We start from the raw sequence: 230686 nt of genomic DNA, 5'->3' as shown, positions 1-230686 counted from the left end.
GATGTCGAGGACGGTCTTCTCGCCGATGAAGACGTCCTGGCCGATGGCGACCCGACCGGTCTGAATGCGTCCGGCATGTGCCCGGTAGCAGAGGAGGAACGCTTCCTTGCGGATCACCGTACCGGCGCCGATGGTGAGGAGGTCGGTGCAGACCGGCACGGTGCGGGACAGGATCGTGACGCCCTTGCCGATCCGTGCGCCGAGGGCCCGCAGATACAGCACGTACAGAGGATTGCCGATGAAGAAGACCATCGGGTTGGCGTGGATCAGAACCTTGACGGTCCAGAAGCGCAGATAGGCCAGACCCCATACCGGGAACTCGCTGGGTTTCCACCGGCCGATGAGGATCCACTTGGCCACGATCGGAAATATGCACATGGCGAGCAGGCCGGCGCCGCCGAAGAGGGCGGACCGCAGATAGATGTCGACCGGGTCCGATCCGTCGGCGACCCATTCGAATCCCCGGGCTGTGACGAAGCCGGCCGCGGAGGTGTACCCGAGGAAGACAATGAGCTGCACGACACCGCAGAGGACGAACCGCAGCGTGCTGGCAGGTGCCACGACCTCGGGCACTGCTGGCACCGACGACTCGTCGGCGGGAGGGGCTGCGTCCGCGAGCGCCGTCGCCAGACTCCGGACCGTCGGGTACTGGTAGATGTCCTTCATCGACACCGACGGCAGGTCTGCCCGCTTCCTGACCCGTGCACAGAACTGGGCCATCAGCAGTGAGTTGGCTCCGAGGTCATCGAAGAAATGACTGTCGACCGACACCTGCTCGACGCCCAAGACGCCGGCCAGTACCGCCGCGAGATTGCTCTCGGCGTCCGCCACCGGGCCGGCGTCACCGCGCTTGACGAGCGCAGATTCATCCGGCCCGGGCGTCAACACCTCGACAGATTTCTCCACCATGTGAACTCCTTGCGGAAATGTCGAGACACCACCGGCCACTCTGGCCGGGCACCCGGTGCCTCCGCGCTCCGGCGACAGTTGGGAGCCGGCAATCCGGAAGCCACGAGGTCGTGAGCCCTTGGGCTGTGAGCTCTTCCCTGGTCACAGGACCAGGGCTGTCAGTCTCCACCGGCCACCGACGGGTTGCCACTCGAGCCCGTCGTGTCAGCGCGGCGCGGCTCCAAAGCGCCATGGGTGCACAGTTTCGCCATCCCCGGTCCTGGCGGAGGACGCCCTGTTCCCTCACTGTTTCCTTGGCATGCCGTGGCCCGGCGCAGGAATCTCGAGAGACGGCAAAATTCTTCACCCGATTGCCCGTTCGACAATCGAGCTTTCTGGTGGTACCGAAAAGGAGAGCCGCAAAGTGAGGTTCTCCGCGACCGGCTCCACGTACCCCCACCAGGACGTGCCGCTGGTGGCGTACTCGACGTCGGGGGAGTGGCCCGTCCGTGAAGCGCCGACTGCCTGGCCCACCGGCCGCCGGGACCGCGTCGACGACTTCCTCGTACGCCTGGCCGAGCATTCCCAACCTGCTTGTCGCAGCGATGAGATGGGGATACGAGCTTCGCGTCGGGGCTCGGGTCCGACGGTCTATCGTGGGCGGCATGTCCGCCCCTGAGCTGATCCGTATCGTCTCGCGCGACTCGCCCATGGCCCTGGCCCAGGTGGAGCGCGTTCGCGCCGAGCTGACCGCGCTCCACCCCCACATCCGCACCACGGTGGTCCCGGTGAAGACGACCGGCGACAAGTGGATGGGCGACCTTGCCCAGGTCGAGGGCAAGGGTGCCTTCACCAAGGAAGTCGATGCCGCCCTCCTCGATGGTGAGGCCGACCTGGCGGTCCACTGTGTCAAGGACGTCCCCGCCGACCGGCCACTGCCGGCCGGCACCACGTTCGCCGCGTTCCTGAAGCGGGACGACATCCGCGACGCCCTCATCCATCCCGGCGGCCGCACCCTCGACGACCTGCCGCCCGGCACCCGGATCGGGACGTCCTCCGTACGCCGCATCGCCCAGCTCGCTGCCTCGCACCCGCAGCTGAACTGTGTGCCGTTCCGAGGCAATGCCAACCGACGGCTGGACAAGCTTGCCGCCGGCGAGGCCGATGCCCTCCTCCTGGCGGTCTCCGGACTGGAGCGCATCGGCCGCACGGACGTGATCACCGAGATCCTGACGCCGGAGCAGATGATGCCGCCGATCGGCGCCGGAATCCTCGCCCTGCAGTGCCGCGAGGACGACACTGCGCTCATCGGGACCGTCAGCGACCTCGGTCACCCCGACACCCACCGCGAGGCCACCGCCGAACGTATGTTCCTCCACGTCCTCCAGGGTCACTGCAACAGCCCCATCGCCGGCTACGCCAAGGCTGAGCGCGGCGGTGATCTCTCGCTGCGCGCCTGCGTGTTCACCCCGGACGGCAAGTCGGTCCTCAACGCTCACGAATGGGCCGGGCGCCTCGATCCGGCCACCTTGGGTACCTCCGTCGCCGTCGCGCTGCTCCGCCAGGGAGCACGCGACCTGATCGACGGCATCGCGCACTGAGAGGGCACCTGTAGGCAGGGCCCCTGCAGTACGACCCGGGCGACCGAACGCCTTCAGTCCCTGGCGTGCTGTGACGAGAGGATTCAGCGTACGAGGTAGAGGGTGAAGCCTCCGCCTCCCTCGGAGACGCGGGCGACGTGGCCGTAGCCACGGGCGGTGGCGTACGCGCCGGTGCCGCCGGTGACGGCGATGTCGAAGTCGCTGGGCGGGGTGCCGACGGGGGTGGTCTGCACGTGCTGCCACGTCACCTGCCCCCGGGGAAGGCTGAACGCGCCTGTGCAGAGACTGGTTCGCGCCGCCACTCGGGTGCACACCGCGCCCTCGGTGCCATAGCCGACACCTCTGCGGAAGAGGTTCGCGGTGAGGATGATCTGATCGCCGACCCCTGGTCCGGGTGTCCCGTTGTCGACCATCGTGGTTCCCGTGCCCGTCGACGTCAGGCTGATGATCTCCGTGCGCTGGACATCCCTGCCCCGGACCAGGGGGTCGTGGGACGCGGAGGCGGAACCCGTGAGAGTCGCGAGCGACAACGCGGTTGCCGCCACCGCACCCCACTTCGAAATGGAAAGCATAATTCCTCGCCCGATGTCAGAATTCTTGGTGCGCCTAAGAATTCTCATTGCGCGAGTAGTGTCAATTATCGAACTCGTCAAAAGCGCCGGGTTCATCCTTCCGGCGGTGTCTCCGACGACACACCGAGGCGGCCAGGTCGAGGTCTTCGTCCTCGGTAGTGGTCAGGGCCGGCGCGTTGGCCGGGGTGCGTTGTTGTGGGATCGCGGAGCAACCGGGGCTGCACGGGCACGGTGCTGGGGGAGCTGAACGATCACTTAGTCCCGATATGATGCACTTTGTGATCACGCCTGGACGGCTGCGGCGCCGTCGTCGTCTCCCCTACGGCGGCCGGTGGGAATTTGCTCTGCTGTCACCGGTGATCCTCACCGTCCTCATCGCCGGCCTGGCATTCTCCACACCGAGGGAGATCGCCTTCAGCCGCCTTCTGCCCGCCGCACCCGCTCTCGCTGCCGCGATGTGGCCGGTGCTCCCCACGGTCCTGCTGGGGACGTTCTGCCTGCTGGTCATGATCGGCCTCAGCTTCGTCTACGCCGACCTGGGGACGCCGTACACCGCGGCTGCGATCGTTGCGGTCACCTTGGCAGCCGCGTACGCGAGCCATGTCCGACTCCAGCGGGAGGAGATGCTCTTCCACGTACGGCTCGTCGCGGACGCGGCCCAGAAGGTGCTGCTGCGTCCGCTGCCGCGGCGCATCGAGGGTGTCGAGATCGAGTCGCTGTATCTGGCGGCCCAGGAGCAGGCCCGGATCGGCGGCGACTTCTACGAGGCGGCCGACACACCGTACGGGGTCCGGCTGCTCATCGGCGACGTACGGGGCAAGGGCCTGACCGCCGTGGGGGCGGCCTCCGCGGTGATCAGCAGCTTCAGGGAGGCCGCCTACGACGAGCCCGACCTGAGGGGCGTCAGCCATCGCCTGGAGACCAGCATCAACCGCCACAGCGCTGCGTTCCCCTCCCAGGACCTGCCGGAGCGCTTCGCCACCGCTCTGATCGTCGAGATCCCGCACGGCGGCGGCCACGTCAGACTTCTCAACTGCGGGCACCCCCCGCCGCTGCTCGTGCACAGCGGGGAGATCCGCCTCCTGGAGCCCACCACTCCCTCCCCGCCCCTCCACCTCGCGACGCTCATCGGAGACCACTACTTCGTCGACACCGTCGCCTTCGACCCGGGCGATCAGCTGCTGCTCTACACCGACGGGGTGACGGAGACCCGCGACCGCGCGGGCGAGTTCTTCCCGCTGCCGGACTGGATGCGGCGGGAAGGCCTGGCGCCGCCCCGCGAGCTGCTCGACCGGCTTCACCGGGACCTGCTCCACTACAGCGGCGGAAGGCTCGAGGACGACATCGCGGCCCTCGCCGTCCGGAGCCGCGACACCCGGGCCCAGGAACACCCCGCGTAGGCGGGTGGAACCCGCGGGTCGGACTCGCTGGGGCGGCCGGGGTGCCCATGACCGGGCCTGCCTGTATTCACTCGGTATTCACTCGTTCAGCGCAACGGGCCCGCGTACGGCGCGGCGCCGGCCGGCCGTCCGGGCGTATGGTCCGCCCACGGTCAACCTCGAAGAACCCGTCGGCGGCAGACGGCGACGGACCGGCTGCGCCGCTGATCCCAGCCATGGGAATGGCGAATGATCAAGTTGGCGAGGCGCAGGCATGGGATGCGCCGGGTCCGCCGAGCCGGTACCCACGGGGTGTGCGGCAGGCCGATCCAGGGGGAACATGGAGGCCGAAGTACTGGCCGGAGTAAGAAGTACTCACCAGAGAAAAAGGGGGCAGCCGACAGATAAGCGGACGGCCACGGACCGTAGCGGAGGCACGGCCCACGTGGTCCGCCAAGCGGAAGGAGCGCCCGGGTGAGCGCAGCCGATGGACGTCCGGCTGATGCCGGTCAGCCGCGGGGAAGGTCGTCGCAGCCGAGCGGGCTCATGGACCTTCTCGGCGTCGCTGCGGTGCTGCTGGACGCCGACGGGCGGATCGTCCTGTGGAGCCCGCAGGCCGAGGACCTGTACGGCTACGCCGCCAAAGAGGCGCTCGGGCAGTACGCGGCGCCGCTGCTCGTCCACGAAGAGCACTGGGACCTGGTGACCAAGAAGTTCGCCGAGGTCATGGAGACCGGCCAGAGCTGGGCCGGGGCGTTCCCCGTCCGGCACAAGGACGGCACCACGCGGCTGGTGGAGCTGCGCAACATGCGGCTGCTGGACGACCGCGGCGACTTCTATGCCCTCGGGCTCGCCACCGACTCGCCGACCCTTCGCGAGGTGGAGTGGGACGTCGCACTGTCCAGCCGGCTGATCTCCCAGTCCCCCATCGGGCTGGCGATCCTCGACAGCGATCTGCGGTACGTGGCCGTCAACCCCGCCCTGGAGCGGATACACGGCATTCCGGCCAGAGACCACCTCGGCCGGCACTACCGCGAAGTCATGACCTCCGCGAAGTTCGAGGTGCCCGAGAGCGCTATGCGGGAGGTCCTCAGGACCGGGGTCCCCATGGTCGACCAGGCCACCATCGTCGGCCGCAGCCCCGCCGATCCGCAGCACGAACATGCCTGGTCGATCTCCTTGTACCGGCTGGAGGACCCCCAGGGCCGTGTTCTCGGAGTGGCCGATCTGGTAGTGGATGTCACCGACCGGTATCAGTCAGCCATGGAGGCGGCGGAGGCCCGGCGCCGCCTGGCCCTGATCGCCGACGGCTCCGCCCGTATCGGCACCACCTTGGAGGTGGGACAGACAGCCCGGGAGCTGGCCCAGGTCACCGTTCCCGAGCTCGCCGACGTGGTCACGGTCGACGTACTCGACTCCGTCCTGGACGAGCACCGCCGAGCCCTCACGGACGGCCCCGCTCTCTTCCGCGCCCTCGCGGTGAGGGCCGCCTACCCCACCGAAGCCGCCCAGGCTGCCGATTCACCCGGCCACATCGCGTCCTACGGCGCCGACCGGCTGGCCACCCAGTGCGTACGCACCGGCCGCCCGATCCTCATCTCCCGCGCGGATGAGACCGACCTGGCACGCATCGCCCGCGACGACCACGCCGCCACCCTGCTGGCCCGCGCCGGGGTGCATTCGTACCTGCTGACCCCGCTCACCGCACGCGGCCACGTCCTCGGCTGTCTGGGGCTCATGCGGGCCCGCAACCCGCTGCCCTTCAGCGAGGACGACCTCGCCCTCGCCGGCGAGCTGGCCTCCCGGGCCGCCGTGTGCATCGACAACGCCCGCACGCACCAGAGCATGCGCAACGCCGCCGAGATCCTGCAGCGCAGCCTGCTTCCGGACCGCCCGCCCGATCTCCCCGGCCTGCAGATCGCCTACCGGTACCGGCCGGCACAGGCCACCTACGAGGTCGGCGGCGACTGGTACGACGTCCTCCCGCTGGACGGCGACAGGACCGCACTCGTCGTGGGCGACGTCATGGGCAGCGGCATCGACGCCGCCGCCACCATGGGCCGCCTGCGCACCGCCACCAGCGCCTTCGCCGACCTCGACCTCGACCCCGCCCAGGTCCTCCAGCACCTCGACAAGATCACCGCGGGGCTGGAGCACTACATCGCCACCTGCGTGTACGCCGTCTACGACCCGCACCGCGCCGAGTGCCACATCGCCAACGCGGGCCACCTGCCGCCCGCCCTCGTGCGCAGCGGTGAACCTCCCGAGCTGCTCGACCTGCCCACCGGCACCCCGTTGGGAGTGGGCGGCGTCGGCTTCGAGACCATCACCCTCGACCTCGGCCCCGGCGACCAGCTGGTCCTGTACACCGACGGACTCGTCGAAACCCGCCACCACCCCATCGACGAACGCCTGGAAACCCTCCGCCGTCTGCTCGACAGGCCCGACCGCTCTCTGGAGGAAACCTGCGACCGGCTCCTTGAGGAACTCCGGCGGCCCGACGACCCCGATGACGTCGCCCTTCTCATCGCGCGCACGCGGCCGTTCACGCCCGACTCCGAACATCCTCAGCGTTGATGCCGACAGGGCGGGAGTGCTGCTGACGGTGCCGGCGGTGGCTCGGGCCGTGAAGTGGGCGCCCGCAGGCTCTCGGCAGCGGGCCAGAGCGAATCGGCCGGAGTGCATTGGCCGGAGCAAAACGCTTGACCTCAAGTTTCGTTGAGGTCTTAGCGTGGTCAGTGCGCCCCGGGCCACGCCGGCCGACGGGATCCCAGCGCCGGTTCATCAGATTCCGGAGGCACCCCCATGGACATGGAAGTCACCGCGTGGACTTCGCTGCACAGTGCGATGAACGCCCAGCAGGACCGGCGGCCCTTCTCCCGGGTGACCCTGCGCCGCATCGCCGCCTTCGCCCGGCCGCACCGCCGGAAGATAGCTCAGTTCCTGCTGCTCAGCGTGGTCACGGCACTGCTCGCGGTGGCCACCCCGGTCCTCGCCGGCCGGGTCGTGGACGCGATCGTCCACGGCGATGCGTCCGGGACCGTCGTCCGCCTCGCGCTTCTCATCGCGGTGATCGCCGTCGCCGAGGCCGGCCTGGGCCTGCTCACCCGCTGGCTGTCGGCGACCCTCGGTGAAGGGCTGATCCTCGATCTGCGCACGGCTGTCTTCGATCACGTCCAGCGAATGCCGGTCGCCTTCTTCACCCGCACGCGCACCGGGGCACTCGTCAGCAGGCTGAACAACGACGTCATCGGCGCCCAGCGGGCCTTCAGCAACACCCTCTCCGGTGTCGTCTCCAACATCGTCACCCTGCTGCTGACACTCGCCGTGATGCTCACCATCTCCTGGCAGATCACTCTGCTCGCCCTCGTCCTGCTGCCGGTGTTCGTCGTCCCGGCGCGCCGCATGGGTTCCCGGATGGCCCGGCTGCAGCGCGAGGCCGCCAATCACAACGCGGCCATGGGCACGCAGATGACCGAGCGGTTCTCCGCCCCCGGTGCCACCCTCGTCAAGCTCTTCGGCCGGCCCGACGACGAGTCGGCCGAATTCGCCGCCCGTGCCCGCCGGGTGCGTGACATCGGTGTCCGTACGGCCATGGCCCAGTCCGCGTTCATCACCGCCCTCACCCTCGTCTCCGCACTGGCCCTCGCCCTGGTCTACGGACTCGGCGGCTACTACGCCCTGCGCGGCCGGTTGGACCCGGGAGCCGTTGTCGCGCTCGCCCTGCTCCTCACCCGTCTCTACGCGCCGCTGACCGCCCTCGCCGGCGCCCGCGTCGAGGTGATGAGCGCACTCGTCAGCTTCGAGCGGGTCTTCGAAATCCTGGACCTGGTACCGCTGATCGCCGAGAAGCCGGACGCCCGCCGGGTTCCGGACGGCCCGGTGTCCGTCGAGTTCGACGCGGTCCGCTTCGGCTACCCGTCCGCCGACAAGGTCTCCCTCGCCTCCCTCGAAGAGGTCGCCACCCTCGACACCCGAGGCGGCACCGAAGTCCTGCACGGCGTCTCGTTCCGCGCCGAACCCGGCCAGATGGTCGCGCTGGTCGGCTCCTCCGGCGCGGGCAAATCGACGATCGCCCAGCTCCTGCCGCGGCTGTACGACGCCGAAGCCGGCGCGGTACGCCTGAACGGCGTCGACGTACGCGACCTGACCGCCGCATCGATCCGCGAGACGCTCGGCATGGTCACCCAGGACGGCCACCTCTTCCACGACTCCGTCCGTGCCAACCTGCTGCTCGCCCGGCCCGGAGCCACCGAGGACGACCTCTGGGACGCGCTGCGTCGCTCCCGGCTCGACGGCCTGGTGGCCTCTCTGCCCGACGGGCTGGACACGGTCGTCGGCGAGCGCGGCTACCGGCTCTCGGGCGGCGAGCGCCAGCGGCTGACGATCGCCCGGCTGCTGCTGGCCCGGCAGCGGGTCGTCATCCTCGACGAGGCGACGGCCCATCTCGACTCCACCTCGGAGGCGGCCGTCCAGGAAGCCCTGGGCGAGGCGCTGGAGGGCCGTACCGCCGTCGTGATCGCCCACCGGCTGTCCACCGTGCGCGCCGCCGACCTGATTCTGGTGGTCGAGGACGGCCGGGTCGTCGAACGCGGCACCCACACCGAACTGCTCGCCGCGCGCGGCCGGTACGAGGAGCTGTACCGCACCCAGTTCGCGCACCCCGGCGCGGAGGAGGCACAGCCCGTCGGCTGAGGTCCCGCAGCTGTGTGGATCCGGGTCCCGGGGAGCCTCCGCCCCCGGGACCCGCGCCGCTGCCCGGCCCCACTGCTCCTTTGCCCCCGGATCCGCAGTCCGTGTGCTGCGGCAATGGACCTCGTGTCCTGGTCCGGCCCGGGCTGCACCGCCGTCGATCGGCTCGGAGGGGGTGAATGCCGTGAGATGCGTGTGAGATCGCAGCCTGGGAGCCCGTATCTGGACGGGCCCGCGCCGGGCCCCATACATTGCTCCTCCCAAAGCCGATCGGGTTCGGCCGCCGTCGACGTGGGAGCACTGGTGGGCAAGGGTTCAGGCGCTGTCGTGTGTGCCGCGCTCGGAGCGAATATCGCCTTCGCCGTGCCCCATCTGGTGGCCCAGCTCCGCTTGCACACCGTGCTGGGGCACATGTCGCACGGCGAGCCCGTCCTGCGCGCCGAGATGTGGGTGGGCAACTTGGCGGGTGCCCAAGTGGCCGCCTTTGCGGGAGCGGGTCTTCTCTTCGTCCTGTGGTTCGTGCAGGCGTGGGAGCGGGTCGGCTCTCTTCTTCCCCTTCGACGGTGGTGGCAGAGCCGTCATTGGGCTTTGGCCGGCTGGTTCGTCCCTGTTGTGAACCTCGGGGTCCCCTTCCTGATCGCTCTCGACCTGTGGACGTCGAGCAGGCCCGAGAACGCCGCTCGCGGTCACTCCCGGCTGTTGGTCATCGGGTGGTGGCTCTCCTTCGTGTCGTGGACCGTTGCCAACCCCTGGGCGCAGGCCCTGTACGGGCGGGCCGAGCAGGTGGAACCGGTCAGGAGCGCCTTGCGCCTCGGCATGGTCACGGATGTCCTCGGCGTGCTCGCCGCCATCGCCGCCATCGTCTTCGTAGCGCGGCTGAGACTGTCTGGCCTGGCTGACGAGTCAGCCAGGAGAGGGCCGCTGGACGTGCGCTGATCGCGGAAGGGATCGGCGGACCGCTGCTCGTACGGCGCTGTGCCGTGGGGAGCCGGTGCGTCCGGGGGCGCTGGCCAGCACCGGCTGTCTGGAGCGCGCGCTTTTCTGACCGCGGCGCCGGCCGGACCGTCCGGCCGGTCCCGGTGGCCGCTGGGCATCGACTCGGCCTCCGCCGGGCCGGTTCCGCGCCCGGCCGGCCGATCCGGGACGCCTGGGTGTGGATCCGCACCCGACCGTCGGGAAGGAGCTCGCAGGGTCACGTGCCCTGCCTGGCACGGGGCCGAACTGACTCTCTCGGGACCCAGACCCCGCCGGACCGGCGCTCAGCCCAGGGTCTGGGTGAGTTCGCTACGGGTTGACGTGTGTACGACGCGGCCGTGCGCCCCATTCACGATCGGCATGTACGGCGGGACGTGTCCGCATTCCACATCGGCGATGATCGGCACGTTCAAGGGGCCGAGTGCGTCGAGCACGGCTTGGTGCTGGGTGAAGGAGCCGGAGCCGGGCGCTGAGGTCCGGCCGACGAGGACCGCGTTCGCCTCGTCGAAGAAACCGGCCAGTCTCATACCGTGCAGGTTCCTGCAGATGGTGAAGGCGTCATCGCAGTCGGCCTCGACATACACGAGCAGCCCGTCTGCCGATGCAGCCCGCGCGAAGGCCGGGACGTCGAGGTAGGGCGACCCCGTGAGATTGCACAGCGTCTCGATACAGCCCCCGATCAGCCGCCCTTCGGCCTGCACGTCGCCACTGCCGTCCAGCCTGGTCCATGTGCCCGGTGCGTCGAGCGCGTACTCACGTATCTCGGGCAGGGCGCCGAAGTCGTCCCAGCCTGCGGAGCGGTGGCGGTTGGGCGGGGTCTGCGTGAACGGGTGTCCCTGCGGCGCAGCAACGATGTCGAGCCACGACAACAGACCCTCGGGCACCCGGTAGGGAGTGTCCATCAGGTTGTTGCCGTGCACGGTCGCCGACCCCGTCAGGAGCGTCAGCGGCGTCATGATGGTGGACATGTCGGAGAACCCGACGAGCCAGGTCGGCTCGGCGTCACGCAGCCGGTCCCAGTCGAGCAGGGGCAGCAGGCCGATCGCCATCTCCCCGCCCCACGGGGGCACCACGGCCCTGATGCCGGGATCCGTCAGCATCGACATCAGCTCGCCTGCGCGGTCGGACGCCGAAGCACTGACATGTCCCGCGCCGTCCATGCACCGTCCGACAACCACCTCGTACCCACGCGCTTCCACATCGCGGATCGCGACATGGAGGCGCTCGAGCAGCTCTTCGGCGACTCCGCTCGACGGAGAGGTGATGCCGACACGGTCACCGGGACGTAAAGGGCGTGGATATCGAACTGGCATGCGCAGGATTTTGGCACAGTGCGGTGCGGGCACGACAGCGACTTTCCGTGCGCCTCGGACGACAAGTCGTGCAGCCGATCCGGGTTGTGTTCCATGGGCCGGATGCACGGGTTCGAGACCCTGGCCGAGCGATGGCTCCTGCCGGTCCTGGACTGACGCCCACGGCGCCCGGGTGCCCGCGAAGCACGCGCCCGGCGGCGGGAGTTCCGCTCCCGCCGCCGGGTTCCACGCACACTCGCCCGTGGCCCTCAGTTCAGCGCACCATGATCGCGCACATCAGGTGCACCGGGTTCCGTCCGCGGGAGGACGGCCCTCGAGCAGGTAGGTGTCAACCGCGTCGTCGACGCAGGGACTGCCCATGATGTACCCGCTGTGGCCGTCGCCCTCGCGGGTCAGGAGCACGCCGGAGTCCAGTTGCTCCGCCAGTCCCTGGGCCCACGGGTACGGGGTGGCCGGGTCCCGGGTGGTGCCCACCACCAGGATCGGCGGCGTACCCGGGGCGTTGACCTCATGCGGGGTACCGACGTGCTTGGCCGGCCAGTCCGCGCAGTTCAGCGCGTTCCAGGCGGCCTGCTCTCCGAACACGGGGGAGGCCTGCCGGAAGGAGGGCATCTCGGCCTGGACCTGCTCGGCCGAGGTCACGGCCGGGGGGAGGTCCAGGCATTCGATCGCCGCGAAGGCCTGTCCGGAGAAGGATGCGTCAGGGGTGTTGAACAGCGCCAGGTCCGCCCCGTTGCCGGCCAGCGCCTGCCCAAGAGCTGCCCGCAGCTGGGGCCAGAGTTCCTTGAGGTACATCGCACTCGATATCGCCGCGGTGGCGGTGTCCTTGTCGAGGATGCCTGCCTCGCCTGCCGGCAGTGGAGTGCGGTCCAGCTGCGCCAGCAGCTCGTCCAGGCGCTGCCGGGCGCCGGTCAGGTCGGTGCCCAGCGGGCAGTCCGCCCCGGTGGCACAGTCGGCCAGGAAAGCGTCCAGGGCCAGCTGGAACCCGGCGGCCTGCTGGCGTAGATAGTCCAGCCTGTTGATCCGGGGGTCGACGGCGGCGTCGAGGACCATCCGGCCCACCCGGTCGGGGAACTCCTCGGCGTAGCCGGTGCCCATGGAGGTGCCGTAGGACACGCCCACGTAGTTGAGCTTTGTATCCCCCAGAGCGGCGCGGAGCACGTCCATGTCGCGAGCGGTCTCCTGGGTGGAGACGTGGGCCAGTCGCGCCCCGGAGTCGGCCTGGCAAGCGGCACCGGACTGCCTGTTGGCCTCGATCAATGCGGTGATCTCGGCCGGGTCGTCCGGCGTGATGTCGAACGGGACGGCGCCGACCGGAGCGGAGTCGGCCGCCGGCGCGATGGGTCCGCAGGTTATCGCCGCGCTCTGCCCGACACCGCGCGGGTCGAAACTGACGAAGTCGTACTGGGAGCGCAGCCGTGCGGGGCCTCGTCCGCAAAGGCGTGGTGAGTGCGGTCGTGGGCGGTGTGGATCCACCACACGGGGCGCGGGTCACGTGTGGCGGCGAGTCGGTGGAGCATGGCCAGTACGGGGGTGGCGCCGATCCCTGCGGAGATGAGGACGATGGGGTTCGTGCCTTCTTCGAGGACGAAGGCCCCGCGGGGGCTTGCGATGTCCACGAGGTCGCCGGTGTGGAGGCTGGCGTGGAGGTAGCTGCTGACCTGGCCGTGGGGCTCGTGCTTCACACTGATGCGGTAGGTGTCGGCTCCGGGAGCGGAGGACAACGAGTAGCTGCGCACGACAGGGGTGGCATCTCCTGTGGCAAGGCGGATGGACAGGTACTGGCCCGGGCGGGCCTCGGGTAGTGGTGTGTTGTCGGTGGTGTCGAAGTAGATCGACGAGACGGCGGGGGTCTCGGGAACGATGCGGGCGACGCGCATGGTTCTGAAGCCGGGCCATCCCGGTTCCTGTCCGGCCTGCTGGGCGCTGGCGCGTTCGCCCGGCCATCCCGGTTCCTGTCTGGGCTGCTGGGCGGCGGCGAGTTCGCGGAACGATTCCTGCCAGCCGGGGCTGAGGGCGGGGATGTTGAGTGCTCTTCGCAGCTTCGCGGGGTCGCGGCCGGGGAGGTAGAGCAGCGCATCGGTGTCGGCGACGCTGAGTTCTTCCGGGCCCTTGCGGGTGAGGGTGATCCGGTCGCCGGCTTCGACATGTCCCTCGGTGATGACGCGCAGGTAGAAGCCCGGGCGGTGGTGGGCGACCAGGAGCGAGGCCATGGCGGGTTCGCCCAGGCGCATCCCGACCCGGTAGCACGTGACGCGAGGCTGGGTGACTTCGAACTCGGCTTCGCCGATGCGGTACCGGTCGCCGATGCACACTTCCTCGTCGGGAAGGCCGTCGACGGTGAAGTTGTCCCCGAAGATGCCGAAGGAGAGGTCGTCCCGGCCGAGCTGCTCCTGCCAGTACTGGTAGGACTGCAGTTGGTAGACGAGGACGGCGCGCATCTCGCCTCCGTGACCGGCCAGGTCGCCTTGGCCGTCTCCGTCGATGTTCAGTCGCCGCACCATCCGGGGGCCGCGCACGGGTGCCTTCCACGCGCCGGTGTGGACGGTCCTTCCCTGCCAGGAGACGTCCTTGGGCATCCCTACGTTGACGGACAGCAGTCTCGCCATTGCGGTTCTCCTGCGTGGGTGGCCGACGGGAAGCAGCCCCTCCTGGCGCTGTGTCTGTGCGCTGTGTCTGATGCTAGTTCTTTTGCCGGTGCTGCCGTGATCCGCGGCGGGCGCCGGAGTGATGGGTGGCTTCGGTCAACGAGGTTTCGGTGACCGGAGCCGCGGGCGTGTTGCCCATGTCGCAGTCGGCGTGTCCCATCGGATCGCGGCGTTGGAAGGGGAGTTGGGCACGCCCGTTGGCGGTGTGGCGTGCCCGTGGCATCCGAGTCACGGCCTCGCCGCCTGCCTGGGGCTGCCGGAGGTGCTACCCGGCTGCGTCGGGGGAGACCCGTGGACGGGGACGTGAGCCCTGAGGATCGGGGCCGACGACGTGGCCGGCCGGCGTCCGCGCACCACGCCCTGCAGAGCGTCGCGCGCCCGCAGGAGGTGGCGGTGCTCGTCAGCGCTGCCATTGCCGCCGTGTGCCCGCTGCCAGGTCCCGGTCGCTTCCGGACCGCCAGCCGCCGCGAATCCCTCCTTGAGCTAACCAGTAAAAGTCTCTTGACAGGTTAGATCCGATATGGTCGACTGGCTTCCATAACCAGTCAAGCTCGATAGAGGGGTTAGTGAAATGGCTCCGGCAGTCCACCACCGCACGGTCACCGTCAACGGCCTCGAGGTCTTCTACCGGGAGGCCGGCGACCCTGACGCACCCGCCGTGGTGCTGCTCCACGGCTTCCCGACCAGCTCGCACATGTTCCGCCACCTGATCCCGGCGCTCGCCGACCGGTACCACGTCATCGCTCCCGACCACATCGGGTTCGGGCAGTCGGCGATGCCCGCCCTGCAGGACTTCCCCTACACCTTCGACACCCTCGCCGAGGTCACCTCCGGCCTGCTGCAGCAGCTGGGTGTCGACCGGTTCGCGATGTACGTGCAGGACTACGGCGCCCCCATCGGCTGGCGCCTCGCGCTCCAGGCCCCGGATCGCATCACCGCGATCATCACCCAGAACGGCAACGCCTATGTCGAGGGCTTCGTCAAGCCCTTCTGGGACGGCGTGTTCGCCTACACCCAGGCGCCCGGGCCGGACACCGAAGCTCCCATGCGCGGCGCCCTGACCGCCGAGATCACCCGCTGGCAGTACGTGAACGGAGTTGCCGACCCCAGCCTCGTCAGCCCCGACAACTGGGTTCACGACCAGGCGCTGCTGGACCGGCCCGGCAACGACGAGATCCAGCTCAAGCTCTTCCGCGACTACCCCACCAACGTGGACCTCTACCCGCAGGTCCACCAGTACTTCCGTGACTCCCAGGTCCCGCTGCTTGCGGTCTGGGGCGCCAACGACGAGATCTTCGGCCCAGCGGGCGCGGAGGCGTTCGGCACGGACCTGCCCGACGCCGAGATCCACCTGCTCGAGTCCGGGCACTTCGCCCTGGAAAGCCACCTCGAGACCATCACCCAGCACATCCGCGACTTCCTCGGCCGCGTCCTCGTCTGACGCACCAACGGACGAGGCGGCTGCGGCGGAGCTGAGGCGGCTGCGGCGGCCGCGGGGCCTCATCGGCCCCTTGCGTCGCAGTCGGCAAAGGACCCGCCATGCGACACGACGACCAGAGAAGCAGGACGGGGCATGCGTATCGTCCAGGAACTCTCCGACGACCGGGGAGTGCGGACCACCGCCGGCGACGGCAAGGTCGTCCGGACCTGCTTCCGCCGGCCCGAGGCCGTAGTGCTGCGCTGCTCCTGCACGCCCTGACCGGGCAACGACAACAACCCACCCACCCCCGGGGTGCAGCCCACACGTCACGCCCCGCGCCCGGAAGGAACACACCATGGGACTGTCCTGGCAGCAGGGCCCTCTTGCCGCAGCCGCGACCGGACACTCCCTCACCCCCGAACCCCTGCCGCAGCGCCTGCTGTTCGCCGAGCGGCTGCGCCGCCGCATGCGCGTGAAATTCAACGGCACCCGGATCGCCGACAGCGAGAACGTCGTCCTGCTGCACGAGCCGGGCCGCTACCCGGTCGCCTACTTCCCCCGCGAGGACGTGGACCCGCAGGTCCTGGCCGCGAGCGGAAAGGTCACCCAGCACAAGGACTTCGGCGACACCACCTGGTACGCGGTGCACGCCGATGACCGCACCACCGAACGCGCCGCCTGGGAGTTCACCGCGCTGCCCGAACACGCTGCCGCGCTCCGAGGCCGCATCGCTTTCGCGTGGCGCGCCATGGACGCCTTCTACGAGGAAGACGAACGCATCCTGGGACACGCCTCGGACCCGTACCACCGCATCGACATCCGCAACACCTCCCGAAACCTGGAAGTCCGCCTGGGCGACACCGTGGTGGCCCGCTCCGAACGCCCGGTCGTGCTCTACGAGTCCGGATTCGCCCCGCGCTGGTACGTCCCGCGCGCAGACATCGACGAGACCCGGCTGCGCCCCGTCGAAGGTCAGACCTTCTGCCCCTACAAGGGCCTGTGCGACTACTGCGCCATCGGCGACGTGAACCGCGCCGCCTGGTCGTACCGCAACGCCTACGAGGAGGTCGGAAGGATCGGCGACATGGTGTCGTTCGAACCGGACCGGCTCGAGGTCCACCTCGACGGCAAGCGCCTGGAGATCGAGCCCGGGCAGAAGGTCGTCCCCCACGGCGTCGACCGCGGCCTGGTCGACGAAGTCAGGGCCCGCTGACCCCCGGCGCCGCGGACCGGGACGCCGCCCGCGAGCTGCTCAGGCGCCTTCGTCCGGCACACCCCCGGATCACCCAGGTCCGGGCCGGCTCCGCCTACGCCGGCCGGCTCGTCACCTGGGACGGGACTCCGACACAACACCCTCAGGACCGTCTCCCGGAGGCCGTTCCTGGAGCACCAGTGGCGAAGGCCGGAGGCTCCGCCACTGGACAGAGTCGTCTGTCCGGGTTTCGCTGTATATATGCCGCATTTGATGAGCGGTCGTGCGGCAGGAAGCGGCCGGGTCCCGGTTATGCGCGGTACGCACCGGGGCCCGGCACGCTACGTGAGCAGCCGTACCGGGTGCGCTGCGGCGACGGTCGTGTGACCGGGATCTTCCCCGGCCCGGCCGTGTCGCCGACGCCTTCGCACATCTGGTTCTCCCGGATACGGACTGAAGCGGGCCATGTCTCCGCGTTGTGGTCCCTGACCTGTTCTGTTCTCCCCGTACGTATGGGTGGTGGTGACTGTGGAACGACAGGCGGTGTCGGTCGAGGTGATCCCGGACGGCTATGTGGTGTCGTGCCCGGGCATGGACGTGGTCGGGCGCGGGCCGACGGAGTCCGACGCGTGGCAGGACTTCTGGGCCGCGGTGCGTGCGGACCGGCAGCCGCCCAGGAAAGCGACGCTCGCGGCGCTGGGCGGGCGGCTGCCGCCGCGCCGGGCGAGGTGGCTGCGGGTGCGCACCATCCGGGTGCGGGACTTGTTCGGCTGAGCGCGCGCAGGTCCGTCCCCGGCGTCGTGGCGACAGACGCCGGGGACGGAGCTTGCGGAGCCGCTCCTCAGGCCTGGGGTGGGTAAGGCCCGGCGGCGGCCGCGTACATCCGTTCCGCGCGAGAGTCCTGCTGCCAGCTGGCGGGGGTGCCGAGAGCCGTGGGGGCATCGGCCAGCCCCGCCCCCATCCGGGCCGGGTCGGCGCCGGGGACGGGCCGGCAGGCGGTGCGCAGCAGGGTGTGGAGGTGGTCGGCGCGGGCAGGGGTGCGAGGGATGGCCTGCGTGCGCAGGTGATCGTGGTGGGCCAGCAGCAGGGCGGCGAGGCCCGTGACGTGGGCGGCGGCGATCGCGGTGCCGTCGGCCGGGGTGTAGCTGTCACCGAGGGCGGTGGTGATCACCGCGGCACCCGGCGCGACCAGATCCACGCCCGGCCCGGCCGGCGTGAACGGTGCGGCGTAGGGGCCCGGCCACGGTGGTTGCGCCAGAGCGTGGGGGCTGGCGGCCGGGTAGGTGCCGGTGTGTGCGATCGCCCCCACCGCGAGGACGCCCGGAAGGGCGGCGACGTGCGCGACAGGCCCTGCGGTGTCGCCGGCCGGGGCGATGACCGCCACCCCCGCGGCGCGCGCGTCCAGCAGCTTCCATGCCACCAGCTGGGACGGCGCCATATACGCGAGGTTGATCTGGGCGATGTCGATGTCGTGGGTGATGCAGTAGTCGATGGCGCGGAGCAGGTCGCTGACCCGTCCGCCGGGGAACAGCTTCAGTGCGTGGAGTTCGGCCTCCGCGGCGATTCCGGTGATGCCGGTGCGGTTGTCGGCCGCGGCGATGATCCCGGCGCACCAGGTGCCGTGACCACAGGCGTCCACCTGCCACGCACTGTCACCGGAGCCGGCGGCGGTGAAGTCGTACCCAGCCCGCACCGCGTCCTTGAGATCGGGGTGGGCGGCATTCACTCCGGAGTCGAGGAGGGCGATTCTGATGCCGTGACCGCGGTAGGTGGGCGGGATCTGGTGCAGCCGCATCGCCTGCGTACCCCAGCCGGTCACCGCCCGGCCCGGGAACCCCTCGAACGTGTCCTCCAGAGCCGGCACCTCCACGACACGCTCCCCGTCGTCGGCGAGGAGGGGGAGGTCGATCCGCTGCGGCCAGTAGCCGCTCACCGGGCGGACGTACAACGCCTGGAGGGTGGCCGGGGTGTCCGCGGCCAGTTGCAGGCTCACCCGCCCGTCCCGGCCGGTCATCCCGTGAGCGGTGGCGGCGGTACCGATCGCCCACACGTGCGCGCTCGGCAGCGCATCGCCGTCCCGCCCCTTGACCAGCACGCTGATGTGCTCGGGCTCCTCCAACGTGACGGCGAGCGCCGGGTCCGCGGCGGTCACGCCGCCACCGGTCAGGCCGCCGATCGCCGGGATGGGGGTGTAGGACAGCGGCTGGTCGATCTCGACCACGACCTGCGGGTTCGCGGCCAGTGCACGGGCCCGCTCCTCGGGCATGGCGACCACGGCGACCGGCGGGCAAGCAGGGTGCGGCTCCGCGATCGCCCCAAGTCCGCGGGAGCGCGACGGACGCACCTGCGCCACCGGCTCCACATCAGGGTCTTCCTCCAGCAGCGCGAACAGCGCGGACGCCTCGATCGGTGGCACCCCGCCCGCCAGCCGGCCTACCGGACGGGGCGCCACCAGATACCGGCCCCATCCCGCCCGCATGCCCCGTCCCTGGACTCGCCCTGGTTCCCGTTCCTCCCGCCTGGCGCTCTGCCCGGCCGGCTCACCCGGCCCGCTCGCAGCCTCGCCGGGCTGCTTCCCCGCCGTATTCTGCGCGCCCTGCGACTTTCCGCCCTTGCTGCCGTTGCCCGGCTTCATGCCGCCGCCCTGCTCACTCATCACCCAAACCGCCGTCTCGAAGGTCTTCGCACGCTTCAACGTCACCAGCCGCGGCGGTGGGAGCGGGCGTGCCGTCCGCTCCCACCAGCGGCTACCGTCGCGCGGCGTCTCGCCACGCAGCGGCACCACCGGCCGGGGGGGGGGGGGGGGGGGGGGGGGGGGGGGGGGGGGCGGGGGGCGGGGGGGGGGGGGGGGGGGGGGGGGGGGGGGGGGGGGGGGGGGGGGGGTGGGGGGGGTTGGGGGGGGGGGGGGGGGGGCGGGGGGGCCCCCCCCCCCCCCCCGGTCCGCCGTTACCAGGGCACCGGGCCGGCCGCGTCGAAGAAGCCGCCGGTCGGGCCGTCGGCACCGATGGTGGCCATACGGACGATGATCTCCGCGCCTTCTTCGACGCTCTGGGTGCCCGTGTGGCCGTTGAGGTCGGTGGCGGTGTAGCCGGGGTCGACGGTGTTGAACCTGATCCCCGGGTACGTCTTGGCGTACTGCGAGGTGATCATGACCACGGCGGTCTTGGAGGAGTTGTAGTCCAGCAGGGTGACGCGCGACTCGATGCGGCCGGGGTCTGCGGTCGCCGCCAGGGAGCCCAGGCCGCTGCCGACGTTGACGACGACCGCGGCATCGGAGTCCTGCAGGAGCGGCAGGAAGGCGTGCGTGACGCGTACGACGCCGAAGACGTTCGTGTCGTAGACGGTCTGCATGTCGTATCCGGTGACCTCGCCCGGCGGCTTGCCCGCGCCGGCGATCCCGGCGTTGTTGACCAGGACGTCGAGGTGGCCGGCTTCCGCGCGGACGAGCTCGGCGGCGGCCTTGACGGAGTCCTCGCTGGTGACGTCTATCTGCACGTGGCGGGCGCCGAGCTTCGCGGCTGCCTCCTGCCCGCGCCGGGCATCGCGTGCCCCGATGTAGACGGTGTGCCCGGCGTCGATCAGGCGGCGGGCCGTCTCGAAGCCGAGGCCCTTGTTCGCTCCGGTGATCAGTGTCGTGGTCATGTCTTCGCTCCGGTGATGAGTGGGTCGGTGATGCCTCCACGCTCCTCCCGCTGCGGACGGACAGGCAGTACCCGCCTCATCCTGTGGACCGGCAGTACCAGGCTGTCCGGGCGCGGCGGCCGGATACTGGGGATGTGAGCGAATCCAAGGAACTGGGCAGAGCGCTCCGCGGCTGGCGTGACCGGACGGCGCCCGCCACGGTCGGACTGCCCGTCGGCGGGACACGGAGGGCGGCCGGACTCCGACGGGAGGAACTGGCCCAGCTCGCAGGCCTGTCGGTGGACTACATCGTCCGCCTGGAACAGGGCCGTTCGACCTCTCCGTCGGAGCAGGTCCTGTCCTCGTTGGCCCGCGCGCTGCGGTTGTCGGCGGCCGAGCGCGAGCACCTTTTCCTCCTCGCGGGCCAGTCACCGCCCGGCCCCGGGCGGCTGTCGGCCCACGTACCACCGGGGGTCCGAAGGCTGCTCGACCAGCTGGGCGGCTCACCGCTGAGCGTGTACGACGCCGCCTGGAACCTGATCATGTGGAATCCGTTGTGGGCCGCGCTGTTCGGGGATCCGTCCGCCCAGCGCGGACGGGAGCGCAACATCGTGTGGCGCCACTTCGCGGGCCTTCCCGGCCGGGTCAGCCACACCCCCGAGCAGCAGGCCCGCTTCGAGGCGGCCGTGGTCGCCGATCTCAGAGCGGCGACCGCCCGCTATCCCGCCGATGCCGGTCTGCGCTCCCTGATCGAGGATCTGCGGGGTGTCAGCACCGACTTCGCACGCCTGTGGGACACGGGGATCGTGGGCGTCCACGAGTCCGACACCAAGACCGTCCACCACCCGGACATCGGAACGCTCACCCTCGACTGCGACGTGCTCATAGCCCCCGGCACGGACCTGCGCATCGTGGCCTACACCACTGCCCCCGGCAGCGACGGCGCGGACGGACTCAGACTTCTCGACGTCATCGGCACCCAGACCATGACGGAGGACCTCAGCCGGGCCCAGCGGCCGGCGGCGCCGCACGCGGATTGAACATGACGGTGGGGTGCAGTTCGGGCGGGAGTGACCACCGCCGTCAGGTGACCTTGCGCAGGATCACGACCCAGTCCTCACCCTCCAGATCCTCCACGCGGTCGAGCTTCCAGACCTCGTCGCGCAAACCGGGGAAGGGTTCCCCGACGCCCAGCGTGTACTGCGCTCCCCGTCGGCGTCGACAACGAGCCGGACGGTGAGCGGCTCACCCGGCGGGGCGTAGAGGTGGGCGGCCGGCCGGCCGATGGCGGCACAGATCGTGCGCGTCTCCCATCACCACCGCGCGCCACCGGCCGGTGGAGTCATACTTGACCCCCTGTTTGGCCCCCGAGCACGACAGAGGCCCATTCGCGATCAAGCGAATGGGCCTCTGACCTGTGTCGGGGTGGCGGGATTTGAACCCACGACCTCTTCGTCCCGAATCAGGTCCTGGAGAACTGCCCACCTGCGTCTCATCCCAAAGGTGCAGTTCAGAGCGTTGGGTCGCGTCGGTCTCCGTTGGCGGTTCAGGGACCTGATTTCAAGATCGTCTCCAGGATTTCTCCATGGAACCGTGACCCGGACTGTGCCGCCGTGCCTGCTGCCGGCCATGCGCATCGAGCTGCCCTCCCATGGGGCACCCCGAGGCAGGAGCAGATTTACAGACCGCGTGCTGGGCTGCCCCTGAACTGGGCTTTAGGCCACTCGACAGCCTGGCGCCCCACAGGTGCCCCAGGAACGGCGCGTCCGAGTGCATACGCTCGTTGCTGCCGTTCTGACGCCGCCCGATTGTTCGTCGCTAAGCCCGAGCGCCGGACGCCCGCATTACAGCCAGGGCAACCAGCACGAGCATCACGGCCATAAGCGCCTTCTGAAGCTCCTGAGGGCTCCAGCCGGCCTGGAAGCACAGCACGATGATCAGCACGACCACGGTGAGGGGCTTCGGCTGGGGGGCGGGGTTGGAACGGCCCGGATTCGGATAGGTCATCATGGATGTGTCACCTCTCTGACGAAGGGATGTGGCAACCGTCAGCCCCGTCTGTAGCTGTGGAAGGCGCGGTGCGGGGCTGACGGAGATAAGGGAACCTCAGGACTCGCTGTCCTCGGTTCGTGTGTCCTCGCTGAGTAGTCGTGCCAGTTGCTTGGCCATCTGCTGTCGGTGGTGACTGGGAAGCATCAAGTACTGTGCCCAAATCTCCTCGACGGCGGTACGCGGGCGTTCACCCATCGTCATCCAGGCCAGCAGTTGCGTTCGCTCCCGCACGGACAACTCAGTGACTTGGGCGGTCAGCTTCTCCGCATCCGGCCTGGCCGGCACACCATGCCGCAGGACGCCGCGGCGGTTGCAATCGCTGCAGAGGACGACGAGGTTGTCGAGATCGTCTTTCCCGCCCTCTGCCAAGGGCACGAGATAGACGACCGACAACGGATTGGAGGCGGCCGCCCTTTCACCGCAGGAGCGGCACGCAAATCTGTCCCGTTCGAGAACTGCGCGGCGCGCGTTACGAGCGACCGCGACCTGACGCTTCCGTGCAACCGGGTCCCAGACGCTGGCCCCCTGCTTCACGAGGCGCTGATCCGTCCTCTCCAAGGAGGGATCATCACGGCTCGTATGGATGACCCAGCCGTGATCCCGCAGATCGCGTAGGCGTCGGTCAATCTGAGCGACATCAGGGAACGCCGCGTGCAACTGCTCCTTCGTGAAGAAGTTTCCCTCCCCCACCTCATGGAGAAGCCACAACGCGCTCCGTGCCATGGAGCCGAGTTTGGGGTCACGCCAGTCCGGAAGGTCCTGCGGGTCAGGCTCAGTCACGCGTTTCCTCCCTCGGATGCGGCATGTGAGACCACTAATGACCGTGACCCTACATCAAACCGGCAGGAACCGGCAGCCACATCCGGCGGGAAGCGGCAGAGACCGGCAAGCAGCTCTCGGCAGGAGAAGTGCCGAGTACGTACTCGGCCTGGTGCGACAGGACGCCCTGACCTGCAGCGTGGTGTACGAAGCCCTCGCTGTGCGGGACCAGGGCCGACTATTGCGGCTGCAGCGACTCCACACGTCCTGTCACTGCTCTGATCTACGGTGTCGCCCATGCCACCTTCCGAGATCACGCGCGCGGGGATCCTGCGAGCGATTGCTGAGTGTGACCGGCTCGGCCCCGAAGCGTTCCGTGCCGAGTACGGCTTCCATGCGGCTGCGAAGTATCTACTCGTCCACGAGGGGCGGCAGTACGACTCAAAAGCCATAGCCGGCGTTGCCCACCTGTACGACTTTGGCGTAGCTCTCAAGCCCTCAACGCCAGGGTTCAGTGGAGGCCTCAAACACGCGGTGGCGTGGTTGAGGCGGGAAGGCTTCACTGTCGTAGAGCCGCCCAAAACCTTTCACCGACGCGTGGGGGACGTACGGCGGGCACGCCGCCCGGAGGGGACAGCGTTGCACCGGCCCGTGCTTCTCCTATGGGCAATCGGGCAGGCTGTTGCCGGAGCCCCCCGCATGCAGCCCTGGACGGCTGTCCGCCGTGCAGTCGCACCGCTGCTGGTCAAGTACGGCCAGGTTGAAGACGGTGTGGACGGGGCTCGTTACCCGTTCTGGGCCCTCGTTCGCGATGAGCTCTGGACGGTTGAGCAGGGGCAGGACCTGACACTGACCAGTCGAGGCCGGCGCCCCACATTGGAGTCCTTGAACGCGGTCAATCCCCGTGGTGGCTTGGGTGAGGATGACTACGACCTGCTCCGCGCACACCCTGATGCCGCGGCATCGGCTGCTGCCGGGCTGATCCTCCGCTACTTCCATCCTCTTCCAGCAGGCTTGCTGGAAGACTTTGGCCTCCACGAGCTGCTCGCCGGCCGGTGGCCGGATGCTCTGCGCCCCCTACTCGGGGAAACGTTCAAGGACCGAGATGCCATCTGGCGGGCCTACGGCGGCCAGAAGATGGCAGGAATCGGCTGCCTCGCCGACGGCATCCTGAGCGCCTTCTCGGACGACAAGGGCCCCTACGCTGATGGACGCATCCCGGATACCGACTGGATCGCCTACGTTGGCGACGGCCTCTCTGGCGACCAAAAGCTCACCGATGGCAACGAGCTCATGGCCGAGCACCAGACTGCTGGCCGCCCGCTGCGCTACTGGCACAAGCCGTTTCAGGGACAATTCAGCTTCGAGACCTGGGCCGTGATCGTGCAACGCCGACTGCGTTGGGGCGTTGGAGAGGACAAGCTGCCGCGCCGCGAGTTTCTCTGGGTGCTGGCGCCCGTCCCGTCTCCAGAGCGTGAGACCTGGCCCTTGGATGTTCTTGAGGCTCTGGAGGCCGATACAGGCGAACTGCACGACGACACCGGCGACTACCGTCCCAGCGACCTCGGCCTTGAAGCCTCCGACACCGGAGAGAGCGACGAGGATGCGTACCGGCGCCTGGCGCAAAAGTCAGAAGCGAACGCCGAGCGGCGAGGCCAGCTGAAGAAGCCGACGCTGGCCGACAGGTACGTCCGTGACCCCAGCGCGAGAGCAGCCGTCATCAAACGCTGCCAAGGCAGGTGCGAAAGCCCGGAGTGCGCCGGCCACCCCACGGAGCGGACAACGGCCGGCCAGCCAATCTTGCAGGTCGACCACGTAAAGGATCTCGCCAAGGGCGGACCCGATGTCCCTTGGAACATGATCGCTTTGTGCCCGAACTGCCACGCTCTCAAGACCTACGGCGAGAACCGGGAGAAGCTCCGGCGTGTGCTCGGCGCGACTGCGCGCCGCCTCCACGATGACAAGCTCAGGTGACCTATGTGTGCCGGTGTCCACTACGTCAGTACAGGGGTAGACACCGGCGCCGACACGTCACAGGAACGGTTTTCAAGAGGGTCAAGGCGCATCGGCGCCCGACCGCCTGACCTGCACGTCTGCGCCTGACGCGGCACACGCAGCCGCCCTCGGGGGACACATGGGGGACAAGGGTCGCACCCCCCTAGACACTCGAACATGTGCACCATTCTGGCCAGACCGGAAGCTGCACCGTCGGCTCCACGGCAGCCACCATGGGGCGAGCCTCTAAGATCAAGGCCCCAGATCGGGCCTTGCGGGCAGGTCCAGAAGCCTGCCCGACCGCGGGCCAGCGTAAGGGGCCATAGTCACTAGCCCCGTCCAAAGCCGTTTCACCGACCCACGTCTCACCCCGACGGGGTCAGTGGTCGCCACAGCGGAAGGGGCCACGTCCTGCTCAGCGGGCGACCACGTGGAGGGCTCGACCGGCGAGCCTTCGCACCATCACGACGTACAGCGAGAGAACGCTTACGGCGCAACAGCAGCAGGGTTCTCTGATGTCACATCCGGAGAGTGAATCCACCAGTCGTGATTTTCCTGAGAGGAGCGATCACGTCGAATGACGGGTACAGTCTTAGTGAAGCCAGAGCCCCCTGGAGGGCTGCCGGGACAAGGTCGGAACCAGGCAACTGGATCCTCCACCGCATGGTGGCAGTGGCCCCCGGAGTCCACCAGGGGGCTCTGCCGTGCCTCAGGTGCGGCTCCACTCCTTCCACCAGCTGCGTGAAGTGACGAAGCTGGGCGCCCCGTACACCTTGATCCCCCACCCCACCGGTGACCCATTGGGCCGATACAGCTGATGGCGGCACCGCAGCAGATTGATAGCGCACCCGTCATCGGAGGGCTTACCGCTCAGGGCCACGTTCAAAAGGCCAGCGTGAATGTCCGCCAGCTGGATGCCGTCCCACTCCGTGCTGTGCCACGTGGGGGGCCACTTGATGTGCACCCATGGAACATCGGCGTAACCGCACAGTCCGCGCCGAACACGGTCGAGGTACGCAGCCGTGACCGCGTGATCCATTCCCTTAACCGAACCAAGACGGACAATCGCGCAGCGTGGGCCACCGGTCCAATACTTAGCGGCATGGGCGACCCGTTCAAGGAGCAGCCGAGTCGTGTAGTTGTAGAAGCGGACGCCGTCGCGGATGCCGGCGTCGGGGGCGACGCTCGATTTGGGGGTGATGACATGGGCCACCTTCACTGTCGGCATCAGTGCCAGCTTCTCGGCCGCCACTCGCCGGCGTTCGGGGCGTTTGGCCTTGAAGTGGTCAACCCAGTGCAACGGCTTGGAGGTCCCGATATATGCGCGGAGTCCACCAGCGGTGAAGCGTACGTCTCCATCGTCCTCGGCCGGGACCATGAGAGCAGTCATAGCGAAGAAGGGTGACGATTGTGCCCCGAACCCCCGGTCCCCGGTCTCGTCCACGTACACGTACAGCTTGGGCAGCATTCCGACTGCTGCATCCGGCAGCGGCTCCATGGCTGCAGTCATGAGAACTGCTGCTCATCGGTAGAGCGCATGAGGGCGCCGCGGTAGCTCTGTTCCACTGGAGGCTGGTTCTCCTCAGGTGCTCGCCCTGGCAGGAGCTTTCCCGCTAGGGCCTACTTCTGTGTTGACCGTCCGTCGTACCCCCAGCAGTACGGTCGGTGACGTTACGTTACACCGTATGGCGGACTTGTCGGATGGTCCTTTTCAGGGAGTGGCGGGCCGGAGACCAGCCTTCCACGATCCGCGGTCGGGAAAGAGGCCGCGTCTCCACTCGGTACGCGGCCTGAGCCGACTGGTACTTGAGGCCCCGAATCGCTAGGACGGCATTCGGGCCACGGCGACGCCGACGCCGACGCCGAAGTCTCCATCCGGGTCAGAGCTGGAGGGTGTCGGCGGCGGAAGGCAGTCGACTCTGGATCAGAAGGGCGAGTCGCCGCCTGCCGGCGTCGCCGCTGAATGCGGATGCTACAGAGCCCACCCGCCAGTAGTCCGCGCCAGTGCGGTTCATGAGAACACCGTCGCTGCCTACAAACTCGCCTTCCAGCGTGGGCAGGTCCTTCATGACTTCCGCGTACGCGTCGGCCTGTCCGAGCCGTCCACCTCGACTGCGCACAACCTCGACCACTTGAGGGAGGACTCGGTGCAGCGCGACCGCCCCATAGCCCTTTTGAAGTACATAGTCAGCCGGGTGGACAAAGGCCTCGGGCATAACCTGCTTAATTCCGGTCCAGTAGGCATTGATGACCTTGGCGATGTCCTCGGCACTCGCACGCTTGAGCTGGGGCATGTCGAGCACGGGCTTGAGGGACCGGGCGAACTGCGGCTTGGGGATTGTTACCCCGTCACCCTTTACCTTGCGACGGTTGGCCTCTTGGAACCGGCCCTGCCAGGGGCCGTCCAGCTTCTCCAGCTCGTCTACGACCGCGTAGGCACGGGTGATCCAGTCCTTGTCTTCCGCGGCGAGCATCTCTCGTAGCTCGGGATCCTCCTCGGCCATCTTGGTCAGCAACTGCCAGGCAAGATCGGTCTTGACGCTGGCAGCGTTGGTGTTGACTTCGAAGAACTCACGCATTTCCTGCCCCTGGTCGAGGCCGAGCGTGAGACTGATGGGGACTGGGAACCCTTCGATTTCCTCGAAATCATCGAGCAGTTGACGCAGTCCTCCCTCTCGGTGCTGGCCGTCATAGATCCACAAGATCTCATCCTCAACGAACTCGATCGCGCCGGTTCCGATCCAGTTCCCACCCTCGTTCAACGCCTTCTGGTAGCCGGGCCGATCGGAGTCAACAACGACTCCCACCTTCTTGAAGTCGTCCGGGCGGATGTTGATCAGCAGCGGGTTCGGCATCCGACCACCCTTGCTGTAGTACTGGGCTGCCTTGCGGACACGCGGCTGGAGCGGCGCTCGCTGGTACCCATTCCCAGTGTCCGGGTTGAAGATGTCGACCTTTCGGTTGTCCGATACGGTCCGAGCGTCAGCGAAGCCCTGCAGCATGGGGGTCCCCCGCTGTACGCAGAGTGCCCCGGCAATGCGGACCGTCTCGGGATTGCGCGTCATACCCGTACCTCTCCAGTGGCTGAAGCCCGGCGCCCTTACGCGCCGCGACAGATCTGATCATTAGCTCTTGATTTCAGATCCGCCAGGCATTTCCGAGAGTTAGAGCTAGATGACAGCTCTGCGAGCGAAAGTGATCGAAAGAGGATGATTAGGGAGCAGAAGATGTCTAGGGCCCGAACCTCGGCGTGGCCTACCGTCCCGGCGACCTTCTGGAGGTCCTGCGCCGGCCCGGTTCGACCGGGGCATGAGCTGCCTACTTGGGCTATCCGTTGCCACAGTCCTGCAGTGCTCTGGCGCTTCTACGGAAAGATCCTTCGTGGCACGCAGCAGAACTCGAACCGAAAGATCGCCGCTGCTCTCGCAGAGCTGGACTCGTAGACAGATGCTGCCGCGAACACGGACGGGCGAGGACCCGGCCGTTGTGATTGGCATCAACGCAGCTCAACCGACTGCTTCACAGCTTTCGGACGTCCGCACGTAGAGGCTCCGATTCGATGGAAGTTAGGATCCCGACTATGGCACGCCGACCCGCTGCGGATCACCGCGAACAAGCCCGTGCTGGAAGCCTCGCGCAGCGTCTGCGCGCCCTCCGTGAGGAGCGCAATTGGACCCACGAGCGGCTGGCCAAAGAAGCAGGCATCCACCCTCGGACCCTCGTACGGCTGGAGAGCGGGGGCGCTGTCCAGCCAAGTTTCTTCACTGTTGCCGCGCTCGCCGAGGCTCTCGAGCAGTCGCTTGACGAGCTGTATGCGACGGCCAAGGTGGGGCCAGGCCTGTGGTCCTGCGGCTACGAGGGGCGCGACATCGAATCCTTCGTATCCTCGCTGGTCAACACCGGTATCCGAACCGTCGCTGACGTCCGACTGAATCCGATCAGCCGCAAGCCTGGGTTCAGTAAGACCCGCCTTGGCCAGGCGCTGAGCGATGCCGGAATCCAGTACCGGCACCTGCGAAACCTCGGCAATCCGAAAAGTAATCGCGCTCCCTTCTGGGAAGGCCGACTGTCGGAGGGGCGAGCCGAGTTCCAACGAGTACTGAGGGCCGAGGAGGCGGCGCAGGAACTCGATCAGCTCGCTGAGCTGGCAAAACACTCCCGCGTAGCCGTCTTGTGCTTTGAGCGGGATGAAGCACGGTGCCATCGACAGGTCGTTCTTTCGATGCTCCAGAAACGCTGTTCGATCCCAGTCGCCCCACTGGCCTGATCACACCCGTCGCCCCGGCGCCGCCGTCTTGCGCCGGGGCTCTCCTATGCCCTGCAATCGAGCGGGGCGACGGGGGGAGACGAACATGGCAGAAGGATGGGAACGTGCGCGCGTACTGATCACAGTGAAGACCTATCCGGAGCTTTCCCGGAAGTACCAGGAGACCAGCTGCGTCGCAGGCATCCGGCTTGACCAAGGGGAACCCAGGCACGTGAGGCTGTTTCCGGTTCCGTATCGGCTACTCGAAGAGAGCAGCCGATTCTCGAAGTACGCGATCATCGAAGTCGATGTTCGTCGTCACACGACCGACCGACGGCCTGAGAGTTGGCGTCCCAACCTCGACACCCTCAAGGTCGTCGAGCAACTGCCGTCGTCGGACGGGTGGCGGAAGCGGCTACGACACGTGCGCCCGCTGATCGCACCCTCGCTCTGCTCGATCAAGCGGGATCAAGAGGCGAGCCAGACGTCGCTCGGCATCTTCCGCCCGAAGGAAGTCTCCAGCTTCCGGCTGGCGCCGGCGGAGCCATGGACAGCCGAGCAAGAAGCCATCGCCAACCAGGGGGACCTGGTGGACCAGGAGCGAAGACCCCTGGAGTGGGTCCCATTGGAGTTTCGATATCAGTTCCGCTGTGCCGACGACGTCTGCTCCGGCCACAACATGGCGCTGAGGGACTGGGAGGCCGGCCAGTCCTACCGTGCCTTCCTTCGGCGGTACGGAAGGTCCCAGGTCGAGGACAAGCTACGAGAGCAGTGGTTCGACCAGATGCTTAAGCCCGATCGTGCAGTGCACTTCTTCGTGGGCAACATCGCCGCCCACCCGAAGACGTTCATGCTGCTGGGGCTCTTCTACCCTCGCGCCGACATCCTCACTGAACCCGTCCAGGAGAGCCTCTTCTCTTGAGGGGGTGGCGGGCGCGGCTCCGGAAGGGCCGTCTTCGCCATGGAAGGCATCCACGTGGCCGGTTCGGTCGTTCAGCGCGCGGACCTCCGCGGCCGCGTCGGCGATGGTCTTCAGTCAGTTCACGGTTCAGGTCCATCACAGGGCTCTGGCCGGGGAGGGAGCGTGGTCATGGGTCAGTCCAGCGGGCACCGAAACCGGCGGGATCTCGCCAGTGCTCATCCACGTCGCGGTCGATGTTCGTAGAACGCCATCAGCCGAGCACGTTACTGGGGCACGGTGAAGACATGACGAAGCCGACTGCGCTCATGATGACCACCGCAGGCGAATGGGTTCACCTTGGAGCCGACCCGCTCGCCAGCCACGCGCACATCGATGACTGGAACGAGCAGATCAAGGCCGTCGGATACAGCGGATGGGGGCAGATCTCACCCCAAGACACCACACCGCTGTCCGTAGAAGTCTTCCGGAGCAGCGACGAGGACGACGCGACACCCATGTTCATGCTGGCGGTGTCCACCTTCAGTAACTACGAAGTCGTCTACGCGGAGAGCGTTCCGGCCCTGATGGAAGTCCTTGCACGCTGGGCGCCGGCTGTCCAGGGAGCGGCACTCGCCACCCTGATCGGCGGACTCGAGGACGACTCCAGCCGCACGGGCTTTGCGAGCTTGGTCCGCAAGAGGCTGACCTGATGGTGCGCCTGGCCCCAGTCCAAAACCGTTGGGCTGGGGCACAACGGTGGTGGGGCTGAGAACTGATCACCGCATGGTGCACCCCGCCAGCAGCAACGCCCCCGGACTCTTCCAATTCGAGTGCGTAACGCGCACCTACCTGAAGATCGTCAGCACCACGATCAGCACCACCACGAGGCCCGCCCAAAGCGGCACCTTCGTCGACGTGAATCTGCCCCGGCTATCCCGAGGCTGCGGCCGCTGGCGTTTCGCCATCTCCCACCCCTTCCCTACACCTGGATGTGATGGCCACAGTGCGGGCGGATGCCGAGGTCAGCAAGGGCGCGAACCGGTCGGTGGAAGCACGACACCGTTGACCCGTAGCAGTCGGGGCGCGAACCGATTGGTTCAGGCGGATGGGGCGAAGAATCGGCGGGCTATGTCGGCCAAGAACTGCTCGCCCTTGCAGCCGTTCGTGACTCCGGCGTGATCATGTGCCATGAAGCCACCACCCGACTGTGCTCCCACTCTGCCGCCGCTGGGGGACGTCTGGGGGACGAAGCCTGATCAGCACCGCTACACACGCGAGAATCCGTGAGACAGTTCGAATACGTGAGGGGTGCCCCGGAATCCGGAGCACCCCTTCTCACCTGGCCTTATGGTGCCATACGTGGTGGGTGTGGGATTTGAACCCACGGTGACATCGCTGCCACGACGGTTTTCAAGACCATCCGGTTTCCCAGACCGAAAGGCCTTCTGACCTGCACGGCAGGCCAATCCGGCCGCGTCCACGGCACCCCGTTGGCCAGAGGATGGCCACAGGCCCCCAAAACCGGGCCCTGTTCGTCACCTCTGGCGCGGGATCATCTGCTCCGGCGTAGCCGCGCAGCGGAACCCCGTGTCGTCGTCGTGCATCGTGTCGCTGGCGTCATTCGGAATGGCCGGCGCCCCTCGGAACAGGGGGCTCGTGAAGGCGCTGCCGCGAAGCTCGTACCGACCCGGTTTGGTAGGAGTCGCGAGCCACTCCCAGACGTTGCCGACCAAGTCATAGACCCCGTACGGGGAGACACCGCTGTGGTACCGGGAGACAGAAGTCGTACCCTCTACGCCGGTCTCGCGGACGTTGCACTTCGCTGCCGTCTTCTGGTCACCCCACGGGAACGTCCGGCCCGAAGTGCCGCGCGCGGCTTTCTCCCACTGCTCGGCTGTGGGCAGTGTCTTTCCTGCCCAGGTCGCGTACGCGTGGGCGTCCTTCCATGTCACGTGCACCACGGGGTGGTCGTAGAGGTCTCGCGGACATCGACCGTTCTCCCAGTGCTCCGGCACGCGGTGTTTGGTGGCCGCGCAGAACCGCGCGTAGTCGGCGTTCGTCGTCGGGAAGGTGTCGATGTGGAACGCATCCACCCACACAGGATCGTCGTTCTCGCCTGCCAGGAAGATTCCTTCCGGTACGAGCGCCATCAACTTTCCGTCGCCATGGTGCTTCACGTACTCGCCGCTGCTCGTCTCGCCGTCCTCAGGCTCGATGATGGCAAGGGCAGGTACGTCGTCGGCCGCCAGAATGCCGACGAAGCGCCCCTGAGCATCTTTGTCGGCGTTCGAGAGCATGGTGTCCAAGGCGGCTTGGTTCACCATGCGGAGAGACGCCGCCTCTCCGTCAGCCTCCCAGCGGGAGACGATGCGATCGGACACGCCGAGCCTCTCGGCGAACTCCATCAGGCTCATGCGTACGGCTTCCCGTAACGCCTTCACCTCGCGGCCAGTCCATTTCGTAACGAGTGGCATGGGCTACCTCTGCTGTGGGCCGCCGTCCTCCCGGGGCGGCGGCATCCATCTACAGGCGTTCGCCGGGGATGCCGGCGTAGGCAGTGCGCAGTTCGGCAAGTACGGGGTGGTCCTGGGGGAACTGAACATCGTCGATGGCGCAGATGGTCCGGACGCCGATCGTTGTGTTGGTGGCGAAGGCCGCCGCCATGGTCGGGATGTCGTCGAGCCGTACCGGCGCGCCGATCTGCTTCGGAGCGTCAAGCTCGCGCAGCAGGAGCATGACCGTGCCAGGAAGAACGGGGGCATCAGGCCATACGACCGCGCCGTCCTGGTCGACGAAGCCGAGATTCCACGTGCCGCCTTCGGAGACGCGTCCGTCCGGCTCGATGAACACGGCATCATCGAATCCGGCGAGCTGGGCCTCACGGCGCAGACGGAGCTGAGGGTGCAGTCCGATGTGCTTCACCTCCGCGCTGTCCCGGGTGAAGGTGAAGGTCTTGGCTGTGAGGGGAGGCGGCGACATGGCGCTACCGGGCCGCAGGTTCACCAGGACGTGCGGGTCCTTGGCATCACTGGGGCGACCCAGGTCGAGCGCGGGATCGAACACCGTGATTCGGAGTCCTGCGACTCCGGGGATGTCCTTGGCCGCTTGGCGGATGTAGTCCAGCGTCCGCTCTCGGTCCAGCTCGACGCCGAAGACGATGCGGCAGTCCCGGACCAAACGGTCCAGGTGGAGCGACAGGCCCCGGACGGTGCCGTCTTCCATCCGCATGGATGTGAAATGCCCGTAGTTCGTGAGGGCGAGGCGCTGGAGATCGTCGAGGGTTGCGGGTTTTCCGTTCAGTTCGGCCATGCAGCCAGTCTGACAGCCCACCCTGGCTCCACCAACACCCCACAGAACGCTGAAAGTTCGGATTAGTTCGGTACGGCAGCGGCGGGAGTACGTATCCGTGGAGCGCTCGCCGGGACACGCTTAATGCATGACGACGAACGTTCCGCAAGACACCGGGCGGCGGGCCTCGGGGCTACTTGGTCTCGGGAGACTTGGCGGAGGATCTCTCCCCCTCCAAGTCCGCTACCCGGTCCGACAGTTCGGCGAGCGCGGACGTGACCTGCCTCAACTGGACCTGAAGGTCGCGAAGGCTTGCAGCGGCTTCCTGCGCGGTCGGCGCTCCCTTCACTGGGTCGATGACGTACGTTCCACTGCCGCGCCGGCCTTCAACCAGTCCATCAGCCTCAAGCTGCTTGTACGCGTTCTGCACCGTCATGAGCGCCGCAGGAAGCTCGTTGGCCAACTTCTGCGCCGAGGGCAGGGCACGCCCCGGCGGATACTCGCCTGCCGCGATCTTGCCCCGGTACACAGCTGCGATTTCCTTCGCGGTCCAGCGCTTCCGCGGCTTCGAGTCCATGCGTAGAGCGTAACTGACCTAGGCAACTTTCCGCGTTTGCCCTCAAGGGCTTGACACCTTCGAAGTTACATATGTAACTTCCAGGAGTGGGCGAGTTGCCTATGTAAATCGCCCCGACGTAAAACCCGTTTGACCTGCACCAATGCGCAAGGCGGGGACGCTGCAATCCCGCTGAAGGCCAGGTGGAACAGGGCTTCGGCCCGTACTGGCGAGGTGGCCCGGCGACCGCGAGCAACGGCCGGAGGGTGGGGACACGGTTCCCCTTGCAGTGCGTTTTCCCTGTTCAGCGAAACGAAGGAGTCGAGAAGTGAGGCGGTTACATACCTGGGCGCCCCCGTGACAGACCGGAAGGGCGGCGCCGTTCCACCTCTCGCTCGTGGGCACTTCAGAGTGCTGCGGGCGGCTGGTCACCTCCACCCGCTCCGCGGCGGATAGCGCCGCGGCCGGTTGCCTCCTCCGTCCGTCCGGGCCGCTGCTGCGGTGCCGTCCGGGCGGGGCTGAGGGGAGCCGGATCTACCGACTTCAACGGCGTGCGGCCCCGGTGCTCCAACACCGGGGCCGCTGTTTCGGGCCGTTGCCTACTGCTAGGGAGACACGACCCATGAAGCTCATCGTTGCTGTTCAGGAGCCCGTTACCGATGGCCTGCCCGACGCGGAACCGTCCTGGCGGGACCTTCACGCCATCGAGGTGGAGCGTCCGCTCATCAATGCGGAGATGGACTTGCTGGACGTTCAGATCAGCCTGCTGGACCGGCCGGCGTCGGAGCTGGATCAGCGTCGTTTGCGCCGGGCGGCGAACAAGGTCCTGGCCGCGCGGCGCGCGGTCGCCAACCGTCTCGGGACGGGGGAAGCCGCATGACCAGCACTGCGGCAACGGCGTCGCCGCGCAAGCTGACCCGCGGCCAGGCCGTGGTGCTGACTGCGGCGTTCGTGCCGATGGTCGCGACCGGCGGGTTCGGTGCGATCGGCACGTTCTCCAACATCAGCCACATGTACGGCAAGGGCACGGCGGCCGGTGCGGTCGCGGCCGGTGAGGGCGCCACCGCGGTCCTCGCGCTGGTCCTGCTGGGTCTGACGATGCTGGGCCAGGCGTCCCCGTGGCCGGTGCGTGCCGGTCTGTGGGCGCTGCCGGCGGCCGCGTCGGCGATGTCGGCGATGGCTGCTCCGGATGCGGGTCGCATGGTCATCTACGCGCTGACCCCGATGGGCATGTCCGTGTCCGCCGAGGGTGCCGCGTTCCTCGCGCGTCGCATCGTCGTGCACCGCGATGGCCGCGACCCGGAGGCTGAGCGCAAGACGGCTGAGCTGGTTCAGGCTCTCGCCTATCACCGGGCCCGTGCCGCCAACCACCCGGACGCCAAGGTTCAGGCGCAGTCGGAGCGGGAGTCGTGGAAGCTCGCGGAGAAGGTCGGCGTGGGTGACGTCACGCTCGGGGCGCGGCTGGTGAACGTGCAGCGCGAGCGCGTGACCGAGGGAGCGGATGCCGCGCTGGCCGCCATGTTCGGCACACCCGTGACGGCTACCGTCACGCCCCTCGAATCCGCTCCCGCGACGGCACCGGCCCTACCCTCCTCGGACACCGCCGGGGGCGTGGAAGGCACGCAGGTCAACATGCTGCCTCCCGCCGCTGAGGGCGAGCGTGACGACGGGCGTGACGGCAGCGTGACGCCGGACTCCGAACCGCCTGCCGAGGAGACTCGGGAGTCACGGGATGAGGAGGTTCATCTCCCGGCCGTGACGCTCGCGGACGTGGCGATGGTCGCGGGTGTGACGGTCCCCGAGCCGGGGGCCACGCTCTCGGATGAGCAGCTGGTGGTGGTGCTGCGGTTCCTGCGGCACGCGCAGAACCCTCCGCTGTCGTATCGGCAGGCCGCGGCGGAGTTTCGCGGGCAGGGCTTCAAGGGTGCTGAGGACCGGGTGCGTGAGGCGTGGACCACGCTCATGGCCGCCGAGAGCACGTCGTGACCCTGCCCGTCTACCGGTGGCGTCTGGCCCCGGAGGGCTATGCGACCTTCCGGCAACTGCGCGCGCTCGGGCTGCGGCCCGGCGGGCAGGACGTTGCCGCGCAGCTCGAACGGCCGCGGCGTCGGCGCGGCCCGCTGGTCGCTTACCTGTACCGCATCGACGCTGCGAAGCCGGTCCGGCCGATGACGCCGGGCCGGTGGGCGGCCCTGGCCAAGGCCAATACCGCCCGCCGCGTCTGTCCCGAGTGCCGGCGCGACGTCGGCTACGTCATCCCGCCCTCGCTTGGCATGTGCGTTCCCTGTGCCGCCCCCGAGGAACAGCGCGCCGCCTGACATCCCACTCTGAACAGCGCGTGCCCCACATAAGCGCAGGACCCGAGCACCCCTTCTCACAAGCGCGTTCGGGTCCTGCTTCTCACTCCGGAAGGAGTGCTCTCAGCATGACCGACACCAGTACGGAAGCGGTAGTGGCCCCCGCCGCCACCGACATTCCGCCCGCACCGCCCCCTGCACAGGCTGCGGACAGGGCGGATGAGCAGAAGAACACCCAGGTAGAGGACGCGCCTGGTGGTTGGCCGGTCGCTCCGCTTGCCCTGTCCGGTGCGAACGCGACGGTCTCCACGATTGCGGCGGCCGGTCTGGCCAGCGGGCCGATCGCCGCGGCGGTCGCCGCGACGGGCATGGTCGTGTTCGGCACCCTCGCCTCCTACCGCAGCCGCAATCCGCGTCCGAAGCAGGCTGCCCGCCGGGCCGCCGCGCGTGCCGCGGCCCGGCAGCACGCCGCACGCCACCGCTCCGGCGGACTCAACACCGCTGGGCGGAAGGCCAGTTCAGCCGGTGGCCGTACGGCTGGCGGTTCGGGCAAGGTGCCCGGCCAGAAGCGGCGCGGACCGGGCGCTGGGCGGGGCCGGTCGGGGGCGGTCAAGCACCGCGCTCCGGCCTCGCTGAACAAGCCCGCCGGACTCAAAAGCGCCGGTCGCGGTGGTGTGGCGGGTGTGCTGTCCAAGGCCGGGCAGGTCAAGGCGCTGCGCAAGGCGCAGAAGCAGGCCGGTGCGTCGCGGGCGCAGAAGCGGGAGCAGACGTCCGCGGCCCGGCGCGCGGTGGCCGACGCTCGCCGCAACACCCCCAAGCCCGATGCCAGCAAGACGCGGGCGCGGTCGGGTGGTCTGGCCGGCCGGATGCTCGGGGGCGCGGGCCACAAAGCGCGTGCGGTCAAGCAGGCCGCCATTGCCAAGCAGCGGGCGCGCCGGGATGCGGCCACCGCTCGGAAGATAGCCGCCGGGCGTTCGAGCGTGCGTAAGGCGCCTGCCCGGCAGGCCGCGAGGAAGGCTCTGCGCCGGTCTGCAGCGCGCTTCCACGGGCGCCGCGCCCTGGCCGCACTGCTCGCGCTCCCGATCGGTCTCCTCGGGTTCCTGGCGAGCCCGTTGGGCCGGAAGTTGGGCCTGCCCTGGCTGGTCCACCCCGGTCGGCGCCTCTACCAGCGGCTGACCGGCGCGGCCCGTGACCAGCGTGCCGAGCGCGATACGGCGATCCGCGAGGAACAGGCCGCCGCCGAGGACGCGGCAGAGCAGGAAGCCGCCAAGGACGTCACGGACGGGCTCGGGGACCGGGTGGAGCGCCCGGCCGGGCCCGTCCCGAACAGCACCGATCACACGTCATCGACCAGTAGTGAAGGAGAGCACGTGTCCGGGTTCCAGTTCGAAGAGCACGCAGCCGAGATGGAGCAGGCCGCACAGTCCTACGACCCCGAGAACGCCATGGAGATCCTCGCCATGGTCGAAAGCCTCCCCGCCGCGCTGACCAGCGTCGCGAACGTGATGAAGACCCTCGCCGAGCGCGCCGACAGCGAGTTCCCGCTGGAGAAGGAAGTCGCGGACGGCTTCAACGACATCTTCGGCGCCCTCATGTCCGCCGTCGCGGTCGCCGAGGACATGGGCCCGCTGTTCCGCCAGGCCCACGAGCAGGACATCGCCCGTCACGAGGACCCCCGGAACGGTCCGGAGGCCGAGAAGGGCTGGAACGTCTGACATGAGTGCCACCACTGCCGCGAACAAGAAGAGGAAGCAGGCGGACAGTGGCCCGGTGCTGGACTGGAGCGCCGGTCACGGACCCGTGACCGGCGCTCTGTCCGCGACCACCGGAGCCCTGGCCATCGCCACCACCGGCGCCGCCACCGGCATGCCCCCCATGTGGGCGCTCGCTGTCGGCGGCGCCGGAGCCCTCGGCCACACCGTCGCCGGACTCAAGGTCCGCAATGCGGGCCGCACGCTCGCCTTCAAGGCCGCATCGTGGCTGGTCGGCGCCGGGTGGACCACCTGGGCCATGACCACCGGACCCCTCTCGTGGGCGGCCCTCGGCTCGCTCGCCACGATCGGCGTCGGCATGGGTGCCGGTGCCCATTCCGTCGCCCTGTACGAAGAGGCCCGCGAGGAGGAGGCCCTGGCCGCCGAGCGGCGCCAGGTCGCGCAGGAGCTGAGCGCGGAGCGGCGCCAGATCGCCGCGGAGTGGGTTGAGCGGATCCGCCGGATCTGCAACATCACCGTGCGCGTGCTGGCGGTGGAGATGTGGGAGACCGGCAACGGCTACTCCCTCGATCTCGAACCGCAGGGCGGCATCACCTACGACCGCATCGCCCAGCACTCCGCGGCCCTGTCCGCCGATGCGAAGTTGCCGCACGGCTGCACCGCCGCGGTCGGCCCCGGCGCCCACCAGGGCCGGGCGATTGTGGACGTCACCACCCGCAACGTCCTGTCCGAAGCCCGCACCTACCCCGAGGACTACACGCCGCTGTCGATCCTGACCGGCATCCCCTGGGGGTTCCGCACCAACGGGGACGAAGTCCGCGCCTACCTGCGCGAACAGTGCGCCCTGGTCGTCGGGCCGACCGGATCGGGCAAGACGAACTTGCTGCACGGCATCATCGGGGGATGCTCTCGCACCACCGACATGCTGACCTGGGTCATCGACCTGAACGCCGGATCCGCCGGACTGCCCTGGGTTCGCCCCGCGCTCGCGGGTGAGCTGAGGCAGGCCGATGGCTCCCCGGTGCGGCCCGGTATCGACTGGCTCGCCGGCACCTACGAGGAGGCCCTGAAGCTGCTCGATGCGGCGATCGCTATCGGCCTGGCCCGCAAGCGCGGCTACCAGGACCTGCTGGCCAAGCATGACACCGACCTGTTGCCGGTGAGCGCGAAGATTCCGCAGATCATGCTGGTCATCGACGAGGGCGCGGAGATCCTGGTCTCCACTGACCGGCGGATGAAGGAACTCGCCAAGCGCATCTTGGAGTTCATCCGCATGCACCGCTCGATGGGAGGACGCACGATCATCACCGCGCTCGGAGCAACGGGCAGCGTGCTGGGCAACCTGATGATCCGCCGTGAAGCCAAGGTCCGCGTTGCGCTGACCGGCGGCGAGACCGAGGGCATGGACCTGTCGAAGATGTTTCCCGGACGCCGGGGACTGCGGGTGGATCAGGCGCCGTTCAAGGGCGCCGGGTTCATGGGCACCCCCGAATCCCCCGGGGCGCTGTTCAAGGCATGGCGGATCAAGCCCTCCCAGATCCGCGACATCACCATCGCCACCAGCGACCGGCACCCGCGCCTGGACACGGTGTCCGCGAACGCGGCCGGTGCGGACTACGCGCGCCGGTGGGACGCGGAGCGCACCGCGTGGATGCGCGACCTCACCCCAGACGCACCCGGCACCGAACAGTCCGCACCCGGTGCCGGGGGTGGGCTGAACCTGTCCGCCCACCGCACCAACCGGGCTGGGAAGGCGGGCGGGGAGGATGACCTGCTGCGTCGGTTTCGTGAGGAGATCGACGCCCAGTTCGCTACCGCCCCCGACCCCGACACCCCGCCGCCCGCGTCCTCGGGGCTGAACTTGTCCGCGTTGCGCAAGGAGCCGGAGCAGGACAGTCCCGCGCAGCGGGCCGCGCTCGCCGCGCTGCTCGCGGCCGGGCCGGACGGCACCGGGGCATCCGCGATCGCCCGCGCGCTCGCCGACGAGTACGGCACGACCCGGCAGACGGTCGTGGGATGGCTCAAGGCGTGGGCCGACGAGGGCACCGCGGTGCGGGTCGGGGAGGGCACCAAAGCCCGCTACGTCCACCGCGACCACACGCCCGAATCGCCCCCGGGCGAGTAGCGCTTGTCGCCTGTCGTCCGCCCCACGCGAACACCCGTCCTCGGGGTGCGTGGGGGTCTCAAACGGCTTGTGACCTGCGAGGCGACAAGCGACAAGACAAGCAAGGCGACAAGACAAGCGACAAGCCGCACGACAAGTCAGACGACAAGCCATCGGCGGGGAGCACCCGGGTTCGGGTGCTGCCCGCCGGCCGTTGCTGGGAGGCCGTTCGTGATCGTCACCCTGTCCGCCGTCGCCCTCTTCGGGCTCCTCACCTTCGTCCTCATCCGCTCCCGCCACGTCGGCGCGGGCGCCGCGCTCGCGGTGTTCCTCTTCGGGTTCTTCACCGCCGACACCGGAGCCTCCACCGCCATCCGCGCCGCCATACAGGCCCTCATCAACGCCGCATCCAACATCACCTAACCCCGAAGGGAGGCACGGCCGTGAGCGAGACCAACACCCCGGCCAACTGGTGGCCGCGCATGAGCGACGCCGAGGCCAACGCCGAAGCCCGCCGCATCATCGACAACGTCTACCGCCCCGCCCCGCCCCCGGCGCCCATACCGACGTCCTACCGCGACACCACCGAGCCGCCGACCGTCGGGGACGCGCAGCCTGTCTGGCAGAACGACCGCCGGATCGTGCCCGCCTGGGCCGCAGGAACCGCGGTCGCCTCCCTCGGCATCGGCGCCGGCACCACCGGCGTCGGCTGCGGCGTCTGGCTCGTGCTGAAGGGATTCGCCTCGATGAGCGTCACCGGCGTCGTCTGCATGGGCGTCCTCCTCTCCGGCATCGCCTTCGCCGCGCTCTCGATCGGCGCCGCGTTCTCCCGCGCCAAGCGCAGCGTCTCCAAGGCGGTCTACACCGGGCCGGTCACCAAGAACACCCACGTGACCACCCACACCCGCGGGACCTTCTCCCGCTCCCACACCCACCTGCACAACTGACCAGGAGGCAGCATGACGACCACCACCGCCGAACCCGCCCAGCTCACCCGCGAGGCGGCTGAAGCCATCCGCGAGTTCAACCACCGCACCCTTGCCCGTCCTGGGACTCCGGGGCTGACGTACCCGGGAGAGGCATACGACGCCATCGCGGCGCTGAAGACCCTGGCCCAGCGGCTCCCGCAGGCCATCGAGCAGATCGGCACCGCGCTCGATGTCCTGACCACCATCGGGCACCTGGGATCCGCCGACGGGGAGGACCCGGCTCGGCACGTCGCCTCCACCCAGAACTTCCTGATCACGGCCATGGAAAACGCCGGCGGCCTCGCCCAATGCCTGGATCTCGCGCACAGCGCCATCAGCCCGCTCACCTACAGCGGTCCCGAGAGCGGGCCGGAGGAGGAGCCGTGCGGGGAGGGCATGTGCCAGTGCTCCTGCATCGGCGCCCTGCATCCGTGCGGCTGCGACTGCCCGCACGACGATGACTGCGACTTCTGCGACGCCCGCGATCACTACTAGGTACGCCAAGGGCGGCCCCCGCATCTCGCCAAAGAACCGGGGCCGCCCTTGTCCACCTGCCATCAACAGACCTGTGGAGGTCTCCCAGCATGACCCAACCGACCGACATCCGGGGAGAGCACCTGCGTACCGCACTGACCCTGGCAGCCTCCGGGGTGCCCGTGCTGCCGCTGAGGAAGGGCAAGGTGCCCTTCGCCAACTGCCTCGCCTGCTTGTACACCGCGTGCGGCGGGCGCCCCCACATGAAGACCCCCGGCCCCTGCACCTGCCCCGGACCCTGCCACGGCTGGGCCGCCGCCACCACCGATCCCGAGACCCTCACCTCCACGGAATGGGCCCGTGCCTGGCGTGGCGCGGCGGCGGTCGCCTACCACCCCGGCGGCGCCGGCCTCACCGTGGTGGACCTGGACAACGCCAACGCCATCGCGTGGGCCCGCAAGACTCTTCCCACCACACAGACCGTGCCCACCACCCGCGGTGAGCACTGGCTCTACCGCGGGGCTATGACCTCCGTCAACGGCGTGCGGCCCGGCGTGGACATCAAGTCCACGATGTCCTACGCCCGGTGGCTCGGGTTCGGGACCGGCACCATGACCGCCCTGCCCGATGTCGTGCGCGCGCTCACTGTGGCCAAGCCCGCGTCTCCCGCGTGCCTGGCCGTCAAGGTTCCCGCGCCGGCCGGGGGCGGGGAGTGCCGCCACCGCACGCCCGCCTTCCTGGAGCGCGGCATCGCCATGGCGGAGCAGCGCATCACCGAGGCCACCAGCGGCGTGCACAACGCCGTGTACCGAACGTTCCTGGCGGTGCTCTCGACTCACGGCCGGTGCAGTTGCCTCACGGAGGACCACGTCGCGCGCCTGTTCACCGCTGCTCAGGCGAAGGGCGAGAGTGCCCGGCACTGCGCCGACGCCTGGACCAATGCCCGCGCCCGGTTGGGACTTTGACCATGGAGGACGACGAGAAGAATCCGGCGCGGAAGGTCATCGCCGACTACGCGCAAGAGCGCTTCCGCTACTTCCGCACCGCGGATGGAACCGTCTACGCCCAGCGCAAAGGCCACCCCGTGGCCCGCCCGATCCGCTCCCAGGGCACGACCGGAAGCCACCGGCAGGAACTCATGGTCGGCCTGTTCCGTGACGGACTCGGCGTGTTCAACGGCACCGCGATGAAGGAGGCACTCGACTTGATCGAAGCACTCGCACTGACGGAGCAGGTACAGCCCATCCACATCCGCGTCGCGCCCGGCTTCGACGGGGCAACGTGGCTCGACCTGGGCCGCACCGACGGACAGTCCGTCCGCATCCACCCCACCGGATGGGACATCGCCATTCCCGATCCGCGCGAGGTGTGCTGGCGGCGCACGCAGCTCACCGGGGAACTGCCCCTGCCCGCCAAAGACACCAACGGCAAGGGCATCGACCTGCTGTTCAGGCTCTGCAACTTCGCCACCGCGGAGACCGAATGCCTGGCCATGGCCTGGCTGATCGGCTGCCTGGAACCCTCCGTGCCCGTCCCCGCTCCCTTCCTGACCGGCCCGCAAGGGGCAGGAAAGTCCACCGGTGGGCGGATGCTCATCAGGATCATCGAAGGCATGAGCAGTGACCTTCGCCGCGCCCCGAAAGACGAGGACAACCTGATCGCGGCGGTCGCGGCGGGATGGGTCACCGCGCTGGACAACCTCTCCCACATGACCCCGGACCTGTCCGACGCCATGTGCTGCATCGTCACCGGAGCCGAGAGCGTTAAGCGCGCCCTGTTCACCGACGGAGACGTCTTCCGCGCCCGCTACCGCCGCCCCCTGCTCCTGACCGGCATCGACGTCGGAGTCATCCGCCCCGACCTCGCCGAACGGCTCCTGCCGCTCCGGCTTGAACGGCCGAAGGTGCGGCGCACCGAAGCGGAGCTGTGGGCGGAGTACGCGGACGTCCTGCCCATCGTGCTCGGCTCCCTGCTGGACCTGACCGTCAAGGTCCGTGCTGCCACCGCCGAGACGCCGACGGACCTGCGCATGGCGGACTTCGCCCACCTGTGCGCGCAGCTCGACGCAGCAACCGGTCTCGGCGCGCTGGCGGCCTATCGTGCCGGGCTGGACGACCTGAACGACGACGTGATCGAGGGGGATCTGCTCGCGCAGACCGTGCTGCAGTACGCGGCCGGCATGCAGGCCGGGGCGCAGGAGCGGATGACGTCCGCGGAGTGGCTGCACCGCCTCACCAGTCTGTACAGCGGCGAGGACTGCCGGCCCCTGCCCAAGGGGTGGCCGACCACCGGCAAGGTGCTCTCCGACCGGCTCAAGCGCCTCCAGCCCACCCTCGCCGCCCGCGGCCTCGTCGTCGACTGGGGGCGCACCCGCGAGGCCCGCTACATCGAGCTCTCCGATCCTGTGGGAGCGCCCGAGCCTCAGCAGGAAGCCGCGTTCTGAACCAAGGTCACCGCACAACAGCAAGAAGAGCACCCGGCCCAACGCGCCAGGCGTGCTCCTCTTGCTGTTCGGTGCGCAGCACCGCCCCAAGGACGCGCCGCGCAGCGGCTCCTTCTTCACGTCCTGAGCCACGCACAACAACAGACACCACCCCTCCCTTTTTCCTACGTAGGGGAACGCTGCGTCACCTGCGTCACACGCGCCGGAAACCGGCCCCTGACCTGCCGGAACAGGCGTGACGCAGAACCGGCCCGCCTGCGTCATCCTGCGTCACCTGCGTCACGCCGTGACGCACACAGCCACCCCAGTGACGCACGCCCTCCCGCTCTCCGTCACCGATAACCGCAGGTCAGGAGCGTGAATGACGCTGGTGACGCGGTGACGCAGAAATTCGAACCTCGGACAGGTCCGGGTTCTGAGAAGACCCGAAGTGAACTCCAGAGGAGACGCGAAAGTGAGTCAGAAGATCACTGGCCTGCCTCAGCTCCACTCCGCTGCGGATGTCGCCCAAGCCCTTGGCTGCTCCGAGTGGTGGGTGAAGGAGCAGGCGCGCCGGGGACGCATCCCCTTTACGAAGCCCGCCGGCAGCTACCGGTTCACGGCCGAGCACTTCGCAGAGATCATGCGCATCTTCGAGAGCCGTCCCGCCCAGACCAATAGCGCCGCTGCCCCAGCCGCACCTGCACCGCGTCGTCGGGCGGCCACAACGCCGGTGCCCGTCGCCTCCCTGAAGGCAAGGACACCGCGCAGGGCGCGACACAGCCAATCGCAGTCCAGCGCAGCCTGATCCCGTGTGCCGCCCGGTGGTCCACCGGGCGGCACACCCGTCTATGAGGAGACCAAGTTGGGTTATGCCGAGAACCTCGGCAGCTACTGGCGCGGCCGGTACAAGCTCGCGCCCGGCAAGTACGCAACGGTCCGCGATGCAGATGGTGATGCCATCCGCTTCCGGACCAAGGCTGCCGCTAAGAAGGCGGCGGATGCCGAAGAGGCGAAGCTGCTGGCGGGAACGAAGAAGGCGCCTCCGGAGCGGATCACTTTCGGTACCTACGTGAGCCGCTGGTACGCCGCGCAGGACTTGGCGGCGTCCACCATGCAGAACTACCGGCGGCACATCGAAGAGCATCTGCTCCCTGCATTCGAGGACTTCGCCATCGCCGACATCCTGAACACCGACATTGCTGCGTGGGAGAAGCGCGAACGCGCCGTGCCCTACGCGGCTGCCAGCGTCAAGACATGGCGAGCGACGCTGCACCTGATCCTTGCCGATGCCGTCGACGAGGGGCTGCGCGATTCCAACCCGGCAACCAAGCGGCGCGGAAGGGGAAAACGCGCCGGTCGCTCACGCAACCGTGGCCCGGAGAAGGCGGTCACGACGGCAATCGGGATTCTGATGCTCGCGGAGCGGATGGCGCTGCTGTCCGGCCGCGACGATGAGTTCGTTGGCTGCATCGTCAAGGGCTACACAGGCATGCGCTGGGGTGAAGTCGTGGGCCTTGAGACCGAGTTCGTCCGGCCGAAGAGCATTCGCGTGGAGTGGCAGCTCTACGAGCTGGATACCGGTGAACTGCACCGCTGCCCGCCCAAGGATGACTCCTACCGGGACATCGATACGCCGGATTTCCTTGCCTCGCTTCTTGCAGGCCACATTGCCCAGACGAAGCCGAAGCCGTGTGAGTGCCACGGACTGGCCTACGTCTTCCGCAGTCACGGCACCGCAAACGGTTCTGTCACCCGTCCGGGAGCGAAGGTCGCTGACGTGGCTCGCCGTGCCGGCGTCTCGACCGGCACCGTTTCCAACGTCCTCAACCGCCCAGACGCTGTGGCGGAGCCGACGCGGCTAAAGGTGCTGGAGGCCGTGACCGATCTCGGGTACGTCCGTAACGCGGGATCGGGGGAGTTGGCCGCACATTGGCGACGCTCCGGATTCGCCACCTGGCTTTTTCGGCCGGCTGCCACGGGGCGGTACCCCGGGCGCGGCAATCAGGAGGAGCACCCGGTGCCCGTGGTCGCTGAGCCGTGGCCCGGGATTCCGGCCCGCGGGCGAGGAGCCTCCAAGCGGGCTGAGGCGTGCTGGGTGCCGATCGCTCCGGGGCTGACACCGCACGGGCTGCGCCATACGCACAAGACCCTTATGAGAGAAGTGGGAACTCCGCCGAAGCTCATGGACGAACGCATGGGCCACGAGGACGGTTCCGTGCAGTCCCGCTATGACCACATCACGTCCGGGATGCGGCAGACGCTGATGATCGCGCTCACCGGGATGTGGGAGGAAGCGCTGGACGCACGCCGGGCAATGAGCCCCGGCTCGCCCGTGGCTGCCCTCGACGCGTTACTGAAGGCTCGCCGGTAGGGCACTGGTCTGGAGACGGAATTCCAAGATCTTCTCCAGGATTTCTCCAGAGAGCCTCTGGAGAACAAGTCAGGCCCGGTGCTGATCTCTCAGCACCGGGCCTGACCTGGTGTTTCACTGTCGGGGTGGCGGGATTTGAACCCACGACCTCTTCGTCCCGAACGAAGCGCGCTGCCAAGCTGCGCTACACCCCGATGTCGCTCGCTCTCGCGGCGACGTCGTTTACTTTAGCCCACCCGCGCCCGGAGACGAAATCCGGTTTTTCGGGGGCCTCACCAGGGCCGACCGCGATCGGCCCCTGTTCAGCCGCGCGCGGTCAGGGTCAGCAGTGTCGCCTCCGGTGGGCAGGCGAATCGTACCGGGGTGTAGCGGCTGGTGCCGCAGCCCGCCGAGACGTGGAGGTAGGAGAGCTGGTCCGCCACCTCGTGGGTGGAGAGGCCCTTCACGCGGTCCGTGTCGAGGTCGCAGTTGGTGACCAGGGCGCCGTAGAAGGGGATGCACAGCTGGCCGCCGTGGGTGTGGCCCGCCAGGATCAGGGGGTAGCCCTCGGTGGTGAAGGCGTCGAGGGAGCGCAGGTAGGGGGCGTGGACGACGGCGAGGGAGAAGTCGGCGTCCGGTTCCGGGCCGCCGGCGACCGATTCGTAGCGGTCACGCTTGATGTGGGGGTCGTCCAGGCCGGTGAAGGCCAGCTCCAGGCCGCCCTCGAGCTTGAGCCGGCCGCGGGCGTTGTTGAGGCCGACCCAGCCCGCCGCGTCGAAGGCGTCCCGGATGTCCTCCCACGGGTTGTGGACGACGCCGACCGCCGGGGCGTTGCCGTTGAGGCCGTGGCGGCCCTGGACCCTCTCGAGCAGGTAGCGGGCCGGGTTGCGCAGCGTCGGGCCGTAGTAGTCGTTGGAGCCGAAGACATAGACGCCGGGCAGGTCCATCAGGGGACCCAGGGCGTCGAGCACCTCGGGGACGCCGTTCGGATCAGACAGGTTGTCGCCGGTGTTCACGACGAAGTCGGGGCGCAGGCCCGCCAGGGACTGGAGCCAGGCGCGCTTCTTGCGCTGTCCGCTCACCATGTGGATGTCGGAGACCTGGAGTACGCGCAGCGGGCGCATCCCGCGCGGCAGGACGGGTACCGTCACCCGCCTGAGCCGGAAGGAACGGGCTTCGAACCCGGCGGCGTAGGCGATGCCGGCTGCGCCGGCTGCCGCGATGCCGGCACCGATTTTGAGGGGGATCCCGTGGCGTGCGCGCATGCGCCCATCGTTGCAGACGGGTCGCCGCCGTCGTACGGCCCGTCCCCGCGCGCTGCCCGGCCGAGCGGAAGCAGGAGCAGCAGGATCAGCGATATCCAGACGTACGCGTTGCTGCCGAAGAAACCGGGCACGCCGCCGTCGTTCCAGCGCCACAGCCAGACCATGCTGCTGCACAGGATGGCGTAGCTCGCCAGAGCCCAGGTCAGCAGCCGGCGGCGGCGGGGCCCGCCCGGGGCCGCGCGCAGTCCCGCGTCGGTGAGGACGGCCAGGGCGGGGATGAGCCAGACCAGGTGGTGCACCCAGGTGACGGGGCTCACCAGGCAGGCGGCGATGCCGGTGAGGGCGAAGCCGGCCAGCTCGTCGCCGGCGGCGACGGCCTGCCGGGCACGACGGGCCCACAGCCACAGCAGGAGCAGTACGCCGATGGCCCAGACCGCCCGGCTGGGCTCGGCGATGGGCTCGGTGAGCCGGGCCAGCATGCCCTGCCAGGACTGGTTGGAGACATAGGCGAGTGAGCCGACGCGGTCGGTGTTCCACATCGCCTCGGTCCAGTACGTACGCGACGCGGTCGGCGCGACCCACGCGGCCAGCGCGGTGGCCCCGCCCGCGACCGCCGTGGCCACACCGGCCGCCCGGTACCGCCGGGTGACCAGGAGATAGCAGATGAAGATCGCCGGAGTGAGCTTGATCGCGGCGGCGAGTCCGATGCCGACTCCGGCCAGCCGGCCGAGCGCGGGGAAGCGTTCCCGCCCGGCCGTCAGCAGCCAGCAGTCGGCCAGGACCAGCGCCAGCAGAAGCAGATTGACCTGGCCGAAGCTGACCGTGTCGCGGACCGGTTCCAGCAGGGCGAACGCGCAGGCCGCCACGGAGTAGGCGAACCACCGGTGACGGCTCTCCCGGCGGATCGTCGCGTCGGCGCAGACATAGAGGATGAGGGCGCCCGCCGCGAGGTTCATCAGCTGGCTGATCGCCAGGGCGCCGTCCCAGCCGACCAGGGTCATCGGCAGCATGCACAGGGCCGCGAAGGGCGGGTACGTGAAGCCGTAGTGCGTGCCCGGCTTGAGGTAGTCGTAGATCGGCCCGCCGCCGATCCAGTGGTCGACGGCTCCGTAATAGACGTGGAGGTCGAACCAGTTCCGGTGGAAGGGCACGGTCGCCAGGAAGAACGTGACCACGGCCGACATGGCCAGGGCGACGAGGACGCGGCTGCGGGTGGTCGTGGGGAGCCTCATGCCGTGCTGCCCAGCGGATGCGTATCGCGTGTCGGGCCGTCGCCCGGCGTGTTCAGCGGAGCTTTCCTGGCTGCCCGCACCGTCAGCTTGTATGCGCACCACAGCGCCGCTACCCCCAGAGTGCTTCCACCAACCGCGATCAGAAGCTGATTATTGTCCGGTGCGAAGCCGCTGGGCAGTACCGCGAGGGCAAGAATGCCACTCGCCACCGCCGCGGCCCGTCGCAGGCGCACCGAGCCGGTGGGCGCCGCGGCGGCTATCAGGAACAGTCCCCACAGTACGTACCACGGGCGGATCGCCGGCCCCAGAAGGGCGATGGCCATCAGGCTGAGTCCCAGCGCGTAGACCGGGCGGCGCAGATGGTGCCGCTTCCAGAACGCGAGCACGGCGAGCGCGGTGGCGGCGAGACCGGCCAGGTGCCAGGCGGGCACCGCGAATTCGGCGAGGCCGCTGCCCGCGCCGGTCAGTACGGCCCCGGTCATCCTGCCGAGCGAGGAGGTCAGCGACCAGTTCTGCGGTGAGACGGGCGTGTCGAGGGCGGCGATCCAGCCGTAGCCGGTGCCGGTCAGGGCGGTCGTCGCGGCGGTGGTTGCGGCGGAGGTGCCGCCGACGGCCAGGAGGGCCCGGAGCCGCGGGTACCGGCCGTCCAGCCGTCGGGCCCAGAGCAGGGCGACGGCGAGCAGACCCAGCGCGGCCGGGGCCTTCACCAGCGCGGCGAGGGTGACGAGTACGGCGCCGACGACCGGCCAGCGGCCGAGTGCCGCGACCAGGCCCGCGCCCATCAGGCCCAGCATGACGGCGTCGTTGTGGGCGCCGCCCACGAGGTGCAGCAGCAGGAGCGGGTTCAGCGCGCCGAGCCAGAGCGCGGTGCGCGGGTCGGCGCCGCAGTGCCGCGCGAGCGCAGGCAGACAGAGCACCATCAGCGCCACCCCGAGAAGGGCCACCAGTCGCATGGCGAGGACGCCGGTGGACACCTCGGTGCGGGCGAACCCGGCTATCGCGGCGGCGCAGCCGAGGAAGACGGGGCCGTACGGGGTCGGGGTGTGCTGCCAGATCGGTGCGACCTCGGCGGTCAGGGGGCCGCCGAGCCGGGACGGGCCGTGCGTGTACACATCGATCTGCGCGTCGACCATCGCTCCCTGCGCGAGATAGCTGTACACGTCCCGGCTGAACAGCGGTGGCGCGACGAACAGCGGCGCCGCCCACAGGGCGAGGGTGAGCAGCAGGGTGCGGGGGGACGGCGGCTCGGGCCCGCGAACCGCCCGTCCGAGCAGCGCCCAGGCGGCGATCAGCAGCACCAGCCCGAAGTACGCCGCGGCCAGACCCAGCGCGGCGGGCCCCGACTGCGGCGCGAGCACCTCCCGTACGGGGACGGCGCCGACGGCCACGCCGCCCGCCGCCAGAGCCGCCGAGCCGGTCAGCCCCAGCAACTGGCAGCGGCGTGTGTCGACGGGGAGGCGGATGTCGGGCATGCGGGCAGCCTGTCAACGGCCGGTGGCCAGGAACCGACGCCCGCCCCACCCGGGAACGGCCACGATGTGTCCGTCGGCTTACGGGCGGAGGGCGGGCGGGGGATCGCCCCGGGCAGCGTGCGAGGTCATGCCGCTGCCGGCCGCAGGCGATCACTCCTTGGCGGCAGGCCCACACACGGCACATGGCTTTTGCGTCTGGAATACCGCAGCGGTTACGAGCCGTCGTAAACGTGCATCACAACGTGCATCACCCGTTTGGTCTAGCGTGCCGCGCATGGCGATGATCAACGACTTAGTTTTGAAAAAGTGCCTCCGCAGCGGCGGCACTCATCCCGAAAAAGCATCAGGAGGGCAAAATGACGGAGCAAAAGACACAGAGGGCAGTGAGCCCCGACATTATTGCCAATGATTTCGCGACCTCCATGCACGGCATTATGGAGCAGCGCGAGATCGACGCCGCCGTGGAGGCTCTGCTGTCCCTCGCGACGAGGTACCCCGCAACGGGCAAGGTCGCCAGCGCCATCTTCTACACACGATGGGGCGTCACCGTCAAGAACGGGAAAACCTTCACCGGCAACGCAGGCGGTATAGGCAGCGCCGGTGGCGGCGCCCTGTTTGGCGACGTCTACACGGACGACATAAACGCGCTTTACCGCGACACCGTCTCCTTCCAGTACAACGCCACCGCGTTGTACGTGAACGTCAACTTCTTCAACAAGGATCATAAACTCCTGGGTCACTTCGAAGCCGGGGCTGTCTCCACCGTCCTGGGAACCGGAGGAGGAAAGGGCAGCTGGGCCTGACCTGGTCCCGTCCTCTTTCCTTCGCCACTTCGAGCTGATCTCGTGGCGAAGGAAAGAGGACGGTTCGGCATCGCAGACCGACCGAATCCTGGGGGCCGGCGTTTCCATCGAGAAGAGCGAAGCCTTCTCCCAGAAAATTCGTGGGTACGTCCACGCGCTCCAGAAGCTTGATCGCGGCGTCACCGACAAACTCGTCCAGCGGCGCGGCGCTTGCTGCCCTGTAGCAGCGCTGGGAGTCCGAACGCCCTTGCCGGCAGATACGCTCTTGCCGGTCCACGCCCGTTCGTTCGTCGTCGTCGACGTGTGAGATCCGGCAGTAGATCGCTGCCGTTCCCCTGTCCAGTCGGTACGCCCGCGCCTGGCTCGCGGAGCCTCAGTCGTCCGAGCCAACGTGCGGAGCCGTGTCGAGTCGCCGCTGACCTGCGAAAACTCAATTGACCGGGTCCAGGTGAAAAGGCTATGAAGGAATCATGACCACGCTCAAGTCCAAGCTGCAGGAAGACCTCACCGAGGCGATCAGGGCACGAGACGAGCTGCGCTCCTCGACGCTCCGGCTGACCCTCTCCGCGATCACCAAGGAGGAGGTCGCGGGCAAGGAGGCGCGTGAGCTCTCCGACGACGAGGTGCAGAAGGTGATCGCCAAGGAGGCGAAGAAGCGGCGCGAGGCGGCCGAGGCCTTCGCCCAGGGCGGTCGCGCCGAGCAGGCCGACCGGGAGACGGCGGAGGGCGAGATCCTCGACGCCTACCTGCCGAAGCAGCTGACGGACGACGAGCTCAGCGGCATCGTGGCCCAGGCGGTCGAGGAGGCGAAGGCCGCCGGCGCCGAGGGGCCGCGCGCGATGGGCGCGGTCATGAAGATCGTGAACCCGAAGGTGGCGGGCCGCGCGGAGGGCGGCCGCGTAGCCGCGGCGGTCAAGAAGCTGCTCGCGGGCTGACGTTGGGCCCCCCGCCTCGTCGGCGGTCGCTCATCCGCATGACGAAGGGCCCCGGTGCCAAGCACCGGGGCCCTTCTCAGCGCACGCGCGTCAGCGCCGCGGCTGGCCGCTGCTCGTGCCCCCGCCCGTCCGACTGCGGGTATCGGTGCCGTCGATCAGGTCCGGGGGGAGGACGATGACGGGTGGCTTCTGGTCGCCGGGCTTGGCGGGCTTGCCCGGCTTACCGGGCCTGCCGTCGGGACCTTCCTCGTCCTTGTCCTTCTGCGGGTCCGGGATGTCGACCGTGTTGAAGCCGGGGGCCTCCTTGCCCTCCAGCGCACCCGACATCGCGTCCTTCCAGATCGGACCGGGGACCTGACCACCGAAGACCTTGTCGTGGTACTGCCCGCCGATGGTGATGTTCACCATCTGCACCTTCTGGCTGGCGCTGCCGACCCAGACCGCACCCGCCAGGTTCGGGGTGTAGCCGACGAACCAGGCGTTCCGCCGCTCGTCCGTCGTACCCGTCTTGCCCGCGTTGTCCCGGTCGGTCAGCCCGGCCTGCTGGCCGGTGCCGGAGTCGACCACACCGCGCAGCAGCGTGTTGACGGTGTCCGCGGTCCGCTCCGACATCACCTGGCCGCACTCGGACCGCGGCACCTTGAGGCTCTTGCCGTCGGCCGTCCTGATCGACTCGATCGCGGTCGGCGTGCAGTACGTACCGCGGTTCGCGAACGTCGCGTACGCGTTGGCCATCGTCAGCGGCGCGATACCGGTGGAGCCGAGGGTCAGCGGTGACGGCGACACGGGCAGCTTGGCGCCGTTGCCCTGCACCACACCCAGCTTGTCGGTCATCTCCACGACCGGGCAGAGCCCTATGTCCGCGATCATCTGCACGAAGTAGGTGTTGACCGACTTCGCCATCGCTTCCTTGAGGGCGTAGGGGCCGACCTCCTTCTCGTTCTCGTTCTCCAGTGAGAAGCCCTGGTTCCGCCACGGCTTGTCGGTGCAGGTCGAGATCGAGTCCGGGTACGGCATCTGGTACGGGGCCGGGTACGTCTGCGTCGGCGGCCTGCCCTGCTCGAGCGCGGCCGCGGCCACGAACGGCTTGAACGTCGAGCCCACCGGGAAGCCGAAGTTCGAGCCGCCCATCTTCTGGTTGACCGAGTAGTTGATCTGCGTCTCGTTCGTACCGAAGCCGTACGGCTTGGACTGGCCCATCGCGACGATCTTGCCGGTGCCCGGCTCGACCATCGTGACCGCCGCCGCGACCTTGTCGCCCTGGTAGACGTGATCCTTCAGGGAGTCCTGCGCCGACCGCTGCGCCTGCGGGTCCAGGGTCGTGCGGATCGTCAGGCCGCCCTGGTTCCAGATCTTCGCCCGGTCCTCCCTCGTCTTGCCGAAGACGGGGTCGGAGAGGAAGACCTCACGGACGTAGTCGCAGAAGAAGCCCGAGCCGTTGACGGCCGTGATGCAGCCGTTCTTCGGCTTGCTGACCTTCAGCTTGACCGGGGCCTCCTTGGCCTTGTCGGCCTCGGCCTGGGAGATGTCACCGATGTCGGCCATCCGCTGCAGCACGGTGTTGCGCCGCATGGTGGCTTCCTTCTCGTCGTTGACCGGGTCGTAGCGGCTCGGCGACTGGACGATGCCGGCGAGCATCGCCGCCTCCTCCAGCTTCAGGTTCTTCGCGGACTTGGAGAAGTAGCGCTTGGACGCCGCCTCGATGCCGTAGGCCTGCTGGCCGAAGAAGGTGATGTTGAGGTAGTTCTCGAGGATCTTCTTCTTCCCGAGCTCCTCCTCGACCTGGATCGCGTACTTGAGCTCGCGGACCTTGCGGCCGATGGTCTTCTGGTTGGCCTGGGCGACCTTGTCCGGGTCGTCACCGGCCTCCTCGACGAAGACGTTCTTGACGTACTGCTGGGTGAGGGTCGAGGCGCCCTGGGCGGCGCCGCCCTCCTGCGCGTTGCGGTTGACCGCGCGCAGCACGCCCTTGAGGTCGATCGCCCCGTGCTCGTAGAAGCGCGCGTCCTCGATCGCGACGATCGCCTTCTGCATGTACGGCGAGATGTCCTTGAGCGGGACGACCGTGCGGTCGCGCGAGTAGACCGTGGCGATCTGGCCGCCCTTGGAGTCCAGGATGGTCGTGCGCTGACTCAGCGGGGGAGTCTTGAGGTTGGCGGGGATCTCGTCGAACCCCTCGACCGTGCCCTTGGCCGCGAGCCCCAGCGCGCCGGCGGCGGGCAGGGCGATGCCTGCCAGCACCGCTCCGGAGAGCACACTGACACCGAGGAACTTGGCGGCCTGCTGGGTCCCGGTCAGACCTCCGCCCGAGCGCTTGTTTGCCATGGGGGCAGCCTACGTTCTCATTCGCCGGACACGCGTATAGGCCTTGGCCTAAGCTGCTCTCAACTGTCACAGCAGTGCGGTTGCGTATCAATACCCCGCGACACCCCCACCCATCTTCGCCCAACCCCCCGGCTGCCCCGAGGCGACGACCTCCCCTGTCGCCAGGACTCAACTGCCCGGGATTGTCGGAATTGTTACGTATACCCTCAGCTCACTCCCCTGGGTGATCTGCCGCGTACGCATAGTCCGTTCGGGCCATTCAAGATTGGGCCCGAAGGGGGTGTTGCGCTGTGCCCACCTTCCGTAACGTCCTCAACTGGCAGCGGTGAATATGCCTCTGCCGCCGTGGGGGAGCCTCGATTCGGGAGAGGACGGCGCCGGCATGGGCTGGGTAACCGACTGGAGTGCGCAGGCAGCCTGCCGCACTACCGATCCGGATGAACTGTTCGTACAAGGAGCGGCGCAGAACAGGGCCAAGGCGGTGTGCACCGGATGCCCGGTGCGGACCGAGTGCCTGGCCGACGCGCTCGACAATCGTGTCGAGTTCGGCGTATGGGGTGGCATGACCGAGCGGGAGCGGCGCGCATTGCTGCGCAGGCGCCCCACAGTGACCTCCTGGCGCCGGCTGCTCGAGACCGCACGTACCGAGTACGAGCGGAGCGCGGGCATCCTGCCCGTGGGCCTGGAGGACGACGAGACCTACGAGACGTACGCGGCTGTGGGCTAGGGCCTGTCCGCCGGTACGGATGTGCCGTTACGCAGCTCCGGCCGGAGACCCACCGGTCGCGAGCCGGTCACCGATGGCCCGAAGTCCTGCGAGGTCGTGCACATCCCCCGGCAGGGCGGCCACCTCGGCCACGGGCACCTCGGGATGGAGTGCGGTGAAGCGGTCGCGCGTTCGCTGTTCACGCGCGAGCACCTGCATCCGTTCGGCATGCAGGCGCAGCAGACCTGCGGTCAGCTCGGGGGTCGCCTGCGATGAGGAGGGCTCGGGCGCCGACTCCACGGCGGGAGAGGGGTCCGTGGTGTCACGAACACCAGCCTTCCCGGCCCCCTGATCCACAATGCGGCCCTCATCAAGATTTTCTGCGGCGGCGAGCGCCCGCTCGGCCGACAGCCGGGCGGCGCCGCTGCCATGGACCCGATTGAGCACCAGTCCGGCCAGTGGCATTTCCTCCGCCGCCAGGCGCTCCACGAAGTACGCCGCCTCGCGCAGCGCGTCCCGCTCCGGGGCGGCGACCACGAGGAACGCCGTGCCGGGCGCCTGCAGCAGCCGGTATGTGGCATCCGCGCGGGTACGGAACCCGCCGAACATGGTGTCCATCGCGGCCACGAAGGTCTGTACGTCGCGCAGGAGCTGACCGCCCAGCAACTTGCCGAGCGTTCCGGTCATCATCGACATACCGACATTGAGGAACTTCATCCCGGCCCGGCCGCCCATCTTCGCCGGGGCCATCAACAGCCGGATGAACTTGCCGTCCAGGAAGGAGCCGAGCCGCTTCGGTGCGTCCAGGAAGTCCAGCGCCGAGCGCGACGGCGGAGTGTCGACCACGATCAGGTCCCACTCGTCGCGCGCCCGCAGCTGCCCCAGCTTCTCCATCGCCATGTACTCCTGTGTGCCCGCGAAGCCGGCCGACAGGGACTGGTAGAAGGGGTTCTCCAGGATGGCGCGGGCCCGTGCCGGGTCCGCGTGCGCCTCGACGATCTCGTCGAAGGTGCGCTTCATGTCGAGCATCATGGCGTGCAGTTCCCCGGAGCCCTTGATGCCCTCCACCCGGCGCGGGGTGTTGTCGAGCAGATCGATCCCCATCGACTGGGCCAGCCGACGGGCCGGGTCGATGGTGAGGACGACCACCTTGCGGCCGCGCTCCGCCGCCCGTACGCCCAGGGCTGCCGCGGTCGTCGTCTTGCCGACCCCGCCCGCGCCGCAGCACACGATGATGCGGGTCCCCGGGTCGGCCAGCAGCGGATCGATGTCGAGCAGCGGCGTGTCCTGCAGCGCGATGCCATGCGTCATGGACGGCGTCATGCGTTATCCGTTCTCCCCGTTCACACCGAGCTTCCGCAGTTCGGCCGCCAGCTGGTACAGCCCGGCCAGATCGACCCCCTCGCTCAGCAGGGGAAGTTCGTACGTCGGCAGATCGAGCGCGCTCAGCACGCCGCGCTGCTCGCGCTCCAGCTCGACGCGCTGCGCGTGCTCGGCGGCCTGCTCCAGCAGCGGCGTGACCAGTCTGGCCGCGCCGCTGACACCCGCCGCGGTGAGCGATGCGGCGATGTCCTTGCGGCGGCTCGTGGTCGCGGCGGTCCGCACCGCCTCCTCGTCGAGGATGTGCGGCCGCACCATGTTGACGATCACCTTGCCGGTGGGGAGGCTCGCGTCGTGCAGCTCGGCGACGCCGTCCGCGGTCTCCTGGACCGGCATCTCCTCCAGCAGCGTCACCAAGTGCACCGCCGTCTCCGCCGACTTGAGGACCCGCATCACGGCCTGCGCCTGATTGTGTATCGGGCCGATCTTCGCGAGGCCCGCCACCTCGTCGTTGACGTTCAGGAAGCGGGTGATGCGGCCGGTGGGCGGGGCGTCCATGACGACGTGGTCGTAGGCGTACTGCCCCTTCTTGTCCCGACGGCGCACGGCCTCGCACGCCTTGCCGGTCAGCAGCACGTCCCGGACGCCCGGGGCGATCGTCGTCGCGAAGTCGATGGCGCCGAGCTTCTTCAGGGCGCGGCCCGCCGAGCCCAGCTTGTAGAACATCTGGAGGTAGTCGAGGAGGGCCCGCTCGGCGTCGATGGCCAGCGCGAAGACCTCGCCGCCGCCAGGGGCGACGGCGATCTTCCGTTCCTCGTAGGGCAGCGCCTCCGTCTCGAAGAGCTGCGCGATGCCTTGCCTGCCCTCGACCTCGACGAGGAGGGTGCGCTTTCCCTCGGTCGCGAGGGCGAGCGCGAGGGCCGCGGCGACCGTCGTCTTACCGGTACCGCCCTTGCCGCTGACGACCTGAAGCCTGCTCACGCCTTCGAGCCTAACCAGTCGCCCCGCCGCCTAAGCGACCCCGGGTCGGCTTGTGTGGGTGAGGCTGCCCACGGGCTGCGCCACTGGACCGGCCGGGCCGCGTCGACGGGTCGGCCGGGCTGCGGCACGGGACCCGGCCGGGCTGCGTCACGAGGCTGCCCGCCCGTGCGGCTACAGTCGGCACCATGACCAAGTGGGAATACGCGACCGTGCCCCTTCTCGTGCACGCGACCAAGCAGATCCTGGACACCTGGGGCGAGGACGGCTGGGAGCTCGTCCAGGTCGTTCCCGGGCCGAACAACCCCGAGCAGCTCGTGGCCTACCTGAAGCGGGAGAAGGCCTGATGGCCGCGGTGAGCGCCGTCGAGGCGAAGCTCGCCGAGCTCGGCCTGACGCTGCCGGAGGTCGTACCGCCGCTGGCCGCGTACCAGCCGGCCGTGCAGTCCGGCCCGTACGTCTACACCGCGGGTCAGCTCCCGATGGTGGAGGGCAAGCTTCCGGTCACCGGCAAGGTAGGCGCCGAGGTCACCGCGGAGGAGGCCAAGGAGCTGGCCGCCACCTGTGCGCTGAACGCGCTGGCCGCCGTGAAGTCGGTAGCCGGTGACCTGGACCGTATCGCCCGTGTCGTGAAGGTCGTCGGCTTTGTCGCCTCCGCCTCCGACTTCACCGGGCAGCCGGGCGTCATCAACGGCGCGAGCGAGCTGCTCGGTGCGGTGCTCGGCGACAAGGGCGTGCACGCGCGCAGCGCCGTGGGTGTCGCGGTGCTGCCGCTGGACGCCCCGGTCGAGATCGAGATCCAGGTGGAGCTCGTCCAGGACTGAATCGCCGGTCAGTACGTATGCGGCCCTGAGCCCCGTTTCCCGGCGGGCTCGGGGCCGCACTCGCGTTTTCGGCAATCCCTTGCATCATCCCTTGACGTGGCCATGCCCACGGGTGTGCCCTGTTCGTGGTTAGGAACCTTTCCTATCCATCTGAATCGGGAGGATCCCGTGGCACCAATCCCCCGCAGACCGCGCCGAGCGGTCGGTGCCCTCGTGGCCGCGGCCACCGCGGCGTCAGCCGTGGCGCTGCCGAGTCCGAGCTCGGCCGCCCAGCCCGCGGCCGCCACCGTCGTACGGTACGAGGCCGAGTCCGCGACGATCTCGCAGGGCGCCGTCGAGTCCAACCACGCTGGCCACTCCGGCACCGGTTTCGTCAACTTCTCGGCCGTCAGCGGCGCGTACGTCGAGTTCACCGTCGACTCGGCGCAGGCTGCCGACGCGAAGCTGGACTTCCGCTACGCCAGCGCCACCGCCGACCGTCCGCTGGACATCGCCGTGGGCGGCGTCACCGTCGCCGACGACCGGTCGTTCCCGGCCACCGGCGCCTGGACGACCTGGCAGACCGTCTCCGTCAACGCCGTGCTGAAGGCGGGCAGCAACAAGATCCGCGCCACGACCTCGGGCGTCGACGGGCCGAACCTCGACAAGCTGACCGTGACCGCGACAGGCCCCGCCGACACCGAGCGGCCCACCGCGCCGCCGAATCTGCGCAAGGACAAGGAGCCGACGGCCACCACCGTCTCGCTCGCCTGGGACGCCGCCACCGACAACGTCGGCGTCACCGGCTACGACATCTACCAGCACGGCCAGCTGATGAAGAAGGTCAGCGGTACGACGCTCGCGGCGACCGTCGAGAACCTCGACCCCGGGACGACGTACGACTGGACCGTCTTCGCCCGCGACGCGGCCGGCAACGCCTCCGTCGCGAGCAACGCCGTCACCATCGCCACCCTGCCCGCCCCGCCGGACGACCAGGCACCGACGGCCCCCGCGAACCTGCGCTCCCCGGCGAAGACCGCGACCACCGTCGACCTCGCCTGGGACGCCTCGACCGACAATGTGAAGGTCACCGGGTACGAGATCCACCGCGACGGAGTTCTGTCGGGCACCTCCGACACGACCGGCACCAGCGTCGCGGGCCTGACCGCCGAAACCGCCTACACGTTCAAGGTCAGGGCGTACGACGCGAAGGGCAACAAGTCCGGCTTCAGCCCGGAGATCACCGTCACGACCGCCGACAGCCGGCCGGGCGGCACCCCCGACCCGGGCGCGGTCTCCACCCTCGCGAGCGGCGTGGACGTCGCCTGGGGCCTCGGCTTCCTTCCCGACGGCACCGGCATCTACACCGAGCGCAACACCTTCAACGTCTACAAGCTGACCAAGTCCGGTACGAAGACGCTGGTCGGCAAGGTGCCCAACTCCCAGACCACGGGCGGCGAAGGCGGCCTGATGGGCATCGAGATCAGCCCGACGTTCACCACCGACCACTACCTCTACTTCCTCCACACCTCCTCCGAGGGCAACCGCATCGCGCGGATGACCCTGGAGAAGAACACCCTCAGCGGCTACAAGGTGCTGCTGCAGGGCATGGAGAAGAGCAGGTTCCACAACGGCGGCCGGCTGCGCTTCGGCCCTGACGGCAAGCTGTACGCGTCGATGGGTGATGCCCAGACCGAGTCGCGGGCGCAGGACAACACCTCGCTCAACGGCAAGATCCTGCGGATCAACCCCGACGGCTCCGTCCCGTCCGACAACCCCTTCGGCAACGCCGTCTGGTCGAAGGGCCACCGCAATCCGCAGGGCCTGGACTTCGACTCCAAGGGCCGGCTGTGGCAGGCGGAGTTCGGCGACGGAACCATGGACGAGGTCAACCTCATCCAGAAGGGCGGCAACTACGGCTGGCCCAACTGCGAGGGCACGTCGGGCAGCTGCTCCGGCTACATCGCGCCGAAGAAGACCTGGCCGGTCTCCTCGGCCTCGCCCAGTGGCCTGACGATCATCAACGACCATGTCTTCGTCGCCACGACGCGCGGCGAGCGGGTCTACCGGATGCGGATCGACTCCTCCGCCGGCCTGGTCGAGCAGAAGACGTACTTCCAGGGGACGTACGACCGGCTGCGCACGGTCGAGGTCGACCACGACGGCGACATCTGGCTGACCACGTCCACCGACAAGGACGGTACGGCCGGGAACGACCGGATCCTGCGGATCGACATCGTCCACTCGGGCGGCACGACGCCTGGTGAGTTCAAGCTGACCAGCGGCGCCTTCAACGACAACGCGTCCATCCCGGCGAAGTACACCTGCGCCGGGGACGGCACCGCGGGCCAGGACGCCTCGCCGCCACTGGCGTGGGGCGCGGGGACGACCGCGGCCAAGGCGTACGCGATCGTCTTCGCCGATGTCGCGAACGGCGGCAACAAGCTCCACTGGGCGATCTGGGACATCCCCGCGGCCAGGCTCTCCCTGCCGGAGGGGCTCGGTTCGGGATTCGACGTCCCGGGCCAGAGCCCGGCGAAACAGAAGGCCATGGGCAGCGGGGGAAACTCGAAGAAGTACTTCGGCCCCTGCCCCGGCGGCTCGACCCATCCGTACACCTTCACGCTGTACGCGCTGAACACGGCCACCGTGCCGGGGATCGGCTCCGGGTCGACGATGGCTCAGATCGAGACGGCGATCAGGAACGCGAGCACCGCGAACGTGAAGCTCCGCGGTAACTCCGACGCCGCTGCGTGAGGTGACCGGGCGGTGACCGGCCCGCGGTGCGGCGGGCCGGTCACCCCTCGAACATCCGGGCGTGAGCGCATAGCATCCGCCCATGTCCAATGGTCAGTGGTACCCACCGGAATGGCCCGACCGGATCCGGGCGCTCGCCGAGGGCGCGCTCGCCGCCGTCACCCCGAGACGGGCGGCGACCGTGATGCTGCTCAAGGACAGCCCCGAGGGCGTACACGTCCACATGCTGCGCCGCCGCGCTTCCATGGCCTTCGCCGGAGGCGCGTACGTGTACCCCGGCGGCGGCGTGGACGAGCGGGACTCCAGGCCGGTCCGGTGGGCGGGTCCCGCCCTCGCGGAGTGGAAGGACCGGCTCGGCGTCGAGGACGAGCCGTCCGCGCAGGCCATCGTGTGTGCGGCGGTCCGTGAGACGTACGAGGAGGCGGGCGTCCTGCTCGCCGGTGAGACCGCGGACTCGGTCGTCGGCGACACCACGGGCGACGACTGGGAGGCGGACCGGGCGGCACTCGTCGACCGGGAGCTGTCGTTCGCGGAGTTCCTGGACCGCCGGGGTCTGGTGCTGCGCTCGGATCTGCTGGGCGCGTGGGCCCGCTGGATCACCCCGGAATTCGAGCCGCGGCGCTTCGACACCTGGTTCTTCGTCGCGGCCCTCCCGGAGGGCCAGCGGACCAGGAACGCCTCCACGGAGGCCGACCGTACGGTGTGGATCAGGCCTGAGGAGGCCGCCGCGGGGTACGACAAGGGCGAGCTGCTGATGATGCCGCCGACGATCGCCACGCTGCGGGTGCTCGGCCGGTACGCGGCCGCCGGCGACGCCCTCGCGGCGGCCGCCGAGCAGGATCTCACTCCGATCCTCGCTCAGGCACGCTTGGAGGGCGACGAGCTGATCCTGAGCTGGCCCGGCCACGACGAATTCACCAAGCACATCCCGACGGGATCCACGGGAGGCTCCGCATGACGAACGCATCGGCGCTGCCGGGGCAGCCGCGCGACGCGGTCGTGTCCGGCCCGGCGACAGTGCGGGCGGTCAACGTGCTGGCCCCCAACGCGTCGGCGATGACCCTGGACGGCACCAACACCTGGATCGTCTCCGAGCCGGACTCCGAACTCGCCGTCGTCATCGACCCGGGGCCCCTGGACGACATACACCTGCAGAACGTCGTCGCGACCGCCGAGAAGGCCGGGAAGCGTATCGCCCTGACCCTGCTCACCCACGGGCACCCGGACCACGCGGAGGGGGCGGGACGGTTCGCCGAGCTGACGCGCACCAAGGTGCGCGCCCTCGACCCTGCGCTGCGCCTCGGCGACGAGGGGCTCGCGGCGGGCGAGGTCATCCGTACCGGCGGGCTCGAGCTGCGGGTCGTTCCCACCCCCGGCCACACCGCCGACTCGCTCTGCTTCCATCTGCCGGCCGACGGGGCCGTACTCACCGGCGACACGATCCTCGGCCGCGGTACGACGGTCGTCGCGCATCCCGACGGCCGCCTCGGCGACTATCTCGACTCGCTGCGCCGGCTCCGCTCGCTGACGGTCGACGACGGGGTGCACATGGTGCTTCCGGGCCATGGACCGGTCCTGGAGGACGCCCAGGGCGCCGTCGAGTTCTACCTCGCCCACCGTGCGAACCGCCTCGCCCAGGTCGAGACGGCCGTCGAGAACGGCCACAGCACGGCGGCCGACGTGGTGGCGCATGTGTACGCGGACGTGGACCGGTCCCTGTGGCCCGCGGCGGAGCTCTCCGTCAGGGCGCAGCTGGAGTATCTGCGGGAGCACGGCCTGATCTAGGTGTATTGATCACGAGTGCCGGCGACGCTCGTGATCGATACACCTGGGAGCCTGCACCACGGGCCGGGACCCGGTCCGGACCACGGGCCGGGACCCGGTCCGGGCGGTACCACCCGTGTGCCTTACGCTCCGCTTACTTGCAGCGTTTCGTACTTGGGGGGAAGCCGTGTTCGTCCTGTCCATCCTGCTTGTCATCGCCGCGGTGGTGATGTTCTTCGTCGCGCGCGCGAGCGACAAGCGCGGACTCATGTTCGGCGCCGTCGGCGCGCTGATCGCCGGTCTCTTCGCGGGCATCGCCAGCATGGTGTACGTCGTCAGCGCGTACGAGGTCGGCGTCCCGGTCGCGTTCGGCAAGGTCGGCGCGCCCATGACGTCCGGCATGCACGTCAAGTCGCCGTTCACGAACGTCACGACGTTCTCGACCCGCCCGGTCGACCTCAACCTCTCCGACAAGGACGTGGTCGAGGTGCGCTCCAGCCAGGGCGGTGTGATGTACGCGGAGGTCACCGTGAAGTGGGCCGTGACCCCGGCGAAGGCGGTGGAGCTCTACAAGCTGGCGGGCAGTGAGGACGCCATCCAGCAGCGCCTCGTCTACCCGGACAGCCGGGAGATCATCCGCAATGTCTTCGCCCGCTACACGAGCGAGCAGGGCTACGCCTCGGCCCGCGAGAAGATCAACACCGAGATCGGCCTGCTCATCAAGGAGCGGCTGGCCCCGCGCGGCATCGATGTGACCACGGTCAACCTGCGCAATGTGAAGCCGTCGGACCGGCTGCAGGACCAGATCGACCGCAAGATCCAGCAGCAGCAGGCGACGGAGCGGGCGACCGAGGCCGCGCGTACGGCGAAGGCGGAGGCCGAGCGGCGCCGTATCGAGGCGGAGGGCATCGCCCGCGCCAACAAGATCCTGAACAACTCGCTCAGCGACAAGGTCCTGATGAACCAGTGCATCGACGCCTTCAAGGACGCGTCGGCCAAGCACCCGGTGTACGCGGTTCCGTGCGGCGGCGGCAGCGGGAACCCGCTGATCGTGGACGGCACGAAGAACTGACGGTGCGTACGAGGTAGGGCCGCACGTACGAGATAGGGCCGCACGAGGCAGGGCCGTACGTACGCGAAGGGGCCGCACGGCGGATCGCCGGACGGCCCCTTCGCACGCGTACGACTAGCGCGAACGCTTGGCGAGCCGCTCCACGTCCAGCAGGATCACGGCCCGAGCCTCCAGCCGCAGCCAGCCGCGCTGCGCGAAGTCGGCGAGCGCCTTGTTGACGGTCTCGCGGGAGGCGCCGACCAGCTGGGCCAGCTCCTCCTGGGTCAGGTCGTGCACGACGTGGATGCCCTCCTCCGACTGCACGCCGAAGCGGCGCGACAGGTCGAGGAGCGCGCGGGCGACACGGCCCGGTACGTCGGAGAAGACCAGGTCGGACATCTGGTCGTTGGTCTTGCGGAGCCGGCGGGCGACCGCGCGCAGCAGGGCGGTGGCCACCTCGGGGCGCGCGTTCAGCCAGGGCTGGAGGTCGCCGTGACCCAGGCCCAGCAGCTTGACCTCGGTGAGCGCGGTGGCGGTCGCCGTGCGCGGGCCCGGGTCGAAGAGGGACAGCTCGCCGATCAGCTCGCCGGGGCCGAGCACCGCCAGCATGTTCTCGCGGCCGTCGGGGGAGGTGCGGTGAAGCTTGACCTTGCCCTCGGTGACCACGTACAGGCGGTCGCCGGGGTCACCCTCGTGGAAGAGCGCGTCGCCGCGGGCGAGCGTCACTTCACTCATCGAGGCGCGGAGCTCCGCGGCCTGCTCGTCATCGAGCGCCGCGAAGAGCGGGGCGCGCCGCAGAACGTCGTCCACGAGTTCTCTCCTTGTCGACCTGCTCAGGGGACGGTGGTCCCCATGATGCCGCACACCAAAACAGTGCGATCGATCACAAGGGTCCAACACAAGTCTGACGCACCGCCGTGTACGGCTGTGCGGCAGGGGCCGATTCGGGTGGCGATCGGCCATGGCCGGGGCGGATGTCAGCGGTGACCTTTAGGCTGGCCGGGTGTCCAATTCGCCGGTGAGAGCACAGGCCAAGGGGGCCGGGAGAGTGTCAGGGGAGCAGAATTCCGCTGTGGGCGAACACGATTCGCCTGAGCCGACAAAAGTAACAAAAGCGACAAATAGGACGGCTTCGGAGGTCGCGAAGACCTCGAAGGCCTCGAAGACCTCGGCGAAGCCTGCGGTGAAGGCGCCGGCGGGTTCCACGCGGTCCGGGGCGAAGGCGGCGAAGCCGGAGTCGCGGCTGGCGATGGTGCGCCGCGCCCGCCGGATCAACCGTGAGCTGGCCGAGGTGTATCCGTACGCCCACCCGGAGCTCGACTTCCAGAACCCCTTCCAGCTGCTCGTCGCGACCGTCCTCTCCGCCCAGACGACCGATCTGCGGGTCAACCAGACGACGCCCGCGCTGTTCGCGAAGTACCCGACGCCCGAGGACATGGCCGCGGCCGTGCCGGAGGAGCTCGAAGAGATCATCCGGCCCACCGGCTTCTTCCGGGCCAAGGCGAAGTCCCTGATCGGCCTCTCCACGGCCCTCCGGGACAACTTCGGCGGCGAGGTCCCGGGCCGGCTGAAGGACCTGGTCACGCTGCCCGGCGTGGGCCGCAAGACGGCCTTCGTGGTGCTCGGCAACGCGTTCGGGGTGCCGGGGATCACCGTGGACACCCACTTCATGCGGCTCGCTCGGCGCTGGAAATGGACGGACCAGGACGACCCGGTCAAGATCGAGGCGGAGATCGCCGAGATCTTCCCCAAGAGCGAGTGGACGATGCTCTCCCACCGGGTGATCTTCCACGGCCGCCGTATCTGCCACGCCCGCAAGCCCGCCTGCGGCGCCTGCCCGATCACGCACCTCTGCCCTGCGTACGGCGAGGGCGAGACCGACCCGGAGAAGGCCCGGAAGCTCCTCAAGTACGAGCTCGGCGGCTATCCGGGCCAGCGCCTGAACCCACCACCCGACTACCCGGGCAAGCCGGCGCCGCCGCTGGGCGCCTCATGACGCGCTCCCGCGGTGGGCCGCTGCCGCCCTGCCCCCGCCTCTGCGGCAGGGGCAGGGGCGAAGGCGGGACGGCCGGTCCCGCGATCTTTTCCGCGACGGGTGGAACGATCGCGACCACCGCAGGCGTTGCACACGACGGGGGTGCCCATGACACGCACGGATGAGACGTACGACGGCGACATGGCCGTGACCGGCGACGGGCTGCCCGAGTGGCTGGCGCCGGTCGAGCGGGCCGCCAGGACCGTCGCCCCCGAGCAGCTCAGCCGGTTCCTGCCGCCCGCGAGCGGCGGAGGCCGCCAGTCCGCCGTGCTCATCCTCTTCGGGGACGGTGCCCAAGGCCCCGAGCTGCTGCTCATGGAGCGAGCCGGCAGCCTCCGGTCGCACGCCGGGCAGCCTTCCTTCCCCGGCGGCGCCCTCGACCCCGAGGACGGCGACCCCGCCACCACCGGTCCGCTCCGGGCCGCCCTCCGCGAGGCCCAGGAGGAGACCGGCCTGGACCCGGCAGGCGTCCAGATCTTCGGGGTGCTGCCCCGGCTCTACATCCCCGTGAGCGGCTTCGTCGTGACCCCCGTCCTCGGCTGGTGGCGCGATCCGAGCCCCGTCGCCGCGGTCGACCCCGCCGAGACCGCCCGGGTCTTCACGGTCCCCGTGGCGGATCTCACGGATCCGGCCAACCGTGCGACGACCGTCCATCCCAGCGGCCACCGTGGTCCGGCATTTCTGGTCGAATCGGCCCTGGTCTGGGGTTTTACCGCCGGTGTGATCGACCGCATCCTCCACTTCGCGGGCTGGGAGCGACCATGGGACCGGGCGAAGCAGGTCCCGCTCGACTGGCGCGCATGAGACCGTGGCTCACGTGCTCCGTTCCCCCGGAGTGTGAATCCGGGACCCCCGATACCCCCAGCCGGACGGAGTGCCGGACGACGAATCTGCGAGGCTAACGACGGTGAACGTGCTGGACATCCTGTTGCTGGTCGCCGCCGTGTGGTTCGCGATCGTCGGCTATCGCCAGGGCTTCGTCGTCGGCATCCTGTCGGTGATCGGCTTCCTCGGCGGCGGACTCGTCGCCGTCTATCTGCTCCCGTTCCTCTGGGACCGGATGACGGGCGAGAGCGAGGCCTCCACGACGGCCGTGATCGTCTTCGTCGTGGTCGTGATCGTCTTCGCCTCCGTCGGGCAGGCCTTCACCACCCACCTGGGCAACAAGCTCAGGCGCTACATCACGTGGTCACCGGCGCGCGCCCTCGACGCCACGGGCGGCGCGCTCGTCAACGTCGTCGCGATGCTGCTCGTCGCGTGGCTGATCGGCTCCGCTCTCGCGGGCACGTCGCTGCCGACGCTCGGCAAGGAAGTCCGTAACTCCAAGGTGCTCCTCGGAGTGTCGCGGGTGATGCCGAGTCAGGCGTCCACGTGGTTCACCGACTTCTCCGCGATCCTCGCGCAGAACGGCTTCCCGCAGGTCTTCAGCCCCTTCGCCAACGAACCCATCACCGAGGTCAGCGCCCCCGACCCGGCGCTCGTCAACAGCCCGGTCGCGGCCCGCGCACAGCGGTCCATCGTCAAGGTCGTCGGCACGGCCCCGAGCTGCAACAAGGTCCTGGAAGGCACCGGCTTCGTCTTCGCACCGCGCCGCGTCATGACCAACGCGCACGTGGTCGGCGGTGTCGACGAGCCGACCGTGCAGATAGGCGGCCAGGGCCGGCTGTACGACGCCAAGGTCGTCCTCTACGACTGGCAGCGCGACATCGCCGTACTGGACGTCCCGGACCTCCAGGCAACGCCGCTCCAGTTCACCGAGACCGATGCCCGCACCGGCGACAGCGCGATCGTCGCCGGCTTCCCGGAGAACGGCTCGTACGACGTACGCTCCGCGCGCGTCCGCGGCCGTATCGACGCCAACGGCCCCGACATCTACCGCCGCGGTGAGGTGCGCCGCGATGTGTACTCGCTGTTCGCGACGGTCCGCCAGGGCAATTCCGGCGGCCCGCTCCTCACCACCGACGGCCGGGTGTACGGCGTGATCTTCGCCCGGTCGCTGGACGACGCCAGCACGGGTTATGCGCTGACGGCGGATGAGATCCGCGACGACATCACGCAGGGTCGCGCTGCGAACCAGGAGGTCGACAGTCAGGGATGCGCGCTGTGACGCCGTAGCGGGACGTCAGCCGCGAGGATGGCGCAGCCGTGCCGAGACCCAGCGGGCCCGGCGGCGGAGGATACGGGGGATCCCGAGCCGGGGATCATGGCCCCGCCCTTGCGGGCCACCCCTCTCGTATGTGATCGGCGCTGCGGCCGAGCGTGAGTTGCGTGCTGTGTCACCGTAGTCGTACGTCCAGCCCATACCCCGACGTGTGCCCGTGCCCCAAGGTCGGTAACCGCATCGGGGCCCGCCAATTGGCCTATGCGCCGGGCAATCCCCGTTCGCCGCACACCCGTTCCCAGGGGTCGACCCCGGGCCCCCGGCAGTGGGCTGTGTTGTCCCGGGGGTCGACCCCCGGACCCCCGGCCGTGGCGGTGTGGTGCCTGGTGTTGCTTGTTCCGGTTCTGGGTGGTCTATCGGTCTGGTTCGGGGTCTTTGAGCCAGCTGATGAGCTCGTTCGAGAACGCCACCGGGTCCTCCTCATGAGGGAAGTGCCCCAGGCCGTCGAAGAGGCGCCAGCGGTAGGGCGCTTCGACGTACTCGCCCGAGCCCGCCGCGCTGCGGGTGCGCATCGCCGGGTCCAGTGAGCCGTGCAGATGGAGCGTCGGTACCCGTACCGGCCGCTTCATGCGGCGGTTGAACTGGATGCCGTCCGGACGGGCCATCGACCGCACCATCCACCGGTACGGCTCGATCGAGCAGTGCGCCGTCGACGGGATGCTCATGGCCCGCCGGTACACGTCCAGCGCCTTCTCCTCGGGCGGCCGCGGACCCGACCATTCCTGGATCAGCCGGCCCACCAAGGCCGCGTCGTCAGCGACCAGCTGACGCTCCGGCAGCCACGGTCGCTGGAAGCTCCAGACGTACGACCCGGCGCGGCTCTGCGCGAAGTCGCCGAGCATCGACGACCGCCAGCGGCGAGGATGCGGCATAGAGGAGACCGCGAGCCGGCGCACCAGCTTGGGGCGCATCACCGCCGCGGTCCAGGCGAGGTACCCGCCCAGGTCGTGGCCGACGAGCGCCGCGTCCGGCTCGCCGAGGGACCGTACGACGCCGGTGATGTCGAGCGCGAGGTTCGCGGGGTCGTAGCCCCGGGGCGTACGGTCGCTGCCGCCCACGCCCCGCAGATCCATCGCCACCGCGCGGAACCCCGCGTCGGCGAGCGCGGTCAGCTGGTGCCGCCACGTCCACCAGAACTGCGGAAAGCCGTGCAGCAGCAGTACCAGCGGCCCGTCGCCCATCTCCGCGATATGGAAGCGCGCACCATTGGCCGCCACGTCGCGGTGGGTCCAGGGACCGTCGATGCGGACGGGGCTGCCGTTGCTGTTGCCGTTTCCGCTGCCGTTTCCGTTGCGGACAGATGGCGTATCAGAGGCCGTCATGCGGATGAGCGTGCCACAGGAGCGGCCGAGTCCTCGGCCTTACGAGGGTGCGGCTTCACGTTCTGCAGCACGGCGGCGGTCTGCTTGGCCGAGGCGATGGACCTCTCCGGCGGCTTGACGTTCTTGAACTTGGACCGGGCGATCAGCGCGAGCAGCCCCGCGAGCAGCAGGAACGCCGCGCCCACGATCAGGAACGACCAGGCGAGCCCGAGGCCCAGATTGTGGATCCCGTAGGCGGCGGCGAAGCTCAGCACCGGCAGCGAGAACAGCGCCAGGACGCCCGCTACGCTTATGGCCGCGCCGCCCGTGACGCCGCGCTTCACGTCCTGCCGGATCTCGGCCTTGGCGAGTGCGATCTCGTCGTGCACCAGTGCGGACATCTCGGCGGTCGCCGTCGCGACCAGCTGTCCGACGGTCCGGTCGGCGCCCGCCAGCCGGACCGGCCCGACCGCGTCACCCGCGGCTTCGAAGGCGGTGGCTGCGCTGCTGCCGGGGTCGCTCATCGGTGACTCCCTCATCTCTGCTTCGGATCCGTTGTCAGATCATGCCGGACTGTCGCCGTCACTGCGCGACGCCCCCGCGACTTCCGCCTTGCGTCGATGCTCCGCGGCCTTCTCCTCGTAGATCGCGGCCATCCGGAGGTGGTACTCCGGGTTGTGCTCCTCGTACACGTCGGGAATGCCGTCGCGGTCGTCGTCGCGCTCCTCCTCCTCGTACAGCGCCTGGTACGTGCGTACCCGGAGTTTCAGCAGCACGGCGGCGAGCACGGCGGCGATGAACGAGCCCAGCAGTACCGCGGCCTTGACCTCGTCTGTCAGCGTCGCGTTCCCCGCGAAGGCAAGCTCGCCGATGAGCAGGGAGACAGTGAAGCCGATCCCGGCGAGCGCGGCCACGGCGAAGACGTCCGGCCAGGCCAGATCCTCGTTGAGCTCGGCCCTGGTGAAGCGCGCGGCGAGCCAGGTGCCGCCGAAGATGCCGACCGCCTTGCCGACCACCAGGCCGAGCACGACACCCAGGGTCTCGGGCTTGGTGAAGACGTCCTGGAGGGCGCTGCTGGAAACGCTCACTCCGGCCGAGAACAGGGCGAACAGCGGCACGGCGAGACCGGCGGAGATGGGCCGTACGAGATGCTCGATGTGCTCGCCGGGGGAGTGCTCCTCGCCCTCTTCATGGTGGCAGCGCAGCATCAGGCCCATCGCGACACCGGCGATGGTGGCGTGGACGCCGCTGTTGTACATCAGGCCCCAGATGACGAGGGCCAGCGGGATGTACACGTACCAGCCGCGTACGCGCTTGCGCAGCAGCAGCCAGAAGACGCCGAGTCCGACGACCGCGCCGCCGAGCGCGGCGAAGTTCAGGTCGCTGGTGAAGAAGACCGCGATGATCAGGATCGCGAACAGGTCGTCGACGACCGCGAGGGTGAGCAGGAACGCGCGTATCGCGGACGGCAGCGAGGTCCCGATCACCGCGAGGACGGCGAGTGCGAAGGCAATGTCGGTGGCGGTGGGCACCGCCCAGCCGGCCAGGGAGCCGCCGCCTGCGACGTTGACCAGCGTGTAGACGATGGCGGGCGCGGCCATGCCGCAGATCGCGGCGATGACCGGCAGGGCCGCTGCCTTGGGGTCGCGCAGCTCGCCCGCGACCAGCTCACGCTTGAGCTCGATGCCTGCGACGAAGAAGAAGATGGCGAGCAGTCCGTCGGCCGCCCAGTGCTGAACGGACAGGTCGAGGCCGAGCGATGCGGGGCCGATGTGGAAGTCGCTCACGGCCTCGTAGCTGCGACCCAGGGGCGTGTTCGCCCAGATGAGTGCGGCGACTGTGGCGACGAGCAGCAGGATGCCGCCGACGGTCTCGGTGCGCAGGGCGTCCGCCACGAACGTCCGCTCGGGGAGTGAGAGGCGTCCGAGGAACTTGCGGGGAGTGGTGGGCGCGGCCACGAGCGGGGACCTCCGGTCGGGTGGGCATGACTGAGCACATGCCGACCAGACTTCCCGGCACACCTAGGTTTTCTTGTCGCGTCCTTGTCGTGTCATTGATGCGAGTAATTACTTTACCTAAGAACATGCCCAGGCGCGCAACGGGGTATCCGGCGATCTTCAGATTATGCGTAAAAGGGGCACCCGGCGCGTTGCTTCCGGGTGCCCCAGGCAGTGTGCCGAAGCGGACCTCAGTCCTCCGACGAGGACGGCCTCAGTCCTCCGACGGGAGCGGACCTCAGTCCTCCGAGGCCGCCGTCGGGAGTTTGGACTGGATGAGGTCCATGACGGAGGAGTCGGTGAGGGTGGTGACGTCGCCGAGCTGGCGGTTCTCCGCGACGTCGCGGAGCAGGCGGCGCATGATCTTGCCGGAGCGGGTCTTGGGCAGTTCGGCCACCGGGAGGATCCGCTTGGGTTTGGCGATGGGTCCGAGGGTGGCGGCGACGTGGTTGCGCAGCTCTGTGACGAGGGTCGAGTCCTCGGCGTCGGCTGCTGCTGTGCCGCGCAGGATCACGAAGGCGACGATGGCCTGGCCGGTTGTCTCGTCGGCGGCGCCGACGACGGCTGCTTCGGCGACCTTGGGGTGGGAGACGAGTGCGGACTCGACTTCGGTGGTGGAGATGTTGTGCCCGGAGACGAGCATGACGTCGTCGACGCGGCCGAGGAGCCAGATGTCGCCGTCGTCGTCCTTCTTGGCGCCGTCGCCCGCGAAGTACTTGCCTTCGAAGCGGGACCAGTAGGTGTCGATGAAGCGCTGGTCGTCGCCCCAGATGGTGCGCAGCATCGAGGGCCAGGGCTCGGTCAGGACGAGGTAGCCTCCGCCGCCGTTGGGTACCTCGTGTGCTTCGTCGTCGACGACGGTTGCGGAGATGCCGGGCAGGGGGCGCTGGGCGGAGCCGGGCTTGGTCTCGGTGACGCCGGGCAGTGGTGAGATCATCATCGCGCCGGTCTCGGTCTGCCACCAGGTGTCGACGATCGGGGTATTGCCGGCGCCGATGTGGTCCCGGTACCAGATCCAGGCTTCGGGGTTGATCGGCTCACCGACCGAGCCGAGCAGGCGCAGGCTCGTCAGGTCGAACTTGGCGGGGATGTCGTCTCCCCACTTCATGAAGGTGCGGATCGCGGTCGGTGCGGTGTAGAGGATGGTGACGCCGTACTTCTGCACGATCTCCCAGAACCGGCCCTGGTGCGGAGTGTCGGGGGTGCCCTCGTACATCACCTGGGTCGCGCCGTTGGCCAGGGGTCCGTAGGTGATGTAGGAGTGGCCGGTCACCCAGCCGATGTCGGCGGTGCACCAGTAGACGTCGGTGGCGGGCTTGAGGTCGAAGACGGCGTGGTGGGTGTAGGCGGCCTGGGTGAGGTAGCCGCCCGAGGTGTGCAGGATGCCCTTCGGCTTACCCGTCGTGCCGGAGGTGTAGAGGATGAAGAGCGGGTGCTCGGCCTCGAACGCCTCGGGGGTGTGCTCGGCCGGCTGGCGGGAGACGATGTCGTCCCACCACACATCCCGGCCCTCGGTCCAGGCCACGTCCTGACCCGTGCGGCGCACGACGAGTACATGCTGCACGCGGTCGACGCGGTTGATGGCCTCGTCGACGGCGGGCTTGAGTGCGGACGGCTTGCCGCGTCGGTAGCCGCCGTCGGCGGTGATGACGAGCTTGGCGTCGGCGTCCTCGATGCGCGTGGCGATGGCGTCGGCGGAGAAGCCGCCGAAGACCACCGAGTGCGCGGCGCCGATCCGGGCGCAGGCGAGCATCGCGATGACAGCCTCGGGGATCATGGGCAGGTACACGGCCACCCGGTCGCCCTTGGTGACGCCCAGCTCGGTCAGCGCGTTGGCCGCCCTGGAGACCTCGTCCTTCAGCTCGGCATAGGTCAGGGCCCGGCTGTCGCCCGGCTCGCCCTCGAAGTGAATGGCGACGCGGTCGCCGAGGCCCGCCTCGACGTGCCGGTCCACGCAGTTGTACGCGACGTTGAGCGTGCCGTCGGCGAACCACTTCGCGAACGGCGGGTTCGACCAGTCCAGGGTCTCGGTCGGCTCGGTGGCCCAGGTCAGGCGCCGCGCCTGCTCGGCCCAGAAGCCAAGCCTGTCCGCCTCGGCCTGCTCGTACGCCGCAGCCGTGACATTGGCGTGCGCGGCCAGCTCGGCCGGCGGCGCGAACCGCCGCTCTTCCTTCAAGAGGTTGGCCAGGCTTTCGTTGCTCACGACATCTCCCTTTCCCAGGGCGTCCTATGTGCCTATGTGTCCCAGGCCATAGCTCATCAGCCAGAAGGCCGGGTGACAAGAGTCTTCAGAAAATTGGTTTAGACCTATGTGGTTCAGGGTCTGTACATGCGGCCTGTCTTGGCGAGGTGCGAGGGCGAGGTGCGGGGGGTGAGGTGCGGGGGCAGGGCGATGGCAGCGGGGCGCGGTCGGCCGGGTCGGCCCGGCTGCGCTACGGGACAGCGGCCCCCTCTCCCCGGGCGGTGGGGAGAAGGGGCCACACTTTTTCACGTATGCCGCGGCCGGTCGGTTCAGGCCGCGCCCGTCCGGGCGGGTGTGTGCTTCGCATCCGGCGGGCCGGGGGTGACCCGGTCGAAGACCTCGTCGATACGGTCGGCCCCGTCGCCGTCCGCCAGCAGATACGCCTGGGCCTCGCCGACGTGGAAGTACATCCCGTGCAACTGCAGCGTGCCCTCGGCGAGCCGCCGCGCCACCGCCTCGTGCGCTCGAAGATGCTCCAACTGCTGGACCACATTGGTGAGACACAGCTGCTCCACCGCATCGGCGGGCAGCCGCCCGGAGATCCTGGCCCAGGAGTGGTGCCGGGACCTCATCCGCTCAAGACTGGGCCGGCCGTGCCGCAGCCAGCGCCCCAGCGGGGTCTGTGCGTCGTTGTCGTCGGGCGGGCCGGTCAGCAGGGCCTGCATCGCGCCGCAGCCGGAGTGGCCGCAGATCGTGATCGACTCCACCTGGAGGATGTTCACTGCGTAGTCGATCGCCGCTGCGACGGAGTCGTCCCCGCTCTCCTCGCCCGGCAGGGGCACCAGATTGCCCACGTTCCGTACGGTGAACAGGTCTCCCGGACCACTCGCCGTGATCATGCTCGTGACGAGCCGGGAGTCCGCACAGGTCAGAAAGAGCTGGGACGGGCTCTGGCCTTCCCGGGCGAGCCGCGCGAGTTCGTCGCGCACCAGCGGCGCCGTATTGCGCTGGAAGGAGCTGAGTCCGCTGGCCAGTTGGTGCCCGTGCACCCCGGGCCGCTGCTCGGGCCCCGCGGCGGGGTGCTCGCCGCAGTGGTGGTTGCGCCAGGCCGTCCAGGGTCGGCAGCAGGCGTGCGATTCCGATGCGGGCTCGGCGATCCGGCCTCCGGAGCGGCCCGTGAACTCCACCGTGCCGCCCTGTGCTTCATGAGCCGCCTGCCAGTCGTGCAGCGCTTCGTAGGCGGCGTGGTCCATGAACGAGCCGTCCAGCTCCACGACGGTGTCGGCGTCATGGGGTACCTGACCCAGCATCCGGCTCAGCCGCGGCACGGCCAGGAACGTCAACTGGCCCCGCACCCGCAACCGGTGCACCCCTTCGCGCTCCTCCATCGTGATCCGGGTCCTGGTCAGCCGGTGCAGTGCGACCGCGACCGCCACCGCGATCCCGATGGCCACGCCCTCCAGCACGCCGGTGAGTACGACGGCGGTCATCGTCGCCACGTACACCAGCATTTCGCGGTTCCGGCGCACGCTGCGCAGGTGCGTGATGTTGACCATCTGGACGCCGACGACCATCACCAGCGCGGCGAGCGCGGCCAGCGGGATCAGATCGAGTACGGGCACGAGCAACAGCGCGGCGACCGCGATCCACAGGCCGTGGAGCATGGTGGAGTGACGGCTCACGCCACCGGCCGACACATTGGCGGCGCTGCGCACGGCGACACCGGTGACCGGCAGCCCACCGAGCGCGCCGGAGACCACGTTCGCCGCGCCCTGGCCGGTCAGCTCCCGGTCGAGGTTGGCGCGCGGGACACGGACCTTGGGATTCTTGCGGGCAGCGACCAGCTTGTCGACGGCGACGGCGGAGAGCAGCGACTCGACGCTCCCCACCAGGGTGATGGTCAGGACGGCGGCGAGGAGGCCGAGCACCGGCCCGTCGGGCAGCTCGGGCAGGGCGTGGCTGCGCCAGGACGGCAGATCGACACGGGCGAGGGTCAGCCCGGCGAGCGCGGCCAGAGCGGTCGCGGCGACGACCGAGGCGAGTGCTGCCGGGATCTTCCGTACGATCCGGCCGGTGCGCCCCGGGATGCGTGGCCACGCGAGCAGCACGGCGATGGTCAGGACGCTGACCGAGAGCGCGGCGGGATGGAGCGCGGCCAGCTGGCCCGGAAGGCCCAGGACGTTGGCGACCGCGGAACTCTGGGGGGTGCCGCCGAGAACGATGTGTAGCTGTGCCAGCGCGATCGTGATGCCGATGCCGGCCAGCATGCCGTGCACGATCGCCGGGCTGACGGCGAGGGCCGAGCGGGCCACCCGGAGAGCGGAAAGGGCGAGTTGGGCGAGCCCGGCCAGCACGGTGATGGCACAGGTGGTGCGCCAGCCGTACTGCTGGATCACCTCGGCCGTGACCACGGTGAGCCCGGCAGCGGGGCCGCTGACCTGGAGCGGGGACCCGCCGAACAGTCCCACGACGATCCCGCCGACGGCGGCTGCCACGAGGCCCGCCTGGAGCGGTGCGCCGGTGGCCAGGGCGATGCCGAGGGAGAGCGGCAGCGCGATGAGGAAGACGCTGATCGAGGCGGACAGATCGGCGGGCGCGATCCGGAAACCTCTGGTGGGGCCGCGCCGGGGCCGGTGACCGCCGGCCGCGGGCTCCGCCGGCCGCGGCGGGCTGTGGGGGCGCTGGAGACGTGTGGTGCCGGTTGTACGGGTCGTGCGGATGGCGCGGACGGTGCGGACGGTGCGGGTCACGCGGCCCATCCGGCTCGAGCCGGTCGAGGGTGTCGAGGGTGTCGTGGGGGGCGTCGGTGGCGTGCAGGGAAAGTCGCAGGCGGACATGATTCCCGTCTCCTCCGGGGCAGCGCGGTCGCGGAATGTGGGGGACGCGGCCGTGGGTCACGGCGTACTGCGGCGGGATTCTCGAGTTCGGAGCCTGGACTCGGCGCGGGCTCAGCTCCGTAGTCTCAACGCTCGGTAAATGGATCGTAATGCAGAGTAAAGAGAGCGGCATGATTTTCGGGGCAAATGGGGCACTCATTCACCCGTGTTGGTGATTAATCATTCGCGTCTGAAGCCCGGCCAGAAGCCCCCGCAGTTCGTCGTGTTCTCCTGGTGCGGCGCGGGAGAGGACAGTCGGAAGCACTTCTCCCACTTCCGCAAGGTCGGCAGGCGGTACGGCATGACGACGACGGGGCAACCGTGCCCCGCTCTTCATCGGCAACCACTTCGCGTCGTGGAACGGCGGCACGTACATGCGTGCCGTCGAGGAGACGATCGCAACGGTGTGCGTGAAGCGGGGCGTTCGATGTGTGTCGTTCCGGCAGCTCGCCGACTGGCTGGACGCACAGGACCCGAAGGTCCTGGCCAAGCTGCGCACCCTGAAGGTCGGCGAGGCGCTGAAGCGCGACTGGAAGGCCTTCATGGCCGCCGAGCGCACCAAACTCGCCAAGTCTCCCAAAACCGCCGGGTCCGCCGGGTCGGCCGGGTCCGCCCGGGCCGGCGTGACGGGCCCGGGCGAGGCGGCAGCGAGCAGCCCGCGCCTGGTGTGGCCGGTCCGCGACGGGACAGGGCTGAACCGGCCGGCAGTGGAAGGGAACGGGCTGAGCGGGACAGGGCTGGACCCCTGGCTCCGGCGCTGGACGGACCGGCCGTGATCAGGCCGGCTGCGGGGCGCTGATCTTCGCGGCCTGTTCCCCGAGCACGAAGGCGGGGTCGATCTGCGCGGCCAGATCGGCCCCCGTTTTCGCATTGCCCCAACTCTCCGCGTTCTTCAGATGGAAGTGCACCATCTGGCGCGTGTAGCGCTCCCAGTCGCGGCGGGCGTACGACGCGTCCGCCGCCTGCCGCAGCGTGTGCAGTGCGGCCTGGTTGGGCTCTTCAAGATGCTCGAAGCGGAGTGGACGGCCTTTCTCCAACGCCCGCACCCAGTCGGAGTGCCCGACGCTGACGAGCAGGTCGTCGCCCACTTCGGCGCGCAGGAAGTCCAGATCGTCCGGGCCCTGCACCTTGTTGCCGACGACCTTCAGCGCGACGCCGAAGTCCCGTGCGTACTCCTTGTACTGGCGGTAGACGGAAACGCCCTTGCGTGTCGGCTCGGCGACGAGAAACGTCATGTCGAAGCGGGTGAACATCCCGGAGGCGAAGGAGTCCGAGCCGGCTGTCATGTCGACCACGACGTACTCGTCCGCCCCGTCGACGAGATGGTTGAGGCAGAGTTCAACCGCCCCGACCTTCGAGTGGTAGCAGGCCACTCCGAGATCCGACTCGGTGAACGGGCCGGTCGCCATCAGCCGGATCCCGCCGTCGTCCAGCCGTACGCTCCGCGCGCAGGCCTCGTAGACCGGATTCTCCTCACGTACCCGCAGCAGCCGCGAGCCCTCGCCGGGAGGCGTCGTCTTGATCATCGTCTCGGCGGAGGCGATGCGCGGATTGCTGCCGCGCAGATAGTCCTTGATGAGCAGCAGCTGCGCGCCCATCGCGGGCAGCGCCGCGGCCTCGTCCTCGTCGAGACCGAGCGCCACGCCCAGATGCTGGTTGATGTCGGCGTCCACCGCGACGACAGGGGCCTGCCGCGCGGCGAGGTGGCGGATGAAGAGCGAGGACAGCGTGGTCTTGCCGCTGCCGCCCTTCCCTACGAAAGCGATCTTCATGTTCACCAACGGTAGTGGATCGATCGCGTGCCGTGTCCGCAGTGGGTGAAGAAGACCACTCCAAGGTGGGGCGGGTGCCGGGTGCGCGTAGCCTCCCTACTTATGAGTACGAACGCCTCTGACCCCTTGGCCGCGCTGGGTGCTCTTCCCGGGGTCGCGGATGCCGTGGACGCCGTGCGCAAGGCCGTGGACCGGGTCTACGGGCACCGCGTCATGCGGCGCCGCAGCACCGAGGTCACCTCGGAGGCCGCGCTACGCGGAGCCCGCGCCTCCGCGGCGCTCTCGGGCGCCGACTGGGCGCTGGAGGAAGTGCGCAGGCGCACAGACTTCGGGAGCGAGGAGGAGGCCCGTACCGTCGGAGCGGCGCTCCGGCTGACCGCTGAAGCGGGCCAGCTGCTGTCCATCTGGCGGCAGTCGCCGCTGCGGGTGCTGGCCCGGCTGCATCTGGTCGCGGAGGGCGGCGCCGCGCCCGACGAGACGGTCGGCAGGCCCCGGCTCGCCGGGGAGGCGGTCGACGAGCCGCTCATCGAGGCGCCTCTTCCGGATGCGGACGAGGTGGCCGGGCGTCTGGAGGGGCTCTCCGGGCTCATCATCGCGGGCAGTTCGGCTCCCGCTCTGGTGATGGCCGCAGTGGTGCACGGCGAACTGCTCGCCCTGCGCCCCTTCTCGTCGTCCAACGGCCTGGTCGCCCGGGCGGCGGAACGTATCGTCCTGGTCGGCAGCGGACTCGACCCGAAGTCGATCTGCCCGGCGGAGGTCGGGCACGCCGAACTCGGCAGTGCGGCGTACGTCGAAGCCTTCGACGGCTATCTGTCCGGGACTGCGGAGGGCATGGCGGCCTGGATCACCCACTGCGGCCGCGCGGTTGAACTGGGCGTACGGGAGTCGACGGCCGTGTGTGAGGCCCTGCAGCGCGGCGCGGCGTAAACGCGCCGCAGGCGCAAGCAGGTCCGCGGGTGCAAGAAGCCCGAAGGGGCAGAAAGAACGCAGAAAGGACCCGGACAAAAGGGTTGCGGCGGTACCGGGTGGTACCGCCGCTGGCATGTCGGCCCAGTTACCAAGCGTCCTCGATATGTTGCCCATCAGGTCGGGAACTTTGCCCGTCACCTGGTGCGGCTGGCCCGTAATCGACGGGTCGACGTCGCGTGGGTGCTCGGCGTCCATGCTTCGGTCCGTGGGGCCTTTGTTGCGTGATTGGTGATCCTCTCGGATGTCCCAGGTCTCGCGGGCCGTTAAGTCCTTTGTACTCCAGAGGCCCGGCAAGCGGAACCCCTGGCTGCTTTTTTTACTTTTGTTCTCAAATGCGGGCAAAGGCACTTCTGCGTCGGCTGGCGTACCAGACGAGGCCCGCGGTTGCCACTGCCGCACCGACCGCGGCCGCCGCGACGAGCGTGGGACGCGCCGGCATCGTGAACGCGGGAAGGCGCTGCTTCAGTCGTACCGGACGGTTGAAGATGAGGACCGGCCAGCCACGGGACGCGGCCTCGCGGCGCAGGGTCCGGTCCGGATTGACCACGAACGGGTGCCCAACGGACGCCAGCATGGGGATGTCGGTGATCGAGTCGCTGTACGCATAACAGCGCCCCAGGTCGTACCCCTCGGACTCGGCGAGTTCCTTGACCGCCTCGGCCTTGGTCGGACCGTACGCGTAGTACTCCACCTCTCCGGTGAAGCAGCCGTCGTCGCCGACGACCATGCGGGTGGCGACGACGCGGTCGGCGCCGAGCAACTCGCCGATCGGCTCGACGACCTCGGCGCCGGAAGTCGACACGATGACGACATCGCGGCCCTCGGCGTGGTGCTCCTCGATGAGGGACGCGGCCTCGTCGTAGATGATCGGGTCGATGCGGTCGTGCAGTGTCTCGGCGACGATCTCCTTGACCTGCTGCACATTCCAGCCCTTGCAGAGAGTGGACAGGTACTTGCGCATCCGCTCCATCTGGTCGTGGTCGGCGCCGCCCGCGAGGAAGACGAACTGGGAGTACGCAGTCCGCAGTACGTCGCGGCGGTTGATCAGTCCGCCGCGGTAGAAGGACTTGCTGAAGGTCAGCGTCGACGACTTCGCAATGACCGTCTTGTCCAGGTCAAAGAAGGCTGCTGTGCGTGGCAAGGAGTGGTTTTCCACGACGCAGAGCATAGGCGCCCACCATTCGGCGTAAGCTGGGGCGCGTGGGTTTGCCTGAGAAGGCTCTCGGGTACACCATGGAAGTCACGGATCGTTCGCGACCGTGCTAACCCGGTCCGACTCCTCCCCCCCCGAGTCGGCCGTGGGGACGACCCCCGCTCTCCCCCCCCGGCGGGGGTCGTCGCATGTCCGGACGCGTTTTCGTCCCTTGCATCTGATCGTTCTCCCCTCTCTGGGTCTTCGTCGGCGCCGCACTCGACGCCACCGCGTTCGTCACTCTACGTAGTGGTTGCGCTGCGCTCCGGAAGTCGGATCGGAAGTCACTGGTATGGGCTACCGGGATATTCACAAGTGGTGAGTTGTCCACAGTATTTGAGCAAGATCCACACGATTTTCCGGCGCGCTGCACGGTGATTCCGTCCGCGAAGTTCACGGACCGAAGGAATCACAGATCCCGTCTCGATCTCGCCGCGTGGTGAGAGCGGTACGGGACGGGTGCGGGCGGTCTGCTCGCCCCCGTGACTGCCACCGCGAAGCGCGGTGAGAGGGGGAGAAATCGTGGCGGGTTCCATCACATCAGGCGCGTCCGGTGCGCCGGGCAGGCCCGGTCCATCGGGTAACTCGGGTGTGTCCGGGGCGGCCGGCGGGCCGCCGGTTCCTGGCGAGCGCCGGGCCGGGCCTCTGATCGTCACGGAGGACCTGGCGCTGCTCGACGATCTGCTGCGGCTGTGCGCCGCGGCGGGTGCCGATCCGCAGGTCCACCACTCGGTGCCCGAGGAGCGAGGGAGCTGGGAGGGCGCGCCGCTGGTCCTTGTCGGGGACGATGCGGCCGCGCGCTGCAGGGGAGCCACCCGCCGACGGGGTGTGCTGCTCGTCGGTCGTGATCAGGACGATCCGCAGGTGTGGCGGCGGGCGGTGGAGATCGGTGCCGACTGTGTGCTGCGGCTGCCCGACGCCGAGGGCTGGCTCGTGGACCGGATCGCCGATGTGGCCGAAGGCGTCGGCCGGCCCGCGCTCACCGTCGGTGTGATCGGCGGCCGGGGTGGTGCGGGAGCCTCCACGCTGGCCTGCGCGCTCGCCGTGACAGCGGCCCGCGAAGGGCGGCGCACGATGCTCGTCGACGGCGACCCGCTGGGCGGCGGTCTCGATGTACTCCTCGGCGGGGAGCAGTCGGAGGGCAGGCGCTGGCCGGACTTCGCGGCGTCCAAGGGCCGGGTCGCCGGCGGCGCTCTGGAGGAGTCACTGCCGTCGGTGCACGGGCTGCGGGTGCTCAGCTGGGACCGGAGCGATGCGGTGGTGATCCCGCCGGAGGCCATGCGTTCGGTGCTGGCGGCCGCGCGCAGACGTGGCGGTGTGGTGGTCGTGGACCTGCCGCGCCGCGTCGACGAGGGCGTCGCGGAGGCGCTGGCGCAGCTTGATGTCGGGCTCCTTGTGGTGCCGGGCGAGCTGCGTGCGGTGGCCGCCGCGAGGCGCGTCGCGGCGACGGTGGGCATGGTGCTGGGCGATCTGCGGGCCGTGGTGCGCGGGCCGTACGCCTCGGGCCTGGACGAGCAGTGGGTGGCCGATGCGCTCGAGCTGCCGCTTGCGGGGGAACTGCCGGTGGAGGCAGGGCTGTTCGCCGATCTAGACGGCGGGGTTCCACCCGGCTCCGGTGCGCGGGGGCCGCTGGCCCGGTTCTGCTCGGCGTTCTGGGAGCGTGCGCTCGCGGGCGGTGGGGTGTCATGACGTCGGTTCTGCTCGAGGCCGTCAGGCAGCGGCTCGCCGAGAGTGGGGCCGACCCGACCCCGGCCAGGGTGGCGGCCGCGCTGCGGGCGCAGGGGCGGCTGCTCGGCGATACGGAAGTGCTTGGCGCCGCCGAGGAGTTGCGGTGCGAGCTGGTGGGGACGGGGCCCCTGGAGCCGCTGCTCGACGACCCCGCAGTGACGGATGTGCTGGTGTCGGCGCCCGACCGGGTGTGGGTGGACCGGGGCGGCGGGCTCCAGCTCACCGATGTCACCTTCTCCGATGCTGCGGCGGTGCGCAGGCTGGCGCAGCGGCTGTCGGCGGTGGCGGGGCGGCGGCTGGACGACGCTCGCCCCTGGGTGGATGCCAGGCTCCCCGACGGCACCCGGATGCACGCGGTGCTGCCCCCGGTGGCGGTCGGATCGACCTGTCTGTCGCTGCGGGTGGTGCGCCCCAGGGCCTTCTCGCTGGGGGAGCTGGTCGAGGCAGGGACGGTGCCGCCGGGCGGCGACCGGCTGCTCCGGGCGCTGATCGAGGCCAGGGTCTCCTATCTGATCAGTGGGGGCACGGGCTCGGGCAAGACGACGCTCCTGTCGACGTTGCTGGGGCTGGTCGGTGAACGCGAGCGGATCGTCCTGGCCGAGGACTCGGCGGAATTGCGGCCCGACCATCCGCATGTGGTGCGGCTGGAGTCCCGTCCGGCCAACCAGGAGGGTGCAGGCCTGGTCACCTTGCGGGACCTGGTGCGCCAGGCGCTGCGGATGCGGCCGGACCGACTCGTCGTGGGCGAGGTGCGTGGCTCCGAAGTAACCGATCTTCTGGCGGCGTTGAACACAGGGCATGACGGAGGCTGCGGCACGGTCCACGCGAATACGGCCGCGGATGTCCCGGCCCGTCTGGAGGCCCTGGGCACGGCGGCCGGACTGGACAGGGCCGCGCTGCACAGCCAGCTGGCGGCCGCGCTCTCGGTCGTGGTCCATCTCGTGCGGGACAGGGACGGACGGCGCCGGATCGCCGAGGTGCATGTGCTGGAGCGGGACGTGGCGGGGCTCGTGGTGACCGTTCCCGCGCTGCGGTGGGGCGCGGCGGGCTTCGCGCGGGAGCGGGGATGGGAGCGGCTGCGGTCGTTGGTCGGGGGTGCGTGGTGACGACGACGGCGATGTACGCGGCGGTATGCGCGGGAACCGCGGCATGGATGACGGTCGGCGGGGACCAGAGGGCACGGCGGTCAAGACTGATGCTCGCCGGCGGGGGCGCGGTTGAGCAGGTGCCCTGGTGGGGCGGGCAGCGGTGGCGGCAAGCGCGGCAAGCGGTGGGGCGGCTGCGGCGCGAATGGCTGTGCCTGCCACTGGCATTGGTACTGGCCGTCGCCGGGGAGTCGGTGCTTCCGCTGGTCGTGGGTGCGGTGGCGATTCCGCTGGTGGGGCGGCGGCTGAGGACAGGAGAGGGGAGGAGGGCCAGGGAGCAGAGGGCGGACGCGGTGATCGCGCTGTGCGGGGCCATCGCGGGCGAGCTACGGGCGGGCCGCCAGCCCGGACAGGCGCTACTGGCAGCCGGCCGGGCCACGGGGGCGCTCGGCGGGGCGGAGGCCGCCGTGCTGGCGGCCGCGCGTTTCGGCGGCGATGTGCCCGGGGAGCTGCGGCGGGCGGCGCGGGAGCCGGGCGCGGACGGGCTGGCCGGCCTGGCGGCCTGCTGGCTTGTCTCCGTGGGCAGCGGGGCGGGGCTGGCCTCCGGGCTGGACCGGCTGGAGGCGGCGCTCCGGGCCGAGCGGGACCAACGGGAAGGATTGCGAGCCCAGTTGGCCGGAGCGTGGTCGACGGTCGTCGTGCTGGCGCTGCTCCCGGTGGTCGGGCTGGGGCTCGGCTGGGCGCTCGGCGCCGATCCGCTGACAGTGCTGCTGCACACCCCCGCGGGCCTGGGGTGCCTGCTGGTGGGCGGGCTGCTGGAAGCGGCGGGTCTGTACTGGGCGGCGAGGATCGTGCGGACGGGAGAGCGGTCATGAGCGCCGAGTCCATCCACAGGCTGGGGGTCGCGGTCCCGTTGGCGTCGGCCGTGGTCTGGCTGGGCTGCGTGGTGGCCGGGTGGCGGCGCGAGCGGCGGGCACGCGGGCGGATCACCGCACTGCTCGCGGTGGAGCACGATCCTCGCTGGAAGTGGGCGCCCGCGTACATGGCGAGGGCGCGCAGCTGGGCCCCTCCGATGGCCGTGCTGATCACCGGCTGTGTCCTGGCCGGCGGGATCACCGGGTGCCTGCTGGGACTTGCCGGGGCGTACGGCCTGCGGAAGTGGCAGCAGGGCCGCGCGCGGGAGGGATCGGCGGCCGGTGCGGCCGGTGAGGAAGGGGCCGCGGAGCAGCTTCCGCTCGCCGCCGATCTTCTGGCGGCCTGTGTCTCGGCAGGAGCAGGTCCGCGCGAGGCGGCGGAAGCGGTGGGGGAGTCGCTCGGTGGCCCGGTCGGCCGGCGACTGGCGAAGGCCGCGGCCGAGTTGCGGCTGGGCAGCGAACCGTCGCAGGCCTGGGGGCGGTTCGGGGAGATACCGGGCGCCGCGGGGCTGGCCCGCTGTCTCGAGCGGGCCGGTTCCTCGGGGTCGCCGGCGGCGGGGCCGGTCTCCCGGCTGGCCGAGGGTCTCAGAGCGGACCGGGCCAGGACCGCCGCCTCACGGGCCCAGCGCGCACAGGTCCTGATCACCGCGCCGGTGGGGCTCTGCTTTCTGCCTGCGTTCCTGGCGATCGGAGTGGCTCCGGTGGTGATCGGCCTGGCGAGCGGACTGCTGCGCGGCAGCGGCAACTGATCTCAGGCGACTCGAACGACTCGAACGGCTCGAGCGAATCAAGCAACTCGGGTGAATCAAGCAACTCGGGCGGCTGGAATGACTTAAATGACTGAAATGACCAGAGTCATTGAAGTGGTTGAAGTGGCCGGAGTGACAACTGGCCCACGGACTCAGGAGGTTGGCATGAAGTGCATGGCACGGCTGAAGAACTGGACGGAGCTGGCGACTCGGGCGCGCACCGGGGCCCGGGCATGGCTGGACAAGAGGCGGGGGCGTACCGACGCGGGGATGACCACATCGGAGTACGCGATGGGAACGATCGCGGCGTGTGCCTTCGCCGCGGTCCTCTACAAGGTGGTGACGAGCGGGACGGTCTCGACGGCACTCGAATCTGTCATCGGCAAGGCGCTCAATGCGCAGTTCTGACCGTAGGGCGGCCGTCGGCAGAGCGTTACCTGGTGGGGCGGCCGTCGGCAGGGCGGTCGCCGACCGGGGGTCCGTGACAGCGGAGGCGGCGGTGGCCGTTCCGGCGCTGGTGGTGTTCGCCATGGCGCTGGTGTGGGCTCTGGTGGCGGCTTCCGCGCAGATCCAGTGTGTGGACGCGGCCAGGGCCGGGGCGCGGGCGGCCGCGAGATCGGAGCCGGAGGCCGCTGCGCTCGCCGCCGCCCGGTCGGCCGCCCCGCGCGACGCCAAGGTCTCGATGGGGCGGGACGGCGACCTCTGGCGGGTGCGGGTGGAGGCCGCGAGTCCCGGGCCGGGAGCGCTGGCCCTGACCCTGACGGCGGAAGCCGCTGCTCTCGCGGAGGACACGGTGGGGAGCAGCGCGCCATGAGGGGCCGCGACCGGGGCTCGGCGACTGTCTGGGTGGCCATGGCGGCGTGCGCGATGTGTGCGGTCTTCGCCGTGGTGCTCGCCATGGGCCAGGCGGTTGTCGCCCGACACCGCGCGGGCGCCGCGGCCGACCTGGCGGCGCTCGCCGCGGCGGACCGGGCTCTGGAGGGTGCGGGGCCGGCATGCGCTGCGGCGGCACGGGTGGCCCGCGCCCAGGGGGCGGCCGTGGTGCGGTGCGCGGTGACCGGCGAGACGGCCGATGTGACAGCCGAGGCGGCCCTCGGCCCGTACTCCCCGGAGGTCAGATCCCGCGCGGGTCCCCCGGATGGCCCAGCAGCCCCTCAGAAGTTTCGGAAGTTCCGCGCTCACGAGTCTCAGGAGCCTCAGCCTCCGAAGCCTCAGGAGTTGCAGGAGCCTCAGCCTCCGGAGCCTCCGGGCCCGACGGGAGGGACCCGGGCGGAGCCCCCGGAGCCGGAGTGGCCGGGGCCGGGGCCTTCCTGAGGAGGACGGTCAGGAGGCGGACGGCGGCCCGCTTGTGCAGCGGTTCGTTGCCGTTGCCGCACTTCGGGGACTGGATGCAGGACGGGCAGCCCGCGTCGCACTCGCAGGAGGCGATCGCCTCACGGGTCGCGGTCAGCCACTCACGGGCGGTGTGGAAGGCCCGCTCGGCGAAGCCCGCGCCGCCCGGGTGGCCGTCGTACACGAAGACGGTGGGCAGCAGGGTGTCCGGGTGCAGCGGGACGGAGACCCCGCCGATGTCCCAGCGGTCGCAGGTGGCGAAGAGCGGGAGCATCCCGATGGAGGCGTGCTCCGCGGCGTGCAGGGCGCCGCCCAGCTGTTCCGGGTTCACCCGGGCGGCCTCCATCTGGTCCTCGGTGACCGTCCACCACACGGCCCGCGTGCGCAGGGTGCGAGGCGGCAGATCGAGCTTGGTCTCGCCGAGCACCTCGCCGGTGATGAGCTTCCGGCGAAGGAAGGAGACGACCTGGTTGGTGACCTCGACGGAGCCGTAGCAGAGGCGGCCCGCGCCCCAGGGGACCTCGGTGTCGGTGTCCAGGATGGAGATGGAGGTGGTGTCGCGGGCAGTGGTGGAGTACGGCGGGTTCGCCTCCTCGACGAGGGCGACCGAATCCTCCAGGTCGAGCTGCTTCACCAGGTACGTACGGCCCTGGTGGAGGTGGACGGCCCCGTCGTGGACGGCGGCGTGGGCGGCCGGCTCGTCGACCGTGCCGAGCAGCCGGCCGGTCCCGGCCTCGACGATCTGCACCGGGCGGCCGCCCTCGCCCCGGATGTCGGTGAGGTCGGCGGCCCGCTCGCGGCGGGTCCAGTACCAGCCGGAGGTGCGCCTGCGCAGCAGTGCCGCGCTCTCCAGCTGCGGCAGCAGCTCGGGCACGGCAGGGCCGAACAGCTCAAGGTCGTCCTCCGTCAGGGGCAGCTCCGCTGCTGCCGCGCAGAGGTGCGGGGCCAGGACGTACGGGTTGTCCGGGTCCAGGACGGTGGACTCGACCGGCTGCTGGAACAGCGCCTCGGGGTGGTGGACGAGGAAGGTGTCCAGCGGGTCGTCGCGGGCGACCAGGACGGCGAGTGCGCCCTGCCCGGAGCGCCCTGCCCGGCCCGCCTGCTGCCAGAGCGAGGCCCGGGTACCCGGATAGCCCGCGATGACGACCGCGTCCAGGCCCGACACGTCGACGCCGAGCTCCAGTGCGGTCGTGGCGGCGAGCCCGAGCAGCTCGCCGGAGTGCAGGGCCTGCTCCAGGGCGCGCCGTTCCTCCGGCAGATAGCCGCCCCGGTACGCGGCGACCCGGCGGGCGAGGCTGCGGTCGACCTCGGCCAGGCGCTCCTGGGCGATGACGGAGATCAGCTCGGCGCCACGCCGGGAGCGCACGAAGGCGACCGTACGGACGCCCTGGACGGTCAGGTCGGTGAGCAGGTCGGCCGTCTCGGCCGTGGCGGTACGGCGCACGGGGGCGCCCTTCTCGCCGTGCAATTCGGTGAGCGGGGGCTCCCACAGGGCGAAGACGAGCTCGCCGCGGGGCGAGGCGTCGTCGGAGACCTCGGTGACGGGCAGGCCGGTGAGGCGCCGGGCGGCGACGGCCGGTTCCGCGGCGGTAGCGGAGGCGAGGAGGAAGACGGGGTTCGCGCCGTAGCGGGCGCAGACCCGGCGGAGGCGGCGCAGCACCTGGGCGACGTGGGAGCCGAAGACGCCCCGGTAGGTGTGGCACTCGTCGATGACGACGTAGCGCAGGGAGCGCAGGAAGGAGGACCAGCGAGGATGTGACGGGAGTATCCCGCGGTGCAGCATGTCCGGATTGGTGAGGACGTAGTTCGCGTACTGGCGGACCCATTCGCGTTCCTCGACGGGGGTGTCCCCGTCGTACACGGCGGGTCGTACACGGTTGCCGAGCGGGGCGGCGAGCTCCTTCACGGCGCGCCGCTGATCGGCGGCCAGGGCCTTGGTGGGGGCGAGGTAGAGGGCCGTGGTGCCCCGCCCGTTGGCCGCCTCGGCACCGTCCAGGAGCGTGGACAGGACGGGCGCGAGATACGCCAGGGACTTGCCCGAGGCGGTGCCGGTGGCGATCACGACCGACTCGCCGTCCAGGGCGTGCTCGGCAGCGGTGGCCTGGTGGGCCCAGGGGTGCTCGATGCCGGCCTGCTGGATGGCGCTGATCACTTCCGCGCGGATGCGGTGCGGCCAGACTGCATGGCGGCCCGGCCTGGGGGGCAAGTGCTCCGTATGAGTGATGCGCGCAGCCCGGCCCGCCCCCGCGGTGAGCCGGTCGAGGACCGTACCGGGGGAGGGGCGGGTTTCCCCGCTCTCGGAAGGACGTCTGGGACGGTGATTCATGGCCATCGGCACCGAGTGTGTCACCGGCGTGACGGACAATGGTCCTAAGGCGTCGTGCATGGCTGCTGGTAAGTGATTGAATGCCATCGCGGCTGGCGATCCGTCCCCTGGCTCCGTCGGGGAGACCCGAGGGGCGACCGCTCGATAGCAAGGTGCTGGAGGATCCGTGGACCTGTCCCTGTCGACTCGCAATGTGTCCGGCCCTGGCGGCGACCGCACGGTCGTCGAGGTCGGTGGCGAGATTGATGTGTATACCGCGCCCAAGCTGCGCGAGCAGTTGGTCGAGTTGGTGAACGACGGCAGCTACCACCTGGTTGTCGACATGGAGGGTGTGGACTTCCTCGACTCGACCGGCCTCGGCGTGCTTGTGGGCGGTCTCAAGCGTGTGCGTGCGCACGAAGGCTCGCTGCGCCTGGTCTGCAACCAGGAGCGCATTCTCAAGATCTTCCGGATCACTGGTCTGACCAAGGTGTTCCCCATTCACACCACGGTGGACGAGGCCGTCGCGGCGACCGACTGAGTCGTCCGGCGGGTCTCCGGAGGCTCCGGGTGATTCCGGAGACCTCCGGGGGTTCCGGAGGAAGCAAGGGTTCCGGGCGAAAGCCCGGGCCCCTGAGAAGCACGCTCGCACGCTCGTACGTCCGAGGGGGACCGCATGGCCACCGTTGAACTCCGCTTCAGCGCTCAGCCCGAGCACGTCAGGACCGCCCGCCTGGTGGCCGCTGCCGTGGCGCGCCGTGCCGGGGTCGACGAGGCCGTCCTGGACGAGGTCCGCCTCGCCGTCGGCGAGGCGTGCAGCCGGGCCGTCGGGCTGCACCGCAGCAGTGGCATCACCGCTCCCGTCCGGGTCGTCCTGACCGAGGAGGAGAAGACCTTCTCCATCGAGGTCGGCGACGAGGTCCCCCCTGAGGGAAACACCGGCGCGACCGGTCCGGGCACCGGTTCCGCAGAGCAGGCCCGGGACACGGAGAGTGACGGCGATGACCAGATGGGCCTCGCGGTGATCAGTGGGCTCGTCGACGACGTCGAGGTGACGTCCGGGGAGCACGGCGGCGTCATCCGTATGAGCTGGCCCAAGAATCCGGCCACGATCGTGCCATGACGGTATGACCGTCCGGCCGCGTCACGCTGACGTCGGCGCGTTCGCCCGCTCCTTCGAGAGGCCCTGCTGAGCAGGGCCTTTTTCATTTCCCTAGATCATGGATCAAGCGTCAATGCCTTTGTCCCATTACCGCTTTCGGGGGGATTCCTGAGCCGCGATAGTTTGCTGAGTAGCAACTGAAGGTCAATTCCATTTGTCGCGCCCTGTTTTGATCAGGATCCGCTCCCTACAATCCGTCCACATCTTGAGCTCTGAACGTCAAGGAGGACGAATGGCGGGGCTCTTCAACCCACACCTGCCCGACTACCCCACTTCTCTCGCAGCCGCGGTGCTCACCGATGACAATCGGATGATCGTCATTGTCATCGCGGCCGTGGCGCTGGCGGCGCTGATCGTCGCCCAGCTGCTGGTACGCCAGGTACTGGCGGCCGGTGAAGGCACCGATTCCATGAAGAAGATCGCAGCAGCCGTACAGGAAGGCGCGAATGCCTATCTGACACGGCAGTTGCGCACGCTCGGCATCTTCGCCGTCGTGGTCTTCTTCCTGTTGATGTTGCTGCCGGCCGACAACTGGTCGCAGCGCGCCGGACGTTCGGTATTTTTCCTGGTGGGCGCGCTGTTCTCGGCGGTCACCGGTTACATCGGCATGCGTCTTGCCGTACGAGCCAATGTCCGTGTGGCCGCGGCCGCGCGTGAAGCGACACCGACGGAGGGCGAGCCGGAAAAGGATCTGACGGCCGTCTCGCACAAGGCCATGAAGATCGCTTTCCGTACGGGCGGTGTGGTCGGCATGTTCACGGTGGGCCTCGGCCTGCTCGGTGCCTCCTGCGTGGTTCTCGTCTACGCCGCGGACGCCCCCAAGGTGCTCGAGGGCTTCGGCCTCGGCGCTGCGCTCATCGCCATGTTCATGCGTGTCGGCGGCGGCATCTTCACGAAGGCCGCGGACGTCGGCGCCGACCTCGTCGGCAAGGTCGAGCAGGGCATCCCCGAGGACGACCCGCGCAACGCCGCCACCATCGCCGACAACGTCGGTGACAACGTCGGCGACTGCGCGGGCATGGCCGCCGACCTCTTCGAGTCGTACGCCGTGACGCTCGTCGCCGCACTCATCCTCGGCAAGGCCGCCTTCGGTGATCTGGGCCTGGCCTTTCCGCTGATCGTCCCGGCGATCGGCGTGGTCACCGCGATGATCGGTATCTTCGCGGTCGCCCCGCGGCGCGCCGACCGCAGCGGGATGACGGCCATCAACCGCGGATTCTTCATCTCTGCGGTGATCTCGCTCGTCCTGGTGGCCGCGGCCGTGTTCGTGTATCTGCCGTCCTCGTACGCGGAACTGAACGGTGTCACCGACGTGGCGATCAAGGCCCACGCCGGCGACCCGCGCATCCTCGCGCTCGTGGCCGTCGCCATCGGCATTGTGCTGGCCGCCCTCATCCAGCAGCTGACGGGGTACTTCACCGAGACGAACCGTCGTCCCGTCCGTGACATCGGCAAGTCCTCGCTCACCGGCGCGGCCACCGTCGTCCTCGCCGGTATCTCCATCGGCCTCGAATCGGCCGTCTACACCGCGCTGTTGATCGGTCTCGGCGTCTACGGGGCGTTCCTGCTCGGCGGTGCGTCGATCATGCTCGCGCTGTTCGCGGTGGCGCTGGCCGGTACCGGGCTGCTCACCACCGTCGGTGTCATCGTCGCCATGGACACCTTCGGCCCGGTCTCCGACAACGCCCAGGGCATCGCCGAGATGTCGGGTGACGTCACGGGCGCGGGCGCGCAGGTCCTGACCGACCTCGACGCCGTCGGCAACACCACCAAGGCCATCACCAAGGGCATCGCCATCGCGACCGCCGTTCTCGCCGCGGCGGCGCTCTTCGGCTCGTACCGCGATGCGATCGCCACCTCCGTCGCGGAGGTGGGTGCCAAGGCCGCGGAGATGAACCTGAGCCTGGACGTCTCGCAGCCCAACAACCTGGTGGGCCTGGTCCTCGGTGCGGCCGTCGTGTTCCTCTTCTCCGGGCTGGCGATCAACGCGGTCTCCCGGTCGGCCGGTTCGGTGGTCTACGAGGTGCGGCGGCAGTTCCGCGAGCATCCCGGGATCATGGACTACAGCGAGAAGCCGGAGTACGGACGCGTCGTCGACATCTGCACCAAGGACGCGCTGCGCGAACTGGCCACACCCGGCCTGCTCGCCGTGATGGCGCCGATCGCGGTCGGCTTCACCTTCGGAGTCGGCGCTCTGGGCTCGTACCTTGCGGGTGCCATCGCCACCGGCACGCTCATGGCCGTCTTCCTCGCCAACTCCGGTGGCGCGTGGGACAACGCCAAGAAGCTCGTCGAGGACGGCCACCACGGCGGCAAGGGCAGCGAGGCGCATGCCGCGACGGTCATCGGCGACACGGTCGGCGATCCGTTCAAGGACACCGCGGGCCCCGCGATCAACCCGCTGCTGAAGGTGATGAACCTGGTGGCACTGCTGATCGCGCCCGCGGTGGTGCAGTTCAGCTACGGGGACGACTCCAACGCGGGCGTACGGGCCGCGGTCGCGGCGCTGGCGATCGCGGTCATCATCGGTGCCGTGTACATCTCCAAGCGACGTTCCGTCGCCATGGGTGACGAAGACAACGCCGCCGAACGGTCGGCGAAGTCACCGGACCCTGCGGTCGTTTCGTAGTAAACCTCACACCGCAATAGAAACGCCTGCTCAAGGCGTGGGCGGGCGGCGCGGATTGACGCGCCGTCCGCCCATTTCCGTGCGCCGGGTGAGCCTTGTCTCTCTTGGTGCAAATGGGCGCAATAGTCTAAATACCGGACGTTCAGCATGCAGCTGTCGCCCACTTGGCGTGTATGTTCCGGGGCCGAGAGCCTTGGAAGGGACCGATGCGGTGAAGGTGAACAAGAAGCTTGCGGCCGCGCTGTCCGGCGGCGCGGTACTGGTGCTCGCGCTGTCGGGCTGCACGAGCGACGACGGCGACGGCAAGGTGAATGCCTGGGCCAAGACGGTCTGCGACCAGGCACAGCCGCAGATCCAGAAGAGGGCCAACGCCCAGCAGACGATCATCTCGACCGCCGCGGACGGCAAGCCCGCAGACATTCAGACCGCCGACTCGAAGGCCTTCCAGGACATCGCCGAGGCGAACAAGGCTCTGGCCACGGCCGTGCAGGCGGCCGGCGTGCCGCCGGTCGACAACGGCGAGAAGCTGCAAGAGGACGCCGTCAAGGAACTCAACGCCACGTCGACGGCCTACCTCAACCTCAAGAAGCAGGTGGACGCGCTCGATCCGGAGGACCAGCAGAAGTTCGCCGACGGGCTGCAGGACATCGCGGACGGTCTGAAGAAGATCGAGAAGATGGACCAGGACGCCCTGGCCAAGCTGCAGTCCGGTGACTTGGGCAAGGCGATGGGGCAGCAGCCGGGCTGCCAGAAGGTCAAGCCCTCGGTGAAGCCGACCGGTGCGACGAGCGAGCCCACGAAGCCGGGATCAGGTTCGTCGAAGCCGGCCGCCGAGCCGTCGAACGCCACGGGCCCGTCGAAGTCCGCCGGCGCCTCGAAGTCGTCCTAGGAAGTGTCCTCGAAGTAGCCACCGGACCGGACCGGGAGCACGTGTACGACTGATCCCGGCCGGTCCCGGGGTCCGCACCGGGGCCGCCCTGGTCGCCCAGCCGCCTGGTCGCCCGCCCGTCGCCTCGCCCCCCGCCCGTCCGGCGGCCGGCCCCCGGCCGGATCCCGGGGCTCCGGATGCGCGCGGCAGGGGCGGGCGGCGTGGCCCGCGGGTGAGAATGGGCGCGTGAGTACGACCAGCCTTGCCTCAGGCCTCCCCGTGCCCGACCAGTCCGCCCGGCTCCGCGACGCCCTGCTCGCCGCCGACTTCACCGCCGACGGGCTGCTCGACCTGCTCGGCGCGCCCGCATACGCGGCGCTCGCCCGCAGCGAGACCGTGCCGGCGGTGCGCGCTACCCGAGGCGACTCACCTCTGGAAACCCTCGTACGGCTCTTCCTGCTGCAACGGACGGTGGCGCCCGAGCGTGCGCGGGCCGCGCTGCCGCTGGACGAGGCGCTCGCCGACGGCTGGGTGGTCAAGGGCGGCGACGGTATCCGGGCGACGGTGGATGTGCGCCCGTACGGCGGCCCCGAAGGGCAGGACTGGTTCATCGTCTCCGACCTGGGCTGTGCGGTCGGCGGGGCCGGCGGGGCCGGCGGCCAGGGGGAGGGCGTCGTGCTCGGCGTCGGTGGGGCGTCCACCACGCTCGCCGGGATCACGGTGCGTACGCCCGTGACCTCCGCCCTCGACGTCGGTACGGGCTCCGGCATCCAGGCTCTGCACGCCACCCGGCACGCCACCCGCGTCACGGCCACCGATCTGAACCCCCGGGCGCTGGCGTTCACCCGGCTCACCCTCGCGCTGTCCGGGGCACCCGAGGCCGATCTGCGGGAGGGCTCGCTCTTCGCGCCGGTCGAGTCGGAGACGTACGACCTGATCGTGTCGAATCCGCCCTTCGTCATCTCTCCCGGCGCCCGGCTCACCTACCGGGACGGCGGGATGGGCGGGGACGATCTCTGCCGCTCGCTCGTTCAGCAGTCGGGGGAGCGGCTGAACGAAGGGGGGTTCGCGCAGTTCCTCGCCAACTGGCAGCACGTGGAAGGGGAGGACTGGCAGGAGCGGGTGCGCTCCTGGGTGCCGCGCGGGTGCGATGCCTGGATCGTGCAGCGCGAGGTGCAGGACGTGACGCAGTACGCCGAGCTGTGGCTGCGGGACAGCGGTGACCACCGCACCGCTCCCGAGGAGTACACGGCGCGGTACGACGCGTGGCTGGACGAGTTCGAGGCGCGCGGGACCAAGGCGGTCGGCTTCGGCTGGATCACGCTCCGGAAGTCCGGGGCGGAGCAGCCGTCGATCGTCGTCGAGGAGTGGCCGCACCCCGTCGAGCAGCCCCTCGGCGAGACCGTGGGGGCCCACTTCGCGCGGCAGGACTATCTCCGGACGCACGACGACGCGGCGCTGCTCGCCGAGCATTTCGTGCTGGCGGACGAAGTGGTGCAGGAGCAGGTCGGGCTGCCCGGCGCCGAGGACCCCGAGCACGTCGTGCTGCGGCAGAACCGGGGCATGCGGCGTGCCACGAAGGTGGACACGGTAGGCGCGGGTTTCGCGGGCGTCTGCGACGGCACGCTGAGCGCCGGGCGGATCCTCGACGCCATCGCGCAGCTCGTCGGCGAGGACCCGGTGATGCTGCGGGACCGTACGCCGGAGGCGATCAGACTCCTGGTCCAGGAAGGCTTCCTGGAGCCCGCACGCTCCGGCGACGAGTCTGCACGCGCCGGCGACTGAGGGGGGCGCTCGCAGCCCGAGCAGCCCCTTCCGGCCGCCGCAAGTCGGTCCCGCCCCCCGCCGGCCGACATTTCTCGTACGAAATTGGCCATTGTTCGCGTGGCGGGCAATGGCTGCAATGCTCCGGCGGGGAACCGCCAGGAGGCCCGACCGGCTCCGGCCCGGTTCGCCGTCGGCGCGGAACCGGCCCGGACGGGCGGGCTCCGGAAAACCTCCTGTCTGGGGCGGGCAGCCTGCTGAAGGCGTTCTTCCGGGGTGGGCTCGGGGCGGCGCCGGCCGGGTGAACCCGTAGTGCGTTCACCCGGAATTCGCGTGGGCGACGCCCGGAGGTGTCAGTCTCGGCCCCGGCGTCCCGGGATCAGGCCGAGGAGTGGGAGACGCATATGGAGAGCGGTCCGGCGATCTTCGCGGGAACGGCGTTCGCGCTGTTCGGAGCCGCACTGCTGGTGTGGACGGGAGCACGCGTCCTGCACCGCGCACCGGTCGCGCACGGCGTGAATCCCGCCACGGCGGCCACCCTCGCAGCGATCTTCGGGGCCCTGTTCCTGGTCGCCGGCGTCTGGTGCTTCAGCCGCGCCTGAACGCCTTCCGGGCCGGACCCCGCCCGGCACGCCCTGACGCACACAGTGGGAGTCCGGGCGGCAGGAATGCCTGGAGTCGGGTTACCGTTCGAGTGGCCGTTGCGAGCTTTTGCCGTTTGACACGGGGGCGGGTTGTACCGTCACACTCCGCAGCGACAGCAGTGCAGTGCGGCCGTACGTCGTGCCTTGTACGCCGTACGTGACCACCGAGCGTCGACCGGAGAGAAGAGCGAAGTTGTCCCCGACCAGCGAGACCGCACAGGGCGGCCGCCGACTCGTCATCGTCGAGTCGCCTGCCAAGGCGAAGACGATCAAGGGCTACCTCGGCCCCGGCTATGTCGTCGAGGCAAGCGTCGGGCACATCCGCGACCTCCCGAACGGCGCGGCCGAGGTCCCCGAGAAGTACACCGGCGAGGTCCGCCGGCTCGGCGTGGACGTCGAGCGCGACTTCCAGCCGATCTATGTCGTCAACGCCGACAAGAAGGCGCAGGTCAGGAAGCTCAAGGAGCAGCTCGCCGAGTCCGACGAGCTCTACCTCGCCACCGATGAGGACCGCGAGGGCGAGGCCATCGCCTGGCACCTCCTCGAAGTCCTCAAGCCCAAGGTCCCCGTCCACCGGATGGTCTTCCACGAGATCACCAAGGACGCGATCCGCGAGGCCGTCGCCAACCCGCGCGAGCTCAACAAGCGTATGGTCGACGCCCAGGAGACACGCCGTATCCTCGACCGCCTCTACGGCTACGAGGTCTCGCCGGTTCTCTGGAAGAAGGTCATGCCGCGGCTGTCGGCGGGCCGCGTTCAGTCCGTGGCGACCCGCCTCGTCGTCGAGCGCGAGCGCGAGCGCATCGCCTTCCGCTCCGCCGAGTACTGGGACCTGACCGGCACGTTCTCCACCGCCCGCGCCGGATGGGGGTCCCCCCGGCCGGAGGCTGGGGGAGCGTCCGACCCGTCGGCCTTCACGGCTCGTCTGAGCAGCGTCGACGGGCAGCGTGTCGCCCAGGGCCGGGACTTCGGCCCGGACGGCAGGCTCAAGTCCGGCCAGGTGCTGCACCTCGACGAGGCGAACGCGCGCGCCCTCAGGGCCGCGCTGGAGAACGCCTCGTTCTCGGTCCGCTCGGTCGAGTCGAAGCCGTACCGCCGCTCGCCGTACGCCCCGTTCCGTACGACCACCCTCCAGCAGGAGGCGTCGCGCAAGCTGGGCTTCGGGGCCAAGGCCACGATGCAGGTCGCGCAGAAGCTGTACGAGAACGGCTTCATCACCTATATGCGTACGGACTCGACCACGCTGTCCGACACCGCCGTCGCGGCGGCCCGGGCGCAGGTCACGCAGCTGTACGGCGGCGACTACCTGCCGGAGAAGCCGCGCACGTACGCCGGAAAGGTCAAGAACGCGCAGGAGGCGCACGAGGCGATCCGTCCGTCGGGCGATCGTTTCCGCACTCCGGCCGAGACGGGGCTGACCGGCGACCAGTTCCGGCTCTACGAGCTCATCTGGAAGCGGACCGTTGCCTCCCAGATGAAGGACGCGGTCGGCAACTCCGTCACCGTCAAGATCGGTGGCGTCGGCTCCGACGGCCGGGACGCCGAGTTCTCGGCCTCCGGCAAGACGATCACGTTCCACGGCTTCATGAAGGCGTACGTCGAGGGCGCGGACGACCCCAACGCCGAGCTGGACGACCGGGAGCGCCGGCTGCCGCAGGTCGCCGAGGGCGACGCGCTGACCGCCGAGGAGATCACGGCGGACGGCCACGCGACCAAGCCGCCGGCCCGCTACACCGAGGCCAGCCTGGTCAAGGAGCTGGAAGAGCGCGAGATCGGCCGCCCGTCGACGTACGCGTCGATCATCGGCACGATCCTCGACCGCGGATACGTCTTCAAGAAGGGGACGGCGCTCGTGCCGTCGTTCCTCTCCTTCGCCGTGGTCAACCTGCTGGAGAAGCACTTCGGCCGGCTGGTCGACTACGACTTCACCGCCAAGATGGAGGACGACCTCGACCGCATCGCGCGGGGCGAGGCCCAGGCGGTGCCGTGGCTGAAGCGGTTCTACTTCGGCGAGGGCACGGGAGAGGGTGGCGCCGCCGAGGCGGGGAACGGCGACGGCGACCACCTCGGTGGCCTCAAGGAGCTCGTCACCGACCTCGGTGCGATCGACGCACGCGAGATCTCGTCCTTCCCGGTCGGCAACGACATCGTGCTGCGCGTCGGCCGGTACGGCCCGTACGTGGAGCGCGGCGAGAAGGAGTCGGAGGGCCACCAGCGCGCCGACGTCCCCGCCGACCTCGCGCCCGACGAGCTGACCGTCGAGCTGGCGGAGGAGCTGCTGGCCAAGCCGAGCGGCGACTTCGAGCTGGGCAAGGACCCGGTCACCGGGAACGAGATCGTCGCGAAGGACGGCCGTTACGGCCCGTACGTCACGGAGATCCTGCCCGAGGGCACACCGAAGACCGGCAAGAACGCGGTCAAGCCGCGGACCGCCTCGCTCTTCAAGTCGATGTCTCTCGATACGGTGACGCTGGAGGACGCGCTCAGGCTGATGTCGCTGCCGCGCGTCGTCGGCAAGGACGCCGAAGGCGTGGAGATCACCGCCCAGAACGGCCGCTATGGCCCGTACCTGAAGAAGGGCACGGACTCGCGCTCCCTGGAGACCGAGGACCAGCTCTTCAGCATCACGCTGGACGAGGCGCTGGCGATCTACGCCCAGCCCAAGCAGCGGGGCCGTGCCGCGGCCAAGCCGCCTCTGAAGGAACTGGGCACGGACCCGGTGAGCGAGCGTCCGGTCGTGGTGAAGGACGGCCGCTTCGGTCCGTACGTCACCGACGGCGAGACCAACGCGACCCTGCGGACCGGCGACAGCGTGGAGGAGATCACTCCGGAGCGCGGCTACGAGCTGCTCGCCGAGAAGCGCGCCAAGGGACCGGCGAAGAAGGCCGCCAAGAAGGCTCCCGCGAAGAAGACGGCGGCCAAGAAGACGGCTGCGAAGAAGACGACGACGGCCAAGAAGACCGCCGCGAAGAAGACGACCGCAAAGACCACGACCGCCAAGAAGACGACGGCGAAGACGGCTGCGAAGACAGCTGCGAAGAAGACGGCGGCCACGAACTCGTCCGCCTCGGAGGAGTAGCGGCGGGAGTCGTCCGCCTCGGACGAGCACCAGCAGTAGCGGAAGGGTGCCACCCTGGGGGTGGCACCCCTTCCGTTCTTTCCGTCAGATCGCCTCTTCCGTCGGATCACCGCCAGATCGCCGCCCATTTGTTCGGGCTGGGCCTCCGGGGAGCAATGCGCTCCGGATAGGCTGGGCGGATGACGCGAGCCGAGCAGCCAACGGCCCAGAGCCCCACCTCTGACCCCGGTGCACTTGCCGCAGACGCCCTAGCCGCGGATTCACGCGAGCGCGCCGTCAGGGCGCTGCTGCGCGTACCCGCGCTGCGGCGCCTGTGGGGTGCGCAGCTCGTCGGCGGCATCGGTGATGCCCTGGCGCTGCTGGTGCTGGTCCTGCTGGCGCTTCAGGCGGCGGTCTTCGAAGGCGCGTTCGGCGGTGGGTACCGAGGTGCCGCCTTCGCCGTCTCCGCCGTGTTCGGCGCCCGTATCCTCGCCACCCTCCTCTTCGGAGCGGTGCTGCTCGGTCCGCTCACGGCACTCACGGCGCCCAGCGGCCCGCTCGACCGCCGCTGGACGATGATCGGGGCCGACGGCGTCCGCATCGCACTGCTGGTCATCGCCCCGCTGTGGATCGACTGGACCCCGGACAGCGCTCTCGCGTATCTCCTGGCGACGGTCTTCGTCGCCGGTGTCGCCGAGCGGTTCTGGACGGTGGCCCGGGAGAGCGCGGCGCCCGCCCTGCTGCCCGCGCCGCCCCTGGAAGGTGCCGCGGTACGGCCGCTTCCGGATCACCATGACGCGCTGCGCCGGCTCTCCCTCCGTACCGCCTTCGCGGTGATCCCCGCAGGGGCCGCCGTCCTGCTCGTCGCCACGCTGATCGGCAATCTGCTCGGCTCCGGCATCGAGTGGTTCTCGCTCCACCAGGCGGCCCTCGGGTCGTACGTCGCGGCGGGGCTCTTCGCCGCTTCGTTGTCCGTCCTGTCTGCCATCGAGCTTCCGGACGCGCAGACTCCGCGCCCCCGTTCTCCCCTTGAGGGCCTGCGCCGCCCGTCCACGGGCAGCGGACTCGACAAGGGCCGTACGGGCGCGGTGCCGCTGCTCGTCCTGGCCTGCGCCTCGGTCGCCGGAGCCATCGCCTCCGCCGCGGCCGTCGCCGTACTGCACGCTCGTGATCTGGGCGGCGGCCCGGTCGCCTTCGCGCTGCTCGTCCTCGCGCTGACCGGCGGGACGGGCCTGGGCATCCGCGGCGCCAAGGCCGTGCTGCCCGCCCTGTCGCGCCGCCGGCTGCTGGCGCTTGCCATCGCCGTCGCGGGTATCGCGCTGCTGGCCCTCGGACTCGTACCGGACACGGCGACCGTGCTGTTCCTCGCCGTCCTCGCGGGCGGCGCGGCCGGAGTCGCTGCGGCCACCGGGCACGCACTCATCGACCTGGAGACCGAGGAGTACCGGCGCCCGCGGATCACCGAGCATCTGCAGGCCGTCGTCCGGGTCTCGATCGCTCTCGGCGCGATCGCCGCCCCGCTGCTCGCCGCCGCGATCGGCCCGCACCGCCTCGCCAGCGGCGACTTCGTCTTCGCGCACGGCGGCGCCGCCTTCACCCTGATGCTGGTCGGCGCGCTGCTGCTGCCGGTCGCCGTGATCGTCCTCGCCAGGACCGACGACCGCTCCGGCGTGCCGCTGCGCCGCGATCTGGCCGACGCGGTCCGGCGCGGCGCGGACCCGGCGCAGGCGCCCTCCGCCACCGGCTTCTTCATCGCCATCGAGGGTGGCGACGGCGCGGGCAAGTCCACGCAGGTGGATGCGCTCGCGGAGTGGATCCGCGCCAAGGGCCACGAGGTCGTCGTCACTCGCGAACCGGGCGCGACGCCGGTCGGCAAGCGACTCCGCTCGATCCTGCTCGACGTCTCGTCGGCCGGTCTGTCGCACCGCGCGGAGGCGCTGCTGTACGCTGCCGACCGCGCCGAGCACGTCGACACGGTCGTCCGGCCGGCGCTGAAGCGCGGCGCGATCGTCATCTCCGACCGGTACATCGACTCGTCCGTCGCCTACCAGGGCGCGGGCCGCGATCTGTCCCCGACCGAGATCGCCCGGATCTCGCGCTGGGCCACGGACGGGCTCGTTCCGCACCTGACGGTGCTGCTCGACGTCTCCCCGGAGACCGCCCGGGAGCGGTTCACGGAGGCGCCGGACCGGCTGGAGTCCGAGCCCGCGGAGTTCCATCAGCGGGTACGGGCCGGATTCCTGACCCTGGCCGCGGCCGACCCGGGCCGCTACCTGGTGGTGGACGCGGGCCAGGAACCGGAGTCCGTGACCACGGTCGTACGGCACCGGCTCGACCAGATGCTGCCGCTCTCCGAAGCCGAGGTGAAGGCCCAGGAGGAGGCGCGGAAGGCCGCCGAGGAGGAGGTCCGCCGCAAGGCCGAGGAAGAGGCCGCCCGGAAGGCGGAGGAGGAGCGCCTGGAGCGCGAGCGCCAGGAGCAGCTCGCCAAGCTGCGTGCCGAGGAGGAGGAGCGCAAGCGCCGCGAGCTGGAGGAGGCGCGGCAGCGCGAGGCCGAACGGCAGGCGGAGGAGGCCAGGCAGCGCGCCGAGGAGGCGCGGCGGCTGGCCGAGGAGGAGCGGCGTCGGCGTGAGGCCGAGGAGAAGATCCGCCGGGAGGAGGCGGAGCGTCGTCGTCGGCAGGCCGAGGAAGAGGCCCGTCTGCGCGCGGAGGCGGAGGAGCGGCGCCGCGAGAAGCAGCGCAAGGCGGAGGAGGCTTTGCTGCGGGCGGAGGAGGCCCGCAGGGCCGCGGAGGCGGCGGCTGCCGCGACTGCGGCGACCGCTGCGGAGACCACTGTGCCCACGCCTGTGGTGGCGCCCGGAGCGAACGATGTGACGCAGACGGTGGAAACGCCGCTGCCGCCCGCCGCCGAGCCGCGCCCGCGCGTCGAGATGACGAAGCAGGACGAGGAGACGACGGTCCTGCCGCAGGTCCCGGACGCGGCTTCGGACGCGGCTTCGGGGGCGGTCTCGGGGGCTGCGGAGACGACGGTGCTTCCCCCGGTGCGGGACGAGGGTCCGACGGCCGCGGCCGATGAGACCGCGGTCCTGCCGCCCGTACGGGACGCCGGCACCTCCGGAGCCGGTGCTTCCGGAGCCGGTGCCACGGCGGACGAGACAGCGGTGCTTCCGCCCGTACGGGACACCGCCCCGGCACATCGCGTGCCCCCGGGCATCTTCCGGGACGAGCAGCCGACGGGCGCGGCCGACCGAACCCGTGAGCTGCCGCAGGTCGACGACGAGGGACGGCCGCGCCGCCGCTCCGACTGGGCGGAGGAGACCCCGCTGGACGACCTCCCGACCCTGGCGGACGAGCTGCTGGGCCCGCACGACGACGACGAGAACGGCCGTTACGGGCGGCGGGGCTAGCTAGGCCCTGTCTTTCGGATCTTGCCTGCCCACGTCGAGGGCGTGCACGCGTTGTCCACAGGTGGCGGGGGCTGTCGGACCCCTGCCCCACAATGGGAATCCGCAAGAGGAATCCGCAAGGGATCCGCAGCAACCCCTCGCACGACGTCGGAAGGCGGTGACGGCTGCATGGCCGTATGGGACGAGCTGGTCGGGCAGGAGCGTGTCCAGGCGCAGCTCGCCGCCGCTGCCCGGGACGCCGACGCGTTCGTCACGGCGCAGGCGGCGGGCGAGCAGCCGCCCGACGCGTCCAAGATGACCCATGCCTGGCTGTTCACCGGCCCGCCCGGATCCGGCCGCTCCACCGCCGCGCGGGCGTTCGCGGCCGCTCTGCAGTGCACCAGCCCGGACCGCGCGCTGGGCGGCGCGCCAGGCTGTGGATTCTGCGACGGCTGCCACACCAGCCTGGTCGGTACGCACGCGGACGTCGAGGTGGTCCGCACCGATCTGCTCTCCATCGGTGTGAAGGAGACCCGTGACCTGGTCCGCCGCGCGCAGCTCTCGCCCGCGGTGGGCCGCTGGCAGGTCATCGTCCTGGAGGACGCCGACCGGCTCACGGAGGGCGCGGGCAATGTGCTGCTGAAAGCCGTCGAGGAGCCTGCCCCGCGCACGGTCTGGCTGCTCTGCGCGCCGTCCCTCGAGGATGTGCTGCCGACGATCCGGTCCCGCTGCCGCCACCTCACGCTCCGTACCCCGCCCGTCGCGGCCGTCGCGGACGTCCTCATACGGCGCGACGGCATCGAGCCCGAGGCGGCGACGGTCGCCGCCCGGGTGACCCAGGGCCACATCGGCCGGGCCCGACGGCTCGCCACGGACGAACGGGCCCGGGCCCGCCGCGCCGTCGTCCTCAAGCTCCCGCTGCGCATCGAGGACGTGGGCGGCTGTCTCAGGGCCGCGCAGGAGCTGGTCGACTCCGCCGCGGAGGACGCCAAGCAGGTCTCGGAGGAGATCGACGTCAAGGAGACCGAGGAGCTCAAGGCAGCCCTGGGCGCGGCGGCGGGCGGCCGGATGCCGCGCGGCACGGCCGGGGCGATGAAGGAGCTGGAGGACAGGCAGAAGCGCCGCAAGACCCGCACCCAGCGCGACAGCCTCGACCTCGCGCTCACCGACCTGACCGGCTTTTACCGGGACGTGCTCGCGCTTCAGCTGGGTTCCGCGGTCGCTCTCGCGAACGAGGACGTGTGGGATGCGCTCGACCGTGTCGCCCGCGGCTCCAGCCCGGAGCGGACCCTGCGCCGGATAGAAGCGATCCTGGCCTGCCGTGAGGCCCTGGACGCGAATGTGTCGCCGCTGCTTGCGGTGGAGGCCATGACGATGGCACTCCGCGCGGGCTGACCTGTCCCAAGCCGGTGCCCGCACCGGCTTCCACGGAATCACCCATATGGGAGTGAAGGGGTATGTTCCGGCATTCAGCCGGTTAGGCTCCGAGGATGGACAACAGGCAGTTCCTCCGGACCTCGGCCATCGCGCTCGCCACAGCCCTGGGGCTGCTTGTATCGGGGTGCAGCAGCGGTAGTTCCACCTCGCAGGGGTTCGAGCCGCCGGCGACAGGAGCGGCCGCGCCCTCGCCGGTGCCGACGGCCGCGCTCAAGCCGTTCTACGAGCAGCGGCTGAGCTGGCGGGACTGTGGTGTGCCCGGCTTCCAGTGCGCCACGCTCAAGGCCCCGCTGGACTACGCCGAGCCGAACGGCCCCTCGGTCAGGCTTGCCGTGTCCCGGGTGAAGGCCACCGGGCCGGGCAAGCGCATCGGCTCTCTGCTGGTCAACCCAGGAGGGCCGGGCGGTTCGGCGATCGGCTACCTCCAGGGGTACGCGGGCATCGGCTACCCCGCCCCGGTCCGGGCCCGGTACGACGTGGTGGCCATCGACCCGCGGGGCGTGGCCCGCAGTGAACCCGTCGAATGTCTCGCCGGCAAAGCGATGGACACGTACACGCAGAGCGACCAGACTCCCGACGACAAAGCCGAGATCAACAAGCTGAGCACGGCGTACAAGGGCTTCGCGGCAGGCTGCGAGTCGCGGTCCGCCACGGTCCTCCCGCATGTCTCGACGGTCGAGGCCGCGCGGGACATGGACATCCTGCGAGCCGTACTGGGCGACGAGAAGCTGTCGTACGTCGGGGCGTCGTACGGCACGTTCCTCGGCGCGACCTACGCCGAGCTGTTCCCGGACCGGGTCGGCCGGCTCGTCCTCGACGGGGCGATGGACCCCTCCCTGCCGGCCCGCCGGATGAACCGCGACCAGACCGCGGGTTTCGAGACGGCGTTCCAGTCCTTCGCCGCCGACTGCATCCAGCGCACGGACTGCCCGCTCGGCACCGCCTCCACAAAGGACGCGTCGGCCCGGCTGAAGGCCTTCTTCGCCAAGGTCGACGCCGCCCCGGTCCGGACCGGCGAGCGCCGCGAGCTCACCGAGTCACTGGCCACGACGGGGGTGATCGCCGCGATGTACGACGAGGCAGCCTGGCCGCAGCTCCGGGAGGGCCTCACCAAGGCCATGAACGGCGACGGCGCCGGGCTGCTGGCACTGTCCGACACGTACTACGAGCGGTCGGGAGACGGCTCGTACTCGAACCTGATGTACGCCAACGCCGCCGTGAACTGTCTCGACCTGCCCCCCGCCTTCACCACCCCGGCCCAGGTCTCGTCCGCCGTCGCCGACTTCGAAAAGGCCTCCCCGGTCTTCGGCGAGGGCTTCGCCTGGGCTTCCCTGAACTGCGCCTACTGGCCCACCCCGGCCACCGGCTCCCCGCACCGCATCGAGGCGAATGGAGCCGACCCGATCGTGGTCGTCGGCACGACCCGCGACCCGGCCACCCCGTACAAATGGGCCCGGGCACTCGCCGACCAGCTCTCCTCCGGCACCCTGCTCACCTACGACGGCGACGGTCACACGGCGTACGGGCGCGGCAGCGACTGCGTCGACACGGCGATCAACGCCTACCTGCTGGAGGGGACGCCGCCGCCGGCGGGCAAGAAGTGCTGACCGCGACGGGTGCCCCACGGACCGGCCCAGGGACCGCCCCACGGACCGGCCCAGGGGCTGGTCAGGGGCACCCCGTTTAACCCTGTAGACTTAGCGCCGCTGCTGATGCGAGCCTGCTCCTGCCGGGAACGGGTATATCGGCAGCTTGCCGCCTTAGCTCAGTTGGCCAGAGCAACGCACTCGTAATGCGTAGGTCTCGGGTTCGAATCCCGAAGGCGGCTCCACTGAAGCCCAGCTCGGACTCCGTCTGAGCTGGGCTTCTTCGTTCAGTGGATGCGACGACGGCGGCGGGCGCGGGCCGCGCGGCTGTCCGCGGTCTCAACCGGCGGGTCCGGCTGATCCGGGTGTGCCGCAGGATCTCCATGACGGTGGGCACGCCCACCCCCAGGGTGGCCGACCTCGATCGCCGGATACTGATCGATTACTTGTTCGCGTTGAAATCAAAAACGATAGCACCGTCAAGGAGTGGCCGGACGAAACTCTTGAACGACTCGTGTGCTGGGTCATAGAATTTCGGATCAGTGACGACAGGTTTTCCCACGTAATAGTTCCGATCGCCTTCGGAGGCGAACGTCAGGACGTAACCCTGTTTCATGCCCTGTCCAGTCTCCTCACCGCTTGTCTGGATGCCTGAATCCAGGGACGTGATGTACGGCTTCCCGTCGCGGGTTGCCTGTGTCAGGAGAGAACGGAACCGCTTCATCGTCTCGGCCTGTTTCTCTGGGGGCGTGTCCGGCTTGAATTTGAAAAGGACGATGTGCTGAACGTCGCCCGGTTTGTAATCCGCTGCAGTGAATTTCTCGGGTCCGACTTGCGACAATTCCTCACGCAGGGCCTTCGCCGCGTCCTTGTCGACCTGTTCCGTCGGGGAGGGAGCAGGTGCAGCGGCAGCGCTTGCTCCGCCGCCTGATGCCTCATTGTGGTTCATCGAGCACCCTGTGAATGCGATCACGGAAACCGTACTTGCGACGAGGGACCGGATGGTCGTGGACCGTCTCTTTTCCGTCATGAACGAATCTCCACGTAAAGTGACTTGGTCGCGATGTTCCAGCAGGTCAACGTACTCATGGAGACCACGTTGCGGCAGAAACAAACTCCCTGCCGGGACACCCCACTCTTTTGGACGCGCTCCGAGGAGGGGGCCGGACGGGAGGCCGAACGCCTCGACTCGGGCAAGATATTGTCGTTTTGCCTGCCGTCGCGGCGGCCGTCCCGTCGCATGCGGGGGTGGGATCCCGGCGTTACTCTCGCAAGTGAGCGTCACCCCAGCTGCAGAGGATGCCTCTGTGGCCGCGGACCGTGATTCCGCAGGCGGCTGGACAACAGCTGCCGAGGAGATGGCTGTGGTCGGCAACACCATTGATTTCACCGAGGAGCGGGCCTTGTGCGGCCGCATCGTCGACGGGCTGCGCTACCAGGAGGACGACGGGGCTGGGCTGTTCATCGACGAGGTGACCTACGCATGTGGCTGCCGTCTGATCCGTCATGAATTCCACGACGGCAGTGTGGGCGTCAAGGCCGTTCACCACGACGGCAAGGTCCTGGTGGACGAGCGCAGCGCCGAGCACGAGGCGTGAACATGAACGCTTTCTTCGATGTCGTGGTGATCGGTGGCGGAGGCGCCGGACTGCGTGCGGCCATCGCCGTCGCCGAGACCGATCCCCGGCTGAGCGTGGCGGTCATCTCCAAGGTCTATCCGATGCGCAGCCACACGGTCTCCGCGGAGGGCGGTGCCGCCGCGGTCGCCGGAGACGACGACAGCCTGGACGAGCACGCGTACGACACCGTGTCCGGCGGGGACTGGCTGTGCGACCAGGACACCGTCGAGGCCTTCGTACGCGAGGCCCCGCGCGAACTGCTCCGCCTGGAGCACTGGGGCTGTCCGTGGAGCCGCCGGCCGGACGGGCGGATCGCGGTACGGGCCTTCGGCGGCATGAAGAAGATGCGCACCTGGTATGCGGCCGACAAGACCGGGTTCCACCTCCTGCACACGCTGTTCCAGACCGCGCTGTCCTACCGCGACATCGTGCGGTACGACGAATGGTTCGTCAGTACTCTGCTGGTCGACGAGGGGAAAGTGCGAGGCGTGGTGGCCGTCGAGCTGGCCACCGGCCGGGTCGAGACCATCACCGCCAACGCCGTCATCGTGTGCACGGGCGGCTGTGGCCGGGTCTACCCGTTCACCACCAACGCCAATATCAAGACCGGCGACGGCATGGCCCTTGCCTACCGGGCGGGCGCACCGCTGAAGGACATGGAGTTCGTCCAGTACCACCCCACCGGTCTGCCCTTCACCGGCATCCTGATCACGGAGGCAGCACGCGCCGAGGGCGGCAGGCTGCTCAACAAGGACGGCTACCGCTATCTGCAGGACTACGACCTCGGCAAGCCCGCACCGGGGCCGGTCCTGCGCAGCATGGAGCTGGGACCGCGGGACCGGCTGTCCCAGGCGTTCGTGCACGAACTCGACAAGGGCAGGACCATCCCCACGCCGCACGGCCCGGTCGTCCATCTGGACCTGCGCCATCTCGGCGCCGAGCTCATCGACACCAAGCTCCCCTTTGTGCGGGAGCTGTGCCTGAAGTACCAGAACATCGACCCGGTCAAGGAGCTCGTCCCCGTGCGGCCCGTGGTCCACTACATGATGGGCGGCATCCACACCGACATCGAGGGCGCCACCGGACTCGGCGGCCTGTACGCCGCAGGCGAGGTGGCGTGCGTCAGTATCAACGGAGCCAACCGGCTGGGCTCCAACTCCCTCCCGGAGCTACTGGTCTTCGGCGCCCGCGCCGGCCGGGCCGCCGCCGAGTACGCCCGCGAAGCTGCGGGCGCCGGCCCAGGCGTCGCCGTCCTCGCGCAAGCCCGCGACGAACACCGAAGGCTGGAGCGCGAGGCCGGGCGCCAGGCGGAGGGCCGGGAGCGCATCGCGGACATCCGTACCGAGATGCAGACCGCCATGGAGCGCGGCGCCGGGATCTACCGGGACCGGGCCTCCCTGGCCGAGGCGGCCGAGACGATGCTGCGGCTGCGGGAGCGGTTCGGCCGTGCGGCCGTCGACGATCACAGCCGGACGTTCAACACCGAACTGATCTCTCTGCTGGAGCTGTCGTGCATGCTCGACGTGGCCGAGAGCATCGTCCACTGTGCGCTGCGCCGCGAGGAGTCGCGGGGCGCGCACCAGCGCACCGACTTCCCTGCGCGGGACGACCAGCGGTACCTGGCCCATTCGCTCATCCATCGTGAACCCGACGGCACCGCGCGGGTGGAGTACCCGCCCGTCACCGTCACCCGCTGGTCACCCGGGGAGCGCGTCTACGGAAGGCAGTAGTCATGACAGACGGTGACACGGACCGGATCACGCTCCAGGTCGCCCGCTACCGGCCGGAACAGGAGACCGAACCGACCTGGCAGTCCTACGAGGTGCCACTGCGCAAGGAATGGACGGTTCTCGACGGGCTCAATCACATCAAGGATCAACTCGACGGCACGCTGTCCTACCGCTGGTCCTGCCGCATGGGCATCTGCGGCAGCTGTGGCATGACGGTCGACGGCGAGCCCCGGCTGACCTGTTCCGCCTTCCTGACCGACTCCGCGCCCGGTCCGGTGCGGATCGAACCGCTGGGCAACTTTCCCGTCATCCGCGATCTCATCGTCGAGATCGGCGACTTCATGGACAAGCTGGCCGAGGTCAAACCCTGGATCATCCGCGCCGAGGACAAACCGCCCGACGAAGGCGAGTATCTGCAGACGCCGGACGAGATGGACGAATACAAGCAGTACAGCATGTGCATCAACTGCATGCTCTGCTACGCCGCCTGCCCGGTGTACGCACTCGATCCCGACTTCATCGGCCCGGCGGCCATCGCTCTCGCGCAGCGCTACAACCTCGACTCGCGGGATGAGGGAGCCGCCGACCGGCGGGACGTCCTCAACTCCGCCGAGGGCGTCTGGGCCTGCACCCTGGTCGGCGAATGCACCAGCGCGTGCCCCAAAGGCGTCGACCCGGCCGGTGCCATCCAGCGCTACAAGCTCACGGCGGCCACGCAGTCGCTCAAGGACTTCCTCTGGCCACGGGGGGTGCGATGAGCCAGACGCCACGGCCGGCGCTGTACCGCAAGCCGGTCCCGGTCTTCTGGTGGCTGGGGCGACGCGCCTACGTCGTCTTCGTCCTGCGGGAGCTCAGCAGCGTCTTCGTCGCCTGGTTCGTCGTGTTCCTGCTTCTTCTGGTCGGTGCGGTCGCCGAAGGGCCGGGGGAGTACAAGCGGTTCCAGGACTGGGGCGCCAACTGGTGGATGATCCTGCTGAATACGATCGCCCTGCTCTTCGTACTGCTGCACACCCTCACCTGGTTCGGCCTGGCACCACGGGCCGTGGTGGTGCGGCTGCGCGGCAGACGCGTCCGGCCAGGATCGATCCTGGCCCTGCATTACCTGCTGTGGGCGCTGCTGTCGGCGGCCACCGCGTGGCTGATCCTGGACGGGTAGCGCAATGAGCAAGCGGATGAGCAGGAGATCGCCGGAACCACTGCTGTGGCTGCTGTTCGGCGCGGGCGGCATGGCCGCCGCCCTACTCGTCCCCGTTCTGCTGTTCCTCTTCGGTATCGCCTTCCCCCTGGGCTGGCTCTCGCCGCCCGACCACGCCCATCTGCTCTCTGTGCTGCGGCACCCACTCACGCGCGTGGTCCTGTTCGGGCTGTGCGTGCTGTGCCTCTTCCACTGGGCCCATCGCTTCCGCTACACGCTGTACGACGGTCTGCAGCTCAGGGCGCACGGCAGAGCGATCAGCCTCTTCTGCTACGGCGGTGCGGTCCTGGGATCGGTCGCGGCCGGCCTGGTCCTGTTCTCGGCCTGACAACGACAGCGTCGCGGCTGCAGCGCGTCGACGGCGCTCACCTTCCAGCCCCGGGAGGTCCGCACCAGGGGCATCCGCACCCCGGTTGAGGCCGACATGGCCCGTCGGCTCCGCATTGGGTCGCGGCCTGTTTGGGACACCCCGAAGTCATAGCTTCCGCATTGCGGGGCGAGCAGACTCATGGACATGCCCGGGCAAGCACGCCGGGGCAGCGAATACCAGGGGGAATCCACGATGAAGCTCATCGTTCGCGTTGTCGCCGCTGCCGCTCTCGTTCTGTTCGGTGCCGTGCCGAGCGTGGCGCAGACCGCTGAGGAGGCCGCCCCCGTTGCCGAGGCGGCGAGCAACCAGGACGGGAACATCTGGGGCTGACCGGATTCCGCGCCGCATCGATCCGACGAGAGCCAGGCCGCATGTATGTCATCTCTGCACGGCTGCTGCATCCACGAGCAGAGGACAATGCCGCCGACCTGCGACGCATCGGTGAACTGCTCCGAAGCGCGGCTGCGGGCCCGCAGGGCCGGCTGGAGCATCACTGGATTCAGTCGACACCGGGCGGCTGCGCACTCGTCCTCTATCTTCTCGCACCGACGCTGGAGCAGGCGGAGCACACCGCAGGTGTGATCCTCCGCCGAGCCCTGGCCTGCGAACCTTCCCTCGACGACTGGGTGATCGACCAGTACGCCGCGGATCTTCCTGTCGAGATGCTCGACACCCTGTGGGCGCGGTACGCCACCGACGAACTCTGACAGCGCCTCTCCCGCGCTCCGTTCTCCCTTTCCCTGCCGATACGGCTGCTTCGGGCTGCCCTTATGCCCTTTTCCCGACCCCGAAGGCGGAACCACGTGTCATGAACGCCACCCATCGCACCCTTGTCGAGAGATTCGACGACGTCGCCGCGGCGTACCCGGAATCGACCGCCGTCGTGTCCGGTGCGCACCGGACGACGTATGCCGAACTGGCCGCGGCCTCGCGCCGCCTGGCCGCCCGTCTCGTGGACTGCGCCGGGGTCCGCGCGGGTGACCACGTGGCCCTCTGCCTGGAGCCTTCGACCGAGGCGATCGCGTGTCTGCTCGCCGTGCTGCGATGCGGGGCCTCGTACGTACCGCTCGACGCGCAGAACCCTGCCGAGCGCAACCGCCTCATCCTCGACGACTGCCGGCCTCGCGCCGTCATCGGTGACGCGGGGGCCGGGGCGCCCGGTGTGTACACGGTCACCGCCGACGACGTGACCGGGACCGCCGGAGACGCGGACGCGCCGCAGTTCGACGCGGCGACCGGCCGGCCGGGAGACGACTGCTACGTCATCTACACCTCGGGGACCACGGGCCGGCCCAAGGGCGTGCCCATCACCCATCGCAACGTCCAGGCGCTGTTCGAGGCGGCGGACGGGCTGTTCACGTTCGGCCCGGACGACACATGGCTGCTGTACCACTCGATCGCTTTCGACTTCTCGGTGTGGGAGCTGTGGGGCCCGCTCCTGTACGGCGGCACGCTCGTGGTCCTCGACCGCTGGACCAAGCTGTCGCCCGAGGCCTGCGCGTCGATCGTGCTGGAGCAGGGCGTGACGGTGCTCAACCAGACCCCGACCGCCTTCTCCGTGATGTCCCGTGCCCTCATGGACCAGCTCCCGGAGGGCGCCGGACTCCCCCTGCGTTACGTGGTGTTCGGCGGCGAGCGGCTGTCGATGCCGGCCCTGCGCCGCTGGCGCGACCGGTTCGGCCTGGACAGCCCGCGGCTGATCAACATGTACGGGCTGACCGAGGCCACGGTCCACACCACGTACCACCCCCTGACCGAGGCGGACCTGGCCGGGGAGGAGTCCGTGATCGGTCGGCCGCTGCCCGGCTTCGTCGCCCGCGTGGTGGACGAGACGGGTCGTGCCACCGAACGGGGTCAACTCGTGGTCGCGGGACCGCAGGTGGCCGCCGGCTATCTGGACCGTCCACGGACGACCGCGGAGCGCTTCGGGCCCGATCCGCTGGGCCTGCTCGACGACGCCCTGTTCTACCGGACCGGCGATCTGGTCGAGGACACCGGCGGCGGGCGGCTGGTCTATCTCGGCCGTGCCGACCGCCAGGTGAAGATCCGCGGCCATCGCATCGAGCTGGGCGAGGTGGAGGCGGCCGTGTCCGCCGTGCCCGATGTCACCGAGGCGGCCGTGGTGGTGCTCGGCACTTCCGGTCGTCCCGTACTGGCCTGCGGCTACACCACCCGCTCGGGCCAACCCCTGGAACTGCGGACGCTGCGCACCGAACTGCGCTCCCGGGTTCCCCAGTACATGCTTCCCGGCCACTTCGAGTGGTTTGAGCAGCTGCCGCTGACGGTGAACGGAAAGACCGACACCCAGATGATCGCCAAGGAAATGGACCTGCGGACATGACCGTGACCAGCGACCCCATCACGCTCTCCGAACTGACGGAGACGATCCTGAGCCGACTGCGCGAGCAGCTGGGCGACCGGTGGATCAGCGGAGAGGACAACTTTCTCGACGTGGGCGGCCATTCGATGATGGCCATCGAGCTCAAGGCATGGCTCGCCGATCGCCACGGCGTGTCCATCGGGCTCCCCGAGCTGTTCCGGGGCACGCTCTCGGACGCCGCGGCCGCTGCCTTCAGCGGCAAGGGTCCGGTGAAGTAGCCGTGCGCAACTACCTTGAGGTTCTCCGCAACCGCGACTACCGCAAGCTGTGGATCGGCGCCGTCATCAGCCTGCTCGGCGACGGCGCGACCTGGACCGCGCTGGCCTGGATCGCCGTTTCGACCGGAGGCGCCAAGACGCTGGCCGTCCTCGGTGTCTGCTACTCGGCGCCCGTCCTCTTCGGCGGAATCCTGGCCGGCAAGGTGGTGGACCGCTTCTCCCGCCGCAAGCTGCTGGTCTTCGACTCGGTGGTGCGCGCCGCCGCGATGGCCGCCGTTCCGCTGCTGTACGTCATGGACGCCCTGAGCGTCTGGCACCTTTATGCCGTCGCCGCCGTCTACGGCCTCTTCAAGATCCTGCCGATCGGCATCATCCCGGCGGTCCTTCCCGATCTGGTGCCCAAGAAGCAGCTCGACACGGCCATCGCCCTGGAGGCGGTCGCCTACGGAGCCGCCGGTCTGGCCGGGCCGGCGCTCGGCGGCCTGCTGATCCCGTTCATCGGCGGGCACTGGGTGCTCGGCCTGGACGCCGTCTCGTATCTCGTCTTCGCCGGCCTCGTGATGAGCATGAAGGCCCGGCTCGACCGGCCGGAGTCCGAAACACGGCAAGCGAGCGGGAAGAGCACCGAGGCCGAGCGCAGTTCGTGGCGACCGGTACTCCGGTTCCTGGTGGGTGACCGCGTGATGCTGGTGATCACCATCGCGTTCACCGCCTTCAACATGGCGATGGGCATGCTCATCGTGACCCAGCCGTGGCTGGCCCACGAGCGGCTGCCCGGCGGCGCCACGATGCTCGGTCTGATCGTCGGTGTGCTGGCAGGCGCCGAGATGGTCGGTTCCCTGATCGCCGGCGCGGTCAAGCCTGCCGTACGCCCCATGGTCCGTATCGGGCTCCTCCAGCTCGTCGCCGGTGGAGGTCTGCTGCTGCTGCTCGGCGCCGATCCGGTGCTGATCCTGATCGGCCAGGCGATCTGCGGCATTCCGGCCATGGTGATGACGGTCTCCTCGCAGAGCGTCCGCTACCAGCGCACGCCCGAGGTGCTGCGCGCCCGCACCATGACGCTGATGCGCACGCTGATGCACAGCGCGGTGCCGGTCGGTTCGTTCGTCGCGGGTCCGCTGCTCGCGGGGGGTCACTACTCCGCGCTCGTACTGACCATGGCCGTCGTCGCCGGCGCGCCGGGTCTGCTGAGCCTGGTGCTGGTGCGCAACGCGGTGGTCAACGAGCCGGAGCCGATCCCTGAGTCCACCGGTTCCGCCGGCACCCCCATCACCTCCACGACCGAGCCCGCCCTTGCGGCCAACTCCGCAGGAGATTCCCAGTGACGCACGCGCCCTTCACCTTCCACACGCACACCGACGCGTACCTGGCCGCCCTGCGCGACCACCGCCCCGGCACGCCCGTGCCCGTGCTCGGCGAACCGGGCCCCGCCCACCAGGCCGTCATCGAGCTCAGCAGGCCGGAGCCGCAGCGACCTGCCCCCGACCCCGGCGAGATCCTGGTGGTCTGGCCGGCCGGCTCCAAGGCCGCCGAACTCGCCGCCGCACTCACCGAGGCCGTCCAGGGCCGGGGCCAGGAGCTCGATCGGCCGGAGTCCATCGGCGCGACCAGTGGCACCGCCCGCCACGTCCTCGTGGTGTCGCTCGCCGACGAGATCGACGAGCGTTCGCTGACCCGGATGCACGACAGCCTATGGGAGCACCGTTCCGCAGGTGAGGGCGGTCATCTCGGCATGGTCGTCGGCGCCGACCTGGAGCAGCTCAGCTGGATCGTCGCCAAGGGCCTGGCCCTGCCCCACCGCATCACCCCCACCGAGCAGCATCTGCGGGTGTGGCCCGCCGTGCAGCGGATCTCGAAGCGCTACGGGACCGGCACCTGGGTCCTCCAGGACGATGCCAAGGCCGAGGTCGTACGGCCGCTGCTGCTGGACACGCACACGGCGGCGGTCTCCCTGGTGGCACACGGCCGCGACGACGTGATCCACCTCAACGACACCGTGATCTGCCCGATCGGCGCGCACACCATCGACCCCGGCTCGCCGTCGGCCTCGCACGCTCCGGTCTGTGCCTTCACCGGCCGCTGCTACCGGCCCGAGGTCGCGAACGAGAACATCATCCTGTCCGGCGGGATCGCGGCGGACGTGCTGTTCGCCAACTCCTGCATGGGCATGCGGGTCAACGAGGGGCTGTATCCCCAGGAGTACCTGATGCCGCACGGTTTCGTACGCGGCACGGCAGCCGCGTACCTGGCCACCGGGCAGGTCATCAACGGTCTGCTGAAGGTCAACGACATCTTTCACACGGCCTGCGGCACCGGGCGCACGCTGGGCGAGGCCGCCACGCTCATCAACGACCACCTCCGCTACGAGCGCGTCGACCTGCCGTACTACACACTGCTCGGCCTGCCCTGGCTGACCGTCGCCGAGGGCGGCGCCGAACCCGGGGCGCAGTGGGGCGAGTTCCTCCTCGCACAGGGCGAGCCCAGCGTGGAGGGAGGCGGTGTCCGCGCCGCCGCCGTAGCCCTCGCCGCGGAGGAGTCCACCGGCAGCAGCGCCCATGTGCTGTACGTGTCCGGGCGTGGGGCGGCCGTGCTCGGCGACGAGGCGCCGGAGGGGCTGGACCTCACCGCCGTACCGCATCTGAAGCAGACGCTCCAGGCGATGGGCCGCGCCATGACCAACCTGGAGGACGTCGCCTTCACCGGCCTGAAGTACTCCCGCCAGGGAAACATGCTGGTCAACGTCCGCGATCAGGTCGCCTCTCTCTCGCAGGCGCTGCACGGCGCCGCGCTGATGGGGGACATCAAGCGGATCAGGCGGCGCATCGGAGCCATCACCACCGGGGTGGAGCGGGCCGAACTCACCCTGGCCGAGGCGCTGTTCGAGCGCGGTGTCCAGAGCTTTCAGCACTACAACGACGTATGGGGCGAGACGCTGGAGCTGCACTCGCCGGAGCTCGCCGACGAGGAGTGCCCGTACTGCGCGCGATTGCTCGTGCGGCAGGGCGCGACCCACCCGATCATCGGCCGGATCGGCCGCGATGCCCAGGTGTGCCCGCGCTGCGGCATGATCCGCGACGCCGACGCACGTACCCCTGTCACCGGCATGGTCGTCGACACTCCGGAGATCTGGCGCTGCGGCGAGACCCAGGACATCGCCCTGCGGTTCCGGCTGGCGCCCGTCGCGGGGAAGGGGGCCGGTCCGGAGAAGGTGGCGGTCGGCATCTTCATGGCCAACGCGGCCAAGAACGGAATGGACTTCCCCTCGCCGCGCTTCGTCGAGCTCGGAGCCGACGGCACGGGAGAGCTCCGGGTGAGCGTCGAGGTGCCCGAGGGCGCACGGATGCATCAGGAGTACGTCCGGGGCCTCGTCGTGGCCGAGGGGACCATCTCGTTCGTCACCCGCCCGGTGTGGGTGCGCCCGGCCGTCGCCGGTCCCGTGCCGGTCACGCTCTCCGCCCGGAGCTGATCCGCCCTGAGCTGATCCGCCCGTTGCTCCGCGCGATCACCGATCCGCCGACCCACCGATCCACCGTTCTGCATCCGCACGGAAGGTCACACGCATGTCCGAGACAACCGTCACCACGGCGGCGGTTCCGGCCTCCTACACCCAGGAAGGCCTCTGGCTGCTGGAGCAGCTCGGAGCCGGCCCGGTGGCCAACAACCTGCCCATGGCCTGGCGGATCGCCGGCCCCGTCGACCCCGGCGCATTCCGCGCGGCGCTCCGTCTGGTCGCCGTCCGCAACCCGGTCCTGCTCTCCCGCTGTGACTGGGACGAGGCCGGAGACACCCTCCTGCTGACCCGCAGCCACGAGACACAGGACATACCTGTGGACATCTCGTACGGCACCGGCGACGAGCAGGCGTACGCCGAGGCGTACGAGGAGTCGCTGCGGCCCTTCCCGCCCGGGCAGCCGCTCATCCGCGCCCGCATCTGGGCGCCGGCCGGCGACGAGGGCGCGGACGGCGACACGCTGCTGCTCCTCGTCATCAGCCATCTGGTCTTCGACGGCGGCTCCGAGGAGTCGTTCTTCGCGGAGCTGCTCGCCGCGTACCGGCATGTCACCGAGGGCACGGAGCTCCCCGGCGCCCCGGAGCCCTACCAGCGCTTCGCCCAGGAGCAGCGCGAGCTGTTCGCCCGGCCCGGTCAGGCTGAGCGTGTGGCGCGGCTGGCCGCCCGGCTGCCGGTGCCGCAGCCCGTCCCGCTGCCCCGCTCGGCCACCCGCCGCGAGCAGGGCGATCCGTCCGAGGCGCTGCGCCACTACGTGCTGCTGGACGCGGAACAGCTGGCGGAGATACGGAGGTTCGGCCGCGCGCGGGGGGCGTCCGAAGTCATCGTGATCCTTGCCGCGCTGATGGCCACCGCCGCCCGCCTCGGCGACCAGGAGAACTGCGGCGTACTGCTTCCGTACGCCAACCGGGCATCGGCGTGGGCGCGCGACGTGATCGGTCCCTGCCTCAACAGCCTCTACCTCACGGCCGGCATGCCCGCGGGCCGCACCTTCGCCGAACTCGTCGACCAGGTGCGGGACCTGGCGTTCGAGGCGTATGACGACGCCGACATCCCCGCCGAGGCGCTGCGCGCCCGCTGGGCGGAGAGCGGTGCCGAGGCACGCAGCAATCTGATGCTCAACCTGTTCCCCCGCGAGCGCGCCGAGCTCCGGCTGCCCGGTTGCACCACTCGCCGCCTCAGCTGGGAGGAGACCCCGGTACGGGCCCGCGCCGACCTGTGCGTCTACGGCTGGCCGCAGGACGGTGGGCTGCGTCTGGAGTTCCTGTACCGCACCGCCGCGCTGACCACCGCCGACGCGGCGTCGTTCGCCGCCTCCCTGACCGGACTGCTGGCGCAGGGCATCGCCGCTCCTGAGCTGCCGGTCGCCGGATTCGCCCTGGACGGGGCCGGGGAGAGCCTGCGCGCGCTGTCCGCGCCGCTCGTCTCGTCGCCGCATTCCTCGGTGGTCGAGCAGGTGTGGGCGGCCGCCGCCCGAGACCCGCACGGCCTCGCCGTCAGCGCCCCCGGGGAAGAGCTGACCTACCGCGAGCTGACCGGCCGCGCCGACCGGGCGGCTGCCCGGCTCCGCGAGCGGGGTGTACGGGCCGGGGACACGGTCGCGCTCGAGGCCCCCCACTCCCTGCGGACCGTGCTGGGCGCGCTCGCCGTCCTGCGGGCCGGTGGTGTGCTCCTGCTCGTACAGCCCGATCTGCCGCAGGCTCGCCGAGAGGCGGTACTCGGCCTCGCCGGCCCCGCCCTGCACCTCGGCGACGGCGATCTCGGCGCGCTCCTCGAAGCGTCGGGCACCGTGCCAGGGACGGCGGGTGACCTGCCGCTGCCGGCCCCCGACGACCCCGCGTACATCTTCTTCACCTCCGGCTCGACCGGTGTCCCCAAGGGCGTACTCGGCCGGCACGGCGGTCTGGGCCACTTCCTCGCCTGGGAGCGGGACGCGCTCGCCACCGCCCCCGGCGACCGCGTGGCCTGGCGCACCAACCCGGGCTTCGACGTCGTGCTGCGCGATCTGTTCCTACCGCTGGTCTCCGGCGCGACACTCGTCGTGCCCGACCCGGCCGACCTGGACGACCCGGCAGCCACCCTGCGCTGGCTCGCCGCGTCCGGTGCCACCACGCTGCACATCACGCCCAGCCTGGCCGACCTGCTGGTCGCCGAGCACGCGGACGACCCCGATGCGGCGCCCCGTCCGCAGGCCCTCAGGGCCGTGCTGTTCGCCGGTGAGCCGCTCACCGGGCAGGCCGTGACCCGGTGGCGACGGCACTTCGGTGAGACGGCTCGCGTGGTGAATCTGTACGGTCCCACCGAGACGACCCTCGCCAAGTGCTGGTACGAGGTCCCCGCCGACCCGGCCGACGGTGTGCAGCCGATCGGCCGGCCGTTGCCCGAGACACAGGTCGCCGTGCTGGGCCAGGACGGCCGCCCTGCGGGCATCGGCGAGACCGGTGAACTCACCATCCGCACCCCGCACCGCTCGCTCGGCTACCTAGGGCCTCTCGTTCGGATCAGGCCGGATCAGCGAGCGGGGTTTGATGCCGTGCATCGCAAGGCGGAGGAAGGAGCCACTGCGGAGCATTGGCGACTGACGACAACGCAGCGAGGTGCGGTGCCAGGGCACGCGAGCCCGGCAAGATCCGAACGAGAGGCCCTAAGCGCGACGGACGGGCCCGCCGGCGACCGGTTCGCGGTGAACCCCTTCCGCGACGACCCGGCCGACGTGCTGTACCGCACCGGCGACCTGGGGCGCCTGCGCGCCGACGGGCTCATCGACATCCTCGGCCGCGCCGACGACGAGGTGAAGGTGCACGGAGTCCGCGTCCAGCCCGCCGAGATCTCGGCCGCGCTCCGCGCCCACCCGGGCGTCGAACAGGCGGCGGTCGTCAAGAGCGACGACGGCCACGGGCTGGTCGGCTACGTCGTGCCCGCCCCCGGGACGCTGCTGGACGAGGCCGAGGCGCTGCGTCATGTCGCCGCGCTGCTGCCCCCCGCGTTCGTGCCCGCCCGGCTGGTCACCCTCGACCGGATGCCGCTTCTGCCGAACGGCAAGGTGGACAGGCGGTCCCTTCCGCAGCCCTCCGACAGCTGCCCCGAGGTGGAGATCGTCGCCCCGCGCACGGCGGACGAGGCCGCGGTCCTGGAGATCTTCCAGCAGGTGCTCGGCGTGGCACGGACGAGCGTGCACGACGAGTTCCTCGCGCTGGGCGGCCACTCACTGCTCGCGATGCGGGTCGCCGCCCGGCTGCGCAAGCGCTTCGGCGTCCGGGTGCCCGCCCAGGTCGTGCTCGACCGGGCCACCCCCGCCGTGCTCGCCGACTGGATCGGACGGCAGTCCCCGGACGCCGGCCGGCCGTCGCCGCGTATCACCGGTGACCGCCCCTACCCGGCCGGGCTCGGCCAGGAGCGGATGTTCTTCCTGGAGGAAATGACTGGCACCGAACCGGGCGTCTACAACATCCCATGGTGCTTCCGGCTGCGCGGCCGGCTCGACACCGACGCCTTGCGCGCCGCACTGCTGCGGCTGACCGAACGCCACGCGCCGCTGCGCACCGGCTTCGAGGTGACGCCGGAGGGTCTGCTGGCCCACCCCCGCCCGGCGGCGGACGTCTTCGACTTCCGCACGGTGAACCTGGGAGGCCCGGACGACCTCGACGCTTTCGTACGGGCGGAGCTGACACGGCCGCTCGATCTGCGCGCGGGCGGCGCGGTCCGTTTCGCGCTGGCCGAACTCGGCCCCGAGGACCGGGCACTGGTGTGCACCGTCCACCACATCGCCGCCGACGGCTGGTCGCTGTCGGTCCTCCAGAGCGAACTCTCCGCCCTGTACGCGGTGTTCGCCGGGCATCCCGGAGCGGCCGAGCCGCCGCTCCCGGAGGGCGGTTACGCCGACTTCGCGCTCTGGCAGCGCGAGCGCACCGCCGCCCTGGAGGCGGACGGACGGCTCGCCTCGGTGGCCGCGCGGCTGCGCGGTGCCCCCGAACGCTACGGCATGCCGACCGACCGGCCCCGCGGCCGCCGCCAGACCTACCGGGGCGACCGCGAGGCGCACGTACTGCCTGACGGGTTCGCCGAGCGGCTGCGGACCGAGGCGGCCCGCCGCTCCGTCACCCCCTTCACGCTGGTCGCCGCGGCCTACGCGGCGGCGGTCGCGGCCCGCGGCGGCGACCGGGAGCTGGTGCTCGGCGCGGCCGTGGCCAATCGGCCCGAGACCTTCCACCAGGAGCTCATCGGCTGCTTCATCAACACCGTGCCGCTGCGCCTGGCCATCCCCGCCGGCGGACTGCTCGACGAGCTGATCGACACGGTCGCGGCCGAGACGGCCGGTGCGCTGGCCGACGCGGACATCCCCTTCGAGCGGCTGCTGTCCGAGCTCGATGTGGAGCGCACCGCCAACCACCCGCCGGTCTTCCAGGCCATGCTGGTGATGCAGCAGGCCGAGCCCGCCGGGCTCGAACTGCCCGGCGTGCGGGTCACGGAGGTTCCCGACGCCCGGCCGACCGCCAAAACCGACCTGAGCCTGATCGTCCACCTCGACGGCGCCCACCCCACGCTCACCATGGAGTACAACGCCGACCTGTTCGAACCGGCCACCGTCCGCGCTCTGCTGGACCACATCAGCCATCTGCTGGAGGTGACGGGACAGCCGGGTGCGCGGCACGACGCTCTGCCGCCCGCCGAACTGGCCGCCGAACTGGCCCGGGCCGCGGGCCCGGACCGGCCGTTCACCCCGGGTGAACCGCTCGACCTGCTCACCGGCATCCGGCGCACGGCCGCCCGTACCCCCGACGCCCCGGCGGTCAGCTACGCCGGCCGCACCCTGAGCTACGCCGAGCTGATCGGTCTGGCGGACGCGCACGCGCACCGGCTGCGCTCCTGCGGGATCACCACCGGCGACGTGGTCGCCGTGCACCTGGAGCGGTCCGCCGAGATGGTGGTGGCCCTGCTCTCCGCGCTGGCCGCCGGCGCCGCCTATCTGCCGCTGGACACCAGTGCCCCGGCCGAGCGGCTGCGGGTGATGATGGACACCGCGAACGTCCGGGCGCTGCTGACCACCGAGGGCGGTGTGCCGGACGAACTGCGCCGCACGCACACTTTCTGCGTCGATCTGGACGCCCCGCCCCGGCCGCCGCTGGACCTGGCGGTGCCGCCCCAGGCACCCGCGTACTGCATCTTCACCTCCGGTTCGACGGGCACCCCCAAGGGGGTGCTGGTACCGCACATCGCGATCACCAACCGGCTGCGCTGGATGCAGAGTGCCTACCGGCTCGACGCCCGCGACACCGTGCTCCAGAAGACTCCGTACACCTTCGACGTGTCGGTGTGGGAGTTCTTCTGGCCGCTGCTGGCGGGCGCCAGGATCGTCATGGCCCGCCCCGGCGGACACCGCGATCCCGGCTATCTGATCGAGGAGATCCGCCGCGAGCGGGTCACGACACTGCACTTCGTGCCGCCGATGCTGGCCGCGCTCCTCGAACACCCGGAGGCCGGCTCGATCGCCGACTCGGTACGGCTCGTCGTGTGCAGCGGCGAGGCCCTGGAGGGCAGCCTGCGCGACCGGTTCCACACGGTGACTTCGGGCGCGGCCGGCACCCCGCGGCTGGAGAACCTGTACGGACCGACCGAGGCTGCCGTCGACGTCTCCTGGTACAGCGCCGCACCGGACGACTCCGGGGCCGCGGTCCCGATCGGCCGGCCCATCGACAACATCCGGCTGTACGTCCTGGACCGCGACACCATGCGGGTCACGCCGCCGGGCGGCGTCGGCGAGCTCCACATCGGCGGCACCGGGCTGGCGACCGGCTACAGCGGTCGCCCCGATCTGACCGCGGACCGGTTCGTCCCGGACCCGTTCGCCGGGCCCGACAGCCCCGGCTCCCGGCTCTACCGCACGGGTGACCTGGTGCGACGGCAGGCCGACGGCGAGCTCGAGTACTTCGGCCGTACCGACTTCCAGGTGAAGATCAGGGGCGTACGCATCGAACTCGGCGAGATCGAGGAGCGGCTCGTCGCCCAGCCCGAGGTCAGCGACGCGGTCGTCCTGGTCCACGAGAACCCGGGCGGCGGCAAGGAGCTGATCGGGTACGCGACCCCGCGTCCCGGCACCCGGATCGACGGCTCCGCGCTGGTCGAGCGGCTGCGCACCTTCCTGCCCGACTACATGTGCCCCTCACTGGTCGTGCTGCTGGACGAGTTCCCGCTCGGCGCCACCGGCAAGGTGGACCGGCGCGCCCTGCCCGATCCGCAACTGTGGCGGCCCGAGGCCGCCGCGTACGAAGCACCCGCGACCGACGAGGAGCGGGCACTCGCCGCCATCTGGACCGACGTCGTCAAACCGGCCGGACCGGTCGGCGCGGGAGACAACTTCTTCGCCCTCGGCGGCGATTCGCTCAGCGCCGTACGCGTCGTGGGCGCCGCGGCCGACCGGGGATGGCGGCTCACCCTCGACGAGGTGTTCACCGCACGCGACCTGCGGGAGCTCGCCGCCGCCCTGACGCCGACGGACACCGCCGAGGAACCCGCCGCGGCCGTCACCGACTTCACCATGCTCAGCGCCGCCGACCGTGCGCTGCTCGGACTCTGAGAACTCTGGAGAACAGATGACCACCGCTACACCACAGCGCCGGGCAGCCACCAGCGCCGTCACGGACGCCTACCCGCTCTCCCGCCTCCAGGCCGGCATGATCTACCACGCCGAGCTGGAAGGAGACGCCTCCTACTATCACGACATCTACTCGCTGCGCGTCCACGGACCGTGGCAGGAGCAGGCGTTCCGGGCAGCCGCCGAAGGTCTCGTCGCGGCCCACGACACCCTGCGCACCTCCTTCGAGCTCGCCAAGTTCAGCGAGCCCCTGCAGCTGGTGCACTCCACGGCCGAGGTCCCGCTGGAGGTCGCCGACCTGCGCGGCCTGCCCGCCGCGGACGTCGAGCACACCCTGGAGGAGTGGCGGCGCGCGGAGACCCACCGCCCCTTCGACTTCGCGAAGGCGCCCTTGTTCCGCATGGTCGTCCACCTCCTGGACGACGGGCAGTTCCACTTCTGGTGGTCCTTCCACCACGCGATGATGGACGGCTGGAGCCTGCACTCCGCGGTCACCGACCTGTTCGCCGGATACACCGCGATACGCAGGGGCGAGGCGCCGCGGTTCACCGCCCCGCGCACCCGCTACCGCGACTACATCGCCCTCGAACTGGACGCCCTCGACGATCCCCGGCAGCGCGACTTCTGGCGCGGCCGGCTCGCCGGGGCCGAGCCCGCCGCCCTTCCCGTACCGCCCCGGCGCACCAGCGACGAACTGGAGTCGGCCGTCGAGGTCGAGTGGCACGACATTCCCTCCTCCGTCCTGTCAAAGCTGAACGACCTCGCGGCGACCCTGCGCGTCCCCGTCCGTACGGTGCTGCTCACGGCGCATCTGCGGGTGCTGTCCGCGCTGCTGGGCCGCTCCGACGTCATCACGGGCGTCGTCGGCAACGGCCGCCCGGAGACCACCGACGCCGAGCAGGTCAAGGGCCTCTTCCTGAGCACCTATCCGCTGCGCACCGAGATCCCGGCGGGCAGCTGGGCGGAGTTCGTGACCGCGGTGTTCGCCGAGGAGACCGCGATCCTGCCGCACCGGCGCTACCCGCTGGCCGCGATGGTCGAGGAGACGGGCTGGAGTCCCTTCGACATCGTCTTCGACTTCCGGCGGTTCCGCAGCTACGAGGGACTCACCGAGCAGGACGACCTGAGCTTCGACATCGGTGCCTACTACGAGCACACCAACTTCCCGCTCACGTCCGGGTTCGTCATGAACCCGGACGGCACCGAACTGCGCCTCCAGTTCCGCTACGACGCCCGGCGCTTCGACCACCACGACACCGCCCGCATCGCGCGCTCCTATCTCTCCGTACTCGCCCGGATCGCCGCCGACCCCGATGCGCCGGTCCTCGCGGAACCGGCCCTCGCGACCGAGGACATCGCCGTCCTCACCCGGCACGCATCCGGACCCCGGCAGGACTCGGACGGTCCGCGTGGCGTCCATCAGCGCATCGAGCGGGCGGCCAGGCCGGGCCGTACGGCCGTACGGGCGATCGACGGCGAGCTCGACTACGACGATCTGCTGCAGACCGCGGGCCGGATCGCCGGCCATCTCCAGGACGCCGGGGTACGCCGTGGCGACCCGGTCGGCGTCTGCATGAACCGCACGGTGCTGCTCGTCCCCACCCTGCTCGCGATCTGGCGGATCGGAGCCAACTACGTGTCGCTGGACCCCGCGTACCCGATCGAACGGCTGCGCTACATCGCCTCCCACAGCGGCGCCGGCTTCGTGCTCCACGACGCCGCGTCCGCACCGGTCGCCGCCGAGCTGGAGCCGGCCCCGCTGGCCGTCGAGACGGCCGCCGCGCACCCGCGCAGCGCCGATGCGGTCGAGGTGTCGGGCGACGAACTGGCCTACACCATCTACACCTCCGGCTCCACGGGACTGCCCAAGGGTGTCCAGGTGCCGCACGGCGCGGTCGTGAACTTCCTCGACGCACTCATCGAGGCGCTGGAGCTGGACGACGAGCACACCTACCTCGCCACCACGTCGATCAGCTTCGACATCCATGTGAACGAGATGTTCGTGCCGCTCGTGCTCGGCGCCCAGATGGTCCTCGCGGCCCGCAGCCAGGTCTCGGACGGCACCGCGCTGCGCGACCTCATCGAGGCCGAGCCCGACCTGATCGGCCAGGGCCCGCCCGCCATGTGGCGGATGCTGCTGGACACCGGCTGGCGGCCGTACGGCATGGCGGCCGTGCTCTGCGGCGGCGAGGCGTTCCCGCGCGACCTGGCGGAGAAGCTGACCCGCGACGGTGTGCCGGTGTGGAACATGTACGGCCCCACCGAGACCACCGTCTGGTCGGCCGTGCACCGCGTGGCGGACGGCGACGGCACCGTCCCCATCGGCCGCCCGGTCCGCAACACCACGCTGTGGGTGCTCGACCGGAACATGGACCCGGTCTTCCCCGGGGTGCCCGGCGAGCTCTACATCGGAGGCGAGGGCGTGGCGCGCGCGTACCACGACAGGCCCGACCTGACCGGCGACCGGTTCGTCCCGGACCCGTTCGCCGGCCCCGGCCGGCCGGGTGCTCGCCTCTACCGCACCGGTGACCTGGTGCGTATCGCCGAGAACGGCACCTTCGAGTACCTGGAGCGCGTCGACCTCCAGGTGAAGGTGCGCGGTTACCGCATCGAGCTGGAGGAGGTCGAGGCCCGGCTCGGCGCCCACCCGGACGTCTCCGCTGCCGTCGTCGCGGCCCCGCTCGGCTCCGACGGGGAGCGCGTGCTGGCCGGCTACGCGGTCGCCGCGCCCGGCGTCGACGGGACGGAGCTGCGCTCCTGGTGCGCCGAGACCCTGCCGGACTACATGGTCCCGCAGGCCTGGGTGCTCCTCGACGAATTGCCGCTGACCCCGAACGGCAAGGTCGACCGCAAGGCGCTGCCCGGCATCGGCGACGCCGCGGCGCTCGTCCCGGCCGACAGCACTGCCCCGGGCAGCGACACCGAGAGGGCGATCGCCGCGATCTGGAGCGAGGTCCTCGGCATCACGGGCATCGGCGTCAACGCCAACTTCTTCGACCTGGGCGGTCATTCGCTGCGCGCCCTGCGCGTCGTACTGAAGATCCGTGACGAGCTCGGTGTGGAGGTGCCCGTGGCCTCGCTGCTCCAGGCGTCCACGATCCGCCGGCTCGCCGCACTCATCGACCAGGAGGCCGGCGGGGACACGAACTCCGCCCGTCCGCTGGTCGTACCGCTGAACGCGCAGGGCGCCACCCCGCTCTTCCTCTTCCACCCGCTCGGTGGCCACATCTTCGGCTACGGGCCGCTCGGCCGGGCCCTGGAGGGCGAGGTCACCGTCCACGGAGTGCGCGCCAGCGGTATGGAGCCGGGGGAGGAACCGCTCGACTCCATGGCGGAGCTGGTCGACCGCTACCTCGGTGAACTGCGTGCCGTGCAGCCCGAGGGCCCGTACCGGCTGGCGGGCTGGTGCATGGGTGCCACCGTTGCCGTGGAGATCGCCCGGCAGCTGCGCGCCGGTGGTGAGGAGGTCGGTTTCCTCGGTCTGATCGTGGCCAACCCCTTCGACCAGGCGCCACGGATCCTCCTGGAGGACCCGACCGCCCTGGTGCATCACATGCTCGGGCAGGGCACCGATGTGACGTACGAGGAGCTGGCGGCCCTCGACTCGCTCGACGAGAAGATCGAACGCGTCTTCAGCCGCAGCCGCGAGGCCGGTCTGCTGCGCGACGACGTCAGCAGCATGGAAGACGCCCACCGGCTGCTGCGGGTCTACCAGGCCAACGCCAGGGCGATCAGCTCGCAGGAGCTGCCGGCGTACGACGGTCCGGCGCATGTCTTCGTCCTGCCCGAGGACGGCTTCCAGCCCGCAGACATGGGCTGGTCGAAGGTGATCACCGGATCCGTCGTACAGCACGACCTGCCCGGGCTGCCCACCACCTTCCTCGATCCGGAGGAAATCGGCCGGCTGTCCGAGATCCTCGTCCGCGAACTCGCCGGCCATGCCGACGCCTGAGCCCCGTCCGTCCCACCACCGCGCAAGGAGTACTTCCATGGCCGTTGAGACCACCACCACAGCCGTCGCCGCCGGGACCACCGCCGACGCCCCGTTCACCGTCGTGCACAACATCGAGGAGCAGTACTCGGTCTGGTTCACCGGGCGTCCCCTCCCGGCCGGCTGGCAGGCCACCGGCTTCACCGGCACCCGCGCCGCCTGTCTGGCCCACATAGCGGAGATCTGGACGGACCTGCGTCCGCTCAGCCTGCGTACGGCGCTCGCCGCCACGACCGGAAAGGCGGCCTGAACCGTGCTGACCGTGTACACCACCGCTCCGTCGTCCCACGGCGTCACCGGAGCAGAGTTCCGGCAGCGGGCCGTCGACGTGGCCCGCTGGACGGAGGCCGCGGGCCACCGCGGACTCCTCGTCTACACCGACAACACGCTCGTCGACCCGTGGTCCGTCGCCCAGCTGCTGATCGAGCGGACCGAGTCGCTGGTGCCGCTGGTGGCGGTGCAGCCGCTGTTCCGCCACCCGTTCGACGTGGCCAGGGCCATCAGCTCCCTCGGTTTCCTGTACGGGCGCCAGGTCGACCTCAACCTGGTGACCGGCGGGTTCGCCGGCCACATGCGCGAGCTCGGGGACGTACTCGACCACGACGAGCGCTACGGCCGGCTCGTCGAGTACGGAAGGATCATCAACAAGCTGCTCGCCGGGGTCCGGCCGGTCACCCACCTGGGGAACCACTACGGCCTGAACAGTGCGCAGCTCACGATCCCGCTGCCGCCCGAACTCACCCCGCGCGTCTATCTCTCGGGATCCTCGGACGCCTGCGTCGACGCCCAGCAGAGCCTCGGTGCCGTCCGCCTGTCCTACCCGCGGGCGTTCGCGGACTACGCGGGGACGCCGGACGCACTGCGCGGCAACGGCATCCGGCTCGGCATCATCGCCCGCGACAGCGCGGAGGAGGCCTGGCAGATCGCCCAGGAGCGCTTCCCCTCCGACGAACTGGGCGAGGGACTGCACGATGTGGCGGCCGGCCAGGTCGAGTCCCGCTGGCACCAGAACCTCTCCGCCGACGCGCAGCGCTCGCATGCCCCCAGGGACGGCTACTGGCTCTACCCGTTCCGCGCGTACAAGACCTTCTGCCCCTATCTCGTGGGCAGTTACGAAGAGGTCGGCCGGCTGCTCGGCCAGTACGTCGACCTGGGCATCACCGCGCTGATCCTGGACGTGCCACGGGAGGAGGACGACCTCCACCACGCCGGGATCGCCCTGCGCCTCGCGCAGCGGCAGCCCGTCGCGTCCTGACCGTCCCCACCGCACGACTCGCTGCCGCCGGGCGCCCTGCGCGCCCGGCGGCCCTTCCCAGGAGAGCGACCATGACCAGTACGGACGTCTGGATACGGCACCTCGGCCGGCCCGCCGCCACCATGGGCACGCACACCGAACTGGTCTGCTTCCCGCACGCCGGCGGGTCGGCAGGAGCCCACCGTCCGCTCGCGGCGGCGCTCGCCGGGCAGGCGGAGGTGATCGGCGTCCAGTACCCGGGCCGTCAGGACCGGCTCGCCGAACCGGTGATCACCGATCTGCACCTGCTGGCCGACGCGATTGCCGACCGGCTCGCCGCGCGCGGCGCCGGCCGGGGCACGGGCCGCCGGCGAGTGTTCTTCGGGCACAGCATGGGCGCGATCGTCGCGTACGAGGTCGCGCGGCGGCTGGGGGAGGACGGGCCGCGTGCGCTCTTCGTCTCCGGCCGTCCGGCGCCCTCCCGGATCCGGCTCACCACCGCCCATCAGCTCGACGACGACGCGCTGCTGAGGCAGGTGGTCTCACTGGGCGGGTCGGACAAGGAGTTGCTGGGCCACCCGGAGCTGCGGGCGCTGGTCCTGCCCGTCGTCCGTGGTGACTACCGCGCCAGCGAGACGTACCGCCACCGGGGCGGGCCTCCGCTGGCCTGCCCGGTCACCGTCTTCACCGGCGACGCCGACCCCTTGACGCCGATCGCCGATGCCCGCGCCTGGGCCGCCCACACGACCGGGCCGTTCCGTCTGCGAATCCTCGAAGGAGGCCACTTCTTCGTCGACGCACATTGGCCCGCCGTCGCACGGACCGTCCAGCACACCCTGAAATCCGTACTCGTATGAATCCATGCCCATGGGAATCCATGGAGTGGAATTGTCCGGACGCAATATGCGGGACTTTCGTCAATTCCCTTCCGTCACTGGAATGCTGTGGCGGCCTTGGGCAGCTCGGCGAGGAACTTGTCTGCCGGGGCTCGTCAGAGCCAGCCTCGTTGCGAGGCCCGCAGTCCTGCCTCGAACCGGCTGCGCGCACCGAGCCGTTCCATCAGCCCGGCCATCACCCGCCGCACCGACCGCGCGGACATCCCGAGCTGATGCCCGGCCCTCTCGTCGGTCATGCCCGTGGACAGGAGTCTCAGCAGCTCACGTTCCTGCGGGGACAGTCCGAGCTCGTCCGTCGAGGGGGCCGCCTGGTCGACGGGGCACGCGGCCGACCAGATCTGGTCGAACAGCGCCAGCACGGCCGCGACGGTTCCGGCGTCCTGTACCTGCACGGCCCCCAGAGCCGTATTGCCCGGATCCACCGGAACCAGTGCCACGCGGCGGTCGTAGATCAGCATGCGTATGGGGAGCGCGGGCAGGGTCCGCACTTCGGCCCCCATCTCCGTCAGCCAGCGGGCGTAGGCCAGAGTCGGCGGATCCTTGCGGATGCTGTCCACGCCGACGGTCCGGATCGCGATGCCGCGCTCCCGCACCTGCCGGTCGAGGGACATCGCCGCCTCGATGCGCGCGGGATCCTGCGGCCCGCCGGGCATCAGGCTGGCGACCTCGGCGGTCGCCTGCAGGGCCAGCTGCTCGATGCGGGCCTGGATCGCGTCCATGCCCATGAGCCGTTCCGCGTGGCTGTCGGGCACACCGGGCCGAAGGCTCGCGTATTCCTGCATGAGCTGGGCCACGGCGACCTGGCTCTCGGCGAACTGCTGTTGCTGGCGCAGCAGTTCTGCTTCCCGGCGCTGGAGGAGGAGTTGCATTCCGTATTCCGGGCTGACCGGGCGCATGCCGCCCGGCGAGTCCCAGGAGGGGCGGAGCAGGGTGAGCTCTGCCAGCCGGTCGAGCGCCTGGCGCACCTCTTCAGGCTTTACCCCGAGTTCGCCTGCAATTCCATTGACGCCCAGCTCGCTGTGTGTCAGCAGTAGTCGATAAACCCGTTCCGCAAGTGAATCGACACCCAAGAAGTCGAGCATTGCATCTCCCCCCAAGAGACCGCCCTCGGCGGGAGGTTACAGAGCTGTTGGGTGTGGCGCAAGCAATTCACGTATGTGTCAGGAATGGGGAATTCAACGTAAAGTTGATCAAGGTTCTGCTCGCCCGGCAGTTCATCGGGACCGGAACCCGGCGCCGCGTCAGGTGAGCGCCAGCTTGGCCCCGAGCGCCGCGAACGCGGCCGCGAAGACCCGGCGCATCCACGTCAGCACCGGCGGGTGCGAGATGACGCGGTGCCGGACCGCCGCGGCGAATCTCCCGTACGCGGCGAACACGAGCAGCGTCAGCAGCATGAAGACGGCGCTCAGCTCGATCATGTGGAGCAGGGCGCGGGGCTCGCCGGCGCTGACGAACTGCGGCAGGAACGCGAAGAAGAAGATGGTGAGCTTCGGATTGAGGATGTTGATCAGGACGGCGTTGACGATCACCTTCGCCGCGGACTGCGGAGCGGTGTTCTCCGCGGCCGTGAGCGTGTCCTTGTCCCGCAGGGTGCTCCACGCCATGTAGAGGAGATAGGCGACGCCCAGGTACTTGAGGATCTGGAAGGCCAGGGCGCTGGTGTGCAGCAGCGCGGCCAGACCGGTGATCGCCGCGATCATGTGCGGGACGATGCCGAGGGTGCAGCCGATCGCGGCGACGTAGCTTGCGCGGGCGCCGCGCGAGAGGCCGGCCGCGATGGTGCAGAGGGCGCCGGTACCGGGTGTGATGACGACGACGAGCGACGTCAGGATGAACTCGACGCTCACCGCAGCCCGCCTTCGTCCGTCGGGTTCGGGTGCTGCTTCGGGTTCCGGTGCGAGGGGCCCGGGTGCTGGTCCGTGGTCATACGTCGATCCTGCGGGCCACAATGGTCTGTTGGGCAGGTCCAAAGGCGGACTGTCCGAGTGGTCCATAAGGGGTCCGACCGACTGGCCCATCCGGCCCTGGATCGTCCGGCCGGACGACGAAAGCCCCGGTCACTCCCACGCGACCGGGGCTTTCTCTGTCTCCGGATCCGGCGACGCGGCGTCACTCCCCCGAGTGTGGCCATCCACGCCGAGCACCGTCTCACCGGATCCGACGAGGAGATCCAAACAGCCTTCACCAACGGATCGCTAACATGTGGCCAACGGTCAGCGCAGGAGGCAAAAGCAATGCGGTTCGGACTGCTCGGTCCGCTGACCGTGCACGACGACGACGGTGACGTCCGCGCGGTGAGCAGTGCGAAACTCCGCACGTTGCTCGGCACGCTGCTGCTCCGCGCCAATCGCGTCGTACCCGTCGAGGACCTGAAAGATGCGCTCTGGGGCGACGAACTTCCCGCCTCCGCGCACGCGTCCCTGCACAACCATGTGGCCCGGCTGCGGCGGCTGCTCGCCGAGGAGGACCGGCTGCGGGCCGTGGCCCCCGGATATCTGCTGCGAGTGGCGCCGGGGGAGCTGGACACCGAGTCGTTCGAGCAGCACATCGCCACGGCGCGTGCCGCCCACGCCCGTGCCACGGGCGCCGACCGGACGTCCGTACGCGACGATCCGGACGCCGACCGCGAGGACTGGGAGACCGTCCTCGACTCCTCACGCGCCGCGCTGGACCTGTGGCGAGGGGACCCCCTGGCCGGGCTGTACGACCCCGAAGGCGGCACACCCGCCCTCGTACAGCGGCTGCGTGAGTCGTGGCTGCTGCTCCTGGAGTGGCGCTACGACGCGTTCCTGCAGCTCGGCCGACCGGACGGGCTCGGGCCCGAACTCTCCGCGCTCACCGCCCAGTACCCGCTGCGTGAAGCCTTCCACCGGCATCTGATGCTCGTGCTGCACCGCACCGGACGGCAGCCCGAGGCACTCGCCGCGTACCAGTCGCTGCGCCGTACCCTTGTCGAGGAGCTCGGCATCGACCCGGGTCCCGCGGTCCAACAGGCGTATCAGGAGGTTCTCCAGGACCCGTGGCCGCCCAGCGGCGGCGCGCCCCGCGCCTCCTCACCGCTGCCCGCGCAGCTCCCGCCCGCGCCCGCCCACTTCACCGGCCGCGACTCGCTCGCGGCCGAACTGCGCGCCGCGCTCACCTGCCCGGCGGGCCCCGCGGTCGCCGTGGTCAGCGGTATGGCGGGGGTCGGCAAGAGCGCCCTCGCCCTCCATGTCGCGCACACCCTCCGGGACGAATTCCCCGACGGACAGCTCCATCTCCACCTGCACGGCGCCACTCCCGGCATGACCCCCCTCGCGCCCCGCCAGTCCCTCACCGCCCTGCTGCGTGACCTCGGTGTACCGGCGCGGGCCATCCCCGAACACGCCGACGCGGCCGCCGCACTGCTGCGCTCCACCCTCGCGCCCACCCGCACCCTGCTGGTGCTCGACGACGCCGCGTCGGCCGCGCAGGTACGGCCGCTGCTGCCCGGGGGTACGGGCTGCGCGGTCGTCGTCACCAGCCGCTCCCCGCTGACCGCGCTCGACGGAGCCGCCCGGTTCGCGCTGGCCCCGCTGACCGCCCGGGACAGTGCCGCGCTGCTGCGTGCCGTCTCCGGCCGCGGCGGGGCCGAGGCGAGCGGGACGGGCGGAACAGGCAGGACGGAGGGCACGGATGACGCGGACGACATGGCCCGTCTCGTCGAACTGTGCGGCCGTCTCCCCCTCGCACTGCGCATCGTCGCCGCCCGCCTCGCCGCCCGCCGTGCCCTCACCCCCACCGCCCTCGCCGGGCTGCTCACCGCCGAGGCCGGCCGGCTCGACCACCTCGAGTACGACGACCTCAGCGTCCGCCGCTCCTTGTCCGTCGCCCACGACGCCCTCGACCCCGACGCGGCCCTCGCGCTGCGCCGGCTGGGCGCGGTCGACCTTCCGGAGTACGACGCGGCGGTGGTCGCGCAGCTGATGTCACCGGCCGTCGACGAGCGCCGGGCGGTCGCCGCGCTCGAACGGCTCGTCGATGTCGCGCTGCTGGACGAGGTCGCCTACGGCCGCTTCGCGCCGCACGATCTGGTGCGGGACTTCGCGCGGGAACTCGCCGTACGGCTGGACAGCGAGGACGAGCGCTCGGCCGCTGCCGAGCGCGCCCTGCGGTGGTACGGGGAGTGCGCCCGGCAGGCGGGTCTTGCGCTCGTACCCGCGCATCTGGCGGGGAACCGGGTGCCGCCGCCGATCGGCGAGGCCGCTCCCTTCGCGGGGGAGGCGGAGGCGCTCGCCTGGGGGGACCGCGAGCTGTCGAATCTCGTCGCGCTCATCCAGGCGTACGCGCCGAGGTCGCGTACCGCCCTGCGGGTCGTACGCGCCGCGTTCCCCTATCTCCAGCGTCGCGGGCGCCTTCAGGAGCTCGAAGTCCTCAACCAGATCGCGCTGGACGCCGCCCGTGCGGCCGGCGACCCGGAGGCCGAGGCGCACGCGCGCACCGATCTCGCCGGTGTGTACTTCATGCTCGGCCGCAGTGAGCGCTCACTCGTGCTCAACGACGAGGCCATCGACCTGTGGCGCGGACTCGGCGAGGACAGCTGGGTCCAGCGCGGTCTCGCCAACCGCGGAATGCTGCTGGAACGCCGCGAACGGTACGAGGAGGCCGACCAGGCCCTGGAGGAGTCGCTCGGCCTGGCCCGCAAGCTCGGCGACGACTACGGGGAGGGGATCGTCCTCAGCCACCTGGGAAATCTGCGCGAACACACCGACGCCCGGCTCGCCATCACCTACCACGAGCGCAGCCTCGCGGTCGGCGTACGGCTCGGCAGCGCGCAGCTTCGGCACACCGCGCACTGCAACATCGGGTACGCCCGCCTCACCCTCGGCGAACCGGACCACGCCCTGCGCCACTTCGAGGACTGCCTGGCCATCATCGGAGACGGCGACGAGGGCGACTGGCACAGCCAGTCCCAGTCCCGGCTCGGCATCGTCCGTGCCCTGCGGGCACTCGACCGCCGTGCCGCCGCCTTCCGCGAGTGCACCGTCGTCCTGGACCGTGCGGTCTCCCGCTGCGACGGCTTCACCGAAGGGCTGGCCCGCTACGAGCAAGGCCTGCTGCTGTGCGCGGACGGCCGTCACGACGACGCGCTCGCCGAGTGGCGTCGCGCCTACGCGTCCCTCGACGGTACGGACAGCAAGGTGCTGGCGGAACTCCGCGCACTCCTCGGCGAATCCGTCTGAACGCGGGCTGAGCTGAAGGCCATTGCCACGAGCGGGACATGGCTCGCCGCCAGGTAGCCGGGGGAGCGCGCGTCACTTGGCGTCGGAGTACCGCTCCACCACCGCCGTCGTGAACGGAAACCGTACCGGCGTCTCACCGAACGCGATCCGCCCGGCCAGATCCCCGGCCGTGCGGATCGCTTCGGCGACCGCCGCCGCCTCGTCGGCCGGACAGTGCACGATCACCTCGTCGTGCTGGAAGAAGACCAGCTCCGCCCGCATCCCGGCCGTCGCCCTGCGCAGTGCGGCGAGCATCAGCAGCGCCCAGTCCGCGGCGCTGCCCTGGACGACGAAGTTACGGGTGAACCGCCCGCGGGCCCGCGCGTCGGTCGAGGCGTAGCCCGGGACGAACTCGCCCTGGGCGGAGTCCTCTTCCGCGCCTCCCTGGGGGATGCCCGCCTCGTCGTCGTCGCCCGCACCGGCCGCGGGCGGGCTGGTGCGGCCCAGCCAGGTGCGCACCAGCCGGCCCTCCTCACCGGCGCGGGCCGCGTCGTCCACATACGCCACGGCGAGGGGGAATCTGCGGCGCAGCGCCGCGAGGTTCTTCAGGCCGTCGCCGCTGGTCTGGCCGTAGATCGCGCCGAGCAGGGCGATCTTCGCGTGGTCGCGGTCGCCGGAGAAGGCCCGGTCGGACAGTCGCGTGTACAGATCGCCCTCGTGGCCCGCGACCTCCATCAGGCCCGGGTCACGGGAGATCGCGGCGAGGACGCGCGGCTCCATCTGGTCGGCGTCGGCGACGACGAGCCGCCAGCCGTCGTCCGCGACGACCGCGCGCCGGATCACCTTGGGGATCTGCAGCGCCCCGCCGCCGTTGGTGGTCCAGCGGCCGGAGACGGTGCCGCCGGGCAGGTACTCCGGCCGGAAGCGGCCGTCCCTGACCCAGTCCTGCAGCCAGCTCCAGCCGTGGGCCGTCCAGATCCGGTACAGCTTCTTGTACCGGATCAACGGCTCCACCGCCGGATGGCCGATCTCCTCCAGCTCCCAGCGGCGTGTGGATCTCACCTTGATCCCGGCCCGCGCGAACGCCTTCACCACATCCGCCGGCAGATCGGGCCGCACACGGTGCCCGAACGCCGCCGACACCTCGTCCGCCAGCTCGGCGAGGCGGCGCGGCTCGCCGCCTCCCGCGTACCGCTCGCCCAGCAGCTCGTGCAGCACCTCGCGGTGCACATCCGCGCGCCACGGCAGCCCCGACCGGTTCATCTCCGCGGCCACCAGCATCCCCGCCGACTCGGCCGCGGTCAGCAGCCGCATCCGACCCGGGTGCTCGGCGGCCTCATGTCGTCGCTGCTGGTCCGCGTAGACCTCCAGCAGCCCGTCGAACGGTACGGACACGGGCTCCGGTTCGAACAGCGAGGACTGCGAGCCGGGCTCCGCCGCCCGCAGCGGTGGATCGGGCGGTACGGGAGCCTGCCGCAGCCGCGCCCATGCAGCCGCCGCGGACCGGGGCTCCCCGAGCCGCCCCTCGTGACCGAGCAGCAGCAGCTCGGCGTCCTCGATGTCGTAACACCGCTCGACCCGCACTCCGGCCGCGAGCAGCCGCGGATAGATCTCGCCGGTGGACCGCCACACCCACCGCCCCACCTCCGGCCGCGACCGCACGGCCTCGACGAGATCGGCCTCCCGGCGCACCTCTCCGGCGGGCAGCCCGTCCGGGCCGAGGGGTACGAGCAGCGCTCCGCCCCCCTCGACCGGGGCCAGGGCCCACCGTTCGCTCATGGATGCGAGTGTGGCACCCGCCACTGACAACGGCCGGGCACCGGACAGGCACGCCGTCCTCACCCGCGTATGCCCTCCTCACCTGGGCAGCCTTACCCACCGGCGCACGCCTTCCCCACCGGTGCACGCCCTCCCCACCGGCGCACGCCGTCCTCACCTGGGCATGTGCGTCACGACCCCGGGAATGCCCGTCATGCCGGCGGGCAGGCCCGTCACGCTGCCGCGTGGAACAGCGCCGCCGCCTCCCCACGAGAGCCGACGCCCAGCTTCGTCAGAATGTTCGCCACGTGGAACTTCACCGTGGACTCGCTGATGTGGAGCTCCTGCGCGATCGTCCGGTTGCGGTGCCCGAGGGCCAGCCGGGTCAGTACCTCGACCTCGCGTGCGCCCAGGGCGGAGAGGGGATCGGCGGCCGGGTCGTCGGGCGACTCCAGAGGGATCGTCGCCGTGACCGTCGTGCCCCAGCCAGGGACCGCGTCCAGGTCCAGGCGGCCGCCCAGGACGTCCAGGCGTTCGACGACCCGGGCGGGGGCCAGCGCCTGCGGGGTGAGATCGCCGGGGCCGTCGTCCCGTACGGTGGCGCGGAGTTCGTGGTCGGTGATCTGCCAGCCGACGTGGACCCGGGCGAGCCCGTCCTGCTCCAGCGCCGCCAGGAGCACCGCGCGGACGACAGCTCGCGCGGTGTGGGCCACATCGGCCGCCAGGGTCCGTGCGGTGCCGGGCGCCGCGAGCTCCAGCCGCACCGGGGTGTAGCGCACGAGCGGACGCAGCGATTCGGCGAGCCGGGCGAACGCCTGCGCGGCCGGCTCCTCCGCGATCTCCTGGTCGCGGTCGGCCTCGGCCCGCAGTTCGACCAGCGCGGACACGGCCAGGTCGGTCGCCGAGGCGCGGGCGGCCGCGTCGTCCAGGCCGCGGCTGCGCAGGACGCCCAGCAGCCCGGTCAGCGCCGCCGCGTGTGCCTCGCCCAGCTCCGCGATCACCCGGGCGCGCGTCTGTGCCGCGGTCCGTGAGCGGGCCAGCGCCCCGGGCACGGCCTCCGCCGCGAGCCGGTCGAAGTGGCTGGTCACCAGGTCCCACAGGGCCTGTACGACGGCGACCGCGGCCTCGTCGACCGGCGTGTCTGCGGATGCGTCCGGCCGTACCAGCACCAGCACCGCGCCCCTGGGTGTCGCGTCGCTCCTGACGGCGAGCACCGGCCGCTCCGCCCCGGCCAGGGTGACGGTGCCCTGCCACGGCCGGCCCGCGATGCCCGAGGCGAGCAGCGGAGTCAGATCGGCCGTGGTCAGCCGGTCCGTCACCGCCGGAGCCCCGTACGTCTTGAACGGCGAGTGCGCGCAGTGCGTGGACAGCTCCGCCGCCGCCTCGTGCGGGACGAGCCCGGCCAGCACCGCGGACAGCCGGGGCAGGATCTCGCCCAGCGGCTGCCGGATCACGTCGTAGGCGGCGGTCAGGGCGGGTACGGATCCGGTCAGTTCCATATGCCCAGCGTAGACAGAGGTGTTGAGGGGACGGCTGGCCTTTCGGCCAGGACGGACTGTTCCGAAGACGGGCCGGGCGGGCCCTTTCGCTGATCAACGCTGGACTCATCAGCAATTCCGAGTTCGCAGCAGTCGCGAGGCCGCAGGAGTTGCGAGTTCTGAGGAGTCGCGGGTTCGGAGCGGTTCCGAGTTCGCAGGAGGGGAAACCGGCATGGAAACCATGAACGCGATCGTGTACGAGGAGTTCGGCGGCCCCGAGGTGCTCCGCCACACGGAGGCCGAGAAGCCCCGCCCCGCCCCGGGCGAGGTCCGCGTCGAAGTGGTGGCGATCGGCGTCAACCCACTCGACTACAAGCGCCGCTACGGCCGGGTGGAGCAGTTCTACCCGACGACGTTCCCCGCGATCCCCGGACTGGAGTTCGCCGGCGTCGTGGACGCGCTGGGCGAGGGCGTGACCGGTGTCGCCGTCGGCGACGAGGTCTTCGGCTGGACGAGGACGGGCGCGTACGCCGAGTACGCCATAGCCGGTGACATCGCGCCGAAGCCCGCAGGCCTCTCCTGGGAGTCGGCCGCGGCCCTTCCCGTCGCCGCTGAGACCGCCCAGCGCGTCCTCGACGGACTCGGCCTGAAGGAGGGGGAGACGCTGCTCCTGCACGGGGCCGCGGGCGCGGTCGGCCAGGTCGCCGTGCAGCTCGCGGTGGCGCTCGGCGCGACGGTCGTGGGCACGGCGTCCCCGGGCAACCACGAGTATCTGCGCACGCTCGGGGCGATCCCGGTGGCGTACGGGGACGGGCTGGTGGAACGGGTCCGTGCCGCCGCTCCGCAGGGTGTGGACGCGGTGTTCGACGCGGCGGGCCAGGGCGCGCTGCCCGCCTCGATCGAGCTGCGTGGCGGCACGACCGACCGGATCATCACCATCGCCGACCCGGACGCCGCAGCTTTCGGGGTGCCGTTCTCGCCGGGCGGTACTCCGTCGGAGGTGGTCCGTGCGGGCCTGGCGGAGCACGCCCGCCTTGCCACCGAAGGCCGGTTGAGCGTCCCGGTCGTGGAGACGTTCGCGCTCGCGGACGCCGCGAAGGCCCAGGCGCTGAGCGAGGCGGGCCATGTACGGGGCAAGCTGATCATCAAGCCCTGACCATCAACCCTGATCGTCAGGCCCTGATCATCAAGCCCTGATCACGAGAGCGACCGTACGACCCGGGCCGGGTTGCCCACTGCCAGTACGCCCGCCGGCAGATCCTTGGTGACCACGGCGCCCGCCCCCACCACCGTGTTCTCGCCGATCGTCACTCCGGGGCAGACGATGACGCCGCCGCCGAGCCATACGTTGTCGCCGATCGTGATCGGCTCGGCCTTCTCCCAGCCCTCTCGGCGGCGCTCCGCGTCCAGCTCATGGGTGGGGGTGAGCAGTTGGACATTCGGCCCGATCTGGACGTGCGCGCCGATGGTGATGGGCGCGGCGTCGAGGAGGACCGCGCCGAAGTTGATGAACGTACCCGTACCGATGCTGATGTGGCGCCCGTAGTCGCACTGGAACGGCGGGCGGATGCGGACGTCCGCGCCCAGCCGGCCGAGGAGTTCGCTCAGGATCCCGGCCCGCTCGGCGGGCGCGGCGCCGCCGTTCGCGTTGTACGCCGCGCAGAGCTCGAAGCGCCGCTCGGTGTCGGCGGCCAGCTCGGGGTCGTCGGGGAGGTACCACTCCCCGGCCAGCATGCGCTGCTTGTTCTCACCCATGGGCGCCACCGTACGTTTCCGGTCGAGGAGGCGGGGCCTCGTCCGGAGGTTCGATATCCACAGGCTGTGGAAGGCGGCCGGGACAGCCCGTCGCAGGGCTCGGTCGAGCCGGTCGAGTCGGCCGAAGAGCGGATGACGGCGGCGCTCACGTAGGCTCCATCGGCGTGGATGTGGTGGAGCGGGCGCTGGGCGGGGCGCTGTACGCGGATGACGACGACGCGCTCGACACGGGGGCGTCGCTGCTCGCCGCGGATCCCGGGGCGGACGCGGAGCTGGTCCGGCGCGGCGAGGACTTCGTGCGCCGGGCCTGGGAGCGCGGCTGGCAGCCCGCCGATGTCGTACGGATCGTCCGCCGTGACCTCGACGACGCGCACGTACGTCTCGTCGCCGGGCTGATCGCCGGCGAGACCCGGCGGTACGGGAAGGACCTGCCGCCGCGGTGGGCCGCGCAGCTGGCCGACCTCCCCGCCGGGTACGAGAAGCGGCCCGCGGACCGGTTCTCGTACGCGACGGCGGCGCTGGAACTGTTCCGGCTGCTCGTACGGCTGCCCGCGATCGAGCCGGTGGGACCGGTGCCGGGTGCCCCGGCGCACCTGCCGCCCGCCGCACCGCACGACGAGCCGCGCATGCTCACCCGGATCCGTGGCCTCCTCGCCAAGGCGGAGGCCACGGGCTTCCCGGAGGAGGCGGAGGCGCTCACCGCGAAGGCGCAGGAGCTGATGGCGCGGTACAGCATCGACGAGGCGGTGCTCGCGGCCCGCACCCACCGCGCGGACGTGCCCGGAGCCTGTCGCATCGGTGTGGACGCGCCCTACGAGACGGCCAAGGCGATCCTGCTCGACGCCGTAGCCTCGGCGAACCGCTGCCGCGCGGTCTGGAACAGCGGCCTCGGTTTCTCCACGGTGGTCGGTTTCGAACCCGACCTGGACGCGGTCGAGTTGCTGTACACGTCGCTCCTGGTGCAGGGCACGGCGGCGATGACCCGCGCGGAGGCGTCCCAGCGGGCGGGCGGCCGCAAACGGACCAAGACCTTCCGCCAGTCCTTCCTCCTGGCGTACGCCCACCGCATCGGTGACCGCCTCGCCGCGGCGACCTCCCACGCCGCGCAGGAGGCGGCCGGCGGTGGCGACCTCCTTCCGGTGCTCGCCGCCCGGGACGTCGCCGTCACGGACCACGCGGACCGGCTCTTTCCGCAAACGGTCAGGACACGCGTGCGTGGCGCCACGGACGCGGCGGGCTGGCAGGACGGCACCAACGCGGCCGAGGCGGCCCGTATGCCGCCGCGCGGTCGGCGCGGCGAACTCCCGGAGTAACCCACCGCCGCGCTGCGAAGCGCGCCGCGCCCTTGGCGCGGGTTCCGAAGCGCCCCTTCCGCCGTCCGGTCGACCGGGGCGCCCCAACGGGCTCAAGGGGCGCCCCGCGCGGTCGCCGGGGCGTGGACCCGTCCTGGCGCCCCGCCGCGGGGGTTTCGAGCGGGCCTGACTCCGCCCAGTGGGCGGATGCGTCCGTCCTCAACCTCCCCGGAGCTTCGCCCGGGGGTGTGCCGCCCAACGTGCTCGGAATGAACCCCGCTGGGTCCCCCCACGCCCGTAGGGCGCAGGGGGAGTTCGAGGCGCGGGGTCCGGGGCGGAGCCCCAGTCGCGGGAACGGGCGGGGTGGGGAGAGGCCCGCCGCAGGCGACCTGCGCCCCGCTACCAGGAGGACTTCGTCACGCCCGGCAGGAAGCCCGCGTGCGCCTGCTCCCTGAGCCGGACCCGGGACAGCCCGAACTTCCCCACGTATCCCCGCGGCCGGCCGTCCACACCGTCCCGGTTCCGGATCCGGGTCGCGCTCGCGTCGCGCGGCTGACGCCGCAGCTCCGCCTGTGCCGCGAGCCGCTCGGCCTCGCCCGTGTCCGGCCGCCGGATGATCTCCTTCAGCTCGGCGCGCCGCGTCGCGTACCGCTCGACGACCGCCTTGCGCCGCTCATTGCGCGCGATCTTGCTCTTCTTCGCCATCAGACCTTCACCCCCCGGGCGCGGATCCGGGCCACCGCGGCCTCGATCCCGATACTGTCCACCGTCTTGATCGCCTTCGTGCTGAGCGTGAGCCGTACGTACCGGCCCTCACTCGGCAGCCAGTAGCGCTTGCGCTGGATGTTCGGGTCGAAGCGCCGCGATGTGCGCCGGTGCGAGTGGCTGATCGTGTTGCCGAAGCCGGGCTTGGCCCCGGTCAGCCAGCAGTGTGCGGACAACGTCACACTCCGTTCCTTTGGAAATGGAAACCATTTCCATTATCTTAGCCGTATGGCCCGCAACGAACTACGCCCGATCATCAAGCTCCGCTCCACGGCGGGGACCGGCTACACGTACGTGACCCGCAAGAACCGCCGTAACGACCCCGACCGCATGACGCTGCGCAAGTACGACCCGGTCGCCGGCCGGCACGTCGACTTCCGCGAAGAGCGCTGACCCGGAGAAGAGGAGCCGCCCTGATGAAGCCCGGAATCCACCCCGCCTACGGCCCCGTCGTCTTCCGTGACCGGGCCGCCGACTTCGCGTTCCTCACCCGCTCCACCATGACGAGCGAGAAGACGATCGTCTGGGAGGACGGCAACACGTACCCCGTCGTCGACGTGGAGATCTCCTCCCGGAGCCACCCCTTCTACACGGGCACGGCGCGCGTGCTCGACACGGCCGGGCGCGTGGAGCGCTTCGAGCGGCGTTACGGACGGGGCGAGGTCCGCTGATGCTTTCCGTCGCCCTTGTGGGCGGGCTGCACTCCGACGCGCGCAAGGCCACGGTCGACGAACTGCTGGCCACCGTGCCGGGCAGTGTCGCGCTCCATCACGACCTCTCGACCGCCGTCCAGGGCACGGTCGTCCGTACCGTCCGCGACAGCACGGGCCTCCTGTCCACCGGCGAGGCGCCGCTCGTCAACGACTGCGCCTGCTGCGCGCTGCGCGAGGATCTCGTGCCGGAGCTGGAGCGGCTCGCCGACGGGGGGCTCACCCGGCTCGCGATCGTCGAGCTGTGGGACTCCGTCGAACCCAAGTCGATGGCCGAGGTCGTCGCCGCCCACGGCGACCGGCTGCGGGTGACGGGCGTGATCACAGCCGTGGATCCGGCCCTGCTGCTGCCGTATCTCGCCAACGGCGACGACCTGATGGACGTGGGGCTCGCCGCCGCCGCGACCGACCGGCGCACGGTCGGCGATACCTGGGCGCGGCAGTTGGAGTACGCGCCCGTGCTCGTTCTCGTCGACGGCGAGGAGCCTCATCGGTCCTCCGAGGAGGACCGGGCGCTGCTGGCCCAGCTGCATCCGACCGCACGTCAGGTGCCGGTGTACGGCGGCGGGCCGGCCGAGGCCGCGCTGGCCGGCTTCGACGTGGAGGCGGCCGCCGCCGCGCAGCATCCGGCCTGCGCGCTGCTGCCGCAGGAGGCGGACGAGTGCGGTGTCGCCACGTACGTCTGGCACCGGCGCAGGCCGTTCCACCCGGGGCGGCTGTACGCGGCGCTGGAGGACCTGGCCTGCGCCGCGGCCCGCAGTCGCGGTCGGTTCTGGCTGGCCGACCGGCCGGACACGCTGCTGTCGTGGGACGCGGCGGGCGGAGCGCTCTGTGTGGAGAGCGCGGGGCCGTGGCTGGCGTCGCTCCCCGACGCCGCCTGGGAGATGGTCCCGCCGGTACGCCGTGCCGCGGCCGCCCTGGACTGGCACCCCGAGCACGGCGACTGCTGCCAGCACCTGGTCTTCACCTCGCCCGGGCTCGACCGCGACGGGCTGGCGGAGCTCCTCGAGTCCTGCCTGCTCACCGATGCCGAGTACGCCGCCGGGCCGGAGGCGTGGAAGCGCCTCCCGCCGGCTTTCGATTCCCTACTGGAGGTATGACGTGCCCCCGCGCCGCTCCGACCGCAAGCCCCTGAAGCCCCGCGCCAACCCCCTGGACGCGGCGGGCATCACCTATGTCGATTACAAGGACACGGACCTGCTCCGGAAGTTCATCTCCGACCGCGGCAAGATCCGCAGCCGCCGGGTCACGCGCGTGACGGCTCAGCAGCAGCGTCAGCTGTCCCGCGCGATCAAGAACGCGCGGGAGATGGCGTTGCTGCCGTACGGGTCGTCGTCACGCTGACGCGACGGCCGAACAGGTAGGGATCTCCCTACGCTTGACGCGTAGGGAGATCCCTACCTATGGTTCAGGGCATGAACATCACTCACGCCTCTTTCGTCACACTCCCCGTCTCCGACCAGGACCGGGCGCTCGCCTTCTACACCGACGTCCTCGGTTTCGAGGTCACCGCCGACCTGCAGATGCCGCCCGGGCGGTGGCTGCAGGTCGCACCCAAGGGCGCCCAGACCGTCTTCACGCTCTCCGGGCCCGGCATGGGCGGTTTCGTGCCCGGTTCCGCGCGGGGGATCATGTTGGTCACGACCGATGTCGACGCCGATTGCGCGAAGCTCGCCGCGGCCGGGGTCGCGGTGGACGGGCCCGACGACCTCCCCTGGGGGCGGATGGCCGGCTTCGCCGACCCCGACGGCAATGGTCTGATGCTGCTGACGGAGAACGGTGAGGCGGAGGGAGCCTGAACCGATGACTGCGACCGGTGTCCGCGAGGACCGGCTCTTCGCCGCGCTCGCGAACACCACCCGGCGCGAAGTGCTGCGACTGCTGCGCGAGGACGGGCCCCAGCCCGTCCAGACCCTGGCCGACCACTTCGACATGCGCCGACCGAGCCTCTCGGAGCACCTCAAGGTGCTCCGGGAGGCTGGACTCGTGTCCGAGGAGCGCTCCGGCAGGCAGCGTATCTATCGCCTCGAAGCCGCCCCGCTCGCCGACGTACACGACTGGCTCCATCCGTACGAGCGGTTCTGGCGCGACCGGCTGAAGGGGCTCGGCGATCTGCTGGACCGTATGCCTGACGATGAGTCATGAGCTCCGACCGTGACGAAGACCTCACCACCATCCGGGTCGATCAGTATCTGGCGCATCCGCCCGCCAAGGTCTGGCGTGCGCTGACGGAACCCGAGCTCATCGCCCAGTGGCTGATGCCAGGGGACTTCCGGCTCGAGGTGGGCCACCGCTACACGATGCGGACGCTGCCGCGGCCCGGCACCAGGTTCTCCGGCCTGGTCGAGGCCGAAGTGCTGGCCTTCGAGAGGGAGCGGATGCTCCGCATCCGATGGGTCGACCAGCAGGGCGTGCGTGACGCCGGGCGTGAAAGCGGACAGACCACCGGACAGGCTGCCGGGCGTTCCACCGGACAGGCTGCCGGGCAGACCACGGGACCGGCCACCGGACAGAACGCTGCGGACTGGACAATCACCTGGACCTTGGAGCCGGAAGGGCGTGGAACGCGTCTCTTCCTCGTACACGAGGGATTCGACCCGGACGACCCTGCACAGATGAGGGCACGGCAGATCATGGGCGGCGGCTGGCGTGGCCGTGTGATGGCTGCGCTCGAGGAGGTCCTGGAGAAGGTCCGGACCGGGCTGTAACCGAGGGACCACCCCACGTGCACGTGCATCTGCTCATGCATCTGCATATGAACACAGCTATGATCCGAGACAGTTGACACCTGCACCTTGTAACTCGGGGAGCGTCCTGTGCACGACGTGTACAACGGCATGGCGGCCACAGAGCTTCACGGAGTCGTCTGGCAGAAGAGCAGGCACAGCAACTCCCAGGGGTCCTGCGTGGAGTTCGCGAAACTGCCCGGCGGGAACGTCGCGGTACGCAACTCGAACTTCCCGGAAGGGCCGGCGCTCGTTTATACGCCGGCCGAAATAGAGGCCCTGTTGCTGGGAGTGAAGGACGGGGAGTTCGACCACCTCGTCGGCTAGGCCCTGTCCGCCCGGACAGGGCCTAGGCGGCCGGCCCCTCAGGGGGCGGGCCGCTCACGCCGCACGATCCCAAGCCGCTCGTACACGTCTGCAGCTGCGTCCATACCCACATCCGCGTGCGCGCGGCCACGCCCGCCGCTCACTCCGCGGACAGGCGGAACAGCGCCCAGACGACCTTTCCGGTCAGTGGCCCGGCCAGCGGGTGCCAGCCCCAGCTGTCGCTGAAGGAATCGACCAGAAAGAGCCCCCGGCCGCATTCGGCGGAGTCCTCCGCCTCGCCCGCGACGGGGCTTTCCTTGCTGGGGTCGCGCACCGCGCACACCAGCCGGCTCGTCCACCGCATCAAATGCAGCCGCACGGGCGGCTCCTGATCGCGCGGAGTGTCCGAGGGCAGGGCGTGCCGCAGTGCGTTGGTGACGAGTTCGGAGACGACGAGAGCGACATCGTCGAAGCGTTCGTTCAGCTCCCACTGGGTGAGTGTTCTGCGCGTGAACTTCCGGGCGCCGCGCACGGCTTCGTACCGGGCGGGAAGGGCGCAGGAGGCGGAGCTGGAGACGGCCGCGGGATCGATCGGCGGAAGCCCCTGCCGTAACGGCTCGAGCATGGTCGATCCATTCGTTCCCATGCGAGGCACTCCCGGGAATCGCGGCTGTGACGCTACAACACGAACGAGCACGAACGAGTACGCAGGTGCGCGGGTCCATGGTTCCGAATGCGTACATCAGATGCAAGGGCAGATGCACGTGCACGCGCCCGTCCTGTCCGAACCCATGCCGGTTCACGCTCATATCTTCCCTGCGCTTCTTTCGCCCCCTTCCCAAAGGCGTCTCATTTCCGTAATCGAATGAGTACGGGGTGAAGCGTTTTGGTGGCAGAATCCGGGACTCGGGGTTCGGGGGTGCCCCGAGACAGCGATGGCGAAGGGGAGGGTTGGAGACGTGACTGCAGTGGAGTCGTGGGGCTACCCCCGGGCCGATGGTCCTGGCGGAGGGTCTGTGGTGCGCCGCATCCTGCTTGGTTCGCAGCTGAGGCGGCTCCGTGAGTCGCGCGGCATCACCCGTGAGGCCGCGGGCTACTCGATCCGCGCATCCGAATCCAAGATCAGCCGTATGGAGTTGGGAAGGGTGAGCTTCAAGGCCAGGGACGTCGAGGACCTCCTCACGCTCTACGGCGTCACCGACGAGGCGGAGCGCGCCTCACTGCTCGGCCTGGCCAAGGAGGCCAATGTCGCGGGCTGGTGGCACAGCTACGGCGATGTGCTGCCCGGCTGGTTCCAGACGTACATCGGCCTGGAGGGCGCCGCCTCGGTCATCCGGATCTACGAGGTCCAGTTCGTCCACGGCCTGCTGCAGACCGAGGCGTACGCCCATGCGGTCGTCGCGCGCGGTATGCCCGGCGCGCCGAGCGCCGAGATCGACCGCCGGGTCGCGCTGCGGCTGGAGCGTCAGAAGGCACTCGTCTCCGAGCGCGCACCCCGCTTCCACGCCGTCCTGGACGAGGCCGCCCTGCGCCGTCCCTACGGCGACCGGGCCGTGATGCAGGGCCAGCTGCGGCATCTGATCGAGGTCTCCGAGCAGTCGAACATCACCCTTCAGGTCATGCCCTTCAGCTTCGGCGGCCACGCGGGTGAATCCGGGGCCTTCACGATGCTGCGCTTCCCGGAGTCGGACCTCTCCGACATCGTCTATCTGGAGCAGCTGACCAGCGCGCTGTATCTCGACAAGCGCGAGGAGGTCGCGCAGTACGAACGGGTGATGGAGCGCCTCCGGCAGGACAGTCCGGGTCCGGCCGAGAGCCGGGACCTTCTCCGTGGTCTCCTCCAACTCACCTGACTGGCCAGTACGATGACGTGGCATCAGGCGAACTGGTAACTGCATCTCCATCTGCACCTGCATCTTCATCTGCTTCCGCGGCGGTAAGGGATCTCATGTCCTCCTTCTTCAGCGATCTGGCACTCCAGTACATCGATGGTGAATGGCGCCCGGGCAGCGGCTCCTGGGACATCATCGACTTCAACCCGTACAACGAGGAGAAGCTGGCCTCCATCACCGTCGCCACGGCGCACGAGGTGGATCAGGCCTACCGGGCCGCGGAGCGCGCGCAGAAGGAATGGGCGGCCACCAACCCGTACTCCCGCCGTGGGGTCTTCGAGCGTGCCCTGAGGGTCATAGAGGACCGCGAGGAGGAGATCTCCGACGCGATCGTCGCCGAGCTGGGCGGGACCCGGCTGAAGGCGGGGTTCGAACTGCACCTCGCCAAGGAGTTCCTGCGCGAGGCGATCCAGCTGTCGCTGCGCCCCGAGGGCCGCATCCTGCCCTCGCCGGTCGACGGCAAGGAGAACCGCGTCTACCGGCTCCCCGTCGGAGTCGTCGGCGTCATCAGCCCGTTCAACTTCCCCTTCCTCCTGTCGATCAAGTCGGTCGCGCCGGCACTGGCTCTCGGCAACGCCGTGGTCCTCAAGCCGCATCAGAACACGCCGATCTGCGGCGGATCCCTGGTGGCCAAGGTGTTCGAGGACGCGGGCCTGCCCGCCGGACTGCTGAATGTCGTGATCACGGACATAGCCGAGATCGGCGACGCGCTGATAGAGCACCCCGTTCCGAAGGTCATCTCCTTCACCGGCTCCGACCGGGTGGGCCGCCACGTCGCGACCGTCTGCGCGGCGAACTTCAAGCACGCCGTCCTCGAACTGGGCGGCAACAGCGCCTTCATCGTGCTCGACGACGCCGACATCGACTACGCCGTCGACGCGGCCGTCTTCAGCCGTTACGTGCACCAGGGCCAGGTCTGCATGGCGGCCAACCGCATCCTGGTCGACCGCAAGGTGGAGCAGGAGTTCACCGAGAAGCTGGTCGCCAAGGTCAAGACGCTCAAGGTCGGCGACCCGGCCGACCCGCAGACCCACATCGGCCCCCTCATCAACTCCCTGCAGGCCGAGGCGGTGTCGAACCTGGTCGAGCAGTCCGTCGAGGCGGGCGCGACGGCCCTGCTCCGCGGCCGGACCGAGGGCAATGTGGTCTCCCCGTCCGTGCTGACCGGCCTGGCGGCCGACTCGCCCGTCCTGTCGCAGGAGATCTTCGGCCCGGTGGTGCTCCTCGTACCGTTCGACGGCGAGGAGGAGGCGATCCGGATCGCCAACGACACGCCGTACGGGCTCAGCGGGGCCGTGCACACCGGGGACATCGAGCGCGGGGTGGCCCTCGCCCAGCGGATCCACACCGGAATGATCCACATCAACGACTCGACCGTCCACGACGAGCCGATCGTCCCCTTCGGCGGCGAAAAGGCCTCCGGCCTGGGGCGGCTGAACGGTGAGGCGATGGTCGAGGTGTTCACCACCCAGAAGTGGATCTCGGTGCAGCGGGGACGTTCCGTCTTCCCGTTCTGAGATTCGCGCCCCCGCAGGAGACTTGCGGACAGAAGCTGACCGCAAGGGTCCGTAGCTTGGGAGTTGTCAGGGCGGCCGCGGCAGCGGCCGCACCAGCTCCCACGCGAAGGCGGACATCATGGTCACTCACGTTCCCGCAGAGGCCCAGGGCGACGAGCGCGGCGCGCTGCTCGGCTTTGTGGAGGCGCAGCGCGGTGCGATCCGCCGGTCCGTGTTCGGCCTGACCGAGGAGCAGGCGGCGAGCCGCCCCAGCGCCAGCGAGCTGTCGCTCTCCGGTCTGCTCAAGCATGTCGCCGAGACCGAGCTGAACTGGCTGCGGATGGCGCAGCAGCGGCCGAACGAGAGGCAGCGGACCGAGGAGACCTGGGGGGACAGCTTCCGGCTCGTCGACGGCGAGACGATCCCGGACACGCTGGCCTTCTGGGACGGTGTGGCCAAGGAGACCGAGGAGTTCATCCGCTCCGTGCCGAGCCTGGACGACACCTTCCCGCTGCCCGAGGCGCCGTGGTTCCCGAAGGAGGGCCGGGTGTCCATGCGCTGGCTGATGCTGCATCTGGTCGAGGAGATCGGCCGGCACGCGGGCCACGCGGACATCGTCCGCGAGTCGCTGGACGGGAAGAACTCGTTCGAGCTGGTGGCGCTGGAGAGCGGCCGGAGCTGGGGCTAGGGCCTGTCGTTCGGATCTTGCCCGGGCCGTCGACCCCGACCCCGACCCCGACCCCGAGCCGGGGCCGTGGCCCGGGCCCGGACACGGCGCTCGCCGTACCCCTCCCTCATGCGTGCGCCCTGGCTCTGCCCCACGCTTGAAGCATGAGCGAAGAAGGAGCAGTGGCCCCGGTGGTCGTCCTCCGTGTCATCCCGGGTGATCCGCCGTTCCGTATGGTGGAGATCAACGGGGTCGCGGCGGGGACCGCGCGCGACATGCTGGACGTGATCAAGCTGGCGCACGACGCGGGACTGGAGCACGTCGATCTGGACGACCCCGCGTACGTGAGATGGGTCGGCGGCGGCAAGTACAAGTGGGTTCCCTAGCGCGCGTACCCTAGTCAAAGTTGAATAGAAAGGGTGCGCGTTACATGTCAGCGATCCGGCTTCTGGTCCTCGGGGCCGTGCGGCAGCACGGCCGGGCGCACGGCTATCAGGTCCGCAACGACCTGGAGTACTGGGGGGCGCACGAATGGTCGAACGCCAAGCCCGGCTCGATCTATCACGCGCTCAAGCAGATGGCGAAGCAGGGACTGCTGCACCCCCATGAGATCGCGCCGTCCACGGCCGGCGGCCCGCCGCGCACCGAGTACGAGATCACCGAGAGCGGCACCAAGGAGTTCTTCGCGCTCCTGCGCGAGGCGCTGACCTCGTACGACCAGAAGATGGACGTGCTCTCGGCGGGGGTCGGCTTCATCGTCGACCTGGAGCGGCACGAGGCCGTGGAGCTGCTCCAGGAGCGGGTGCGCGGGATCGAGGAGTGGCGCGCGACGGTCACCGAGTACTACACCCCCGAGGACGGGCCCGGACAGCTCGGCCACATCGGCGAGATCATGAACATGTGGGTCCACTCGGCGGACGCCGGAGCGGCGTGGACGCGCGGTCTGATCGAGCGGATCGAGGGTGGGGCGTACACCTTCGCGGGGGAAGGCGAGCCGTTTGTGGGGGTGCTCGCGGAGGGGCAGGAGAACCCCTATGCGACGGGCGTCCCGCACGAGGGCGATCGAGAGTAATCAAGCTTGACCAGTGCTCCTGGTCGCGGTCTTCCTCCCCCTGGCGGTACGGCGCTTCGCGCGGCTGAGCCGCTGACTTCTCCGTGGCCGGGGGGTGGTACCCCCCGGCCCCGCCCCCTCAGTGGTGGAAGCTCGTCGCCGCCGACTTGTCCCTGCTGAGGGGGGCGCTCTGGGCGCGGAGGTCGGGGAGGATGCGGGTCAGGTCCTCCATCAGCAGCGCCGACAGGTCCGCCGAGAAGCCGTTGCGGCACACGAAGCGCAGGACCGACAGGTCCTCGCGGTTCGGCGGGAAGGTGTAAGCGGGCACCAGCCAGCCGCTCTCCCGTAGCCGGCGCGAGACGTCGAAGACGTCGAAGTTCGTGATGCCCGGAGCCGTGGTGACGGCGAAGACAGGCAACTCGTCGCCCCGGGTGAGCAGTTGGAATTCCTCGATCGTCCCGATGCGATCCGCGAGGCGTTGCGCGACGTCCCGGGCCGTCTGCTGCACGGCCCGGTACCCTTCGCGGCCGAGCCGCAGAAACGTGTAGTACTGCGCCACGACCTGGGCTCCCGGCCGCGAGAAGTTGAGCGCGAACGTCGGCATGTCGCCGCCCAGGTAGTTGACCCGGAAGACCAGTTCCTCGGGAAGGTCCTCCGGCGAGCGCCACAGCGCCCATCCCACGCCCGGGTAGACGAGCCCGTACTTGTGCCCGGAGGTGTTGATCGAGGACACCCGCGGCAGCCGGAAGTCCCAGACCAGGTCCTCGTCCACGAAGGGCGCCACCATCGCTCCCGATGCCCCGTCCACATGGACCGGGATGTCCAGTCCCGTACGTTCCTGCAGTGCGTCCAGTGCCGCGCAGACCTCCCCGACGGGCTCGTACGACCCGTCGAAGGTGGAGCCCAGGATCGCGACCACTCCGATCGTGTTCTCGTCGCACAGCTCGGCCGCCGCCTGCGGGTCGATGTGGAAGCGGTCGCCCTCCATCGGGATCAGCCGCGGCTCCACCTCCCAGAAGTTGCAGAACTTGTCCCAGCAGACCTGCACATTGACGCCCATGACGAGATTCGGCCGGGCGCCGGGATAGCGGTCCGCGTTGCGCTTCGCCCACCGGCGCTTCAGCGCCATCCCGGCGAGCATGCACGCCTCGCTCGACCCGGTCGTCGAGCAGCCGACCGTCGTCTCCGGGGCCGGCGCGTGCCAGAGATCGGCGAGCATCGCCACACACCGCCGCTCCAGTTCGGCCGTCCGCGGGTACTCGTCCTTGTCGATCATGTTCTTGTCGCGGCACTCCGCCATCAGCACCCCGGCCTCCGGCTCCATCCACGTCGTCACGAACGTGGCCAGATTCAGCCGCGAGTTGCCGTCCAGCATCAGCTCGTCATGGACCAGCTGATAGGCCGTCGCGGGCGCCATCGGCCCGTCCGGAAGCTGGTGCTTGGGCGGCGCCGAGGTCATCGACCCGGTCGGATCGGCCTCCCCGTAGAACGGGTTGAGCGAGAGCCTGCGCCGCTCCGGGCTTTCCTCGCGGCCCGTTCCGCCCTTGTGCAGTGCCATGTCCGGTCGCCTTTCAACGCAGTGATGTTCCGTCGTCGTGGAGTTGCATCTGCGGCCGTCCGGTCACCAGCAGCCAGGCGGGCAGCACGGCGACGCACAGCAGCGGGAAAACGTGCGAGTCGGCGGCGAGAACGGCCGCGGTGAACAGGCTCAGCCAGCCCTGCCGGGTGACCGCCAGCAGGACGCCGAGCACCGCGCAGACCACGCCGAGCGTCGGATGCACCTCGGGTACGAGCGCGCTGACGCCCAGCCCGAGCGCGACCCCGACGAACACCGAGGGAAAGATCCGTCCGCCCCGGAACCCGCACGCCGCCGCGACCGTGAGCGCGGCCAGCTTGACCACCGCCATCAGCGCGAACTGCCGGGACGACCAGCCCGTGGGATCCGAGGCCAGCACCTTCATCTCGTCCAGGCCCTTGAAGAGCGTCAGACTCCCGCCCAGCGCCCCGAGCAGCCCGAGCACCAGTCCGCCCGCGCCGGTCATCAGTACGGGGTGCCGGAGTTTCCGGAACACGGCATGGACGCGCGGGAACGCGCACACGGCCGCCATACCGACCAGCGCGCCCAGCGAGGAGACCGCCATCGCCGCCGGCACATCGCCCCAGCGCGACCCCCTCAGCTCGGGCAGCGCGAGATCGAACGTCGGGTGCGCGATCAGTACGGTGGTCAGCGAGCCGGCCCCGCCCGCGATGAGCGGGGCGAACAGCTTGTCCCAGAGCGCGCCGGGCGCCGGGCGCGACGCCATGCTCTCGGTGATGATGAGCGCGGCCGCCACGGGTGTACCGAAGAGCGCCCCGATCGTGCCCGCGGCGCCGAGGCCCGCCCACAGCTCCGCGCTCGAGCCCCGCATCGCCTTGCGGCCGAGCCAGGCGGCGAGCGCGATGTTCGCTGCGGTGATGGGGTTCTCGGGTCCGAGGCTGACACCGCCGGCCAGCCCCAGCGCTGCGGCGAGCAGCAGGCTCGGCAACACCGCGGCGGGCAGCGGCGGGTCGACGAGCCCCATCGTGGCCGGATCGGGCCCGGCGTGCCCGGGCACCTTCCACACCACGAGCCCCACGGCCAGGCCTGTCGCCGTCAGCACGGCGATCACCCAGAGCGCCGAGTAGGGGCCGATGCCGAGTGCGTCGGGCAGAACCTCCCACAGGACGTCCTTGAGCTGGTCCGCGACCTCGGTCACGCCCAGCAGGATCAGGCTCGAGGCGACTCCGACGACGACTGCGGGGAGGATCAGCGGCAGCAGATCGCGCGCCGGGGTGGCCGGCGGGGCGTGCTCGGTCGTCGTCACGGGCCTCACGATAACGGCACAAATCGCCCGTAAGGCGCGCAAGTAAAGGGCTTGCGCCATGCGTGGCGTGAGGACCGAAGCCGTTGTGCGCACCCCCGGCCCGACCGCGGACCGCCGATGGTCCCGGTGGCGCCGTCACGCCCTGGCGATCACCACGGCCGTGCCGTAGGCGCACACCTCCGTGCCCATGTCCGCCGCCTCCGTCACGTCGAAACGGAACATGAGCACGGCGTTCGCACCCCGCGAGCGCGCCTGTTCGACCAGCCGGTCCATGGCCTGGTTACGGGTCTGCACGAGGGTCTTCGTCAGGCCCTTGAGCTCACCGCCGATCATCGACTTCAGGCCCGCGCCGATCTGGCTGCCCAGGTGCCGCGAACGCACCGTCAGCCCGAAGACCTCGCCGATCACCTGCTCCACCCGGAAGCCCGGGACGTCGTTCGTTGTGACGACCAGCACATCGGCCTGGGGGCGCTGCCCGCCGCCGTAGTCCTCAATACTCATGGCCACAGCTTTGTGGCCGTCCGTTCACCTCGCATCCGGAGAGGGCCGGTGGAACCCGTCACCACCCGGATGCGTTGATAGTTTTGGGCACTCGCCACGTCGATCGACCAACCACACAGGAGCCCGGACCTCGTGAACACCCTTGCGCTCGGACCGAGCTGGCTGGACCCGGACTATCTGATCACCACCTTCGGCCTGATCGGCGTACTCGTCATCGTGTTCGCCGAGTCCGGTCTGCTGATCGGGTTCTTCCTGCCGGGCGACTCGCTGCTGTTCACCACGGGTCTGCTGGTGACCGCGGACAAGATCGACGTACCGCTGTGGATCGTCTGCGCCCTCATCGTGCTCGCCGCGATCATCGGCGACCAGGTCGGCTATCTCTTCGGCCGCAAGGTCGGCCCCGCCCTTTTCAAGCGCCCGGACTCCAAGCTCTTCAAGCAGGAGAACGTGGAGAAGGCGCACGAGTTCTTCGAGAAGTACGGCCCGAAGTCGCTGGTCCTCGCCCGCTTCGTGCCGATCGTCCGTACGTTCACGCCGATCATCGCCGGTGTGAGCCGGATGAACTACCGCTCGTTCCTCACCTTCAACATCATCGGCGGTGTGCTCTGGGGCGCCGGAGTCACGCTCCTCGGTGCCGCGCTCGGCAACGTCGAGTTCGTCCACAAGAACATCGAGGCGATCCTCATCGCCATCGTGCTCATCTCGGTCGTCCCGATCGCGATCGAGTTCCTGCGCGCCCGCTCCAAGGGCAAGAAGGAAGCCGCGGCCAACCCGTCGGCCGACCCCCAGGGAGTCCAGCGCGGCCGTCACGCCAAGCGCTGAGGGCTCACCTTCTTTCGGGGCTCGGTTCGCATGGGGGGCGCCGGCTGAGGCCGCTAGAAGCCGCGCGTGCGCTTGGCCGCGCGGCGACGGCCCGCGGCGGCCGGACTGCGCAGGAACATCCGGGCGATCTCACCGCCCAGGTTCACCCCGATCGCGATGGCCAGTGCCAGCGCCGCCGCCCTGGCCAGCGACGCGAAGCCCTGGTCCATGTTGTTCTGCGCGATGTGCAGGACCCCGAAGTACGTGGCGCTACCGGGCAGCAGCGGGCCGATCGCCGCCGTCACGTACGGCAGCGACGAGGTGTGCTGGTAGCGCGCCAGGAGCTGCCCGAACAGACCCACCAGACCCGCCGCGACAGCCGTCGCCAGCACCGAGGACCCGCCCGCCGTCACCGCGATCGCCGCGTAGACGACCCAGGCGACCCCGCCGTTGAACGCCGCGATCAGCACGGTGGAACGGTCCTGCTGCAGCAGTACGGCGAAGGTCAGGCACAGCACCATCGACGCCAGGATCTGCACAACGGGCCGCTCGACGACACTGAGCGCCCCCTCGGGAGTGAGGTTCGCCTCGAACTGCACGCCCACGTACAGCACCGTGAGCACCCCGACGACGATCGCCACGAAGAAGTAGGCGACCTCCAGCAGCCGGGCCGAGGCCGTGATGTAGAAGCCCGTCAGCCCGTCCTGGACGGCCGCCACCAGCGCCCGCCCCGGGATCAGTGCGAACAGCCCACCCGTGATCACCGCGGAGGGCCGCAGGTCCGCGTGGAGCGCACTGAGAGCCACCCCTATCGCGGCGGGCGGCATCGCCGCCACCACGAACTGGTAGAACTCCGGCAGCCCGCGCCCCGCGCAGAGCCACGCCAGCCGGTCGCCCAGCATCGCACCGACCGCCGCTGCCAGGAACACCAGCGCCCCGCCGCCCACCAGCACGGACGCCGCGCCGGCCAGGATGCCCGCGGCGAGCGTGAGCACCCAGCCGGGGTACGGGTGCCGGTTACGGCGGATCTCGGCGAGCCGCCGGTACGCCTCGTCCAGCTTGACCTCGTGGTCGTCGCCGCTGATGTCGGCGACCAGTTGGTAGACGGCGGTCAGCCGGGTGTAGTCGGTGCCCCGGCGGCGTACCGTCCGGTTCGCCGTCACCGGGTCGTCGACGAGCGACGGCTGGTACGTGATCGACAGCAGCGTGAACGTGACCGTGGGCTCGCAGTGGTCGAGCCCGTACGAGCTCGTGATCGCGAGCATCGCCGCCTCGACGTCCTCGGCACCCTCTCCGCCCGCGAGCAGCAGCTCGCCGATGCGCAGCGTCAGGTCGAGCACGCGGGGTACGGCGGGCCCGGCCTCGTCGTGCCGCTGCACCGGCTCCGGCACCGGCCGCTCGCTCACCGGGATCCGCAGCATCGTGCGCATCCGGTCCTGCCACGGCGCGTCCTTCGACAGCTGGATCACGGGCATGCCGTGGGCCGGGGTATAGAGGGGCGGCGACTCCCGGGCGCGGTACGTGGACGGCGGCGCGAACGCGGAACCCTCGGGCTCGGCGAGGGGCTCCGTCGACAGGCCGTCGGGGACGGCGAACTCCGAGGACGGATGGTCCTCCTCGGGCGGCCCGGGCTGCTCCACGCCCTCCGGCGGGACGAAGGCGCTGCGCGCCTCGTCCGACTGCGGCTTCCGGTCCTCCGCAGGACCTTCCGGCTCCGCCACCACCGTGCTCTCTCCCGACTCTCACCGACGCACCCGTGTGCGGCCAGTATGCGACGGGCGGTGCACCCCGTGTGGGGTGCACCGCCCGTCAGGCCGACCATCAGGTCAAAAGGGCCGCGTCAGTGCGCGCCGCCCTGCGCCTCAAGACGCTTGTAGGAGGCCTCGATCTCGGCCTCGGCCTCGGCCCGGCCGACCCAGTTGGCGCCCTCGACGGACTTGCCGGGCTCCAGGTCCTTGTAGACCTCGAAGAAGTGCTGGATCTCCAGGCGGTCGAACTCCGACACGTGGTGGATGTCCCGCAGGTGCTCCACGCGCGGGTCGGAAGCCGGGACGCACAGCAGCTTGTCGTCGCCGCCGGCCTCGTCCGTCATCCGGAACATGCCGATGGCGCGGCACTTGATCAGGCAGCCGGGGAAGGTGGGCTCGTCCAGGATGACCAGGGCGTCCAGCGGGTCGCCGTCCTCGCCCAGGGTGTTCTCGACGAAGCCGTAGTCGGCGGGGTAGCTGGTCGAGGTGAAGAGGCGCCGGTCCAGACGGATCCGGCCGGTCTCGTGGTCCACCTCGTACTTGTTCCGCGACCCCTTCGGGATCTCGATGGTGACGTCGAACTCCACGGGTGGCACTCCTCCATGATCAACACATATGTCGGTGACGCGGCTATGCGCAGTGATTAAGTGTCCCCTACGCAGGTGTGTGATCGCGAAAGGGGCTGGTCAAGGGTGCCCGACAGAGGAACATGGCAGCTCACGGCAGGTGCGGCCGTGGTCGGCCTGGCCATCGCGGCCGCAGTGGTGACCGCGGCCGGCCCCTGGGACAACGGTCAGCGTAAGGCCGAGCGGGACCGGGCCGCTGCGCTCAGCCGTACAGGTGGCGCACATCACCAGCCGGCGGGGCGGGCACGGACCGCGGCCGAGGCCCCCGGGCCCGCGCCCGCGCCGAGCGCCCCCGGCGTCCTCTCCGCGGCGTCGGCTCCAGCGATCCCGCCCGCGTCCGTCGCCGAGGCCCTCGCCCCGCTGATGGACGCCCCGGGCCTCGGTGCCGTCCGCACCGCCTCGGTCGTCGACGTCGCCACGGGCAGGCAGCTGTTCGGGCGAGGCACGAGCACTGCCATGACGCCGGCCTCGACCGTCAAGATCGCCACGGCGGCTGCGGCGCTCTCCGCCACCGGTCCCGGTCACCGCATCCCCACCACGGTCGTCGCCGCGCCGGACTTCCGTGGGATCACGCTGGTCGGCGGCGGCGACCCGACCCTCGACATGCCCCGGCTGCGCGCCCTGGCCGACGGCACCGCGCGCGCCCTGCGCGACCGGGGCGTCAGCACGATCCGACTGGCATACGACATTTCGCTGTACACGGGGCCCGCTGTGCACCCCATAGGCCGCAACAACGACAACATCGCCCCCGTCAGCCCCCTGATGCTCAATGAGGGACGGCTCGACGACTCGACGAGCGGCACCGCGGACCGCAGCCAGGCCCCGGCGCTCGATGCCGCTGTCGCGTTCGTCGGACTGCTCAGCGAGCGCGGCGTCAACACGGAGGCGGGCCCCACCTCGGCCAAGGCCCCCGCCAAGGCCGTCCCCCTGGCCAGGACGTACTCCGCGCCGGTGTCCGCACTCGTCGAACGGATGCTGACCAACAGCGACAACGACATCGCCGAGGCCCTGGCCCGGCAGACCGCGATCGCCGCGGGCCGCCCGGCGAGCTTCGCCGGGGCGGAGGCCGCCGTCGCCGAACGGCTCAAGCGGCTCGAACTCCCCGTGGCAGGCGCCCGGTTCGCCGACGGCAGCGGGCTCAACCGTGCGGACAAGGTCTCCGCGGCCTTCCTCACCGCCCTCCTCGCCCGCTGCGCCGACCCCGCCCGCCCGCAGCTCCGCCCGGTCCTCACGGGTCTCCCGGTCGCCGGCTTCACCGGCACCCTCAGCGGGCGCTCCGCGGCGGGTTCCGCCGGCCTCGTACGGGCCAAGACCGGCACCCTCACCGGCGTGGACACCCTCGCCGGAACGGTCGTCTCCGCCGACGGCCGACTGCTCGCCTTCGCCTTCCTGGCCGGCGGCACCCCGTCCGCGGAGGCAGCCCGCCCGGCCCTGGACCGCCTCGCGGCCGCCCTCGTCCCCTGACGGGCCGCGGACCAACACCTCAGCGTGCCCCTGGATCTCCGAGACCCGCGAGACCCGCGAGACCCGCGAGACCACGAGACCGCGAGACCACGAGACCGCGAGACCACGAGACACCGAGACACCGGGGCCCTGGAGGCCCGGGTTCCGGGAGGCCCCGGATCCCGCAGACCCCGGCCGGAGGCTCGTGGCGCGGGTCAACACCTCACCGGGTGCCGGGTCGACAACGTACGGTTGACGCATGACGAGCATCGGTGGTGCCGAGATGGTCGACTGGAACCTCGCGGTCGCGACCGCGATCCGCCTCGTACGGCCGGGGCCGGACGTCAGCCGCGACGAGGCACGTGCCGTCGTCGCCGAGCTGCGCCGGCATGCCAAGGCCTCCGAGGAGCACGTCCGGGGTTTCACCAGGATGATCCCCGACGGGCACGAGCCGGAGGACACGCCGGTCCTCGTCGTCGACCGGGCAGGCTGGGTCAAGGCGAACGTGGCGGGCTTTCGCGAGCTGCTCAAGCCCCTCTTGGACAAGATGCAGGAGCGTCGCTCCAACAGTCCCGGCGGAGCCGTGCTCGGTGCCGTCGGCGGCAAGGTGACCGGCGTCGAGCTGGGCATGCTGCTGTCGTTCCTGGCGTCCCGCGTCCTCGGCCAGTACGAGACCTTCGCCCCGCCCACCCGTGAGCTTCCGGGCGCGCCGGGCAGCGGCGGCAGGCTCCTTCTGGTCGCCCCCAACATCGTCCACGTCGAGCGCGAGATGGACGTCGCCCCGCACGACTTCAGGCTCTGGGTCTGCCTCCACGAGGAGACGCACCGCACCCAGTTCACCGCCGTGCCCTGGCTGCGCGACCATCTGGAGGGCGAGATCCAGTCATTCCTCGCCGAGACCGACGTCGACCCCATGACCGTCCTGGAGCGGATGCGCGAGGCCGCCCAGACACTCGCCGGCGGCCGCCCCGAGGGCGAGCAGGACGAGGGCCGCTCGCTCGTCGAGCTCGTGCAGACCCCCGAACAGCGCGAGATCCTCGGCCGGCTGACCGCTGTGATGTCCCTGCTCGAAGGTCACGCGGACTACGTGATGGACGGCGTGGGCCCCCAGGTGGTGCCGTCCGTCGGCGAGATCCGCGAGAAGTTCCAGCAGCGTCGTGCCCGCGGCGCCTCCCGCCTCGACATGGCGCTGCGCAGGCTGCTCGGCCTCGATGCCAAGCTTCGCCAGTACCGGGACGGCGAGCAGTTCGTACGGGCCGTCGTCGAGGAGGTCGGTATGGACGGCTTCAACCGGGTCTGGACCTCGCCGAACACCCTTCCCACCAAGGCGGAGATCGCCAAACCGGCGGACTGGGTCGCGAGGGTGCACCGCAGGGCAGAGCCGTGAGCGTCGTTGCGGCCGACGGCAGAGGGACGCCCCCCTAATCACCCATCCGAGGGACCGTAGGCGATGGGTAGGCGTGCAATGCTCGGGGAACGGCCCGGTTCTGTCACCATCGACGCACTCTGAGTGACCGAATCCCCCGTCCCGACTCCGATCGAGGCTCCCCCCAAACTTTCACGAAGGGCACCGGACATGGGTCCCCATCCTGCGGTCGCGGCGATACGCCTGGCGGTCCGCCGCGTACTCCACGACGTACTCAACGAGCTGAACGAACTCCCCCGCACCGCCGCCGGCGGACGGTCCGGGTCCGGGCAGAGCCCGGACCGGCAGCCCCTCGTGCTGGTCGCCTGTTCCGGCGGGGCCGACTCCATGGCCCTCGCCTCCGCCCTCGCCTTCGAGGCCCCCAAGCTGTCCGTACGCGCAGGCGCCGTCACCGTCGACCACGGCCTGCAGGCCGGTTCCGATCTCCGTGCCGCCGAAGTCGCCGCCCGCCTCACCGCCATGCACCTCGACCCCGTCGAGGCCATCGCCGTGACCGTCGGCCGCGAAGGCGGACCCGAGGCCGCGGCCCGCGACGCCCGCTACGCCGCCCTGGACGAAGCCGCCGAGCGCCATGGCGCAGCCGCCGTCCTGCTCGGCCACACCCGCGACGACCAGGCCGAGACGGTCCTCCTCGGCCTCGCCCGCGGCTCCGGCATCCGCTCGCTCTCCGGCATGGCCGCCGTCTCCGGAGCCGGCCGCTACCGCCGCCCCTTCCTCAAGCTCGACCGGCAGACCGCCCGCAAGGCCTGCCTGGTGCAGCATCTGCCCGTCTGGGACGACCCGATGAACGCCGACCCGGCGTACACCCGCTCACGACTGCGCCACGAGGGCCTGCCCGCCCTGGAGAAGGCGCTCGGCAAGGGTGTCGTCGAGGCTCTGGCCCGGACCGCCCAGCTCTCCCGCGACGACGCCGACGCCCTGGACGCCTGGGCCGCACAGGCGGACGAGACCGTCCGGGACGACGCCGGTCTGCTCGAATGCGCGAAGCTCTACGCACTGCCTCCCGCGGTCCGTCGTCGGGTGCTCCGCCGGGCCCTGGTCGCAGCCGGTTCACCTGCGGGTTCACTCTTCGCCCGGCATGTCGAGGAGGTCGAGCGGCTGATCATCGGCTGGCGCGGCCAGAAGCCCCTGAACCTGCCCGGCCGGGTCGAAGCGCGCCGCCAGGGTGGCAGACTGGTCATTCGGCAAGGCTGAGCCGGCAGCGGGCCGAGCGCCGGGACGCCGAGACAGAAAGCGACGCGGGTGAACGAGAAGGACATGGGCGCCGATCTCAAATCGGTCCTCATCACCAAGGAAGAGATCGACGCGAAGCTGGCCGAGCTGGCCGCGAAGATCGATGCGGAGTACGCGGGCAAGGACCTGCTCATCGTCGGAGTCCTCAAGGGCGCCGTGATGGTGATGGCGGACCTGGCGCGTGCGCTGTCCACCCCCGTCACGATGGACTGGATGGCGGTGTCCTCGTACGGCGCGGGCACCCAGTCCTCCGGAGTGGTCCGCATCCTCAAGGACCTGGACACCGACATCAAGGGCAAGCACGTCCTGATCGTCGAGGACATCATCGACTCCGGGCTGACCCTGTCCTGGCTGCTGTCGAACCTGGGCTCCCGCGAGCCGGCCTCCCTGGAGGTCTGCACGCTGCTGCGGAAGCCGGACGCGGCGAAGGTCGCGATCGACGTGAAGTGGATCGGGTTCGACATCCCGAACGAGTTCGTCGTCGGATACGGCCTCGATTACGCCGAGAAGTACCGGAACCTCCCGTTCGTGGGCACACTCGCTCCGCACGTCTACGGCGGCTGACGACGGCAGCAGAAGCACGGGAACCCGTACCGCCTTCCCGCCGTTGGAGCATGGGAAGGCGGTCACGGGTGACAATGCTGGGGTACCGTCCGAAGAACAGTCTTTTCAGTTAAGTCTCACAGCAGCAGTCTCACTAGCAGCATTTACCTACGGGCAGGAGGGACGGAGCGACACCGCTCCGTATGGATGGACGTGAAGCGATACTTCCGTGGGCCGGTCATGTGGATCGTGCTGGCCGTCCTCGCCGTGGTCGTGCTGATGCAGGTCGTCGGCTCGTCGGGCGGCTACAAGACGGTGGACACCGCCGAGGTTGTCCAGGCGATCTCCAAGAACCAGGTCGAGCAGGCCAAGCTGACGACCGGCGATGAGCAGGTCATCAAGATCGAGCTGAAGGACGGCCAGAAGGTCGACGGCAGCGACAAGGTCCAGGCGAGCTACATCGGCGACCAGGGCGTCGAGCTGGCCAACACCCTGCAGAAGAAGTACGAGGCCGGTGAGATCGACAAGGGCTACACGGTCTCGCCCGAGCGGCAGTCCCCGTTCCTCTCGGTGCTGCTCTCGCTGCTGCCCTTCGTGCTCATCGTCGTCGTCTTCCTGTTCCTGATGAACCAGATGCAGGGCGGCGGCTCCCGGGTCATGAACTTCGGGAAGTCCAAGGCCAAGCTCATCACCAAGGACACCCCGAAGACGACGTTCGCCGACGTGGCCGGGTCCGACGAGGCCGTCGAGGAACTCCACGAGATCAAGGAGTTCCTGCAGGAGCCGGCGAAGTTCCAGGCAGTCGGCGCCAAGATCCCGAAGGGTGTGCTGCTGTACGGCCCGCCCGGTACGGGCAAGACGCTGCTCGCGCGCGCCGTCGCGGGCGAGGCGGGCGTCCCGTTCTACTCGATCTCCGGCTCCGACTTCGTCGAGATGTTCGTCGGTGTCGGTGCCTCCCGAGTCCGTGACCTCTTCGAGCAGGCCAAGGCGAACGCTCCGGCGATCGTCTTCGTCGACGAGATCGACGCCGTCGGCCGGCACCGCGGTGCGGGCCTCGGCGGTGGCCACGACGAGCGCGAGCAGACGCTGAACCAGCTGCTCGTCGAGATGGACGGCTTCGACGTGAAGGGCGGCGTCATCCTGATCGCCGCGACGAACCGGCCGGACATCCTCGACCCGGCGCTGCTGCGCCCGGGCCGCTTCGACCGGCAGATCGCCGTCGACCGGCCGGACATGCAGGGCCGTCTGGAGATCCTCAAGGTTCACCAGAAGGGCAAGCCGGTCGCCCCGGACGTCGACCTCTCGGCCGTCGCCCGCCGTACCCCCGGCTTCACGGGTGCCGATCTCTCCAACGTGCTGAACGAGGCCGCTCTGCTGACGGCCCGCAGCGACAAGAAGCTGATCGACAACCACTTCCTGGACGAGGCGATCGACCGCGTCGTGGCGGGCCCGCAGAAGCGGACCCGGATCATGTCCGACAAGGAGAAGAAGATCACCGCGTACCACGAGGGCGGACACGCCCTGGTCGCGGCGGCCTCCCCGAACTCCGACCCGGTCCACAAGATCACGATCCTTTCCCGCGGCCGGGCCCTCGGCTACACGATGGTGCTTCCGGACGAGGACAAGTACTCGACCACGCGCAACGAGATGCTCGACCAGCTGGCGTACATGCTGGGCGGCCGCGCGGCCGAGGAGCTCGTCTTCCACGACCCGACCACGGGCGCGGCGAACGACATCGAGAAGGCCACGGCCACGGCCCGCGCGATGGTCACGCAGTACGGCATGACCGAGCGGCTCGGCGCGATCAAGTTCGGCGGCGACAACACGGAGCCGTTCCTCGGCCGCGAGATGGCGCACCAGCGCGACTACTCGGAAGAGGTCGCGGCGCTGGTCGACGAAGAGGTCAAGAAGCTCATCGAGACCGCGCACAACGAGGCCTGGGAGATCCTCGTCGAGAACCGTGACGTGCTCGACAACCTGGTCCTCGCGCTGCTGGAGAAGGAGACGCTCGGCAAGGAGGAGATCGCCGAGATCTTCGCCCCGATCGTGAAGCGCCCGGCCCGCCCGGCGTGGACCGGCTCCGCGCGGCGCACCCCGTCCACCCGTCCGCCGGTGCTCTCCCCGAAGGAGCTCGCTCTGACGAACGGCGCGGCGAACGGCGGGGGCCCGACGGTGACCGATGTCACCAAGTCCGCCGCCGAGGTGGTCCAGGACGAGCGTCCGGAGGCCTGACCAGGCAGTTTTCGTGCCTACGGGCCCGAGTACCGGAATGAACGCCGCACCTCCCAGGTTCTAGCCTGGGAGGTGCGGCGTTTTCGCGCCATTGTCGAAGCGCCATGTCGGAGCACAGGAACGAGGCACAGATGACCGACCCGGTGACGCTGGACGGCGACGGCACGATCGGCGAGTTCGACGAGAAGCGCGCCGAGGACGCCGTACGGGAGCTTCTCATTGCGGTTGGCGAGGACCCAGACCGTGAGGGGTTGCGGGAGACGCCGGGGCGTGTGGCCCGGGCGTACAGGGAGCTCTTGGCGGGGCTGACGCAGCAGCCCGAGGACGTCCTGACCACGACGTTCGACCTGGGGCACGACGAGATGGTCCTGGTGAAGGACATCGAAATCGTAAGTTTGTGCGAACATCATCTCTTGCCGTTCCACGGCGTTGCGCACGTCGGCTACATCCCGGCCACCACAGGCAAGATCACGGGGCTGTCCAAACTGGCGCGGCTCGTCGACGTCTTCGCCCGCCGCCCACAGGTACAGGAAAGGCTCACCACGCAGATCGCCGACTCGCTCATGCGGATCCTTGAGGCGCGGGGTGCGATCGTCGTGATCGAGGCCGAGCACATGTGCATGTCGGTGCGCGGCATCCGTAAGCCCGGCGCCAAGACCACGACCTCGGCGGTCCGCGGTCAGCTGCGGGACGCCTCGACGCGCGCTGAGGCGATGAGCCTGATACTGGCGCGATAGCCGGCTTGTCAGTGGTGCCCGATTACGGTCCCCGATCGGTGGAGTCGATCGCTGATCAAGGGGGATCGCGATGGGGCATGGGCTTCCCAGCCGCCAGACCGTCAACGTCGTCGGCGGTCGTCAACGTGCACGGGACATCCGTGTGGGTGACAGGTTGTGGACGCTGGACGAGGAGGGCACGGCTCGGACGGCTGTCACCGGGGTGACAGCCGTCAAAGCGCGTGAGGTGGTCGAGGCTGTGACGGACCACGCCACGTTCGTTGCCGCGCCGGAGCAGCTGTTGGGTACGACGGCTGGGTGCACGCCAGGGACGCTGCCGGGACCGTTGTTGCGTGGCCCCATGCGCGGAAGCTGCACCGTGAGCGGCTGACCATCCAACCGGGCTACGAGTTCGGGTACTTCATCGGCGCGACCTGCGCAGACGGCACCGTCGGCAAGAATTACGTTTCTCTCGTGGTGAACGACGAAGAGTTCGCATCACGGTACGCGGCGTGCCTGATGCCGCGACCGGGCTGCCCGCCCGCCTGGAGCCGGTCACACGACCGTCCGGGTGCAGCGTGATGCCCCAGGGTTCCGGGTCAGAGTGGTCTCGTCGTATCTCGCCGACGCCATGCGGCAGTACACGGGTGGCGATGCGCATCACATGCGGCAGAGCTTTCCACGGGTCGTGCTCCGGGACCGCGAGGTCTTCGACGGGTTCCTGGACGGCTATGCGGACGGTGACGGGTTCCGAGCCAGGCGCTGGAAGGCACGCGTGATCGTCAGCGCCAACGTTCCTTTCCTCGAGGAGTTGGCCGGGATCATCGGAGCGCGGTTCACGCCGAACAACAAACGGACGGGCATCGGCCTTGATGGTTTCGGACGCCTGGTCGAAGCGCGGGACGTTTCAGGCGGAAGTCCACCCACTGGAGCCGCGGGAATCGCAATGGGTCCAGGTCCTGGAGGTCCGCAAGCGTGCCATTCCGGTCAAGCCGTTCACCCTCTACAGCTACCGGCGACCCGTACCCGACTTTCCTCGTGAACGGGCACCTGGTCCGTGAGCCGTGGTGAGCCCGGATGGGGGCGCAGCCTCATGAGGCCCCCGGCGCCCAGCCGGGGTGTGGGGGCCGCCCTCGCTAGCGTGCCGGGACGTGGCCCGGGCCGTTGTCCTCGTCCTCGTCCTCGGGGAGTTTGCAGACCCGCTCCAGGAAGAACGCCGCCGCGATCACCGCGATGCCCGCCAGGACCGAGAACGCGGCGTAGATCGCCTGGTCCCGGCGGGCCGGGATGTCCAGGGAGCCGAGAAGGAAGACGCCCGTCCCGCCGTACATACCGCTGACGATCGCCGCGACGAGGGCGCTGGCCTGGCCGAAGACCACCGCGCGCGCCGCCATCAGGGGCTCGACGCCCTTCGCGCCGGGACGGCGCTCGCGCTGGGCGCGAAGACGGGCGCGAAGCGAGATCGCGGTCGCCGTGAGGACCGCGGCGATCGCCGCCAGGACGATCGGCGCGGCCAGCGGCACGCTCGGCAGGGTGCCGATCGAGTCCCACAGGCGGGCGCCGCCCCAGGACAGCACCCCGGCCACGGCGAAGAGTCCGGCCAGCACCCCGAGCCGTAGTTGCTTCACCGCGTGTCCTTCGTCTTGGGAGTCTTGGCGTGTCGGCAGGTCGTACCGTGCCGACCCCAAGAGCCTAACGACTACTCGGGCAGGCGGAGTTCCAGGTCGGCGCGCGCCGCGACACCCTCCCGGCCCACGCTCGCGAGCAGCTCGGCGACCGGCCCGCGGCCCGGCACCTGGGCCTCGGGCTCCACGTCGTGCCACGGGGCGAGGACGAAGGCCCGCTCATGGGCCCGCGGGTGCGGCAGGGTCAGAACCGGGTCGTCGGAGACCACATCCGCGTACGCCACGATGTCCACGTCGATCGTGCGCGGCCCCCAACGCTCCTCGCGCACCCGGTCGAAGGCCTCCTCGATGGCCTGGCCGCGCTCCAGCAGGGAGCTGGGCGGCAGGGTGGTCTTCACCAGCACCACCGCGTTGAAGTACGCCGGCTGGGAGCCGGGCTCGACGCCCCACGGCTCCGTCTCGTACACCGGGGAGACCGCCTTGACCCGCACGCCGGGCGTGTCCTCCAGTGCGTCGATGGTGCCCTGGAGCGTCTCCAGCCGGTTGCCCAGGTTGGCGCCGAGCGCGATCACGGCCCGTTTCGGATTGGACAGGGTGACGTCCGCCGCGTCGACCTGCTCGACCACAGCGGCGGGTACGGGCTGCACGGTGGGATCGCTCATACTCGGCTCCGGGTGATCGTGATGGTCACATCGTCGAACGGGACGGTGATCGGGGCGTCCGGCTTGTGCACGACCACCTCGACCTCCTGGACGCCCGCGTGCTTGAGGCACTGCTGGGCGATGCGCTCCGCGAGCGTCTCGATCAGATCCACCGGCTCGCCCTGGACGACATCGACGACCTCCTCCGCCACCACGCCGTAGTGAACGGTCTTCGCCAGGTCGTCGTCCGCCGCCGCGGGGCGGGTGTCGAGGCCGAGCACCAGGTCCACGATGAAGGTCTGGCCCTCCTCGCGCTCCCGGGGGAAGACGCCATGGTGCCCGCGGGCCTTGAGGCCGCGCAGCGCGACACGATCCACGCGAATCACTCCTGCTGTCGTAGGTCCTGCGCGCACGCAGCCGCGTGCGGGCGGCAGCAGTGCACTGATTCGAATCTACCTGCGAGCACCGACAACGCCCGCCCACGGGGGCTATGGACATAACCGTTGGCGACTGGTAGCCGCGCCTACCCCGCATGAGCGAATCGAACCCCCACAAGCCCGTTTACCCACTCAGGAGGGGGACTCGTCGTTCTCCTCGTCCTCGGATTCGGCAAGTACGGGTGACCCGTGGTGTGACCAGATTCTCCACCCGTGAGGTGTGCGGCGGAACACATTCGTGGCCACGACCAGCTGCCCGACGAGCGGCCCGAGCTCGCCCTCCTGCTCCGCCGGCCCGCCGCTGAGGATGTTCTCGGTACAGGTGACGACGGCCGTGTCCCCGGCCACACTGACCCGGACATCGGTCAGGAAGAACTGGATGTACTCGGTGTTCGCCATGATCAGGGCGTACGAACGGAGCACCTCGCCGCGCCCGGACAACACCGGCCACCCGGGATGCACGCACGAGATGTCATCGCCGCCCGCGCCGTCCAGCCAGAGCGCGGAGATCTCCTCGAAGTCACCGCGCTCCATCGCCTCGTAGAAGGCGGTGTTGGCCTCCTCGACCTTTTCGACGTCGGTACGAGGTGTCACAGTGCCGTTCCGATCGTCCCCAGAGCCGGCGTCTGGATGGGAGTACCCCCGGCGGAGGCAGGCGGCAGACCACCTGCCCTCAGGCACACAGGCGCGACTTCGACGGCTGTCTGCGGCTCGGTGGCCTCGCCTGCGTCGCTCACTGTGCTCTTCCGTTCGCTTCTCCGCCGGCTCGGCGCAGAGGTGCGGGTTTGACGGCTGTCTGCGGCTCGGTGGCCTCGCCTGCGTCGCTCACTGTGCTCTTCCGTTCGCTTCTCCGCCGGCTCGGCGCAGAGGTGCGGGTTTGACGGCTGTCTGCGGCTCGGTGGCCTCGCCGGCGTCGCTCACTGTGCTCCCTCTACGGCCCGGGCCACCCGTACCGCGTCCGCCGTGGCCCGTACCTCGTGGACGCGGACCGCCCACGCGCCCTCGTGGGCGGCGATCGCGGAGACCGCGGCGGTGGCCGCGTCGCGCTCCCGGGCGGGCGGCGGGGTCGCGGAGCCGCCGGCCAGCACATGGCCCAGGAACCGCTTGCGGGAAGCCGCGACCAGCAGCGGGCGGCCGAGCTCGCGCAGCGAGGCGAGGTGGGCGACCAGCGCGAGGTCGTGCTCTGCCTGCTTGGCGAAGCCCAGGCCGGGGTCGACGACGATCCGTTCGGGCGCGATACCGCCCGCGACCACCGCGTCCATCCGTTCCCGCAGCTCCGCGACGACCTCGGCGACGACGTCCGCGTACACCGCCCTGCTGTTCATGTCCTCGCTGAAGCCGCGCCAGTGCATGACGACGAAGGGCACCTCGGCGGCGGCGACGGCCGGGACCATCTCCGGGTCGGCGAGGCCGCCGGAGACGTCGTTGACCAGCACCGCGCCGGCCGCGACCGCCTGCGTGGCGACCGAGGCGCGCATGGTGTCGACGGAGACGGTGACGCCCTCGGCCGCCAGACCCCGTACGACGGGGATGACGCGCCGCAACTCCTCGTCCTCGTCGACCCGGGTGGCGCCGGGCCGGGTGGACTCACCGCCCACGTCCACGAGGTCGGCGCCCTCGGCGACCAGGTCGAGACCGTGCTTGACGGCGGCCGTGGTGTCGAACCAGCGGCCTCCGTCGGAGAAGGAGTCGGGCGTCACATTGACGACTCCCATGACCGCACAGCGGTCCCACTCCGGCAGGCCCACGGCCGTGCCCCGTCCGCGCAACGTACTCATACGACCAGCCTAGGCCCGTATGCCGGCCTCCTATGCCGCCGCCGCAGCGGCTACGCCGCGCGGGCCTCGTGTCCGTCGGCGGTGGCCGGGCGGATGTGGGCGCAGGGGCGGGGCGCGGGGGCCGGCCGGCGGCGGCGGAACGGGCGCGGCAGGGCGAAGGTCACGAAGCCCTCCGCCTGCATCGCGGCGAAGCCGATGCGCGGCAGGTCGCGGGTGTTGCGGAAGACCACGAAGCGCGGCTCCCAGCGCGGCCGGAACTTGGCGTTGAACTTGTACAGCGACTCGATCTGGAACCAGCGGGAGAGGAACACCAGCAATCCGCGCCAGGTGCGCAGCACAGGGCCGGCGCCCAGCTTCTCGCCGCGGGCGAGCGCCGAGCGGAACATCGCGAAGTTCAGCGAGACCCGCTCGATGCCGAGCTTGGGGGAGGCCTGCAGCGCGGCGACGATCAGCAACTCGTTCATGCCGGGGTCGGCGGAGCGGTCGCGGCGCATCAGGTCCAGGGACATGCCGTCCGTACCCCAGGGGACGAAGTGGAGGACGGCCTTCAGGTCGCCGTACGGGCCCGGCTCGCCCTCGTCCTGCTTGTGGGCGGTGGCGATCACGCTGTCGCCGTCGGAGGGGTCGCCGATCCGGCCGAGGGCCATGGAGAAGCCGCGCTCGGTCTCGGTGCCGCGCCAGTCGTCCGCGGCCTGGCGTATCCGCTCCAGCTCTCCTTCGGAGAGGTCACGGACGCGGCGTACGCGGGTCTCGTAACCGTTGCGCTCGATGCGCTTCACCATCTGGCGCACGTTCCGCATGGCGCGCCCGGTCAGCGAGAAATCCGCGACGTCCACCACCGCCTCGTCGCCGAGCTCCAGGGCGTCCAGGCCGGTCTCGCGGGTCCACACCTCTCCGCCGGTCTCGGAACAGCCCATGACGGCAGGGGTCCAGGAGTGGGCCTTGGCCTCGTCCATGAAGCGCTCGATGGCGCCGGGCCAGGCCTCGACGTCGCCGATCGGGTCGCCGCTGGCGAGCATCACACCGGAGACGACGCGGTAGGTGACGGCGGCCTTGCCGCTGGGGGAGAAGACGACGCCCTTGTCGCGGCGGAGCGCGAAGTGGCCGAGGGAGTCGCGGCCGCCGTGCTTGGCGAGCAGTTCGCGCAGCCTTGCCTCGTCGTCCTCGGTGAGCCGGGCGGCCGGGTGCTCGGGGCGGAAGGCCAGGTAGATGGTGGTGATGGCGGTGAGCAGGCCGAGCGCGCCGAGTGAGTAGCCGACGGTCCAGTCGACGCCGGACTCGTAGCGCACCGGTCCTTCGAAGCCGAAGAGGCCGTACAGGACGTGCTCGAGGCGGTCGATGAGGCTGGGGTTGCCGATCACCTTGCGCGGATGGGCGCTGACGATGACCAGACCGAGGCCCAGCGAACCCGCGCCCATCAGGACGAAGTTGGCGAGGGCCCGCCAGCGGCTGCTCGGGTCGGGCAGCGCCGCGAACTGGCTGCGGTGGCGCAGCAGAAGGGCGAGCAGCACCAGCGACAGCAGGACGCCGATGACCGAGTCCCGGTAGATGAACTGGGCGGCGGCGCCGGCCGGCAGCAGGACGATCGCGGCGCGCCAGGCACGCCGCTTGTGCCGCTTGAGGCCGTGCGCGAGCAGCAGCAGCAGGACGCCCGCGCTGAGCGAGAGCGCGGCGGCGAAGGGGCCGAGGGCGCCCGGGAGCACCTCGGCGAAGGCGTGCATCCGGCTGTGCCGGAAGCGCGGGAAGACACCTGCGGCGACGTCGATCAGGCCGATGAAGGTGCAGGCCGTGCCGACGAGCGCAGGTACGGATTCGGCGCGCGGGCCGCTGAGGATCCGGCGTACGGCAACCGGAACCAAGCCCGACTTATCCCCATCTATCGTGACAGACATCGCTTCCCGTGGCTCCGAGAGAGATCGTGAGTCCTCGGCCGCAGAACAGTCGGCCCGGACAATTTGCGCTCTCTAGGACGGGACTTCGGGGCGGCGGGTTCACTCGCACTCAGGAAATTCTCACGGAAGAAGCTCGATAGCCTCATGGGTCTCACCAGTAACAAGGTTCTGGCGCTGGCCGTCCTGGCCGCAGTTGCTCTCTTCGCCGCGACGATCTGGCTCTGGCCGCGGCTGTCCCGCCGCAGCTGGCGAGCCGTGCTCGGCAGGGTGGGGTTGCTGCTGATGACCCAGCTGGCACTGTTCGCCTCGGTCGGCCTTGCCGCCAACAATTCCTTCCTGTTCTACGGCTCCTGGGCCGATCTCTTCGGCCAGCAGCAGGACATGGGCGTGGTCGTCGACCACTCGGCCGGCGGCAAGCGCATCAAGGTGGTCGGCAAGCAGAAGCTGGACGTCCCGGGCGGCTCGCGACCGGCCGCAGGCGGGCAGATACAGAAGATCGTGATCCACGGTGCGAAGTCGGACATCAAGAGCCCCGCGTACGTCTATCTGCCGCCCGAGTACTTCCAGCCCGCGTACGCGAAGAAGACCTTTCCCGCAGCGGTGGTCCTGACCGGCTACCCGGGCACCGCGGAGAACCTCCTCAAGGGCCTCAAGTACCCGAGAACGGCTCACCAGCAGGCCAAGGACGGAAAGATGCAGCCGATGATCCTGGTGATGCTGCGGCCGACCGTCGCGCCGCCCCGGGACACCGAGTGCGTCGACATTCCGAACGGACCCCGGACCGAGACGTTCTTCGCCAAGGACCTGCCGGCCGCCGTGTCGGAGTCGTACCGCGTCGGCACCAAGCCGCGTAACTGGGGCTTCATCGGCAACTCGACGGGCGGCTACTGCGCGCTGAAGATCGCCATGCACCACCCCGAGCAGTTCGCCGCGGGCGCGGGTCTTTCCGCGTACTACAAGGCCGCCGAGGACCCGACGACCGGCAACCTCTTCCACGGGAACAAGAGCGAGCGGAACCGGGCCAATCTGCTGTGGAGCCTGGACCACCGGCCGCAGGGCGCCTCGTCGTTCCTGGTCACCACGTCCAAGGAGGGCGAGGGCAACCTCAAGGGCACCCTCGACTTCATCAAGAAGGTGAAGGCGCCCGCGCGGGTCTCGTCCATCACGCTCGACAGCGGCGGACACAACTTCAACACCTGGCGCCGCGAGATCCCGCCGGCCCTGGTGTGGATGAGCGGCCGCCTCAGCGCGGTGTAGCCGCCTTCACCGCCTTCACCGTCTCCACGGTCTCCAGCTCCACCTCGGTACGCGGGATGTCCTGGGCGTCGGCGTCGATGGAGCGGCGCAGCGCCTCGTGCAGCCGAGCCGGGGTCAGGACGCCGAGGAAACGTCCCGTCTCCTCCTTGTCGATGACGGCGATCCAGCCGGCGTCGTGCTGCAGCATCGTCGAGAAGGCCTGCTTCAGGGAGGCGCCGACGGGCAGCCAGGCCTCCATGCGGCGGGCATGCTCGCGTACGGAACCGCTGCGGGCGGCGTGCTCGGCCGAGATCCAGCCGTGCAGATTGTCCTCGTGGTCCAGGACGACGGCCCAGCGGGAGCCGAGCTTGCGGGGCAGCGGGTCGTCGAGGTGCACCACCGGGGGCTGTTCGAGGTCGCCCTCCTCGATCGGGGTGACGGACAGCCGCTTGAGCCCGCGGTCCGCGCCGACGAAGTCCGCGACGTACGGGGTGGCCGGGGCGCCGAGCACGGCGGCAGGTGCGGCGAACTGCTCGATCCTGCCCTGCCCGTAGACGGCGATACGGTCGCCGAGCCGGACGGCCTCCTCGATGTCATGGGTGACGAAGAGGACCGTCTTGCGGACGGCGGCCTGCAGCTTGAGGAACTCGCTCTGCAGATGGTCGCGTACGACGGGGTCGACGGCGCCGAAGGGCTCGTCCATCAGCAGGACCGGCGGGTCCGCGGCCAGCGCCCGGGCCACGCCCACGCGCTGTCGCTGGCCGCCGGAGAGCTGCTCGGGGTAGCGGTCGCCGTAGACGCTGGGGTCCAGGCCGACGAGATCGAGGAGTTCGGCGGCGCGCTCGCGGCCCCTGGCGCGCTTCCAGCCCAGCAGATGGGGCACGGTGGCGGTGTTCTCCAGGACCGTTTTGTGGGGGAAGAGCCCGACCTGCTGGATGACATAGCCGATACGGCGGCGCAGCTCGACGGGGTCGATATCGGATATGTCGTCCCCGTCGAGGTATATCCGCCCCTCGGTCGGCTCGATGAGCCGGTTGACCATCTTCATCGTGGTCGTCTTGCCGCAGCCGGAAGGTCCGACGAGCGTGACCAGTTCGCCGGCGGCCACCTCGAAGGAGAGGTCGTCCACGGCGGTGGTGCCGTCCGGATACCGCTTGGTGACGTGCTCGAATCGGATCATGGTTCCCCATTGTGACGGGTCACGGCGGGGCTTGTGTGAAGGCAGTGTTGCTGGAACGCGAAGCTCCTCGGCGATTGTCAGTGGCGGGGGATAGGGTCGGTATCCGGTCGAACAAGTCGAACGCCGGATCGGGGGTGGGGGCAAATGGCAGGTCAGGGCTGCCTGGTGGCGAACGACTGGATCTGCGGCGAATATCTCCGTTCCCGCAGCGGGGAGTTGATCGACGCGACGGTCCAGCATGTCTGGATCACCGTGGTCTCGGTCGCGATCGGGCTGGCGGTGGCTTTTCCGCTGGCGCTGCTCGCCCGCAGCCATCCGCGCCTGTCGGGCCCGGTCCTCGGTCTGACGACGGTGCTCTACACCGTTCCGTCGCTGGCGATGTTCTCGCTGCTGCTACCGTTCTTCGGACTCTCCGCCGCCCTGGTGATCACGGGCCTGGTGCTCTATTCGCTGACGATTCTCGTACGCAACATCCTGGCGGGCCTGGAAGCGGTGCCCGACGAGGCGCGCGAGGCGGCTCGCGGCATGGGGTACGGGCCGGGCAGGCTGCTGTGGGAGGTCGAGCTTCCGCTGGCCCTGCCGGCGCTGATGGCCGGACTGCGGATCGCCACGGTCTCGACGATCGCGCTCACCACGGTCGGCTCGATCGTGGGCCGCGGCGGCCTGGGCAACCTCATCGAGGACGCGCTGCCCAGCTTCTTCAAGGCACAGGTGCTGACCGCTTCCGTGCTCTGTGTGCTGCTGGCCGTCGCCGCCGATCTGCTGCTCCTGGGCGTGCAGCGCCTGCTCACGCCCTGGACCCGAATACGGGCCGCGGGGACCCGGGGGGCCCACTGATGGACGTACTGGCCAAGAGTTGGACGTGGCTGACCACGACAGCCAACTGGTCGGGGGAGAGCGGTGCCTGGCACCGGCTCGGGGAGCACCTGTACGTCAGCGGGACCGCCCTTGCCCTGGCCTGCGCCATCGCGCTGCCGATCGCGCTGTACCTGGGGCACATCGGCCGCGGCGGCGCGATCGCCGTGAACATCTCGAACGCAGGCCGGGCCATTCCCGTCTTCGCGGTGCTCGCGCTCTTCATGGTGACGCCGCTGCGCAGCGCCGGTTATGTCCCGACGATCACCGCGCTGGTGCTCTTCGCCGTGCCCCCGCTGCTCACCAACGCCTACGTGGGCATGCGGGGGGTGGACCGGGCGGTGGTGGAGGCCGCGCGGGGCATGGGGATGTCGGGCCGGCAGCTCTTCGTGCGGGTCGAGCTGCCGCTCGCGTACCCGATGGTCATGACCGGGCTGCGCTCGGCCGCCGTCCAGGTCGTCGCCACCGCGACGATCGCGGCGATGGTCGGACAGGGCGGCCTCGGCCGGATCATCACGGCTGGGTTCAACACGTACAACACTCCGCAAGTGGTCGCGGGCGCCCTGCTCGTGGCCGTGCTCGCCCTCCTGGTGGAGGCCGTGCTGGTGGGGGTGGACCGCTTGTGCAGTCCCCTTCGGAAAACCGTGTGACGACTCACTCCCTTGGATGGTGACCTGATGAGCAAGACCTCGCGCATCGCGGGTGCGGTTCTGGGCGTCGTGGCCCTCGTCGGCTCGCTCGCCGCGTGCGGCGGCGACAGCCTGGAGCAGGAGAAGGGGAGCTCCGGAGGCTCGGGCGGTGACGCGGGCGGCGGAAAGAAGGGCTCGCTCGTCGTCGGCGCCGCGGCGTTCACGGAGTCCAAGGTGCTGGCCGAGCTCTACGCCCAGGTGCTGCGCGACGCCGGATACAGCGCGTCGGTGACGACCGTGAAGAACCGCGAGCTGTACGAACCGTCCCTGGAGAAGGGTGAGATCGACGTCGTACCGGAATACGCGGCGACGATCGCGGAATTCCTCAACGCCAAGGCGAACGGGCCGAAGGCACCCGAGGAGAAGCCCGTCGCGTCGAGTGATGTCGCCGCCACCGTCGCCGGTCTGGAGAAGCTCGCGACGCCGCGCGGTCTGAAGGTGCTGCCCGCCGGAGAGGCCGTCGACCAGAACGCGTTCGCGGTGAGCAAGGAATTCGCCGAGAAGAACAAGCTCAAGACCCTTTCCGATCTCGGCAGGTCGAAGATCAAGGTCAAGATCGCGGCCGGTGACGAGTGCGAGGTACGGCCGTTCTGCGCACCGGGTCTGAAGAAGACCTATGGCATCGATGTGGCGGGCGTGGACCCGAAGGGCGTCGGCACGCCGCAGGCCAAGCAGGCGGTCAAGGACGGTGAGGACCAGCTGGTGCTGACCACCACGACCGACGCCACGCTGGAGAGCTTCGGCCTGGTGCTGCTGGAGGACGACAAGAAGCTCCAGAACGCCGACAACGTACTGCCGGTGGTCAATGCGAAGGACGCGGGCGCGCAGGAGATAGCCGACGCGCTCGGCGCGCTTTCCAAGGCGCTGACGACGACGGATCTCGTCGAGCTGAACCGGAAGGTGGACGCGGAGCGGGCGAAGCCCGAGGACGTCGCGAAGGAGTATCTGGAGTCCAAGGGCCTGATCAAGAAGTAGCCGCGGAAGGGCGGCGGATAGCGGAAGGGCGGCCGCGGACAAAGGGAGCCGGCCCGGCATGCCGAAGGGATGTGTCCTTGTGGCGAAGAGATTGCCGGGCTGACCCCCCATTCGTCACCTACGCACGGTAAATTTCAGGCCATGCCACGTGGACGCCACCGCCATTCCCCACCTCTGCACAGGCTCCTGCCGCCTTCCGCGGTCGCCGGAGCCTCGGTGCTCTGTGCCGCCGGCGCCTGGCTACTCGCGGATCCGGTCGTGCTTCGCACCCTGGTCGCGGCCGCTGCCGCCGCTGCGGTCACCGGCGCTGTCCTCATGCGCAGTTGGGACCGGAGCGCGGGCCGCCGCGTCGCCGAGCTCACCCGCGCCCGCGCCAGCGACGCGTGGAAGACCGAGGAGCGAATAGCCGAGCTGGAGACCGACCTCGACGAATCCCGCGAGCTGCGCGCCAAGCTCGACGCGAAACTCCGCTCAAAGCGGGTCGAACTGGCCGGGTTGCGCAACGAGCACGCCGCGCTGCTGCGGCGGTACGCGACCGCCGAGACCGAGCGGGCCACCGCGCTCGAAGGCCGCAGGCAGCTCGCGCTCGAAGCGGCCGCGCCCAAGGAGCTGCCCCCGGCCGGGTCCACGCCGACGCCGTCCGCGTATCTGCGGGCGGCCAAGGCGCTGGACGACCTGTCGCGCAACGCCGCGGCCCAGGAGGCCAGGCGCACCGTCGAGGAGGCCCGCAAGCGCGATCTGGCCGAGCGGGCGCGAGAGGCGGACGAGCCGCAGGGGAAGCACGCGGCGGTCGCCGGGGGAGAGCAGCACGCCCGCCCGTCGTCCGCCGTCCCCGCCACACGGGTGCCGGTCGCCGCGGCGATCGTCCCCTACTCCGCGCAGCGCCGTCGGGCACCGCGCCCCCAGGGCGGCTTCGACTTCTTCGGCACGCAGGCCGGGCAGGCCGAGCAGGCTGCGCAGGCCACCGCGACTGCCGGTACCGCAGGTTCTGCCGCTACCAACGGTTCTGCAGGTTCTGCGGGGAAGAAGCCGGTAGCGGCTCTCGAACCCGCCCAGCTCGCCTCGGTCCAGAACGAGGACCTGGCGGACGTGGTGGGCGAGGAGGCCCTTGCCGAAGCCGGGGGTACCGCCCAGGCGAAGCTCATGGGGAGCACCGAGGACCGCGCGGTGGGCAAGGTCATCGACCTGACGGCGCACGACGAGACCGAGCAGCTGGACGTGGCGGAGCTGCGCAGCGCGATTTCCTGACGGTGATGTCCTGACCGCGATGCCCTGACGGCGACGTCAGGGCATCGCCGTCCTGGCCGTGATGTCCTGCGCGGCGCGCGGCCCAGCAGCGCGCTCGGCTGACGGTCGCTACTTGTCGATGTCGCCGACGACGAAGAACAGCGATCCCAGGATCGCCACCATGTCGGCGACCAGCGTGCCCGGCAGCAGCTCGGTCAGGGCCTGGATGTTGTTGTACGAGGCCGAGCGGAGCTTGAGGCGGTACGGCGTCTTCTCGCCCTTGGAGACGAGGTAGTAGCCGTTGATGCCCAGGGGGTTCTCGGTCCAGGCGTACGTATGGCCCTCGGGGGCCTTCAGCACCTTCGGCAGCCGCTGGTTGACCGGCCCGGGCGGCAGCTCGGCCAGCCGGTCCAGACAGGCGTCCGCCAGCTCCAGCGAGTTGTGCGTCTGGTCCAGCAGGCACTCGAAGCGCGCCAGGCAGTCGCCCTCGGTGCGGGTGGCGACCTTCAGGGTGTCCTGGAGCTCGCCGTAGGCCAGATACGGCTCGTCGCGCCGGAGGTCGAAGTCGACGCCGGAGGCGCGCGCGATCGGTCCCGAGACTCCGTACGCGTGCGCGGTCTGCGGGGTCAGGATGCCGATGCCGCGGGTACGGCCACGGAAGATCTCGTTGCCGAGGACGAGCCGGTCGTACACGTCCATGCGGGAACGGACTTCGGCGATCGCGGCCCTGGCCCGGCCGGTCCAGCCGGCGGGGAGGTCCTCCTTGAGGCCGCCGACGCGGTTGAACATGTAGTGCATCCGGCCGCCGGAGATCTCCTCCATCACGTGCTGGAGGTCCTCCCGCTCACGGAAGGCGTAGAAGATCGGGGTGATTCCACCCAGTTCGAGGGGGTACGACCCAAGGAACATCAGGTGGTTGAGGACGCGGTTCAGCTCGGCCAGGAGCGTACGAAGCCAGACCGCACGCTCCGGGACCTCCATGCCGAGCATGCGCTCGACGGCCATGACGACGCCCAGTTCGTTCGAGAACGCGGACAGCCAGTCGTGGCGGTTGGCCAGCATCACGATCTGCCGGTAGTCGCGCGCCTCGAAGAGCTTCTCCGCACCGCGGTGCATGTAGCCGATCACCGGCTCGGCGTGCTGGATGCGCTCCCCGTCCAGGACGAGACGAAGGCGCAGCACGCCGTGCGTGGAGGGATGCTGCGGCCCGATGTTCAGCACCATGTCGGTGCTCTCCGCCGCGCCGCCGATGCCGAACGTCGTCTCCGTCATGGGCGACAGTATCCCTCGCGGGGGTGAGTGGGTGCGGCCCCGCCCAGCGGGTGGACGCGCCCCGGCCGGGGCTCCGCCTCCGGGATCCGGCCTGTGCGGCGATCGAGGACACGGCCGAAGGGCCGTACGGGGCTCCGGGGACCCTCCCCCACAGGTCTTGCCCGGCCCGTCCTGCCCTACAGGTCTTGCCCCACAGGTACGGGAACGGGCGGGGCAGGAACGGGAGGGCCAGCTACGGGAACGGGCGGGGGCTTCGGCGGCGGGGCTCCGCTCACCCTGCCGGGACCGGCTGCAGCAGCCAGGTGAAGTCGCCGAGGCCGCCGCGTGCGGTCAGCTCGGCGGCCTCGCCCGCCGACGCCAGGGCGCGGACGTACGCCGTGGGGTCCGACGAGGCCAGGGCGAGCGGCGGACGCCCGCCCGAGACGCCGAGGCGGTGGAGGGCCTCGCGCTGGCTCACCAGCTCGGCGCCAGGCCCCGCGCAGGCGTCCAGGGCGACGTGCGCGGTGATGTCGCAGCTCCCGTCCGGCACGGGCTGGGTCTCGCGGCCCGAGCGGAAGCCCGTCAGCGTGCCGAAAGGCGGCCGGGTGCCGGCGTCGTGCGCGTAGTCCACGGCGACCGCGAGCCCGGCGTCCAGCGTGGCGACCGCGGCCGCCCACGCCTCGTCGCGCGGCCGGCCGATCTCCGCCCGCGCCCCGGGCCCGGCCATGGGCCACCAGCGGTCGAGCCACTCGGCGTCCGGCCCGGTCACCGGGTCCCCGAGGCGCTCCTCGCCGTCCGCGCGGACCAGGACGTACCGCGCGACGCCGGAACCGTCCGTCTCGGCGATGTCCACCGGGACGTTGTCCAGCCACTCGTTCGCGAAAAGCAGCCCGGACGCCCCGGAAGGGGGCCACTCGCTCCACTCGATGCGTGTGTCGAGACCGTCGGGCCGGGCGGCGCGCTCGACGGCGTACGCCCGTACCGGAAAGCCCTCGGGCAGCGCCGCGAGCACCCCGCTCAGCAGCTCCCCGCGACCCGCGCCCATGTCGACCAGCGCGACCTCGTCCGTGCCCGGAGCCAGGGACTCGGCGGTCTCCACCAGCAGCCGGGCGACCGCACCGGCGTAGATCGGCGAAGCGTGCACGGACGTACGGAAGTGCCCGGCCGGCCCCTCGGGCCGCCGGTAGAAGCCCGCCGGCCCGTACAGCGCGCGCTCCGTCGCCTCCCGCCACGGGATCCATTCGGCACCGCCCGGCCGGCCCGTCTCTTCCGCCACCTCATACGTCACGTGGTCCCACCTCATACGTCACGTGGCCCAGTCTCCACCTTGGGGAGTAGGCATCCCCCGACCGGATCGACCCTCCGGTTGACCCGTGGACCTTTCCGGCTTGCCTACGCTGGGTCACGTGCAGCGCCTCTACGATTTCCTCCGCAGACACCCGACGGGCGTCGACAGCTTCTGGGCTGTGATGCTCTTCGGGTTCTCCATGCTGTGGGTCGTCCAGGTGGATGTCGGGGCGGAACCGCGCGGCGTGGCCGCCGCCATCGTCCTGCTGCTGTGCCTCGCCGTCGCACTGCGCCGCCGCATGCCCGAGAAGGCGCTGCTGCTCGTGGCCGGCCTCGGCGCCGCCCAGCTCGCGCTGGACATCAGAGCCAACCCGGCGGACCTCGCGATGCTGGCGATCATCTACACCGTCGCCGCGCACGACGGACCGCGCTGGGCCTCCCGTCTCGCCCTGCTGGGCGGCCTGTCCGCGGCCACGCTCGCCCAGATCCGCTGGCCGGAGGAGAGCATCGGCATCGGCGGGCGGATCTTCTTCGGTGTCGTCATGACCGTCCCGTTCGCCCTGGCCTGGGTGCTCGGCGACTCGATGCGCACCCGCCGCGCCTACTTCGCCCAGCTCGAGGAGCGGGCCTCGCGGCTGGAGAAGGAGCGTGAGGCGCAGTCCAAGGTCGCCGTCGCCGCCGAGCGCGCCCGTATCGCCCGTGAGCTGCACGACGTCGTCGCGCACAACGTCTCCGTCATGGTGGTCCAGGCCGACGGTGCCGCGTACGTTCTGGACGCCGCGCCCGACCAGGCCCGGCAGGCGCTGGAGACCATCTCCAGCACCGGCCGCCAGGCACTCGCAGAGATGCGCCGACTGCTGGGCGTGCTGCGCACGGGCGACGCCCCGGAGAGCGGGGAGTACGTGCCGCAGCCCGACGTCGAGCAGATCGAGGATCTGGTCGAGCAGGTGCGGAGCGCGGGCCTGACGGTCGACTTCAAGATCGAGGGCACCCCGCGCCCGCTGCCCAGCGGTGTGGAGCTCACTGCGTACCGGATCGTGCAGGAGGCCCTCACCAACACCCGCAAGCACGGCGGTCCGGATGCCGGGGCGAGCGTCCGGCTGGTGTACTTCGACGACGGGCTCGGGCTGCTCGTCGAGGACGACGGCAGGGGTGCGGCCCACGAGATGTACGAGGACGGCGGCGCCGACGGCAAGGGCCACGGCCTCATCGGCATGCGGGAGCGCGTCGGCATGGTCGGCGGCACGCTGGACGCCGGGCCGCGGCCGGGCGGCGGATTCCGGATCAGCGCCCTGCTCCCGCTCAAGCCCGCCCACTAGGCTCACCACGCACTGAGACGGCTGACCACGCCCCCGAGACGGCTCACCACGCCCCCGAGACAAGGACTCCGTACATGACCATCCGCGTGATGCTCGTCGACGACCAGGTGCTGCTGCGCACCGGCTTCCGGATGGTGCTCGCCGCCCAGCCGGACATGGAGGTCGTGGCGGAGGCCGGTGACGGGGCCGAGGCGATCGAGATCCTCCGCTCGACGGCGGTCGACGTGGTGCTGATGGATGTGCGCATGCCGCGTCTCGACGGGGTGGAGGCGACCAGCCGCATCTGCGCCCAGCCCGGCGCGCCCAAGGTGCTGATCCTGACCACCTTCGACCTCGACGAGTACGCGTTCTCGGGGCTCAAGGCGGGCGCCAGCGGCTTCATGCTGAAGGACGTGCCGCCGGGTGAGCTGCTCGGCGCGATCCGTTCCGTGCACAGCGGTGACGCGGTGGTCGCGCCGTCCACGACGCGCCGGCTGCTGGACCGCTTCTCGCCGTTGCTTCCGTCGACCAACAAGGAGCCCCAGCACAAGGAGCTGGAGCGGCTCACGGACCGCGAGCGCGAGGTCATGCTCCTCGTCGCGCAGGGCCTGTCGAACGGCGAGATCGCCGCCCGGCTGGTGCTGTCGGAGGCCACGGTCAAGACGCATGTGGGGCGCATCCTCACCAAGCTGAGTCTGCGGGACCGGGTGCAGGTCGTGGTCCTCGCGTACGAGACCGGCCTGGTGCGGGCGGGCGGCGGCGCGGGAGCCTGACCCGGAGCCCGGAGCCCGGAGCCCGGAGCCCGGAGCCCGGAGCCCGGAGCCCGGAGCCCGGAGCCCGGAGCCCGGAGCCCGGAGCCCGGACCCGCACCTACCCCGCCTGTACGCGCGCCATGAAGTCCGCCAGCGCCGCCCGGACGTCGTCGGCGGTCCACGACAGGCCGTGGGAGGACACCGTCACCTCCGTCACGGAGACGCCCGGAGGGCCGCCGGCGGCCGCCGGGAACCAGCGGCGGAAGAGGGTGACGCCGGTGTCCTCCGCCTGCCGGACCCCCGCCTCGGTCAGCACCTCCGCCTCGTACGGCAGCCAGACCTGGAACTGGTGGGTGTGCGGCGGTTCCGGGTGCACCCGGAACCACGGCACCCCCGGCGCGTCCGTGAACCCGGCAGACAGCGCCGCCGCGACCGTCTTGGCATGACCGACGTACGACGGCAGCCGCGGCAGCTCGCGCTCCAGCCCGAGCAGCGCGGACAGCACCGCCGGGTACTGCTGGAACACCTGCCCGCCGTACCGGTGCCGCCACGCCCGCGCCTCCTTCACGAGCGACTCCGGCCCGGCCAGCACCGCGCCGGACAGCCCCTCCAGGGACTTGTAGAACGACACGTACACGCTGTCCGCGAGCCCCGCTATCTCCTCGAGCCCGCGCCCGAAGTGAGGGGCGCACTCCCATAGCCGCGCGCCGTCGAAATGCACCACCGCATCGATTTCGCGCGCTGCCTCCACCACGTCCACCAGCTCGTCCCACTCGGGCAGCACGAAGCCCGCGTCGCGCAACGGCAGCTCCAGCATCAGCGTGCCGAACGGCTCGTCGAGGGCCCGCACCTCCGCGGCCGTCGGCAGCCGCGGCTCCTGCGTCGGGTGGACCGTACGCAGCCCGCTCACCGCGCCGAGCGCGCCACGCTCATGGACCTCGGGATGGGCGAGCGGATGCAGTGCCACCGTGCGGTTCCCCGTGCGCCCCGCCCAGGACCGCAGCGCCACCTGCTGGGCCATCGTCCCGGTCGGGAAGAACGCCGCGGCCGGGAACCCGAGCAGCGCCGCCACCCGCCCCTCCAGCTCGGAGACGACACCGTCCCCGTACAAATCCACGCCCTCGTCCAGGTCGTGGATCGTCCCGGCCTCCGCCGCCAGGGCGGCCAGACGCTCGCCGATCCGGCCGTCCGCCGAGCCGCGCCACAACAGCCGGTCGGAGGCCCGCCACGCGGCGAGCCTGCGCTGCCGCGCGTCCTGCTCGCTCTTCTCCCCCTGCTCGCTCTTCTCCTCCGGCACACTCGCCTCCGCCGCCTCGTCGTCCGTCCCGTTCCCCGCCACGTGCCCCGTCACGTCCCCCGCCATGTCCTCCACCGGGCTCCCCGTCACGTTCACCCCCACCTGGCCCGTCACGTTCACCCCCGCGCTGCCCGTCCCGTTCTCCGCCATCCTGCGATCATCGCCCATGCCCGCCGTCCACGCGCCGTTGTCCACAGGCACCGCCCGGCCCGGACCCGCTGTCGCCTCCACAGCCTGTGGACAAGCGGAAGGTCCGTCGAAACGCTGGCGTAGCATGACGAAGAATCGTCCGGTACCCCCTGCGGACTGGAACGGAAGGCCGCCGCGCGTGAACGCACCACCACCGCCAGCAACACCACCGGCCCATGAGCCGGCCGACCCCAAGGACCGTCCGGCCCGCCTCACCGTGGGTGTGGTCGGGGCGGGCCGCGTCGGCCCCGCTCTCGCCGCGTCCCTGCAGCTCGCAGGACATCGTCCGGTCGCCGTCTCCGGGGTCTCCGACGCCTCCGTGCGCCGCGCCGCCGCGCTGCTGCCCGACGTACCGATCGTCCCCCCGGCCGAGGTGCTCGCGCGGGCCGAGCTGGTGCTGCTCACCGTTCCCGACGACGCCCTGCCCGGACTGGTCGAGGGCCTCGCCGAGACGGGCGCGGTCCGCCCGGGGCAGCTGTTGGTGCACACCTCGGGGCGGTACGGCACGGCGGTCCTCGACCCCGCCCGTCGCGCGGGCGGGCTCCCGCTCGCACTGCATCCCGCCATGACGTTCACGGGCACCTCCGTGGACGTCCAGCGGCTGGCCGGCTGCTCCTTCGGGGTGACCGCTCCTGAGGAGCTGCGGCTCGCCGCCGAGGCCCTGGTCATCGAGATGGGCGGTGAGCCCGAGTGGATCGAGGAAGAGGCCCGCCCGCTCTACCACGCGGCCCTCGCCCTCGGTGCGAACCACCTGGTCACCCTTGTCGCCCAGTCCATGGAGCTGCTCCGCACCGCCGGGGTCTCCGCCCCCGACCGGATGCTCGGCCCGCTCCTCGGCGCCGCCCTCGACAACGCACTGCGCTCCGGTGACGCCGCGCTCACCGGGCCGGTCGCCCGTGGCGACGCCGGCACCGTCGCCGCGCACGTGTCGGAGCTGCGCAAGCACGCGCCGGGTACGGTCGCCGGCTATCTGGCCATGGCCCGGACGACCGCGGACCGTGCCCTCGCGCACGGCCTGCTCAAGCCGGAGCTCGCCGAGGATCTCCTCGAGGTCCTTGCGGACGGTTCGCAGGGCTCGCGCGGAGCAGACGGCTCGCGCGGAGCGGACGGAGCAGACGGCTCGCACGGAGCAGACGGAGAGAACGACCGATGATCAACACGCTGCGCACCGCCGCAGAGCTGCACGCCCTCACCCCGGCGTCGCCCGCCCGGCGCGCCGTCGTCATGACCATGGGCGCCCTTCACGAGGGCCACGCCACCCTGGTGCGCACCGCCCGTTCCCTCGTCGGTCCCATGGGCCAGGTCGTCGTGACGGTCTTCGTCAACCCGCTGCAGTTCGGGGCGCACGAGGACCTCGACCGCTACCCCCGCACCCTTGAGGCGGACCTGAAGACCGCGGCAGAAGCGGGCGCCGACGCCGTGTTCGCCCCGTCCGCGGACGAGGTGTACCCGGGCGGAGCGCCACAGGTCCGGATCTCCGCGGGCCCCATGGGCGAGCTCCTGGAGGGCGCCTCCCGCCCCGGCCACTTCGACGGCATGCTCACGGTCGTCGCCAAGCTGCTGCACCTCACCCGCCCGGATGTCGCGCTGTACGGCCAGAAGGACGCCCAGCAGCTCGCCCTGATCCGCCGCATGGTCCGCGATCTGAACTTCCCGGTGGAGATCGTCGGCGTACCGACCGTGCGGGAGCCGGACGGCCTGGCGCTCTCCAGCCGCAACCGCTACCTGTCGCCCGCGGAGCGGGATACCTCCCTCGCGCTCTCCCGGGCCCTCTTCGCGGCCCACGACCGGCTCGCCGCCCAGCAGGCGCTGCGGGCTCGCGCCGAGTCCGCGCCGGCGTCCACCGCGCGTGCCGCCGCCCTCTCGGCGCTCGGCGAGGCCCGCGCGGCCGCCGATGCGCACGCGGTGGCCGCCGCCCAGCCCGGCGGAGGTGCCGACGCCGTGCGCGCCGCGGCCCGGGCCGTCCTCGACGAGGCCGCAAACGCGGCGCCGCCGCTCGCCCTCGACTATCTGGCCCTGGTCGACCCGGCCGACTTCACCGAGGTCCCCGACGACCACGCCGGCGAGGCGATCATGGCCGTCGCCGCGCGGGTCGGCACGACGCGGCTGATCGACAACATCCCCCTGACCTTCGGAGCTGCCTCGTGATGAGCACCGGTATGACGAGCAGCGGTACGGCGAGCAGCGGTACGACGAGCACCGGTACGACGAGCAGCGGTGTGACGAGCACCGGCATACGGCTGAACGCTCCGGCTCCCGGCTGGGCCATCGATGCCGACGTCGTGGTTGTCGGCTCCGGCGTCGCGGGCCTGACGGCGGCCCTGCGGTGCACGGCCGCCGGCCTCCGTACGGTCGTGGTCACCAAGGCACTTCTCGACGACGGCTCCACCCGCTGGGCGCAGGGCGGTATCGCCGCGGCGCTCGGCGAGGGCGACACCCCCGGGCAGCATCTGGACGACACCCTGGTCGCGGGCGCCGGGCTGTGCGACGAGGAAGCCGTACGCACGCTGGTCACCGAAGGCCCCGACGCGGTACGACGGCTGATCCTGACGGGCGCCCGGTTCGACACGGACGCCGAGGGCGACATCGCGCTCGCCCGCGAAGGCGGCCACCACCGGCGCCGTATCGCCCACGCGGGAGGCGACGCGACGGGCGCGGAGATCTCCCGCGCACTGGCCACGGCGATACGCGACGGCGCGATCCGCGTCATCGAGCACGCGCTGGTGCTCGACCTGCTGACGGACGACGCCGGCCGCACCGCCGGCATCACCCTGCACGTCATGGGCGAGGGACAGCACGACGGCGTCGGCGCCGTGCACGCGCCGGCCGTGGTCCTGGCGACCGGCGGCATGGGCCAGGTCTTCTCCGCCACCACCAATCCGTCGGTGTCCACCGGCGACGGAGTGGCGCTCGCCCTGCGCGCGGGCGCCGAGGTGAGCGACCTCGAATTCGTCCAGTTCCACCCGACCGTCCTGTACCTGGGCCCGGGCTCCGAGGGCCAGCAGCCCCTCGTGTCCGAGGCGGTACGGGGAGAGGGCGCCCATCTCGTCGACGCGTCCGGCACCCGCTTCATGGTGGGCCGGCACGAGCTGGCCGAGCTCGCCCCGCGCGACATCGTGGCCAAGGGCATCATGCGCCGCATGCAGGAGCAGGGCGCCGACCACATGTACCTGGACGCCCGTCACTTCGGCGCCGAAATGTGGGAGACCCGCTTCCCCACGATCCTCACGGCCTGCCGCAGCCACGGCATCGACCCGGTCACGGAGCCGATCCCGGTCGCCCCCGCCGCCCACTACGCCTCGGGCGGCGTCCGCACGGACCTCCACGGCCGCACGACGGTGCCCGGCCTCTACGCCTGCGGCGAGGTCGCCTGCACCGGCGTCCACGGTGCCAACCGCCTGGCCTCCAACTCCCTCCTGGAGGGTCTGGTCTTCGCGGAGCGCATCGCCGAGACCATTGCCGCGAACCGGGCCACACCCGCACCCGCTTCGGCCCCCGCACCCGCGTCGGCCCCCGCACCTGCCTCGGCGCCCGCATCCGGGCACGCCGCGCCACCCGCATCCGCGGTGTCCGCCGACGGCTGCGTACCCCTGCTCGCGCCCGAGGCGCGCCACGAGATCCAGCGGATCATGACGCACGGCGCCGGTGTGCTCCGCTCCGCCGAGAGCCTCGACGCCGCGGCGGAAGCACTGGAGGCGCTGCACCTGTCCGCGCTGCGCGACGCCGAGGAGACCCTCGCTGCCGGCACCCACGCCGGGGGATCCGGCGCGGGGGAGCCGGGCGCCGAGTTCGACAAGGCCGCCGAGCCCGGCGTGGAGTCCTGGGAGGCCACCAACCTCCTGCTCGTCTCCCGGGTCCTCGTCGCCGCCGCCCGCGAGCGCGCGGAGACCCGCGGCTGCCACTGGCGCGAGGACCACCCCGACCGTGACGACGCGGAGTGGCGCCGCCACCTCGTCGTACGGCTCACCGCCGACCGGCGGCTCGTCGTGCACCGCACCCGCACCGAAGCATTTCCCGCAACCGCCCCCATCCCCGCCCCGATCCCCACCGCCATCCCCACCCCCGACAGGGAGTCGCAACCGTGAGCACGCCCGAAGAACGTCCGGAGCCCGTGGACGTACCGCTGATCCAGATCGGCGCCCCCGCCGCCGACGAGACGGCCTGCGGCGACGACTGCGGCTGCGCCGACGAGGTGTACGAGTGCGGTCTCGACCCGGCACTCGCCGAGCTCCTCGCGGAGGCCGGTCTCGACCCCGTCCAGGTCGAGGACATCGCGCACCTCGCGATCGAGGAGGACCTCGACGGCGGCGTCGACGTGACGACCGTCGCCACCGTCCCCGAGGACTCCGTCGCCACCGGCGACTTCACCGCCCGCGAGTCCGGAGTCGTCGCGGGCCTCCGGGTCGCCGAGGCCGTACTTTCGATCGTGTGCACCGACGAGTTCACGGTCGAGCGCCACGTCGAGGACGGGGACCGCGTCGAGGCGGGCCAGAAGCTCCTCTCCGTCACCACCCGCACCCGGGACCTCCTCACCGGCGAGCGCAGCGCCCTCAACCTGCTGTGCCGCCTCTCCGGCATCGCCACCGCCACCCGCGCCTGGGCCGATGTCCTCGAAGGCACCAACGCGCGCGTGCGCGACACCCGCAAGACGACGCCCGGCCTGCGCGCGCTGGAGAAGTACGCCGTGCGCTGCGGCGGTGGCGTCAACCACCGCATGTCCCTCTCCGACGCGGCCCTCGTCAAGGACAACCACGTCGTCGCCGCGGGCGGCGTCGCCCAGGCCTTCAAGGCCGTCCGGGAGACGCTCGCGGCCATGGGCACCCCGGATCTCGCCATCGAGGTGGAGGTCGACACCCTCCACCAGGTCCGCGAGGTCCTGGACGCCGGCGCGGATCTGATCCTGCTGGACAACTTCACCCCGGTGGAGACCGAGGAGGCCGTCGCCCTCGTCAAGAACCGCGCGGTGCTGGAGTCCTCCGGCCGGCTCACGCTCGCCAACGCCCGCGCGTACGCCGAAACGGGCGTCGACTACCTCGCGGTCGGGGCGCTCACCCACTCCTCCGCGATCCTCGACATCGGCCTCGACCTGCGGGACGCCCCGGATGCCGGAGAGGCGCAGGACTGATGCTGCTCACCATCGACGTCGGCAACAGCCACACCGTCCTCGGTCTCTTCGACGGCGAGGACATCGTGGAGCACTGGCGCGTCTCCACCGACCCGCGCCGCACCGCCGACGAGCTCGCGGTGCTGCTCAACGGCCTGATGGGCATGCACCCGCTGCTCGGCGACGAGCTCGGCGACGGCATCGAGGGCATCGCCATCTGCGCCACCGTTCCCTCCGTGCTGCACGAGTTGCGCGAGGTGACCCGCCGCTACTACGGCGATGTCCCCGCCGTCCTCGTCGAGCCCGGCGTCAAGACGGGCGTGCCCGTCCTCACGGACAACCCCAAGGAGGTCGGCGCGGACCGCATCATCAACGCGGTCGCGGCCGTCGAGCTCTACGGCGGCCCTGCCATCGTCGTCGACTTCGGCACGGCCACGACCTTCGACGCGGTCAGCGCGCGTGGCGAGTACGCGGGCGGTGTCATCGCCCCCGGCATCGAGATCTCGGTCGAGGCCCTCGGCGTCAAGGGCGCCCAGCTGCGCAAGATCGAGCTGGCCCGCCCGCGCAGCGTGATCGGGAAGAACACGGTCGAGGCGATGCAGGCGGGCATCGTGTACGGCTTCGCGGGCCAGGTGGACGGCGTCGTCCAGCGCATGAAGCGTGAGCTGGCGGACGACCCGGACGACGTCACCGTGATCGCCACCGGTGGTCTCGCCCCGACGGTGCTCGGCGAATCGTCCGAGATCGACGAGCACGAGCCGTGGCTGACGCTGATCGGCCTGCGCCTCGTGTACGAGCGGAACGTCTCGCGTATGTGACGCCGACGCCGTGCGGAGCGCCGCTACGGCACGCCGCACGGAATGCCGGGGGGACGGGCCGCCGCGCCACGGGTGTCACGTTAAACGAATTTTGTCCGATTAGCGCGTACTGTCGGCCCATGCCCACGCCATACGGATCCCGTGGTGGCATGGCGTTCAGTGCGGAGGAACTGCGTGTGCTCCGCCGCGCCCTCGCCATCGCCCTCAGCCCCGCCCAGCCCCGCGAGAACGTCGTCCAGGACTGCCTGCGACTCGCCCAGTCCGTGGACGAGGCCGTCCTCGAGGCGGGCCGGCTGCGCGCGTTCCTCCTCGCCGACCTGGCCCGCTATCGCGATGCCCTCCCCGGCTCGGCCGCCGGCTACCTGGAGCTCCTCCAGGACGCCCTGGCCGCGGGGTACGACCCCGCCCCCGAGGACCTCGCGGCCCTGCGCTCCCTGCGCCGCACACCCGTCGGTGCCGCGCTGCTGGCGCGCTGCCAGGATCTGGCCGAGCAATCGGTGCGAGCCCGTCTCGACGGCCGTGGCGCCGCCCTTGCCGCCGCGTCGCCGGCCCCGCGCGTCCGGCTGCTGGCCCTCCCCGGCGGCCGGGCCGCCGCCGGTGACAAGCCGGAGCCCCGCCCGGCGGCCCCGAAGCCCGGGCCCGCGCCCGCGCCGAGGCCGGACCGCCCGATCCCCACGCCGGGTGAGGTCTTCCCGCCACGCCGACGCCCCGTGCCCCCGTCGGAGAAGCGGGCCGCCGGATAGCTACTCTGGAGGGCATGGACTACGTATCCGCGCTCCTGCCCCCCGTGGTGATGGCCGTCTTCTTCATCGGCCTCGTCGTGACCATCGTCAAGAGTCAGGGCGGCCCGAACAAGGCCAAGGAGGACGCCGCCGTGGACGCGGCGATCGCCCGCGCGGAGGCGGCCCGCCAGTCCACCCCGGCGGACCGCCCCTCCGAGGCCTGACACCGGCGGCGCCGGCGCCGCCGGCAACTCGGGCCCGGTTGGTCCCTGCTTCTTCCAGGACGTACGGCTCAATACAGCTGTACGTCCTTTTTCGTACCCGAACTACGTCAATAACCAGCCATTCAGACATCTCCGACTATGGTGGCGATGTGCCCCGTCAATTGGGAGAGCTCGAAGACGCCGTCATGACGCGCATCTGGCAATGGAACCGCCCGGTGACCGTGCGCGAAGTCCTGGAAGATCTCCAGCAGGAACGGTCCATCGCCTACACCACCGTCATGACCGTAATGGACAATCTCCATCAGAAGGGCTGGGTGCGCAGGGAAGTCGAAGGCCGCGCCTATCGATATACCGCCGTCTCCACCAGGGCCGCCTACTCGGCCGCACTGATGAACGAAGCCTGGTCGAAGAGTGACAACCCCGCCGCGGCACTTGTCGCCTTCTTCGGGATGATGTCGGCGGAGCAGCGCCAGGCACTCCAGGACGCGATCCGCGTCGTTCAGCGCGACACCGCGGAAGACGCTCCCGAAGTGCACCAGGAACGTTCTCTCGAACAGGACACCGAGGGCGCCGAGGGCGCGGACGGAGCGGGACGATAGCGTCCGGTCATGTCGTCAGCGCATCCGCTTCCCAATGCCGCAGCAAATGCCGTCACCGTCCGGCGGGCCAGGACCAGCGATGTAGCGGCGGTACGCCGTCTCGTCGACCCTTACGTGAGCGAAGGCATCCTGCTCGACAAAGCCACCGTGACGCTTTACGAGGACATCCAGGAGTTCTGGGTCGCGGAACGCGACACGGACGCCCGAGTGGTCGGCTGCGGCGCGCTCCACGTGATGTGGGAAGACCTCGCGGAAGTACGTACTCTCGCCGTGGACCCCCAGTTCCGCGGCTTCGGCGTCGGTCATCAGGTGCTGGGGCAGCTGCTGCACACGGCCCGCTGGCTCGGTGTGCGCCGGGTATTCTGCCTCACCTTCGAAGTCGACTTCTTCGCGAAGCACGGGTTCGTGGAGATCGGTGAGACTCCGGTCGACGGAGATGTCTACAGCGAGCTGCTGCGTTCCTATGACGAGGGCGTCGCCGAGTTCCTCGGTCTCGAACGAGTGAAGCCGAACACCTTGGGCAACAGTCGGATGCTTCTGCACCTGTGATCGCCGCATCGACGGGAAGCTGTACGGAACCCCGGACTGAACCCCGTACGGAACCCCGGACTGAACCCCGTACGGAACCCCGGACTGAACCCCGGACTGAACCCCCGGCGGAACCCTATGTCCGAATCGCGCACGTTTCCCGCGTTCTCAGGGTTCTGAACCTCTGCCAGGGGTTTGTGTTTTCCAGAGAAAAGCGGTTTCCTTTCCGCGTACTGCATTTTCGATGAAAGGAAATCCGGTGGCACAGAAGGTTCAGGTCCTTCTTGTCGACGACCTCGACGGCGGCGAGGCGGACGAGACCGTGACGTTCGCTCTGGACGGCAAGACCTACGAGATCGACCTCACCACCGCCAATGCGGACAAGCTCCGTGGCCTGCTCGAGCCCTACACCAAGGGTGGCCGGCGTACTGGCGGTCGTGCCGCGACCGGCCGTGGAAAGGGCCGCGTCGCCGCAGCGACGGGCAACAAGGACACTGCCGAGATCCGCAAGTGGGCGAAGGAGAACGGCTACAGCGTCAACGACCGCGGTCGTGTTCCCGCCGAGATCCGCGAGGCTTACGAGAAGGCCAACGGCTGAGCATTCGCATGCGGCCCAGCCGCATTCGTACGCACCAAACGGGCCCGGTGGCAGGCATTCGCCGCCGCGTCCACCAGCCGTACGAGGTCGGGGGTGCCCCCACCGCCCCCGGGTCCGGCACCGCGTCCGACGGGGGCGAACGCGGGCAGTGACGGCTCCACCTCGTGTCCCGGCTCCGGGGGCCGCACCCACACAGCGGCCCCCTGGGGGACAGGTGGGGCAAGGGGGACGGCGCGTCCCGGTGGCGCCGGTGCGGCCATCGAGCCGCCCGGGCCGAGGGCCGTCAGATCGAGGCCGATCCCGCCCCACTCCAGCCAGTCCAGCAGGCCTGGCAGCTCTTCCGCGCCGCCGGCGGCCACCAGCAGCCGCATCCTGCTCCCCGCGAGGGCGACCGGCCCGGTCCGTTCGTACCGCTTCAGCAGCGCGAAGCCCGCGTCGGCCGGCAGCTCGAGCACATCGAACCGCAGCCCGGTGAGCAGCTGCACCGGCGGCCCGTCGCCCGTCGCCCACCCGAGCTCGTGCTCGTACCACCGCGCGGTGCCGCCGTCGAGCGGCATACGGGGTGACGGGAGAGTGAAGGCCATACCCCGGGAACTCCCGAGTCCGCCCGATAGTTACGCATCGTTGAGGGATGGTCGCTCACAGTGGCCGAAAGGGCGGTGCGGGGGGTGGACCGGGAGCGCAAGGATGTTCGCCCGTAGCGGAGGGAACCGGCGTGCGCCGCATGGAGTGTCACTGCTGGCGGGTAAGACATCCCTAGTGGGGACGGGCGACACGCATGGTTTGGAGTCTCACGTTCGCCATCGGCGTACAGATGGCGCGGGTATCTGCCTGGCCTGCGGGAACATCGTCTCGCACCATCAAGTTAGGGCTGTTGTCGGCGTTCGGGGCAGGAGGCCATCGACGGGTGTCGGCAGTTGGAATGAGCGGTCCCCGCTTGCGGGACTAAGCTGCGGAAGGACAGGGAGGGGATCGACCCCTAACTGACTGACCGCTCTGAGGAGCGATTAACGATGTTCGAGAGGTTCACCGACCGCGCGCGGCGGGTTGTCGTCCTGGCTCAGGAAGAAGCCCGGATGCTCAACCACAACTACATCGGCACCGAGCACATCCTCCTGGGCCTTATCCACGAGGGTGAGGGTGTCGCCGCTAAGGCCCTGGAGAGCCTCGGGATTTCGCTCGAGGCGGTCCGCCAGCAGGTGGAGGAGATCATCGGCCAGGGCCAGCAGGCCCCGTCCGGGCACATTCCCTTCACCCCCCGTGCCAAGAAGGTCCTGGAGCTGTCGCTCCGAGAGGCTCTTCAGCTGGGCCACAACTACATCGGCACGGAGCACATCCTGCTCGGCCTGATCCGCGAGGGCGAGGGCGTCGCGGCCCAGGTCCTCGTGAAGCTCGGCGCCGATCTCAACCGGGTGCGGCAGCAGGTCATCCAGCTGCTCTCCGGTTACCAGGGCAAGGAAGCCGCCACGGCAGGCGGCCCGGCCGAGGGCACGCCTTCGACCTCCCTCGTCCTCGACCAGTTCGGCCGGAATCTCACCCAGGCCGCTCGTGAGTCCAAGCTCGACCCGGTCATCGGGCGCGAGAAGGAGATCGAGCGGGTCATGCAGGTGCTGTCCCGCCGGACCAAGAACAACCCGGTGCTCATCGGCGAGCCCGGCGTCGGCAAGACGGCGGTCGTCGAGGGCCTGGCGCAGGCCATCGTCAAGGGCGAGGTGCCCGAGACCCTCAAGGACAAGCACCTCTACACCCTGGACCTGGGCGCGCTGGTCGCCGGTTCCCGTTACCGCGGTGACTTCGAGGAGCGCCTGAAGAAGGTGCTCAAGGAGATCCGCACCCGCGGCGACATCATCCTGTTCATCGACGAGCTCCACACCCTGGTGGGTGCGGGTGCCGCCGAGGGCGCGATCGACGCAGCCTCGATCCTCAAGCCGATGCTGGCCCGGGGCGAGCTGCAGACCATCGGTGCGACGACGCTCGACGAGTACCGCAAGCACCTGGAGAAGGACGCGGCCCTGGAGCGCCGCTTCCAGCCCATCCAGGTCGCGGAGCCGTCGCTGCCGCACACCATCGAGATCCTCAAGGGCCTGCGCGACCGCTACGAGGCCCACCACCGGGTCTCCATCACCGACGAGGCCCTCGTCCAGGCCGCGACCCTGGCCGACCGGTACATCTCGGACCGCTTCCTCCCGGACAAGGCGATCGACCTGATCGACGAGGCCGGCTCCCGGATGCGGATCCGCCGGATGACCGCGCCGCCGGACCTCCGCGAGTTCGACGAGAAGATCGCCGGTGTCCGCCGGGACAAGGAGTCCGCGATCGACTCCCAGGACTTCGAGAAGGCAGCTTCCCTCCGCGACAAGGAGAAGCAGCTGCTGGCGGCGAAGGCCAAGCGGGAGAAGGAGTGGAAGGCCGGCGACATGGATGTCGTCGCCGAGGTCGACGGCGAGCTGATCGCCGAGGTCCTCGCCACGGCCACCGGTATCCCGGTCTTCAAGCTGACGGAGGAGGAGTCCTCCCGTCTGCTCCGTATGGAGGACGAGCTCCACAAGCGCGTCATCGGTCAGAAGGACGCCATCAAGGCGCTGTCCCAGGCGATCCGGCGTACCCGCGCCGGTCTGAAGGACCCGAAGCGCCCCGGTGGCTCGTTCATCTTCGCCGGCCCGTCCGGCGTCGGTAAGACCGAGCTCTCCAAGACGCTCGCCGAATTCCTCTTCGGCGACGAGGACGCGCTGATCTCCCTCGACATGTCGGAGTTCAGCGAGAAGCACACGGTTTCCCGTCTCTTCGGCTCCCCGCCCGGATACGTGGGTTACGAAGAGGGCGGCCAGCTCACCGAGAAGGTGCGCCGGAAGCCGTTCTCCGTCGTCCTCTTCGACGAGGTCGAGAAGGCCCACCCCGATATCTTCAATTCCCTTCTCCAGATCCTGGAGGACGGTCGCCTGACCGATTCCCAGGGCCGGGTCGTGGACTTCAAGAACACGGTCATCATCATGACGACCAACCTCGGGACCCGGGACATCTCCAAGGGCTTCAACCTGGGCTTCGCCGCCCAGGGCGACGTCAAGTCCGGCTACGAGCGGATGAAGGCGAAGGTCAACGAAGAGCTGAAGCAGCACTTCCGGCCGGAGTTCCTGAACCGTGTCGACGACACGGTCGTCTTCCACCAGCTGACCGAGGACGACATCATCCAGATCGTCGACCTCATGATCGCCAAGGTGGACGAGCGGCTGAAGGACCGCGACATGGGCATCGAGCTCAGCTCGACCGCCAAGTCGCTCCTGGCGAAGAAGGGCTACGACCCCGTGCTGGGCGCCCGTCCGCTGCGCCGGACGATCCAGCGTGAGATCGAGGACGTGCTGTCGGAGAAGATCCTCTTCGGCGAGCTCCGCCCCGGTCACATCGTGGTCGTCGACACCGAGGGCGAGGGTGAGGAGAAGAAGTTCACCTTCCGCGGTGAGGAGAAGTCGGCCCTGCCGGACGTCCCGCCGATCGAGTCGGCCGCGGGTGGCAGCACCGGACCGAACCTGTCGAAGGACGCGTAACGCGTTCTGAACGCGCAGAGGGGCTGCCCCGGACCTTCAGGTCCGGGGCAGCCCCTTTTGTGTTCCGCGGTCACGAGCGGGCGTATCACGGCCCCGACCGTGTCTTCCGTACGGTCCGGGCCACCGGCTTCAGCAGAACTTCGGCTTCTGCCAGGCGCATTCGAGTTCGGCGGGCGCCGCAGGTGCGCCGCCCCGCAGGCGCGGAACCGGCACGGCGGCGATCGTGCCATCGGCCGTGTCGGACTTGGCCAGGGTCACCACGATCGCGTCCTCGACGCTCTTCACGGAGGAGGCGAGGTAGTTGTTGAGCACGATGCTGTAGACGAGTTCGCGGCCGCCGGCGTCGGTGACGTACCCGGAGAGGGCCGAGGCGCCGGTCAGCGAGCCCGTCTTGGCGCGGGTGTTGAGGGCGGCCGGGGTGTTGCACATGCGGGTGCGCAGGGTGCCGCCGATGGCGCGGTCCGGGTTGCAGGCGACGGGCAGTGAGGCGTACCAGTCGGCGTACCAGGGCGCGTCGCGGACGGCCAGCAGGAGACGGGCGAGCTGGTCGGCGGGGAAGACGTTCATCCGGGACAGGCCCGAGCCGTCGACCTGGCGGAGCTGCGCCGCGTCCACGCCTTCCTTCTTCAGATAGCCGTCGATGGCGGCGAGGCCCGCGCTCCAGGTCCCGCGTCCGGCGGTCTCGTATCCGATCGTCTTGGTCAGGGCCTCGGCGTGCATGTTGTTCGACAGCTTCATGAAGGGGAGCATCAGCTCCTTCAGCGGCATGGAGCTGTGCGTCGCGAGGACCGCCGCTCCGGCCGGGGTGGGCCGGCCGAGCCGCGGGGTGCCCGAGACCTGGACACCGTGCTCGGCGAGCGCGTCGGCGAACACGGCGGCGGCGTAGCCGGTCGGCTCCCAGACGGTGATCCACTCCTTGGTCGCGGATGCCCCGACCGGGATGTTGCCGCTGATGACCACGGTGTTGGTGCCGTGTTCGCGCTCGATGGCGAGGGTGTCGGTCTGCCCGGCGGGGACGGTGGTGCCCCGGATGTCGGCACGTACGTAGCCGGTCGGCGGAGTGATCTTCACCCGCGGCTTGTCTCCCGGCGCGGCGCCGGGGAGGGCTTCGACGATGACCGTACCGGCGTCGTAGTCGGTGTCGGGCGCGACGGTCAGCGGCGAGATCTGCGCGGAGTAGTACGAGGATTCGTCGTCGGCCGCCCAGGAACGCCCCAGGCGGTTGGTGTCGAAGCGGGTGTCGTCGGCGACGAGACGGCCCGTGACCCTGCGGATGCCCGAGGCGCGCAGCTGTTCGGCGAGCCGGCCGTAGTCGGCGGCGAGCGTGGTGGGGTCGCCGGTGCCGCGGAGGTAGAGATCTCCGTACAGGGTGGAGCCTTGGCGGCGGCCGGTGGAGAGGACGTCCGTACGGAACCGGTAGCCGGGGCCGAGGAGCGCCATCGCGGCGGTGGAGGTCGCGAGCTTGGTGTTGGACGCGGGCATCAGCCGGTCGCCGCGCGCGCGTTCGTAGAGCCGCTCACCGGTGGTGGCGTCGGCGACGACGACGCTCGCGGCGCCGCCCGCCATCCGGGAGTCGGCGAGGATCGTGTCGATGGCGCCCTTGAGCCCGGTGTCGGAGGGCCCGGCCCCGGCGGGCGCGCTTCCGGTGCTCCAGGTGAGGGCGGCGACGAGGCCGAGGGCGAGCGGCCAGGTCCGGGCGCGGCGAAGGATCCCGCGGCCTTTCATGCTCATCACGGGTCTACTCATGGCACAGGAGGATGGCGGACGGGAGCGGGGGCGGGAAGAAGGCGTGGCCGCCTACGTCGGCACGCGGATCTTCACCTGCACATGAGGCGGGAACTCCTCGGCTCCTGTGACCTCGCACGCCGCCACGACGTCGAGTTGCTGGAGGTTCTCCAGGGCGAGCAGCGGTGACAGCGCCAACTCCTCCTGCTCCTCCCAGATGTCGTCGACCATGAGGATCTCGATCTCCGGGAAGAGTTCCGGGACCCGGTGCAGTGGCGTTCCCTCTTCACGCAGCTCGATACGCAGGTGCCGGATGCGTGGCACGACCGCGACGACCACCAGTTGCCGGGAGTCCAGCGTGAGGCTGCGCCCCTCCAGGGCGGAGAGGTCCGTCAGTACCGGGCAGCGGTCGATCGCAACGTGCTCCAGCGCGTGCGCGTCGCTGAGGCATCGCAGGTCCGTGAGCAAGCCGTTGACGGAGATATGCACGGTGGCTGGTGAACACGCCTGTACCGTGTGGGAGATGGCGTCCTCGGGCAGGTCGCCCTGGAAGTGGAGGCTGCGCCCGCCGCCCAGCGCCCGCAACGCCGCGGCCTGCTCGGCGTTGCGGACGGTGAAGTTAAGGCCGGTCGGTTCGATGGCCGCGATGACCTCCCTCGCGTACTGCTCAGTCGGGTACCGGTCCCAGGCCCACGCCAGCTGTGCCCGCACCGGCAATGAAGAGTACGACGCATACCGGGCGAGGTAGGGGATCGCAGCGTCCGCCGTGATGTGCGAGGCAGCGACGACCGACATGCGAGCCGCGTGGTCGTCGCTCACGTCGTCCGGGCCCGGCAGCAGGTCGAGTACGAGCGGCCCGGCCGTGGCCAGTTCGCGTGCCTCCTTGAAGGTGCGGGGCGGGATCACCTTCGCCGTACGCCGCAAAAGCGCCTCACGAATCTCCGGCGAGATCTCCGTCGCCTGCTCCATCGCCGCCGCAGCGACCACCAGAATGCGCAGATGCGTGCCCCGGTCCTTGGCCGCGTCCGCCGCCGCCAGGAGTTCCGTGAAGATCTCGGCGCATTCGCGCGGGCGCGCGTGAGCCACGCTCATCCGGATGACGTCCTCCCACTGGTCGTCCGCCGCGTGCTGGGCCAGGACGCCGATGTGCCACTCGTCGACGATCGCCTTCGCGGCGAGGTAGTCCTGGAACGTGCGGTGGACGAAGTCCACAGCGCCCGGGGAGGGTTCGCGGAGCAGTCCGCTGCGGTGGAGCAGATGGTCGAAGACCGCCTGCGGATCTCCGGCCGCCGCCGCCTCGGGAACGGCCGGAATCGCACCGAGGACCAGTGATTCGGCCCGTGAGCGGTCCATCTCCGTACGGCCGTTGAGCGTGAGCCAGTACGCGAGGCGCTGGATGAGCTGGATCTGCGGGGCCTCGGGAAGGTCGACGCCGGACGGCGTCCCCATGTCCCGCTCCCGGTCGCGACGGGCCAGCAGCATCGACAGCGCGGCTTCGTACAGCGCCTTGCGGCCGCGCGGCAGAAAGCCCCGGCGGTCGCGGTGCAGTGCGCAGATGAGACCGCACATGAGGGGGTTGGTGGCGAGGCGGGCGAGATCCTGCTTGGTGCGCAGCGCGTCGAGGAGCGGCTGCTCGTACGGCTGCGCCTCGGTGCCCGCGGCCCGGTGCCAGCGCTCCACGAAGGCATGGACCTCGGTCCTGCGCATGGGGGAGAGGGTGAGCTCGGTGAAGCCCTCGGGGGTGAGCCAGTCGTCGCCCACGGCGGAGGGGCGGGAGGTGACGAGCCAGCGGTTGCCCCCGCTGCTGCCGTCGTCGTACGTGGCGAGCAGATCGCGCAGCCAGCGGCGGGTGCGGCCCCGCTCGGCCTCGGGGACCTCGTCGATGCCGTCGACGAGGATCAGGCCGCGTCCGGCCGACAGGACGCGGTCGGCCCAGCCGTCGGACGGGGAGAGCGGGCAGCCGACGGCGGCGAGGAAGCGGTCGGGGGCGGGCAGCCGCTCGCCGTGGCGGGTGAGGGTGCGCAGGGGGAGGACGAAGGGGATGCGGTCGTGCAGGTACGCCATCCGCTCGGCCGGGTCCTGACTCGTGGTGGAGACGGCGAGCCACTGGACGAGCGTGGTCTTTCCGGAGCCCGCGACTCCGCGCAGGAGGACCTTGTCGTGCTGGGCGAGGGCCTGGTCGGCGCGGACCGGTGCGGCGTCGAGCGGCACCACGTTCGCCAGCTCCTCCAGCTCCTCCAGCGCACTGAGGGGCGGCATGAGCGGACCACCCCGGTCCTCCTCGCGTAGGGCGGACGGCCGCTCCACGAGGTGCCGAGCGATCCGGCCCGGCCGTACATGGCGTGCCTCCCCGGCGCTCGCCTCCAGACTCAGATACGCCACGTCCAGCGGCCAGACATCCGGCGAGTTGTGCAGGTCGATGCCGTAGATCGTCAGGCTGCCGTGCTTCTTCGCGACGTACGTGAGGTAGCGGCGCTCGAAGGCCACATCACGGGCGTCGGCACGGGGCACTCGGAGGAGCAGCTCGTCGACCTTGGCGATCAGCTCGGCCTGGGCGCGGCCCTGCTCGACCAGGGCGCGGGCGACGAAGGACGAGCGCTGGGTGAAGAACTGCAGGATGTGGAGGCAGGCCCACTCGGTGAGCGAGTCGAGGAAGACGGTGGCGTCCGCCGACAGCCCGTCGGCGGCGATCCGGGCCGACGAGGCGGTGCGCAGCCGCCGTGCCAGCTCGCGATGGCCGTGGTGCACGGCCTGGACGTGGTCCATCTCCAGGTCGCCGAGGGCGAGCAGTGTGTCGGCGAGGGCGGTGGTGACGGCCTCGGTCTCGTCCGGGGGGAAGGGAAGCTCGCCGCGGTCGGCCAGGGACTGGCGCACGAGGGTGTCGGCGAGCTTGCGTACGTCCTTCTCGGTCAGGGTCCGCTTCTCCCCGCGGAACGAGACGAGACCGGACAGCCGCACGGGCTTCTCAGTGAGGCCGGCGCCGCTGCCCTCCCGTACCAGGAGCTGCTTCAGGAGCGGAGAGACGGCCGCCGAGGCCAGCCGGGTGCCGATGAGTGCGGGCTCCATGCGTGATCCCCCCAGATCCCAAGATCCCAGAGCCCCAGGATTCCGGAGCTCAAAGGGGGTGTTTCCCCCTGAAACCGCCGCTTTCCCTGTGACCCACGACGCATTGGCCCCGTCGCGGCCGTGACAAGGCGCACAGGCCGTTCCGAGCCTACTAGGCGCCTTAGTGGGGGTTCCCGGTGGCGCTCAGGGGCCTGCGGGAGCCGTGGGAGGGGCTTTCGGGCCGGTGATGGCGGAGCGGAGGGCGGCCTGCGGTGGACATCAAGTGCGAACTGCCTCTACGTGGGGCTAAACCCGCCTTCGTCAGGAGATTTCGGGCAATCCCGGACGGTCGATTCGGCGTCGTCAATGGCCCTGCTCACACTGCCCCATCTACGAGCAGATGTCGTAGATGGGGTGTTTGAGGTGGGTCGGGGTGGCGGGTTACCAAGGTGGGGCACCCGGTGCTCCTGCGCCGGGTCGGTTCTTGCCCGTACAGCCCGGAGGTTCTCCCCGCATGTCGAAGCGCATCATCAACCGTTTCCGCTCGTCCGCTCTCCCGACCCGTGGTTCCGTCGTGGCCGCCGGACTCGGCGCAGTGATGGTCGTCGGAGCCGGTGCCGGTGTCGCGTCCGCCGCCGCGGCGGAGACCGTCACCACGACCACCGCCGCCACCACCACCGTCGCCGCCGAGGCGAAGGCCCCCACGGCGAAGAAGTCCACGTCCTGGGTCAAGCCGGTCGTCGGCTACACGCTGACCGCCAGCTTCAACCAGGGCGGCACCATGTGGTCCCACAAGCATTCCGGGCAGGACTTCGCCGTGCCGGTCGGCACCGCCGTCAAGGCCGCGAGCAGCGGTGTCGTCGTGAAGGCCGGCCCGGGCGGCGGTGGCGACGGCTCGGCGTACGGCAACGCCATCGTGATCAAGCACGGCAACGGCACGTACTCGCAGTACGCCCACCTGTCGCAGATCAAGGTCAACATCGGCCAGACGGTGGACACCGGCAAGGTCATCGCCCTGTCCGGCAACACCGGCAACTCTTCCGGCCCGCACCTGCACTTCGAGATCCGCACGACCCCGAACTACGGCTCGGCCGTCAACCCGGCGTCGTTCCTGCGGTCCGAGGGCGTCAGCATCTGACCCCTTGCGCCGGTCGGCCCGCCGGCGCCGGCTTACTCCGGGCGCCCGTGACGATGGGCCTGAGTCACCAGATCGATGGCGACCTCGAGGACGGCTTCGCGCTTCTCCTCGGGGTCGCCTTCGACGTTCTGCATGAAGAACATGCCTGCGTGCATCGTGAACAGCGCGCTGATGCAGCGGACCCGGTCGGTCATGCTCGACTCCGGCTCCTGGACCAGCCGGGTCAAGGTGATCATGCGCTCCTTGAAGGTCTCGCCGATGCTCAGCTCGCGCACAGTGGCCTGGTTCTCCTGCATGAAGCGGAAGAGCGGGGCCGCTCCGGTGAGTGCGGCCTGGTAGCGGCGCAGGAGCTCCGTCTTGGTCTCCAGGGTGTGCGGCTGCGTCTCCGCCCAGGCGATCAGGTCGTCGATCGGCCGGGTCAGATCCTGGAAGAGGCTGATGACGATGTCTTCCTTGGTCTTGAAGTGGTAGTACAGCGCCGCCTTCGTGACCTGCAGCTCCTCGGCGATCTCGCGGAGGGATGTCTTCTCGTAGCCCTGCTCGGCGAAGAGTCCCAGGGCGACGTCCTGAATGCGCTGGCGGGTGTTGCCTCTGGCCATGGGAGCTCTCCTGGAACGAATACTTACTTGACGCCCGGCTAGTTGCGGGGCTACGGTCCCCAGTGTAGTCAACTAGCCGGGCGGCAAGTAAGTGTGCGGCGGGCGGGTATGCAGGGGAGTGGAGTCAGGACCATGGCCGGAAAAGAAGCACTGAGGGGGGCGGCGCCCGAGGGTGCCGAGAGCCCGGCGGGGGTCGAGGCGCCCGGGTCGTCCGGGGCGTCGGGGGCATCCGGTGCAGCCGGGGCGGCCGGCCCGTCCGCCGTGCCTGACGGGCCGCAGCCGCGCAGCGTCCGCGTCGTCCTGCTCGCGCTCATGATCGCGATGCTGCTCGCGATGCTCGACAACATGATCATCGGCACCGCGATGCCGACCATCGTCGGCGAACTCGGCGGCCTCGCGCATCTGTCCTGGGTGGTCACCGCGTACACCCTGGCCACCGCTGCCTCCACCCCCATCTGGGGCAAGCTCGGCGACATGTACGGCCGCAAGGGCGTCTTCCTCACCTCGATCGTGATCTTCCTGGTCGGGTCGGCACTCAGCGGCATGGCCCAGGACATGGGCCAGCTGATCGGCTTCCGCGCCGTACAGGGCCTGGGCGCGGGCGGTCTGATGGTCGGCGTCATGGCGATCATCGGCGACCTCATCCCGCCCCGGGAGCGCGGCAAGTACCAGGGCATGATGGCCGGCGTGATGGCCCTCGCCATGATCGGCGGGCCGCTGGTGGGCGGCACCATCACCGACCACTGGGGCTGGCGCTGGAGCTTCTACATCAACTTGCCGCTCGGCGCTGTCGCGCTCGCCATGCTCACGGTCGTCCTGCATCTGCCGAAGAAGGAGCGCGGGGCACAGCGGATCGACTACCTGGGCGCCGGGCTCCTCACCGTCGGCATCACCTCGATCGTGCTCGTGACCACCTGGGGCGGTACGGAGTACGCCTGGGACTCCGCCGTGATCATGGAGCTCATCGCGATCGGCGTCGCCTCGCTCATCGGTTTCCTCTTCGTGGAGACCAAGGCGGCGGAGCCGATCATGCCGCTGCACATCTTCCGCAGCCGCAACTTCTCCCTCATGTCGGTGATCGGTTTCCTGACCGGTTTCGTGATGTTCGGCGCGGTGCTCTTCCTGCCGCTGTTCCAGCAGTCCGTGCAGGGCGCGTCCGCCACCAACTCCGGACTGCTGCTCCTGCCGATGCTGCTGTCGATGATGGTCGTCTCGCTGATCGCGGGCAGGGTCACCACCAACAGCGGCAAGTACAAGATCTTCCCGATCATGGGCGGCGGGCTGATGGTGGCGGGTCTCTTCCTGCTCGCGCAGATGGACACCGGCACCTCGCGGCTCACCTCCGGGCTCTACATGGCGGTCCTCGGCGCCGGTATGGGCTTCCTGATGCAGATCACGATGCTGGTCGCGCAGAACAGCGTCGACATGAAGGACATGGGCGTCGCATCCTCCGCCACCACCCTCTTCCGTACGCTCGGCTCCTCCTTCGGTGTCGCGATCATGGGCGCGCTCTTCACCTCGCGGGTGCAGGACGAGATGGCGGCCCGGGGCGGGGCCGGCGTCACCCAGCAGTCCGCGCAGCTGGATGCGGCGAGCCTGGCGAAGCTGCCGGAACAGGTGCGCGAGGCGTACCAGTTCGCGGTGTCCTCGGGGACGCACTCCGCGTTCCTGCTCGGCTCGGCGGTCGCGGTGATCGGTTTCCTGGCGGCGTTCCTCGTCAAGGAGGTGCCGCTCAAGGGCGCCGGCCCGGCGAAGCCCGAGCCGGCGGCGGATGCCCCGCAGGCTGAGGCGAAGCTGGCGGAGACCGTCTGACCAGCAGGTTCTGCGATATCGCGGCCCTCGGCGCACCGGCGCCGAGGGCCGTTGTCGGTGGGGCGTGCCAGCATCGTGTCCGTGGAGAAGCGCGAGGGGAACGACACCCCGGCGACGGCGCACCTCGCCCATCTGCGGCAGCTGCGCCTCGCCAAGGACGCCATGGACCGCGACTGGGCCGAGCCGCTCGACCTGGACGCGGTGGCCGCCCATGCCGGTTACTCACGCTTCCACTTCGTCCGCGCCTTCAAGACGGTCTACGGAGACACGCCCGGTCAGTACCTGTCGCAGACGGATAGAACGGGCCGAGGAGCTCCTGCGTACCGCGGATCTGTCGGTCACCGAAATCTGCTCACTGGTCGGTTTCAGCAGCCTCGGCACGTTCTCGGCCCGGTTCAAGAAGCAGACCGGCCTGACCCCGAGCGAGTACCGGACGAAGCACGTGGGACGCGGCGCCGCGCTCATACCCGGGTGCTACGCCCTGCTCTGGGCGGGAGGCTTCCCGAGCCGCGACTCCGAGGACCGGAATGCCAAGGACGGGGATGGCAAGACCTGGGACGGCAAGGACCGCGATTCCAAGGACCGCAATTCTGAAGAAGCCGGTTGACGGGCCGCTGCCTACGGTGGCAGGGCAAGCACTACGAGCGTCGACCAGGAGCGCGAAATGATCAAGGGACTCGCCATTTCCACCGTCTGGGTCCTCGACCAGGATCGGGCCAAGGAGTTCTACACCGAGAAGCTCGGTCTGGAGGTCCGTACAGACATGACGATGGGCGAGGGCGGCATGCGCTGGCTCACCGTCGGAGCGAAGGGCCAGCCGGACGTCGAGCTGACGCTGATGGTCCCGGGCGCGCCGGCAATGGACCCCGAGTCGGCGGAGGCCATGAAGCGGCTCGTCGCCAAGGGCGTCCTCGGCGCCGGGGTCCTGACTACCGACGACATCCACGGTGACTACGCCAGGTTGAAGGAGAGGGGCGTGGAGTTCCTCCAGGAACCGCAGGAGCGTCCCTACGGCACGGAGGCGATCTTCCGGGACGACTCCGGCAACTGGTTCTCGTTCACGCAGCGCCGTGAGGGAGGACTGGACCTGGACAAGGACTGGGCCAGTTAGGCCCTGTCCGGGCGATCTTGTCGGGGCCGCGACGACAGCCACGGCACCTCGCTGCGTGGTCGGAGTCGCCCAAGTACGTCCAGTACGAGGGCGCTCTCCCCCAGCTACCGCTGGGAGGTGCCCGCACCGCCTTGCGATGCGTCCCCTCGGCCCTCCGGGCCTGGGGAGACCCCATGCATCTGACGCCGCGGCCTGTTCCTCGAAGATCGCCCGGACAGGGCCTGGGAGTCAGACCGGGAGCCGGGGCATCGGGAAGCTGCCCGTGTTCGTCGGGGCGTGCTCCGGCAGCCACAGCACCGCGATCGCGCCGCCCGTGCCCGCTCCCGGCGTCGTGCCCTCGGGGGCCGCGTTGCGGAAGGTCAGCCGGGCGCCGAGGACCCGGGCCTGGCCGGCCGCGATGGTCAGGCCCAGGCCGTGGCCCGTGCCCGCACGGTCGCTCGCCCCGGTACGGAAGCGGCTCGGGCCGTCGCGCAGGAGCGCCTCGGGAAAGCCGGGACCGTGGTCGCGTACCCGTACGACGCGGCCCTCGACCGTGACCTCGACCGGCGACTTGCCGTACTTCGCGGCGTTGGTCAGCAGATTGAGCAGGATGCGTTCCAGGCGGCGCGGATCCGTGTTGACCCACGACTCGTGCACGACGCGGACCACCACAGCAGGGTCCAGGACGGCGACCCGGCGACCGACGAACTCGCCGAGCGCGATCTCCTGGAGTTCGGCCCGCTCCGAGGCGCCGTCCAGCCGGGCCACTTCCAGGACGTCCTCGACCAGGATGCGCATGGCCCGGGCCCGGTCCCGCACCAGTTCGGTGGGGCGGCCGGGCGGCAGCAGTTCGGCCGCCGTGAGCAGCCCGGTCACCGGTGTGCGCAGCTCGTGCGCGATGTCCGCGGTGACCCGGCGCTCGGCCTCGATGCGCTCGTTCAGGGCATCGGTCAGCGCGTCCACGGCCCGGGCGAGCTCGTCGGTCTCGTCGCGTACGACACCGCCGACGGCATGGCGGACCCGTACCTCCGTGTTGCCCTGCGCGACCTTGCCGGCCGCGGCGGCGGCCTTGCGCAGCCTGCGCGAGAGCTGACCCCCGATCAGCACGCCCAGCGCAGAGCCGCCGAAGACCACTGACACCGAGCCGATGACGAGAGCCCGGTCGAGGTCCTTCATGATGGCGGCGCTGCGGTCGGAGAGGCGGTTGTGCAGGGACACCACATCGCCGTTGCCGAGCGGCACCGCGGCCCAGATGTCGGGGGCGCCGCTGTGGTGTTCCTGCACATAGGTGGCCTGGCGGCCGTTCCCGAGCAGCGCCTTCAGCTCCCGGGGGAGCGCAGGGTCGTTGAGCCTGGGACCGAACTTGAGCTCGGGCTTCTGTTTCGCGGGATCGTAGATGCGCTGGGACCAGAGCAGCCGGCTCATCTGCATGTCGCGCGCGCTGTCGAGCATCGAGACGCGGGCGGCGTTGTGCACGACGAGACTCAGCGCGAAGGCGATCAGGGCACCGACGGCCGCGATCGCGATGCTGATCTTCCATCTGACACCGGTGCGCAGGGCGAGCCGCTTCATGCGGGGTCCTGTTCTGCTGTGGGGCGTGGCCGGCGTGTGGTGGTTGCTGCCGTGGGTGCGGGGGGTGTCCCCGGGAGGTGCAACCGTCCGACGCCGGTGCACACGACGGGCCGCGTCATGCCTTGAGCTTGTAGCCGAAGCCGCGGACCGTTTCGATCCGGTCCTGGCCGATCTTCGTGCGAAGCCGCTGCACATGGACGTCGACGACCCGGGTGTCGCCGCCCCAGCCGTAGTCCCAGACGCGCTCCAGCAGCTTGTCCCGTGACAGCACGGTGCCCGGCGCGGACGAGAACTCCAGCAGCAGCCGCATCTCCGTCGGCGTCAGCCCGACCGGCTCGCCGGCCCGGCGCACCTCCATGCCCTCCGTGTCGACCTCCAGGTCCCCGAAGGTCAGCACCCCGCGTTCGTCCGCCCGTCCCGGCTCGCCGTTGTCGCCGGCCACCCCGCCCGCGTGCCCGAAGCGGCGGAGCACCGCGCGGATCCGCGCGACCAGCACGGCCCCGTCGAACGGCTTGGTGACGTAGTCGTCGGCGCCCGCCTCCAGGCCGAGCACCACATCGATCGAGTCCGCGCGGGCCGACAGCATGATCACGGGGACGGTCGACTCGTCCCTGATCCGGCGGCACAGGCTGACGCCGTCCAGACCCGGCAGCATCACATCGAGCAGCGCGATGTCGGGGCGGTTCGCACGGAAGGCCTCAAGACCGGCGAGGCCGTCCGGCATGGCGGTCACCGCGAAGCCGTCGCGCTCCAGCGCGAGCTGGGTGGCCTCGCGGATGACGTCGTCGTCCTCGACGAACAGCACATGTGTCTCGGCCATCCCGCAGCTCTCTCGGTTCTCGTCTCTCGATCAGCACTCGGTCGGTACTCGATCGGCGATCGGTCAGGGCAGGTCAGTTCTCATTCGGCGTGGTCGCCACCGGCGGCTCGACCTCTTCGCCGCCGACCACTTTGCTGAACTCGTTCTCCACCCGGTCGTGCTCGGTGAACTTGTTCTCCGACCAGCGATAGGTGGTCACGATCTCGCCGGACGGAAACGAGACCGAGTCGCTCTTCGCGTACACCTGCTGGGTGACGACGAGATCGCCGCGGTCGATCGTCGAATAGACCGCGGGCTCCTCCTGCGCGAAGACATTCTCGTACGTGCCGTCGTCCGCGCGGTACACATACGTGCCGATGCCCACGGCGTCTCCGCACGTCATCACATTCACCACGACGTCGGACACAGGACTGTCGGTGAGGCTCCCGTACGACGTGTCGATCGGGTACGCATCCGCCGAGCAGGGTTTCAGATCGTCCTTCACGCGCTTGCTGACCTTGGGGTCGTCCATCAGCAACTGGACGACGTCGACCTTCTTCACCGGCGAGGCGGTGGTGGAGGGCGCGACGGACGAGGGCGACTGGGCCACCGGGTCCGTACGCGCCGGACCCTCGTCACGTGTCCCCGTACCGCCCGTCGAGCAGCCGACGGCGAACAGCCCGAAGGCGGCGAGCCCGGCCATCGCCGTGCCACTCGCCGCCCATGGACCGATGCCGCCTCGGGCACCGGCTCTTGGCCCGCCCCCGGGGCCGCTGCCTCTGGCTAGGCCGCGCAACGCTCCCGCCCCCGTTCCTCACGACGTGCGTGCGTGTTTTCCGTACGGTTCGAACGCTCCAGGGTCCGGGCGTTCAGGCCACGGCTCTCCAGCTCCTGGCGGAGCCGGGCGAGCGCCCGGTGCAGCGTGCTCTTCACCGTACCTGTCGACATGCCCAGCGCGGCGGCGGTCTCCTCGGTGCTCATCTGCTCCCAGTGCCGCAGCACGACGACGCTGCGCTGCTTGGGCGCGAGCACCTTGAGGACGTCCATGAGCAGGGCCCGGTCGGCGTGCTGCTCGGTGGCGTCCTCGACGCTCGCGTCCGGCAGCTGCTCGGTCGGGACCTCTTCGAGCTTGCGGGCCCGCCACCACTCCGTACGCGTATTGATCATGACGCGGCGCAGATAGGCGTCGGCGAGGGACTTGTCGGCTATGCCGTCCCAGCGGCCGTAGGTCCGTACGAGGGCGGTCTGCAGCAGGTCCTGGGCGTCGACCGGGTCAGGGACGAGTCGCCTGGCGCTGCGCAGCAGCGCCTCCTGCCGAGTGCGTACGTACTCTTCGAATTCGAGCACCTCGCCGTGCGCCATTCCAACCGCCTCCGTCCCCGTCCGAGCCCCGTGACACGCCGTGTGTTTCCGTGGTCTCCCTTACGCCACAAGAAGCTACGGAGCAGTTGTCACGGGGCTGTGCGGAGAAGCCGTCGGAGCACGCACGGCCGTCCATCGGTTGTGTAACAGGCGGGTTGGCCGGTTGGCCGGTGATTCTCAGGTGAGAGGCAGGCGGAACCGGTCATTCTCCAGGGGTTCGACCAATCCGTCCGCAACCAGCCCATCCAGGGCACGCGCCCGTTGGACCGGCTCGTCCCAGACCTGGTCGAGCACCGCACGCGGCACAGGCGTCACCGTTTCGCGCAGCACCGCCAGCAGCTTGCCGCGCACCTGGCGGTCCGTGCCCGCGTAGGTCTGACCGCGTCGCGGAGGCCCGTCGTGCGCCGGCTTCCCGGCCAGCCGCCAGGCACACAGGCCGGCGACCGGGCAGCGGCCGCAGTCCTCGTTGCGTGCGGTGCAGACGAGTGCGCCCAGCTCCATCGAGGCCGCCGCCCAGCGAGCAGCCCGCGCCTCGTCATCGGGCAACAGGGCACGGGCCAGCCTGCGTTCGGCCGCGGTCGTCGCGTTCGGCGGGTACTGGATACCGGTCGCGGCGCGCGCGAACACCCGGCGGACGTTCGTGTCGAGGACCGGGTGCCGCTGCCCGTACGCGAACGACGCCACGGCCGCCGCGGTGTACTCACCGATGCCCGGCAGCGCGAGAAGCTGCGCGTGCTCGCGCGGTACGTCGCCGCCGTGCCGCTCCGCTATCGCCACCGCGGCGCCGTGCAGCCGCAGCGCTCGGCGCGGATAGCCCAGGCGGCCCCAGGCGCGCACCGCCTCACCGGGCGCCTCGGCGGCCAGGTCGGCGGGGCGCGGCCAGCGGGCCAGCCACTGCTCGTACACCGGCAGGACCCGGCTGACGGGTGTCTGCTGCAGCATGAACTCACTGACCATCACACCCCAGGCGCCGGCCTCGGGGCGGCGCCAGGGCAGGTCACGGGCATGCTGGTCGAACCAGGCGAGGACGGGGGCGTGGAGGCCTGCGGCGGCCTCGGCGATGCCGTCGAGGCCGGACGGAACGCCGTCCGGGCCGGAGAGGACGCCGTCCGGGGCGGACGGGACGGTGTCCAGGTGCGAAGGGACGTCGGTCGCGGGGGAGGGCATGTCGGTCGCAGTCATGGCACCTCCGATCCTGGCATGTTCAGCGCCGCGCGCGGCGTATGCGCTCCGTGACGTGCTCCGGTGCGGCGTACATGTCACCTGGCCCGGCGAGCCAGAGCGCGAGCGGCGACCGGCTCGTCCGCATGGTCCCGGCCAGGGACGCGGCCGGCCGGGCCAGCGACCGGACGAACACGACGGCGACGGCCGCGCCCAGCAGCAGGCCCACGGTCACGTCATGCGGATAGTGGACCCCGACGAAGACCCGAGAGAACGCCATCAGCGCTGCCATGGGCACGGTGAGCCACGCGATCCGCGGCCGTAGGAGTACGAGCGCGACGGCAGCCGCACCGGCGATCGCCGAGTGGTTGCTCGGGAACGACCAGTCACCGGTCGGCGGGCACGGCACCAGCGACGCCGCGGCCCCCGCGACCGCGCGGCAGGGCCGCTCCTCGTCCACCAACGACTTCAGCGACTCGCTGCACACATAGCCGGTGGCGGTCGCGAGCGGTGCGAGCACCGCCAGCGCCATGGCCCGTGCGTCCCCGGTGCGTGCCCGCCACCACGCGAGGACGAAAAGCGCGCCGAACAGCAGCAGCCCTGCCTCCGTCCAGAGTTCGGCGAGCAGTCGCACCCAGTGCGGGGTGGTGTGGGCGAAGTCGGTGAGGTCGCGGTACAGCCCGCTGGAAATGTCGCTGTCCATGACTACGGACCGTACGCGTACGCCATGGTTCATCACCCTGTGCCATCGACCACGACTGCCCCTGACGAAAGTCGGGGCCCCAAGAGGGCTGTGTCCAGCGCGACATGTCGATGATCGGCAAATCTTGCGCATCATGAGCGGTGGGTGGGGCGGGAGTTGCGTCCGATCTCTCGTACAGTTCGGTACGTGGGATCTCTGCGCAATCCGGTCGGGCCGCTCCCCTCCTCCATCTACTGGCGACGGAGGGCAGTCGCGCTGACCCTGATGGCGCTGCTCGCGCTGCTGATCGCATGGGCCGTCGGTTCCGGTGACAGCGGCGTGAAGAGCAGCGACGACGGCAAGCCGAACGACGCGAAGCCGGCGCCCTCCATCACTCCGGGACCCAGCGGGTCGGGTACCGCGATCAGTGAACAGCCGGGCGGGCGTGATGAGTCGGGCGAATCCGGCGGAAGTGATGGTACGGGCGGGGACGTCGGTACGGGCACGGACGCGGGCACCGCCGACGGCGGCAAGAACGGCGATCCGGGCGCGAGCGGCGCGGCGAACGGCGGCGGCGCGAGCGTGGGGGAGCAGGTCCCGGCGGGCTCCGCACTGCCCGAATGCGCCCCGGGCGCACTGAAGTTGGCGCTGCGCAGCCTCAAGCCCGCCTACGGTCCGGACGAGACCCCCCGGTTCGCGTTCGAGGTGAGGAACACCTCGTCCGTGACGTGCAAGGCCGACTTCGGGCCGAAGACCGCGGTGTTGACGGTGTCGGCCATCACCGACGGGAAGAACGACAAGGTGTGGTCCTCGAAGGACTGCCCGCCCGGCGGCGGCACGCTGTTCCTGAAGTTCCCCGCGGGCCGGACCGTGACCCACACCGTCGACTGGGACCGCCGCAGGAGCAGCCCCCAGTGCGCGACCCCGCCCGCCGGCCCGGCGGCTCCGGGCTCCTACCTGCTGGAGGCCACGTTCCCGGGAGCGACGGTGTCTCCCGCGTCGTTCCGCCTGGAGAAGGACTAGACCCTGGGGCCCGTCCCGGACAGGGCCTGGGGCCGGGCGTTCCGGATCAGGGGCGGAACCGCGCGGCGAGGTACTGCTGCTGCGCCCGCGCAGCGAGCCGACGGACGGCTCCCGCTGCGCGAGCTTCAGACGTAGCGCTCCAGGATGGACGATTCCGCAAGGCGCGACAGCCCCTCGCGGACACTGCGGGCGCGCGCTTCGCCGACGCCGTCGACCGCCTGGAGATCGTCGACGCTCGCGGCAAGAAGTTTCTGCAGACCGCCGAAGTGCTCCACGAGGCGCTCGATGATCGCTCCGGGCAGCCTCGGTACCTTCGCAAGGAGCCGGTAACCGCGGGGCGACACCGCGGAGTCGAGGGTCTCGGGCGAACCGCTGTACCCCAACGCCCTTGCCACGATGGGCAGTTCCAGAAGCTCGGCGTGGGTCAGCTCGTTCAGCTCGACGAGCGCCTCGTCGACCGTGCGGGACCGCTTCGCGGTCGGCTCCGGGACATAGTCGCGGATGACCAGCTCCCGCTCCGGCTCCACGCCCGCGATCAACTCGTCGAGCTGGAGGGCGAGCAGCCGCCCGTCGGTACCCAGCTCCACCACGTACTCCGCGATCTCCGTGGCGATGCGGCGCACCATCTCGAGGCGCTGCGCGACCGCCGTGACGTCGCGGACGGTCACCAGGTCCTCGATCTCCAGCGCGGAGAGCGTGCCGGCGACCTCGTCCAGCCGGAGCTTGTACCGCTCCAGGGTCGCCAGTGCCTGGTTCGCCCGGGACAGGATCGCCGCGGACTCCTCCAGGACGCGCCGCTCCCCGTCCACGTACAGCGCGATCAGCCGCATCGACTGGGACACGGAGACGACGGGGAAGCCGCACTGCTTGGAGACGCGGTCGGCGGTCCGGTGCCGGGTGCCGGTCTCCTCGGTCGGGATGGACGCGTCCGGGACCAGCTGGACGCCGGCCCGGAGGATCTTGGTGATGTCCTTGTCGAGGATGAGCGCACCGTCGAGCTTGCACAGCTCGCGCAGCCGCGTCGCCGTGAACTCCACGTCCAGCACAAAGCCGCCCGTGCACATGGATTCGACCGTTTTGTCCATTCCTAGGACGATCAGGCCGCCCGTATTGCCCCGGAGAATGCGCTCCAGGCCGTCACGCAGGGCGGTGCCCGGGGCGACTGCACTGAGAGAGGCGCGCATCAGCGCTTCCGTGCCGGATCCCCCGGAGCCTCCGCCGGACTTTCCGGGTGCTGAGCCCCGGTCGTTGGCTGCCACTGCACTCCTCCGGCTCGTACGGACTGGCGAGACCAGGGCAAAGTCTAGCGACCCCGGCCAGGCCCGGGCGGCGTCGCGCAGGGATGGCTGTCGCCCGGCCCCTCCCCCGTGGCCCTTCGGGCACGGGAGGTGGCCCCGCCGTCCCCCACCCGTGAGCCGGCCGCGGCCGCTCTACGGGCGGACCTCCTCGCCCCGTGGGGCCTTTGCCCTGCGCCCGTGCGGGAGCACCCTGAGCGCGTCACCCATGTCGGCGACTTCTGTGACCTTCATACCCGGCGGGACCTTGCCCGGGTCGGACGGGACCAGGGCGTGGGTGAAGCCGAGACGGTGGGCCTCGGCCAGCCGGCGTTGGACGCCCGTGACCCGTCTCACCTCGCCCGCGAGACCCACCTCGCCGATCGCCACCAGGTTCTTCGGCAGCGGGGTGTCACTGGCCGCTGAGGCCAGCGCGAGGGCGATCGCGAGATCCGCGGCAGGCTCGGAGAGCTTCACGCCGCCGACCGTCGCGCTGTAGATGTCCCTTTTGCCCAGAGCGCTGATCCGGCCCCGCTGCTCCAGTACGGCCAGCATCATCGACACCCGGGACGTCTCCAGACCGGAGGTCGTGCGCCGGGGCGACGGGATCTGCGAGTCGACGGTCAGCGCCTGCACTTCGGCGACGAGCGGGCGCCGGCCCTCCAGCGTCACCGTGAGACAAGTGCCCGGCACGGGCTCGTCGCGCCGGGTGAGGAACAGCCCGCTGGGGTCCGCGAGGCCGGTGATGCCCTCGTCGTGCAGCTCGAAACAGCCGACCTCGTCCGTCGCCCCGTAGCGGTTCTTGACGCCCCGTACGAGGCGCAGACGGGCATGCCGGTCGCCCTCGAAGTGCAGCACGACATCGACGAGGTGCTCCAGCAGCCGCGGGCCCGCGATCGCGCCGTCCTTGGTGACGTGGCCCACCAGCAGCGTGGACATGCCCCGCTCCTTGGACGCGCGGATCAGCGCACCCGCGACCTCACGGACCTGGGCCATACCGCCCGGCGCCCCGTCGATCTCGGGGGAGGCCACCGTCTGGACGGAGTCGAGGACGAGCAGCGAGGGCTTGACCGCGTCGAGGTGGCCGAGGACGGCGGAGAGGTCGGTCTCGGCGGCGAGATACAGATGGTCGTTCAGCGCGTTGATCCGGTCCGCGCGGAGGCGGACCTGGCTCGCGGACTCCTCGCCCGTGACGTACAGCGTGCGGTGGTCGTCGCTCGCCGCCTTCGCCGCGACGTCGAGCAGCAGTGTGGACTTGCCGACGCCCGGCTCGCCCGCGAGCAGCACGACGGCGCCCGGCACGAGACCACCGCCGAGAACCCGGTCCAGCTCGTCGACGCCCGTGGTGCGCGCGGTCGCCTGCCGGCCGTCGACCTGGCCGATGGGCAGTGCGGCGTTGGTGACGCGGCCGACGGCGGTGGTGCGGACCGCGGGTGCGCCGTACTCCTCGACCGTGCCCCAGGCCTGGCACTCGGGGCAGCGGCCGAGCCACTTGGCGGTCGTCCAGCCGCATTCGGTGCATCGGTAGGACGGCCGGTCCTTCGCGGATTTCGTACGGGCAGCCATGCGGGAAACCGTAGCGGGACCCACTGACAACGCGGCACGGGAGCAGGAGTACGCCCAGTGACGCGCGCACATTCATCGTGCATACGCCCCGGGCGACAACCACAATCACTCGCGTGGAAGCAAATGCTCCTGTCCTCTTTTGAGGGATACGTTCACCCGTAAGGATTAAATGTGCTCAAGCGGCGCGAAGGGTGTGCCTTCCGCTGCCTACGGTCGCCGGGTGACGAGCAGCATGCTGGAGCCCCCCGCACACACCACCGGCGCACACCGGACAAAACGCCGAGCGCCCCGGCCGGCCCACGGGCGGACGCCGCCCGCGCGGTACGAGGCCCACCTGGACGGGCTCTTCACGTACTGCCTCTCCGTGCTCTGCGACCATGCGGCCGCCACGGCCGTGCTGGGTGAGGTCCTCGCCATCTCGGAGCGGCACTACGGCCGATGTCCCGACGGGGAGGCCGAGCGGAAGGCCTGGCTGTACGCGCTCGCCCGGTGGGCCTGTCTGCGCGCCCTCAGCGAGCAGCGGCGCCGCAAGCGCCAGGGGCCGGGGGCGCACACCGGCCGGTCCGCCGCCCTGTCGGAGGAGGCCGCCCCCCGGGAGGCCGCCGAGGCCGCCGAGTCCGCCGAACGTCACCGTGCCGAACTCGCCGAGCTGGCCTGGCCGGAGGCCGCCGGCACCACCCCCGAGCAGCGCGAGGCGCTGGAGCTCGCCGTACGGCACCAGCTCGGCGCGCGCGAGGTCGCCGCCGTCGTCGGCATGGAGCCCGTTGCCGCGCGCGAGCTGCTCGCCTCCGCCGCCTGCGAGGTGGAGCGCACCCGCGCGGCGCTCGCCGTCGTCGAGACCGGCAACTGTCCGTCCGTCGCCCGGCTCACCGGCGACCACCAGGTGCTGCTCTCCGCGACGCTCCGGCGCGAGCTCGTCCGCCATGTCGACGACTGTCCGCGCTGCCGCCGGGCCGCCGAGCGCGCGGGTGCCGCAGGGCCCTGGCCGGGCTCGACGGTCACCCCGGCGACGCTGCCTCTGGTGGCCGCGCCGCGCGCCGAGGTGTACGGCGCGATGCTGCACGTCCCGCGGGCCCGCGCGGCGGCGCCGCGCTTCGGGCGCGACGGCTTCCCCCTGGACCCCAAGGACCACGTGGCCCGGCGCAACCGGCTGCGCGCCGGCGCGGTCACCACGACCGTCGTCGCGACGGTCGTCGCCGCGCCTGTCCTCGCGCTCTGGGCGGCGTACCGGGGCGCCCCCCTGACCGGCGAGGCCCACGAAGGCTCCTTGTTCTCCGCGAGCGAGGCGGACGAGCCCCGGGGCCTGGACGGCGACCCGTACGGCCACTACGAGAACGCGGGGAACGCGCGCGAGGAGCCCGGCTCCCGCTTCAGCGTCGGCGGCCTCCCCCGCGCCGAGGCGGCGGGGATCTCCGTCGAGGTCGTCAGCCCGGGCCTGCCGCCCGGAGCGCCGTCGGCGCTGGGCCAGGCGCCGGGCCAGGGCCCCGGCCGGCTCACGGTCGAGGCGCAGCCCTCCGGCGACACCACGATGATCACTCTCAGGGCCTCCGGCGGCGCCCCCGTCACCTGGTCCCTTTGGACGGACGCCCCCTGGCTGCACGCCAGCCGCACGTCCGGCACGCTCAGCCCCGGTGAGTCGGTCACGGTCCACATCGCTGTGAACCACGCGACGGAACCGGCCGGCCCATGGACCGCCCGCGTCGGCGTCGATCCCGCGGGTACGGTGCTCAGGATCGACGGCCGCGGCTCCGTTCCGTCGGAGCCCCCTCCGTCTTCCGAGCCCCCGCCGTCCGAGCCCCCTCCGTCTTCCGAGCCCCCTCCTTCGGAGCCGCCGCCGTCTTCCGAGCCCCCGCCCGCGACGGAACCGCCGCCTTCGTCGGAGCCCCCTTCGTCACAGCCGCCGCAGTCCCCTGGGGACCCGGCCCCCCCGCCCGCGAGCGAGGACCCCGCGCCCACCGGCTGACGAAGCGTTTCTCCCGTCCGGACCCCGTCGGCGGGCCTCGTCGTCGGGCCCCGGACAGGCCTAGGCGGGATCCGCCGGGTGTGGTGCCACCAGCGGGAGCTGCGACGCCAGACGTGCCTCGCACAGCTCCACCAGCACCTCGTACGCGGCCTTGCCCATCAGCTCCGTCAGCTCGGGGCGGTAGGTCACGTAGACCGGTTCGCCCGCGCCGTGGGCCGAGGTCGCAGATGTGCACCACCAGTGGAGGTCATGGCCGCCCGGGCCCCAGCCCCTGCGGTCGTACTCGCCGATCGAGACCTGGAGCACGCGCGTGTCGTCGGGCCGGTCGATCCACTCGTAGGTCCGGCGCACCGGCAGCTGCCAGCACACGTCGGGTTTGGTCTCCAGCGGCTCGCGGCCCTCCTGCAGCGCCAGGATGTGCAGCGAGCAGCCCGCACCGCCCGCGAACCCCGGGCGGTTCTGGAAGATGCAGGAGCCCTCCCAGCGGCGCGTCTGGCGGTCCCCGTCCTCGTCGAGCTCGACCCAGCCCGACTCCGTACCGACGTCATGGAACTGCCACAGCTCCGGCGTGAGCCGGGCCACATGACCGGCGACCCGCTTCTCGTCGTCCTCGTCGGAGAAGTGCGCCCCGAGCGTGCAGCAGCCGTCGTCGGCGCGGCCCGCCTGGATGCCCTGGCAGCCGCTCCCGAAGATGCACGTCCAGCGCGAGGTCAGCCAGGTCAGATCACAGCGGAAGACCTGTTCGTCGTCGGCGGGGTCGGGGAACTCGACCCAGGCACGCGGAAAGTCCAGCCCCTTCTCGTCCGGCTCGACGCGTGGAGAGCGGGGAGAACTGTTCACGGACTTCTTCGGCTTTGCTTTGTCCGGCTTCGCCTTTTTCGTCTTTGGCACGAGTCAAGGGTATGCGCGCCGCCGCAGTAGCGTTCCGTACATGAGACTCGGAGTCCTCGACGTCGGTTCGAACACGGTGCACCTGCTGGTGGTGGACGCACACCCCGGCGCACGGCCGCTGCCCGCCCATTCCCACAAGGCGGAGCTGCGCCTCGCCGAACTTCTCGACGGGGACGGAGCGATCGGCCCCGAGGGCGTCGACCGGCTCATCGCCACCCTGCACGACGCCCTGCAGGCCGCCGAGGACAAGGGCTGCGAGGACGTGCTCCCGTTCGCGACGTCCGCGGTCCGCGAGGCCACCAACGCCGACGACGTACTGGACCGGGTCAGGACCGTGACCGGTATCGACCTGCAGGTCCTCACCGGCGAGGAGGAGGCCCGGCTCACCTTTCTGGCGGCCCGCCGCTGGTTCGGCTGGTCGGCCGGGAAACTGCTGGTCCTGGACATCGGCGGCGGCTCGCTGGAGATCGCGCTCGGCATCGACGAGGAGCCGGACATCGCCGTCAGCCTGCCCCTCGGCGCCGGCCGGCTCACCGCGGCGATGCTGCCGGGCGACCCGCCCGCCACCGAGGACGTGCGGTCGCTGCGCCGCCATGTGCGCACCAGCATCGCCCGCGCGGTCGGCGAGTTCAGCCGCTTCGGACGCCCCGACCACATCGTCGCCACGTCCAAGACCTTCAAGCAGCTCGCCCGTATCGCGGGCGCCGCGCGCTCCGCGGAGGGCCTGTACACCCAACGTGAGCTCAGTCATACGTCACTGGTGGAGTGGGTCCCCAAGCTCGCCGGCATGACCGCCGCGCAGCGCGTCACGCTGCCGGGTGTCTCCGAGGGCCGCGCCGCCCAGCTGCTGGCGGGAGCCCTGGTCGCGGAGGGTGCGATGGACCTGTTCGGCGTCGAGACGCTGGAGATCTGCCCGTGGGCGCTGCGCGAGGGCGTGATCCTGCGACGCCTGGACCACCTCCCCACCCCCTGATGCGGGACCGTAATCTGTCCCTCGTGGCAGAACCAGTGGTGCGCATCCCGGATGCGAAGGTCGCCCTGTCGACGGCTTCCGTCTATCCGGAGTCGACGGCGACGGCATTCGAGGTTGCCGCGCGCCTCGGGTACGACGGCATCGAGGTCATGGTCTGGACCGACCCGGTCAGCCAGGACATCGAGGCGCTGCGCCGGCTCTCCGACTACCACCAGGTGCCGATCCTGGCCGTCCACGCGCCGTGTCTGCTGATCACGCAGCGGGTCTGGTCCACCGACCCGTGGGTGAAGCTGCAGCGCGCCCAGGCGGCCGCCGAGAAGCTCGGCGCGTCGACCGTCGTCGTCCATCCGCCGTTCCGCTGGCAGCGGCAGTACGCCCGCGACTTCGTCTCCGGCATCTGGCGGATGGCGAACGAAACGGATGTGCGCTTCGCCGTCGAGAACATGTACCCATGGCGCTACCGCGACCGCGAGATGCTCGCGTACGCCCCCGACTGGGACGTCACCAAAGAGGACTACCGGCACTTCACGATCGACCTCTCGCACACGGCCACGTCCCGCACGGACACCCTGGCCATGGTCGACCGCATGGGCGACCGGCTCGGACACGTCCATCTCGCGGACGGCAAGGGCTCGGCGAAGGACGAGCACCTGGTGCCGGGACGCGGCGACCAGCCGTGCGCCGAGTTGCTGGAGCACCTTGCCCGTACCGGCTTCGACGGCCATGTGGTCATCGAGGTCAACACGCGCCGGGCGATGTCCGCGGCGGAGCGGGAGGCCGACCTGGCGGAGGCGCTGGCCTTCACCCGGCTGCATCTGGCGTCGGCGAGCACGCCTTCGCAGGAAGCGCCCCGGGGCACCGCCGGCGCGGCGGGCGGCGTCACCGGTGCCGCGGGCGGATCATGACCGGCGAGGCGCCCCGGCGGCGCGGCCGGCCCGCCCGCGCGGAGGCGGACACCGGGCCCGGCGCCCGCGAGCGCATCCTGCTGGCGGCCCGCACCGAGTTCGCCGAGCGCGGTTACGACAAGACGTCGGTGCGCGGCATCGCCAAGGCGGCAGGCGTCGACCCGGCTCTCGTCCACCACTACTTCGGCACGAAGGACGAGGTCTTCGCGGCCGCCATCGAGGTGTCCTTCGAGCCCGCGCTCGTCATCCCGGCGGTCCTGGGCCAGGGCACGGAAGGCCTCGGCGAAAGGCTGGCCCGCTACTTCATCGGCGTCTGGGAGAACCCGGTGACCCGGGCCCCGCTGCTGGCGATCATCCGCTCGGCGCTCACGCACGAGGCGGCGGCGAAGGTGCTGCGCGGCTTCGTACTCAGACGACTGCTGGAGCGGGTGGCGGCGGACCTCGACGTACCGAACCCGAAGTTCCGCGCGGAGCTGGCCGCCTCGCACATGATCGGCATCGCGATCCTGCGGTATGTGATCCAGGTGGAGCCGCTGGCCTCGGCGGACCCGGAGGAGATCATCGCGTTGGTCGCGCCGACGCTGCAGAGGTACCTGACGGAGGCCTGAGCGCCCGCGCGTACGAGGGCTCCCGGCTGTACGGTCGGCTGCCCGAAACGCGGACCCCCGTCCCGCATTCCGGACCACGCGTCCAGATCTTGGAGCATCGGCGTACGCTCGAGAGCAGCCAGAACTGTCTGAAGGAGCGAGCGACGATGCCCGAGCTGAGGTCCCGCACAGTCACCCACGGCCGCAATATGGCGGGCGCCCGCGCCCTTATGCGGGCCTCGGGCGTAGCGGGCGCGGACATCGGCAAGCCGATCATCGCGGTCGCCAACTCCTTCACCGAGTTCGTGCCCGGCCACACGCATCTCGCCCCGGTCGGCCGGATCGTCTCCGACGCGATCCTGGCGGCGGGCGCGGTGCCCCGCGAGTTCAACACGATCGCCGTCGACGACGGCATCGCGATGGGCCACGGCGGCATGCTGTACTCGCTGCCCTCCCGGGACCTGATCGCGGACTCCGTCGAGTACATGGTCGAGGCGCACTGCGCCGACGCCCTGATCTGCATCTCCAACTGCGACAAGATCACCCCGGGGATGCTGATGGCCGCGATGCGCCTCAACATCCCCGCGGTCTTCGTCTCCGGCGGCCCGATGGAGGCCGGCCAGGCGACCCTCGTGGACGGCACGGTCCGCAAGCTCGACCTGATCAACGCCATCGTCGACGCGGTCAACGAGAACGTGTCGGACGAGGACGTCCTCCGTATCGAGGAGAACGCCTGCCCGACCTGTGGCTCCTGTTCCGGCATGTTCACCGCCAACTCGATGAACTGCCTCACCGAGGCCATCGGCCTCTCCCTGCCGGGCAACGGCTCGGTCCTCGCCACCCACACCGCCCGCAAGGCCCTGTACGAGAACGCGGGCCGTACGGTCGTCGAGATCACCAAGCGCTACTACGAGCAGGGCGACGAGTCCGTCCTGCCGCGCAACATCGCCACCCGCGAGGCGTTCGAGAACGCGATGGCCCTCGACATCGCCATGGGCGGCTCGACCAACACGATCCTCCACCTGCTGGCCGCGGCCCAGGAGGCCGAGCTGGACTACGACCTGACCGACATCGACGCCGTCTCGCGCCGCGTCCCCTGCCTGGCCAAGGTCGCGCCGAACGTCGCCCCCGGCGGCACGTACTACATGGAGGACGTCCACCGGGCCGGCGGCATCCCCGCCATCCTCGGCGAGCTGTACCGCGGCGGGCTGCTCAACGAGGACGTCCACACCGTCCACTCGGCGTCCCTCGCCGAGTGGCTCAAGACCTGGGACGTCCGCGGCGGCTCCCCCTCCGCCGAGGCCGTCGAACTGTGGCACGCGGCCCCCGGCTGCGTCCGCTCCGCGACCGCCTTCTCGCAGTCCGAGCGGTGGGATTCCCTGGACGTCGACGCCGAGGGCGGCTGCATCCGCTCCGTCGAGCACGCCTACTCCAAGGACGGCGGCCTGGCCGTCCTCAAGGGCAACATCGCCGAGGACGGCTGCGTCGTGAAGACCGCCGGTGTCGACGAGTCGATCTGGACCTTCGAGGGCCCGGCCGTCGTCTGCGAATCGCAGGACGAGGCCGTCGACAAGATCCTGTCCAAGGTCGTCAAGGAAGGCGACGTGGTCGTCATCCGCTACGAGGGCCCGCGCGGCGGCCCCGGCATGCAGGAGATGCTCTACCCGACCTCCTTCCTGAAGGGCCGCGGCCTCGGCAAGGCCTGCGCCCTCGTCACCGACGGCCGCTTCTCCGGCGGTACGTCGGGCCTGTCCATCGGCCACGCCTCCCCGGAGGCCGCGTCCGGCGGCACGATCGCCCTCGTCGAGGACGGCGACCGCATCCGTATCGACATCCCGGGCCGCTCGATCGAACTCCTCGTGGACAACGCCACGCTGGAAGCCCGCCGTGAGGCCCTGGGCGGCGTCTACGCCCCCAAGAACCGCGAGCGCAAGGTCTCGGCGGCGCTGCGCGCCTACGCGGCGATGGCGACGAGCGCGGACAAGGGCGCGGTGCGGGACGTGTCGAAGCTGGGCTGAGCCCGATCAGGCCGAGCCCTGTCGGACGACGTCTCGGTCGAGTTCTGAGTCGTCCGAAGCCCCGGTGGGAGGTCCCGCCGGGGCTTCACCTGCGTACCCCGGCTCACCAGCGTGCCGGATCCGCGGCGTCCACGGCGAAGACCGAGCCGTCCGGGGCGGTCGCGAAGACCTTGCCATCGGCCGTGACGGGCGCGGGCAGCGCGCCCGCGAAGCCGAGTCTGCCGCCGTGCAGCCGGGCGCGGGTCTGGCCGAGGACGACGCCGCGCTGCGTGTCGACGGCGAAGAGCCGTCCGTCGGCGGCGGAGAAGTACAGCCGGTCGTCCCCGGCGAGAGCGGGGTGGGAGGCGCGTCCCGCCGCGGTTTCCAGGCGCCACAGTTCGGCGCTCTGCGCGGCGGTCGTACGACGGGTGTCGACGGCCAGCAGTGTGCCGCCCCTCGCCAGCAGGTAGGCGATGTCTCCCCGTACGGCGAGCTTCGGCTCCGCGAGGGGGAACGGCAGCTTCACACGGTGCGCGGTCCGCTTCCGGGGGTCGTAGCGGACGATCGCGTCGGTCTGGGTGTTCCGGTCCGTCGAGGTGAGGAAGAGCGTGCCGTCGGCGGTCGCGGCCGGGGTGAGGTTTCCGTCGAGCCTGCGCTGCCACGCCACGTCGCCGCTGCGCGGGTTCACCGCGGTGACCAGGGTGGTGGCGCCGTCCGGGGCGTTCTCGAAAACATGGAGAAGGCCGGTCGCCGCGCTGTGGGGGCCGAAGCCCGGGCGGCGGTGCCCGGGCAGAGCGTGGCGCCAGCGCGTCTTCCCCGTGGCCCCGTCCAGAGCCTTCATCGTGCCGGCCGGCGAGACGAGGAGGACGGTGTCGCCCGCGTAACCGACGCCACCGAGGAAGGCGGAGACGTCCGCGCTCCAGCCGGGTGAGCCGGCGGCCGGACCGTACGTCTGGATCTTCGCCGTCCGTGCCGTGGCCGCGGTGGTGTGCACCAGCCCGCCGGAGACGGCGGGGACGGAGGCGTCGCCCTCAGCGGTCTTTCCCGAGGGCGCCGTGACCGACCAGATCACCCGTCCGTCGGTGGGATCGAGCCGCGCCGCCCCGACACCGCGCACGGAGCAGTAGAGCGACCCGTCCGCGAAGCCGCAGGCGGGGGCGGCTGCGGGGGCGGAGCCACCCGAGGCACGCAGGCTCGTCTCCCACGGGGTGAACTCCTTGGCCGCACCCGCGCGGGGGCGCGCGGTGCCAGGTGCGTCCGTGCCGTACTCCCGTACCGCGAGCGTGCCACCGGCGGCGAGAAGCAGCAGCGCGGCGCCCGCCGACAGCAGACGCCTGCGTGTCCGCGTACGCCGTGTGCTCCCCGTGCCTCCGGTGCTCCCTGTACTCCCCGTGCTTCCTGTACTACGCGTACTGCGCGTACTCCCCGTGCTCCGCATGCGAGTTCGCGAGGCGGGCGCCGGGCCGCCGGAGCTGTCAGGGGCGTCCGGCTCCTCGGCCGGCGAGGGCTGCGCACCGCTCGACCGCCGCTGAGCGGGTATGAAGGCCGCCGCCTCGTACGACGGAGGGCGCAGCTCCGCCATGATCTCGTCCGGAGTGGGCCGCTCCGCGGGTTCCTTGGCCAGACACCGGCTGATCAGCGGCGCGAGTTCGGCCGGTACGCCGGCCAGGTCCGCCTCGTCGTGGACCACTTGGTACGCCACGATGTACGGGCTGTCCGAGTCGAAAGGCCCGCTCCCCGTTGCCGCGTGCACCAGCACCGACCCCAGCGCGAACACATCGGCCGCAGGCCCCACTTCGCGCGGTCGCTGGAACTGCTCGGGCGCCATGAAGGGCGGCGAGCCGATCAACTTCCCCGTCTCCGTACGCAGATCGCTGTCGAACGGCCGGGAGATCCCGAAGTCGATGACCTTCGGACCGGTGTCGGTGAGGAGGACGTTGCTGGGCTTGAGGTCCCGGTGGACGACCCCGGCGCGGTGGATGTCGCGCAGGGCCTCGGCGAGCCCGGCCGTGAGCCTGCGCAGCTCGGCGGGGGCCATGGGGCCGCTCCGCTTCACCTGGTCGGCGAGCGTGGGCCCGGGGACGTAGAGGGTCGCCATCCAGGGGCGTTCGGCGTCCGGATCGGCATCCACGACGGATGCGGTGAAGGCCCCGCTCACCCGGCGTGCGGCCGCGACCTCCTGCCGGAACCTGGCCCTGAACTCCGGGTCCGCCGCGTACTGTTCATGCACGATCTTGACTGCGAGGCGCAGACCGGAGGCCGAGCGTGCGAGGTGCACGACCCCCATGCCGCCGGCCCCCAGGCACGCCTCAAGACGGTACCGCCCCGCGTATCCGGGCTGTTCCGCTTCCGGGCCGGTCCCGCTCTCTCGCAGCGGCGGCATCGTCCACCCCCGTGTGTTCGTCCGCAAGCGCGACTCACGGAGCCTAGTCGATGGTTCGTTCAACGCGGACGGGGCTTGCTAGCCTGCGCGTCGCAGAGGGTGAACAGCAACGGGGGAGGGCCACATGGCCGTTGAAGAGATCAATGAGAGTGCCGCTGCCGCCGCCGTCCGGGTGGAAGCCGCCGCGGACGTCGTCCGGTATCCGATCGCGCCGGGCTACCGGGTCAATGTCCGGTCGGGCCCGGGGCGGCAGTTCCGGCTGATCCGCACCCTGCCGTACAACGTCAAGGTGCCGGTCTACTGCCAGAAGCCCGGTGAGCGGATCACCGGCCCGTACGGCACGACCACCCTGTGGGACAACATCGCCGACGGCGAGTACGTCTCGGACGCTTACGTGAACACGGGGAGCGACGGCTACGTCGCGCCGCAGTGCTCCTGAGCGCCTGAGCGCGGGAGTGCCGCAGCGCCTGAGCTCCCGAGTTCCTGACGGCTCTGGTCCCGCGCGGGGGACGCCGGGGATGCCGGGGATAATCGACCCTGTGAGCGAGAACGAGAAGGCCACCCCGAAGGGGAACGGCGGCACCGGGACCCCGGCCGTGACCCCGGCCGGAACCGGCGCCGTTAGTGGGACCGGCAAGGGCAGTGAGAGCAGTGCCGCCCGTACCGGTCCGCAACCCGAGCCGATCCGGTTCTTCGGCACCACCTGGGTCGACCACGACGGCGGCTACGCGCTGCGACGTGCCGCCGTCGCCGCCGGTTCGCTCGCCGCGGCCGCCGCCGGGTGTCTGGTCCTCCGGATCGCGTACCAGGGCCTGGAGACCGCCGAGGTCGGCGGCTTCGTCAACACGCTCGTGGTCGTGATGTTCGCGATCTGCAGTGCCATCGCGTTCCGCAAGGCCTGGGAGGGCTTCACACGCCGCTCCGCGGATCCCGCCCGCGACGAGTCCCTGCGCAGCCTCAAGGCGATCGGTTTCATCGGTCTGCTGCTCGCGTACTTCGTCCGTTCGCTCATCGAGGCCCCGGGCGAGAAGCTCCGGCGCACGGAGTACGAGACGGCCGTAGCCCAGTACGAGAAGCGCCGCACCACGCGCGCGGGCAATCCGGCGGCGCGGTCGGCGGCCCGTAAGAAGCCGAAGCGCCGGTAGCCGGACCGGGTTCCAGGACGGGCCCGGCTCCCTCGCGGTCGTCGGCGGCGGGCTCACCGGCATCGAACTCGCCGAGGCCCACCCCGAATGGGACGTCCGGCTCCACTCGGCCGGCGACATCGGCGCCGGACTCTCGGCACGGGGCCGCGGCCACGTCCGTACGGTCCTTGAGGCGCGCGGTGTCCGCGTCAAGGAGGGCCGACGGGTCGCGCACGCCGACGACATCGACGCGGACGAGGTCGTCTGGGCAGCCGCGATGGTCCCGAACACCGAATTCGCCGCGACCGCCGAACTTCGGCTTTCTCATCCAGGGCGTGAGCCTCGGCCGCCACGACGGCCTGATCCGGTTCGTCAGCCCGGACGACACCCCGCGCAACCGCCTCCTCAAGGGCCGCCTCGCCGCTCGCACCAAGGAGCAGGTGGTCAGCTCCACGGTCCGTCTCCTCCGCCAGGCTTCCCGCCGCCCGTGGGCCATCCCCCTGACACCGGGCATGTCGTGACTTGTGGAGCACGAGCGGGTGCGGGCAGGCGGTTGGCTGTGTCCAAACGTTCCTCCTCACAGGCTTGACGCCCCATTCCCCCGGGATCATTATTCATCGCATGATGAATAACGATCCCGGGGACTCCGAGCGCGCCGGCCACCCCGCCATCCACGCCCGCGCGCTCACCGTCGTCCGCGGCCCCCGCACCGTCCTCCGAGCCCTCGACTTCGACGTCCCACCCGGCCAGATCACCGGCCTCCTCGGCCCGTCCGGCTGCGGGAAATCCACCCTGATGCGAGCCGTCGTCGGCACACAGGCCAAAGTCACCGGCACCCTCGACGTCCTCGGCCGTCCGGCGGGCGACGCCTCCCTCCGCTCCCGGATCGGCTACGTCACCCAGGCCCCCTCCATCTACGACGACCTGACGGTCCGCCAGAACCTCGACTATTTCGCGGCCATCCTCGACCCCGGCCGCACCGCAGCCGAGCGCCGCCGCCGGCACGTCACCCAGGCCATCGCCGATGTCGACCTCGCCGACCACGCCCACGTCCTCGCAGGCCGGCTCTCCGGCGGCCAGCGCAGCCGCGTCTCCCTCGCCGTAGCCCTGATCGGCACCCCCGAACTGCTCGTCCTCGACGAACCCACCGTCGGCCTCGACCCGGTCCTCCGCCGCGACCTGTGGGACCTCTTCCACCGCATCGCCGCGGACCGGGGCACCACGATCCTCGTCTCCTCGCACGTCATGGACGAGGCCGAGCGCTGCCACCGTCTGCTGCTCCTGCGCGAGGGCGAACTCCTCGCCGACGACACCCCCGACGCCCTGCGGCACCGCAACGACACCGCCACCGTCGAAGGCGCCTTCCTCCACCTCGTCGACACGGCCAACGCCCTTCAGGAGACCGCACGATGAACGCCCAACCGACCGCGCCCGCCGCCGCGCCCGCCATCTCCGCCGCCCGCACCCTCGCCACCGCTGCCCGCGTCCTGCGCCAACTGCGCCACGATCCGCGCTCGATCGCCCTGATGCTCCTAGTGCCGTGCGTGATGCTCTTCCTGCTGCGCTACGTCTTCGAGGGCAGCGCCCGGACCTTCGACGCGATCGGCGCATCGCTGCTCGGTATCTTCCCGCTGATCACGATGTTCCTGATCACCTCGATCGCCACCCTCCGCGAGCGCACCTCCGGCACCCTCGAACGCCTCCTCGCCATGCCGCTGGGCAAGGGCGACCTGATCGCCGGCTACGCCGTGGCCTTCGGCCTGCTCGCCATCATCCAGTCCGCCCTCGCCACCGGCCTCGCCCTGTGGTTCCTCGACCTCGACGTCATCGGCTCACCCTGGCTGCTGCTCCTCGTCGCACTGCTGGACGCCCTGCTCGGCACGGCCCTCGGCCTCTTCGTCTCCGCCTTCGCCGCCTCCGAGTTCCAGGCGGTCCAGTTCATGCCCGCCGTGGTCTTCCCTCAGCTGCTGCTCTGCGGACTGTTCACCGCACGCGACAACATGCAGCCCGTCCTCGAAGGCATCTCGAACGTCCTGCCCATGTCGTACGCCGTCGACGGCATGAACGAAGTGCTCCGGCACACCGACGTCACCGCCAACTTCATCCGCGACGTCCTCATCGTCGCCGCCTGCGCCCTCCTCGTTCTCACCCTCGGCGCAGCCACGCTCCGCCGCCGCACCGCGTGACCGCCCTTCGGACACCTCCGGCACTTCCACCTCACCGGTGCGAGGATGTTGCCGTACATGGATCACTCATCCACGTACGGCAATGAGCACTACAGCAATGAGCACATCCCCACCGGCGAGGTGACCCCGCATGACCCAGACAGTCGCAGTCCTCGGCACCGGCAAGATCGGCGAGGCCCTGCTCAGCGGCATGATCCGGGCCGGCTGGCCCGCCTCCGCCCTCCTGGTCACCGCACGCCGCGCCGAACGCGCCGATGAGCTCCGCACCCGCTACGGCGTCGAAGCCGTCACCAACGCCGACGCCGCCAAGCGCGCCGACACCCTCATCCTGGCCGTCAAGCCCCAGGACATGAGCAAGCTCCTCGACGAACTCGCCCCCCACGTGTCCGCCGACCGTCTCGTCATCAGCGCCGCAGCCGGTATCACCACCTCCACCATCGAAGACCGTCTCGCGCCCAACACCCCCGTCGTCCGTGTCATGCCGAACACGCCTGTCCTTGTCGACGAAGGCATGTCCGTCATCTCCGGCGGCAGCCACGCCACCGCCGAACACCTCGCCCACACCGAGGAGATCTTCGGCGGAGTCGGCAAGACCCTCCGCGTCCCCGAGTCCCAGCAGGACGCCGCCACCGCGCTCTCCGGCTCCGGCCCGGCCTACTTCTACTTCCTCGTCGAGGCCATGACCGACGCCGGCATCCTCCTCGGCCTGCCCCGCGCCCAAGCCCACGACCTCATCGTCCAGGCCGCCATCGGCGCCGCCGTGATGCTCCGCGACTCCGGCGAACACCCGGTCAAGCTCCGCGAAGCCGTCACCTCCCCGGCCGGTACCACCATCAGCGCCATCCGCGAGCTCGAGAACCACGGGGTGCGCGCCGCCCTCATCGCCGCCCTGGAAGCGGCCCGCGACCGCAGCCGCGAGCTCGCCTCCGGCAACGGCTGACGCTCACTTCGCGGCCGCGGCGACCAGCTCTTCCGTCGACACCACCCCGGCGAACCCACCCCCGTGCAGCGACACGGCGGTGGCCCGCGCCAGCTCGTCCGCGCCCAGCGTCCACCCGAAGGGCCCGGCCAGATCAAAGGTGTACGTCGCGTCCAGCGCGAACAGCACGTCGTACCCGAGATTCCCGCCCATGCGCGCCGTGGTCTCCGCGCACATATTGGTCTGGATGCCGGCCACCACGAACTGCCGCACTCCCTGAGCCTCGAACCACGCCCGCAGATCCGGTGTCCCGTAGAACGCCGAGTTCACGGTCTTCGTCACCAGCAGCTCCGCCCCGCTGCCCTTCCCCCTTCTCTGCTCCACGTACTCCTTGAAGGCATTCCCCTCGTACCCCGGCCGCAGCGGCGACTCGGGCTTCGAGGAGTCGTGCCGTACGAAGACGACCGGCCTCCCGCTCGCCTGCCACACATCGATCAGCGAGGCGATGTTCCCGTCCGCCTGCGGATTGTTCCGAGGCCCCCAGAACTCCTCCTCCTCGAACCCCTTCTGTACGTCGACGACGACCAGCGCTGCGTTCTCTGCGATCTCCATGGCCACCATGCTGTCGCCGCCCGCATCTCCTTCACAGGGGAGCAGAAGCCAGCGATCGATGGTTTACTGCCACCATGGCGACCGTGTCACCAGCAGCTCAGCGCATCGCCCTCCTCTCCTTCCCCGGCATCCGCGCGTTCGACGTCTCCGTCATCAGCGAGGTCTGGGGCGTCGACCGCACCGACCGCGGGGTACCTCCCTTCGAACTCCGCCGCACCGGCACCGACCGCACCCCCGTCCCCATGCGCGGCGGTCTCAGCCTCACCCCCGACCGCACCCTCGCCTGGCTCAGCCGCGCCGACCTCGTCGTGGTCCCCGGCCTGGACGACCACCTCACGCCCGCGCCGCCCCCGGTCCTCGACGCCCTACGCCGCGCGTACACCCGAGGCACCGCGATCGCCGCGCTCTGCGGAGGCGCCTTCACCCTCGCCCAGGCCGGCCTTCTCGACGGCCGCCGCGCGATCACCCACTGGAACCTCACTCACCTCCTCCGTGAGCACCACCCCCAAGTCACCGTCGTGCCCGACGCGCTCTTCCTCCACGACGCCAGCATCTGGACCTCCGCCGGTACGGCCGCCGGCATCGACCTCTGCCTCCATCTCGTCCGCATCACCCACGGCGCCGAGGCCGCCGCCACCATCGCCCGGTCGATGGTCACCGCCCCCTTCCGCACCGGCACTCAGGCCCAGTTCATCGAGCACCCCACCCCACGCGCCGACCGCGACGCCGACGCCCTCGCCGCCGTCCGCGACTACGCCCTCGCCCACCTCGCGGAACCCCACACCGTCGCGTCCCTCGCCGCCCGCGCAGGTATGTCCCCGCGCTCCTTCGCCCGCCACTTCCAGGCCGGCACCGGCACCACTCCCCTCCACTGGCTCATCACCCAGCGCGTCGCAGCCGCCCAGAAACTCCTCGAACTCACGGATCACCCCATCCCTGAAGTCGCGCGCCGCACGGGCTTCGGCAGCGAGGTGACCATGCGCCAGCACTTCGCAGCTCACCTCGCCACCAGCCCGCGCGACTACCGGGCAGCCTTCCGTCAGCCGGCCGGAAGCAGCCCGATCGCCCGATAGGCACGATCCACCAGAGGACGGGCCAACCCCCGGGCCCGAGCGGCCCCCGCCCTCAGCACCTCATCCACATATGCCGGATCGGCCGCCAGCTCCGCATGCCGCTCCCGCAACGGCCTCAGCAACTCCACCACTGCCTCGGCCGTGTCCTTCTTCAGCGCGCCGTACGACTCATATACACCGGCCAAGGCCTCCGGGTTCCCGTTCTCACAGGCGGAAAGAATCTCCAGCAGATTCGCCACCCCCGGCCGGCCCTCCCGGTCGTACTCGACGTCCTCCCCGCTGTCCGTCACAGCCCGCATGATCTTGCGCCGGATCACGTCCGCGTCGTCGAGCAGATAGACGATCCCGGCCCCGTTCTCGTGCGACTTCCCCATCTTCGACGCCGGCTCGTGCAGATCCATCACCCTCGCCGCGACCTGCGGATGCGTTGCCTTCGGCACGGTGAAGACATGCCCGTACCGCTGGTTGAACCGCACCGCCAGATCCCGCGTCAGCTCGACGTGCTGTGCCTGGTCGTCCCCGACCGGTACCTCGTCCGTCGCGTACGCCAGGATGTCCGCCGCCATCAGCACCGGATACGTCAGCAGCGACAGCCGCACACTCTCCCCGGCCGCCCGCGCACCCGCCGCCTTCTCCTTGTACTGGATCATGCGCCGCATCTCGCCGTCCGTGGCCGTGCACTCCAGCAGATACGAGAGCCGGGCGTGTTCGTCCACATGGCTCTGAACGAACAGGGTGCACCGTTCCGGATCCAGCCCGGCCGCCAGCAGCAGAGTCGCCGCCTGACGGCTCAGCCTTCTCACCCGCGCAGGGTCGTGCTCCACGGTCAGGGCATGCAGATCCACGACGCTGAACAGCGCGTCCGACTGATGCTGATCAGCCTCGACCCACCGCCGCACGGCCCCGAGGTAGTTCCCGAGCGTCAGATGCCCCGTGGGCTTGACCCCGCTGAAGGTCCGCTTCATCTGTTCGTTCTCCCTCTCCTGCCGGAGCCGCCGCCATCAGCGGCCGGCCCCCCCGGAGGGAGAAACGCAAACGGCCGCCGAAGCGGCGGCCGTTGAGTGCATGCGTGTGTGCCGGCCGCCGTCAGGCGGCCCACCACTGAAGGGTGCACGCATGCGTAGTCATACGTGGAGAGTACGCCCTCGTGCCTCGGGTTGACATGCAAAACCCCGATCCGTAGTGTTCTCCGGGTTGTCCGACGTGAGCACCGACTCCGGTCGGCCCCGGACAGCCATTCCGCAAGACCTACTCCAAGTGAGCGACACACCGTCGCCTTGCTTTGTGTGCGCTTTTGCGAAATGAGGAATCCGCGTTCGAATGAACGCAGCCCGATTAGCGTCGGGGGCGAGGAATCCGCTAAAGTCTCACTCGCCGGAACGGCCAAAGCGGCCGGAAAGACAACCCCCTCTGACTGGGAGTCAGGCCCGAAAGGATCTGATAGAGTCGGAACCGCCGGAAAGGGAAACGCGAAAGCGAAGAACGGCCCGGCAGCCCGCTCCAGCGGGTGGCGGAAACGGAAATCGGATCTGCTAAGCTGGAAACACCGAAGGGAAGCGCCCGGAGGAAAGCCCGAGAGGGTGAGTACGAAGG

At 70.3% G+C, this 230686-nt stretch carries 197 protein-coding genes, 2 tRNA genes and 6 pseudogenes (1 of these 205 cut by a window edge); 134 read left to right on the top strand and 71 right to left on the bottom strand.

Translation table 11 applies throughout. The features are described from left to right. A protein-coding gene (locus AC0699_RS11010; protein WP_478658350.1) for a Pls/PosA family non-ribosomal peptide synthetase crosses the window boundary here: on the bottom strand, positions 1-909 show its start. It extends 1647 nt beyond the left edge of the window; only the first 909 of its 2556 coding nucleotides appear in the window; its start codon is at positions 907-909; its stop codon lies off the left edge, out of view. 644 nt (positions 910-1553) lie between these two features. Between AC0699_RS11010 and hemC the strand changes: the two genes are divergently transcribed. Continuing rightward, positions 1554-2489 carry a hydroxymethylbilane synthase gene (gene hemC / locus AC0699_RS11005; protein WP_478658347.1) on the top strand — a complete coding sequence of 312 codons (936 nt, stop codon included), beginning with the start codon at positions 1554-1556 and terminating at the stop codon, positions 2487-2489. Between the two features lie 83 nt (positions 2490-2572). On the opposite strand, the gene AC0699_RS11000 is transcribed toward hemC, so the two are convergent. Next, on the bottom strand, positions 2573-3061 hold the full coding sequence (locus tag AC0699_RS11000) for a hypothetical protein (protein ID WP_478658345.1): 489 nt from the start codon (positions 3059-3061) through the stop codon (positions 2573-2575). A gap of 278 nt (positions 3062-3339) precedes the next feature. On the opposite strand from AC0699_RS11000, the gene AC0699_RS10995 reads away from it, so the two are divergent. The 4 genes from AC0699_RS10995 to AC0699_RS10980 all read left to right on the top strand — a co-directional run bounded on the left by AC0699_RS10995 (position 3340) and on the right by AC0699_RS10980 (position 10068). Further along, on the top strand, positions 3340-4461 hold the full coding sequence (locus AC0699_RS10995; RefSeq protein ID WP_478658342.1) for a PP2C family protein-serine/threonine phosphatase: 1122 nt from the start codon (positions 3340-3342) through the stop codon (positions 4459-4461). Positions 4462-4914: 453 nt separating this feature from the next. Beyond that, positions 4915-7017, top strand: a complete 2103-nt coding sequence (locus AC0699_RS10990; protein ID WP_478658339.1) for a SpoIIE family protein phosphatase — start codon at positions 4915-4917, stop codon at positions 7015-7017. Positions 7018-7245: 228 nt separating this feature from the next. Continuing rightward, on the top strand, positions 7246-9135 hold the full coding sequence (locus AC0699_RS10985) for an ABC transporter ATP-binding protein (protein ID WP_478658336.1): 1890 nt from the start codon (positions 7246-7248) through the stop codon (positions 9133-9135). 300 nt (positions 9136-9435) lie between these two features. Further along, positions 9436-10068 (top strand): DUF4328 domain-containing protein, encoded by a 633-nt coding sequence (locus AC0699_RS10980; RefSeq protein WP_478658333.1) that lies wholly within the window; start codon positions 9436-9438, stop codon positions 10066-10068. A 323-nt stretch (positions 10069-10391) separates the two neighbouring features. On the opposite strand, the gene AC0699_RS10975 is transcribed toward AC0699_RS10980, so the two are convergent. The 3 genes from AC0699_RS10975 to AC0699_RS10965 all read right to left on the bottom strand — a co-directional run bounded on the left by AC0699_RS10975 (position 10392) and on the right by AC0699_RS10965 (position 14029). Continuing rightward, positions 10392-11420, bottom strand: coding sequence for a S66 family peptidase (locus tag AC0699_RS10975; RefSeq protein ID WP_478658330.1), 1029 nt, complete (start codon positions 11418-11420; stop codon positions 10392-10394). Positions 11421-11696: 276 nt separating this feature from the next. Then, positions 11697-12776: an alpha/beta hydrolase gene (locus AC0699_RS10970; protein WP_478658571.1), complete on the bottom strand. Its 1080-nt coding sequence runs from the start codon at positions 12774-12776 to the stop codon at positions 11697-11699. Continuing rightward, positions 12773-14029, bottom strand: a complete 1257-nt coding sequence (locus AC0699_RS10965) for an MOSC domain-containing protein (RefSeq protein WP_478658327.1) — start codon at positions 14027-14029, stop codon at positions 12773-12775. Before AC0699_RS10965 ends, AC0699_RS10970 begins: the two co-directional genes overlap by 4 nt. Positions 14030-14639: 610 nt before the next feature. Here AC0699_RS10965 and AC0699_RS10960 point away from each other — a divergent pair. The 5 genes and pseudogenes from AC0699_RS10960 to AC0699_RS10940 all read left to right on the top strand — a co-directional run bounded on the left by AC0699_RS10960 (position 14640) and on the right by AC0699_RS10940 (position 17454). Further along, positions 14640-15509, top strand: coding sequence for an alpha/beta fold hydrolase (locus AC0699_RS10960; protein ID WP_478658325.1), 870 nt, complete (start codon positions 14640-14642; stop codon positions 15507-15509). Positions 15510-15641: 132 nt separating this feature from the next. Further along, positions 15642-15767, top strand: coding sequence for a hypothetical protein (locus tag AC0699_RS10955; protein WP_478658322.1), 126 nt, complete (start codon positions 15642-15644; stop codon positions 15765-15767). A 76-nt stretch (positions 15768-15843) separates the two neighbouring features. Then, positions 15844-16701, top strand: a complete 858-nt coding sequence (locus tag AC0699_RS10950; protein WP_478658320.1) for a DUF427 domain-containing protein — start codon at positions 15844-15846, stop codon at positions 16699-16701. A gap of 14 nt (positions 16702-16715) precedes the next feature. Next, positions 16716-16820 (top strand): annotated as a pseudogene (locus AC0699_RS10945) (IS5-like element IS4811 family transposase); the annotation flags it as partial. A 388-nt stretch (positions 16821-17208) separates the two neighbouring features. Continuing rightward, a complete protein-coding gene (locus AC0699_RS10940; RefSeq protein ID WP_478658318.1) occupies positions 17209-17454 on the top strand; it encodes a hypothetical protein in 246 nt (81 codons plus the stop codon). Between the two features lie 67 nt (positions 17455-17521). Here AC0699_RS10940 and AC0699_RS10935 read toward each other — a convergent pair whose 3' ends face one another. Continuing rightward, entirely contained in the window at positions 17522-19336 is a 1815-nt protein-coding gene (locus AC0699_RS10935; protein WP_478658316.1) for a S8 family serine peptidase, read from the bottom strand. Between the two features lie 290 nt (positions 19337-19626). After that, a complete protein-coding gene (locus AC0699_RS10930) occupies positions 19627-20322 on the bottom strand; it encodes an SDR family oxidoreductase (protein WP_478658314.1) in 696 nt (231 codons plus the stop codon). A 134-nt stretch (positions 20323-20456) separates the two neighbouring features. Between AC0699_RS10930 and AC0699_RS10925 the strand changes: the two genes are divergently transcribed. Further along, positions 20457-21341: a helix-turn-helix transcriptional regulator gene (locus tag AC0699_RS10925; protein ID WP_478658311.1), complete on the top strand. Its 885-nt coding sequence runs from the start codon at positions 20457-20459 to the stop codon at positions 21339-21341. A 778-nt stretch (positions 21342-22119) separates the two neighbouring features. Here the strand turns inward: AC0699_RS10925 and AC0699_RS10920 are convergent. Beyond that, complete coding sequence (locus tag AC0699_RS10920; RefSeq protein ID WP_478658309.1) at positions 22120-22311, bottom strand: hypothetical protein; 192 nt, start codon at positions 22309-22311, stop codon at positions 22120-22122. Positions 22312-22407: 96 nt separating this feature from the next. Further along, positions 22408-23133, bottom strand: a complete 726-nt coding sequence (locus tag AC0699_RS10915) for an HNH endonuclease (protein ID WP_478658307.1) — start codon at positions 23131-23133, stop codon at positions 22408-22410. Between the two features lie 276 nt (positions 23134-23409). Here AC0699_RS10915 and AC0699_RS10910 point away from each other — a divergent pair, with 276 nt between their 5' ends. Continuing rightward, positions 23410-25086, top strand: a complete 1677-nt coding sequence (locus AC0699_RS10910; RefSeq protein ID WP_478658305.1) for an SRA domain-containing endonuclease — start codon at positions 23410-23412, stop codon at positions 25084-25086. A 730-nt stretch (positions 25087-25816) separates the two neighbouring features. On the opposite strand, the gene AC0699_RS10905 is transcribed toward AC0699_RS10910, so the two are convergent. Further along, entirely contained in the window at positions 25817-26617 is an 801-nt protein-coding gene (locus AC0699_RS10905) for a DUF3800 domain-containing protein (protein WP_478658303.1), read from the bottom strand. Between the two features lie 370 nt (positions 26618-26987). Further along, positions 26988-28172: a DGQHR domain-containing protein gene (locus AC0699_RS10900; RefSeq protein WP_478658301.1), complete on the bottom strand. Its 1185-nt coding sequence runs from the start codon at positions 28170-28172 to the stop codon at positions 26988-26990. Between the two features lie 515 nt (positions 28173-28687). Between AC0699_RS10900 and AC0699_RS10895 the strand changes: the two genes are divergently transcribed. The 3 genes from AC0699_RS10895 to AC0699_RS10885 all read left to right on the top strand — a co-directional run bounded on the left by AC0699_RS10895 (position 28688) and on the right by AC0699_RS10885 (position 30964). Then, complete coding sequence (locus tag AC0699_RS10895; protein WP_478658298.1) at positions 28688-29374, top strand: DUF488 family protein, N3 subclade; 687 nt, start codon at positions 28688-28690, stop codon at positions 29372-29374. Between the two features lie 85 nt (positions 29375-29459). After that, the gene (locus AC0699_RS10890) at positions 29460-30275 is read left to right on the top strand and encodes a hypothetical protein (RefSeq protein ID WP_478658296.1); all 816 of its coding nucleotides are present in this window, start codon (positions 29460-29462) and stop codon (positions 30273-30275) included. A gap of 284 nt (positions 30276-30559) precedes the next feature. Then, the gene (locus AC0699_RS10885) at positions 30560-30964 is read left to right on the top strand and encodes a hypothetical protein (RefSeq protein WP_478658294.1); all 405 of its coding nucleotides are present in this window, start codon (positions 30560-30562) and stop codon (positions 30962-30964) included. 825 nt (positions 30965-31789) lie between these two features. Here AC0699_RS10885 and AC0699_RS10880 read toward each other — a convergent pair. The 3 genes from AC0699_RS10880 to AC0699_RS10870 all read right to left on the bottom strand — a co-directional run bounded on the left by AC0699_RS10880 (position 31790) and on the right by AC0699_RS10870 (position 34119). After that, on the bottom strand, positions 31790-32728 hold the full coding sequence (locus tag AC0699_RS10880) for an SUMF1/EgtB/PvdO family nonheme iron enzyme (RefSeq protein ID WP_478658292.1): 939 nt from the start codon (positions 32726-32728) through the stop codon (positions 31790-31792). Positions 32729-32777: 49 nt separating this feature from the next. Beyond that, on the bottom strand, positions 32778-33563 hold the full coding sequence (locus AC0699_RS10875) for an aminotransferase class IV family protein (protein WP_478658289.1): 786 nt from the start codon (positions 33561-33563) through the stop codon (positions 32778-32780). A gap of 172 nt (positions 33564-33735) precedes the next feature. Beyond that, the gene (locus AC0699_RS10870) at positions 33736-34119 is read right to left on the bottom strand and encodes a GntR family transcriptional regulator (protein ID WP_478658287.1); all 384 of its coding nucleotides are present in this window, start codon (positions 34117-34119) and stop codon (positions 33736-33738) included. A gap of 601 nt (positions 34120-34720) precedes the next feature. On the opposite strand from AC0699_RS10870, the gene AC0699_RS10865 reads away from it, so the two are divergent. The 12 genes from AC0699_RS10865 (at position 34721) to AC0699_RS10810 (ending at position 46449) form a co-directional block, all read left to right on the top strand. Further along, positions 34721-34978, top strand: coding sequence for a DUF6284 family protein (locus AC0699_RS10865; protein WP_478658284.1), 258 nt, complete (start codon positions 34721-34723; stop codon positions 34976-34978). Next, positions 34975-36084, top strand: a complete 1110-nt coding sequence (locus AC0699_RS10860) for a hypothetical protein (protein WP_478658282.1) — start codon at positions 34975-34977, stop codon at positions 36082-36084. The genes AC0699_RS10865 and AC0699_RS10860 overlap by 4 nt, the downstream gene beginning before the upstream one ends. Beyond that, the gene (locus tag AC0699_RS10855) at positions 36081-36416 is read left to right on the top strand and encodes an RRQRL motif-containing zinc-binding protein (RefSeq protein WP_478658280.1); all 336 of its coding nucleotides are present in this window, start codon (positions 36081-36083) and stop codon (positions 36414-36416) included. Before AC0699_RS10860 ends, AC0699_RS10855 begins: the two co-directional genes overlap by 4 nt. 107 nt (positions 36417-36523) lie before the next feature. Then, positions 36524-38110 (top strand): hypothetical protein, encoded by a 1587-nt coding sequence (locus AC0699_RS10850; protein ID WP_478658277.1) that lies wholly within the window; start codon positions 36524-36526, stop codon positions 38108-38110. A gap of 1 nt (position 38111) precedes the next feature. Next, the gene (locus AC0699_RS10845; RefSeq protein ID WP_478658275.1) at positions 38112-40232 is read left to right on the top strand and encodes a hypothetical protein; all 2121 of its coding nucleotides are present in this window, start codon (positions 38112-38114) and stop codon (positions 40230-40232) included. Between the two features lie 210 nt (positions 40233-40442). Beyond that, entirely contained in the window at positions 40443-40634 is a 192-nt protein-coding gene (locus AC0699_RS10840; RefSeq protein WP_478658274.1) for a hypothetical protein, read from the top strand. Between the two features lie 20 nt (positions 40635-40654). After that, on the top strand, positions 40655-41158 hold the full coding sequence (locus tag AC0699_RS10835; RefSeq protein ID WP_478658271.1) for a hypothetical protein: 504 nt from the start codon (positions 40655-40657) through the stop codon (positions 41156-41158). A 12-nt stretch (positions 41159-41170) separates the two neighbouring features. Further along, positions 41171-41674: a hypothetical protein gene (locus AC0699_RS10830; RefSeq protein ID WP_478658269.1), complete on the top strand. Its 504-nt coding sequence runs from the start codon at positions 41171-41173 to the stop codon at positions 41672-41674. Between the two features lie 89 nt (positions 41675-41763). After that, positions 41764-42618 (top strand): bifunctional DNA primase/polymerase, encoded by an 855-nt coding sequence (locus tag AC0699_RS10825; protein ID WP_478658266.1) that lies wholly within the window; start codon positions 41764-41766, stop codon positions 42616-42618. Positions 42619-42620: 2 nt separating this feature from the next. After that, the gene (locus AC0699_RS10820) at positions 42621-44096 is read left to right on the top strand and encodes an ATP-binding protein (protein ID WP_478658264.1); all 1476 of its coding nucleotides are present in this window, start codon (positions 42621-42623) and stop codon (positions 44094-44096) included. Between the two features lie 454 nt (positions 44097-44550). After that, entirely contained in the window at positions 44551-44883 is a 333-nt protein-coding gene (locus AC0699_RS10815) for a helix-turn-helix domain-containing protein (RefSeq protein ID WP_478658261.1), read from the top strand. Between the two features lie 57 nt (positions 44884-44940). Beyond that, positions 44941-46449, top strand: coding sequence for a tyrosine-type recombinase/integrase (locus tag AC0699_RS10810; RefSeq protein WP_478658259.1), 1509 nt, complete (start codon positions 44941-44943; stop codon positions 46447-46449). Between the two features lie 120 nt (positions 46450-46569). On the opposite strand, the gene AC0699_RS10805 is transcribed toward AC0699_RS10810, so the two are convergent. The 4 genes from AC0699_RS10805 to mptB form a co-directional block, all read right to left on the bottom strand. Beyond that, positions 46570-46643, bottom strand: a tRNA-Pro gene (locus AC0699_RS10805). Positions 46644-46751: 108 nt separating this feature from the next. Beyond that, entirely contained in the window at positions 46752-47693 is a 942-nt protein-coding gene (locus tag AC0699_RS10800; RefSeq protein ID WP_478658257.1) for a metallophosphoesterase, read from the bottom strand. Next, on the bottom strand, positions 47576-48925 hold the full coding sequence (locus tag AC0699_RS10795) for a glycosyltransferase 87 family protein (protein ID WP_478658255.1): 1350 nt from the start codon (positions 48923-48925) through the stop codon (positions 47576-47578). Before AC0699_RS10795 ends, AC0699_RS10800 begins: the two co-directional genes overlap by 118 nt. Beyond that, positions 48922-50388, bottom strand: a complete 1467-nt coding sequence (gene mptB, locus AC0699_RS10790; RefSeq protein WP_478658569.1) for a polyprenol phosphomannose-dependent alpha 1,6 mannosyltransferase MptB — start codon at positions 50386-50388, stop codon at positions 48922-48924. Before mptB ends, AC0699_RS10795 begins: the two co-directional genes overlap by 4 nt. A 329-nt stretch (positions 50389-50717) precedes the next feature. Here mptB and AC0699_RS10785 point away from each other — a divergent pair. Together AC0699_RS10785 and AC0699_RS10780 are read left to right on the top strand one after the other, a co-directional pair. After that, positions 50718-51200, top strand: a pseudogene (locus AC0699_RS10785) (VapA/VapB family virulence-associated protein); the annotation flags it as partial. A gap of 470 nt (positions 51201-51670) precedes the next feature. After that, positions 51671-52135: a GatB/YqeY domain-containing protein gene (locus tag AC0699_RS10780; RefSeq protein ID WP_478658253.1), complete on the top strand. Its 465-nt coding sequence runs from the start codon at positions 51671-51673 to the stop codon at positions 52133-52135. A 90-nt stretch (positions 52136-52225) separates the two neighbouring features. Here the strand turns inward: AC0699_RS10780 and AC0699_RS10775 are convergent, their stop codons facing one another. Continuing rightward, on the bottom strand, positions 52226-54460 hold the full coding sequence (locus AC0699_RS10775) for a transglycosylase domain-containing protein (RefSeq protein ID WP_478658252.1): 2235 nt from the start codon (positions 54458-54460) through the stop codon (positions 52226-52228). Between the two features lie 382 nt (positions 54461-54842). On the opposite strand from AC0699_RS10775, the gene AC0699_RS10770 reads away from it, so the two are divergent. Beyond that, complete coding sequence (locus tag AC0699_RS10770) at positions 54843-55187, top strand: WhiB family transcriptional regulator (RefSeq protein WP_266381103.1); 345 nt, start codon at positions 54843-54845, stop codon at positions 55185-55187. Positions 55188-55214: 27 nt separating this feature from the next. Here the strand turns inward: AC0699_RS10770 and bagB are convergent, their stop codons facing one another. Both bagB and bagA read right to left on the bottom strand, forming a co-directional pair. After that, complete coding sequence (gene bagB / locus AC0699_RS10765) at positions 55215-56489, bottom strand: ATPase BagB (protein WP_478658249.1); 1275 nt, start codon at positions 56487-56489, stop codon at positions 55215-55217. 3 nt (positions 56490-56492) lie between these two features. Next, on the bottom strand, positions 56493-57467 hold the full coding sequence (gene bagA / locus AC0699_RS10760; protein ID WP_478658246.1) for an ATPase BagA: 975 nt from the start codon (positions 57465-57467) through the stop codon (positions 56493-56495). Between the two features lie 185 nt (positions 57468-57652). Here bagA and AC0699_RS10755 point away from each other — a divergent pair, with 185 nt between their 5' ends. The 6 genes from AC0699_RS10755 (at position 57653) to AC0699_RS10730 (ending at position 63859) form a co-directional block, all read left to right on the top strand. Next, on the top strand, positions 57653-57811 hold the full coding sequence (locus tag AC0699_RS10755; protein WP_003967454.1) for a Sp36 family protein: 159 nt from the start codon (positions 57653-57655) through the stop codon (positions 57809-57811). Between the two features lie 8 nt (positions 57812-57819). Further along, positions 57820-58287: a RidA family protein gene (locus AC0699_RS10750; RefSeq protein WP_478658566.1), complete on the top strand. Its 468-nt coding sequence runs from the start codon at positions 57820-57822 to the stop codon at positions 58285-58287. Between the two features lie 177 nt (positions 58288-58464). After that, positions 58465-61023 carry a PQQ-dependent sugar dehydrogenase gene (locus AC0699_RS10745; protein WP_478658563.1) on the top strand — a complete coding sequence of 853 codons (2559 nt, stop codon included), beginning with the start codon at positions 58465-58467 and terminating at the stop codon, positions 61021-61023. Between the two features lie 82 nt (positions 61024-61105). Further along, positions 61106-61981 carry an NUDIX hydrolase gene (locus AC0699_RS10740; RefSeq protein ID WP_478658243.1) on the top strand — a complete coding sequence of 292 codons (876 nt, stop codon included), beginning with the start codon at positions 61106-61108 and terminating at the stop codon, positions 61979-61981. Then, positions 61978-62808: an MBL fold metallo-hydrolase gene (locus AC0699_RS10735; RefSeq protein ID WP_478658240.1), complete on the top strand. Its 831-nt coding sequence runs from the start codon at positions 61978-61980 to the stop codon at positions 62806-62808. The genes AC0699_RS10740 and AC0699_RS10735 overlap by 4 nt, the downstream gene beginning before the upstream one ends. A 166-nt stretch (positions 62809-62974) precedes the next feature. After that, positions 62975-63859: a prohibitin family protein gene (locus AC0699_RS10730; protein WP_478658237.1), complete on the top strand. Its 885-nt coding sequence runs from the start codon at positions 62975-62977 to the stop codon at positions 63857-63859. A gap of 114 nt (positions 63860-63973) precedes the next feature. Here the strand turns inward: AC0699_RS10730 and AC0699_RS10725 are convergent, their stop codons facing one another. Then, positions 63974-64648, bottom strand: coding sequence for a Crp/Fnr family transcriptional regulator (locus AC0699_RS10725; RefSeq protein ID WP_017947815.1), 675 nt, complete (start codon positions 64646-64648; stop codon positions 63974-63976). 373 nt (positions 64649-65021) lie between these two features. Between AC0699_RS10725 and nth the strand changes: the two genes are divergently transcribed. The 3 genes from nth to AC0699_RS10710 all read left to right on the top strand — a co-directional run bounded on the left by nth (position 65022) and on the right by AC0699_RS10710 (position 67980). Further along, a complete protein-coding gene (gene nth / locus AC0699_RS10720; protein ID WP_478658234.1) occupies positions 65022-65834 on the top strand; it encodes an endonuclease III in 813 nt (270 codons plus the stop codon). 147 nt (positions 65835-65981) lie between these two features. Then, positions 65982-66677, top strand: a complete 696-nt coding sequence (locus AC0699_RS10715) for an NUDIX hydrolase (RefSeq protein WP_478658231.1) — start codon at positions 65982-65984, stop codon at positions 66675-66677. Between the two features lie 103 nt (positions 66678-66780). Next, on the top strand, positions 66781-67980 hold the full coding sequence (locus AC0699_RS10710) for a MarP family serine protease (protein WP_478658228.1): 1200 nt from the start codon (positions 66781-66783) through the stop codon (positions 67978-67980). A 15-nt stretch (positions 67981-67995) separates the two neighbouring features. Here AC0699_RS10710 and AC0699_RS10705 read toward each other — a convergent pair whose 3' ends face one another. The 6 genes from AC0699_RS10705 to AC0699_RS10680 form a co-directional block, all read right to left on the bottom strand. Continuing rightward, positions 67996-68175 carry a hypothetical protein gene (locus AC0699_RS10705; RefSeq protein WP_478658226.1) on the bottom strand — a complete coding sequence of 60 codons (180 nt, stop codon included), beginning with the start codon at positions 68173-68175 and terminating at the stop codon, positions 67996-67998. A gap of 212 nt (positions 68176-68387) precedes the next feature. After that, on the bottom strand, positions 68388-69356 hold the full coding sequence (locus AC0699_RS10700; protein ID WP_478658223.1) for an alpha/beta fold hydrolase: 969 nt from the start codon (positions 69354-69356) through the stop codon (positions 68388-68390). Continuing rightward, positions 69353-69859 (bottom strand): phage holin family protein, encoded by a 507-nt coding sequence (locus tag AC0699_RS10695; RefSeq protein ID WP_478658220.1) that lies wholly within the window; start codon positions 69857-69859, stop codon positions 69353-69355. The genes AC0699_RS10700 and AC0699_RS10695 overlap by 4 nt, the downstream gene beginning before the upstream one ends. Before the next feature lie 39 nt (positions 69860-69898). Further along, positions 69899-71293 (bottom strand): Na+/H+ antiporter NhaA, encoded by a 1395-nt coding sequence (gene nhaA, locus AC0699_RS10690; RefSeq protein WP_478658218.1) that lies wholly within the window; start codon positions 71291-71293, stop codon positions 69899-69901. A 277-nt stretch (positions 71294-71570) separates the two neighbouring features. After that, positions 71571-73535, bottom strand: a complete 1965-nt coding sequence (acs, locus tag AC0699_RS10685) for an acetate--CoA ligase (protein ID WP_478658215.1) — start codon at positions 73533-73535, stop codon at positions 71571-71573. Between the two features lie 308 nt (positions 73536-73843). Then, a complete protein-coding gene (locus tag AC0699_RS10680) occupies positions 73844-76264 on the bottom strand; it encodes a bifunctional SulP family inorganic anion transporter/carbonic anhydrase (protein ID WP_478658213.1) in 2421 nt (806 codons plus the stop codon). Between the two features lie 437 nt (positions 76265-76701). On the opposite strand from AC0699_RS10680, the pseudogene AC0699_RS10675 reads away from it, so the two are divergent. Further along, positions 76702-77166, top strand: a pseudogene (locus tag AC0699_RS10675) (hypothetical protein); the annotation flags it as partial. Here AC0699_RS10675 and AC0699_RS10670 read toward each other — a convergent pair. Then, a complete protein-coding gene (locus AC0699_RS10670; protein ID WP_478658211.1) occupies positions 77167-78162 on the bottom strand; it encodes an ATP-binding protein in 996 nt (331 codons plus the stop codon). It lies immediately after the preceding pseudogene. 102 nt (positions 78163-78264) lie between these two features. On the opposite strand from AC0699_RS10670, the gene AC0699_RS10665 reads away from it, so the two are divergent. Next, positions 78265-79089: a Fic family protein gene (locus AC0699_RS10665; RefSeq protein ID WP_478658209.1), complete on the top strand. Its 825-nt coding sequence runs from the start codon at positions 78265-78267 to the stop codon at positions 79087-79089. Positions 79090-79459: 370 nt separating this feature from the next. Here AC0699_RS10665 and AC0699_RS10660 read toward each other — a convergent pair whose 3' ends face one another. Continuing rightward, positions 79460-80299, bottom strand: coding sequence for an HAD family hydrolase (locus AC0699_RS10660; protein ID WP_478658207.1), 840 nt, complete (start codon positions 80297-80299; stop codon positions 79460-79462). A gap of 615 nt (positions 80300-80914) precedes the next feature. Here AC0699_RS10660 and ssd point away from each other — a divergent pair. From ssd to AC0699_RS10625, 7 genes and pseudogenes are all read left to right on the top strand, one after another. Then, positions 80915-82012, top strand: coding sequence for a septum site-determining protein Ssd (gene ssd, locus AC0699_RS10655; RefSeq protein WP_478658561.1), 1098 nt, complete (start codon positions 80915-80917; stop codon positions 82010-82012). Next, positions 82009-83157: a TadA family conjugal transfer-associated ATPase gene (locus tag AC0699_RS10650; protein WP_478658205.1), complete on the top strand. Its 1149-nt coding sequence runs from the start codon at positions 82009-82011 to the stop codon at positions 83155-83157. Before ssd ends, AC0699_RS10650 begins: the two co-directional genes overlap by 4 nt. After that, positions 83118-84011: a type II secretion system F family protein gene (locus tag AC0699_RS10645; protein ID WP_478658203.1), complete on the top strand. Its 894-nt coding sequence runs from the start codon at positions 83118-83120 to the stop codon at positions 84009-84011. The genes AC0699_RS10650 and AC0699_RS10645 overlap by 40 nt, the downstream gene beginning before the upstream one ends. Further along, positions 84008-84799 carry a type II secretion system F family protein gene (locus tag AC0699_RS10640; protein ID WP_478658201.1) on the top strand — a complete coding sequence of 264 codons (792 nt, stop codon included), beginning with the start codon at positions 84008-84010 and terminating at the stop codon, positions 84797-84799. Before AC0699_RS10645 ends, AC0699_RS10640 begins: the two co-directional genes overlap by 4 nt. 174 nt (positions 84800-84973) lie before the next feature. After that, a complete protein-coding gene (locus tag AC0699_RS10635; protein ID WP_478658558.1) occupies positions 84974-85207 on the top strand; it encodes a DUF4244 domain-containing protein in 234 nt (77 codons plus the stop codon). 73 nt (positions 85208-85280) lie between these two features. After that, positions 85281-85613 carry a TadE family type IV pilus minor pilin gene (locus AC0699_RS10630; RefSeq protein WP_478658199.1) on the top strand — a complete coding sequence of 111 codons (333 nt, stop codon included), beginning with the start codon at positions 85281-85283 and terminating at the stop codon, positions 85611-85613. Continuing rightward, positions 85610-85873 (top strand): annotated as a pseudogene (locus tag AC0699_RS10625) (Rv3654c family TadE-like protein); the annotation flags it as partial. The gene AC0699_RS10630 and the pseudogene AC0699_RS10625, both read left to right, overlap by 4 nt. Before the next feature lie 40 nt (positions 85874-85913). Here the strand turns inward: AC0699_RS10625 and AC0699_RS10620 are convergent. Continuing rightward, entirely contained in the window at positions 85914-88544 is a 2631-nt protein-coding gene (locus AC0699_RS10620) for a DEAD/DEAH box helicase (RefSeq protein WP_478658196.1), read from the bottom strand. 79 nt (positions 88545-88623) lie between these two features. On the opposite strand from AC0699_RS10620, the gene AC0699_RS10615 reads away from it, so the two are divergent. The 11 genes from AC0699_RS10615 to AC0699_RS10565 all read left to right on the top strand — a co-directional run bounded on the left by AC0699_RS10615 (position 88624) and on the right by AC0699_RS10565 (position 105212). Then, positions 88624-88977, top strand: coding sequence for an STAS domain-containing protein (locus tag AC0699_RS10615; protein WP_003967428.1), 354 nt, complete (start codon positions 88624-88626; stop codon positions 88975-88977). Positions 88978-89112: 135 nt separating this feature from the next. Then, the gene (locus tag AC0699_RS10610) at positions 89113-89559 is read left to right on the top strand and encodes an ATP-binding protein (RefSeq protein ID WP_478658193.1); all 447 of its coding nucleotides are present in this window, start codon (positions 89113-89115) and stop codon (positions 89557-89559) included. Between the two features lie 271 nt (positions 89560-89830). Next, positions 89831-92227 (top strand): sodium-translocating pyrophosphatase, encoded by a 2397-nt coding sequence (locus tag AC0699_RS10605; RefSeq protein WP_478658191.1) that lies wholly within the window; start codon positions 89831-89833, stop codon positions 92225-92227. A gap of 217 nt (positions 92228-92444) precedes the next feature. Beyond that, entirely contained in the window at positions 92445-93116 is a 672-nt protein-coding gene (locus tag AC0699_RS10600) for a small secreted protein (protein ID WP_478658556.1), read from the top strand. A gap of 225 nt (positions 93117-93341) precedes the next feature. Next, entirely contained in the window at positions 93342-94880 is a 1539-nt protein-coding gene (locus tag AC0699_RS10595; RefSeq protein WP_478658188.1) for a DUF7059 domain-containing protein, read from the top strand. A 383-nt stretch (positions 94881-95263) separates the two neighbouring features. Further along, positions 95264-95461, top strand: coding sequence for a hypothetical protein (locus tag AC0699_RS10590; RefSeq protein ID WP_453662250.1), 198 nt, complete (start codon positions 95264-95266; stop codon positions 95459-95461). A 235-nt stretch (positions 95462-95696) separates the two neighbouring features. Next, positions 95697-98582: a type I DNA topoisomerase gene (gene topA / locus AC0699_RS10585; RefSeq protein ID WP_478658185.1), complete on the top strand. Its 2886-nt coding sequence runs from the start codon at positions 95697-95699 to the stop codon at positions 98580-98582. Between the two features lie 179 nt (positions 98583-98761). After that, positions 98762-101965: a dTMP kinase gene (gene tmk / locus AC0699_RS10580; RefSeq protein WP_478658183.1), complete on the top strand. Its 3204-nt coding sequence runs from the start codon at positions 98762-98764 to the stop codon at positions 101963-101965. A 168-nt stretch (positions 101966-102133) separates the two neighbouring features. Then, positions 102134-103339, top strand: coding sequence for a DNA polymerase III subunit delta' (locus AC0699_RS10575; protein WP_478658181.1), 1206 nt, complete (start codon positions 102134-102136; stop codon positions 103337-103339). Positions 103340-103434: 95 nt separating this feature from the next. Next, positions 103435-104988 carry an alpha/beta hydrolase gene (locus AC0699_RS10570; RefSeq protein ID WP_478658178.1) on the top strand — a complete coding sequence of 518 codons (1554 nt, stop codon included), beginning with the start codon at positions 103435-103437 and terminating at the stop codon, positions 104986-104988. 147 nt (positions 104989-105135) lie between these two features. Next, positions 105136-105212 (top strand) — tRNA-Thr (locus AC0699_RS10565). 197 nt (positions 105213-105409) lie between these two features. Here the strand turns inward: AC0699_RS10565 and AC0699_RS10560 are convergent. Further along, positions 105410-105916, bottom strand: a complete 507-nt coding sequence (locus AC0699_RS10560; protein WP_478658176.1) for a Dabb family protein — start codon at positions 105914-105916, stop codon at positions 105410-105412. A 358-nt stretch (positions 105917-106274) separates the two neighbouring features. Between AC0699_RS10560 and AC0699_RS10555 the strand changes: the two genes are divergently transcribed. The 16 genes from AC0699_RS10555 (at position 106275) to AC0699_RS10480 (ending at position 128661) form a co-directional block, all read left to right on the top strand. After that, on the top strand, positions 106275-106565 hold the full coding sequence (locus AC0699_RS10555; protein ID WP_478658174.1) for a hypothetical protein: 291 nt from the start codon (positions 106275-106277) through the stop codon (positions 106563-106565). 2 nt (positions 106566-106567) lie between these two features. Continuing rightward, positions 106568-108316: a fumarate reductase (quinol) flavoprotein subunit gene (frdA, locus tag AC0699_RS10550; RefSeq protein WP_478658172.1), complete on the top strand. Its 1749-nt coding sequence runs from the start codon at positions 106568-106570 to the stop codon at positions 108314-108316. A 2-nt stretch (positions 108317-108318) separates the two neighbouring features. Further along, positions 108319-109074 carry a succinate dehydrogenase/fumarate reductase iron-sulfur subunit gene (locus AC0699_RS10545; protein WP_478658170.1) on the top strand — a complete coding sequence of 252 codons (756 nt, stop codon included), beginning with the start codon at positions 108319-108321 and terminating at the stop codon, positions 109072-109074. Then, positions 109071-109472 (top strand): succinate dehydrogenase/fumarate reductase transmembrane subunit, encoded by a 402-nt coding sequence (locus tag AC0699_RS10540; protein WP_478658168.1) that lies wholly within the window; start codon positions 109071-109073, stop codon positions 109470-109472. Before AC0699_RS10545 ends, AC0699_RS10540 begins: the two co-directional genes overlap by 4 nt. A 16-nt stretch (positions 109473-109488) precedes the next feature. Next, positions 109489-109839 (top strand): fumarate reductase subunit FrdD, encoded by a 351-nt coding sequence (gene frdD / locus AC0699_RS10535; protein WP_478658166.1) that lies wholly within the window; start codon positions 109489-109491, stop codon positions 109837-109839. Between the two features lie 234 nt (positions 109840-110073). Continuing rightward, on the top strand, positions 110074-110211 hold the full coding sequence (locus AC0699_RS10530; RefSeq protein ID WP_478658164.1) for a hypothetical protein: 138 nt from the start codon (positions 110074-110076) through the stop codon (positions 110209-110211). Positions 110212-110252: 41 nt separating this feature from the next. After that, positions 110253-110588, top strand: a complete 336-nt coding sequence (locus AC0699_RS10525) for a hypothetical protein (RefSeq protein ID WP_478658162.1) — start codon at positions 110253-110255, stop codon at positions 110586-110588. 101 nt (positions 110589-110689) lie between these two features. After that, positions 110690-112222, top strand: coding sequence for an amino acid adenylation domain-containing protein (locus AC0699_RS10520; RefSeq protein ID WP_478658160.1), 1533 nt, complete (start codon positions 110690-110692; stop codon positions 112220-112222). Further along, positions 112219-112479 carry an acyl carrier protein gene (locus AC0699_RS10515; RefSeq protein ID WP_478658158.1) on the top strand — a complete coding sequence of 87 codons (261 nt, stop codon included), beginning with the start codon at positions 112219-112221 and terminating at the stop codon, positions 112477-112479. Before AC0699_RS10520 ends, AC0699_RS10515 begins: the two co-directional genes overlap by 4 nt. A gap of 2 nt (positions 112480-112481) precedes the next feature. Then, a complete protein-coding gene (locus tag AC0699_RS10510) occupies positions 112482-113804 on the top strand; it encodes an MFS transporter (protein ID WP_478658155.1) in 1323 nt (440 codons plus the stop codon). After that, positions 113801-115945 carry a hypothetical protein gene (locus AC0699_RS10505; protein ID WP_478658153.1) on the top strand — a complete coding sequence of 715 codons (2145 nt, stop codon included), beginning with the start codon at positions 113801-113803 and terminating at the stop codon, positions 115943-115945. The genes AC0699_RS10510 and AC0699_RS10505 overlap by 4 nt, the downstream gene beginning before the upstream one ends. Positions 115946-116039: 94 nt before the next feature. Next, complete coding sequence (locus tag AC0699_RS10500) at positions 116040-122561, top strand: amino acid adenylation domain-containing protein (RefSeq protein WP_478658151.1); 6522 nt, start codon at positions 116040-116042, stop codon at positions 122559-122561. Between the two features lie 16 nt (positions 122562-122577). After that, the gene (locus tag AC0699_RS10495) at positions 122578-126531 is read left to right on the top strand and encodes a non-ribosomal peptide synthetase (RefSeq protein ID WP_478658149.1); all 3954 of its coding nucleotides are present in this window, start codon (positions 122578-122580) and stop codon (positions 126529-126531) included. Between the two features lie 37 nt (positions 126532-126568). Then, positions 126569-126820, top strand: coding sequence for an MbtH family protein (locus AC0699_RS10490; RefSeq protein WP_478658146.1), 252 nt, complete (start codon positions 126569-126571; stop codon positions 126818-126820). Between the two features lie 3 nt (positions 126821-126823). Then, the gene (locus AC0699_RS10485; protein WP_478658144.1) at positions 126824-127825 is read left to right on the top strand and encodes an LLM class flavin-dependent oxidoreductase; all 1002 of its coding nucleotides are present in this window, start codon (positions 126824-126826) and stop codon (positions 127823-127825) included. A 71-nt stretch (positions 127826-127896) separates the two neighbouring features. Beyond that, positions 127897-128661: a thioesterase II family protein gene (locus AC0699_RS10480; protein ID WP_478658142.1), complete on the top strand. Its 765-nt coding sequence runs from the start codon at positions 127897-127899 to the stop codon at positions 128659-128661. A 134-nt stretch (positions 128662-128795) separates the two neighbouring features. Here the strand turns inward: AC0699_RS10480 and AC0699_RS10475 are convergent, their stop codons facing one another. Both AC0699_RS10475 and AC0699_RS10470 read right to left on the bottom strand, forming a co-directional pair. After that, on the bottom strand, positions 128796-129665 hold the full coding sequence (locus tag AC0699_RS10475; protein WP_478658140.1) for a helix-turn-helix transcriptional regulator: 870 nt from the start codon (positions 129663-129665) through the stop codon (positions 128796-128798). A gap of 276 nt (positions 129666-129941) precedes the next feature. Next, complete coding sequence (locus tag AC0699_RS10470) at positions 129942-130547, bottom strand: LysE family translocator (RefSeq protein WP_478658138.1); 606 nt, start codon at positions 130545-130547, stop codon at positions 129942-129944. Positions 130548-130934: 387 nt separating this feature from the next. Here AC0699_RS10470 and AC0699_RS10465 point away from each other — a divergent pair, with 387 nt between their 5' ends. Continuing rightward, positions 130935-133901 (top strand): AfsR/SARP family transcriptional regulator, encoded by a 2967-nt coding sequence (locus AC0699_RS10465; RefSeq protein ID WP_478658135.1) that lies wholly within the window; start codon positions 130935-130937, stop codon positions 133899-133901. A 72-nt stretch (positions 133902-133973) separates the two neighbouring features. Here the strand turns inward: AC0699_RS10465 and AC0699_RS10460 are convergent, their stop codons facing one another. Both AC0699_RS10460 and AC0699_RS10455 read right to left on the bottom strand, forming a co-directional pair. Next, a complete protein-coding gene (locus tag AC0699_RS10460) occupies positions 133974-135659 on the bottom strand; it encodes a bifunctional 3'-5' exonuclease/DNA polymerase (protein ID WP_478658133.1) in 1686 nt (561 codons plus the stop codon). 212 nt (positions 135660-135871) lie between these two features. Continuing rightward, positions 135872-137137, bottom strand: a complete 1266-nt coding sequence (locus tag AC0699_RS10455; protein ID WP_478658131.1) for a LuxR C-terminal-related transcriptional regulator — start codon at positions 137135-137137, stop codon at positions 135872-135874. 220 nt (positions 137138-137357) lie between these two features. Between AC0699_RS10455 and AC0699_RS10450 the strand changes: the two genes are divergently transcribed. After that, positions 137358-138272 carry an NADP-dependent oxidoreductase gene (locus AC0699_RS10450; protein ID WP_478658554.1) on the top strand — a complete coding sequence of 305 codons (915 nt, stop codon included), beginning with the start codon at positions 137358-137360 and terminating at the stop codon, positions 138270-138272. A gap of 41 nt (positions 138273-138313) precedes the next feature. On the opposite strand, the gene AC0699_RS10445 is transcribed toward AC0699_RS10450, so the two are convergent. Further along, a complete protein-coding gene (locus tag AC0699_RS10445) occupies positions 138314-138871 on the bottom strand; it encodes a sugar O-acetyltransferase (protein ID WP_478658130.1) in 558 nt (185 codons plus the stop codon). 173 nt (positions 138872-139044) lie between these two features. On the opposite strand from AC0699_RS10445, the gene AC0699_RS10440 reads away from it, so the two are divergent. Continuing rightward, on the top strand, positions 139045-140184 hold the full coding sequence (locus AC0699_RS10440; protein WP_478658551.1) for a DUF2786 domain-containing protein: 1140 nt from the start codon (positions 139045-139047) through the stop codon (positions 140182-140184). A gap of 378 nt (positions 140185-140562) precedes the next feature. Here the strand turns inward: AC0699_RS10440 and rpsN are convergent, their stop codons facing one another. After that, positions 140563-140868, bottom strand: coding sequence for a 30S ribosomal protein S14 (gene rpsN / locus AC0699_RS10435; protein WP_478658127.1), 306 nt, complete (start codon positions 140866-140868; stop codon positions 140563-140565). After that, positions 140868-141104, bottom strand: a complete 237-nt coding sequence (gene rpmB, locus AC0699_RS10430; protein WP_453657431.1) for a 50S ribosomal protein L28 — start codon at positions 141102-141104, stop codon at positions 140868-140870. Before rpmB ends, rpsN begins: the two co-directional genes overlap by 1 nt. Positions 141105-141156: 52 nt before the next feature. Here rpmB and rpmG point away from each other — a divergent pair, with 52 nt between their 5' ends. The 8 genes from rpmG to AC0699_RS10390 all read left to right on the top strand — a co-directional run bounded on the left by rpmG (position 141157) and on the right by AC0699_RS10390 (position 144691). Next, positions 141157-141321 carry a 50S ribosomal protein L33 gene (rpmG, locus tag AC0699_RS10425; RefSeq protein WP_043238828.1) on the top strand — a complete coding sequence of 55 codons (165 nt, stop codon included), beginning with the start codon at positions 141157-141159 and terminating at the stop codon, positions 141319-141321. 23 nt (positions 141322-141344) lie between these two features. Next, on the top strand, positions 141345-141599 hold the full coding sequence (locus tag AC0699_RS10420) for a type B 50S ribosomal protein L31 (RefSeq protein WP_478658124.1): 255 nt from the start codon (positions 141345-141347) through the stop codon (positions 141597-141599). Then, positions 141599-142738, top strand: coding sequence for a CobW family GTP-binding protein (locus AC0699_RS10415; protein WP_478658121.1), 1140 nt, complete (start codon positions 141599-141601; stop codon positions 142736-142738). The genes AC0699_RS10420 and AC0699_RS10415 overlap by 1 nt, the downstream gene beginning before the upstream one ends. A gap of 1 nt (position 142739) precedes the next feature. Continuing rightward, positions 142740-142982: a 30S ribosomal protein S18 gene (gene rpsR, locus AC0699_RS10410; RefSeq protein WP_478658118.1), complete on the top strand. Its 243-nt coding sequence runs from the start codon at positions 142740-142742 to the stop codon at positions 142980-142982. Between the two features lie 71 nt (positions 142983-143053). Then, positions 143054-143437, top strand: coding sequence for a VOC family protein (locus tag AC0699_RS10405; protein ID WP_478658116.1), 384 nt, complete (start codon positions 143054-143056; stop codon positions 143435-143437). A gap of 4 nt (positions 143438-143441) precedes the next feature. Further along, a complete protein-coding gene (locus tag AC0699_RS10400; RefSeq protein WP_478658114.1) occupies positions 143442-143783 on the top strand; it encodes an ArsR/SmtB family transcription factor in 342 nt (113 codons plus the stop codon). Further along, positions 143780-144346, top strand: a complete 567-nt coding sequence (locus AC0699_RS10395; protein WP_478658112.1) for an SRPBCC family protein — start codon at positions 143780-143782, stop codon at positions 144344-144346. Before AC0699_RS10400 ends, AC0699_RS10395 begins: the two co-directional genes overlap by 4 nt. A gap of 108 nt (positions 144347-144454) precedes the next feature. Further along, on the top strand, positions 144455-144691 hold the full coding sequence (locus tag AC0699_RS10390) for a DUF397 domain-containing protein (RefSeq protein ID WP_453657425.1): 237 nt from the start codon (positions 144455-144457) through the stop codon (positions 144689-144691). A gap of 139 nt (positions 144692-144830) precedes the next feature. Here the strand turns inward: AC0699_RS10390 and AC0699_RS10385 are convergent, their stop codons facing one another. Beyond that, a complete protein-coding gene (locus AC0699_RS10385; RefSeq protein WP_478658110.1) occupies positions 144831-145316 on the bottom strand; it encodes an ATP-binding protein in 486 nt (161 codons plus the stop codon). Between the two features lie 373 nt (positions 145317-145689). Between AC0699_RS10385 and AC0699_RS10380 the strand changes: the two genes are divergently transcribed. The 5 genes from AC0699_RS10380 to AC0699_RS10360 all read left to right on the top strand — a co-directional run bounded on the left by AC0699_RS10380 (position 145690) and on the right by AC0699_RS10360 (position 149797). Beyond that, positions 145690-146523, top strand: a complete 834-nt coding sequence (locus AC0699_RS10380) for a helix-turn-helix domain-containing protein (RefSeq protein WP_478658548.1) — start codon at positions 145690-145692, stop codon at positions 146521-146523. A gap of 95 nt (positions 146524-146618) precedes the next feature. Beyond that, positions 146619-148079, top strand: coding sequence for an aldehyde dehydrogenase family protein (locus tag AC0699_RS10375; protein ID WP_478658107.1), 1461 nt, complete (start codon positions 146619-146621; stop codon positions 148077-148079). A 118-nt stretch (positions 148080-148197) separates the two neighbouring features. After that, the gene (locus AC0699_RS10370) at positions 148198-148746 is read left to right on the top strand and encodes a DinB family protein (RefSeq protein WP_478658104.1); all 549 of its coding nucleotides are present in this window, start codon (positions 148198-148200) and stop codon (positions 148744-148746) included. Positions 148747-148889: 143 nt separating this feature from the next. Next, complete coding sequence (locus tag AC0699_RS10365) at positions 148890-149111, top strand: hypothetical protein (protein WP_478658102.1); 222 nt, start codon at positions 148890-148892, stop codon at positions 149109-149111. A 44-nt stretch (positions 149112-149155) separates the two neighbouring features. After that, positions 149156-149797: a PadR family transcriptional regulator gene (locus tag AC0699_RS10360; RefSeq protein WP_478658100.1), complete on the top strand. Its 642-nt coding sequence runs from the start codon at positions 149156-149158 to the stop codon at positions 149795-149797. A 118-nt stretch (positions 149798-149915) separates the two neighbouring features. Here the strand turns inward: AC0699_RS10360 and gad are convergent, their stop codons facing one another. From gad to AC0699_RS10345, 3 genes are all read right to left on the bottom strand, one after another. Beyond that, complete coding sequence (gad, locus tag AC0699_RS10355; protein WP_478658097.1) at positions 149916-151334, bottom strand: glutamate decarboxylase; 1419 nt, start codon at positions 151332-151334, stop codon at positions 149916-149918. A 13-nt stretch (positions 151335-151347) separates the two neighbouring features. Beyond that, positions 151348-152628, bottom strand: a complete 1281-nt coding sequence (locus AC0699_RS10350) for an ion channel protein (RefSeq protein WP_478658094.1) — start codon at positions 152626-152628, stop codon at positions 151348-151350. Between the two features lie 126 nt (positions 152629-152754). Continuing rightward, on the bottom strand, positions 152755-153120 hold the full coding sequence (locus tag AC0699_RS10345; RefSeq protein WP_478658092.1) for a YbjQ family protein: 366 nt from the start codon (positions 153118-153120) through the stop codon (positions 152755-152757). 132 nt (positions 153121-153252) lie between these two features. Here AC0699_RS10345 and AC0699_RS10340 point away from each other — a divergent pair, with 132 nt between their 5' ends. Further along, positions 153253-153942, top strand: a complete 690-nt coding sequence (locus tag AC0699_RS10340) for a DedA family protein (RefSeq protein ID WP_478658089.1) — start codon at positions 153253-153255, stop codon at positions 153940-153942. Between the two features lie 53 nt (positions 153943-153995). Here the strand turns inward: AC0699_RS10340 and AC0699_RS10335 are convergent, their stop codons facing one another. Together AC0699_RS10335 and AC0699_RS10330 are read right to left on the bottom strand one after the other, a co-directional pair. After that, positions 153996-155645, bottom strand: a complete 1650-nt coding sequence (locus AC0699_RS10335) for a threonine/serine exporter family protein (protein ID WP_478658087.1) — start codon at positions 155643-155645, stop codon at positions 153996-153998. A 116-nt stretch (positions 155646-155761) separates the two neighbouring features. Then, positions 155762-156256, bottom strand: coding sequence for an inorganic diphosphatase (locus AC0699_RS10330; RefSeq protein ID WP_019888410.1), 495 nt, complete (start codon positions 156254-156256; stop codon positions 155762-155764). Between the two features lie 105 nt (positions 156257-156361). Here AC0699_RS10330 and dacB (AC0699_RS10325) point away from each other — a divergent pair, with 105 nt between their 5' ends. The 6 genes from dacB (AC0699_RS10325) (at position 156362) to folE (ending at position 163909) form a co-directional block, all read left to right on the top strand. Then, positions 156362-157759: a D-alanyl-D-alanine carboxypeptidase/D-alanyl-D-alanine endopeptidase gene (dacB, locus tag AC0699_RS10325; protein WP_478658083.1), complete on the top strand. Its 1398-nt coding sequence runs from the start codon at positions 156362-156364 to the stop codon at positions 157757-157759. A gap of 238 nt (positions 157760-157997) precedes the next feature. Next, positions 157998-159125, top strand: a complete 1128-nt coding sequence (locus AC0699_RS10320) for a zinc-dependent metalloprotease (protein WP_478658081.1) — start codon at positions 157998-158000, stop codon at positions 159123-159125. Positions 159126-159314: 189 nt separating this feature from the next. Next, entirely contained in the window at positions 159315-160358 is a 1044-nt protein-coding gene (gene tilS / locus AC0699_RS10315) for a tRNA lysidine(34) synthetase TilS (protein WP_478658078.1), read from the top strand. 63 nt (positions 160359-160421) lie between these two features. Continuing rightward, positions 160422-160961 (top strand): hypoxanthine phosphoribosyltransferase, encoded by a 540-nt coding sequence (hpt, locus tag AC0699_RS10310; RefSeq protein ID WP_093660903.1) that lies wholly within the window; start codon positions 160422-160424, stop codon positions 160959-160961. A 186-nt stretch (positions 160962-161147) separates the two neighbouring features. Next, positions 161148-163172: an ATP-dependent zinc metalloprotease FtsH gene (ftsH, locus tag AC0699_RS10305; protein WP_478658075.1), complete on the top strand. Its 2025-nt coding sequence runs from the start codon at positions 161148-161150 to the stop codon at positions 163170-163172. Between the two features lie 131 nt (positions 163173-163303). Beyond that, positions 163304-163909 (top strand): GTP cyclohydrolase I FolE, encoded by a 606-nt coding sequence (folE, locus tag AC0699_RS10300; RefSeq protein WP_478658072.1) that lies wholly within the window; start codon positions 163304-163306, stop codon positions 163907-163909. Positions 163910-165024: 1115 nt separating this feature from the next. Here the strand turns inward: folE and AC0699_RS10295 are convergent. The 6 genes from AC0699_RS10295 to AC0699_RS10270 form a co-directional block, all read right to left on the bottom strand. After that, positions 165025-165516, bottom strand: a complete 492-nt coding sequence (locus AC0699_RS10295) for a DUF3180 domain-containing protein (RefSeq protein ID WP_478658069.1) — start codon at positions 165514-165516, stop codon at positions 165025-165027. Between the two features lie 71 nt (positions 165517-165587). Beyond that, positions 165588-166175: a 2-amino-4-hydroxy-6-hydroxymethyldihydropteridine diphosphokinase gene (gene folK / locus AC0699_RS10290; protein WP_478658066.1), complete on the bottom strand. Its 588-nt coding sequence runs from the start codon at positions 166173-166175 to the stop codon at positions 165588-165590. Further along, positions 166172-166531: a dihydroneopterin aldolase gene (gene folB / locus AC0699_RS10285; RefSeq protein ID WP_453661061.1), complete on the bottom strand. Its 360-nt coding sequence runs from the start codon at positions 166529-166531 to the stop codon at positions 166172-166174. The genes folK and folB overlap by 4 nt, the downstream gene beginning before the upstream one ends. Positions 166532-166723: 192 nt before the next feature. Next, positions 166724-167185 (bottom strand): nuclear transport factor 2 family protein, encoded by a 462-nt coding sequence (locus AC0699_RS10280; protein ID WP_469770751.1) that lies wholly within the window; start codon positions 167183-167185, stop codon positions 166724-166726. 323 nt (positions 167186-167508) lie between these two features. Further along, a complete protein-coding gene (folP, locus tag AC0699_RS10275) occupies positions 167509-168369 on the bottom strand; it encodes a dihydropteroate synthase (RefSeq protein ID WP_478658062.1) in 861 nt (286 codons plus the stop codon). Between the two features lie 50 nt (positions 168370-168419). After that, positions 168420-170261 (bottom strand): phosphatidylglycerol lysyltransferase domain-containing protein, encoded by a 1842-nt coding sequence (locus AC0699_RS10270; protein WP_478658060.1) that lies wholly within the window; start codon positions 170259-170261, stop codon positions 168420-168422. Positions 170262-170405: 144 nt separating this feature from the next. On the opposite strand from AC0699_RS10270, the gene AC0699_RS10265 reads away from it, so the two are divergent. Further along, positions 170406-171518, top strand: coding sequence for an alpha/beta hydrolase (locus AC0699_RS10265; RefSeq protein ID WP_478658057.1), 1113 nt, complete (start codon positions 170406-170408; stop codon positions 171516-171518). Here AC0699_RS10265 and AC0699_RS10260 read toward each other — a convergent pair. Further along, positions 171505-172677, bottom strand: a complete 1173-nt coding sequence (locus tag AC0699_RS10260) for an ABC transporter ATP-binding protein (RefSeq protein WP_478658054.1) — start codon at positions 172675-172677, stop codon at positions 171505-171507. The genes AC0699_RS10265 and AC0699_RS10260 overlap by 14 nt on opposite strands. A 144-nt stretch (positions 172678-172821) precedes the next feature. Between AC0699_RS10260 and AC0699_RS10255 the strand changes: the two genes are divergently transcribed. The 4 genes from AC0699_RS10255 to AC0699_RS10240 all read left to right on the top strand — a co-directional run bounded on the left by AC0699_RS10255 (position 172822) and on the right by AC0699_RS10240 (position 176444). Next, entirely contained in the window at positions 172822-173514 is a 693-nt protein-coding gene (locus tag AC0699_RS10255; protein ID WP_469770756.1) for an ABC transporter permease, read from the top strand. After that, positions 173514-174182: an ABC transporter permease gene (locus AC0699_RS10250; RefSeq protein WP_478658051.1), complete on the top strand. Its 669-nt coding sequence runs from the start codon at positions 173514-173516 to the stop codon at positions 174180-174182. The genes AC0699_RS10255 and AC0699_RS10250 overlap by 1 nt, the downstream gene beginning before the upstream one ends. A 27-nt stretch (positions 174183-174209) precedes the next feature. Then, positions 174210-175196: an ABC transporter substrate-binding protein gene (locus tag AC0699_RS10245; protein ID WP_478658049.1), complete on the top strand. Its 987-nt coding sequence runs from the start codon at positions 174210-174212 to the stop codon at positions 175194-175196. 141 nt (positions 175197-175337) lie between these two features. Continuing rightward, complete coding sequence (locus AC0699_RS10240; RefSeq protein ID WP_478658047.1) at positions 175338-176444, top strand: hypothetical protein; 1107 nt, start codon at positions 175338-175340, stop codon at positions 176442-176444. A gap of 108 nt (positions 176445-176552) precedes the next feature. Here the strand turns inward: AC0699_RS10240 and AC0699_RS10235 are convergent, their stop codons facing one another. Both AC0699_RS10235 and AC0699_RS10230 read right to left on the bottom strand, forming a co-directional pair. Next, a complete protein-coding gene (locus AC0699_RS10235; RefSeq protein WP_478658045.1) occupies positions 176553-177695 on the bottom strand; it encodes an NADH-quinone oxidoreductase subunit D in 1143 nt (380 codons plus the stop codon). A gap of 271 nt (positions 177696-177966) precedes the next feature. Then, positions 177967-178962 (bottom strand): SAM-dependent methyltransferase, encoded by a 996-nt coding sequence (locus AC0699_RS10230; RefSeq protein WP_478658042.1) that lies wholly within the window; start codon positions 178960-178962, stop codon positions 177967-177969. 118 nt (positions 178963-179080) lie between these two features. Here AC0699_RS10230 and AC0699_RS10225 point away from each other — a divergent pair, with 118 nt between their 5' ends. After that, on the top strand, positions 179081-180280 hold the full coding sequence (locus AC0699_RS10225; RefSeq protein ID WP_478658040.1) for a sensor histidine kinase: 1200 nt from the start codon (positions 179081-179083) through the stop codon (positions 180278-180280). 74 nt (positions 180281-180354) lie between these two features. Further along, positions 180355-181032, top strand: coding sequence for a response regulator transcription factor (locus AC0699_RS10220; protein WP_478658038.1), 678 nt, complete (start codon positions 180355-180357; stop codon positions 181030-181032). Positions 181033-181129: 97 nt separating this feature from the next. Here the strand turns inward: AC0699_RS10220 and AC0699_RS10215 are convergent, their stop codons facing one another. Next, positions 181130-182374, bottom strand: coding sequence for a threonine aldolase family protein (locus AC0699_RS10215; protein ID WP_478658545.1), 1245 nt, complete (start codon positions 182372-182374; stop codon positions 181130-181132). A gap of 208 nt (positions 182375-182582) precedes the next feature. Here AC0699_RS10215 and AC0699_RS10210 point away from each other — a divergent pair, with 208 nt between their 5' ends. The 10 genes from AC0699_RS10210 (at position 182583) to AC0699_RS10165 (ending at position 191090) form a co-directional block, all read left to right on the top strand. Next, positions 182583-183650, top strand: a complete 1068-nt coding sequence (locus tag AC0699_RS10210; RefSeq protein ID WP_478658036.1) for a Rossmann-like and DUF2520 domain-containing protein — start codon at positions 182583-182585, stop codon at positions 183648-183650. Continuing rightward, positions 183647-184645: a pantoate--beta-alanine ligase gene (panC, locus tag AC0699_RS10205; protein ID WP_478658034.1), complete on the top strand. Its 999-nt coding sequence runs from the start codon at positions 183647-183649 to the stop codon at positions 184643-184645. The genes AC0699_RS10210 and panC overlap by 4 nt, the downstream gene beginning before the upstream one ends. An 11-nt stretch (positions 184646-184656) precedes the next feature. Next, positions 184657-186582 (top strand): L-aspartate oxidase, encoded by a 1926-nt coding sequence (locus AC0699_RS10200; RefSeq protein ID WP_478658542.1) that lies wholly within the window; start codon positions 184657-184659, stop codon positions 186580-186582. Next, positions 186579-187622 carry a carboxylating nicotinate-nucleotide diphosphorylase gene (nadC, locus tag AC0699_RS10195; RefSeq protein ID WP_478658032.1) on the top strand — a complete coding sequence of 348 codons (1044 nt, stop codon included), beginning with the start codon at positions 186579-186581 and terminating at the stop codon, positions 187620-187622. The genes AC0699_RS10200 and nadC overlap by 4 nt, the downstream gene beginning before the upstream one ends. Further along, positions 187622-188419 (top strand): type III pantothenate kinase, encoded by a 798-nt coding sequence (locus AC0699_RS10190; protein ID WP_478658029.1) that lies wholly within the window; start codon positions 187622-187624, stop codon positions 188417-188419. Before nadC ends, AC0699_RS10190 begins: the two co-directional genes overlap by 1 nt. 149 nt (positions 188420-188568) lie before the next feature. After that, positions 188569-189162: a hypothetical protein gene (locus tag AC0699_RS10185; protein ID WP_478658539.1), complete on the top strand. Its 594-nt coding sequence runs from the start codon at positions 188569-188571 to the stop codon at positions 189160-189162. Positions 189163-189176: 14 nt separating this feature from the next. Beyond that, on the top strand, positions 189177-189365 hold the full coding sequence (locus tag AC0699_RS10180; protein WP_469770768.1) for a hypothetical protein: 189 nt from the start codon (positions 189177-189179) through the stop codon (positions 189363-189365). A 149-nt stretch (positions 189366-189514) separates the two neighbouring features. Further along, positions 189515-189964, top strand: a complete 450-nt coding sequence (locus AC0699_RS10175; RefSeq protein ID WP_469770769.1) for a BlaI/MecI/CopY family transcriptional regulator — start codon at positions 189515-189517, stop codon at positions 189962-189964. Positions 189965-189973: 9 nt separating this feature from the next. Further along, positions 189974-190513, top strand: a complete 540-nt coding sequence (locus tag AC0699_RS10170) for an amino-acid N-acetyltransferase (protein ID WP_478658026.1) — start codon at positions 189974-189976, stop codon at positions 190511-190513. Positions 190514-190751: 238 nt separating this feature from the next. Continuing rightward, complete coding sequence (locus AC0699_RS10165; protein ID WP_453661405.1) at positions 190752-191090, top strand: histone-like nucleoid-structuring protein Lsr2; 339 nt, start codon at positions 190752-190754, stop codon at positions 191088-191090. Here AC0699_RS10165 and AC0699_RS10160 read toward each other — a convergent pair. Next, positions 191069-191674, bottom strand: a complete 606-nt coding sequence (locus AC0699_RS10160; protein WP_478658023.1) for an SCO3374 family protein — start codon at positions 191672-191674, stop codon at positions 191069-191071. The two genes, AC0699_RS10165 and AC0699_RS10160, sit on opposite strands and share 22 nt — an antisense overlap. Positions 191675-192103: 429 nt before the next feature. On the opposite strand from AC0699_RS10160, the gene AC0699_RS10155 reads away from it, so the two are divergent. After that, positions 192104-194632, top strand: a complete 2529-nt coding sequence (locus AC0699_RS10155; protein WP_469770773.1) for an ATP-dependent Clp protease ATP-binding subunit — start codon at positions 192104-192106, stop codon at positions 194630-194632. A gap of 129 nt (positions 194633-194761) precedes the next feature. Here the strand turns inward: AC0699_RS10155 and dacB (AC0699_RS10150) are convergent, their stop codons facing one another. Beyond that, positions 194762-196378: a D-alanyl-D-alanine carboxypeptidase/D-alanyl-D-alanine endopeptidase gene (gene dacB, locus AC0699_RS10150; protein WP_478658020.1), complete on the bottom strand. Its 1617-nt coding sequence runs from the start codon at positions 196376-196378 to the stop codon at positions 194762-194764. Positions 196379-196429: 51 nt separating this feature from the next. After that, complete coding sequence (locus tag AC0699_RS10145) at positions 196430-199423, bottom strand: NACHT domain-containing protein (protein WP_478658018.1); 2994 nt, start codon at positions 199421-199423, stop codon at positions 196430-196432. A 493-nt stretch (positions 199424-199916) separates the two neighbouring features. Between AC0699_RS10145 and AC0699_RS10140 the strand changes: the two genes are divergently transcribed. Continuing rightward, positions 199917-200540: a M23 family metallopeptidase gene (locus AC0699_RS10140; protein WP_478658016.1), complete on the top strand. Its 624-nt coding sequence runs from the start codon at positions 199917-199919 to the stop codon at positions 200538-200540. A 32-nt stretch (positions 200541-200572) separates the two neighbouring features. Here the strand turns inward: AC0699_RS10140 and AC0699_RS10135 are convergent, their stop codons facing one another. Beyond that, complete coding sequence (locus tag AC0699_RS10135) at positions 200573-201139, bottom strand: TetR/AcrR family transcriptional regulator (protein WP_478658014.1); 567 nt, start codon at positions 201137-201139, stop codon at positions 200573-200575. Positions 201140-201271: 132 nt separating this feature from the next. Between AC0699_RS10135 and AC0699_RS10130 the strand changes: the two genes are divergently transcribed. The 3 genes and pseudogenes from AC0699_RS10130 (at position 201272) to AC0699_RS10120 (ending at position 204062) form a co-directional block, all read left to right on the top strand. Continuing rightward, positions 201272-202951, top strand: a complete 1680-nt coding sequence (locus AC0699_RS10130; protein ID WP_478658011.1) for an MDR family MFS transporter — start codon at positions 201272-201274, stop codon at positions 202949-202951. Positions 202952-203113: 162 nt separating this feature from the next. Beyond that, positions 203114-203558 (top strand): annotated as a pseudogene (locus tag AC0699_RS10125) (helix-turn-helix transcriptional regulator). Between the two features lie 57 nt (positions 203559-203615). Beyond that, positions 203616-204062 carry a VOC family protein gene (locus AC0699_RS10120; protein WP_453666540.1) on the top strand — a complete coding sequence of 149 codons (447 nt, stop codon included), beginning with the start codon at positions 203616-203618 and terminating at the stop codon, positions 204060-204062. A gap of 228 nt (positions 204063-204290) precedes the next feature. Here AC0699_RS10120 and cseC read toward each other — a convergent pair whose 3' ends face one another. The 6 genes from cseC to AC0699_RS10090 all read right to left on the bottom strand — a co-directional run bounded on the left by cseC (position 204291) and on the right by AC0699_RS10090 (position 209638). Beyond that, on the bottom strand, positions 204291-205613 hold the full coding sequence (gene cseC / locus AC0699_RS10115; RefSeq protein ID WP_478658009.1) for a two-component system sensor histidine kinase CseC: 1323 nt from the start codon (positions 205611-205613) through the stop codon (positions 204291-204293). A 115-nt stretch (positions 205614-205728) separates the two neighbouring features. Then, complete coding sequence (cseB, locus tag AC0699_RS10110; RefSeq protein WP_469770781.1) at positions 205729-206433, bottom strand: two-component system response regulator CseB; 705 nt, start codon at positions 206431-206433, stop codon at positions 205729-205731. A 73-nt stretch (positions 206434-206506) separates the two neighbouring features. Then, positions 206507-207115 (bottom strand): hypothetical protein, encoded by a 609-nt coding sequence (locus tag AC0699_RS10105; RefSeq protein ID WP_478658007.1) that lies wholly within the window; start codon positions 207113-207115, stop codon positions 206507-206509. Positions 207116-207195: 80 nt separating this feature from the next. Beyond that, positions 207196-207774 (bottom strand): SigE family RNA polymerase sigma factor, encoded by a 579-nt coding sequence (locus AC0699_RS10100; protein ID WP_478658005.1) that lies wholly within the window; start codon positions 207772-207774, stop codon positions 207196-207198. 177 nt (positions 207775-207951) lie between these two features. After that, positions 207952-208956: an HhH-GPD family protein gene (locus tag AC0699_RS10095; protein WP_478658003.1), complete on the bottom strand. Its 1005-nt coding sequence runs from the start codon at positions 208954-208956 to the stop codon at positions 207952-207954. A 22-nt stretch (positions 208957-208978) separates the two neighbouring features. Continuing rightward, complete coding sequence (locus AC0699_RS10090) at positions 208979-209638, bottom strand: phosphatase PAP2 family protein (protein ID WP_478658000.1); 660 nt, start codon at positions 209636-209638, stop codon at positions 208979-208981. A 186-nt stretch (positions 209639-209824) separates the two neighbouring features. Between AC0699_RS10090 and AC0699_RS10085 the strand changes: the two genes are divergently transcribed. Then, positions 209825-210640 (top strand): hypothetical protein, encoded by an 816-nt coding sequence (locus AC0699_RS10085; protein WP_478657997.1) that lies wholly within the window; start codon positions 209825-209827, stop codon positions 210638-210640. Between the two features lie 125 nt (positions 210641-210765). Here the strand turns inward: AC0699_RS10085 and disA are convergent, their stop codons facing one another. Beyond that, a complete protein-coding gene (disA, locus tag AC0699_RS10080; protein WP_469770789.1) occupies positions 210766-211899 on the bottom strand; it encodes a DNA integrity scanning diadenylate cyclase DisA in 1134 nt (377 codons plus the stop codon). Positions 211900-212070: 171 nt separating this feature from the next. Further along, entirely contained in the window at positions 212071-213480 is a 1410-nt protein-coding gene (radA, locus tag AC0699_RS10075; protein ID WP_478657994.1) for a DNA repair protein RadA, read from the bottom strand. A gap of 232 nt (positions 213481-213712) precedes the next feature. Here radA and AC0699_RS10070 point away from each other — a divergent pair, with 232 nt between their 5' ends. Beyond that, complete coding sequence (locus AC0699_RS10070; protein WP_478658536.1) at positions 213713-215443, top strand: BACON domain-containing protein; 1731 nt, start codon at positions 213713-213715, stop codon at positions 215441-215443. 60 nt (positions 215444-215503) lie between these two features. Here the strand turns inward: AC0699_RS10070 and AC0699_RS10065 are convergent, their stop codons facing one another. Beyond that, on the bottom strand, positions 215504-216334 hold the full coding sequence (locus AC0699_RS10065; RefSeq protein ID WP_478657992.1) for a DUF3109 family protein: 831 nt from the start codon (positions 216332-216334) through the stop codon (positions 215504-215506). Positions 216335-216374: 40 nt separating this feature from the next. Between AC0699_RS10065 and AC0699_RS10060 the strand changes: the two genes are divergently transcribed. From AC0699_RS10060 to ilvD, 4 genes are all read left to right on the top strand, one after another. Beyond that, positions 216375-217307, top strand: coding sequence for a Ppx/GppA family phosphatase (locus tag AC0699_RS10060; RefSeq protein ID WP_478657989.1), 933 nt, complete (start codon positions 216375-216377; stop codon positions 217305-217307). Positions 217308-217330: 23 nt separating this feature from the next. After that, positions 217331-218212, top strand: coding sequence for a sugar phosphate isomerase/epimerase family protein (locus AC0699_RS10055; protein WP_478657987.1), 882 nt, complete (start codon positions 217331-217333; stop codon positions 218210-218212). Beyond that, the gene (locus AC0699_RS10050; protein ID WP_478657984.1) at positions 218209-218820 is read left to right on the top strand and encodes a TetR/AcrR family transcriptional regulator; all 612 of its coding nucleotides are present in this window, start codon (positions 218209-218211) and stop codon (positions 218818-218820) included. The genes AC0699_RS10055 and AC0699_RS10050 overlap by 4 nt, the downstream gene beginning before the upstream one ends. Positions 218821-218966: 146 nt before the next feature. After that, positions 218967-220817, top strand: coding sequence for a dihydroxy-acid dehydratase (gene ilvD, locus AC0699_RS10045; protein ID WP_478657982.1), 1851 nt, complete (start codon positions 218967-218969; stop codon positions 220815-220817). A 103-nt stretch (positions 220818-220920) separates the two neighbouring features. Here ilvD and AC0699_RS10040 read toward each other — a convergent pair whose 3' ends face one another. Continuing rightward, a complete protein-coding gene (locus AC0699_RS10040; protein WP_478657980.1) occupies positions 220921-223179 on the bottom strand; it encodes a protein kinase domain-containing protein in 2259 nt (752 codons plus the stop codon). Between the two features lie 124 nt (positions 223180-223303). Here AC0699_RS10040 and AC0699_RS10035 point away from each other — a divergent pair, with 124 nt between their 5' ends. From AC0699_RS10035 to proC, 7 genes and pseudogenes are all read left to right on the top strand, one after another. Beyond that, positions 223304-223618, top strand: a complete 315-nt coding sequence (locus tag AC0699_RS10035; RefSeq protein ID WP_478657977.1) for an SH3 domain-containing protein — start codon at positions 223304-223306, stop codon at positions 223616-223618. Positions 223619-223718: 100 nt separating this feature from the next. Beyond that, positions 223719-224324, top strand: coding sequence for a hypothetical protein (locus tag AC0699_RS10030; protein ID WP_478657975.1), 606 nt, complete (start codon positions 223719-223721; stop codon positions 224322-224324). After that, positions 224278-224565, top strand: a pseudogene (locus AC0699_RS10025) (pyridine nucleotide-disulfide oxidoreductase); the annotation flags it as partial. The gene AC0699_RS10030 and the pseudogene AC0699_RS10025, both read left to right, overlap by 47 nt. A gap of 73 nt (positions 224566-224638) precedes the next feature. Further along, positions 224639-224824, top strand: coding sequence for a hypothetical protein (locus tag AC0699_RS10020; protein ID WP_478657973.1), 186 nt, complete (start codon positions 224639-224641; stop codon positions 224822-224824). 100 nt (positions 224825-224924) lie between these two features. Further along, on the top strand, positions 224925-225716 hold the full coding sequence (locus AC0699_RS10015; protein ID WP_478657971.1) for an ABC transporter ATP-binding protein: 792 nt from the start codon (positions 224925-224927) through the stop codon (positions 225714-225716). Continuing rightward, positions 225713-226489 carry an ABC transporter permease gene (locus AC0699_RS10010; protein ID WP_478657969.1) on the top strand — a complete coding sequence of 259 codons (777 nt, stop codon included), beginning with the start codon at positions 225713-225715 and terminating at the stop codon, positions 226487-226489. The genes AC0699_RS10015 and AC0699_RS10010 overlap by 4 nt, the downstream gene beginning before the upstream one ends. 130 nt (positions 226490-226619) lie before the next feature. Next, the gene (proC, locus tag AC0699_RS10005; RefSeq protein ID WP_453662484.1) at positions 226620-227429 is read left to right on the top strand and encodes a pyrroline-5-carboxylate reductase; all 810 of its coding nucleotides are present in this window, start codon (positions 226620-226622) and stop codon (positions 227427-227429) included. 3 nt (positions 227430-227432) lie between these two features. On the opposite strand, the gene AC0699_RS10000 is transcribed toward proC, so the two are convergent. Next, positions 227433-228020: a cysteine hydrolase family protein gene (locus AC0699_RS10000; RefSeq protein WP_478657967.1), complete on the bottom strand. Its 588-nt coding sequence runs from the start codon at positions 228018-228020 to the stop codon at positions 227433-227435. A gap of 83 nt (positions 228021-228103) precedes the next feature. Here AC0699_RS10000 and AC0699_RS09995 point away from each other — a divergent pair, with 83 nt between their 5' ends. Further along, positions 228104-229093, top strand: coding sequence for a GlxA family transcriptional regulator (locus AC0699_RS09995; RefSeq protein ID WP_478657965.1), 990 nt, complete (start codon positions 228104-228106; stop codon positions 229091-229093). On the opposite strand, the gene trpS is transcribed toward AC0699_RS09995, so the two are convergent. Then, positions 229060-230058, bottom strand: a complete 999-nt coding sequence (gene trpS / locus AC0699_RS09990; RefSeq protein ID WP_478657963.1) for a tryptophan--tRNA ligase — start codon at positions 230056-230058, stop codon at positions 229060-229062. The genes AC0699_RS09995 and trpS overlap by 34 nt on opposite strands. Between the last annotated feature and the right edge of the window lie 628 nt (positions 230059-230686).

It is taken from the genome of Streptomyces sp. NPDC043870 (assembly GCF_056435785.1).
This window is presented reverse-complemented; position numbering and strand designations above follow the sequence as displayed.

Coding starts and splice junctions, on each gene's coding strand:
- AC0699_RS10070 (WP_478658536.1), top strand. CDS start 213,713: ATGCTGGAGCCCCCCGCACACACCACCGGCGCACACCGGACAAAACGC.
- gad (WP_478658097.1), bottom strand. CDS start 151,334: ATGGCACTGCACAAGGGCGGAACGGGCCGCGAGGAAAGCCCGGAGCGG.
- folE (WP_478658072.1), top strand. CDS start 163,304: ATGACCGACCCGGTGACGCTGGACGGCGACGGCACGATCGGCGAGTTC.
- AC0699_RS10920 (WP_478658309.1), bottom strand. CDS start 22,311: ATGATGACCTATCCGAATCCGGGCCGTTCCAACCCCGCCCCCCAGCCG.
- AC0699_RS10520 (WP_478658160.1), top strand. CDS start 110,690: ATGAACGCCACCCATCGCACCCTTGTCGAGAGATTCGACGACGTCGCC.
- AC0699_RS10705 (WP_478658226.1), bottom strand. CDS start 68,175: ATGGGCTGGACGTACGACTACGGTGACACAGCACGCAACTCACGCTCG.
- AC0699_RS10605 (WP_478658191.1), top strand. CDS start 89,831: ATGGCGGGGCTCTTCAACCCACACCTGCCCGACTACCCCACTTCTCTC.
- AC0699_RS10515 (WP_478658158.1), top strand. CDS start 112,219: ATGACCGTGACCAGCGACCCCATCACGCTCTCCGAACTGACGGAGACG.
- AC0699_RS10050 (WP_478657984.1), top strand. CDS start 218,209: ATGACCGGCGAGGCGCCCCGGCGGCGCGGCCGGCCCGCCCGCGCGGAG.
- AC0699_RS10695 (WP_478658220.1), bottom strand. CDS start 69,859: ATGAGCGACCCCGGCAGCAGCGCAGCCACCGCCTTCGAAGCCGCGGGT.
- AC0699_RS10105 (WP_478658007.1), bottom strand. CDS start 207,115: ATGGCCGGGCTCGCCGCCTTCGGGCTGTTCGCCGTCGGCTGCTCGACG.
- AC0699_RS10830 (WP_478658269.1), top strand. CDS start 41,171: ATGACGACCACCACCGCCGAACCCGCCCAGCTCACCCGCGAGGCGGCT.
- AC0699_RS10040 (WP_478657980.1), bottom strand. CDS start 223,179: ATGCCGCCGCTGCGAGAGAGCGGGACCGGCCCGGAAGCGGAACAGCCC.
- tilS (WP_478658078.1), top strand. CDS start 159,315: ATGGGTCCCCATCCTGCGGTCGCGGCGATACGCCTGGCGGTCCGCCGC.
- AC0699_RS10130 (WP_478658011.1), top strand. CDS start 201,272: ATGGCCGGAAAAGAAGCACTGAGGGGGGCGGCGCCCGAGGGTGCCGAG.
- AC0699_RS10035 (WP_478657977.1), top strand. CDS start 223,304: ATGGCCGTTGAAGAGATCAATGAGAGTGCCGCTGCCGCCGCCGTCCGG.
- frdD (WP_478658166.1), top strand. CDS start 109,489: ATGAGCAGGAGATCGCCGGAACCACTGCTGTGGCTGCTGTTCGGCGCG.
- AC0699_RS10885 (WP_478658294.1), top strand. CDS start 30,560: ATGACGAAGCCGACTGCGCTCATGATGACCACCGCAGGCGAATGGGTT.
- folP (WP_478658062.1), bottom strand. CDS start 168,369: ATGAGTACGTTGCGCGGACGGGGCACGGCCGTGGGCCTGCCGGAGTGG.
- AC0699_RS10190 (WP_478658029.1), top strand. CDS start 187,622: ATGCTGCTCACCATCGACGTCGGCAACAGCCACACCGTCCTCGGTCTC.
- AC0699_RS10740 (WP_478658243.1), top strand. CDS start 61,106: ATGTCCAATGGTCAGTGGTACCCACCGGAATGGCCCGACCGGATCCGG.
- AC0699_RS10890 (WP_478658296.1), top strand. CDS start 29,460: ATGGCAGAAGGATGGGAACGTGCGCGCGTACTGATCACAGTGAAGACC.
- AC0699_RS10735 (WP_478658240.1), top strand. CDS start 61,978: ATGACGAACGCATCGGCGCTGCCGGGGCAGCCGCGCGACGCGGTCGTG.
- AC0699_RS10120 (WP_453666540.1), top strand. CDS start 203,616: ATGATCAAGGGACTCGCCATTTCCACCGTCTGGGTCCTCGACCAGGAT.
- AC0699_RS10540 (WP_478658168.1), top strand. CDS start 109,071: ATGAGCCAGACGCCACGGCCGGCGCTGTACCGCAAGCCGGTCCCGGTC.
- AC0699_RS10660 (WP_478658207.1), bottom strand. CDS start 80,299: ATGCTCTGCGTCGTGGAAAACCACTCCTTGCCACGCACAGCAGCCTTC.
- AC0699_RS10010 (WP_478657969.1), top strand. CDS start 225,713: ATGAACGCCCAACCGACCGCGCCCGCCGCCGCGCCCGCCATCTCCGCC.
- AC0699_RS10700 (WP_478658223.1), bottom strand. CDS start 69,356: ATGACGGCCTCTGATACGCCATCTGTCCGCAACGGAAACGGCAGCGGA.
- AC0699_RS10480 (WP_478658142.1), top strand. CDS start 127,897: ATGACCAGTACGGACGTCTGGATACGGCACCTCGGCCGGCCCGCCGCC.
- AC0699_RS10235 (WP_478658045.1), bottom strand. CDS start 177,695: ATGACGGAGACGACGTTCGGCATCGGCGGCGCGGCGGAGAGCACCGAC.
- AC0699_RS10270 (WP_478658060.1), bottom strand. CDS start 170,261: ATGTCTGTCACGATAGATGGGGATAAGTCGGGCTTGGTTCCGGTTGCC.
- AC0699_RS10960 (WP_478658325.1), top strand. CDS start 14,640: ATGGCTCCGGCAGTCCACCACCGCACGGTCACCGTCAACGGCCTCGAG.
- AC0699_RS10135 (WP_478658014.1), bottom strand. CDS start 201,139: ATGGCCAGAGGCAACACCCGCCAGCGCATTCAGGACGTCGCCCTGGGA.
- AC0699_RS10460 (WP_478658133.1), bottom strand. CDS start 135,659: ATGAGCGAACGGTGGGCCCTGGCCCCGGTCGAGGGGGGCGGAGCGCTG.
- AC0699_RS10090 (WP_478658000.1), bottom strand. CDS start 209,638: ATGGACAGCGACATTTCCAGCGGGCTGTACCGCGACCTCACCGACTTC.
- AC0699_RS10060 (WP_478657989.1), top strand. CDS start 216,375: ATGAGACTCGGAGTCCTCGACGTCGGTTCGAACACGGTGCACCTGCTG.
- AC0699_RS10715 (WP_478658231.1), top strand. CDS start 65,982: ATGACACGCACGGATGAGACGTACGACGGCGACATGGCCGTGACCGGC.
- AC0699_RS10385 (WP_478658110.1), bottom strand. CDS start 145,316: ATGGGAACGAATGGATCGACCATGCTCGAGCCGTTACGGCAGGGGCTT.
- AC0699_RS10950 (WP_478658320.1), top strand. CDS start 15,844: ATGGGACTGTCCTGGCAGCAGGGCCCTCTTGCCGCAGCCGCGACCGGA.
- AC0699_RS10450 (WP_478658554.1), top strand. CDS start 137,358: ATGAACGCGATCGTGTACGAGGAGTTCGGCGGCCCCGAGGTGCTCCGC.
- AC0699_RS10260 (WP_478658054.1), bottom strand. CDS start 172,677: ATGATCCGATTCGAGCACGTCACCAAGCGGTATCCGGACGGCACCACC.
- AC0699_RS10220 (WP_478658038.1), top strand. CDS start 180,355: ATGACCATCCGCGTGATGCTCGTCGACGACCAGGTGCTGCTGCGCACC.
- AC0699_RS10395 (WP_478658112.1), top strand. CDS start 143,780: ATGAGCTCCGACCGTGACGAAGACCTCACCACCATCCGGGTCGATCAG.
- rpsN (WP_478658127.1), bottom strand. CDS start 140,868: ATGGCGAAGAAGAGCAAGATCGCGCGCAATGAGCGGCGCAAGGCGGTC.
- AC0699_RS10930 (WP_478658314.1), bottom strand. CDS start 20,322: ATGACCACGACACTGATCACCGGAGCGAACAAGGGCCTCGGCTTCGAG.
- AC0699_RS10775 (WP_478658252.1), bottom strand. CDS start 54,460: ATGGCAAACAAGCGCTCGGGCGGAGGTCTGACCGGGACCCAGCAGGCC.
- AC0699_RS10360 (WP_478658100.1), top strand. CDS start 149,156: ATGTCAGCGATCCGGCTTCTGGTCCTCGGGGCCGTGCGGCAGCACGGC.
- AC0699_RS10825 (WP_478658266.1), top strand. CDS start 41,764: ATGACCCAACCGACCGACATCCGGGGAGAGCACCTGCGTACCGCACTG.
- AC0699_RS10215 (WP_478658545.1), bottom strand. CDS start 182,374: ATGGCGGGGGACGTGACGGGGCACGTGGCGGGGAACGGGACGGACGAC.
- cseB (WP_469770781.1), bottom strand. CDS start 206,433: ATGGCCGAGACACATGTGCTGTTCGTCGAGGACGACGACGTCATCCGC.
- AC0699_RS10405 (WP_478658116.1), top strand. CDS start 143,054: ATGAACATCACTCACGCCTCTTTCGTCACACTCCCCGTCTCCGACCAG.
- AC0699_RS10795 (WP_478658255.1), bottom strand. CDS start 48,925: ATGAGGCTCCCCACGACCACCCGCAGCCGCGTCCTCGTCGCCCTGGCC.
- AC0699_RS10620 (WP_478658196.1), bottom strand. CDS start 88,544: ATGGCATTCAATCACTTACCAGCAGCCATGCACGACGCCTTAGGACCA.
- AC0699_RS10575 (WP_478658181.1), top strand. CDS start 102,134: ATGGCCGTATGGGACGAGCTGGTCGGGCAGGAGCGTGTCCAGGCGCAG.
- ftsH (WP_478658075.1), top strand. CDS start 161,148: ATGGACGTGAAGCGATACTTCCGTGGGCCGGTCATGTGGATCGTGCTG.
- AC0699_RS10865 (WP_478658284.1), top strand. CDS start 34,721: ATGAAGCTCATCGTTGCTGTTCAGGAGCCCGTTACCGATGGCCTGCCC.
- rpmG (WP_043238828.1), top strand. CDS start 141,157: ATGGCCCGCAACGAACTACGCCCGATCATCAAGCTCCGCTCCACGGCG.
- AC0699_RS10250 (WP_478658051.1), top strand. CDS start 173,514: ATGGACGTACTGGCCAAGAGTTGGACGTGGCTGACCACGACAGCCAAC.
- AC0699_RS10560 (WP_478658176.1), bottom strand. CDS start 105,916: ATGAACCACAATGAGGCATCAGGCGGCGGAGCAAGCGCTGCCGCTGCA.
- AC0699_RS10180 (WP_469770768.1), top strand. CDS start 189,177: ATGGACTACGTATCCGCGCTCCTGCCCCCCGTGGTGATGGCCGTCTTC.
- AC0699_RS10160 (WP_478658023.1), bottom strand. CDS start 191,674: ATGGCCTTCACTCTCCCGTCACCCCGTATGCCGCTCGACGGCGGCACC.
- AC0699_RS10905 (WP_478658303.1), bottom strand. CDS start 26,617: ATGACTGCAGCCATGGAGCCGCTGCCGGATGCAGCAGTCGGAATGCTG.
- AC0699_RS10370 (WP_478658104.1), top strand. CDS start 148,198: ATGGTCACTCACGTTCCCGCAGAGGCCCAGGGCGACGAGCGCGGCGCG.
- AC0699_RS10265 (WP_478658057.1), top strand. CDS start 170,406: ATGGGTCTCACCAGTAACAAGGTTCTGGCGCTGGCCGTCCTGGCCGCA.
- AC0699_RS10445 (WP_478658130.1), bottom strand. CDS start 138,871: ATGGGTGAGAACAAGCAGCGCATGCTGGCCGGGGAGTGGTACCTCCCC.
- folK (WP_478658066.1), bottom strand. CDS start 166,175: ATGAGCGATCCCACCGTGCAGCCCGTACCCGCCGCTGTGGTCGAGCAG.
- AC0699_RS10895 (WP_478658298.1), top strand. CDS start 28,688: ATGGCACGCCGACCCGCTGCGGATCACCGCGAACAAGCCCGTGCTGGA.
- AC0699_RS10200 (WP_478658542.1), top strand. CDS start 184,657: ATGACGAGCAGCGGTACGGCGAGCAGCGGTACGACGAGCACCGGTACG.
- AC0699_RS10820 (WP_478658264.1), top strand. CDS start 42,621: ATGGAGGACGACGAGAAGAATCCGGCGCGGAAGGTCATCGCCGACTAC.
- trpS (WP_478657963.1), bottom strand. CDS start 230,058: ATGAAGCGGACCTTCAGCGGGGTCAAGCCCACGGGGCATCTGACGCTC.
- AC0699_RS10240 (WP_478658047.1), top strand. CDS start 175,338: ATGCCACGTGGACGCCACCGCCATTCCCCACCTCTGCACAGGCTCCTG.
- AC0699_RS10665 (WP_478658209.1), top strand. CDS start 78,265: ATGAGTACGAACGCCTCTGACCCCTTGGCCGCGCTGGGTGCTCTTCCC.
- AC0699_RS10650 (WP_478658205.1), top strand. CDS start 82,009: ATGACGTCGGTTCTGCTCGAGGCCGTCAGGCAGCGGCTCGCCGAGAGT.
- AC0699_RS10375 (WP_478658107.1), top strand. CDS start 146,619: ATGTCCTCCTTCTTCAGCGATCTGGCACTCCAGTACATCGATGGTGAA.
- AC0699_RS10145 (WP_478658018.1), bottom strand. CDS start 199,423: ATGGAGCCCGCACTCATCGGCACCCGGCTGGCCTCGGCGGCCGTCTCT.
- cseC (WP_478658009.1), bottom strand. CDS start 205,613: ATGAAGCGGCTCGCCCTGCGCACCGGTGTCAGATGGAAGATCAGCATC.
- AC0699_RS10465 (WP_478658135.1), top strand. CDS start 130,935: ATGCGGTTCGGACTGCTCGGTCCGCTGACCGTGCACGACGACGACGGT.
- AC0699_RS10095 (WP_478658003.1), bottom strand. CDS start 208,956: ATGACTGCGACCGACATGCCCTCCCCCGCGACCGACGTCCCTTCGCAC.
- AC0699_RS10155 (WP_469770773.1), top strand. CDS start 192,104: ATGTTCGAGAGGTTCACCGACCGCGCGCGGCGGGTTGTCGTCCTGGCT.
- panC (WP_478658034.1), top strand. CDS start 183,647: ATGATCAACACGCTGCGCACCGCCGCAGAGCTGCACGCCCTCACCCCG.
- AC0699_RS10870 (WP_478658287.1), bottom strand. CDS start 34,119: ATGGACTCGAAGCCGCGGAAGCGCTGGACCGCGAAGGAAATCGCAGCT.
- AC0699_RS10985 (WP_478658336.1), top strand. CDS start 7,246: ATGGACATGGAAGTCACCGCGTGGACTTCGCTGCACAGTGCGATGAAC.
- AC0699_RS10875 (WP_478658289.1), bottom strand. CDS start 33,563: ATGGCCGAACTGAACGGAAAACCCGCAACCCTCGACGATCTCCAGCGC.
- radA (WP_478657994.1), bottom strand. CDS start 213,480: ATGGCTGCCCGTACGAAATCCGCGAAGGACCGGCCGTCCTACCGATGC.
- AC0699_RS10610 (WP_478658193.1), top strand. CDS start 89,113: ATGGCCACCGTTGAACTCCGCTTCAGCGCTCAGCCCGAGCACGTCAGG.
- AC0699_RS10255 (WP_469770756.1), top strand. CDS start 172,822: ATGGCAGGTCAGGGCTGCCTGGTGGCGAACGACTGGATCTGCGGCGAA.
- AC0699_RS10955 (WP_478658322.1), top strand. CDS start 15,642: ATGCGTATCGTCCAGGAACTCTCCGACGACCGGGGAGTGCGGACCACC.
- AC0699_RS10975 (WP_478658330.1), bottom strand. CDS start 11,420: ATGCCAGTTCGATATCCACGCCCTTTACGTCCCGGTGACCGTGTCGGC.
- AC0699_RS10015 (WP_478657971.1), top strand. CDS start 224,925: ATGATGAATAACGATCCCGGGGACTCCGAGCGCGCCGGCCACCCCGCC.
- AC0699_RS10210 (WP_478658036.1), top strand. CDS start 182,583: ATGACGAAGAATCGTCCGGTACCCCCTGCGGACTGGAACGGAAGGCCG.
- AC0699_RS10880 (WP_478658292.1), bottom strand. CDS start 32,728: ATGCCACTCGTTACGAAATGGACTGGCCGCGAGGTGAAGGCGTTACGG.
- AC0699_RS10345 (WP_478658092.1), bottom strand. CDS start 153,120: ATGAGTATTGAGGACTACGGCGGCGGGCAGCGCCCCCAGGCCGATGTG.
- AC0699_RS10400 (WP_478658114.1), top strand. CDS start 143,442: ATGACTGCGACCGGTGTCCGCGAGGACCGGCTCTTCGCCGCGCTCGCG.
- AC0699_RS10100 (WP_478658005.1), bottom strand. CDS start 207,774: ATGGCGCACGGCGAGGTGCTCGAATTCGAAGAGTACGTACGCACTCGG.
- AC0699_RS10000 (WP_478657967.1), bottom strand. CDS start 228,020: ATGGAGATCGCAGAGAACGCAGCGCTGGTCGTCGTCGACGTACAGAAG.
- AC0699_RS10420 (WP_478658124.1), top strand. CDS start 141,345: ATGAAGCCCGGAATCCACCCCGCCTACGGCCCCGTCGTCTTCCGTGAC.
- AC0699_RS10545 (WP_478658170.1), top strand. CDS start 108,319: ATGACAGACGGTGACACGGACCGGATCACGCTCCAGGTCGCCCGCTAC.
- AC0699_RS10525 (WP_478658162.1), top strand. CDS start 110,253: ATGTATGTCATCTCTGCACGGCTGCTGCATCCACGAGCAGAGGACAAT.
- AC0699_RS11000 (WP_478658345.1), bottom strand. CDS start 3,061: ATGCTTTCCATTTCGAAGTGGGGTGCGGTGGCGGCAACCGCGTTGTCG.
- AC0699_RS10965 (WP_478658327.1), bottom strand. CDS start 14,029: ATGGCGAGACTGCTGTCCGTCAACGTAGGGATGCCCAAGGACGTCTCC.
- frdA (WP_478658172.1), top strand. CDS start 106,568: ATGAACGCTTTCTTCGATGTCGTGGTGATCGGTGGCGGAGGCGCCGGA.
- AC0699_RS10570 (WP_478658178.1), top strand. CDS start 103,435: ATGGACAACAGGCAGTTCCTCCGGACCTCGGCCATCGCGCTCGCCACA.
- AC0699_RS10900 (WP_478658301.1), bottom strand. CDS start 28,172: ATGACGCGCAATCCCGAGACGGTCCGCATTGCCGGGGCACTCTGCGTA.
- AC0699_RS10245 (WP_478658049.1), top strand. CDS start 174,210: ATGAGCAAGACCTCGCGCATCGCGGGTGCGGTTCTGGGCGTCGTGGCC.
- AC0699_RS10415 (WP_478658121.1), top strand. CDS start 141,599: ATGCTTTCCGTCGCCCTTGTGGGCGGGCTGCACTCCGACGCGCGCAAG.
- AC0699_RS10845 (WP_478658275.1), top strand. CDS start 38,112: ATGAGTGCCACCACTGCCGCGAACAAGAAGAGGAAGCAGGCGGACAGT.
- AC0699_RS10170 (WP_478658026.1), top strand. CDS start 189,974: ATGTCGTCAGCGCATCCGCTTCCCAATGCCGCAGCAAATGCCGTCACC.
- AC0699_RS10910 (WP_478658305.1), top strand. CDS start 23,410: ATGCCACCTTCCGAGATCACGCGCGCGGGGATCCTGCGAGCGATTGCT.
- AC0699_RS10590 (WP_453662250.1), top strand. CDS start 95,264: ATGGAGAGCGGTCCGGCGATCTTCGCGGGAACGGCGTTCGCGCTGTTC.
- AC0699_RS10320 (WP_478658081.1), top strand. CDS start 157,998: ATGACGAGCATCGGTGGTGCCGAGATGGTCGACTGGAACCTCGCGGTC.
- hemC (WP_478658347.1), top strand. CDS start 1,554: ATGTCCGCCCCTGAGCTGATCCGTATCGTCTCGCGCGACTCGCCCATG.
- AC0699_RS10530 (WP_478658164.1), top strand. CDS start 110,074: ATGAAGCTCATCGTTCGCGTTGTCGCCGCTGCCGCTCTCGTTCTGTTC.
- AC0699_RS10365 (WP_478658102.1), top strand. CDS start 148,890: ATGAGCGAAGAAGGAGCAGTGGCCCCGGTGGTCGTCCTCCGTGTCATC.
- AC0699_RS10780 (WP_478658253.1), top strand. CDS start 51,671: ATGACCACGCTCAAGTCCAAGCTGCAGGAAGACCTCACCGAGGCGATC.
- AC0699_RS10770 (WP_266381103.1), top strand. CDS start 54,843: ATGGGCTGGGTAACCGACTGGAGTGCGCAGGCAGCCTGCCGCACTACC.
- AC0699_RS10140 (WP_478658016.1), top strand. CDS start 199,917: ATGTCGAAGCGCATCATCAACCGTTTCCGCTCGTCCGCTCTCCCGACC.
- AC0699_RS10860 (WP_478658282.1), top strand. CDS start 34,975: ATGACCAGCACTGCGGCAACGGCGTCGCCGCGCAAGCTGACCCGCGGC.
- AC0699_RS10500 (WP_478658151.1), top strand. CDS start 116,040: ATGTCCGAGACAACCGTCACCACGGCGGCGGTTCCGGCCTCCTACACC.
- AC0699_RS10640 (WP_478658201.1), top strand. CDS start 84,008: ATGAGCGCCGAGTCCATCCACAGGCTGGGGGTCGCGGTCCCGTTGGCG.
- dacB (WP_478658020.1), bottom strand. CDS start 196,378: ATGAGTAGACCCGTGATGAGCATGAAAGGCCGCGGGATCCTTCGCCGC.
- AC0699_RS10635 (WP_478658558.1), top strand. CDS start 84,974: ATGGCACGGCTGAAGAACTGGACGGAGCTGGCGACTCGGGCGCGCACC.
- AC0699_RS10185 (WP_478658539.1), top strand. CDS start 188,569: ATGGCGTTCAGTGCGGAGGAACTGCGTGTGCTCCGCCGCGCCCTCGCC.
- AC0699_RS10670 (WP_478658211.1), bottom strand. CDS start 78,162: ATGAAGATCGCTTTCGTAGGGAAGGGCGGCAGCGGCAAGACCACGCTG.
- bagB (WP_478658249.1), bottom strand. CDS start 56,489: ATGACGCCGTCCATGACGCATGGCATCGCGCTGCAGGACACGCCGCTG.
- proC (WP_453662484.1), top strand. CDS start 226,620: ATGACCCAGACAGTCGCAGTCCTCGGCACCGGCAAGATCGGCGAGGCC.
- AC0699_RS10495 (WP_478658149.1), top strand. CDS start 122,578: ATGACCACCGCTACACCACAGCGCCGGGCAGCCACCAGCGCCGTCACG.
- AC0699_RS10645 (WP_478658203.1), top strand. CDS start 83,118: ATGGGAGCGGCTGCGGTCGTTGGTCGGGGGTGCGTGGTGACGACGACG.
- AC0699_RS10455 (WP_478658131.1), bottom strand. CDS start 137,137: ATGGAACTGACCGGATCCGTACCCGCCCTGACCGCCGCCTACGACGTG.
- tmk (WP_478658183.1), top strand. CDS start 98,762: ATGACGCGAGCCGAGCAGCCAACGGCCCAGAGCCCCACCTCTGACCCC.
- AC0699_RS10935 (WP_478658316.1), bottom strand. CDS start 19,336: ATGAGTGAGCAGGGCGGCGGCATGAAGCCGGGCAACGGCAGCAAGGGC.
- AC0699_RS10850 (WP_478658277.1), top strand. CDS start 36,524: ATGACCGACACCAGTACGGAAGCGGTAGTGGCCCCCGCCGCCACCGAC.
- AC0699_RS10755 (WP_003967454.1), top strand. CDS start 57,653: ATGACCAAGTGGGAATACGCGACCGTGCCCCTTCTCGTGCACGCGACC.
- AC0699_RS10490 (WP_478658146.1), top strand. CDS start 126,569: ATGGCCGTTGAGACCACCACCACAGCCGTCGCCGCCGGGACCACCGCC.
- ilvD (WP_478657982.1), top strand. CDS start 218,967: ATGCCCGAGCTGAGGTCCCGCACAGTCACCCACGGCCGCAATATGGCG.
- AC0699_RS10800 (WP_478658257.1), bottom strand. CDS start 47,693: ATGCGCGCACGCCACGGGATCCCCCTCAAAATCGGTGCCGGCATCGCG.
- hpt (WP_093660903.1), top strand. CDS start 160,422: ATGGGCGCCGATCTCAAATCGGTCCTCATCACCAAGGAAGAGATCGAC.